Source organism: Patiriisocius marinistellae (assembly GCF_009014635.1).
Taxonomy (GTDB): domain Bacteria; phylum Bacteroidota; class Bacteroidia; order Flavobacteriales; family Flavobacteriaceae; genus Patiriisocius; species Patiriisocius marinistellae.
On record NZ_BKCF01000002.1, the window covers coordinates 115,344 to 346,029 of the forward strand.

Here is a 230,686-nt window from a genome sequence, read left to right on the forward strand (position 1 = left end):
ACTTTTACCCCATATTTGTAATACATCTTTATAGACAGGAGCAACAGGAATATTATGTTCTACGCCTGTGTGACCATCTATAACCATTGTTAAATTATGGAAGAAAGTAGAACCTCCTTCTGGCACTACATTAATACCTTGCTCACGAGCTGCCTGCAAAACTTGTTGACGTTGTTCTCTACGTGGTTGATTATAACTTTTTACACTTTTTGCGCCAAATGCTTTTGTGCGCTTTATACTACTTCGGGCATCATCAAGGTTATTTATTACCGCCTTAAAGTCACCCTCTGCTCCATACAGGATAAATCCAGTAGAGAAAAGTCGTGGACCAGTTAATTGTCCTGTTTTTTGTAATTCACTCAATGTAAAAACTGTTTCGGTATTTGCAGATGGGTCGTGTGCAGTGGTCACCCCAAAAGCTAGGTTTGTCATAAACTGCCAATTGTTCTGCGCTGGAAGTCCGCTTCTAAAAGCACCTATATGTGCGTGACTATCTACAAAGCCAGGCATAATTGTTTTTCCTGCAGCAAGGTATATTTTAGCATCGTAGGGAACAGCTACTTCACTAGCTTTACCAATTGCCTTAATTTTATTTCCTTCAATAATAATGACTCCATCTTCAATTACTTCATCTCCATTCATGGTGATGATGCGGCAATTACTAAAAGCTACAAGACCTTCTGGATTGTCTATTTTTCCTTGCAAGCCTATTTTAATTCCAGATTCTGGCATGGGTGATGGCTTGGAGTTTCCGCTGTCAACAAAACTAAATTTTTCTTGTAATGTATTGCTAAAGTATTCATCGCCAAGTGTCCACATTACTTCTTTACTGTCTGATGACCAATGGATATTTACACCAGCATCTTTGGCAATTTGTTGTACAGGAACACTATTACTGTTTCCATCAAGGGTAAGTGGTTTTCCTAACTGAGGCATAGGTGCTATATATACTTTATGTAAATTTGAAAATGCCACCCATTTGTTATTTGGACTAGGTACAATATGATTTGCATATTTTGAAATCACATGTTCTTGCTCATCGTTTCCGTTGAGGTTGACCGAAATTAACTTCTTTGTCAAATTTCCGAAGTACGTACCACCTTTTTGTAGATAAATGCGTGTGTCATCAACATTATAACGAGGGTTTTCACCTTCTACACCCACTAATTCTTTAGCGTTTTTGCCATTTGAAGTCATGGTGTAAATACCACTGTTTTTAGAAAATGTATTTCCTTGGTCACTATTTCCGCCTTCTTTGCGATAGACAATCATTGTTCCGTTTGAAGAAAAACGAGGGGTTCTATAAATCCCTTTTTCTGAAGTTAATTTTACGGGTGTCCCGCCATTACTATTCATTTTAAAAATGGCACCTTTCTCGATATCGTTCCATGTAACGAAAATTATTTCGTTTCCGTTTGGGGAGAAACTAGGTTCGAATGCAAAATCGGTGCCTTGGGTTAGTTTAATGGGGATGCCATTAGGAAGTTGTTTTTTATATATCTGTCCTAAAGCATTAAAAACAATCATTTTTCCATCTGGAGATGTCTTTGCGTCACGAATAACTTTTGAAGTGAAAGTTTCACGATCAATGGGTGTGGTAGTTTTAACGGTCTCGGCTAAATCAATTTTAACTTTTATTTCAAAAGGGATATTTGTAACAGCTAGCGTAGTCGTGTTTATTTTGTGAAACTTTCCGGTACTCCAAAATACAATTTCATTGTTATTTGGCATCCAATCAAAGTTAGGGTAAACCCCAAAAATAGCCCAAGCTTCTTGCTGGTCTTTACTTAGTGTATCAATTAAAGGATATTCTTCTCCTGTCTCTAAGTTATGCACATACAATACTGTTTTTTCTCTTACACGTTTTACGAATGCAAGCATTTTTCCATTAGGCGATACTGTAGGACGCGCCGCACCTCCTGGGCCTCCTGTAATTATTTCTGTCTTCCCTGTTTCAAAATTGTAACGTTTTATAACATATATCTGGCTATTGGGGTCTTTATTATATTGAAAATTTCCTCCTGGGTACATATCCTCAGAATAATACACGTATTTTCCATCTGCTGAAATGTATGGCTCATTTACATCTTGTTGATCGTTTTTACGCTCGGTTAATTGAAGTCCGCTGCCTCCTGTAATATGATATTGCCACAACTCGCCAGCACCTAGACTTCTGCCAGAAGTAAAGTGTTTACGTGCTATAAGATAATTTCCATCAGGCATCCATGCAGCGTTGTTTAATAATCTAAAGTCTTCTTTTGTTATTTGGTTAGGATTACTCCCATCTGCGTCCATTACCCAAATATTATCACCACCACCAGCATCACTAGTAAAAGAAATTTTTGTCCCGTCAGGGCTAAACCTAGGTTGGACTTCGAATGGGATACCACTTCTAAGTACTTTTGCTTTTCCTCCTGAAATAGGCATTGAATATATATCGCCTAGCATATCAAAAACAATTGTTTGTCCGTTGGGGCTCACATCTAGGTTCATCCATGTACCTTCTGTAGTTGTGAAGTTGTGTGATTTATAATTGAATGATTTTCCTGGGTTTGAAACATCCCATTTTTCTTTTTCTTCTTGGGCAAATACAGAAAAGGTAAGAGCCATTAATAAGGTAGTTATTTGTATACGCATTTGAGCAACATTTATTTTGAAAGCTAAAGATACTAAAAGCTAAGATGAGATTAAACCTTAATATTTTCATAAATGTTCTATGGTTCTTTTTATCATTTGCACTTTTGTGAAAAATATAGATAATGAAAAAAATAGTACTAGTTTTAAGTTTTGGAATGTTGTTGTTTTCTTGTAAAAATGATAAGATTTCAGAAGAAAAAACAATAGAAACACTTGAAACAAATAAAGAAGAAATGCCTAAAAGACAAGTTGATAGTCTTGTAGGACTTATTGAGAACACACATAATAGAGATATGTTTGTCTCAAAAGAAGCAGTTGCTTTTGATATTGCTATTGCCTTTGGAGGAAACGAAATTTTAAATGGTAAGATGGTTTTATTGACTAATAGCGGTGGTGGAAGAATTGATTTAAAGGATGGTAACTCTATTATTGCTAATCAAAATGGCGTATTTGCATCACCTGGTTTAGCCGAAAATGAACGTGTAAGATTTAATGCTTATACATGGTCTTACTTTTTTTCATTACCATATAAATTAGCAGATGAAGGTACAAAGTGGTCTTCAATAAGTCAGCGAAATTTTAATGACACAACTTATAATACAAGATCGTTAACTTTTGCTGATGGTACTGGTGATGCACCAGATGATTGGTATGTGGTTTATACAGATACAGAAACGAATAGACTTGATGCAGCAGCTTATATTGTAACCTTAGGGAAAACAAAAGCAGAAGCAGAAGCAGACCCTCATGCAATTTCGTATGAAAATTATGAACTAATTTCTGGTGTGCCAGTTGCTAAAGATTGGAAATTTTGGGAATGGACTTTGGATAATGGTTTTGGGAAAGAAATTGGGAATGCTAAAATTTCAAACGTTGAGTTTGTAGATGTTCCTGAAAACTTTTTTGAGCCATCTAAAGATTTTGTAAATAAGTAATATTTCAGAAATTAAAATTTCCGAATAAAATATAAGAGCCATAGTTTTGCAATTAATGCATCACTGTGGCTTTCTTTAGTTTTATATATTGAAGTATTTTTTTAATTCTCAATAACTATTTTAATTCCTTGATTTAACCTTGTTTTCACAAAGCTTTATTATTTCGGCAATACGCTTTAATTGGGTTTCTTCTTTTTTTGCTGTGGCTAGCCAGCGTAAATAGTTTTTTTGATAGCCAGGTGTAATAGATTTATAGAAAGCAAAAGCATCTTTGTTTTTGGTAAATGCTTTTTGTAGGAGTGGAGGTATAGTACCTTTCTCTGGTCCATCCATTGCGGTCCAAGTTCCAGTATTTTTTGCAAGTTGTATTGAACTCCATCCAGCTTCTTGAATGAGCCCTTTGTTCTCTAATTCTTTAATATGTAATTTGTTTAGTGCACTCCAAGTACTTTTTGGATTTCTAGGGCTAAAAAATTGCTGTCTTTTTCCATTGCCTAAACTTTTTACAGTACTATCAATCCAGCCAAAACATAATGCTACTCTAACAGCTTCTTCCCAGAGCATAGAGTGTATGCCAGTATCAATTTTATATAATACAAGATATACTCCCTGCGGAAATTTATCATGATTTAACAATAACCAATTATACCATTCTGTATCTCGTGGAAAGTACAATAACGGTTTTTCCAAAATTACTGTACGTTTTGAGATTTAATAAAGAAGTCTTCTTTTAAACTAAGCTCACGTATATCTCCAATGTTTTCAAATGTTTGCCATTGAGCATTGGGTTGAATCCATTTTTCTTTACCGTTTATATTCATAATGACAGGCATATCAAAACCTTCAATAATGTCAACGTAACGATAAGTAAGTTGGTTCAAAGAATACTTATATTCTAATTTTGGAATCATTGTTGTTCTAAGGTATTGTTCCCAGAATTCGGTTAAATCAATTCCCGCTTTTTCACTAATATATTCTTCTACTTGTTGCGTAGTAACTGTTTGATGGTAAAAATCTTTATTTAGTCCTCTTAGTATATCGCGCCATTTTTTATCATCCTCTAAGAGTTGGCGTACTGTATGCAATATATTTGCGCCTTTGTAGTACATGTCACTGCTACCTTCATTATCCATGTTATACGTGCCTATAATTGGGCGGTCATTTTGAATTCTCTTACGAGTACCTATAACATACTCGCTAGCTGCTTCATCACTAAAATTGTAACTTAAATATAAATTTTCTGAATATGCAGTAAACCCTTCATGTATCCACATATCTGCAACATCTTTATTTGTAATATTATTTGCAAACCACTCATGCCCAGATTCGTGAATTATAATAAAATCAAAACGAAGTCCCCAACCAGAGCCTGATAAATCATTTCCTAGATATCCATTTTGGTAGTTATTTCCGTAAGTAACACTACTTTGATGTTCCATTCCTAAATATGGAACTTCAACAAGTTTGTAACTATCTTCATAAAATGGATAAGGCCCAAACCAATATTCAAATGCTTGTAACATTAAAGGCACTTGAGAAAATTGCTCTTTTGCCTTATCAAGATTTTCTTTCAAAACATAATAATCTACATCAAGTAATCCATTGATTCCTTCATGTTTGTAGCCAAAGGTTGTATAATCCCCAATATTTATATTTACTCCATAACTATTAATAGGTTGTGTTACTTTCCAATGCCACGTCTTTGTATTTCCATTATCAACTTCATTAATCAAACGACCGTTTCCAACCGCAACTAGATCGCTTGGCACTGTATAAAACATATCCACTCCAGTATCTGGCTCATCAGCTGGATGATCTTTTACTGGCCACCATACACTTGCGCCTATTCCTTGATTTGCTGTAGCAATAAATGGATTACCATTGCTGTCTTTTTTCCAGCTAAACCCTCCATCCCATGGAGCATTTGCAGCCTCAGTAGGTTCCCCTGAAAATTTGATTACAAGTGTATTTGTATCACCAATTTTTTGTTTTTCTTTTAATTTAATAAAATGTGCATTTCCTTTACTTTTAAATTTTAGTTTTTTACCATTTTGTGTAACCTTGTCAATTTTCATTGGTGTTTGCAAATCAATCTGAATTACTTTTTCGACTTCAGAAACTAGGTAGGTGATGGTATTTGTTCCTTCTATTTCTTTTTTTGTTGGGAATACTTCTATCTCAAGTTTATAGTGCTGTAAATCCCACCAAGCGCGTTCTTCTGTTATTGAACCCTTTAGTTCATCTGCCTTTGTAAACTTTTGAGCAAAAGAGAGGGAGATTGTAAATAAAATTAAGAATGAGGTTATTATATATTTCATAGTTTATTATGCATTGTAAAAGTGACCGCAATTTAAAATTTTGTTTTCACATATATAGAAGATTACCTAAAAACCCCGTTTGGAAATACAACCACACTTTCATGACCGTCTTTTCCAACTGCCGCGATACCAAAAAAGTAATTATCAATCACAATACCATCAAGTGTAAACTCATTTACGTTACCCACATAACGACTGTTATCCCAAGTAGGGGAAGTGGTTTCTCTCCAGTAAATTTTATAGCCTAAGGCACCCTCTACTTTATCCCATTTAAATTTTGCCGATGGTTCAACAATACCGCCAATGGACACCTCAGTAGGAGACGCAGGTGCCCACGCCAAACTAGCCATGGTAATGGCATTAACAGCCGTCAATTTTCTGGCATAGCCAAAATTTACAAACTTCAACATATCTCCATATTCAATACCATCCTCAACACGAATATCTTGATGTTGTTGCGTGTAGTTTTCATGAGCCTCCATAATACGAATACCAGCATACCCTAAATCATTAAATGGACGATGGTGACCGCCACGCCCAAAACGATCTAAACGGTAAATCATCATTGGGTTCATCTCTGGCATATACGTTTTAGTTGTTTTGTAAACATAACGAGCTAATTGACGAGAGATGCCATCAACTTCGCCGCCATAAAAACGACGCATTTTTCGTTCTCTTTCTGTTTCAGTTTGTGGTACGGGTTCACTAAATATTCTAAAATCTATATTACTTATCACTCCATCTACACCCTTAATATTTCCGATCATATCATTATTAAGAACTCCTATGATATCCCAATTTTTTTCCTTAGCAAACGCAGCAAATCCAGCACCACCAAAGAGTCCTTGTTCTTCTCCACTTAATCCTAAATAGACAATGTTAGCGTCAAAGTTATATGCAGATAAAACCCTAGCAGCTTCAATAGCACCCGCCATTCCGCTTGCATTATCATTAGCGCCTGGAGCGTCTTTTGTAAAATCACTGCCGTCACTGTTTCGAGAATCAATGTCACCACTCATAATTATATAGCGGTTTGAGCCCGTTTTACTTTTTTGAATTGCAACAACGTTAACCACCCATGTATCCTTTGGTACGCGGGTATTTCCCTCAGCCTTCACTAGGTCTTTTTGATAAAATACATTTAAACAATTTGAACAGTTATTTGAGATTGCATCAAACTCAGATTTTATCCAGCGCCTAGCAGCACCTATTCCACGAGTATCACTAATGGTATCACTAAATGTATTTCGAGTACCAAAATTTGCAAGTGTTGTAATATCTGCTTCAATGCGCTCCGCAGATACATTGTTAATTATCTCATAGATTCTAGCATCTGTTTGCGCAAAAGTGTTTACAAAAAAGCAAAGGAATAATATTTTTAAAAATTTCATAATAGTTTTTGTGGGGTTAATTTATTGTTTTGTTTCAGCAACTAACGCTAATCTTTTTCCGTTGGGACTTACTGCAATTCTTGTAATTTCTGAAATATTAAAACTTGAAAGATCTGCAACTTCTTTCCATTCTTGATTTCCGAAGAGATTATATTCATATAACTTTGAGCCACTCCCTAAAACCAATTTGGTTTCACTTAACCAGCAGTGATCCTGAATGCCTACAGGTAGTTGGCACACAAAATAACTTTCTTTATCTCCATCAATATCTAATAAATAAATATCGTGATTTTTATCCTCATTAATCAATGTATAGCTTACCGAATTACTATTTGGGACATTATGAATTGAACGTCCTGAATTTGATATATAATTTTCAACTAGATTAGTCTCAAGGTTAGCAATTATAAGATTTAATTGATTACCACCAAGCTCTGATGCTATAATTCTCGCATTGTCATGGAAAGCGAAGTAGGCAACTTCAACATTGGGGAGTAGTAATTTGTTTTTACCGTTTTCTAAATTATCATAATCGTAAGCGTATAGTCCTTGTACTCCAGTAGTATCTAAACGTACAGCAGCAATTTTATTTGATTTGGGAAATTTTTGCGGGGAATATTCACCACCATTTGTGGGCATATTTATACGTTTCTTCTCTTTTAAATTTATAGCAAATTGCATTATTTCGGTCTGTCCATTTTGGGTGCCTGCAAAAAGTAAATTTTCATTATCTGCAAAAGATGGTTGACTATTGTAACCTGGATTATTTGATATATTTCTGAAATTTGAAACCTCAAAATTATTAGGTGTTGTATTAATATCCATTAAAAAAACTTCAGTATCATTCTGGGAATTTCCGAAGAAAGGAAAGAGAAGAAAGATAAGCAATACGAATAGTTTTGATAGTATTTGAATCTTAAAATAGCTATAATTTATGATATTTAATTTCATGCCCGTTGTTTGAAAACGAAAGGTACTAAGATTGTACCAATTTTTTTAAGTAGTTTTATCATTCTAAAGAATTTTATATAGCAAATTAATAGCAAGATGCTTGGTTGAGTACTTAAACAACTTTAAGTTAAACAATGGTTGAAAATCTTCACTCTAAAAAAAAATAAGAATTCCAATGTTCAAAAAAATAGCAAAAGGATTATCAAAATTAGGTAGTAATAAAGCAGATGTACCTTTTAATGAAAGTGCAATGCATGTTGTTGACGGTCAAAAAATAGGGGAGTCAAAGGATGGCCATTTATATATAGGCTTTAATGAAATTAGTGATTATTTATTTTTGGAAACTCTAATAGCAACCCCATCAAATATTAAAACATTTGATGGGGCTACATTAGACTTTAAAAGTACAAATGGTAATTTTAGTTTAATTTCAGACACTAAAGAAATTGCTTCTGAATTTTCAAAACAAGTAAATCGTTACATGACGGAATGCAGTTTTGATATTACAGAAGATTTAATTAAACGTGTTCAAAATAGAGATTTTCAAACTGTAACTTATCGTTATAAAAAGAAAGTAATCGTTATGAATATGGTTGCTGCTTCTAAGAAAATTATGTCTGACGAGGAGGAATAATTAATTAAAATTTCAGAATAAAAAAAACCTCTTAGATCAATTAAGAATTAAGAGGTTGGTAATTTTACTGATTATTGTTTAGAAACAATATTTTCCTTCGGCTGAAACTTTTTCAGCAATCATTTTACGCATTGCTCCTATATTAGGCATGTTTTGATATTTTGTAAAACGTTTAAGTCCCATTAACATCATACGTTGCTCATCACCTTCAGCAAATGAAATGATTGATTCCTTCGCTTTTACAGAAATTATGTCTACAGCATGATATAAGTATAATTGAGACATTGCAATTTGTAATGTTTGAGATTCCTCACCAGAACGTTTAGCATTTTTCTCTGTTCTCAAAATAGCACTTTCGGCCATATAGATTTCGATTAAGATATCTGCTGCTGCCATTAGCGTTTGTTGATGTTGTTCTAATTTGTCTCCATATTTTTGAGCAGCACTACCTGCCACCATTAAGAAAACTTTTTTCAGTTTCTTAATCATATCTTTTTCTTCAGCAAAAAGTACGCTATAGTCTGGAGTTTCAAAAGAAGGTACAGAAGTTAACTCTGTAGCTACTGCTTGAGCTGGGCCTAAAAGATCTACGTGTCCTTTCATAGCTTTCTTTACAAGCATTCCTACTGCTAACATGCGGTTAATTTCGTTTGTTCCTTCGTAAATACGTGCTATACGCGCGTCTCTCCAAGCAGCTTCCATAGGTGTATCTGCGCTAAAGCCCATTCCACCAAAAATTTGAATTCCTTCATCAGAACAATTTTGAACATCTTCTGAGACTGCTACTTTAAGGATAGAACACTCAATTGCGTATTCTTCTACTCCTTTGAGCTCTGCTTCTTGATGTGTATTTCCGTCTGCCATTCTCATTGCAATACGGTCTTCAATATTTTTTGCAGCACGGTAAGATGCAGATTCTCCAACGTAAGCAGAAGTAGCCATTTCAGCAAGTTTTAGCTTAATAGCTCCAAAACTAGCAATAGGTGTTTTAAATTGAATACGCTCATTTGCATAAACAGTAGCATTTGTAATAATACGTCTTTGCGCATCTAAACAAGCTGCGGCTAGTTTAATACGACCTACGTTTAAAGCGTTCATCGCAATTTTGAATCCTTCGCCACGACCTGCCAGCATGTTTTCTACTGGTACTTTTGTTTCATTGAAGAAAACTTGGCGTGTAGAAGAAGAGTGGATACCAAGCTTGTGCTCTTCTTCACCCATAGAAATCCCATTGTCAGGATCATTTTCTACAATAAAACCAGTAATGTTTTTATCATCTTCAATACGAGCAAACACAATCATCACATTACAGAAACCTGCATTTGATATCCACATTTTTTGTCCGCTGATTGAGTATGTTTTACCATCTTCACTTAATATTGCTTTAGTTTTTCCACTATTAGCATCACTACCAGCACCTGGCTCAGTTAAACAGTATGCGCCAAACCACTCACCAGTAGCTAGTTTAGGCACATACTTCATACGTTGTTCCTCAGTACCATAAAGTGTTATTGGCATTGTACCAATCCCCGTGTGAGCTCCAAAAGCTGTCGCGATTGAGCCTGTACCGCCAGAAATATAATCACAAACAAGCATTGTAGTTACAAAGCCCATTCCTAATCCATCATATTTTTCAGGTACAGCAACTCCCAGAAGTCCCATTTCACCAGCTTTACGCATTACTTCTTCTGTAAGCGCATAATCTTTCTTTTCAAATCTTGGTTTATGAGGCCAAATCTCACGATCAACAAACTCAATAACCGATTCTTTCATCATCTTTTGCTCATCACTAAAATCTTCTGGTGTGAAGATGTCTTCGCAAGCTGTTTCTTTTACTAAAAATTGACCTCCTCTAAGAATGTCTTTCTTTTCTGCTGTTTCTGTACTCATATTTTTTTTTATTAAGATTGTCTGTTGGAGCGTAGTCTAGAAGTTTTTAAATTAAGTCTGGTCAATTAGATCTTGACTACGCTCGACCAGACATTTAAATTGTTTATTTCAAAAATTCAAAAATACCAGCGGCACCTTGTCCAGTTCCTACACACATGGTAACCATACCGTATTTTCCTTGCATATCACGCTTACGCATCTCATCAAATAGCTGAACAGATAATTTTGCTCCTGTACAACCTAGTGGGTGACCAAGTGCAATAGCACCTCCATTTACATTTATAATATTTGGATCTAAATCTAATTCTCTTATTACTGCTAATGACTGCGAAGCAAATGCTTCGTTCAACTCAATTAACTTAATATCATCCTGCTTTAATCCTGCTTGTTTTAAAGCTTTTGGTATTGCTTTTACTGGTCCAATTCCCATAATGCGTGGCTCAACACCTGCAGCAGCATAATTAACCATTCTCGCAACTGGTTCAAGATTTAGTTCTTTTACCATCTCTTCACTCATAACCATAACAAAAGCAGCACCATCACTCATTTGCGAAGAATTACCAGCTGTTACACTTCCGCCAGCGGCGAAAACAGCTCTTAATTTTGCTAGTGCTTCTTTGCTAGTTCCTTTTCTTGGACCTTCATCTTTATTTACTACGTAGCTTTTTGTTTCTTTTTTACCAGCAGTATTTACAAATGTTTCGTCGACAGTGATAGGTACGATTTGATCTTGAAAACGATCTTCAGCTTGGGCTTTTAACGCTTTCATATGTGAGTTGTATGCAAACTCATCTTGGTCTTCACGAGATACTTTAAATTGGTTTGCCACTGCTTCTGCAGTATTACCCATACCCCAATAATAGTCTTCATGTCCAGATTGAACTACATCGTAGTTTAATTCTGGTTTAAAACCAGTCATAGGAACGCTACTCATAGACTCTGCACCTCCTGCTATAATACAATCACCCATTCCGGCTTGTATTTTTGCTACTGCCATACCTATGGTTTCAATTCCGCTAGAACAAAAACGGTTAACTGTAACTCCAGGAACATCAACAATGTCTAATCCCATCAAAGAGATAAGTCGTGCCATGTTTAACCCTTGGCTACCTTCTGGCATTGCATTTCCAACAATGACATCATCAATACGCTTAGGGTCTAATTCTGGCAATTCCTTCATCATGTATTTAATGGTTTCGGCTGCCAACTCATCTGTACGCTTAAAACGAAAAACTCCTTTAGGTGCTTTTCCTACTGCGGTACGGTATGCTTTTACTATATATGCTGTTTTCATTTTTTGTTTTGCTTTAGGCTTTAAGCTTCATGCTTTAAGCGATTTAAAATTTGCCTATAGCGTATTGCTTAAGGCATATTGTAGAAACGTTAATTTCTCAATGGTTTACCTTTTTGAATCATATGCTGTAAACGCTCTAGTGTTTTGCGTTCTCCAGTTAAACTTAAGAATGCTTCGCGCTCTAAGTCTAATAAGTATTGCTCGCTAACTAAAGTGGGTTCACTTAAATCACCTCCTGCCATAACATAAGCAAGTTTGTTTGCAATTTTCTGGTCGTGCTCACTAATATAATTACTGTCTTGCATAGAATCTGTTCCTACTAAGAACATACCTAATGCTTGCTTTCCTAATACTTTTACATCATTTCTAGGTGCTGGTTTTGTGTACCCCATATCTGCCATTTGTCTTGCAACTGCTTTTGCTGTTGCAATTTGGCGAGCGGTATTAACAACAACAATATCTTTGCCTGGCTTTAAAATATCAAGATCATATGCTTCATGCGCAGATGTTGATACTTTTGCCATACCAATTGTTAAGAAATGCTCTTGTAATACATTTAATTCTACGTCACCTTTCTGGAACATATCACTAGCACGTAATGCCATTTCTTTTGAACCACCACCACCTGGTATTACTCCAACACCAAATTCTACTAATCCAATGTAACTCTCAGCAGCTGCAACTACTCTGTCAGCATGTAATGTTAACTCACATCCACCACCTAAAGTCATGCCGTGAGGTGCCATTACTGTTGGGATAGAAGAGTAACGTAAACGCATTACTGTATCTTGGAAATACTTTACAGCAGCATTCAACTCATCATATTCTTGCTCTGCAGCCATCATAAATATCATTCCAATATTTGCTCCAACAGAGAAGTTAGTCCCTTGATTACCTATAACCAAGCCATCATATTTATCTTCTGCAAGATCAATTGCTTTGTTTATTCCTGTTAAAACATCTCCACCTATAGAGTTCATTTTACTACGGAATTCTACATTTAAAATACCATCTCCTAAGTCTTGAACTGAAACTCCACTGTTACTAAAAACTTCGGTAGTTTTTCTTATATTGTCAAGAATGATAAATGAATCTTGTCCAGGTATTTTTATATGTTTCTTTTGTGGGATGTCATAAAAATATGTTGCACCATCTTTTACAGTATAAAAAGAATTTACTCCAGCTGCTTTCATTTCAGTAACCCAAGCATCAGGTGTTTTTCCTGCTGCCTCAATTAATTCTAATCCCTTGTCTAATCCAACTGCATCCCAAATTTCAAACGGACCATGTTGCCAACCAAAACCAGCTTTCATAGCATCATCTATTTTGTAAAGCTCGTCAGTGATTTCAGGAATACGTTTTGAAACGTAGGCGAACATTGCACCAAAATTCTTTTGGTAAAACTCTCCTGCCTTGTCTTTTCCTTTTATAAGGATAGGAAAACGGTCTGCAACATTATCAACAGTTTTGGTTAATTCAAGCGTAGCAAATTTTGCTTTCTTACCGGGTCTATATTCCATGGTATCTAGGTCAAGGCCTAAAATTTCGGTTTTACCATCTGCATCTTTAGATTTTTTGTAGAAACCTTGTCCGCTTTTACTTCCTAGCCATTGCTTGTCCATCAAACCTTCAACATAATCTGGCAACTTAAACAACTCATGTTCCTCATCATTAGGAACGTTCTCGTAAATTCCATTAGCTACATGTACAAGAGTGTCAAGTCCTACTACATCTACCGTTCTAAAGGTTGCGCTTTTAGGACGTCCAATTACAGGACCTGTTAATTTATCAACTTCCTCTACAGTCAATCCCATTTCTTTTACTAAATGGAACATAGCTTGAATACCAAAAATACCAATACGGTTTCCAATAAATGCAGGGGTATCTTTAGCAACCACAGTTGTTTTTCCTAAGTATTTTTCACCGTATCCATTAAAGAATTCTAAAACCTCAGGCGACGTTTTTGGCCCTGGAATAATTTCAAATAATTTTAAATAACGAGGTGGGTTAAAAAAGTGTGTTCCACAGAAATGCTTCTGGAAATCTTCACTACGACCTTCGCTCATAAATTTAATAGGAATACCAGATGTGTTTGATGTAATTAAAGTACCTGGTTTTCTATGTTTTTCAAGATTTTCAAAAACTTTTTGTTTAATATCAAGGCGTTCTACAACAACCTCAATAACCCAGTCAACCTCGCTCACTTTTGCAATATCATCTTCTAAGTTTCCTGTTGTAATACGCTTAGCAAAACTACTATGGTATAATGGTGCTGGTTTTGATTTGATAGAAGCAGTAAGTGCATCATTTACAAGACGGTTGCGTACAGCTTTGTCTTCCAGAGTTAATCCTTTTGCCTTTTCCTTCTCATTTACCTCTCTTGGCACGATGTCCAATAATAGGACCTCAAGACCAATGTTTGCAAAATGGCAAGCAATACCGCTTCCCATAATTCCTGAACCGATGACGGCTACTTTATTGATTCTTCTTTTTGACATAGTTTTAAGTTATGAGTTTTAGTTTTAAATAATACCTTTCTAATTTTAGATGTATTAATCTTGACTTTATTCTTAATGTTAAATTATTTTCTTCGGAAATATAAATTCCGTGGCACTAATTGTATTAATAAAATTCTGTATTATACTTCAATATTTTAAAAGTATAATTAAATAATAGCTACTATAAATAAAATGCTATATTTAATTAAAGCCTTGTTCAATGACCTGCTATTGTTTTATAAATTTTCTTTCCATTTATTAATTCTTGCATGGTGTTAGCTACTTTTTTAAAGGTGTAAAGTTCTTCTTCGCTAATGTGCTTTTTAACAGCTTCATCAAAACCGAGAACTACACCTTTTGAAAACTCACGCATTTCTATACCAAAATCAGTAAGATGTATTAATACACCCCGTCCGTCTTGTGGGTTGGGACGGCGTTCTATTAAACCTTGTTCTTCCATTTTCTTTAGCGTACGCGATAGGGAAGTAGCCTCCATGCCCATTTTAGGTCCTAATGCTGTAGAAGGAGTTCCACCCTCTGGATCAATGCTTATTAAGGCAAATCCAGTTGCCATAGTACTTTCTTTTCTTCCAGCTTCTTCATTGTACATTTTTTGTACCGCCATCCATGTACTCCTTAATATATAGTCTATTGTTTTTTCTTTCAAAGCAGGTATTGATAATTAGGTATGTCAAATATAATCAAATTTACTATGCGTGCATAATAAATTGTTCTTAAAAATTCAGATTAAAAGTATGTGACGTTTTTTGTGTTTTTATAGTTTATCAATTTTAAAATCTAAAATATTTATCTAGAGTATTAATTCATATCTGTTTTAAAAGTAGGAATTGTCTTAACTCAGTTGTTAAATAACGTTAAACTTTTATTAAGCTTTTAAATGTGAGGTGAATTACTTTAAATTACTACTAAATTGATCTTTGATAAAAATTTCAGAAAAAAATCTAAAAGATATGAAAGGGAATTCTAGAGGAAGTATTGCGTTTATTGTCGATAAATTAGTAAATAAAGGAAATTCGACAACTATCTATGATAATGCTGAAAGTACATATTTGAGCTATAACGGTATTGTAGAGCCAGAATCTATTGACTTGTATGATTACGCTAATGGTTGTTACATTTCAGGAAGAAAGAGTGACGATATGTTTACGTTATTCCATTTTGGAGAAGGTAATCATATTGATTTAAAAATTGATGGGAATAAATTTACTGGCTTTGATTATAGTTCTGACTCTTATTTTAAAGGAATTATAAAGGAAAGTTCAATTTCTGTATTTGATTATGGTGAAGGAACTGATTTTAATTATGCGACTTCATAATTGATACTAATTTGTAATTTTTTTTTTAAAAGCTTCTAATTTTTATTTTCGAGCTGAATTAATTGACTTGGACTTAAATACTGAGTAGCGTCTTTGCGACTGCCTAATGCGCTATTAATTTTTGTTTTTTGAAGTTCAGTAAGTGCTAAGTATTTGTATTTACTGTGTTTTAAATAATAATCTTCATCTTTTTCTGACCAACGGAACGATTTATTTGCTATTGGTTGCATTTGATTTTTACTGGCAAAAGTATCCAGTTGCTCTTTGCTTATTTTAGTTTCATCATATTTTACTTTAACGACTTCGCCGCTATTAAAACCTGCTTTAGTTTCTAATACTCCTTCTTGGGAGCCTAGTTGTTTTTCGCCAGTCCAGAAACAATACATTTTGTATTGTGCTTCTTTAACAGCTCCGTATTTCTTAGCTTTTAACTCTTCTCCTAAAAGTGTAATATATTTAGGCACTATTTTCCCATCATTTTCAAGCACATTTACAATAGCGTTATAGACAGCTAGTGCAGAATAATCGCCAGAAATACGTTGGGTTAGGTTTTTCCCATTTTTATTTACAATGCGCACAACCGGGTTGTTCCAAGTTGGTTCGCTATATTTTTTAAGTATTTCTTTATCTTTTCCACCCTTGTTATTAAATATTGCTAAGGGTATAAATTCGTTTGAGATAGCCTCAACTAGTAACGGGTTGCTCATTACATTATGCCCATAGTTGCGGCATGTAGCACAACCTGGAACTTCTTGAAATAATATAAATATTGGTTTATTTTCTTTAGCCGAAATACTAGTTGCTTGGTCAAAATCTCGATACCATGAAACTAGACCAAGTTCTTCATCTTGATTTTTAGGGTTAGTGCGTTCTTGGGCGTTTAAAGAAGTTGATAATGTTATTACAATTAACAATAGGTATGCATTGAACATTTTCATAGGAATAATATTTTTAACTTTGGTCGTATGCATTACCATTTACTTACATTTTACTATTTCTATAATTTATTTTTAGAAACAAAAAAACCGCTTCTAAACTAGAAGCGGTTTGATTTTTTTAATAAATATAAAATACTATCTACCGTACAATCCTTCGTATAAGTCTTTGTACATTTCTTTAATAACTTTACGTTTTGCTTTCATTGTAGGTGTAAGTTGACCTCCTTCAATACTCCAAACGTCTGGGGTTAATGCAAAGGTTTTGATTTTTTCCCATTTTCCAAAACGCTCGTTATACGTATCAATTTCTTTTTGAACTCGAGCAATTAATTCTTTGTTTTGTGAAGCTTCTTTTGTGTCTGATGGTAGATTATGACCATTTTTATTAGACCAATCCATTATCCACTCCCAATTAGGTTGTATTAATGCCGCTGGCATTTTTTCTCCATCACCTACGACAAGTATTTGTTCAATAAAGTTTGATTGTTTCATCGCATTTTCAATCAATTGTGGTGCAACATATTTTCCACCACTTGTTTTGAACATTGATTTTTTACGGTCTGTAATTTTTAGAAAACCATCTTTATCTATAATTCCTATATCCCCTGTGTGAAAGTAACCGTTTTTTAAAACTTCTGCTGTTTGATCTGGGTCTTTATAATACCCCATCATTACTTGTGGACCTTTTACAAGAATTTCACCGTCTTCAGCAATTTTAACTTCAGTGTCAGGTAATGGCTTTCCTACGGTTCCTATTCTAAACATACTGTTACGCATATCGTTTACAGATACTACAGGTGAGGTTTCGGTTAAACCGTAGCCTTCCATTACAGGACATCCTGCAGCATTAAAAACACGTGCTAGTCTAGGTTGTAATGCAGCACTACCAGATGCGATTGCTTTAAGATTTCCGCCAAGAGCTTCTTGCCATTTACTAAAGATAAGCTTACGTGCAATCTTTAATTTTGTTTCGTAAATCCAACCATTCTGTCCGTAGGGTTCCCATTTAAGACCTAAATCTACCGCCCAGAAAAATAAACTTTTTTTAACACCCGTAAGATCTGCACCTTTGGCAATAATTTTATCATATACTTTTTCGAGTAATCGAGGTACTGCTGACATAACTTCAGGGTGAACTTCTTGTAAGTTGGGGCTTATTGTTTCAAGACTTTCAGCAAAATAAATACTCACCCCACAATATTGATACATATATAAAAGCATTCGCTCATAAATATGACAGACAGGTAAAAAGCTTAATGCTTTGCTTTTACCCATCACTATTGGTAATCTTCCTTCACTATGCATTGCATTACTTGCAATGTTTTTATGATTGAGCATAACACCTTTAGGTCTCCCTGTTGTTCCAGAAGTATATATCAACGTAGCAAGATCATCTTCCTTTACAGCGTCCATCCTTTTTTGAACTTCTGTTTGTAATTCCTTGTTGTCATTACCAAGTTTTAAAACCTCCATCCAACTACCGCACCCTTTTAAATCATCAAAACTATATACTCCCTTTAAAGAAGGAACATTAGCCTTGATTTTATTGATCTTTTCAAGAACTTCAGCACAAGACACAAAACAATATGTTGACTCGCTATGATTTAAAACATATTCGTAATCCTCTTCGCTAATTGTAGGGTAGATGGGAACATCTTGTGCTCCAGTTTGAAGAATACCAATATCGCATATATTCCATTCGGTTCTATTGGTCATTGAAATAATGGCAATTTTATCATTAGGCTGAACTCCTAATTTTATAAGACCTCGACTTATAGCATTTGCTTTATCAATATATTCTTGTGTCGAAGTTTTTACCCATTTTCCATCTACTTTGCTCACAAGTGCACCTTCTTGTGGATATTTTTCTAATTGATAATATGGAAAATCGAAAAGTCTTTTAGGGTCTGTCATGTTTGTAAGGATTTGAAATGCAAAATAGGTAAAAAAGTTGAAATATTTAATATTGAAATTTCAACAAATAAAAAAAGCCGCATATATTATTGCGGCTTTCTAAAAATTAGGCAGTTAGCCTATTTTTTAATGATTTTAAAACTTTCGGAAGTATCTTCTGAGGTTAATTTCATTATATAAAGTCCACTTGAAAATTGACTGTAATCAAAGGTACTGGTTCCATTGTTATTTATTTCCGAAGCAACTAATTGACCTTGCAGATTATAAACTTCTATGGTATAATTTGACTTCGAAGTTGTAATATTTAAAATATCATTTACAGGATTAGGGTAAATCCCGAAATTTGAAACTGTTATATCTTGAGTGTTTAAAGTAGCTTCGTTTACAATATTAAAGGTTAAATCATCAAAATAAAATCCATCTTCTGTCGCTCCTTGATCTGTTCTTAATTGAAAGCGTGCTATAATAGTTTCGCCAATGTAGTCACTTAGTTCAATTTCTTCTAAAACCCAATCATTTTGACTCCCATCATAAAGGGGTTCTCCTGTAGGTTGGAAATTTCCTGAGCCAGCTTTTGTAAATTTTCCACATTGTGGAATCCAGTCATTTCCATTATTGGTTGAAATTTCAAACTGCGCATAATCAAAGCCACTTTCAATCGCAAATTTTGTGTAAAAAGTAACATTAGCTCCAGTAGCATTGGTTAAGTCAATTTGATTACTTAGCGAGATAGTTTTATTTTGATTATTTGAATAATTTCCATTAGGGGAATCAGTGATTGAACTTGATGGAGATACGAATGTACTTGTTGTTACATCCCAGCCATTATTTGTAAAATTATCATTCACGCTATCACCCTCATCAGAAAAAATTGATGTTAGCGAACCAAAAATTTTAGTTACTAACACCTTTGAGTCAAAGATTCCATTATTTACAATAAGTTCATAAACTACAGGATCACCACTATTGACAGTGCCACCAAGCGTATATTGAACAGCACCATTTTGACTTGCTAAAAGTTCCATACCAGTAAAAATAACGGGGTTTCCTACGGCAACAATATTTGAGGTTATTGGATTAATACTAACTGTAAAATTACCATTGCCTTGTAGTCCAAGTCTTTGAATGTTGAAAGTTCCATTGTTTATAACGTTATCTCCAGTATATAATGGTGCGGTGTCTTTTGCGCTAGCAAAATTATTTATCATTTTTGATGCTGTTAAATTGAGAAACATCATTCCTTTTGAAAGTGGTATAATTTGATTTGATGGAGGCCAAAAAGATGGGCCTATCTCTGGAGTATAAGCATAGATTTTATCGTGTGTTCCAACTGTCCCATACATAAAATCATCACTATCGCCAGCTGCTGCGTATAACTCAGAGGATAAAATATTATTGAACCCATTTCTTGAAACAAGTTCATCACCTAAAGCTGTTAGAAGTCCTTCATCTTCTGAAACTTCATTGAGTGTATATCCAAAAGGTCTTAATAATAAATTGCCATGACTATGATTGTTGAAAGCCATCACAAAATCATGTTGCTCTACAAACCATTTCATCGCTTGATTTTCAACTTCACTAAAAGGAAGGTTACCTCTATAAATATCTGAACCTGTATCTCCTGAAGAACCATCACCACCCCACATTCCATTGTTAGGATTGCCATCTATAAAATATTCATAATTACGGTTATTATCCACGCCAAATGTTCCGTCGCCATTAGGCTTTCTGTTTTTTCTCCAAAAACCACCACCATTAGGATCTGTTTTTTCATTGTATAAATAGCCATCAGGGTTAACTACTGGCACAAAATATAACTCACTATTATTAACAATGCTTTGTACTTCTAGATCTGTATCATAATTCTCAAGTAAATACCACATATAAAAAATTAACTGATGTAACGAAATAGGCTCACGTGCATGATGAATGGCTGAGTATAGAATTTGTGGTTCACTTTCATTTGTGTCTGGATTATCACTAATCTTCACCCATTGAATTCCATTGCCGCCTATGGACGGAGTTACAGAGTTGTCTGGTTGTCCTTCAGTTAGAAAAGTACTAATATTTGATTTTGCAGAAATTAAATTAGGATATAATGCACGCATCTGGTCAAGATTATCTAACACCTCTTGATAGGTTAAATACCCACCCATTGAGCCTGATTGAAAATTAACAGGCGTAGGATAATCTTCACCATCATTTTGACAATCTGCGTTTCTGTAAGGTTCTTTTAAAGCATTTTTTCTTAAAAAGTCTCCTTTTAGATCATCAATTAAAACATCGACTTGAAAGCCATTAATTTTAGCAATTTGTAACTCTGTTTCAGAAAATTCTGATATAATAAAAAATCCTTTTTTGTGAACTCCATGATCAACAGGAAGCCCTATTGACTCTAAACGCGCTAAGTCTTCTATTTGAGAGTAAGAAATTTTTGCTCGCTGGTATTTTTCTTGTTTTTGCTGTTGTGAAAATACCATAGTGGTAATACATAAAAAGGCAATAAATAATATCTTTTTCATAAATGGACTAGTTAAAAACAAGTAGTCCTCAAAGCTAAGCAAACCTTACACTTTGAGGACTATTATATGATATGAATATGAGAATAAATTACTTAGTCTCTAACCATTTTTTAGCATTTATAAAACCTTCAAGCCAAGGAGAAACTTCATCTTTACGATCACTTGGGTAAAAACCCCAATTCCATGGGAACGTTGAACGTTCTAAGTGTGGCATCATTACTAAATGTCTTCCAGTAACATCAGTAAACATTGCTGTGTTAAAGTCACTTCCGTTAGGGTTTGCTGGAAATCCTTCATGCCCGTACTTACCTACAATATTATATTTATTCTCTTTCTGCGGAAATGAGAATTTACCTTCACCGTGTGCTGCCCATATACCTAATGTACTTCCTGCTAAGCTAGAAAGCATCACCGAATTATTTTCTTGAATTTTAACCGACGTAAAAGAACACTCAAATTTACCACTATCATTATATAGCATTTTTGGTTTCTCTAAATCATCTGGTGTTAATAGACCTAGCTCTACAAAAAGTTGGCATCCATTACATACACCTAGTGAAAGCGTATCATCTTTTGCAAAGAAATTTTTCAAAGCCTTGTTTGCTTTTTCATTGTATAGAAAAGCACCAGCCCAACCTTTTGCACTCCCTAGGACATCACTATTAGAAAACCCACCCACAGCGGCTATAAATTTAATATCCTCAAGTGTTTCGCGGCCGCTAATCAAATCTGTCATGTGGACATCTTTGACATCAAAACCTGCTAGATACATCGCATTAGCCATTTCGCGCTCACTATTACTTCCTTTTTCTCTTATAATAGCTGCTTTAATTCTAGGTTTGCTAGTATCAATCACAGGGAGTTTTCCGCTGAAATGTGCTGGAAATTTAAATTCTAACGGTTGTTTTTTATAATTACCAAAACGAGCTTCGGCTTCTTTACCACTTTGTTTTTTGTCAAATAAGTAAGATGTTTTATACCAAGTGTCTCTCATTGCTGAAACGGAGAAGTCAAAATCTTCTGTGCCATTTTTGATTTTAACAGTATCACTTTCCGTTACAGCCCCTATTTTATGAAATGTAATTCCAGCTTTAGAAAGTGAAGTTTCTAAAATTTTATCTTCGGTGGGTTGTAAAACGATTCCGCAGTTTTCAGCAAACAACAATTTAATAGTATCTTTTTCTGAAATTTCAGACAAGTCATATATAGCACCAAGATTAACATCGGCGAAGCACATTTCTAATAATGTAGTTATTAATCCCCCTGAAGCAACGTCATGTCCCGCGCTAATATTTCCGAAGGAAATTAACTCTTGTATTGTATTAAAAACAGTTTTTACATATGCAGCACTTTTTACTGTTGGTGCTTCATTACCAATGCTATTTTGTACTTGTCCAAATGAAGAACCACCCAGCTTAAAATCGTCTTGCGAAATGTTGATATAGTAAATACTACCCTTGTCTTTTTGAAGTACTGGCTCAACTACATTTTTAATATTGTTACAATGACCCGCAGCCGTTATAATAACAGTTCCTGGAGAGATAACCTCTTCGTTTTTGTATTTCTGCTTCATAGAAAGTGAATCCTTTCCAGTAGGTACATTTATTCCAAGTTCTATTGAAAAATCACTAATAGCTTCTACGGCTTTGTACAAACGTGCATCTTCGCCTTCATTGTTGCAAGGCCACATCCAGTTAGCCGATAGTGAAATACTTTTTAATCCATCTTTTAATGGTGCCCAAATGATATTTGTAAGCGACTCTGTAATTGAATTTCTAGAGCCTGCAACAGGATCAATAAGTCCAGAAATAGGGGAGTGTCCTATACTTGTTGCAACCCCTTCCTTTCCGTTATAATCTAATGCCATTACACCGCAATTATTAAGTGGTAATTGTAACGGCCCAGCACACTGTTGTTTTGCAACTTTACCGGTAACACAACGGTCTACCTTGTTAGTAAGCCAGTCTTTACAAGCAACAGCTTCTAATTGTAAAACTTGCTCAGTATAGTTTTTTAAATTTTTAATATCGTAGGTTGCATTATGGTAATTGCGAGCTACGGTTTTGTCATTCATGATTGTTTTTGGTGAGCTGCCAAACATATCTGCGAGTTCAAAATCCATTGGTTTTTCACCAGTAGTTGCGCTTTCAAATGTAAACTTATGGTCGCCTGTAACATCACCCACCTCATAGATAGGAGAACGTTCACGGTCTGCAACACGTTTTAAAGTATCAATGTCTTTTTGAGCAATTACAAGTCCCATTCTTTCTTGCGACTCGTTACCAATAATCTCTTTTGCAGATAGAGTAGGGTCACCCACAGGCAGTTTATCTAAATTTATTTTTCCGCCAGTATCTTCAACTAGCTCACTTAAGCAGTTGAGGTGTCCCCCAGCACCATGATCGTGAATTGAAACGATAGGGTTGTGGTCGCTTTCTACCATTCCTCTTACGGCATTTGCTGCTCTTTTTTGCATTTCTGGGTTAGAGCGTTGGATTGCGTTTAATTCTATTCCGCTTGAAAACTCACCAGTATCTGCGCTAGATACTGCAGCACCTCCCATACCTATTCTGTAATTTTCGCCTCCAAGAATGACAACTTTATCTCCTTTTTGTGGTGTGTCTTTTAGTGCTTGATTTGCTTTTCCATATCCTATTCCACCCGCCATCATTATTACTTTGTCAAAACCAAGTTTTCTGGCATTATCAGCCTCTTGATGTTCAAAAGTTAATATAGAACCTGTGATTAAAGGTTGCCCAAATTTGTTTCCAAAATCTGAAGCTCCGTTACTGGCTTTTATTAAAATATCTAGTGGGGTTTGATATAACCACTCACGTGCATCCATCGCTTTTTCCCAGGGTCTATTTTCTTCTAACCTTGAATAGCTAGTCATGTAAACAGCAGTTCCTGCTAATGGAAGCGAACCTTTTCCGCCAGCAAGACGGTCTCTAATTTCACCACCGCTGCCTGTTGCAGCACCATTAAAGGGTTCAACGGTAGTTGGAAAATTATGCGTTTCTGCTTTAAGAGAAATTACGCTTTCAAATTCTTTATTTTCGTAGTAATCAGGCTTATCTGCACTTTTAGGAGCAAATTGTGTCACTTTAGGACCTTTTACAAATGCAACATTATCCTTATATGCTGAAACGATTCCGTTATGGTTTTCTGCGGAAGTTTTACGAATCATTTTAAATAATGAAGAAGGCATTTCTTTACCGTCTATGATAAATGTTCCGTTAAAAATTTTATGTCGACAATGCTCACTATTTGCTTGGCTGAAACCAAAGACTTCTGAGTCTGTTAGATTTCGGTTTAGTTTTTTTGCAAGATTTTCAAGATATGTTACTTCTTCAGCATTTAGAGCTAATCCCTCTTGACTATTAAAAGCTGCAATGTCTTTTATTTCTAGAATTGGCTCAGGCGTTATGTCAATTTTAAAAATATTTTGATGGAGTTCTGTATATTTTTGAGACAGCATGGGGTCAAAATCTTGGTTCATTTCAGCATTAAAAAACTGCTCAATTCTAACGATACCTTCGATTCCCATATTTTGGGTAATTTCTACGGCATTAGTACTCCAAGGAGTAATCATAGCTGCACGAGGACCAATAAAAAAATCCGTCAAAACGGATTTGTCAATTTTAGGCTGGTTGCCAAAAAGCCACACTAATTTTTTAGTGTTTGTTGCTGAAATTTCTGCGGAAGTCTGCACTGCGAAAATGCTATGCTTTATGTCTCCAAAAAAGTGAATCATTGTATGATAATTTTAAGAACGTGGCAAAGGTAGCTATTTTTAGGCGTATTTTTTTCTAATAAAAATATCACTTAACCTCATTTATTAAGCAGTTGTCAACAATATGTATTACCTTTAGATTACGCGATTTTTGTTTTTACAAGTCACTGATATTTAGATATTTGTTTTATTTTTAAAGTGATGGAATATTTTAACTAGAGTTGCTGTTTTTAATACTTTACGAATTAGGATAAAAAATAAAACTGAAAATCAACTATCTTTAACAAAAATTAAAATAAATATTTTATGAAAAAATTATTCCTTGGACTTGCATTAATAGGGGCGACCTCACTTTTTGCTCAAGAAAAAGCCACAGAAGGACCAACTGAAATTACACATGGTACATTTCTTGGGAAATCAATTCCATTAAGAAATATGCCAACCATTAATGAACTTCGTACTGCTGGTATTGATAAACAAATGGAAATAAAACAACGTTTTGACCCAACTGAAGAAAACCTTGTTTTTAATCCAAATGCTTTACCTGCAGATGGTGAAGATCCTGTTAGACAAACGGAACAGGGAACAAGAGAACGATTACAAGTTATAGAAAATTTTGATGGAATTACAGTACAAGAGTCAGGTGGCTTTTTTCCTCCTGATCCTACTGGGGCTGTAGGTCCTAATCATTATGTAAATTCGGCTAATTCTGTTGTTAAAATTTTTGATAAAACAGGAAATTTATTAGCAGGCCCTACTTCATTAGGCGCTTTTCTAGGAAATGGAGCAAATAATGGTGATCCAATTGTGATGTATGATCAATTAGCAGATCGTTTTTTTGTAAGTCAATTTCAGATTTCAAATAATGCTTTGATAATTGGAATTTCTGATACTGCAGATCCTACTGGTTCTTATAATGTCTATGAGTATTCTTTAAATGCATTTCCTGACTATCCTCATTATACAGTGTGGCATGATGGGTATTATTTGACTGCAAATAAAAATAATGGAAATACTACATACGTTTTAGATAGACAAGCTATGTTAGACGGAGATGTTAACCCTGCCATAATTGGCTTTAATTTGCCACAGGTAAGAAGAAATCCTGCAACTGTTTTTAGTCCAGAGCCAGCTCATTTGCTAGGAAGTGATTTTGATGAAGATGCACCAGGTTATATTGTTTATTTACAAGATGATGCTTGGAGTGGAATTAGTTTTGATCATTTAAAAGTATGGGAAATTGATGTTGATTTTGCAACACCTGGAAATTCGACGATTTCTGCAAATCCATTAGAAATTCCTACACAGCCATTTGATTCTTTTTTGCGACAATTTGGACAAGGTGATATTGATCAACCTGGTACTACACGTAGATATGATGCTCAAAGTGGAATTATTAGTTATGCAGCAAATTATAGAAGATTTACAGATCATAATTCATGGGTAATAACTTTTAATACAGACATAGGTGGGATTACACCAGGAATTAGATGGATTGAATTACGTAATGATGATACAAATGATTGGTCTATTTTTCAAGAAGGAACATATGCTCCAGCAGATGGAGAAGGAAGATTTATGAGTAGTGCTGCAATGGATATCGATGGAAATATTGGGATGGGATATAGTTTAGGTAGTGGAGAAACGTTTAATAGTATTAAATACACAGGACGTTTTGATGGAGATGAACTTGGGGTAATGACATTTCCAGAAAGTACAATTCTTGATGGAACTGGTCGTCAAACTTTTACAAATAGATTTGGAGATTATGCGCACTTATCTATGGATCCAGATGGTTCTACATTTTGGTTTACAACGGAATACTTTGTTGCGGTTAATCAATGGAGAACACGTATAGCTTCTTTTAAACTGAACAATGGCCTTGCGGCTGACGTAGGGGTTTCAAGTTTTGTTTCACCTCAAACTGGGGATTTAGGTGTAGCTGAAACAGTAACAATTAATGTGTTTAACTTTGGGAATAATGCACAATCAAACTTTGAAATAGAATTAAGAGTTGATGGTTCTTTGGTAGCGACAGAAACATTTTCTGGAACATTAGAGCCTCTATCAGGAGATACTTTTACTTTTGCTCAGACAGTAGATTTGTCAACACCACAAACTACATATGAAATTGAGGCTAAAACAATTTTAGCAGGTGATGAAAATAATCCTAATGACCCTTTTACTACTGTTGTAGATAATACATTATTAGCGGTTAATGATTCTGAATTTAATGCTGGTGATTTTACAATTACTCCTTATGGAGGAAGACAGTATAATGTTAATTTTACAACTACTAGAGATTTTGGAAGTATAAATTATACAGTTTATAATACAATAGGTCAAAAAATTATGGACAGTAAGTTAAAATCAATGGGTAATGAGCACACAACCTTACTAGATTTTAATGGACAACCACAAGGAGTTTTCTTTGTAAAACTTAGTAATGGAGAGTTTCAAGCGACTAAGAGGATTTTAGTAAATTAAAGGTAATACTCTTACCACTTTAGGATTTTAAAGTTCTTTTAAAAAAAAGGCTTGACGATGATATCATTGTTGAGCCTTTTTTAATTTATAAAATTTAATAGACTTGATGTTTAGTATGTAAATCTTGGTGCTGCTTTAGCTATTTTTTTATATATAATCGCTAGAATTGTTTAGCGTTTAATTTTATTAAATTTTTTAAATGGCGAGTTGCAGGACTATCATATTTTGTAATTTCATTTAAATTATTATCTGTTTCTAATTATTTTGCAAATGTTAATAATAGGATATTGAGAATAAAAAAGGGCGTTCACAAAATGTGAACGCCCTTTTTTATTCCCTAATATTTTAAACTAATTAATATAGGATGATAATATTTAATAATTTATTTAATAATTAGCTTCTTTATAATATTTGTGTTTCTACTAGAAAGTTGCAACAAATATAGTCCACTAGATAAAGAACTTACATCAATTTCATTTGCTTGGTTTACTTCTAGTGTTGCTACCCTTTTTCCTGTAACTGTATAAATCATTGCAGTTATAGATTCAGTAGTGTTTGTGTTGTAAATACTTACAGTATTAGTAGCTGGATTAGGAGCAATAGTAATTTTAGAAAGAATATTGTCTTCTATTGAAAAAAGATCCCATCGATCCTCTGCAGCTTCTCCGCCCCATATAAGCGTTGCTAAATAAGGGTTATCAATAAAAGGGTTACGATTTCCGTAGTTGGTTTCAAGGTATGGATTTCTTTGATCTTCAAAATCACTTACGGGATCTTCAATGTTCCACTGTAAATATACTTGTAGCATATCATTTCCGCTTTGCGTAGCTCCTACACCATTTAAAGAAGGTAAGCATTGATTTCCATATCGAGTGTACATATACATCATAATACGTGCTACATCGCCTTTCCACTCGTCGCCAGGATACCAGTTTCCACTCCCAACATTACCAGCATTACCAGAGCCATCAGCAAATTTTTTACTTCCTCTATTATTATTCATTTGTTGATCACTTGACCTTAAATTGTGTGGGTCTGCGCCAATCCCTGTGGTACCATTATTAACATTTCCCATTGATGGATTTGCATTTGAACGTGCAAAAGTATGTTCTCTATTATATTCACATGTAGTGCCTCCAAAATCATCTTTGTCCCTACTACGTTGAGTTGTACAACTAGAATCATCATAGCCATAAATTAATATAACGTTGTTTGAGTTTTCTGTGTCCTCATCAGTGAATTTTACAGAATCTCTAATATCCCCATAAGTGAAAGAGTTATTGTTAATATTAATTTTTTGCTGGAGTTCTTGATATAGCGCTTGTCCAGTTAATGTTAAATCAACATCATTGTAATAAGCTTGTTGTGCACTTGCTATAGTTGTAAAAATTATTGCAAATAAGAGTGTAATTTTTTTCATAAGTGTTTAATCTTCTATTGTTTTCTTTTTTAATAAAGCTATATAAAAACCATCAAATCCAGATTTTGAAGGAAGGATTTTTTCCTCTTTTACAAATTCAAAATCTTTGCCAGATTCTCTTTTTAAAAATGCTTTAACTTGTTTTTCATTTTCACTAGGTAGTATAGAACAAGTAGCATATACTAAATCTCCACCAGGTTTTACCATTCTAGAATAAGAATCAAGAATTTCGGCTTGAGTTTTAGTTATTTCAGCAAGAAAATCAGGGTTCATTTTCCATTTAGTATCTGGGTTTCTTTTTAAAACCCCAAGTCCTGTACATGGTGAATCTAGTAATACCTTATCTGCTTTTCCTATTAATTTTTTTATCACTTTAGTTGAGTCGATAACGCGCGTTTCAATATTATGAATACCATTACGGCGTGCTCTTCTCTTGAGTTCATTTAATTTATTTTGATAAATATCTAGTGATAATACTTGTCCAGTATTTTCCATTAAGGAAGCAATATGTAAACTTTTCCCACCAGCTCCAGCACATGCATCCACAATGCGTTGTCCAGGTTGAGGATCTAACATGGCTGCTACTTTTTGAGAAGATGCATCTTGTACTTCAAACCAACCATTTTTAAAAGCATCTGAAGTGAATACATTTGCGCGTTCTACTAATTTTAGTGCAAAAGGGTATCCTTTTATTCTTTCAGTACGAATGTCTAGGTCGCTTAACGCATTTTCAACATCTTCAATCTTAGCTTTCATTGGGTTAACTCGTAGTACAACATCTGCTAATTGATTTAGTGCAGCAAGTTCCTTATCCCATTTCTTTCCTAGTTCTTTTTCACCAAGTTCATCTAACCAATCTGGAATAGACTCTCTTACTTTTCTAGTTTTCGAAGCCTCATCAAATCTTCCTTTAATTCGGCGAGTAGGTGTGCCTTCAAACTGTGGCCAGTCTGGTAATTTTATACCCTTCATTGTAGCCCAAACGGCAAACATTCTAAACAAGTCTTCTCTTTTATAAGGCTCTTTAACTTCAGCTATTTCGGCATATAGACGTTTCCATCTTACAATGTCGTAGGTAGTTTCAGCAATAAACGCGCGGTCTCTTGAGCCCCAACGTTTATCTCTTTTCAATGTGTCTTTAAGTACTTTAGATGCCATTTTATCATCGTTAAATATTAGATTTAACGAGTCAATTGTTGCAAATACTAAGGTGCGGTGTAATCTCATAACTAGTAGGTATAATGCATTAAATTTCAGCATGCATTAATTTGTGCAAAGGTATAATAATGGCAATGATTTGTTTTGGTTACTTTTACTTAAAATTTCTTAAAAATGCGTTTCATATTTTTAGTGCTTTCGGTTACTCTTTTTTTTTCTTGTACTTCGGAAATGAGGCAACCATTTACCACCGTAACAATTACCGAAATATTATCAGATAGCCTAAGCGTGAGAGCTATCTCGCCTCAAGATGCAAATAGTGTTTGGTTTGCTGCAAATAGAGGAGTGGTAGGTTTGATAGATGGAAAAATACCAAAGATTGCAACTGTTAAGTACGAAGATGTGGTTTTAAATTTTAGAGCAATAGCAAAAACAGAAAAAGCTGTATTTGTATTAAGTATTGAAAACCCAGCAGTATTATATAAGATGGATGTTGCTAATAATGAAGCTCAAAATATGACAGAGGTATATGTAGAAAATGGAGAGGGCGTTTTTTATGATGCTATAAATTTTTGGAATGAAAATGAAGGAATAGCAATGGGAGATCCTATAAATGGATGCCTTTCTATTATTATTACTAGAGATGCCGGTATAACTTGGAACAAACTATCTTGTGATATAGTGCCGCCAATTATCGAAGGAGAAGCAGCTTTTGCAGCAAGTAATTCAAATATTTCTATTGTTGGAAATCATGCTTGGATTGCAACAGGAGGGAAGCGAGCAAGAGTATTTCACTCGTCTGATAAAGGTAAAACATGGGAGGTTTTTAATACACCTATGGTACAAGGAAATGTAATGACAGGAATTTATAGCATTGATTTTTTTAATGAGAAAACAGGAGTCATTTTTGGAGGTGATTGGGAGCGAAAAGAATTTAATGAAGGAAACAAAGCCATCACAAATGATGGCGGGCAAACGTGGCAATTAATAAGTAATGGTAGGGGGCCTGGTTATCGTTCATCAGTAAAATTTGTACCAAATACAAATGGTGAAGCATTAGTAGCCGTAGGCTCGCCAGGTATATCTTACAGCAATAATGCAGGAAAAGATTGGGTTGAGTTATCCAATGAAGGATTTTATGCTATTGAATTTGTAAGTGATTCAATAGCTTTTGCTAGTGGTAGTAATAAGATTTCAAGATTGGTCTTTAAATAAAATGCTCGTATAAAAGTCAATTTATACGAGCATTTTTAATGAGTTTTAAAGCTTAGGGTCGATCTCTTTTCCTTCCATCACCTTTTTTTTTTCCATCACTACCCCTTTTGCTAAAGCGTTTTAATAGATTTTTTTTAAAATCATTCTCAGCTTTTTGCAATTTGATAAATTTTTGTGGAGAAATTACTCCCTTTAAAGACTTTCTTAAGCTTATTTCATTTTTTAAGCCTTCCGCTTTAAAGTTTTCATGTTTTTCAATAAGCGTGTTTGCTTCAGCGTCACTTAATTTATCAACGCCGTCATCTTTAAACTTTTCAAAAACTTCTTTTCGTACATTTTTTCTTAATGTCATCATTACCTCTTCATGAGCATTATAAATAGGCCAGAACTTTTCAGCCTCAGCAGTAGTTAATGATAATGCTTCTGTAATGTGCGCTGTTTTATAAGCTTTTATTTTTTCAAATCTTTTTTCTTGTGCGTTCAATCCTATGCTACATAGAAATAGAACAATCATTATTTTTTTCATATTTATTGCCCGTAAAGACGGGTAACTTTTTAAACATCTTTTTTAAAAAGATGGAGATTAATTTATTCGTTTATAATCGTGTATGTATCAATTGTTTCTAGAAGATATTCTTCTAGCGCAGTTTCTTGAAAAAGAACGTCTTCAATTTCAAGCATTTCTATTTCATCATCAGATATTTCTGCAGATATATCATCAAGTGAAATGGAAATATTATCTGAGATTATATAATCCTCAATATTTGTCATTGCAATGGTCTCAAGCGATGCGTCATTTTGGTTATTTGTAAATGTGAAAATAACCGCAAGGCAAGCAGCAATTGAAACTCCTACTAATGCAAGTTTTCTTAAATTTATAACCTTAGGTTCAGTTTTTAAAATTTCCGAAGTAAAATTTGTTCCTTTAATAGATTCAAAATAAGTATTGGGTGCTTTAAATCCGGTCTGTGAAGGGATTTTTTCTAATTTTAATTTTAATGCAAGATCTTTCTCAAAGTTATTAAGATATCCTTCTGGCATTTTAAAACCGTGTGTATGTTGTTTGTTTTCTTGCATCGCTTCTATGACTTATCTTAGGTTAAAAGGTTTCATTTGACTTTAGATACTCGGTCACTTTTTTTGCAGCAATATGATAGCTGCTTTTTAATCCACCTACTGAGGTTTGTAATATTTCTGAAAGTTCTTCAAATGTATGAGACTCAAAATATTTCATGTTAAAAACTAGTTTTTGTTTTTCGGGTAGAGTTGCAATAGCCTGCTGTAATAGTAGTTGTATTGTGTCTCCTTCAAAGTAAACATCAGTCTTAAGGTTTTCAATAGCTCTTGTTTGTAACTCTCCAGGAGAAATCTGCATTCGTTTAGATTTCTTCTTTATAAATGTAAGTGCCTCATTAGTTGCAATGCGGTACATCCAAGTATATAGTTTACTATCTCCTTTAAACGATTCAAGATTTCTATAGACTTTAATAAAAGTGTTTTGTAGCACATCATCTGTATCATCATGGTTGAGTACAATTTTCCTTATATGCCAGTATAAACGCTCCTTATACATGGTAACAAGCTCATTAAAAGCCTTATCCTTTGTAAGTGGTTTAATTAAATTTTCAATAAATACTTGTTCTTCTTTCAAAGTAAGTTTTTTATTATGACGATATTTTTTAAAAATAGTTTAATTATTGTTTCTGAAATTTCTAACAATCAAATAAATATCGATTAAAACCAATTTTATTACGATAAAATACATTAAAAGTGTGTTTGTAAGAAAATTCTTCATATATTCGCATAGCAAATAACATATACGATTTTATTATGTGCCTCAAATATAATAGAACCGTACTGAAAACGGGATTAAGCGGGGGCTATCCCGTTTTCGCTTTTTGTAAGAATCGTTGTAGGAATAAAGCCTAAGATTAACACTTAAAAAGTAAATTATAACGATTAAAAGCGTATTTATAAGATTAAGCGTTCTTTTTTCTTGTTTGTTGAAATGTTAATTTATATATTTGTACCATACTTATGATACTAAGCAACTTGCGAGCCCTAAATGTAAGTTGCTAAAAACAAAGAGCGAAGCCCCAAATCGCTCTTTTTTTATGTAATTAAGTGAAGTTTTAATATCCTAATTAGTATTTACCAATTGTTTAGAATATTCTATAAATTGTATTACTAATTGAATGTCAATTTCTATCCTAAAGATTGCATTTCTACAAGATTAAAATAAGTACCACGCTTTTCAAGTAATTCATGATGCTTTCCTTGTTCGACTATCTCACCTTTGCTTAAAACAACGATAGTATCTGCATTTTGAATGGTAGAAAGTCTATGAGCGATTACTATAGATGTTCTGTTTTTCATCATGTTTTCTAACGCATCTTGTACAAGCCTTTCGCTCTCTGTATCTAATGCAGAAGTTGCTTCATCTAGAATCATAATAGGTGGGTTTTTCAAAACTGCTCTCGCAATACTCAAACGTTGCTTTTGGCCACCACTAAGCTTATTTCCACTATCTCCTATATTTGTTTCGATACCTAACGGTAAGTCTTTTACAAACTCCCAAGCATTGGCGATTTTTAAAGCATCAATAATTTCTGCATCAGTAGCATTTTCTTTACCTATGCGTAGATTTTGCTTTATAGTATCATTAAATAATATAGAATCTTGAGTTACCAATCCAAGCAAGTTGCGCAACGAGTGTTGTGTAATATCTTTAATATCGGTATCATCAATTAATATGCGTCCTTCGTTGACATCGTAAAAACGAGTTACCAAATTTGCAATGGTACTTTTTCCACTACCACTTTGTCCTACGAGTGCCACCGTGTGACCTTTGGGAACGTTTAAACTAAAATTGCGTAACACCCACTCATCTTCATATTTAAATGAAATATTATCAATTAATACTTTTTCATTAAAACCATCCTTAATAATTGCATCTGCCTTGTCTTTTATGGCACTTTCTGTTTCGAGGATTTCTAAAATTCTATCTGCTGCAGAGTTCCCTCTTTTTATACTTGAGTTGGCCTTGCTTATTGCTTTTGCAGGTGTTAATATTTGATAAGCTAAAGCCATGTAAACTAAAAATGCTTCTGGTTCTAGTGTTTTTTCAACTAAAACCATTTGACCTCCATACCATAACAAAATGGCAATGGTTACAATTCCTAAAAACTCACTTGTAGGAGAAGCTAAGTTTTGTCTATTTAATAGTGTATTTGAAGATTTAAACAATCGAGTAGTAGAATCTTTAAACTTTGAACTAAAGATTTTTTCTGCGTTAAAGCCTTTGATAATTTTTAATCCTCCTAAAGTTTCTTCTAAAATTGATAGAAATACACCTTGTTCTTCCTGCACCTTATCACTGTGCTTTTTTAAACTTTTACTTATGATAGAAATAACAACTCCAGATATAGGAATGAATATAAATACAAATAAGGTAAGTTTTGCACTAATAAGTAGCATGGCGCCAATGGCAAAAAGAATCATTAAAGGTTCTCTTACAATGAGTTCTAATATTGATAAAAAGGAATGTTGAATTTCAAACACATCATTTGTAATTCTTGCTATAGAGTCTCCTTTACGCTTTTCAGAATAAAAAGAAACTGGAAGGTCTACAGTTTTTTCATAAAGATCATTACGTAAGTCTTTTATAACACCATTGCGTAAAAACGAAATAAAATACATTGCTAAATAACCAAAAAGATTTTTCAACAAAAACATGATAATCACCAGTGCTACCATGAAAATAAGCACATCATCAACACCTTCATTTGCTTTTTGTGTTACAAAATAATTGAGATAGTCTTCTGCATATTCTTTTCCATTAGCTAAGCCCGTCCATATAGGTTCAACTTCTAGCTTCTCAGTATCACCAAAGAGTACTGAGAGCATAGGGAATAATGAAACCATTGCTAAGGTTCCAAAAAGGGCATAAAATATATTTGCAATAACGTTAAGCCAAGCATACATTTTATATGGTAATGCGTAGCGGAGAATTTTTCTAAATGGTGTCATTTACATAGGGTTACCCCAATTTTAAATCTGTTATAATTGCCTCAATTTTTTGTTGAAGCTTTTGCATTGCGCCTTTTTTTTCCAAAGTTTTGACGCTTATGTAAAATTTTATTTTTGGCTCGGTCCCACTTGGGCGTGCTGCAATTTTACTTCCGTCTTCGGTATAGTAAATCAACACATTGCTTTTGGGAATGTCTAATATTTCCGAAGTACTTGAAATTATATTTTTTGCTTCACTTGAAGCATAATCTTCTACTCGTATTACCTTGCTCCCTGCTATTGTAACTAGGGTATTATCACGCAAAGAAGTCATTATATTAGTAATTTCTTCAGCTCCTTTTTTACCTTTTTTGGTTACCGAAATGAGGTGTTCTTTATAATAACCAACTTCGTTATAAATTTCGGTGAGGTAATCGTATAATGTGTTTCCTTTTGCTTTTTGCTGTGCTGCAATTTCGCAAGCCAACAAAGTAGCGGTAACGGCGTCCTTATCTCGTACAAAATCACCTACCATAAATCCAAAACTTTCTTCACCACCACCAATAAAGTCAAGCTGAGGAAAATCTTTTACCATTTTTGCAATCCACTTAAAACCTGTTAAGCCTTGTTTGTATTCTACATCAAATTTTTGAGCGATTTTCTCAATCATTGGTGTGGACACTATAGTAGATGCAACAAACTGTTTACCGTTGATTTTATTTTGAGATTTCCATTGTTGTAGTAAGAAATATGTTTTTATTGCCATGGCTTGATTGCCATTTAAAATAGTCATTTTTCCTTCGTTGTTTCTAACCGCGATTCCTAATCGATCACAATCTGGATCTGTTCCAATTACAATATCTGCATTAGATTTTTCAGCCAACTCAATTGCCATTTTTAGTGCTTCTGGCTCTTCTGGATTGGGAGAAACTACTGTTGGAAAATCACCATCTGGTTTAGCCTGTTCAGTAACAATTTGTGTATTTGAATACCCAGCCATTTCAAGCACTTTAGGTATCATTGTTATTGAGGTACCGTGTAATGAAGTAAAAACTATTTTTAAATTTTCTTTAGCTTGTTTTGGTGTGTTGTAGCTTCCATTTTTTAAAGATGCGTTTGCAAATGCCTCATCAACGTTAGTATCTATATATTTTATGAGATTTTCATCTGCTCTAAAATTAATAGCACTGTATTCAAGGTTGTTTATTTCGGCTATAATCTCATTATCTTGAGGAGGAACTAGTTGACCGCCATCTTTCCAATATACTTTATAGCCATTATATTCTGGGGGATTGTGAGATGCTGTTAAAACAATTCCGCAATGACAATCAAGATATTTTACAGCGAAAGATAACTCAGGAGTAGGGCGGAGGTCACTGAATAAAAATACTTCAATTCCATTTGCAGAGAAAACATCGGCAACTACTTTTGCTAATGTTGCACTATTGTGTCTACAGTCAAAAGCGATAGCAACTTTTAATATTTCAGAAGGAAAAGAGCGCTTAAGATAATTACTAATTCCTTGGGTATTTTTACCTAAAGTATATTTATTTATACGATTATCTCCCACACCCATTACACCACGCATACCACCAGTTCCAAACGCCAAACTTTTATAAAAGCTTTCTTCTAGACCTTGTGGGTCATTTGCAATCATTTCCTTTACGGTGAGTTGTGTTTTTTTATCAAATGTAGGTGTGAGCCAAACGTTTACACGGTCTAAAGTTTTTGGTTCTATATAAATCATTGGGTTGTTTTCGTGGTGCAAAAGTAGCAATTTACATGATGATAGCATCAAGCGGATTAGAAAAAGGCAAGTCTTGATAGTAAGCTATTCAATCACTTGCTCTATGATGTAATCTTTTTGTGATTTTTTACTGCGTAATGTAAGTTCGCCAAGAAAGCCTGCGAGGAATAATTGCGTTCCTAATATCATTGCGGTTAGTGAGATATAAAATTGTGGTCGCTCTGTTATTAGTCTTCCCGTTGTGTTGATAAAAAGCTTATCAATCCCTAAATATAAGGCAAAGCCGAAACCAACAAATAACATTATTGCTCCCCAGGCTCCAAATAAATGCATAGGTCTTTTTGCAAAGCTAGACAGAAACCAGATTGTTATTAAATCTAGAAATCCACGTACAAAACGCTCAGCACCAAACTTAGTCGTACCATATTTACGGGCTTGGTGCAAAACTACTTTTTCTCCAATTTTAGTGAAACCTGCATTTTTTGCAAGAACGGGAATGTAGCGGTGCATTTCTCCAGTAACTTCAACTGTTTTTATTACTTGTTTTTTATACGCTTTTAGTCCACAGTTAAAATCATTTAATTGCACACCAGAGGTTCTTCGAGCTGCATAATTAAATAATTTTGAGGGTAAGTTTTTAGCAATTTTAGAGTCGTATCGTTTCTTTTTCCAGCCAGAAACTAGGTCGTAGTTTTCAACTGTAATCATTTTATAAAGTTCGGGGATTTCCTCAGGATTGTCTTGAAGGTCTGCATCCATTGTAATAATGACATTGCCTTGAGCCATTGCAAAGCCAGCGTGCAAAGCTTGTGATTTACCAAAGTTATTTAAAAACTTGATGCCTTTAACCTCAGGAAATTTTAATTTTAATGCTGAAATGAGCTCCCATGAACCATCAGTACTACCGTCGTCGATAAAAATAATTTCATATAAAAAACCATTGGATTGCATGACTGTTGCAATCCAATGGTGTAACTCTTTTAAAGATTCGGCTTCATTGAGAAGCGGAATTACGACGGAAATATTCATAAATTATGCTATCGCGTTTGGGTCTTTTCTTTTGAAAATTAGTGCAATTAGAAGTCCTAATACAGCTTGAAATACGAGTCCAAATACATATGATTTTGCTTGATTTGCAATTGAAAAGTTGTCATTATTTTGCATTTCGGCTAATGCGGCTTCCATATCTGCTTCGGGAGTATTAAATTTTTCCATAAACTCACGTGTTACTTCAACAGCTCTTTCGTTAATATAAGTAGCCATTTCAGGATCAAGAACATTAAATATTAAAATACCCACAACAGTACTTATTGCTAATCCAACAGCTACCGTTATAAAATATGCAGAGAAAGCTTCTTTAAATGACATAAAGCCACCCAAATTTGATTTTGATTTAGCTGTAGAAACTATTCCCACTATAACAACGAGAACAATGGTAATAATACCTACCCACCATTTTACAAATAACTCAGGGTTAAGTGCGTACATAGAGATAGTCAATAAGGATAAAACCCCTCCTAGGACCAGTCCATATTGCATGGATGTTTGTTTTACTGAAACGTTGTTTGCTTCCATATTTATTAGTGTTTTTTTGGTTCGTGTTGTTAGTAAACAAATGTAATAAAATGTTACATATTTAATGAGGAACAAATTTTTTGATATCCTGTATCTTTGAAGGGATTAAAATCTTTTATAAAAAAGCGGATAAAGTATTGTTGTATTGTTAAATATTATTATTTTTGCACACGCTTTACGAAACGGTCGAAAGTGTAGTATTAAAAAGAAAATTTAAGATGAAAAAAGGAATCCATCCAGAGAATTATAGATTAGTAGCATTTAAAGACATGTCAAATGATGATGTTTTTTTATCAAAATCTACAGCAAACACTAAGGAAACTATTGAAGTTGATGGTGTTGAGTATCCAGTTGTAAAAATGGAGATTTCAAGAACGTCACATCCTTTCTATACAGGTAAGTCTAAACTTATAGATACAGCAGGACGTATTGACAAGTTCAAGAACAAGTATGCAAAATTCAAGAAACCAGCTGCTGCACCTACAGAGGACAAAGAGTAGTCTTGGTTTTATATTATATTAAGAGCCTTCGAGAAATCGAAGGCTTTTTGTGTTTTAGTCAGAGAGATTGCTGATTGCTACATTAAATAATCATTTACTTCACTCGTTGTAATGATATGATATAAAACGTATATTTTTAGTGGCTTTTATAATTTTCTGTGTTTTGTTTAATATTTTTGAAAGACGAATAAGATTTTTCCCATTTAACTAATAACCAATCAAAATGAATTATATCCTTTTTGACGGCAGTGTCCGTAATCAATTATTGCCATTTACATTTACACGTCCTGTGGCTGAGGTTAGGGTTGGTATTCTAACTATCCGCGAGAAATGGGAGCAAATGCTTGGATTTACAACTACTACTGTGACAGAAGATTACTTAGCAGATAAATGGCCAATGGTGGAGTTAGAGAGTAATGTTTTAATAAATGCAAGTTTTTGTCCTTCTGAAAATTTAGTTCAATTGATAAAAGGATTACAAGAAAATCAAGCTGTTTTTTTTGAAGATGAACCATTAGCTTTTTTTACTTCAGAAAATCAAGAAGTAGATTTTGATTCTTTTGATGTGATACAATATTCACACGATGATGTTTTACGCATTGAGCACACTTGGGATATTTTTGCAAAAAATGCAGAAGCTATTCAACGTGATTTTAATTTTTTGATCAAAGGGAGAGATTCTGAGCCTATTCCAGAAACAACCGTAGTTTTTAATAAAGAAAATATCTTTATAGAAGAGGGGGCAAAATTACCATTATGTTCATTGAACGCAGCAGATGGACCAATATATATAGGTAAAAATGCTGAGATTATGGAAGGTGCAATGATTCGTGGCCCCTTTGCTCTTTGTGACAATGCGACAATTAAAATGGGGGCAAAAATTTATGGAGGAACTACCGTGGGGCCACACTGCAAAGTGGGAGGTGAAGTAGGAAACTCCGTTTTATTTGGTTTTTCAAATAAAGGGCATGATGGGTATTTGGGAAATTCTGTTTTAGGAGAGTGGTGTAATTTAGGTGCAGATACAAATACTTCAAACCTTAAAAACAATTACGCAGAAGTAAAACTATATAATTACGAAACCAAGCGATTTGCAAAAACTGGTCTTCAATTTTGTGGATTGATGATGGGTGATCATAGTAAATGTAGTATTAATACTATGTTTAATACAGGAACAGTTGTAGGCGTAAGTGCTAATATTTTTGGTACTGGATTCCCGCGCAATTTTGTGCCTAGTTTTTCTTGGGGAGGTTCTGCAGGCATGGTTACTTACAAAACAGATAAAGCCTTTGAGGTCGCTAAAATTGTAATGGCAAGACGCAGCATTGAATTTGATGCACAAGAAGCAGCAATTTTAGAGCATGTTTTTGAAGAATCTAAGGCATGGAGAAGGGATTAGAACTTCGGAAATTTTACACCTCCAGCTTCTAGTAATCCATCAATAATTATAGGAGCTAGAAAAAAAACAATAATAGCAACAATTGCCGAAACTATAAGTAGGAACCATAAACGTTTGCGTTCTTTTTTCTTTTTTGCAAACTGTTCTTTTTAAAATTCAGCAAATTCCCAAGTTTTCATTTCGGTATGATTTTCAAAAGAACCAAAAGTGCTTTTAAAGGGTACAGATGCATCAAAAAGCGTTTCTCTATTTCTAATAAATAGTTTATGGTTTCCTGTAGTTCCATGAGTTGTGTATTTCATAAGCGCATTTTAAATTTATACGCATATTTCACTATTTTTGTTACAAAAATGAACGTTTTAGATCTAAATAAGCTATTTTATCGTTCTTTTGGAGATAAACTATATAATTCTATTTTTCTTTTTTTACTCTTTTTAAGACTAAAAAATTCTGTGGGTTAATACCTAGACCGCTTATTTTTTTACTTACAAATCGCACAGCCATATCATAATATAGCGGAACAATGGGGGCGTCTGCGATGACAATACTATCCATTTTTGTGTATAATATTTTTCGGTCATTTATTTCTGAAATTTGCTGCGCCTTCACATATAAGCTGTCAAAAGTGGTGTTTTTGTAATGTGTGTAATTAGGACCGTTAGGAGTAAAATTTGGACTATAAAATAAAGATAAATAATTCTCCGCATCCGGGTAATCTGCAACCCAGCTTGCTCTAAAAATATCAAGTTTGCCGCTACTTTTCATTTGGCGTAGTGTTGATGGAGGCATTACGTTAATGTCTATTTCTACCCCAAGCTTCTCTAACTCTCGTTGAATATATTCACAAACATCAAGGTATTGACTGTTGGTGCCAATAGTAACTCTAGGGTTAGCATTACCACTTTCTAATTTATATTGTTCTATAAGTTCCCGTGCTTTTTCTGGATTATAATTATAGCCTTTAATAGCATCAAAGCCAGGTAAACCCTTAGGTATAAAACCATTTATAGCAGGAATTCCCATTCCGTTTCTTAAGTAGGTGACCATTTTTTCTCTATCAAAACCATAATTGATTGCTTGCCGCAATAATGGAGATTGTACTTCGGTAGAGTTTGTGCCCATGAAAAACCCTAAATATTCTGTATTTAAATATGGTGCGGAGATAAGGTTTGTAGTAGTCTTATATTTAGGCTGCAATTTTCCTGTAGTGGTAATAATTTCGTCTTTATAGGAGTTGTCTAAACCAGACATAAAATCTATTTTACCTTGTGCAAATTGTAAAAACTCACTTTGTTTATCTGGCAAGAAAGTAATGGCGATAGCTTCTAAATAGGGAAGGTTTTCTCCGTTTTCATCCTTTTCAAAATAGTTGGAATTTTTTCTTAAAACCAATTTTACATTCTCTTCCCACATTTTAAACTGAAACGGGCCGGTTCCCACAGGATTACTTCTAAAATCGTTTCCGTAAAATTCAATTGCTTCTTTAGGCACAACAGAGCAGTATCGCATAGAAAGCAATCCTAAAAATGCTGGAAATGGTTTTTTTAGTTGAATAATAAATGTCGAATCATTTTCGGCATGGTAACTTTTAACGGCTTTTAGTACCCAACTTCCGGGAGAGGCCAGTGCTGGAGAGGTAAGTCTATCAAAGCTATATGTAAAATCACTGGCAACTACTTTTCGAGTGTTAATATTTCCGAAGACATCATTTTTGTGGAAATAAACATCACTGCGAAGTGTAAATGTATATGTAGAAGTGCTGTCGTTTATAATCCAACTTTTAGCAACGTCTGGTTTTATATTTAGTGAGTCGTCTAATTGAACAAGTCCATTAAACAGCTGGTTAGTAGGCCAAATTGTTTGAGGGGTTCTGGCAAATGCAGGGTCGAGAGAGGCAATATTGCTATGTTCGTTATATCTAAAAACTTGGTGATCGTTTTTATTATTGTTATGATTTGAACATCCAAAAAATAGTATTATCAAACAAAGTATTGAAATAGTGTGAAGTGTCTTTTTTAAAGGGTGTGTCATGTACTTTAGATAACCAATTTTAGTTCGTATTTTTGCCCACTTATTTGTCAAAAGTACAACAATGCCTACACCAAAAAAAGTCGCGTTTTATACATTGGGTTGCAAACTTAATTTTAGTGAAACATCCACCATTGCAAGAGGTTTTTCTCAAGAAGGTTTTGACCGCGTAGACTTTAATGAAAAGGCAGATGTATATGTGATTAACACGTGTAGCGTTACCGAAAATGCAGACAAGCGTTTTAAGAGTATTGTGAGGCAATCTCAAAAGGTAAATCCAGAAGCTTTTGTAGCGGCAGTGGGGTGTTATGCTCAATTAAAACCTGAAGAACTTGCTGATGTTGATGGGGTAGATTTAGTCCTTGGAGCGACTGAAAAATTTAATCTTACGAGTTATATTAATGATTTGTTAGCAAATCCTGATCGTACTCGAGAAGGTGCTGAAATTCATAGCTGCGAAATTGCAGATGCTGATTTTTATGTGGGATCTTATTCAATAGGAGATAGAACACGTGCGTTTTTAAAAGTGCAAGATGGCTGTGATTATAAATGTACGTATTGTACAATACCTCTTGCAAGAGGTATTTCTAGAAGTGATACCTTGCAAAACGTGCTAGATAATGCAGCAGAAATTTCAGCAAAAGGAATTAAGGAAATTGTTTTAACTGGGGTTAATATTGGGGATTACGGAAAGGGAGAATTTGGTAATAAAAAACACGAGCATACTTTTTTTGAACTGTGTCAAGCACTCGATACTGTAAATGGTATTGAACGTTTGAGAATTTCATCTATTGAACCTAATCTTTTGAAAAATGAAACTATTGATTTTGTTTCTACCTCAAAAGCATTTGTTCCTCATTTTCATATTCCGTTGCAGAGTGGGAGTGATACATTGCTAAAATTAATGAAGCGCCGTTATATGAGCGGGCTTTATATTGATAGAGTTTCAAAGATTAAAAAGGTAATGCCTAATGCTTGTATAGGGGTTGATGTTATTGTTGGTTTTCCTGGGGAAACTGATGAATTGTTTTTAGAGACCTATCATTTTTTGAATGAGTTAGATATTTCTTACTTACATGTATTTACATATTCTGAAAGAGAAAATACTGAGGCTGCGACTATGGAAGGTGCTGTGCCTAAAAAAGTGAGAGCAAAGAGAAGTAAAATGTTGCGAGGTTTGTCTGTGAAGAAAAGGCGTGCTTTTTATGAAACACAACTGGGCAACGAATTGACAGTTTTATTCGAGGGTGAAAATAAGGAAGGTTATATTCATGGCTTTACTGAAAATTATGTAAAAGTAAAAGCTCCGTGGAATCCGGAGCTTGTAAATACATTACAAAAGGTGACTTTGACAAAAATTGATGAGGATGGTTTGGTTCGTTTCGATTTTATCAATGTTTTGAAAAATGCTTAAGTTTTTAAACGTGTTAAATATTAATTCCTACGGGCAATAAATCTCTATATTGACGTCTGTTTTTCCTTAAAAATCCAACAATTTCTGGGCTTGTGGGCATTACGCTAATTCCGCGTCTTCGAATTTCTTCAAATACTGCTTTTATAAAAATATCTCTAAATCCTTGTTCTTCTAAATCTTCTGGCATTTCATATTTTGTTAAAAATATTTTTCGTTCCTGTAAAGCATATTCAATACGTGCCATGTTATCACCTATTTCAAGCTCAAATTGTCTTAAAAATTCGTTGTCGTTAATTTCTACATCTTCAATCATAATGTGTTTTTTTATAATATAACTTAATAAGAGTTTAGTTCATTGGAACTTCAATAAGCATTAGGTCGCTGTCTTTTTCTACGGAAATTTCAATTAAATCAACATCCCAGATGCCCATTGCATCTCTTTTGTTCAATTTTATATTATTAATTTCGGCATTTCCGTTAATAATATAGACATATGCTCCGTGTGCTTTACTGTTTAATGAAAAGGTAGTAGTAGTTTTTTTATTAAAATTTCCGAGGTGAATATAAGCATCTTGATGAATCCATACTTCACCATCTAAAGCTTTGTCCCTTGGTTTTACAATTGCCGTCAAACGATTAGTTTTAAGCAGTGGTTGAATTTTTTTCTGGTCGTAACGAGGAGTCACATTTTGTTCATTGCTAAAAATCCAAAGTTGGAACAAGGAGAGTTCTTCGTTATCCTTAGCGTTGATTTCGCTATGTTCAATACCACTCCCAGCACTCATTACTTGAATATCTCCTGCTTTAACAATACCCTCATTGCCCATAGAATCCTTATGTTTAAGAATTCCGCTTTGAGGTATAGTAATTATCTCCATGTTTTTATGTGGATGTTCCCCAAAGCCCATAGAAGGTGCAATTATATCATCGTTTAAAACGCGGAGCGCACCAAATTGTAACCTGTTTGGGTCATAAAAATTAGCAAAACTAAATGAATATCGTGCATCAAGCCACCCAAAGTTAGCAATACCTCTAGTGGAAGCGGGGTGAAGAATTGTTTTCATTCTAAAAAATGGTAATTAAACCAAAATGTTTGTTGGGTATTATTCCTATTATGTAAATTTACGAAATATCTTCGTCTTAATTGATAATACTACGCTAAAAGCAATGCCGCAACACATTATCCATGTTTATTTTGTTCCAGGGTTAGCTGCTGGGAAAGAAATTTTCAGGAATATTAAGCTACCTAAAAATCGTTTTAAAACTCATATAATTGAATGGCTAATTCCAGAAAAAAATGAAACCATAGCAAATTATTCAAAACGTATGGCAGCCATGGTAATTGAAAAGAATGCAATATTAATTGGAGTTTCTTTTGGTGGTGTTGTAGTACAGGAGATGAGTGCTTTTTTAGATTTAAAAAAGTTGATTATTATATCTAGCATAAAATCTAAGCATGAATTGCCTTTACGTCTTAAAATAGTTAGAAAATTAAAAGCATATTATTTGATGCCTACAAGACTTGTTGTTAAGTCAAAAGATTTAACAAAACTAGCTATTGGTCCACGTTCAAAAAAGCGATTAAAAATTTATGATGAATACCTTCACGTACGTAATGAGCGTTACCTTAATTGGGCAATAAAAAATATGGTTTGCTGGAATAGAGAAATATCAAATCCTAATGTTTATCATATTCATGGAAATGAGGATGTAGTATTCCCAATTAAAAATTTGAAAACAAAGTATATTATAGATGGAGGAACCCACATAATGTTACTTAGAAAAGGACATCAAATAACAGATGTTATTATTGAAATAATAGAAGAAAATTAATTTTTTAAGATTAGAAGAACGGCATAATATTCGCTATATTGAGAGAAAATTTTACGTTATGAATGTATTATCAAAAATAGGATTAGGCACTATATTAGTTGGGCTTTCTTGGCTCACAATAAGTGCTGTTCAAGAGCAAAGTCAAGACAAAGATGTTATAAAACCTTATGATGCGCCACAAACTAGTAGCGTAACATCAAATACCTTTGAGATGTCTAAGGTAAGGGCTCTTGCAGTCCCAAACTACATGGATTTTGCTGGTGAAAAAGTACCCCTAAATGATACTGATGTAAGAGAGCGTTTAGATAGAGAGATTCATGTAAATACATACTGGCAATCAAATATGCTATTGATGATAAAAAAAGCTAATAGGTTTTTTCCAGAAATAGAACCATTATTAGAAAAATATGGCTTACCAGATGATTTTAAATACTTGGCAGTTGCAGAAAGTGGTCTAGATGATGTTCGTTCTCACGCAGGAGCTTCTGGGTTTTGGCAATTTATGAAAGCTACAGGAAAAGAATATGGCTTAGAAATTAATGATTATGTTGATGAGCGTTACAATCTTGAGTTAGCAACAGAGGTGGCCGCAGAATATCTTATAAAATCTAAGGCTCGTTTTGGTAGCTGGACAACAGCTGCAGCAGCTTATAATGCTGGAAACGCTGGAATAAATAAACAATTGGAACGTCAAGATGTAACAGGGTATTATGATTTATTATTAAATTCAGAAACTAGTAGATACGTATTTAGGATTCTTGCTTTTAAAGAAATTTTAAGTAATCCTAAAAAATATGGTTTCTATCTAGATAAGGAAGATTTATACCAGCCAATCCCAACTAAAACGCTGGTTGTCAATACTCCAGTTGAAGACTTTGCAGTATTTGCTAAAGAAAATGGTATAAATTATAAAATTTTAAAAATACATAATCCTTGGTTGCGTGATACTTATTTAAATAATGCCTCAGGGAAAGAATATAAAATTAAGATACCTTTGCCGGGATATTATGAAACAAACTAGTAAAAAAACTATGAACCCTACCATTATATTATCTTTAATTATTATAGGATTATTAGCAGGTGTTTTAAGCGGATTTATGGGTGTAGGGGGAGGTGTAGTAATGGTGCCCTTAGCCATTTATTTTTTAGGCTATAGTCAACATCAAGCACAAGGTTTAAGTCTAGCAGTCTTAGCTGTCCCCGTAACTTTTTTTGCTGCATACACCTATTATGTTAACCCAGTCGATGGGGAAGCCGCATTTAACTGGCGTTACGGTTTAATAATCGCAGCCTTTTTTGTTATTGGCGGTTTTCTAGGATCAAAATTTGCAGTTAACATTCCTCAAAATATATTAAAGAAAAGTTTTGCTGTAATACTTATTATTGCTGCTTTGAAGATGTTCTTTTCTAAATAATACTAATTAGAGATATCTTCGGAAATATTAAAGCTTGAAAATAATTGTATAATATAATAGTCATAGAAATTAAACCTTATTTCCGAAGTAATTGTGGACTATAAATAAAAAATCCTTTCCAAAATTCTAATGGAAAGGATTTTTCTTTGGTTAGTGGGGATTATTTGTTGAAAAATATTAAGGAGTTTCAGAAGCGTAGCCATCTTCTGTACCTTGAATAATTTTTAATAATGAAATTCCGTTGAGAAATGAAGTATAATTAAGCTCGTAAGAAATTTCATATTTTTCGTTGTATGGATGCAAAACACCACGTCTTACATCAAGTATTTTTTTATCTGCATCAACAAAGAAAGAAGTAGGGAAGCCTAAGCTATGTTTCATAGTTTTTACAGTCTCACAGTTGTTGTTTTCTAATTCGTTTACATAAACAACATTAATTTTTTTATCATACTCAGAAGCTATTTCGCGTACTTTTTGTTTTGTGTCCCAAAACAGCACAACAAAATCTATATCCTTATAATGTTCTCTTGCTATTTCATTAAGTGCAGGAATTTCTCCCACACCTGGCGTACACCATGAAGCATATGTCATTAAAAAAACAGGTTTTTCAAATTTGTATAGATCTATCTTACGACCAGAAAGTTTACGTACTTTAAAGTTATCAAGCGTGCTTCCATTCACAACATTATTAATAAGTGAATCAAATAAAAAATCGGCACGTTCAAAATCTCTTGTCGCATGTGCATCTTGAGATTGCGTTCGGTATTTTTTGATATTTTTTCCAATCGCTTGCGAAAATAATTCTACAGGCTCAAGCTGTGCTTGTGCGGAAAATGAAATAACAATAAATAGGAGAAGTAGTTTTCTACTCATACGGTGATTATTTAGTCACCACAAAAATAGATAACAATATTGTGTAAGAAACAAACTTTTAGACAAGGGGTATGATAAAGTCGTCAAAACGCAATGCAAAGTAGGATTTTACTGAGTAAAAGCCTATTAATTAACTAGAAATTAGCGTCTTCCACCTTTCATTGCACGACCACTTCGTCCTCCACCATACTGTTGTTTAGGTTGCCCAGCCCGTTTCATATTTTGTTTCATTGCTTTAATCTGGTCATTAAGCATATTATGCTTATCAAGTTTTCCTGCTTCACTTAAGAGTATTTCTGCTTCTCGCTTTCTATTTTTAGTCATAGCAATACCAGCAAGGTTTAATTTTGCCATTGCCATATCAGTATCCATACTTAGACCTAAAGAAACAGCTTTTTTGAAATACTTTTCAGCTTCATTCATATTAGTTTGTGAAACCATCAGCCCATTTAAGTAATTATAATACCCTTGTTGTTTTTTTACGAGAGAACCTTCAGGGTTTTTTATTTTATCAAGCCATTTTTTTGCTCCTGGGAAATCTTGCTTACGCAGACGTAAGAATGCAAGAAGTATAATTTCGTTTTTAAAATAAAGAAAAACAAACATTAGCGCTAATAGAATGAGCATTATACCGTTACCTATATTAGTTTCAGTAAATTGCCAAACAGCTACACCAACTAATAGTACAGCAAGGATTATTTTTAAATTTTTATTGAACATAAAGCCTTTTTTTATAAGGGCTTCAAAGGTAATAAAAACAAATAAAAATATTTCACATTTTGATATTGGACGTGTAAAAAAAGATTGTATATTTGCACCCGCCTACGCGATGATACTGATAATATTATCTAAAGTGTAGCAATTACCAACTTTAGAATAGTTAAAAAAAGAATTTTCAGAAGATAATATAGTATACCATGAGTAAAAGAACATTTCAGCCATCAAAAAGAAAGAGAAGAAACAAGCACGGTTTTAGAGAGCGTATGGCATCTGTAAACGGTAGAAAGGTACTTGCAGCTCGTAGAGCAAAAGGTAGAAAGAAAATTTCTGTCTCTTCTGAAACTCGTCACAAAAAATAATGTTGATAAGTCATAAATAAAAGGTGTTGTTTTTATAAGCAACACCTTTTTTTTATACCCCATCGTCTCGTAATTTTACAATCTGAAAAAACTACCATATTATGCCTAAGAACACTGCGATAAAATCTATCTTAATCATTGGATCTGGTCCCATAGTTATTGGCCAAGCCTGCGAATTTGATTATTCTGGGTCACAAGCATTACGTTCGCTTCGCGAAGATGGAATTGAAACTGTATTAATCAATTCTAACCCAGCAACAATTATGACAGACCCTTCAATGGCAGATCATATTTATTTGTTGCCTCTAACAACTAAGTCATTAGTTCAAATTTTAAAAGATCATCCCCAGATTGATGCGGTGCTTCCAACTATGGGAGGGCAAACTGCCCTCAACTTGGCTATAGAAGCTGATGAAAAAGGTATTTGGAAAGATTTTGGTGTAGAGATTATTGGAGTTGACATTGACGCCATTAATATAACAGAGGATCGCGAAAAATTTAGACTTCTAATGGAAGATATAGGAGTACCTATGGCTCCACAAGCTACAGCAACTTCATACTTAGAAGGTAAAGAAATAGCTCAAGAATTTGGATTTCCACTAGTAATAAGAGCATCATATACTTTAGGTGGAGCAGGAGCCTCTATTGTTTACAAAGAAGATGATTTTGATGAATTACTTAGGCATGGTCTTGAAATTTCACCTATACATGAAGTCATGATTGACAAGGCAATGATGGGATGGAAAGAATATGAACTTGAATTATTACGTGATAAAAATGACAATGTTGTTATTATCTGTGCAATAGAAAATATGGATCCAATGGGTATCCACACAGGAGACTCAATAACGGTTGCGCCGGCAATGACGCTTAGTGATCGTACTTATCAACGTATGCGTGATTTAGCAATACATATGATGCGCAGTATTGGAGACTTTGCAGGGGGTTGTAATGTGCAATTTGCTGTAAGCCCAGATGAGAAAGAAGACATCATTGCAATTGAAATTAACCCTCGAGTATCACGCTCCTCAGCATTAGCCTCAAAAGCAACAGGTTATCCTATTGCTAAAATTGCTAGTAAACTTGCAATTGGTTATAATCTAGACGAACTTGATAATCAAATTACAAAATCAACATCAGCTTTATTTGAGCCCACTTTAGATTATGTAATTGTAAAGATTCCAAGATGGAACTTTGATAAGTTTGAAGGAAGTGATAGAACATTAGGACTTCAAATGAAATCTGTTGGAGAGGTAATGGGAATAGGTCGTAGTTTTCAAGAAGCATTACACAAAGCAACACAGTCTCTTGAAATAAAACGTAACGGTCTAGGAGCAGATGGAAAGAGCTACACTAATTATGAACAAATCCTAGATAAACTTAAAAACGCAAGTTGGGATCGTGTATTTGTAATTTATGATGCTATCCAAATGGGAATTCCATTGAGCCGTATTCATGAAATCACAAAAATTGATATGTGGTTCTTACGTCAATATGAAGAGCTTTATTTATTAGAGAAAGAAATTTCTAAGTTTACGTTAGATACATTACCACGAGAGTTATTGTTAGAAGCAAAACAAAAAGGGTATGGAGACAGACAAATAGCACACATGCTAAAATGTCTTGAAAGTCAAGTGTATAATAAGCGTGAAGAAATGAATATTCAGCGTGTTTATAAATTGGTAGATACTTGCGCAGCTGAGTTTAAAGCACAAACGCCTTATTATTATAGTACATTTGAAAATGAGATGAAGCTCGACGGAAATGAGCCATACTCAGAAAATGATAGTGTTGTTACAGACAAAAAGAAAATTATCGTTTTAGGTTCTGGACCTAATCGAATTGGGCAAGGAATTGAGTTTGATTATTGTTGTGTTCACGGTGTTTTAGCAGCTGCCGAAGTAGGATATGAAACAATTATGATTAATTGTAACCCTGAAACAGTTTCAACTGACTTTGACGTAGCTGATAAACTTTATTTTGAACCAGTTTTTTGGGAACATATTTATGATATAATTCGTCATGAAAAACCTGAAGGTGTTATTGTTCAATTAGGAGGGCAAACAGCTTTAAAACTAGCAGAAAAATTAGAACGCTACGGTGTGAAAATTTTAGGTACAAGTTTCCAGGCTTTAGATTTAGCAGAAGATCGCGGAAGTTTTTCTACAATTCTTAAAGATTTAAACATTCCTTATCCAGAATTTGGAGTTGCAGAAACTACAGAAGAAGCACTTAAATTAGCTGACACTTTAGACTTCCCATTATTGATTAGACCTAGTTATGTATTAGGTGGACAAGGGATGAAAATTGTAATTAATAAACAAGAATTAGAAGAGCATGTAGTTGATTTACTCCGTAAAATACCCAATAATAAATTATTGCTTGATCATTATCTTGATGGAGCGATTGAAGCAGAGGCAGATGCAATTTGTGATGGAGAAAATGTATACATTATAGGTATTATGGAGCACATTGAGCCTTGTGGAATTCATTCAGGAGATTCAAATGCTACATTACCCCCTTTTAATTTAGGAGAGTTTGTAATGCAACAAATTAAAGACCACACTAAAAAAATAGCGCTTGCACTAAATACTGTAGGGTTAATTAATATTCAATTTGCAGTAAAAGATGATAAAGTTTATATCATTGAAGCAAATCCAAGAGCATCACGTACGGTTCCATTTATTGCAAAAGCGTATGGCGAACCTTATGTAAATTATGCTACTAAAGTTATGTTAGGGCATAGCAAGGTGACCGATTTCGATTTCAAACCTCATTTAGAAGGATATGCAATCAAACAACCTGTCTTTAGTTTCAATAAATTTCCGAATGTAAACAAACAATTAGGGCCAGAAATGAAAAGTACTGGAGAAAGTATTTTGTTTATTGATAGTCTAAAAGATGATCAGTTTTACGATTTGTATTCTAGAAGAAAAATGTATTTGAGTAAATAATAAATTTTGATTATTAAATAAAAAAGCATCCTAAATTAGGATGCTTTTTTTATGGATTTAATTTCTATTGAAATGTGGTGACTGTTCTAAGGAAACATCATTTATAAAATATTTTGAATCTCCCCAAAAGAAGAAAGTGCCAAAACGCTCTACATATGTAAGTTTTACATAGCTCCCTTGGTATTCTTCAAGTTTTTTTATAACCTCTTGTTCTTCATCTAATACTGAGAAAGAAAATATTTGCGCGCCACTTATACCTTGGCTAATTTCACCTTCATATGTTTTTACAATGACTCCTTTTCGGCTAAACTTTATAAGCTCTCCCGCACGAGTTCCTTCACTATAAGGAACAAAATATACGAATGCAAAATAGAGTAAATAGATAGCTAATAAACTGCCCAGTATAATAAATAATATTTTTTTCATATAAGATTCCGTATTGACGTATGGTTTTTTCTGAACTATTAAAATTTTGTATCTCTAATTTTTATAAAGGTAAGCACACCTGTGGTAATTCCAATTAATAAAACAAAAACCCCTAAAATTTGCATACCCATAGCCATGTTTTTTGCTCTGCTTATTTCAGTTTCTGTAGTAATCATAAAAATGCCAAGATAAAGTAATCCAATGCTTGCTAAAATATAGACTGCTAAATCAATTTTGATTAGCCTCTTTGTTAGCTTGTTCTTCATGATTTTTAATTTTTAATTTTGTTTGTCGAATAAAATATACTTGCGTGCCTATGAGAATAATACTTACTATAAGCGTTACAACTCCTGTTCCAAAATACATTCCTTCTTGATAGGGTTTTTCAAAGTCCTCTGTCATTGAGTAGAAAATGATATATATGCCCAATAATAAAATTCCAATGGTACTCACAAACAACCAGGTTAAAGATAATGCAGTAGAAATAATTTCTAATATTCTTACAATAGTTTTATTGCTACTCATTTTCTTCGCTATGTGCTTTCTTTAATAATTTTTCATTTATAGTTTTACGTTGTTTGATGCCTAGTTTTTTAATTCGCTCTACTTTTTTAACCAAATTTCCTTTACCTGTTAGTTTTATCATAGTACTGTCATAACTTCCTTTTACAGTATTGAGTTGATTACCTACTTTAATTAAGTCTTCAGTCAAATTAACAAACTGATCATACAAACGTCCCGCTTGTGTGGCAATTTCTAGCGCATTTTGTTGTTGTTTTTCATTATTCCACATAGTATCAATCGTCCTCAAAGTGGCTAAAAGTGTAGAAGGGGTTACTATAACAATATTTTTCTCAAATGCCCAAGCATATAAATTTTCATCTGTATTTATGGCTACTGCAAAAGCAGGTTCTATAGGAACAAATAATAAAACAAAATCTGGACTCTCTATTTTGTATAAATCATGATAATTCTTTGCACTTAATTGCTCAATATGTTTTTTTAGTGAATTAACGTGCTCATTTAAATAACGAGATTTTAATAAATCATCTTCTTCATTAACAAAACGCTCATAAGAAACTAGCGAAACTTTTGAGTCGATAATCATTTTATTAGTGTCAGGCAGATGAATTACAACATCTGGCAAAACACGTTTGCCATCATCATTAGTAAAACTTTTTTGCACAAAATATTCTCTATCTTTTTCAAGACCACTTTTTTCTAAAACGCGTTCTAAAACTAATTCTCCCCAATTTCCTTGTATTTTATTATCTCCTTTTAATGCTTTAGTCAAATTTGTAGCCTCTTTACTCATTTGCTCATTTAGCTCTTTAAGTCCAATTATTTGTTGGCGTAACATTGCATGGCGATCAATACTTTCTTTATTTGTAAATTCTACTTTTTGTTCAAATTTTTCAATTTTTTCTTGAAGTGGTTTTAAAATAGTATCAATATTCTCTTTATTCTGTTTTGTGAATTTCTCGCTTTTGCTGTCAAGTATTTTATTTGCTAAATTTTCAAATTCTTTCGAAAACTTTTCGTTCAGTTTTTCTAGCTCTCCACTTTGCTCTCTAAGTTTGTGTTCTAGATTGTCAAACTCTGCATTACGACGTGTTAATTCTAGATTAAGAAAATCTTTTTCTTTTCTAATTTCCTCACGCTCTTTTAATACGCTATCAAACTGAACACTCAATTTTTCTTCTTGTAATTGTGCTTGCTCAAGTCTCCCTTGCCAAATTGCATTTTCACCTTTGCCTTTTAAACGTGCTAATAAATTGCCTATATAAGTTCCAATGACTAAGCATAGAAGTGCAATTACGATTATGATTACAGTTTCGTTCAATGTTGTTATTTATATTATTCTATTGTGTTGTCTGGTAATTCGAGCACTGAGAAAGTTTCTAATTCTTTTCCTGCAATGCCTTTAATAGAACCAAATAATGCCGAAATGTTTTCCTGTACAACCCAAATTTGTTTCTCTCTCGATGCCCATATTTTATGCATTGCTTTCTTCTCACTATTTAGCTGGTCAATCATTCCAGAATAGTTTTCTCCTATACGCTCAATATTACGAACAAATTCATTACTAGTTAAATAACGGTATAATAGCTCCATTTTTTCTCCTTTGTTTTCATCAGAAGATTTTACAGATTGTGTTTTCAATAATACTTCGCGCAATACTAATGAAACACTTTTAACTTCATGAAACCCACAAATCCAAACACCATCTTTTTCTCCAAAACGGTCCATGTCGCTTGGGAAAGTTTCGGTAACAATTATTGCAATGTCTGCTTTGCATTTAATTTGATCTTCTTTTAGTTTGTTAATCCAGTCATTTGAAAAATTCTTAGTTCTCTTACTCTCATAAACTATTGAGCCACATTGTTGTTGCAGACTATTAATAACAGTTTGAATACAATCTGCACCTCGTATTCCTTTTCCTACTTCAGAAATTTCATCAAAAGGGTATGTAGCTGCTAAGAGTTCTTCAAGTGCTAATTCCTGCACCTCTCCCTGCATTTGCATTGAACCCTGCTCAGCTTTACGTTTCATTTCGTCAATCAATTTTTTTTGGTCGTCTAATTGTTTTTGAAATTCACGCTCTTTCAATACCATAGACTCACGCTCTTTTGCTCTAGCTTTGTCTTCAATTTCTTTTTGCTTTTCTAACAGTTCTTTTTGAACATTTAATTGCAGTTCCTCTGTTTTTTCTTTTAACTCATTTTCACGTTTTAAAAGTTCGATTTCTGCAGAACGTAACGCTCTGTTTTCTTCTTTCTTTTTTTCATTATCAGCCTGTAATGCGTTTAATTGTAGTTCAAAAGACTCTTTTGTTTGTTTCTCTATTTTTTCAGATTCTTTTAAAAGTCGTTGTTGTAATTTTTCTTTAAATAATTCATTTTCACGCTCTTTTTTTGCTTCAAAATCTTCTACTTCTTTGGCAAGTTTAGATTTTTCTGCATCCATTGATTGTGCAAGTTTTAATTTTTCAGCATTAAAAACTTGAGCTTGTTCTGCAACCTTACGTTCATAAGCTGCTTTAAATTGTGCTTCTAACTTTCCTGCAAGTGCTTCTTCTACGTCAAATTGATGCGCGCAATTAGGACATTGTATTTTATCTGTCATTAAAAAAATCTTTTAATAGTAAATATACCAACAATTGCTACTAAGCAAAAGCGGTAAACCGTAATATTGTTATTTAAAAATAAATTAATCCTTCACTGAAAAACGTCCAGTAGTCTTATCAAAATGAATTGTCTCAGGCGGGAAGAGTGCGTCAAATTTTCCTTTTTCAATAAGCTTACAAGGAGATCCAATGGCTAAATTATTAACAGTCATCACCATCATTGTATCTGCTAATTGAATGGCAATATCTATTTCATGAGTAGAAAAAAGAATTGTTTTTTGCTTTTCAACCGCAAGTTTTTTAAGCAATTTTAATATATAAGCGCGATGGTATAAATCTAAATGCGTTGTAGGTTCATCAAGAATAATAATGGGTGTATCCTGCGCAAGTGCTCTAGCAATATATACTCGTTGTAACTGCCCATCGCTAAGTTCGTAGCAGTTTTTGTTTTGGAGTTCAACTAAATCTGTAGCTTCAATCGCTTCTTCAATTTTAGTAAGATCTAGTGGTGTTAATGTCCCCATCCAACTTGTATGAGGTTGTCTTCCTAACGAGATTAGTTCTAAAACCGTTAAATTTTTAGACGCTGGAGCTTCTGTAAGAACCAAGCTTAATTGTGTGGCACGTTGTAGCGATGTGTTTTCTGAAATATCACTTCCATTTAAAATAATACTACCGTTTAAAGGTAATTGTGTTGCGGAAAGTGTTCTAAGAAGTGTAGACTTACCTATTCCGTTGCTTCCTACTAAACCAATAAGTTCTCCTTTTTTTAATTCAAAGTGTAAACCTTCGGCAATAATGGTATCTCCTTTTTTTGAGGGATACCCGATGCTTAAATTTTTAGCAATAAGAACATTATTTAAAATTTCCGAAGCCATCTAGAATAACAATTTACGTTTTTTTACCAATAACCAAATCACAACTGGTGCACCAACAAGTGATGTAATTGCATTGATGGGCAAAAAGTATTCTGTGAAGGGTAACTGTGCAATGGTGTCACAAAGCAGCATTAAAATTGCGCCACAAATTAATACCGCTGGGATTAAAATTAAATGGTTTGAGGTTTTGATGAATTGGCGTGTTAAGTGCGGTACTGCAAGTCCAACAAATGCAATGGGACCTGCAAATGCTGTAATTCCTCCTGCAAGAATACTTGTTGCAACAATAATTATAAATGTATTTCTTTTAATTTTTAACCCCATACTTTTAGCGTAATTTTCTCCTAAAAGTAATGCGTTTAAAGCTTTTGCACTTACTAAACTAAGTAATATTCCAATGAAAAAACAAAGCGATAAAATTAAGATGCCTTCCCAGGATTGATTGCCTAAACTTCCAAATGACCAAAAAACAAATTGCTGTAATTGCTCGGCCGTACTAAAATAGGAGAGGACCGCAACCACTGCACTTGTAACGCTTCCAAACATAAGGCCAATGATTAAAATTGCCATCGTATCCTTAATCCTAAAAGTAACTGCGAGTACTGCAAGTAATACTAAAAAACTACCTAAGGCACTGGCAATTATCAAGCTCCAATCGTTTAAAAGTATCCCCCCCATAAATCCTCCCAATGCTCCAGCTCCTAAGATTAAAATTGCTACACCCAGACTTGCACCACTGCTTAACCCAAGAACAAAAGGCCCTGCGAGAGGGTTTCTAAATAAGGTTTGCATTAATAATCCCGAAACTGCCAAGCCACCACCAGCCATTATTGCAGTTAAAGCTTTAGGAGTTCGATAATTTTGAATAATATAATTCCAAGATGATTTTTCTACTTCGCCACCAAAAATACTAGCCACTACATCACTTAACGGAATTGCTACACTTCCTAAACTTATATTTATTAAGAAGCAAGCAAGAAGTACTAAAAGGAGTACTATGAAAAAGGGCGTATATCTTTTTTGAAGTATCATTTAAGTTTTTCAAAAAAGAATAAATCATGATTTGGTAATAGAGACGGGTGCAGAATTTTGATAATATCTTTTAAAACAATGTCAGGTCTATTTGGAGCTAATTCATAATAAATCACACCGCCAGTTTCTCCTTTTTTTGTAGTAAAACTATATACATTATCTGTTTTAATTGGCTCAAAATAAGCATACGCGTTATTTGCATCCTTAAGTTGTTCTATAGAAGTAAATTGCCCTGGACCAATCCAGATATTTGCGTTTTGTCCTTTCTCTAAAACACTTTCAATATTAAGAGAAATGCTTCCTGTACCTTCACTTTCTTTCCATAAGTAATCACCATTTGCGTCATTAATAAATTGTGCTGCCCAGCTATCTCCCTGTGGCATGTACCAAACATCTTTAAACATAGCACCGCTTAAAACAGTGGGTTTTATTGAAGCTGCAGCTGCTGTTTTTTTTGCCGAAATATATTCGGTTTCAATTGTTTTAAAAATGCTATCGGCCTCTTTACTTTTATTATAAAGTGCTCCAAAAAATTTAATCCACTCAGCTTTTCCTAATGGATGCTTTTCTGTCCAGTCTGCATTAATAAGTGTGGGGATACCTGTTTTTGCTATTGTTGAAAGTGTTGTGTTATTTCCGTCAACGGCAAAGCTTACAACGGCATCAGGGTTTAAATCGATTAAAACTTCGGTATTTAAAGATTCATTTTTCCCAACTTCCTTAATACTCCCTGCTGTTATAAGCTTCCTTGTCTTTATTGAGGATATGTAATTTAAATTAGGAAAACCAACAACTGTTTCTTCAGCGTTAAGCATTTCTAAAGATGGAATATGTGTTGTTGATGTTACAACGATTGACGTAATAGGAGTTTTTATAAAAGCATCATGTTGTGGTAAATCTTCTTTTGGAATATCACTATCACTTAAAACATACGTGTACGTTTTATCAGCACCTGGCCATGGATTTGTGATGCTTATCGTTTTGTAGTTTTTAAATTCTGAAATTTTAAAACCTTCAGCATATTGTATTGAATTTTCCTTTAAATCTTTTTTGTTTTCTTCTGAAACGGAACTAGAGTCATTACTTTTTTTACAACCGATGATGCTAAGGGTAAGTAATAAAATTACAATTTTATGATACATAGGATTTTTATAATTTCAGCAAAACTAAACAAATGAGTTTTGAAAAGTTTGATTTAAACGAATAATACTTAGTCAATCTGAGCTTGTCAAATACCATTTGTGTTGTGACAATTATATATTGATCTCATTGTTTTTTTGCTCAAGCACAGTTACTGTGTTTAATAATCTTAGGTTTCAACTTTAGTTGTCTTAAGCTTGGTGAGGATATTAATTAAACTTGTGTTTTGATTTTATTACTTCTAGTTAAATTTTTCTAATAACATTTAAGAATAAAGCAGTACTTTCGCCCGAGATTTTGGTTGGCACTTTTTTGTGTCATTAAAAGGGAATTTTGTGAAATACAAAAGCTGTTCCCGCAACTGTAAGTCGTTCAAATGTTTAAGATTTGAATAGCGAAACTTCAAACCACTGTTAGCCTTGGCTGATGGGAAGGTCGCTTAAGACAAGCCAGGAGACCTGCCAGGATTTATAATTTGCAAACCTTCGGGATAAAGGATTGGGATGATGTGGCGCGCTATGCGCTCATTCTTCTATTTATTTCCAGGTGTAGTATTAATTTAATATTTCCGTAGAAAGGAAAAAGTACACTTATGAAAAAATTATTAGTATCGGCATTTTTTGCCGCAGCAGCATTGACTGCACATGCACAACAAAAAGTAGAGCAATTAGACTCTGTTATGATTGACACAAAAGTGAGCATCCCACGTAAAAATAGTGGAAAAGTGGTTACTACAATCGACAATGAGATGATTTTAAGAAATCAAGGAAAATCTGTTGCACAATTGATTAATGAAGTTTCAGGAATTGAAATTAACGGTAGCCGTAGCAATGACGGGCAAAATCTGGGTTATTATGTACGTGGTGGTCGCAATCGCCAAGTACTAATTGTTATTGATGGAGTCCCAGTAAATGACCCTTCACAGATTGCTAATGATTATGATTTGCGCCTTGTGCCTACTGAGACTATTGAGCGTATTGAGATTATGAAAGGCGCCTCTAGTGTTCTATATGGTGCAAATGCTGGTACGGCAGTAATTAGTATTTCGACTTTAAAAGCAAGTAAGGAAAAAATTAGTGCAATTATAACATCATCTGTGGGGACTAATCGTTCGAGTGAAGATGATGATCTTGATACAGATTATAGTGTAGAGGAGTTTAACAATGCAGTTGCTGTGAGTGGAACTCTAGGAAAATGGTTTTATAATGCAAATTTTAGTAATCGTTACGTAGAAGGTTTATCTGCTGTTGCTGCGCCAGAAGATGCTACAGAGGCATTTGAAGCAGACGATTTTAATCAATTTGAAGGTCGTGTAAACTTAGGTTTTAACTTTTCAAAGAATGTAAGTTTAAGCCAGTTTTTTAGTTTCGGAAAACTGAAAGCAGATTTTGATAGCTTTAATTATACAGATGCTGCAAATAGAAATATTACAGATCAACTGCGTACAGGTGGACAATTTACTTGGAAATATAAAAAAGGGATTTATGTATTTAACGATAATTTTACATGGATTGAAAGAGAAATTGAGTCAGACTTTCCTGTTAGGTATGACACTAGATCCTATAACTTAGATAATTATTTAACATATGAGTTTACAGACAGTTTTACAGCCCTTGTAGGGTTAGGGCATAATAATAGTAGTTTTAAATCATTTTCAGTGCCTTTTGGAGAGACTGAGTTAGTGAAAGACTTAGATGATAGTGTTGCTGAGTTTACTATGTTTGATCCTTATGTAAATTTAACATATATCTCAAAAATGGGCTTTCAAGCAACTGCTGGTGCTCGTATGAATATTCATAGTGAGTATGGTAGCCATTTAGTTTATAATGTAAATCCAAGTTATAATTTTGGTTTTGGAAAAAACAACCTAAAACTGCTAGCTTCATACAGTACCGCATACATTACTCCATCATTATTTCAACTGCATGATCCTTTGTATGGTAATTTAGAATTAGAACCAGAAGAGAACACAACGATTGAAGGAGGTCTTGAATTTACAACAGAAAATAACATACGTTTGAGTGCATTGTATTTTACACGCGACGAAAAAAACTTTGTTGATTTTGTAACTGTTGATCCAGATAATTTTATATCTCAATATCAAAACATTGATGAAGAGTTTACAGCGAGTGGAGTAGAGGTGGAAGTTGCTGCGCCACTAGGAAACAGATTTATGTTTACAGGAAATTACACAAACACTCAAGCAGATGAAAAGTTTGCATTACGTATCCCTGAGCACAAAGCAAATGCTTCATTATCTTATAATGTGGCTAATAAAAGCTTTATCACAGCAAGCTACCAATTTACAGGAGAGCGTACAGATTCTTTTTTTAACAACGAAACTTTTGAGTCTGAGAATGTAATTTTAGATAGCTTTGGGACATTGAATTTAACTGCTTCAACGCAACTGCTTCCTAATATGAAGGTTTTTGTAAATGTGAGTAATATATTAAACGAAGAATATGAAGAGATTTATAGATTTCAAACATTAGGTCGCAACGTACGCGTTGGATTTAACTTGAAGTTGTAGTACTTCGGAAATATTAATTTATTAAAGCCCTTTTAGTCGATTTCTAAAAGGGCTTTTTTATTTGTAAAAGTGTGTGATGTTGTACCGTTTCCGAAGTGAGCAGTCTCATTTTTAAAACTTTAATAATCATTTAATATCATTTTGCGATTTAATTCTTAAATTTATGTCAAATAAATAAGTAATCATTTAAATTAAATACCAATGAGCGATACGCAAGAAAAATTATCAAAGTTAAAAGAAACAGCAGCAGGACAATTGAAAGATTGTGGAGTTTCAAAAATTGACCATGACAAATTAGATGAATATTGTAATCGCCTAAAAACAATGCTAAGTAATAAAGATGCGTTATTAGTTTCAGGCGGTGATCCAGCCGAGTTAGAAACGGTACGTAAAAATTTTGTTGTTAAAAAATTAGGCGTTGAAGATAAAGATAAGGGAATGAATGCTGTAAATGCAGTTGCCGAGAAGATGAAAGGAATTCATATGAAGAGTCGTCCAGCATTTTACTACCTAGTAGCACACGAGTTAGGAAAGTAATATAACATATTTTTAAAAATATAGACCATCTCGTTTGTTCGGGGTGGTTTTTTTATGGGTTTTACTTAAAACTCATAATTAAAATATTGAATATCCTTTGAACATTTTTGAGCGATAAGTTCACGAGCTTTATCTGTATAATAATTTTTATAATCTTTTTTAAATGTTTTATTTATAATGGGTATTTTTTGAAAATAGATATTATATTGAAGCAAAAATTCTCTGATATCATTTTCTATATTTTCAAAACGAAATATCTTGTTAGCTATAAGAGAATCTTCTTTATTTGACAAATAATCAAGAGTGTTATAATGAAAGTAATTTATGCTTAAATCAATTGCAATATCTTGTTCAATAAAATCTTCAAGCCTTGTTCTCTCTTTTTCAATGCTTTTTAAATCATTAAAATGCAATAACAAATACCACGAAAGAATACGATCCCAGGGATTTCTAGTGCAACCAATAGTATAATAGTCATGATGTTTTTCTAAAATAGAAGTGTCATCATTTTTAGCATTAGTGTGTTGAGGGAGCACATTATTTGTGTTAACTAATTTTCTCTCTCTTAAAATATTTGAAATAGTGCTACCGCCAGTTCTATGTACGTGAATAAAGATAACTTTTAATTCATCTAAGATTAGCATTTGTAAATGATTTTATTCAATTCTATCAATTACCATAATTCCATCAATAATACTTCCAGCATTACTATCGCTAACTTCCTCAAGTGGAGTAAAGTGTATAATAGGCCTATTTGTAAAGAAGATGTCATCTAGTGCTTCGGCAAGAAGAGGTTCGGTTATATCTCCAAGAATTCCCAAATTTGAGTAATTTTCTCTTATTGTAATATCTGGTGATAATCCATCAATATAATCTGTATTCCCCGCTGCATTTGCTGTTTTGAAAACTAAAGGAAGCATTGCATAGGTATGATTAGGGTTTGCTTCTGAGCGACTAAAGGTTGGGGCAGGTGCATCATATAATAAAAAAGAAGCTTGAAATTTTCCAGTAGTATTGTCGCCTACTTGCACAACATCAATATAAGGAGCCAGGCCGTTGATAACAAGTTCACTAGCAGATGCAGAGCGCCCAGAAGTTAAAATATATACTTTAGTTAAATTTAAGCTATTTATTGCATCACCATTGCTAATAGTATTATTGAAAAGTCCTGGATTTGCGTAAGCATCTTGACGGTCATCATTCCATTGCTCATTATAAAATATCTCGCCGTTAAATTGTCCTGTAATCATAGAAGATAAATCTGTTGCTGTTTCTACAGACCCTCCTCCGTTGTAACGCAAATCTAAAATTAACTTAGTTACCCCTTCGGCATTAAAATTTCCGAAGACAGCATTAAGTTCTGGATCAAAGTCACGGTTAAATTGGTTATACATAATGTATCCCACTTTTTCACCTTCAATGGTATAGGTACGTTCTAAATAAATAGGGTTTTCTGTGTATTGTGTTTTTGTTAATAGAACAGTTTCTCCTGTGGGTAAAATATTTGTACCATCATACGTTGCAAGTCCAATCTCGTAACTGTCAGGATCAAGAAGACGGTTAAAATTATTTTCATCTAATTGTTGTCCATTTACAGTATTAAAAACATCACCTCTCTGTATTCCTTTTGCCTCTGCGTCTGTATTAGGAAGCACGTAACGCACATAACCAAAAATATTTCCACTATCATCTGGATAAAAAACTAAACCATATTCCATCCCATTATTAAGCGTTATTCCACTTAATTCGTTTTCTAAATCCACATAATTGTCGACAAGAATACTAAAACGGTCTTGGTCAGATTTTAAAAAATCAAAAATTTCCTCAGGACTTTCAAAACTACTTATAAATGCATTTTTTGCAGTTTCATCAGCAAAGGCATCATTAGCAAGTTGTGGCGTATCTGCCTTATATAAGTAGAAAAAATTAAGTCCACGGTATATAAAATCGTTTATTGAAGTAGTGGAAGCCGGATTTAAATTATCATCAAGGTCTTCAAAACAGCTTACAAATAGCGTGAGTAGTGCGAGAATGGGGAGATAAAGTTTCTTTTTCATTTTTAGTGCCCTAAAAGTCGGGTAACTATTTAGTATCAGTTTTTCTAAGAATATATTAATAGTATATAAACCTTAAAATTACTTACAATATTGCAGTCTTGGAAATATACGCTTTAGAAAAGTATAAAAATTATTTAAAATGAATAAATTAATGTTTACTTCGGAAATATTAATCAAATTAAAATTTTGGTGTAACAAAAAATAGTCTCATTCGTCACAATTATAAGAAGCCGTAAAAGATGGCTTTTTAAAAGACACTAACCAAGTCAAAAAAAAATACTCACTTTGGTGGGTACTAAAGATGAAACAAGCCGAGTTTGTAAATACAATTTTGCCTTTTAAAGATAGGCTGTATAGAATTGCTAAGCGATATCTTGTTTCTACCGATGAGGCTAATGATGCAGTACAAGAAGTTTTTTTGAAATTGTGGAAAAATAAAAAGTCACTTAAAAAATACAGAAGTGCAGAAGCATTTGCTATAACCATGACAAAAAATTATTGTCTAGATAGGCTTAAATCGAAACAAGCTTCAAATTTGAAGATTGTGCATTCTAATTATCAAAATCGTGATAATCTTGAAGCAAAAATTGAAGCCGATGACGGCGTTGCATTAGTATTCAAAATAATGGATTCATTGCCAGAGCAGCAAAAAATTATTTTACAGTTAAGAGACGTAGAACAATTTGAGTTTGCCGAAATCGCAAAAATGATTGACAGTAATGAGACGGCAGTTAGAGTGGCGCTCTCAAGAGCACGTAAAAAAGTAAGAGACCAGATGGTCAAACAATACAATTATGGAATACAATAAAATTAAAGGATTGCTGGATAGTTATTTTGAAGGCAATACAACGTTAGCAGAGGAGCAATTATTACGAGACTATTTTAAGAGTAGTAATGTAGATCTTTCATTAGTACAGTTTGCCCCTTTATTTAATGGTATGAGTCAAGCGGCTCAAGAAGTTTCATCAGGCATGATTGTATTGCCTAATGAACAAAAACCAAACAGATGGTGGATAGGCATTGCTGCTATGTTAACAATTGCAGTAGGTGTAGCAGGGTTTATGTTTTCTAATATTGGTTTATCACAAGAAGAAGAGCAAGCACTTGCTAGTTTAAAAGAAAGTAAAAAAGCGATGATGATGTTGTCGCAAAATTTAAATAAAGGAACCCAAACGTTGAGTTTAGCTCACCAGTTTGAAACAACAAAGAATAAAGTAATAAAATAAATAGGAATAAATTAAAACTAAATAAAATGAAAAAATTAGCAATAGTAATCGTCTTATGTATTACCTCGTTTGCAATGAATGCACAGAGTGTTTTTGATGCATTTGAGAACGAGAAAGATGTAAGTTCAGTCGTAGTGACAAAAAACATGTTCAAATTATTGAGCAAAATGGATTTAGACTCAAATGATCCTGAGGCAAAAGAATACCTCTCCATGGTTGATAATTTGAATGATATTAAAATATTTACTACGGATAATCCTGCAGTAGCCATAAAAATGTCAACTACAGTTGAAAAGTATTTAAAGAATAATGCTTCTTTGAGTGAGTTGATGCGTGTAAAGGATGAAGGGAATAATATTAAGTTTTACTCAAAAGAGGGTAAAAGTGAAAATTTTGTGAGTGAACTTTTAATGCACATGGATGGTGTAGTTGATGGAAAACCTATGACTGTAGTAATGTCAATAACTGGTAATATTGATTTAAAGCAAATAGGTAAACTTACTGAAGATTTGAAAGTACCTGGAAGTGATCAATTAAAAGATATCAAGAAAAAAGGCTAACCTATAGCTAAAAAAAGAGTGCTAAGATCAATAGCACTCTTTTAAAATACTAACCTCTAAAAAACCACCACTATGAATATTGTTAAAATAATACTTGGGCTGTCTCTAGCAGCATTAAGCTTTATAAGTTGTAATACGGATAAATCATTGCAAGTTTATATTGTAGATAAACAAGAAGATGATAGATTTATGAAGTTAGACCTGGCAACTAGCCTAATTGAAGATGCAGAAGGGCTAGATGAAGAAAACAGGAAAATTCTTAAAACTATAAAGAAAATCAATGTAGTTGCGTATCAAAAAGAACAAGGAACTGATGCTGATTATCAAACAGAGAAAGCTAAACTAGATTTAATTTTAAGCCAAGAAAAATATCATTTACTGTCCAAGTTTAAGTCAAACAATCAACTAGTCACTTTAAAATACATAGGTGATGATACAACCATAGATGAGGTGATTGTATATGGGAGTGATGATCAAAAAGGACTTGCATTGTTTAGATTATTAGGAAACAATATGAAACCTGAAAATTTAGCTAACCTAGCAATGTCTCTTGAAAAAGGTGGTTTTAACTTGTCTGACATGACAGGAATGAGTGGTATTGAAGATATTTTCAAAGAATAGTCCCTTTTACCGAATATTATTTAATATTAATCGAAAACAGATTAGAATATACTAAACCTAAGCTTATTTAAGGTAATAAATAATAAATCCTTGAGTATCTTTACAAAGTAACCAGAAACCCCTTTTTTAAGGGATAGGTGACAAACCATGAAGCTCCGAAGCCCCCATTTTCGGAGCTTTTTTTTATATTAAATCCCAGTATAATTTGAAGGTGTAATTACCCGCATTTCTGCCTTTATTTCTTCGCTAATATCTAGCGTTTCAATAAAATCTGCAATAGATTTTTTACTTATAGCCTCATTCGTTCTTGTAAGCCCTTTCAAAGCTTCATAAGGATTAGGATATGCTTCTCTTCTCAAAATTGTTTGTAAAGCCTCTGCAACTACAGCCCAGTTTTTTTCTAAATCTTCGGCAAACTTAGACTCGTTTAATAATAATTTATTTAACCCTTTTAAAGTTGATTGAAAACCAATAAGGGTGTGTCCAATAGGCACTCCTACATTTCTTAAAACAGTACTATCTGTCAAGTCACGTTGTAATCTGCTTATAGGTAATTTTGAAGATAGATGTTCAAAAACAGCATTAGCAATCCCTAAATTTCCTTCGCTATTTTCAAAATCGATAGGGTTTACTTTATGTGGCATTGCACTTGATCCTATTTCTCCTTTTTTAATTTTTTGCTTAAAATAATCCATTGATACATACGTCCAAATGTCTCTGTCAAGATCAATAATTATGGTGTTGATTCTTTTTAAACAATCAAATAAGGCAGCCATGTGGTCATAGTGTTCAATCTGAGTAGTAGGGAAGGAATGATGTAGCCCTAATGTATTTTGTACAAAATTTTGACCAAACGCACGCCAATCAACCTGTGGATACGCAACATGATGTGCATTAAAATTACCAGTAGCACCACCAAATTTCGCCGCACTTTTTATATCATTCAACAAATCAAACTGTTCTTTTAAACGAACTACAAAAACTTCAATCTCTTTCCCTAAACGAGTAGGTGAAGCAGGTTGTCCATGAGTTCTTGCAAGCATAGGGATGTCTGCCCACTCATTAGCCAGCTCGTGTAATTTATCGCTAAGCTCCATAAATAAAGGAACATAACTAGCATTCATTGCATCCTTTAAAGACAACGGAATTGCAGTATTATTAATGTCTTGAGAAGTCAAGCCAAAATGTATAAACTCCTTATACTTCTCTAAATTTAAAGCATCAAAGCGTTCCTTGATAAAATATTCCACCGCTTTTACATCGTGGTTGGTCACCTTTTCTGTGTCTTTTATTTTTTGAGCATCTTCAGTCGAAAACTCAAGATATAAATCTCTTAACTTCGGAAATAAAGAAACATCAAAACCTTTGAGTTGCGGCAATGGTAATTCTACCAGCGAAATAAAGTATTCCACTTCTACTTGAACTCTGTATTTAATAAGCGCTTCTTCAGAAAAAAACGGAATTAATGATGAAGTTTTTGAGGCATATCTGCCATCGATTGGTGAAATTGCTTGTAATGCTTGACGTGACATAGGTTGACATTTTAAGCATACAAATATAGCTTTTTAAGACGGAAGAGTACCAGATCATTTTAGAAGAAATTTTGAGCTAATATTTCAGAATAAAAAAACCGAAACGCCCTTGAAAACATTTCGGTCAAACAAAACATGTGGCTACTATCGATTCCACATAGCTAACAATGTAAAATTACATGGCTTGTGTTTTGTTGACAATACCCAATACTGGTTATTTTACAGGGAACTTCTGTGTTTTTTAATAGCAATAAGTGCTTTAGAGCCTATGGATTTATACCCCGCGCTATTGGTGTTAATATTTTGCTCAATAATCACTTTCAATTCTGGATGAATCCAGTCATATTCTTTGCCTAATAAAAATAAAGATTTAATGGCGAAAGCCTGTGTAGCAACTTTTTTTTCTGAAATGAGCCAATCAAAACAACATTCCACGAGCTGCTCTCTGTATTCACCTCGGAAATGTAACAACAGTGAAGCTTCTTTCTTTTTATAAAACCTTTCAGTAAGTAACCAACAAATTTTAGAAAAAGGCCTTAATGCTTGCTCACGATATATATAAGGTAACTTTTCAAAAAACTTTTCAAAATGCGGATATAATAATGTTACATTTTCTAAACATACAAATTCTAATATCCAAGCTGCTCTAAACGAAATTTCTTCATCAACTTGAAAACAAAATTTTAAAAGCTCAGGAAAATTTTCAGGGTTTTCTAAAACCCAATTAGCAAGATCAAGTCGTGTCTTCCTATATGCTTTAGTATATTGTAATTTATACTCTAAGGTTTCAAAAGCCATTTATTTTATTTCTTTAATTGCCTCTATGACTTTAGGTACTCCAGTTGAAGCTTTCTCTGCAATTATAGTTATCCTATTACTATTATCTATTGATGGGTTGGGGTCTACAAAAAATACTGGAATATTTTCTGGTGCGTACTGCATTAAACCCGCAGCAGGATATACTTGCATTGATGTGCCTATTATTAAAACAATATCTGTCTTTGCTATTATTTCAACTGCAGTTTCAATAAGTGGTACTGCCTCACCAAACCAAACAATATGAGGTCTCATTTGAAAACCATTTTCACATACATCTCCCAGGAGTATGTCTGTAGTACAATCTATCACAGAATCTTCTTTATACGTGCTTCTAGATTTTAATAATTCGCCATGCAAATGAATAACTTTTGTGCTTCCTGCACGCTCGTGTAAATCATCAACATTTTGAGTAATTATTGTTACGTCATGTTCTTTTTCTAAAGATGCTAAAGCTAGGTGTGCGGCATTTGGTAAAACTTCTAATAATTGTTTTCTTCTTTGATTGTAAAAGTCAAGTACAAGCTCTGGATTTGAACTAAAGCCTTGAGGAGAGGCAACCTCCATTACATTATGTCCCTCCCACAATCCATTACTGTCTCTAAAAGTTTTGAGTCCGCTTTCGGCACTTACTCCTGCTCCAGTTAGTACGGTTATTTTCATATGGTGAGTTTATTGTCTATATAGTATTTGATATTACACAACCTTAAGTTGAGAGCAGTAAAAGCTATGCGTAAACTGCTATAATTTAATCATCTATGATGATATGGTTCGTTTTTTAAAATGGTAAAACCGCGATATAATTGTTCAATAAAAAATAACCGTACCATTTGATGGGAAAAGGTCATTGCTGATAACGAGATTTTTCCATTTGCTCTTGCATAAATGTCGTCACTAAAACCGTAAGGACCACCTATAACAAACACAAGGTTTTTGAGGCCGCTATTCATTTTTTTTTGGAGAAAATCTGCAAATTTTTCGCTAGTATATGTTTTACCTTTTTCGTCAAGAATTATTAGTGTATCGCTCGTTTGTAATTTTTTTAGGATTTCGTCGCCTTCAGCAATTTTTTGTTGTGCTTCGCTACGATTTTTTGCTTTTTTAATATCTGGAATAACCTCAAATGAAAAATTTACATAATGATTTAATCTTTTTTTATAAGTTTCGGTCAAAGCAATGAGTTGCTTGTTATCTGTTTTGCCAATTGCGAGCAGGGTAATTTTCATAATGCAGTTTAATTTGAGTATAAAAAAAAGTAATACTCAGGAGGTTTTTACTTCGGAAATTTCTATTGTTTAATATTTCCGAAGTAAAAATACTATATTTTAATGAAGCTTAATTATGGTGTTTGTTTCAAATTTCGGCTAAAAAAGAAACCTTTGCGCACCTGTTACTGCAAGGCTTTTTATAAATTAGCAGAAAATTTCTAGTTATGATTTCAAAAAAACAATTTGATAAAGAAATAGCGATAATTATTGCAAACGCTATAAGGGAGGATGTAGGTGATGGTGATCACAGTTCTTTAGCATGTATTCCTGAGGATGCTGTGGGTACAGCAAAATTGTTAGTAAAAGACGATGGTATTATTGCAGGAATTGATTTTGCAAAGCAAGTTTTTGACTATGTTGATCCAGGGCTTGAGCTTGATGTAAAAATTGAAGATGGAACGCAGGTAAAATATGGTGATGTTTGTTTTTATGTTTCGGGAAATTCGCAATCAATATTAAAAGCAGAAAGACTGGTTTTAAACGCAATGCAGCGTATGAGTGCGATTGCAACTAAAACCAGCAAATTTGTAAAGTTACTTGAAGGTACGGGAACCAAAATTCTAGACACGCGTAAAACAACTCCAGGAATTAGAGCTCTTGAAAAATGGGCAGTAAAAATAGGTGGGGGTGAGAATCATAGATTTGCGTTGTATGATATGATAATGTTAAAGGATAATCATATTGATTTTTGTGGTGGTGTTACAAAAGCAATTGAAACCACAAACGAATATTTAGAGCGTAATCAACTAGATATTAAAATTATTGTAGAGGCTCGAAATCTTGATGAGATTAAAGAAATTTTAAAGACTAAAGGTGTATATCGCATATTGATAGACAACTTTAATTATGAGGATACACGCAAGGCCGTTGAACTTATAGGAAATACTTGTTTGACAGAGTCTAGTGGGGGAATTACCCTTGATACTATTAGACAGTATGCTGAGTGTGGTGTTGATTATATTTCAAGTGGTGCGTTGACCCACTCTGTTTATAATATGGATTTAAGCTTGAAAGCTGTTTAATGGAAGATGATAATGAGATAGATAAAATTGTAATTCCAAATGAAAAGGAAGGGGATGAAATTAATATTCCTATTATTAAGCAATTAATTTGGTTAGCAAAACGTATAGTCCTCCCAGGGTTTGATGGGTTGACGTTACACGATTTTCATAAACTTTATTTTGCGGGTATTATTGAAGGAACATTTTCACCTAGAGCAACTTCAATCGCCTATAGTTTTTTTGTAGCTATTTTTCCTTTTTTACTCTTTATACTTAACCTTATCCCTTATGTGCCAATTGAAGGTTTTCAAACAAGGTTTCTTATATTTATAGAAGAACACCTACCTCCTCAAACTGCAGATTTGTTTTATCCAGTTATTGCAGATATTGCAATTAACCCAAGGGGAGGACTATTGTCATTTGTTTTTTTACTTTCTATTTTTTTAGCAGCTAATGGAGTTAATGCTATTTTTAGTGCCTTTGAATACTCGTTTCATGTAACAATTAATAGAGGTTTTTTTAGGCAGTATGCTATAGCTATAGCGGTCTCATTGCTTTTGGCATTGTTATTGGTTATTACTGTAGTAGTAATCCTTTATGGAGAATACATGATTAGTGACCTTCAAGGAAGGGCGTATTTAAATGATAGTGTATTTTGGGTATCGGCGTTGCAGCTTACGGTCTTTGTAGTATTATTGTATACCACAATAGCGACTTTGTATTATTTTGGTACAAAAGAGGGGAAAATTTCAAGATTTTTTTCTTTGGGAGCAATTGTAACAACATTATTATTTTTGTTAACAACCTATTTTTTTGGGGTTTACATAAATAATTTCTCTACCTATAATGAGTTATATGGTTCATTAGGGGCACTATTGATAATGTTGTTATATATTTGGATTAACAGTAATTTATTACTTTTAGGCTTTGAGCTCAATATCACGTTACAACGATTAAAGGGCAAAAAATTTAACTAATTAATTTTAAACAAACAAAATGAAAAAATTTATTCTCCTTGCTATTGCAGTATTTACAGTTAATATGGCAACAGCCCAAACTCAAGTGGGCGAAGTAACATTACCAAACACATTAGAATTTAACGGCGAATCTTTAGCACTAAACGGTGCAGGAATTCGTAAAAAAGCAATGGTGCTTAAATTGTATTCTGGCGGATTATACTTACCATCAAAAAGTAGTGATGCTAAATCAATTGTTAATGCAGATGCTAATCAAGCAATTAGATTAGTAATTACATCTGGTTTTGTTTCAAGCGAAGCAATGAGTGAAGCTGTGGAAGAAGGTTTTGATGCATCAACAGATGGAAATACATCTGGGATTTCTTCAGAAATAAAAAAATTTACAAGTTTCTTCAGTGATGAAATTGTAGAAGGTGACACTTTTGATATCACTTACCAAACAGGAAAAGGAAGTGTATGTTATAAAAATGGAAAAGAACTAGGTGTAGTTAAAGGAATGACTTTTAAAAAGGCATTATTTGGAATATGGTTAGGAAACGACCCAGCAGATAGTAAACTTAAAAAAGGAATGCTTGGTAAGTAAGCTGTAGCTTGTTATAAGTAATACCTTAAATATTTGACCGTTGTCTGTTTGAGTTTATGAAACCTCAATGAGGCAGCGGTTTTTGTAATTTTAAAATAAATTAATATGAAAATAAAAAATGTAATTTTATCTATAATAGCTCTTGTTTTTGTGATGAATACAGCAATGGCTCAGGATGTTTTTGGAAAATGGAAGACAGTAGATGATAATACGGGAGAGGTAAAATCTATTGTAGAGATTTTTAAAAAGGATGGAAAGGTTTTTGGAAAAGTGCTAGAAATTTTGAACAAGGAACATAAGAATGATACTTGTAAAGAATGTCCAGGTGAACTTAAAAATACACCAATTGAAGGTCTCGTTATAATTAAAAATCTAGAAAAGGATGATGATGAATATAATGATGGTACTATTATGGATCCCGAAAATGGAAAAGAATATAAGTGCTACATTAAGCTAGAAGAAAATGATAAACTTAAAGTAAGAGGCTACATAGGTTTCGCAGCTTTAGGAAGAACTCAATATTGGTACCGAGCAGAATAGTTGTTTGTGTATAACTAATTACAAAGGCTGTTTATTTATTGAACAGCCTTTTTTAGTTTTGAAACTAAATACAAGTTTTTTGTTCTTCATAGACGTCATATTACCCATTCCTCTTAAGCAAACTTTCACATACTCTGTGAATAAGGATGAGGCTGCATTCCTAAAACAAGGTTTTAGGGTGGCGGTACCTTTTGGAAAATCGAAAGTTTATACAGCAATTGTGTATCAAGTCCACGACCAAGCACCACAAGGTTATGAGACAAAACCGATTGACCAAATTCTTGATGAGACTCCAATTGTAACACCTACTCAAATCAAACACTGGGAGTGGATGGCAAGCTATTACATGTGTACATTAGGCGAAGTTGTAAAAGCAGCACTGCCAAGTGCATTCCTATTAGAAAGTGAAACGATGGTTTCCTTGAATAAAGATGTTGTAGTTGATGAGGCTAGTTTGAGCGATGAAGAATTTTTAGTGTTAGAAGCTTTAGAACATCGTTCACCTATTCATATTAACGATGTACGCTCCATTCTTGATAAGAGTAACGTTGTAAAAGTATTACAAGGCTTAATTGAGCAACGCATAATTTCGGTTTTTGAAGAAGTTTATGAGCAGTATTCCCCTAAGTTAAAACGCTATGTTAAATTAGCCCAACATTTTGCTATTGAAGAAAATCTGCGTGAACTTCTTAATACACTATCACGAGCTCCAAAACAGCGGGACGTATTAATGCAACTTTTTATGTTGCAGTCTAAGGATAAAAAACCCATTGGAGTTGATGCATTAATGAAAGCTAGTAAGGCAAGTAGTGCAACCATAAAGTCATTAATCAATAAAGAAATTCTTGAAGAATTTTATATAAAAAAAGACCGTGTTAATTATGAAGGCGAAGCTGGCGAAGAAGTAAAACAATTAAGTGAAGCACAAAGCACAGCGCTCAAAGAAATTAAAATATCTTTCAAAGAGAAAGATATTGTTTTACTTCATGGAGTAACCTCTAGCGGGAAGACCGAAATCTATGTTCAGCTCATTGAAGAAATTTTAAAAACGGGACAGCAAATCCTATATATGTTACCCGAAATTGCATTAACAACACAACTAATTACAAGACTTCAGTTTTATTTTGGTGATAAGGTTTCAGTGTATCATTCAAAATATACTTTAAATGAGCGTGTTGAGGTTTGGAATAATGTTTTAGAATCCAAACCCAAAGCCCAAATTGTAATTGGGGCAAGGTCGTCGTTGTTTTTACCTTTTAGTAACCTTGGACTCATTATTATAGATGAAGAACACGAACCATCATTTAAACAATATAATCCTGCTCCTCGCTACCACGCACGAGATAGCGCAGTTGTACTCGGGCATTTGCATAACGCAAAAACATTAATGGGAAGCGCCACGCCATCATTTGAAACCTACCATAATTGCACAACAGATAAGTACGGATTAGTAACGTTGAATAAGCGCTTCGGAAATGTGCTGATGCCAGATATTGAATTAGTCGATATAAAAGAAAAGCATAAAAAGAAACTAATGAAAGGTCATTTTAGTGATCGATTATTAGAAGAAATGCATGAGACATTAAGTAATAACGAACAAATAATTTTATTCCAAAACCGAAGAGGTTTCTCGCCAATTGTAGAATGTACAACATGCGGGACGTCACCACAATGCCCTAATTGTGATGTAAGCTTAACATACCATCAATATAAAAACGAACTACGTTGTCATTATTGTGGCTATCACACAACAATGCTTATTAGTTGTATGGCCTGTGGTAGTGAATCCATGGATAGTAAAGGTTTTGGTACAGAACAAATTGAAACCGAATTGAAAAATTTGTTCCCAAAGCACAGTGTTGCTAGAATGGATCAAGATACTACAAAAGGTAAACACGCTTATTCAAAATTAATAGACCGATTAGAAAATTTAGAAATCGATATCCTTGTGGGTACTCAAATGCTCGCAAAGGGACTAGATTTTAGAAATATAGGTTTAGTGGGAGTAATGAATGCAGATAACTTATTGAATTTTCCAGATTTTAGAGCCCACGAGCGTAGTTTTCAATTGTTACAACAAGTTAGTGGTAGGGCAGGACGTACTCAAAAAAGAGGAAAGGTTTTAATTCAAACGTATAATCCGTATCATACTATTTTGCAACAAGTGAGCATCAACGATTACAAAACTATGTATAAGATGCAAACAGACGAGCGACATAATTATAAATATCCACCTTTTTACCGTACTATAAAGTTAACGTTTAAAGATCGTAATCTTCAAAAAGTAGGTAAAGCAGCATTATGGTATGAGTTAGCACTTGAGCAACAATTAAATGAAAATGTTTTAGGTCCTGAGGCACCGCCTGTTGCTAGAATTAGGAATCAGTATATAACTAATGTGCTTATCAAAATACCAAAAGAGCAATCATTAGCAAAAACCAAAGAATTTATTAATAAAGTACAGCGAAGTTTTAATGCAATAAAAGAGTTTTCTTCAGTGAGGGTGATTATTGATGTTGATAATTATTAGACAATATTATATTTATTTCTTCAATCTAATTTAACTAAAGGAAATATCTAGAATGTTTTCTTGTTGAGCCCAACTAAATCCTACTAAGTTGTTGTTGGACTTTTTTAAATATAAGATTTAAAAAAAAACCAACACTATAAGTGTTGGTTGTATAAAATTTCCGAAGAAAATATTCTTTACCTATTTGTAGAGGCAAGTGCTTCAACGAGTTCTGCCTTTCTATTCCTACTTAAAGGTAATTCTTCTTTATCTAGCTCTATTACTTTACTATTATACCGTTCTACTTTTTCAAGATTAACTATGTAAGATTTATGAATTCTTAAAAATCTATTTGAAGGAAGTAGCGCTTCAAAGGCTTTCATTGTTGAAAGAACAACCAGCGCATCATGCTCAGTTACTAGTTTAACGTAATCTCCAAGTGCCTCAATGTAACGTAATTCGTTTAAAAATACTTTCCTTTTTTTAAGGTTACTCTTCACAAATATAAAGTCTTCCTCGTCAAACCCATCATCGTTTTTAAGCTTATAATTTGTGATAGCTTTATGGACAGCGTTAAGAAAACGTTCTTTAGAAATAGGTTTTCTTAAATAATCTACTGCATCATAATCAAATGCCTTAAAAGCATATTTTGTTTTTCCTGTGACAAAAATAATTTGAGGTTTTAATGTTAGGTCATCTAATAAATCAAAACCAGATAATATGGGCATTTCGATATCTAAGAAAATTAAGTCAATTTCTGTTGTGGCCAATCCCATTTTGGCTTCTATAGCATTATTATATTCAGCAACCAGATTTAAAGCAGGGTGGTTTTCAATCAATTTTACGATTGATAGGCGTTGCAATGTAGAGTCATCTACAATAGCACATTTAAGTAAGGGTTTATCCACGATTAGTATGTTTATTATAGCAATAATAAGTATTTTATCGATGAAATGCAAGAAATCAAAACTTTTAACGTAAAAAAAACACGTTTAATCTGATATTTAATTTCATTATATATTTTTAGTTTAGCGTTTGAGATTATCAAAATATATAGTATTTTTGCACGCTCTTGGCAAAGCGCTGAGAGTTTATTATTATTTTTAAAAGATTTTATATGAATCATTACGAAACTGTTTTCATCTTGAATCCCGTTTTATCTGAAGAGCAGATAAAGGAAACAGTAAAGAAATTTGAAGATATTCTTGTTTCTAGAGGAGCTAAGATGGTATCAAAAGAAAACTGGGGGCTAAAAAAATTAGCTTACGCCATTCAACACAAAAAGAGTGGTTTTTATCATTTATTTGAGTACACTGTAGAAGGTGATGCAATCAACGAATTAGAAGTTGAGTTTAGAAGAGATGAACGTATCATGCGTTACTTAACTGTAGCTCTTGACAAGCATGCAATTGCTTGGGCAGAGAGAAGAAGAACACGTGATAACAAAAAAACAGCATAAGCCATGGCAACTATTCAAGAACAAGCAAAAGGAAAAAAAGACGGAGAAATTAGATATTTAACTCCGTTAAATATTGAGACTTCTAAAGCGAAAAAATATTGTCGTTTTAAAAAGTCTGGTATTAAGTATGTTGATTATAAAGATGCAGATTGGTTATTAGGATTTGTAAACGAGCAAGGTAAAATTTTACCTAGAAGACTTACAGGTACTTCTTTAAAATACCAACGTAAAGTTGCTGTTGCAGTAAAAAGAGCACGTCACTTAGCATTAATGCCTTACGTAGCCGATTTATTAAAATAAAAACAAGATAAGAAATGGAACTTATATTAAAAAAAGACGTAGAAAATCTTGGTTTTGCAGATGATTTAGTATCTGTTAAAAATGGTTACGGAAGAAACTATTTAATCCCAAGAGGTCACGCTGTATTAGCGACGCCATCTGCTAGAAAAGTACTTGCTGAAACATTAAAGCAACGTCAATATAAAGAGAAAAAAATAATTGAAAGCGCAAAAGTTGAAGCTGATAAGCTTAATGCATTGAGCGAATTTAAAATCACAGCTAAAACTGGCGAAGGTGATAAATTATTTGGTTCTGTAACAAATGGAGATCTTTCTGAAGCATTAGCTAAAGAAGGTGTTATTATTGAAAAGAAGTTTATAACTGTTGCCGGTGGTAACATTAAACGTACTGGACAATATGATGCAAGCATCCGTTTTCATAGAGAAGTTGTTTCTAACTTCACTTTTGACGTGGTAGCTGAAGCTAAATAATTTCAGTCATTATAGTATTTAAAGCCTTCCTTATTTATAAGGAAGGTTTTTTTATTAAAATTAAATTTAAGTAGTAAGAAAACCTCACTCACATAAAAATGAAGTACACAAGACTAACAAAAGAACAATTAGAAAACCTGCAAGAAGAATTTATCAACTTTCTTGCAACACAATCTATTACTGGGGAAGAGTGGACTAAAATAAAAGAAAAGCAACCAGAAGTAGCTGAAGAAGAAATAGACATCTTTAGTGAATTGGTGTGGGAAGGTGCATTAACACAAGCTAAATTTTTAGAAAATATTTCACCACAGCAACTCTTCTTATTTAGTTTGGGCAAAGCCGAAATGAGGCTTATTTCACTTAAAATTGTTGATGAAACAAAAGATATTACAACTACCGAAGGTTACGCATGGCTTCAGAAAAATTATATGAACGATGATGTTGAGTTTTTTACAGCTACTAAAAAATATGAAAATAGAAACACAGATATTTTTAAATTAATCCAACAAGGAGCAGTAATAACTAAAGGAGAATTATTTGGTTTCTTTGAGAACATATTGAAAGCATAGAGGTATTTATTATTCGTTGTAATTATTTAAAAATACTTCAACGTATTTTATTCATACCTTAAACTCTCAATAGGGTCAAGTCTTGCAGCTTTAGTTGCAGGGTATGAGCCAGCAATAACGGCTACTACAAAAGTGATAATTGTTGCCCAGATCATTGCTGCAATAGGTAGCGTAAAGTCAAAATCAAATAATTTTGCAAAAGCAAGCCCTGTAAGAATTCCTAAAATTATTCCTAGAATACTTCCAAACTGCCCAATAACAATCGTCTCAATAAAAAACTGAGTCGAAATTGTGGTATTCTTCGCTCCAAGTGCCTTCCTTACACCAATCTCACGTGTACGCTCACTTACCGAAACTAGCATAATATTCATCAAAGCAATTGAAGAGCCAAGAATAGTTATAATGCTAATAATCCATGCTGACACTTCAAGATAACCGCTAATTGTAGCTACTTGATTTAATAAATCATCACTCCTTAAAATCCCGAAATCATTTTCCTCCACTGGTGACAAACCTCTAATGTTTCTAAAAGTAATTGTTGCTTGATCTTGTGCGCCCTGCATCATCGCTTTATCGTCTACTTTAATACTTATGGTATAATTAATATTAGGCTGCGTAAAAACGCTTCGCGCTACTTGTATTGGAACAAGTACCTTTAAATCTTGATTGTTACCAAAAGTAGAACCCTTTGACTCTAAAACTCCAACAATTTTAAATTTTACACCACGTATACTAATTGTCTTGTCTAGCGGATTTTCATTTTCAAAAAGTCCCTTTAAAAAGTCAGAGCCTATTACACAAACGTTGTTATTATTTTTAACATCAAAAACATTCAAATTTCTTCCCTGGTCAATTTTAACACCCGTATTATCAAGATAGTTTTCATTTACCCCAAAAACCTGTACCTCAGGATCTGTCTTTTTGTTTTCAAATTTAACTTCGGCAGTACTGGTTCCTTGAAAAGAAACCGATGTGCTAGTAAATGGATATTCATAGGTGTCTACAAATTGACGCACATCATTATATCTAATAATAGGATTTATTTTTTTGCGTTCATTGCCAGGTCCTCTGCGATTAACACCAAATTCATATCGTTGAATATTAAAAGTATTACTTCCCATAGAAGCAAAATTCCCTGCAATATTTGTTTCAAGCGCTTTAACTGCACTTAAAATACCTACTAAAGCCCAGATACCAATACCCATAATTATAATGGTCAAAATTGTTCGCAAAAGTTGCGTCCTAATGGAATCCAGTGCAATGCGCACATTCTCTCTAAAAAGTGAAAACATAAAAATGAGTTTGGTTGCTCATTAGACTACACGAGCAACTCAAAGTTACAGTTTATATAGATAAATATGTAGATAGATTATAATAATAGATTTTCTTTGGCTTTCGCCAAAATTTTAAGGAGATGAAACATTATACCATTGTTTAAAATTTCCGAAGAAACGGGCAAAAAAAATACTACATAAATAAAACTGGATTGTAACTTAGTTTCCCCATTTGTCTATTTAGTAGTAGGTGTAGAGTGCTATTTTACAAACTAAGAAAAAAATTGATTTGTTATTCTAATTACAGTCAAGGTGCAACCGTACTAATATTTATAAATCATTCTAAATTTCCCTAATAAAATAAGATATTTGCACCACAGCAAATTTCTGAAGAAAGAAATATTTTTTCTGTTTAAATTTAATAACACCTCAATTTTATATTACCTTGAAAAAACCATCAATCCCAAAAGGAACCAGAGATTTTTCACCCGCCGAAGTAACGAGACGTCATTATATTATGGACATCATTAAAAGTTGCTTTACAAATTATGGTTTCCAGCCCATTGAAACTCCAAGTTTTGAAAACAGCGAAACCCTCATGGGGAAATACGGCGAAGAAGGTGATAGATTGATTTTTAAGATTTTAAATAGCGGTGATTTTCTCAGGAAAGTTAATGATGTTATGATGACTGAAAAAGACAGTATAAAAATAACTTCAAAAATTTCAGAAAAAGCACTTCGTTATGATTTAACGGTGCCGTTTGCTCGTTATGTGGTACAACATCAAAACGACATTACATTTCCGTTTAAAAGATACCAAATTCAACCCGTGTGGCGTGCTGACCGTCCACAAAAAGGGAGGTTTAGAGAGTTCTTCCAGTGCGATGCAGATGTTGTAGGAAGTAAATCATTATGGCAAGAAGTGGAGCTAGTGCAATTATATGACGCTGTTTTTTCAAAACTAAAACTAAACGGGGCTACTATTAAAATGAACAACCGCAAAATCTTGAGCGGGATTGCAGAGGTAATAGGTGCTGAGGATAAATTAATTGATTTTACAGTAGCTTTAGATAAACTAGACAAGATAGGAGAAGACGGTGTAAAGAAGGAAATGCGCGAAAAAGGTATCTCTGAAAGCGCTATTGAAAAAGTACAGCCTTTGTTCTCTATGCAAGGGACTGCAAACGAGCAGTTAGAAAGCTTAAAAGACTTGTTGAGTGCTTCTCAAGTAGGAATGCAAGGAATTGAAGAACTCAGTTTTATAATTAACAAGGTTAGTCAATTAGGGTTAGAAACAGCAACATTAGCTATTGATGTAACTTTAGCTCGCGGACTTAATTATTATACAGGTGCTATATTTGAAGTCTCAGCTCCAGAAGGTGTTTCTATGGGAAGCATAGGTGGTGGAGGTCGTTATGACGATTTAACGGGCATCTTTGGGATGAAAGATGTGAGTGGTGTGGGTATTTCTTTTGGATTGGATAGAATTTATTTAGTACTAGAAGAACTTGATTTGTTTCCAAGTACAGTAACAGCAAATACAAAAGTGCTTTTTATTAATTTTGGTGAAGCCGAAAGTTTATACGCAATGAAAGCTATCAAACAACTTCGAGCAAAAGGAATCAATGCAGAGTTGTATCCAGATAATGCAAAGATGGGTAAACAAATGGGCTACGCAGATAAACGTGATATTCCATATACTATATTAGCTGGAGGAAATGAAATGGAAGCTGGTACTTACACTTTAAAAAATATGAAGAGTGGCGAGCAGGATACAGTTCAACTCAATGGTGTGATACAGATATTAAGTTAATACTCTTACTTCTTATTTTATAGTTTATAATCTTATACCAAAGCTTATTTTAACAAATGTGAATATTTGTAGGGGTACCAATTACATCTTCAGTTTTTATGTTTTTATTGAAATTTGATTAATTTTTAAAACTCCTTTATAATTGTAATTATATAAGGGCTGTAATAGGATGATTTCAAATTAATTTTAATGTAATTTTTTATAAAATCACTTTTTGATTGTATTTTTCTTGAATTACATGAATCAATAATTAACTACATTACGCTTAATTTAAAGTAGAACTCATACGTTAATAACACTTTTTGTACATAAAATTAGTATTTTTGAGATAAACCTTAATTAATAATTATTGTTTTAAGAATTAATTCTAGTTTTTATTTAAAATATTATTGTAAGAAATTTATTACATAAAGTAAATAATATCATAACTTTATGGTTTTTAAACCTATAAATTTATTTTATTATGAGAAAAGTATTTATCGCATGTGCAGTATTAGCATTTTTTGCAAGTTGTACACCAGAATCAACTTTAAATTTAAATGAGCAACAAACAGACAAAGACAAAAATTGCCCGCCAAATGACACAAATTGTAATGGTATTCCGGACAATAAAGAATAGTGGCGGAATATATTTTATAGTGGCTTTTTTAGGGCCATTCCTACATTTATTTGCAGGAACAAGTCAAGAGGGCGTATTACACTGGATGTGGATGTCCTCTTTTCTAGATTCATTAGGTTGGGCAATGCTACCTTTATTTATGGGATTAGGACTACTCACATTTTCTACAAGACTCCAAAGTGATAATCGTACAGTTCTTGGTTTAGTTTCAATGATCTCTGTGGCGATTGGATGTTTCTATCTTGCTTATACGCTAATTTCAGTTAAAGATTTTACAAATTTCCAGTATTATGCCTTGCTTATATCCATAGCAATATTTTCTTCTATACTTGTATATTATATGCATAGAGCTGTAAAGAGTACAGAAGAACGCCTATTAAAGCTTATTGCATCTTTATCTTCTAAAGAGGATGAGTTAGCGTATGAAGAACACATGGAAGATCTTACTGCAGCACTAAAAAATGGAAATGATTAAAAGTTACTGTTTAGTATAACCTTAAATCATTTAAACTTATTTAAATTATTTAGACAAAAAAACTCCCATCTTATTAATAAGATGGGAGTTAAACTTTGTAGCGAAGAGCAGACTTGAACTGCCGACCTCTGGGTTATGAATCCAGTGCTCTAACCAACTGAGCTACCTCGCCATGAAATTTTAATTATTCCTAATGAAAAATAATTTTCTATAGGCGGCTGCAAAGATAAAAACAAAATAGAGTGGTACAAACTTTAGGTTGTTTTTTATTGTAATCTTTTTTGTTTAAAATTTCCGAAGAAATAAAACGTACCTTTGTCGCTCATAAAGAAATGACGCCAAAACTTATGGGTTGTTGTTTCTCAACAATTACTTATGTCATTTAAAAAACTTGGGCTATCTGATGCCCTGCTAAAAGCAATTAGCAAAAAAGGATACACTACACCTAGTCCCATTCAAGAAAAAGCAATCCCAAAAATACTCGAAGGTCGTGACGTTTTAGCATCGGCACAGACGGGTACGGGGAAAACTGCGGGTTTTACTTTACCTATGTTAGAGAAGATGATTGTTTCCCCTTCGTTGCATAAAAGACCCATACGAGCTTTAATATTAACACCTACGCGTGAGCTTGCTGCACAAATATTAGATGATGTGAAAGCATATTCTCAATTTATTGATATTCGTTCTATGGTAATTTTTGGAGGTGTGAATGCAAATCCACAAATACGTACTTTAAAACAAGGTGTGGATGTACTTGTTGCAACACCAGGAAGGTTGTTAGATTTACATAATCAAGGATATATTTCGTTCTCTAAGACAGAGTTTTTAGTACTTGATGAAGCAGATAGAATGCTAGATATGGGATTTTTGCGCGATATTAAAAAGGTACTTGCGTTACTCCCACAGAAAAGACAAAACTTATTATTTTCAGCTACATTTTCTAAGGATATTAAAAAATTAGCAGGTAGTTTTCTTAATAATCCAGTATTAGTGGAAGCTACTCCAGAAAATACAACGGCAGAAAAAGTTAACCAAACTATCTATCGCACAAACAAAGGAGCAAAGACAGAGCTCGTTATCAAGTTAATTACTGAAGGTAACTGGGAACAAGTACTCATATTTACAAGAACAAAACACGGTGCTAATAAGCTATCGCAAAAGCTTGAGAAGGCTAAGATATCTTCTGCAGCAATACATGGTAATAAGAGCCAAGGAGCACGTACTAAAGCATTAGCAGGTTTTAAAAGTGGTAAAGTACGAGTGTTAGTAGCAACAGATATTGCTGCTCGTGGTCTTGATATTCCGTTATTGCCCTATGTTATCAATTATGAACTTCCCAATATCCCTGAAGATTATGTGCACCGCATAGGTCGTACAGGAAGGGCAGGAGCTAGTGGAGATGCCATCTCTATAGTGAGTGTTGATGAGTTTGAATATGTGAGAGGTATTGAAAAATTACTCGGTTCAAAACTTGACAGTATCATTCTAGAGGGCTTTGAGCCTACAGATAATCTGCAAGATATTTTAGACAAAAAAGCCGCTAATAAAGCTGCGCATAAGCGTAACAATCCACGTAATCGAAACGCTGGCGGGAAAGGAAAAAATAACAGTAATTCAAATTCTGGAAATCGAAATAGAGAGCGTGGTCGAGGAAATCGATAGAAATTTATTCTCTTCGGAAATGTAACTTAAATTAAATAGTTAGTTTTTAATTTTAAATAATCATCAAAAGTCTTATTAAACTAAATATTATGGTTGTTTTAAATTTCCGAAGGTAAGCAAGTGTTTATACTACATAAATTATTACTGTTTCCTGTCTTTTTTCCTACAAACAAAAAATCATCACCTTTCTTTTAAATTTTGATTGAAATATCTATATTGAGCATCTAACAAATAACTATGGAAGACAAGGTTAAATACGAAATGGAAATACCTATCCAGGTGTCACCAGAATTGCTATATACTTACATTTCAACACCTTCAGGGCTGTCTGAATGGTATGCAGATAATGTAAACTCACGTGGCGAATTCTTCACCTTTATCTGGGATGGAAGTGAAGAAAAAGCGATTTTGCTTGGTAAAAAAAGTAATGAGCGCATCAAATTTAGATGGATGGTTGATGAGGATACAGATTATTATTTTGAGTTACGTATTCAAGTTGATGGTATTACAAGAGATGTATCTTTAATGATTACTGACTATGCAGAAGAAGATGAAGTAGATGAAGGTAAAATGTTATGGGAAAATATGGTTAGTGAATTAAAACAAATATTAGGCTCGTCCTAGTCTAGACAATATCAATTATATTTGCACCGCTTTGAACTTACTTCAAAGCGGTTTTTTTATGGTAAATAATAACGGTACGTTAATCGCTTCAAATAAAGCAATAAGTAGTATAAATAATAGAGGTTTAAATTATGGCGATGCTGTATTTGAAACGCTTCGGGTTTCAGGTGGTAAAGTACTTTTTTGGGAAGATCATTACTTTAGATTAATGGCTTCAATGCGTATTTTAAGGATGGAAATCCCTATGAATTTTACTCAAGAATATCTAGAAGAGCAAGTGTTTGCTACTATTAATGCTCAAGAAAATGATAGTAAAACTTTTAGAGCTAAAATTTTAGTATGGAGAAAAGAAGGTGGATTGTACACTCCAGCAACTAATGACATTGAATGGGCTATAACTTGCTCAGCGTTAACCCAACCTTTTTACACAAGTAATGATGGGCATTATGAGGTAGAGTTATTTAAGGATCATTATATAACTTCGGGGTTATTAAGTACCTTAAAGACAAATAATAAAATAATTAATGTTTTGGGTAGTATTTTTGCTAAGGAGAATGACTATCAAAACTGTTTGTTGATTAATGAAAAAAAGCAAATAGTAGAAACACTTAATGGCAATTTATTTCTAGTTAAAGGAAAAACAATTAAAACACCTCCATTAGCAGATGGTTGTCTTAAAGGTATTCTTCGAAAACAACTAATTGCTATATGCGAAAAGCTTGATGATTTTACGTTTGTTGAAGCAAGTATTTCTCCTTTCGAATTACAAAAAGCAGACGAGCTATTTACTACAAATGTTATTACTGGAATTCAATCAATTACAAAATATCGTAAAAAAGAATTTAGCAACAGCGTAGCTAAACAGTTGCTTGGAAAATTAAATTTAAAAGCTAGATTAGGGTAAAAGCTAATTATAACTTGGATTTTCTGGAGCATTGCTCCAGAGCATATAATCACCTCCAAATTCTAACATTTTCTCTTTCCAGAAGTCTTCGTTGAGTTTACCAATTATTTTGTTTTCGTACACATTAAGTGCAACCACCCAACTATTTACTTTTAACTCTTGCTCTAATTGTTCAATAGCCCAACCAGAATATCCTAAGAAAAAGCGTATTTGAGTTTCATTCAGCTCATCATTAATTAAAAGTTGTGTGATAGTATTGAAGTCACCTCCCCAATAAATACCATTGCTAATCTCAATACTACCAGGAATAAGTTCAGGTATAGTATGAATAAAATAAAGATTGTCTTGTTCTACTGGACCGCCATTATATACCGGTAAATTTGAATTTACTTCAGGAATAAAATCTTTAAGCGTGTAACCCAATGGTTTGTTGAGGATAAATCCTACAGAGCCATTTTCATTGTTATATTCTGCTAATAAAACAACAGACCGATTAAACGAAACATCCCCAATTATGGAAGGTTCGGCAACAAGAAGGCGTCCTTTTGCTGGTTTGATCGTTGTCATTGTGTTAGTTTAGTTGATTAAATCTAGTTAAATTTTTAGTAACAACCAACACATTTTCTTTATTCCATAAATTTATACACATAAAAAAAGCGCTCAACATTTGATAAACATCAAATAATAAGCGCTTTAAGTTGGTTAAGCAATGCTTAGTTTACAGAACTCTGTAAATCTGAACCTGCTTTAAACTTCACTACGTTTTTAGCAGCAATTTTGATAGTTTTTCCAGTTTGTGGGTTTCTTCCTTCTCTTGCAGCTCTTTTAGAAACTGACCAAGATCCAAAACCTACTAAAGAAACTCTGTTTCCTTTTTTCAATGATCCTTGTACGTTACCCAAGAAAGATTCTAATGCTTTTTTAGCTGCTGCTTTCGTTACTCCAGCATCTTCTGCCATTGCGTCGATTAAATCTGATTTGTTCATAGTGTTTGTTTAAATTAAAAAATTTGATTAATTGCTTTACAAATTTAAACGGATAATCAACACAGCCAAGGAATGACGGGCGAAAACCCCGTTTTTGTTGATAACTACGGCGTATTGTTAATAATCACACGTTAAAATTAACGAATTTTAACGAAATCAATGAGAATGAGGGTTCGCAAACATTTTACAACTTACATCAAATGAATAACCATTTAATAAATCTTTCGTCTTCATTCTACGTTTTCCAGGCAATTGGATTTCAAGTATTTCAAGAACTTCTTTTGTAAGTTTTACAAAAAGTCTTTTTCCTTTTACAAATACATCACCTGTTACTTTTTCTTCGGAAATATTAATGTCTGAAAAAATTTCTTCAGTATTTAAAATTTCAGCAACATTAAAAATTTTCACCTTTTGCTTATCCTCACCTTGAATTAAATAACTCCAAGCGCCAGGATAAGGGTTTAATCCTCTCACAAAAGCATCAATTGTTTCCATCGAAGCATTCCAATCAATATAGGTATTTTCTGGAGTCAACTTAGGCGCCTCTTTTAAATCAAGAGTTTCTCCTGAAACATTCTTAGGTTGTGGAATTGTTGTTACATCACCCTTTGCGATCGCCTTAACTGTTTTAACAACAAGATTACTCCCCACTTCCATCAATGTGTCGTGTAATGTGCCTACTGTCTCGTCTCTATTTATTTGAACTTCATCTTTTAAAATTATTTCACCAGTATCAATTTTCTCATCGATAAAAAATGTAGTAACTCCAGTTTTTGACTCCTTATTAATGATAGCCCAATTTATAGGTGCTGCACCACGATATTGTGGTAGGAGGGATGCGTGTAAATTAAAGGTGCCGTACTCTGGCATAGCCCATACAACTTTTGGTAGCATTCTAAAGGCAACTACAATATGTAGATTTGCATTAAGTGCTTTTAGTTCGGTGAGAAAATCTTCGTTTTTTAAATTAGTAGGTTGTAAAACAGGTATGTCTTGTGATACCGCATATTCTTTCACGGCACTACCTGTTAATTTACGTCCGCGACCAGAAGGTCTATCTGGCGCAGTAATTACACCCACAATATTTTTACCTGCTTCTACTAGTGTGCTTAATACGCCTACAGCAAACTCTGGGGTTCCCATAAATACAATGCGTAAGTCTCTTTTCATATTTTTATTTTGTAAAATAATACTATCATAGTACTAAGTTGCTACTATAATTTATACTAAATAATACTCATTTTTAATCCCAATGTTAAGTTTTCCAGCATTAACTAATAATTGCAATACCTTTAAAATTTTTGGTTCGGCAAAAGTAAGTGTTTCAGTTAATTCTCTTGAAGTCATATGTGTCGTTTCAAGTTGCTGAAGTATTTTTTCTGAAATAAGTCTCATTTCAGCTTTGCTTACAAGTACAGTTTCACGAGCACAAACCGAACAAATGCCACAAGGATTCGCGGTAGTGTCGCCAAAATAGTTTGCAAGTTGTACGCTGCGGCAAATGGTGTCATTTTCAACATAGCCAATTAATTGTAGTACTTGCTGCTTTTTCTTATCATTATGACGATTGACTTCTTTAGCAATCCGGTTAATGGTTTTATCGTCTTCGCGAGGCAAAATGTAAGAGATAGATGCGTCTGTCGTGTGGATTTTTAAATCTACTATACCAGATTTCTCCATTTTTTTCAATGCAATTATAATTGTGTTTATAGATTGATTGGTTTTCTTTTTTATGAGTTGAAGGTCAATATTTGTTGTTGTTTCAAAAATACCGCCGTACAATCTTAAAATAGTTTTGCCGATGACCGCTTGTAATTGGTCTTCATTAAAATATTCTAGTGCTCTGTTTGAAGAAACTAGGAATTTTATTTTTGAAGTACGTCCAAATTGTTTTGACATTTGAATAATACCTAGCCTATCAAGTGTGTTTAATCCATTAAAAGTGCGTAAGGTATTTAATGAGTACGTTGTGCAATATTCTTTAAAGTCAAAAGAGTACTCTTCATTTAGCCCCTCTCCATATGGAATTTGAAGATGGCTACTTAATTTTCTATAAATTAATTTAAGCGCTTTTGCATCTGCTAATGAGTCTATAAATTGTTTTTTAACTATTTTTTTGTCGTAGTCATTATATAAAATAGTAGCTATTGCATATTCGCCATCACGTCCAGCACGCCCAGCTTCTTGGTAGTAGCTTTCAATACTCTCTGGCAATTGAATGTGGATAACATGACGAACGTGAGCTAAATCTATCCCCATCCCAAAAGCATTTGTTGCAACAATTGTGGGTGTTACACCATTTTTCCAAGCCTCAAGTTTAGTTGTTTTTTCTTCAGAGGAAATTCCACCGTGATAAAAGTCACTTTTTATGCCTATGCTGTTTAACTCTTTACTTGTTTCAATGGTGTTTTTTCGTGTTCGTACATACACTATTGCAGCACCTTTACTTCTTTTAAGTAATTGTTCTATTTTATATAATTTATCATCAACTTTATGAACTTGATAAGATAAATTTTCTCTAACAAAACTGTTCTTTACAATGTTAGGGAGTTCAAGTTTTAGCTCTTTTGTAAGATCCTGTAAAACTTCGGGTGTGGCTGTTGCGGTAAGGGCTATAAAAGGAACTAATGGGTGGATTTCGCGTAAGACAGTTATGTTTTTGTAAGCGGGCCTAAAATCGTTTCCCCACTGTGAGATGCAATGAGCTTCATCAATCGCAATGCAATTTACTGGCATACGTTTAATAGCACTTTGAACTACTTCTTGCTGTAATCTTTCAGGAGAGAGGTAAAGGAATTTAAAATTTCCGTAGCATGCATTATCGAGCAATATATTTAATTGCTGAAACGAGGTGCCACTTTTAATTTCCATTGCTTTAATACCCTTCTCATTGAGCGTATTTACTTGATCTGTCATTAAAGCAACCAAAGGCGAAATTACAATACAAATACCGTCATTAATTAGTGCAGGAATTTGAAAACAAACAGATTTTCCACCGCCTGTAGGTAACAATGCAACCGTGTCAATCCCGTTTAAAACTGAATTTATAATCTCCTCTTGTTTAGGTCTAAATGACGTGTAGCCCCAGTATTTTTCTAATATGTTTTGGGGCGTATTCAATTAATTTTGTTTAAGATAATTTAAAATAAATTGAGCTCTATTTTCAATAGTGTCAAACGGAACTTCTATAACATTATAACCGTACTTTTTATATCCATCTCGCAAATGATTTTGAATGGATTGAGCTTGCTCAAAGTTCTCATAACGCTCACTATCTTGGGTATAAATTTCTTTCCAAGCTGGCATAATAAAAACAATGTCATACTTATAATCAAAACAAGGTTGTTCAAATTGTGCAGTATATTCTGAGTTTACAAAATCCATATATGCTGTTACATCTGGCATGCCTCTGTCATAGAATAAATGAGATTGATTATAGTTTTCTCCTTCTTTAAATTGCTTGAGTCTGCCGTCTAATAATTTTTGACTAAAGAGTAATGGGTCTGTTAAAAAGAGTTGATCAATACCATCTTTACGAGCTTCATTTATTACGCTTCTCGAAATTTCTGGCATGCATGTATGTCCTAACATTTCAAGATGTTCAATGACAACAGTTTTGCCTGAGCCTGGACCTCCTGTTATGACAATTTTTTTTGGTTTCAATGTGATATATTGTTTCTAATATAGAATGCAAAGTTCGGGATTTTTAATGAGAAATTTTAAAGATGAAAGTAAGGTGGTTATGTTTTTAGAGTAATGAGCTATTTTTTCAAGCTAGCGGCTTCGATTTTAAATAAATTATTAAACAGTTGTAGAGATATTTGATGTTATATATTTCCGAAGCAAAAAAGTATCTTTGTATTAAAATTATTGAAGAAAATGGCAGAAGATAAAAAAACAGAAGAATTTTATACCAGATTAAAAGAACAGCTCCAAGGAGATACTGAATGGCCAGCACCTTATTTATATAAGTTTATTGTTCCAGCATCTAATGAAAAAATTGCTGAAATAGAACAAATTTTTGATGGCTTAAATGCTGAGATAAATACACGTGATTCCTCAAAAGGAACTTACACAAGCATATCTATAAGAGTAACAATGGTTTCGCCTGAGGCTGTTGTTGCAAAATATAAACAAGTTTCTGCCATTGAAGGTGTAATTTCTTTATAAAAAGTGGTATTTTGCAAGCATATACTTCAATATAGTACCCCCAATTTAAATTTAAAATTTTGATTACAGATATAGAATACAACACGGAGCGCCCGCATTTGATTATTCCAGAATATGGACGTCATATTCAAAAAATGGTTGATCATGCCATTGCTGAGGAAGACAAAGAAAAACGCAGTAAATTAGCAAAAAGTATAATCGCAGTAATGGGAAATATGAATCCTCATTTGCGTGATGTGGCAGATTTTCAACACAAGTTATGGGATCAATTGTTTATTATTTCAGATTTTAAACTTGATGTAGATTCTCCTTATGATAAGCCTACTCCTGAAGGATTAGCAGAGGCGCCAGAGCCATTAGCGTACCCTCAAAATTTTCCAAAATACAGATTTTACGGTAATAACATTAAGCGTATGATTGATGTTGCTAATAGTTGGGAAGAAGGAGATATGAAAGAAGGTCTTGTTTTGACAATTGCAAATCATATGAAGAAATGTTTCTTAAACTGGAACAAAGATACAGTGGGCGATGATGTTATTTTTAAGCATTTGTATGAATTAAGCGAAGGAAAACTCGATCTTCGTGAGAGTGATGAGGACTTGCGTAATGCTAGCAGCTTAATGAAAAATAAAAAACGCTTCAATAGTACAAAGAGTACTAGCAATGGAGGTAGTAAAAAAAACTATAAAAGCAATAATAATAGAGGCCGTAAGCGCTACTAAAATTTCTTATCAAGATTTATGGGAACTTTTCAAATTGAAGGTGGTCACCGATTAAAAGGTGAAATACACCCGCAAGGAGCTAAAAATGAAGCCTTGCAAATTTTATGCGCAGTACTTTTGACTGCAGAAGAAGTAATCATTGAAAACATTCCAGACATTGTAGATGTCAATAAATTAATAGGTATTCTTGGGAATCTTGGTGTTAAAATTCAAAAATTAGGAAAAGGTAAATTTGCTTTTAAGTCTGATGATATTAATTTAGACTATTTAGAAAGTGAATTATTTAAAAAAGAAGGAAGTTCACTTCGTGGTTCTATTATGATTGTTGGGCCTTTATTGGCACGTTTTGGAAAAGGATATATTCCTCGTCCAGGCGGAGATAAAATAGGTCGTCGTCGTTTAGATACGCATTTTGAAGGTTTTATTAACCTTGGCGCAAAATTTAGATACAATAAAGAAGAGCGATTTTATGGTGTTGAAGCTCCAAAAGGTTTAAAAGGAACTTATATGTTGCTTGACCAAGCTTCGGTTACTGGGACGGCAAATATTGTAATGGCGGCTGTTCTTGCAAAAGGAACAACGACTATTTATAATGCAGCTTGTGAGCCTTATTTGCAACAACTTTGTAAGATGTTGAACTCTATGGGGGCAGACATTAAAGGAGTGGGGTCAAATATGCTCATTATTGATGGGGTAAAAACACTTGGTGGTTGTACGCATAGAGTCCTGCCAGATATGATTGAGATAGGAAGCTGGATTGGACTCGCAGCAATGACGCGTAGCGAAATTACTATCAAAAATGTTAGCTGGGAAAACTTGGGATTGATTCCTAATACATTTAGAAAATTAGGGATTACATTAGAGAAAAAGGGCGATGATATTTATATTCCTGCCCAAGAGAACTACGAAATTCAAGGGTATATTGATGGTTCAACATTAACTGTTGCAGATGCACCTTGGCCAGGATTTACACCAGATTTGTTAAGTATTGTTCTAGTAGTTTGTACACAAGCAAAAGGAAGTGTTTTAATACACCAAAAAATGTTTGAAAGCAGACTTTTCTTTGTTGATAAGTTGATAGATATGGGAGCACGTATTATATTATGTGACCCACATAGAGCTACTGTTATAGGTCATGATTTTCAGTCTATGTTAAAAGCCACAACGATGGTTTCTCCAGATATTAGAGCAGGTATTTCACTTTTAATTGCTGCATTATCTGCAAAAGGAACTAGTGTAATACATAACATTGAGCAAATTGATCGTGGATATGAAAATATAGATGAAAGGTTGAGAGCCATTGGAGCGAAGATTACTAGAATGGAATAAAATACCGTTAACGCTAAAAAATCATTTGCTTTTAAATTATATAACGAGAATAGATAATAAAAAACCCGAAACATTTTATGTTTCGGGTTTTTTAATTTGTTTGATGCCTATATTATCTATTCTTATTAATTTCATCTTGAAGCTTACGTCTTGTTTGTTGTAATTCTTCTAATTTTTTTTGGCGATATTCTTCAAATTCGGCTTCTGTTTCTGCTAATTTTGATTTTGATTCCTTAGTTACTGCATTACTATTTTTAAATCGTAAGATAAAAATAATTAACCCTAAAAGTAAGACACCTGCAATGGACCACATAATTGTATTATAAGTGGTTTTTGACATTAAAATACCAAAAAGCTCAATACCGTCCTCTTTTTCTCTTGACTCCGTAAGATTGCCGTCAGTAGTTTTTAATGTACTCTTTAATGTTGATATTTCAGATTCTTGTTGACCAATAGTAATATCCTTTTCTGAAATTGATTTCTCTAAATTGGCAATGCTGTCTAAAATGTTGCTTTTTAAGCGTGTAAGCTTTTCAACTTTTACAACTTCGTAGCTTTGTCCACGATCATCTCTATAATTGTTTGATCCTTCAAAAATTTCTGTAAATTGATTTTCTACAGTATTTATTTGATTTTCAGTAGTTTCATTTGATTGTGCATTCAGTAAAACTGAAATGAATAATAGGGGAGTAAGTGCTGCTATTTTAAAATTCATGATGTTAAATTGGTTTGTGCAAATATAACTTTATGAATAAAGAAAAATTGTAGAAAAGGGGTGATAATTTATTTAAGATACCGCAGCTTTATAGATTTTTAGACAACGTTCACGAGCTTCTTTGTGGTCTACCATCATTTCTGGGTAGTCTTTTGTTCCAAATTCTGGAACCCATTTTTTTATGTATTTATGGTCCTTGTCAAATTTATCAACTTGAGTTATAGGATTGAATATTCTAAAATAAGGTGCAGCATCAACACCACTTCCTGCAGCCCATTGCCAATTACCAACATTGCTCGACTGTTCATAATCTAATAGTTTTTCTGCAAAATATGTTTCTCCCCAACGCCAGTCAATTAATAAATGTTTACATAAAAAACTAGCAACAAGCATGCGCACTCTATTATGCATATATCCTGTTTTATTTAATTGCCGCATCCCAGCATCAACAAGCGCATAACCAGTTGTTCCTGTTTTCCATTTTTCAAATTCATCTTCATTATTACGCCAATCTATACGGTCATATTTGCTACGGAAGGACTTTTCTTGTGTTTTAGGAAAATGCCAAAGAATTTGCATAAAAAATTCTCTCCATATTAATTCATTCCAAAATACTTCATTCTTTTCTGCAATTGCTTTCTTCATCATCTTCCTAACACTTACGGTTCCAAAACGCAAATGAGGTCCTAAATGTGAGGTGCCATCTTGTGCTGGAAAATTTCGTGTTTTCTCGTATTCTTGAATCAATGTGGGCGTAACTTCATAATCAGGCACCTTGATTGGAGAATGTTCAAAATTTATGTCGCTTAAACTAAGATTAGGTAGACGAGTATTTTGGTATAAATTACCTAAGTGTTGACTCGTATAGTAAATTTTTAAATCTTTGTCTGCGTCAAACTTACCTTTCCATTTGTTTTTAAAAGGTGTGTACACTACATAAGGATCTCCATCATCTTTTACTACTTCATCTTTTTCAAAAATAACTTGGTCTTTGTAGGTATAGAATCCTATAGTCTCATCATCTTCTCCTATTCTTACCGAATTTAAATATTCTTGAATTTCAGTATCTCTGTCTTGCGCATATACTTCGTAATCCCTATTTGTTATTACATTTTGCACATCAAAATCTTCGATAAGTTGTTTATAAATATCTAATGGTTTTCCATGATACATTGCAAGACTACTTCCTTGTTTTTGAAGCTCATTGCGCATTTTTTGTAATGTATCAAAGATGAATGTTACACGTGCATCATTTTTGGGTAGTTTGTCTAAAATTTCAGAATCAAATATAAAAATTGGGATAACTGGGAATTTTCCGTGAAGAGCTTTGTAAAACCCTATGTTGTCATCTAAACGCAAGTCTCTACGAAACCAAAAAATATTTACTTTTTTTGACATAATTTTTAAATATTATTGAGTTTGAAGGGTTGACATTCCTCCATCAACACCAATTATTTGCCCTGTCATCCAAGAGCTTTCTTCACTTAATAGAAATGAGGCAATATTGGCAATATCTTTAGTTGTTCCTACTCTTTTTAATGGGTGTTTTTTGCCCATTGCATCTTTTTTATCGTCTGTAGATAATAGTCTTCCTGCCAGAGGAGTATCTGTCAATGATGGTGCAATAACATTTACGCGCAAACTCGGTGCATATTCTGCTGCAAGTGCTTTTGAAAATCCCTCAATAGCTCCTTTTGCGGCTGCCACACTTGTATGGAAGGGCATTCCTACTTTTACTGCAACGGTACTAAAAAAGACTAAACTAGATTGATCGCCAGCTTTTAAATTGGGCAATAATCCTTGAACAACCTTAACTAATGAGATGAAATTTATATTTAAATCCTCTAGAAATGCTTCAGAATTTAATCGCTTAAAAGGTTTTAAATTAATACTTCCAGGACAATAAACAAAGCCGTGAATAGCTTCTGGCAAATCTAAAGAGGAAATATCATCTTCGAGAGCATTAAAAATATGGTGAGTTACACCCTTGAGTATATCATTATTAGTACGTGAAGCTATGATAATATTGTGTTTGTCTTTGAGTTGTGAAGCAATTTCTCTACCTATACCATAAGAACCACCAATTAATAATATATTCTTTCTCATTATATTTATTTTTTTGCTCTGAGCTTATTCAAGATTTGTGTACGATTATAAAATTTCTCCAAAAAGTTCAATTAGCTTTTTTCTTCGGTATTCAAATATTTCATCCAACTTTGGTTTTACTAAAAATGGATGCGCTAGTTGGCCTAGAAAACCCATAGGAACTTTATAATCTACAATATCTTCCATTTCTACTCCTCCTTCAATTTCTTTAATAAAATGTTTGTGATGCCATAATGAGTAAGGGCCAAAGCGTTGCTCATCAACAAAATATTCTAAGTCTTTAACGTGGGTAATTTCGGTAACCCATTTTGTTTTTATTCCTAAAACGGGAGTAACAATGTATTGAATTATTTGGCCGGGATACATAGCTCTATCTGCGCCAGAAAGGATTTCAAACCCCATATAATCTGGAGTAATAGTTTTAAGATTTTTAGGATTGGACAAGAAATCCCACGCTTTTTGCATTGTAATAGGTACGCGTTGCTTAGCGTGTAGTGTATATATTTTCATTTCACGTTGTTTCTGAAAAGAATTTAGTAGTTAAAATAGAGTCTTGTAAATTAGTTTGCTAATTTATTTCCGTTGCTTTTCATCAAACGATAAAATGAATTAGCAGCATCATTTTTTCTCTTTCTGAAATTTAAAAAAGACTTAAAATAATTTATAAAAGATTTCATAGATTTTCTTTTCAGATAAAGATATTATTGTTTTACGTTATTATGATTATCTTAAACAAAATATTAACAATTTAAAATGTGTAATTTAGTTTTTGATTAAAAAAAAAGCTAATCTGTAGATTATCAGCTATTATTGGTTTCAAAACAATTATGTGGAGTTTCTACATTTCAGAAGAGACTATTAAAAAAATTTTTGAAATCATTTTTTTTTAAAGTTGTTTAAATAAACGTTGAATGATAAAGACACCTTAAATAATGCAGTTATAATGGCTTTCTGAGACCATTAATTTTAATGAGTTTTTGATATCATTTTAAGGTTTTGTTAACTTATTTGACCCTAACGTATATGTAAATTGCAGGGAATAATCTAATAACCATATTAACGTAATTTTTAAAAAAATAAATAAGATGAAAAAAGCATTTTTTTACTTGGCAATGGTAACCCTTTCAATGGGTGCATTTGCTCAAATTAATACTCCTGCACCAAGCCCTTTCCAAAAAATAGAACAAAAAGTAGGATTGACAGATGTAACTGTTGAGTATTCAAGACCATCAATGAAAGGTCGTACTATTTTTGGTGATTTAGTGCCTTATGACAAAATGTGGCGTACGGGAGCAAATAAAAATACTATTGTTACTTTTAGTGATGATGTAATGGTAGGTGGAAAAGAATTGAAAGCTGGTAGTTACTCTGTATTTACTAAGCCTGGGGCTGTAAATTGGGATGTATATTTCTATAGTGATACAGAAAATTGGGGTACACCAGAAAAATGGGATGATAATAAAGTAGCTGCAATGGTAACTGCTAAAACTTTTGCAATGCCTATGGCTATTGAGACGTTTACAATCACATTTGATGATCTTAAAAATGATGGTGCTAATATGGGTATTCTTTGGGATAAATCATACGTATCAGTACCATTTACTACAATGACTGATAAAATGGTAACTTCTAGCATTGAAAATGTAATGAGTGGTCCAAGTGGTGGAGATTACTACAATGCTGCGGTATACTATTTAGAAAATGGTAAAGATATTAATAAAGCAAAAGAGTGGATCGATAAAGCAGTTGCATCAAATGATAAAGCATTTTGGTATAAGAGACAGCAATCTTTAATTTATGCAAAAGCTGGTGATACTAAAGGTGCTATCAAAGCGGCAAAAGCTTCTATGGCTCAAGCACAAGAGCAAGGTAACATGGATTACGTTGCATTGAACAAAAAATCATTAAAAGAGTGGGGAGCAATGTAGTTGCTAATTCTTTATTAATAAAAACGCCTCAAGTTTTTGCTTGGGGCGTTTTTGTTTGTTTACTGCGGAAATGTGGTAGGGGGGAGGTCTTGAGAATTATATATTTATTCATCAATATTTAATCTCATTTTTAATAAATCTGGTTTAAACCCGAATTTACTATAGGCTTTAAGAGCGCTTTCATTTTCTGCGTATACATCTAATTGAATTTCTGTGAGATTTCTTTCTTTTGCTTTTAATATTAAAGCATCGATAATTTTTCTATTTATTCCTTTTCCTCGAAATTCTGGTAATACAAACATAAAACCTAAGTAAGCATATTGCGCTATCTTTTTATAGGGTTTTGAGTTTTTAATAACCAAATGCCCCGAACCAATAATTTTCCCACCTATAGTGGCAACTAAAACATCTGCACTTTTACTTTTGATAAGATTAGTCAAATCATAATATGTTATTAAACTCTCTTTTAAATTTGAAGCAAAGGGGCGTTCGTAAGCTATAACTTCTTGCTCAAATGATTTCAAGATTTTCAAGTCATCAATGTGTGCTTCTCTAATTTTTATTTCCATTCTTTTTAATTTAAAAATGTTCAACCCTTTTATGTAGAATTGATAGTGTTTTAATCATATATTCTAATAATTTCTCCATTACCTTTACCAATTACACTTCTCACAAAACCATTAATTACTTTTCTCATTGGGATTGGATTATGGCCTGGAAATAAATCTTTGTACTTATCATAAGCATCCTCAACCATTCCAGATGAAACTACATTTACTCTTATTCCGTTTTCTATTTCGAGCGCTACAGCTTTAACAAAACTATGTATACCACCATTTACCATTGCGGCACTTGTTGTTTTTATAACAGGATCGTCTGCTAATATACCTGTGGATAATGTTATAGAGCCATTTGCTGTTAAATAATGTTGTCCAATTCGTACAAGATTTACCTGTCCCATAAGTTTACTTTTGAGTCCAATGTAATAATCTTCCTCAGTAAGTTTATTAAAATCATCCCACTTGGCTTCACCAGCAATGCAAATGATAGCATCAAGTTTTCCAGTTTTCTCAAACATAGATTTTATAGATGTACTATCTGCTATATCAACAGTAACATCTCCATTTGTTCTGCCTGCTATGAGTATATTATTTTCTTCTTTGAAATGAGAAACTACTGTTTTACCAATGGTGCCATTTCCTCCTATTATTAAAATTTTCATTATTTTACGATTTAATTTATACATTTTGTTTTTTCACATTTCTTTTTATTATTTCGAGTCTTATATATTGTCAGAGTTGCAATGACACTCCAAAGCAAGTTTGTTACGAATGGTGGTATCGCATTGTAGTAATAGCAATTTATAGCTATTAAAAGCCCACCAAATAAGTTTAGATATTTGCTGTAATTTAAATAGTTTTTATTTTCAATAAGTGTTAATGCGTAAGCAAGGATTATTAGCCCTGAACCTGACCAGCCTAAAACGTCAATTATTGTTTTCATATATTGTTATATTGATATATGTAGATATGTTAGTTTGTTTTTTTAGTTCAGAAAATTAATAAATTGTCTAATTACCTTTTCATTTCTTTTAAAATAAGACCACTTTCCGTGTCGTGTGGATATTAATAAGCCACACTTTTCCATATTACTTAAATATGTTGAAATAGTAGATTGTGATAAGCCTGTCTTTTCTTGAATATAGGTAACACATACACCATCATTAAAATGCTTTAAAGTTTCGTGTGGTGGGAAGTGTTTCTCTGGTGCTTTTAACCACTCCATTATTTGCATTCTGGTCTGATTAGATAAACATTTTCCAATTTCTGTAGCTGTTCTCAGATTCATACCACAAACATATCTATAATTATCGATATGAAAAATGAATTAAGAAACATTTGTGAAAATGGGTGTTTTAGGTTTTAAATATCATTATTTAAATTTACAAAACATAAGCATTAAACATTTCGTCCAAAGTTAATTTAGGGTCATTAGTTAAACCAGGATGCGTTTTAGAGCTTTGAATAATTGTGCTTCTGCATGCAACTAGCCATCTAAACCTATCTGATAATTCAAAAGCTCCAATTTTTCCACCAGAGGATTCACCATTACATATTAATTTCCAGGAATTTAAATAATTATTGAGCATAACTAACTCAACTTCACAAGAGAATGAATTCAATTTTTCTGGATTGATATAAAATTTTATGTCAAGAAATTTTTTCTGTTTAGAAAATAAAATAACACCAACATTAAAGAATTCTTCCCTTTCTACTTTTGGAACAATTCTAATTATTGCATACTCAAATGTAGCTCTATCTTGCATTTTCAGCTTCTTTAACTAATACATCAATCTTTGATAATCGTGTATTTAAATATTTAATATAGGCTTCTCGCATGTCGTTTCCAGACATAGTATCAGACTCACTTAGCAAAAAATTTTCTGGAATGCTTGAAACTATTTCTTCAATTTTCTCTGGTTTGAGTAATTTCTGAATCTCTTTAGAAGCTTCTTCTAGCCTAGTAGCACTTTGTAAAAGTACGTGGTCTTTAATAAGAGGAAAAGTTCTAGTAAGATGGGCCTCCCAATTTTTCCAATCATGATGAAAATAAAAACTTGCCCCGTTATCAATAACCCAAAGTTCATTGTGCCACTGTAGTAAATTTGTGTTTTTAGTTGTTCTGTCTATGTTACTAATGATACTATCTAATAATACTATTTTTGAAGCTGTTAAAGCATCTACATCACTAACTAATGGGTCAAAAGTGATGGCTCCAGATAAAAAATGTAATCCAAGATTGAGGCCTATACTAAATTTAAGTAAGTCTTGGATTTCTTCATCAGGCTCAGTTTTACTAAATGAATCATCAAGATTCATCAAGACAAGTTCTGGAACCTTAAGGTTAAGTGCTCGAGCAATTTCACCACCAAGAAATTCAGCTATTAATGCTTTTTTACCCTGACCAGCTCCTCTAAATTTTAGCACATATAGGTAGCCATCATCTGCTTTTACTATAGCTGGTAGTGAACCACCTTCTCTTAGAGGTTGTACATACTGAATGACATTTACTGTTCGGATATCAATTTTATTCATATATGTTACAAATATAATTCATTACACAAAAGTTAGTTTTAATTATCCCTAATCCTAATAAAACTATGCTAGACAAAATTAAATGAATTTTATTAGCATTCCAGACATAATTATATAATGCTCACTTCAAAATATAAAGCAAAAATATTTTTGAAATTTTATCAAAGAAGATTTATAATTCGCAATGCAGAAACAACCGCACCTTCCATATAGCCTCCATATTCTATAGCAGTTTCTGTGCCTGACAAGAATAATTTATCATTCTTATAGCTTTGCTGCAATGCTGGATGACCATTGTTTTGATGTGGTCTTTGTACCATTTGATCTCCACCCACTACAAACTCATTTGTCCATATTTTATCAAAATAATTAGGAGGTTTTTTAGCCTCTTCTCCTAGAAGTTCAATTAATTGTTTTAGCACAAATTGTTTTCTTTCTTCTTGAGAGTAAGATGCTGCCTCACCATTCAAAAACCCTGTAAAACCAAATTTATTTTCTTCAAAGTTTGTGTGGTCGTGCATTTCTGTAATGATATTAGAGTGGCTAAACAACATCCCCGAATATCCGTTTTTTCTCCAGAAAGGTGATTCATACTCTAACACAAACTTAATTGAACCAGACATCCAGGTATGTACACTTGGCAAAAGCTGAGACATCATACTTGGTAGTTGAGGAGAAAACTGGATTTGTGAGCCTATAAGTTCTGGCGGCAAGCAAAGAACAACTATATCTGCATAGCGCTTTTCTCCATTTGAAATCTCAACCAACAACTCATTATCAACTTCTGAAATAGCAATTGCTTTTGTATTAAGGTCAATCTTTTCTGGATTTATTTTATTGACTAAAGCGTCAATAAGATTCTGAGTTCCTCCTTTTAATCTATAAGAGGGTTTTTCAGATTCTGAAACAAAAAAATGCTGTGGTGGTTGAGATGAGTTGGTTTGAAACAAAGAGATCCCTTTTGAATATTGCGGATATTTTTGCAGACCTAATTCATCTATCAAAGAAATTAAATTTTTGTGTATTTCAGAAAACCAAGTTGCGCCTAACTCTAGAGGTGTTCCTAGTTTTCCTTTTATAGTTTGTATACGCCCACCTAACCTTGATGAAGCTTCTATCACTTTAGCATCTTTACCTTTTTTTGACAATAAATAAGCCAAAGTTAAACCACTTAATCCACCACCAATAATTAATATTCGTTCTTTCATTTAATACTATCTCTGTAAAAAGCTATAGTAAAAATACAATAGCTTTTTTTAAATGTTAATTACTGAGGCCTACTAGAAAACACTAACCAATTTACACAAGCAAGTATACAAGTATTTGCAATACCCAAATAAACTAAAGGCCAGCTAAACCCAAACCAGTATATAACAGGGATCCAATATGTAAATATACTCCACACAGAAGACATACAAATGGGGCATTGAATAATAGGTTTTCTTAAATATTTATTGACTTTGAAAAATGTATAATCTTTATGAAACTGTATCCCAGTATTTGACAATGTTACCACAATCTTGGAATCAATGCGTTTTATTCGCTCATTTAAAAGGTTAACAAAAGCTACATAATTGCTATCTTTTTTAGTTATTAAAATTTCATTATAAGAAATACTAAAATCAAATTCTGGTATTTGCACACGCAATTTCTCTATAAATTCATTAAAAAAGAGCCCCTCAAAAATGACTTTTTCTTTGCGAGATTTCATTACCCATTTTTTAAATGGAAACAGTATCATCTCGCTATCATAATCTTTTCCATTTGGCATTTTTTCTGTTTCGCCTTTTGCAGAAATCCAAACCCCAACCATAAATAAAGATTGTATTAAAATATACCCTAATGCAGCTAAAATTGCATAAAAATAAAAACTTGGCTCCATAATTCTAAATGTTTTAAAGATGAAAAAGAAGCTTTATTTTATAGCAATAAAGCTTCTTTTGTATTACTTATAATTTGTTATTAATTAAACTACTTTATAAATTTTAACCTCAGGATTATCCTTTAGATAAGGTTTTAAACCGGTTACAACATCATTAGTAAACAAGGTTGTTGTTAAATAATTTTGTGCATCTTCAATATTTTTAAACCCGTGCAAAACCTGTACATCCTCTTCTCTAATTAAAAGTTCTTTGGAAGTCGCTCCTTTAATAGTTTCTAAAAAGGGTGCTTTGTATTTGCTGTATACACCTGCTGCGTTTGCTCTGTCCGCATCGTTAATATTAAGACTGATTTCTAAATATGCTTTTGTCATTTTATTACGTTTTAATTGTTATTATTATATTAATTTCTTCCTGCCATAACACCACCATCAATATCCCAGATAGCACCTGTAACCCAGGCACTATTGTCGCCTAATAAAAAGTCAATAGTTTTTGCTATATCTTGAGATGTACCAACTCTACCTATAGGGTGAAAATCGTTAAAACCTTGTAACGTCTCTTCAATCTTATCTTCCTCTATAAACGAACCATAAATAGGTGTTACAACCACTGCTGGCGATACTGCGTTTACCCGTATATTACTCTCTGCTAACTCCATTGCTAAATGTTGTGTAAGACTATGTAAACCAGCTTTAGCCATAGAATATGCTGAAGATGGCGTGGCTTTTATAGCTTGTTTTGCCCACATAGATCCTATGTTTACAATAGACCCATTACCATTAGCAGCCATTACTCTTGCAGCTTCTTGCGTAATAAAGAAAAATGCTTTGTTAAAATTATGGTAGATATCATAATCCTGTTCTGTATGTTCTAAAAAAGGTTTTGGGCTAAAATAGCCAGCAGAGTTAACTAGGTATTTTAAGTTAGGCATCTCTTTAGATAGCGTCAAGGCAAATGCATTTACCTCTTCCATATCAAACAGATTTACTGCTTTAGTTTTAACATTTCCGAAGGCAGATAGCGCTTCTTTTGTTTTTTCTAAGTTTTTGTTAGCTCTACCTACAATAGTTACTTCTATGTTTTTCTCTAATAAAAGTTGCGCAGTAGCTTTACCCATTCCTGTAGTCCCTCCTATGATAAGCGCTTGTGTATTTTTCATTATCTTATTTATTAATAATTATACTGCAAAGGTCAATATAACATCAAGTATAGAAGATGGACAAAAACGAAAAGGAATGGTACTTTTAAGAAACAGATTTCCTAAACTCTAAAGGTGAGGAGTTTGTATTCTTTTTAAAATATTTTACAAAATATGATGGATCGTCAAAACCCAAACGATATCCAATTTGGTTTACGTTTAAATCTGAATATAAAAGTAAGCGTTGAGCCTCGAGAATAATTCGCTCTTTTATAATCTGTGAGGGAGTTTTATTGAGCAATTGATTTGTAAGATCTGACAAGGTTCTAGACGAGATAAAAAGTAGTCTAGCATATTCTGCTACCGTTAAACCTTTAGTATAATTTTCGTCAATTAAATTAATAAACTTAATTAGCTGGACTCTTTTTTCATCAAACATAATAGGGATATCGTTCTGTGTTTGATCACATTCTTGTTTTGTGCGCTGTATTTGTATGAGAAAAGCTTTGAGATATGCTTTTAGTAATTCTTCTTTACCAAATTCATCTGGATTTGCAAACTCTCTTTTTATTTGAGAAATATATTCGTCAAAAACATTTGCAGATGCATTTTTTATTGGGCAAAGTGGCTGTAAATAGGGATTGTTAAAAAGGTTATATTTCAGAAAAAAATCTGTCTCATTATCCTTCTGAACTATAAAGGTCTCATTAAAATGAAGCAAAATGCCCTCATAATCTGTATTATCATCAAAGTAGTGTACTTGGTTTTTTGCAATAAAAAAAACAGAATCTTTATCTACGTTGTAGGCTTTAAAATCTACAAAATGCTTGCCTTTACCTTTTTTAAACCAAAGAACTTGATAATAACTATGTATATGTGGCTTTGTCGTAAACCCTTTGTGTTTTGTGATGTACTCTTTTAAGTCATGGATAGCAAACTGTGGCTTATCTGGTTGATGCCTGTTTAGGTGATATTCAATGATAGTATTTTCAATTATCTTATTTGGCATTTACACAAATTTACTAATTTAATAAAAGGGTAATTTGATTTTGTAAAAAGCTGTTTTTTGTATGACATTAATTGAAAGTGTAGATTAAGCTTAATTAGATTTTTGTAATTAAGCCCAGAGTCAAGGAAAATATTTTTTGTTTAAGAATTTAAACAATATCGCATATTGTAAAAATGCCCAAGAATAATTGAAGATGAAAAAATAAACGTTCCATATTCAAAAATTTCTCCACGATCTTCGAATAAAATTGATATTAGAAAGCCGGCAAATGCAACCCACAAAAAAACACTAATTCCTTTAGTGAAATTTCCTTTTGTGGTTTTGTAAATTGAAATAAATGCTATTATAATAAAGAGTGCTGCAATAATTGGGTTGCTGAGAAATCCAATTCCCATCGCAAGAAATGTAGGCACTGCAAGACAATGAATGATGCAAAGAAATGCGCTAATAGCTCCTAATTTATCCGCCCAGTATATTTTTTTAGTTTGTGTCATTTTTTGAATGTCTTATTGTATTCCAAATATTTTACCTTATCGACTTTAACGTCATTCCAAATGTCTAAAACCATGATTTCAATACGTTTGTCAATTAAATCTTGAATATTATCTCTATAGGCTTGATAATCGTCGTAATGTGTTTGAGATACATGGTTGAATTTATTCTGAAAATAAGTCAAAGGGTTAAACCAATAAGTTTGAGTTATTAATTCATTTCGATAACGGTTATCTTCTTCCACCTTCGCGGTAGCTTGTTTCATTGCATTATTTATTAATGCTGTTATCGAATTTCTTCTTACATTTTTTATACGTGATGTGTCTTTTGCAACTTCAGTCTGTTTTAAATTTGGATATAGTTTATAAAGTTGTTCGTTAGTTAATGCATTTGGTTGGTCATAGATCTCATCTGTTTTATCTCTTTTTGCATCAATTATATCAACCATTAAATTAGTTGGTCTTTCGATACTCACCCATTGTTGCACGGCAGCAGGTACGATAAAGGCGAAGAGCAGCCAAACGCCAATCATTTGTAAGGTATTTGAAACTGTGTTTTTTCCGAATTTCAGAATTAAAAAATAAATAATTATCCAAAAGAGTAGATAGATGCTTACCCATAAGAAAACCTGCCAGAACACATTTTCAGTATTAAAAACAGTTGTAAGCATAGCGCCATAAATAAGCAAACCCAGTAGAATGAATAATAGGAGTAGGGTATAAAATGCCGTTCTTGAAAGTATCCACCAATTTTTTGAACCTGTTTGTACAAATACCAGCGGTAAAAAACCGTGTTCAGCCTCCCGACCTTTTATGTTGTAAAGTAAGACCAATAATAAAAGGGGTAGTAGGTATAGAATCACAAATGAAAAATCTAAAGTACCGGACTGAATACGCTCCGGATTAGCAATTTCTTTTGCCATATCGGCATCGTAAGGACTGCTTGATGTACCAATTGCTTTATAAAATCCGTAGTGCTCCGTTTGTCCAATACTATAGACAATTGCAGGCGATGGTTTTTTAAAGTGATAAGTAGGAGTGCTCCAAATAGCCCAAAACGGAGTTGTTACATCTACCCAGGGTCTGTTTTCCGGTCCTTTTTTATTATTTTCAAAATAGGCTACTACAGTTTCTTTTTCAGTTTTTGCTTCCTTATTTATGCGTTCTATTTCGGCATTTTGCTTTTCATATAAATCTGCACCATTTTGCAAACCATAAATACTTGCGATGATGAAAAGTAATAGGGCTACAATTTTAAAAGGGCTACGTACAAAATGTTTCCACTCGTATAAAAATATGCTTACGTTTCTCATACAATTTGTATCTTTTTAGTTCCCAAAACAATAAGTACTACCACTAAAATTGACCATAGCATCATAAAAAACATATCTAAGATATAATTTGGTAGTACTACGGAAATTTGAGTGGGTTTATAATCGAAATCTGGAACTGATTTAAAAAAGGCATTATCTTCTTTCCAGCCCCAATTTCCTGTTTTAGAACCCCCAAAGGTTTGTTTATCATTCAACATTTTAATAAATACTCGTCTGTAATTTTCTACTTGTAGCAAAAACTCCTGATGATGTAAATTATCGCTCGCCATAAACCCCATACTAGTATTTTGCAAGGAAATAAAAGGGTTAACCATACCGCCTAACTGAAAGTTTTTTTTCTGCTTTTGAAGTATATCCCGGTTATTTCCAAAATGTTTATCCCAAACACTATTTCCATAATCTTCATCGGCCTGCATTCGCATACCGTCGAAATTTATAGGTAGTTGCGACAAACTATCTACACCATATTCTTTAAGCACTTTTTCTTTTAAAGCGATACCTCTTTTATCGGCAGGATTATGCCCATCCAATCCTTTTGAACGGTCTTCTTTCATCGCAGATTGAAATTCGTTTCTACTAGGTAATGAATTCCATTTTTCTACAGAACTCATTAATATATTTGGTAAAAACAGCGTCCATATTATCCAAATACCCAGCATTGAAGTTAAAGAGAGCGTAGCATTTTGCCACCGTGCAGAAAAGAAAACAGTGAGTCCGCTAATAATAAAATAGTACAGACAATAAGTCAAGAAGAATAAACCGGTTCTGATTAAAATTTCGGAGTTTAAACTTTGAAAATTAAGAACACCATAGACTAAAAGGATAAAGGTTAATAAGAGTACTCCATACAACCAAACTGATAGCGCTTTGGATAAAATAATTTGTAAAGGTTTGGCGCCTTGCAATACGAGTAATTTTAGGCGTCCGGTTTGTTTCTCGTTACTCACCGTGTTAAACGCTAAGAAAATTAATAATAAGGGCACAATGTATTGTAATAAAAGTGAGGGTTTTAGTTTTCCAAATCGCGAGACGGCTTGCATTTGTGATGCTTCGGAATGTATTATTTCATTTTGTACATGTCCCTCTACTCGGAGTACATTTCCTGTAACTGTGTTTACTCCTTCATCGAGACTGCTTAATAAGTTGGAAGGTTTAAACACATAAGTTCCGTAATGTGCAGCACTGTGTGGATTCATTTCATCAATACTAACCCATTGTTGCCGAACGTGATCTTTGGCATTTTGATGGGTTTGCTGTTGTTTTTGTGTTTGATAATTACCTAAAAAAACAGAGAGCAGCAAGATTGCAATAAAAGCAATACTAATACTTAAAAATATGCGGCTACGGACAAAAAAGCGCCATTCGTTTTTAATGATTTGCAACATAATATTCTTCTTAGTTTTGCATAAATTGTAGATACAACGTTTCAAGTTCGTTAGCGCTAACATTTTTGCTATGTAACTCCTTCACGAGAACTCCATTTTTTAAGATACCGATACGATTACACACTTCTCGAACTCGAAAAATATCGTGAGAAGCCATTAAAATTGTTGCACCTTCCGAAGCAAGTTTTTTGAGAAGTATAGAAAGTTCGTTGCTAGCTAATGGGTCTAAACCACTGGCAGGTTCGTCCAATAAATAGACTTTTGCTTTTTTTGCATAGGCAATCGCGATTCCTACTTTTTGTCTCATTCCTTTAGAGTATCCACCCACTTTTTTATTGTGCGCTTCTGAAGCCAATCCACAAGTAGTTAAATAGGTTTCCAGCTGGCTCTTAGTATATTTTAAACCTGCTAGCTTGCAGAAATAATCTAAGTTTTCTAAACCCGATAAATACGGATAGAGGTTTACATTTTCAGGAATATAACCAACAAGTTTTCTAGTCTCTTGGGAGTTATGAGTAGTGTCTATCTTGTTAATAGATACTTTTCCTGAATCTGGTTTGAGAAACCCCAATAACATATTTATGGTAGTAGATTTTCCGGCTCCATTCGCTCCTAAAAGACCTAAAATTTCGCCTTTATTTACATTCAGGTTTAAGTTTTGAATAGCAAGATCACCCTTAAATGATTTATTAACGTTTTGTAATTGTATCATAAAATTATCGTCATTAATGCAACTAAGTTGCGAAAATAGATAATAAAATTTGCAATTGCAACATAGTTGCATTAATTTTGTTTTATGGGAATTATCAGAAAAACTAAAGCCGTAACGACAGTATTACAAATTTTTGAAGAAAAAAATGAAGCGAAATCGGTAGTGCACCTCATAGAACTTGTAAAGGATAAAATGAATAAAACTACAGTATATCGAATTTTAGATAGACTTGAACAAGACGGAGTGATACATTCATTTAATGGAAAGGATGGTTTAAAATGGTATGCTAAGTGCGAGGGGTGTTCTGCAAACCATCATTCAGATAAGCATCCACATTTTCAATGTACAGAGTGTGATAAGGTGGAGTGTTTATCTATAGAGATTAATATTCCTTCTATAAAAAATCACAAAGTTGAATCAACAGACATTCTTTTAATGGGACAATGTGAAGTTTGTTGTGTTTGATAATGGTTGTATAGGTTTATTTATAATTCTTTATATGTTTAAAGGTGTGAGCTTTTCTAGTTAGCAAAAAACCTTATTTTATCATTAACTCTCGAATATGTTTACAGGAGCATTTCCGTAGCTTAGAAACTGTTCTTGAAATTCTGTTAAATTAAAAGTATCTCCTTTTAAAGTTTTCATTTCATCTCTAAGGGAATAAATTTCAGAAAAACCGGTGAAGTAAGAACTGAGTTGCGCAGAAGTTAACGTGACTCTCATCCATTTTTCTTCTGCTTCAGTATTTTCTTGAAACGCTTCTGCAATCATCAATTTTTAGCTTTTTCTTTTTGGAGATTAAGCACATGATAACTATAATCCAGAATTGTATTTGTCACAGATTTCAATTGCCATTTATACCACATTAACCATATTTCTGGAGAATAATTATAGCCTTCTTCTATCATCATTATTTCAGTATAGTTTGGCCAGCCTTCTATCATTGAACCATTAGCTAGTACAGGTTTAATGATACTTGGAGATTATTTACCCTACACAAGCTGCGTATAATGACCAGGAATTCCTTCATTTATATTCAAGATTTGAAGGATAAAATGATTGTATTCTCTTAAAAATTTTCGGCTTCTTTTTCGTTGTATGCGTCAAGTGGAGTCACATTGTAATACGTGTCCTTTCCTTTTTCTTAAGGGCCGGGGCTAGATACAGATGCACCGCTTACTCCACGCATATGTATAGGCATTTCTCGCACCTCTAATGGTTTAGACGGGTCTTGTGTTAATAGGTCGTTTTTCTTTTACAAATGTAGCAAGGATGGGTATCTGTCGTTTTATTTCATCAACAAAGTCTTCACGATCCACATGTTTTTAAGCTGATTAATTAATAATAGTTTCACTTATTCTCCTTATTTCCAATAATACCTTGTAGTATAAAAGCGATAAAAATTACTAGAGCAGATCCAGCAAGATTTAACCATAAATATGGCATTAAGTCAATCCACCATATATAGACAATAATAGCTTGGGTAATGATGGCTGCGATAAATACAGCTCTACTTTTAACGTATCTAAAAAAGAAAGCGAGAAGGAAAATGCCTAATACATTTCCGTAGAAAATAGAACCTATTATATTAACAAGTTCGATTAAATTTTCAAATAGATTGGCTACGCAAGCTACACCAATTGCAATAGCTCCCCAGAGCATGGTAAACCATTTTGAAGCATTTACATAATGTTTATCGCTCCTACCTTTTTTGTTACGTTTGTAAAGATCGATTGTTGTGGTAGAACCTAAGGCATTTAATTCAGAAGCTGTTGAGGACATCGCGGCGCTTAATATTACTGCGAGTAATAATCCTATTAGTCCTTTTGGAAGATTGTTTAAAATAAAATGAATAAAGACATAATCTTTGTCATTAACTTCTGCGTCTGGATTTGCTTTTTTAATGGTTTTTTTTGCTTGATCTCTTAATGAAGCTTCTTGCGTATTAAGTGTAGCAATTTCAGAAAGTATACCACTTTTATCATCTGTATCTTTCATTACAGAGAACGTGAGTTGCTTGGCTCTAATTTCTTTTTCTATTTGTGTTTTTTCAGCTTCTAATGATTGATATTCTTGTGCAAACTCAGATTCCATGACATCTTTTACAGAGCTAGGATTAAAGTGTAATGGAGATGTGTTAAATTGATAAAAAACAAATACCATAACACCTACGAGCAATATAAAGAATTGCATAGGTACTTTTAAGAGGCCGTTAAAAATCATCCCCATTTGCATTTCCTTCATTGAACGCCCACTAAGGTAACGTTGTACTTGACTTTGATCTGTGCCAAAATAGGAGAGGGCTAAAAAACTACCTCCAATGATTCCACTCCAAAAGGTATATTTATTTTCTAAGTTAAATGAAAAATCAAGGACATCTAGTTTGCCACTCGCACCAGCAATTTGCATTGCTTTGTCAAAGTTAATATCCAGTGGGAGGTAATTGAGTATGATTAAAAAAGCGATAAACATCCCGCCAAAAATGACACCCATTTGTTGCTTTTGGGTAACACTTACAGCTTTTGTACCACCACTTACGGTATAGATAATAACGAGAACACCAATAATAATATTTAACTGTATTAGGTCCCAACCAAGCACGGCAGATAAAATAATAGCTGGTGCAAAAATGGTAATCCCTGCGGCGAGTCCTCGTTGAATTAAAAATAGTATTGCAGTAAGTGTTCGTGTTTTTAAATCGAATCGCGTTTCTAAATATTCGTAAGCGGTAAAAACTTTAAGCCTGTGATAAATGGGAATAAATACAAGACAAATAATTACCATAGCAATGGGTAATCCAAAGTAAAATTGTACAAACCCCATCCCACTATGAAAAGCCTGTCCTGGTGTAGAGAGGAATGTTATAGCACTAGCTTGTGTAGCCATTACACTTAGTCCAATTGTCCACCAGCGAGAGTCACTACCGCCTTTAAGGTAGTCTGTAACGTTTTGACTTCCGCGCGCTTTGTAAGTTCCATAGAGAACGATAAATACTAATGTACCAATAAGGATGTACCAATCAATTTGCTCCATTTATGCGTAGTGTTTCATTAATAAGTAAAAAAGAATGATATATGCTGCATTGAGTACGAGTACTAATGTAAATTTCTTTTTCCAGACAAATTTGTCTTTTACTTGCTCAACTACTTTATCTACTTCCATAAAATTACTATTAATTTATTCAAAATGAATTAAAGATGTCTGGTTGAGCGCAGTCGAAATCTCCATTGTGAAGACGAATAAATTTTAAAACAAAAAATAATTCTCGTCCTTATATTTCTCGAAAGCACTCGAACAGAGTAATATCACTTCCCAATCGAAATTAAATTAGCAAACAATCTATATGCTCCAGGGACACCTGCTGGCAACTCTCTAAAAAAGCTGAGTCCAGTGTAAATATAATGCCCTTTGCCATATTGAGCAACTAGAAGTGATCCTTTTGAAATTGAAGCTCCTTTATCTTTCATTCCTAAAATAGGAGTAAACTCTTTGCCCCATTCCTCAGGAAAATATAAACCTCTTTCTTGCACCCAATTTTCAAAATCAGCTTCGGTTATTTTGTTGGGAGTATTTAAAATTTTATGGTCTTTTGCTAATAACTGTACTTCGCTAAACTCATCAGTTACACGGTCACGGGATAATTTTAACTCGTAAGGTGCTAAATCTTGAGTCACTAATCTATGCGATGTATTGTACTGTAAAATTAAAGTTCCACCATTTTCAACATAACCATCAAGCGCTTTTTTTGCAAATGCCAATTCAGGTACCGTATTATAAGCTCTAATTCCTACTACGATGGCATCAAATTGTTTAAGATTTTCTTCGGAAATTTCTGCTGCTAAAATTGTCGTAACATCATACCCAATTTGTTTTAAACTTTCAGGAATAGCATCTCCAGCACCGTTTATATAACCAATGTTTTGTCCCTTTTTTTCAATTGAAATGCGTGCCACTTTAGCCTCAGAAGGCAATAAAACAGATTGATATGGAATGTGGTCGTAGTCAATTAAAACTAATTCATTTTCATAATAACGGTCGCCTACTTGAACTACTGGTTTCAATAATCCTTCGCTTTGAGTTACAGGTGGAGTTACTGTAAAATTTAGTGTTGTGCTTTCGCCAGAACGTTCTAAAGAAAATGGGAGGGAAGCTGGAGTTATTTTCCAGCCCGCTGGGGCATTTAATAGTACCGTACCACTCACATTATCTCTTCCTCCGCGCACTGTTACTGGAACTGTTTTTGAATTTTTATTTGCAAAAATCAATACCTTTTCAGCAATGCTGGATGTTGCTTCGGGTAGTATTTGTAAAGGCCTGTAAACTTCACCATCAACAGGATCATTAAATTTGAAAACAACATCACGAACAATGCTTAATGACGCGCGACCTATTTGCAAATTAAAAACTATTTGTTCTGGTGCTGGCGTCTCTGGCAGCCCAATCATATCTTTAGGCGCATTGTACATTCCTAAAGTACCCTTTTTATTTAACCAATAAGCCGTTGAGGGCATGTCGTTTTCTGAAATGAGCTGCACTTCTAGTTCCGTCTTTTCATTATTAGTCAAAGTAACAACGTTGCTATTAAGCGCTTTTCCCGAAACAGTTTTAATACTATTTAGCACAACAGGTTGTCCGCTACGATTAATGGCTTCAATATTCACTTTAAAAGAAGCTTTTGGGTTAATAGTTTCGGTTTCTGAAATGGCTTCTAAAAAGATTCCGCCGCAGTCTAAAATCAATTTTTCTAACTGCGGAAGTTTAATGGATTTCCAGTGGTTGTCTTTTGATAATTTCAGCAGTTCATAAGCCTGTACCAATTGCGGTATCATTGCAGATGGATCTTTAAAATTGAAATTTTCTGCTAGTGGATTAAGAATGTTTCCAATAGCAGCTCCACCATCAATGCGTGACCATGAAGTATTAATACCGTCAAATATATTTGTATTATCGGTAGGGAAATCTCCTTTTAAAAATTCTAAATATTCAGTTTGATTTCCGCGGGATCCTGTACTTCCAAAACCTTGACTTTTATGCATGCTTCGGCTTAAAGATGCGATTTCGCCATTTGATAATCCAAGGGAAGGGTAATAATTTCCTGTTTCAACCGAGACTAATTTTGATTTGTCTGCCTCCTCAAATTTTTCTCTACTTCCGTAGAACCACCAAGAGGTGTTAAACATTAGACGTTTAGGTTGCCAAGTTCCAAATGTTTTTGCCGTCTCAGGATATTTTGTTGCATCGTTAACTAAGTCAAATGCTTCAAAACTTAACATTGCTGAAGAGGTATGATGACCGTGCGTACTTCCAGGACTGCGATGATCAAAACGATTGACTATAACATCTGGCTTAAATTTACGAATAGCTCTAACTACATCGCTCAGCACCTCTTCTTCGTTCCAGATTGCCAAAGTCTCATCTGGGTGTTTTGAGTACCCAAAATCATTAGCACGTGTAAATAATTGCTGTCCGCCATCTGTGCGACGAGCAGCTAATAATTCCTGCGTGCGAATTACACCGAGCAATTCTCTAATTTCTGGACCTACAAGATTTTGTCCTCCATCGCCACGCGTTAATGACAAATATGCTGTGCGTGCATGAACATCATTTGCTAAATAAGAAATTAAACGCGTATTTTCATCATCAGGATGTGCTGCGACGTAAAGTGCGCTTCCTAGAAAATTAAGGTTTTGTAATTCGTGATATATTTGTGAACTAGTAGGTTTTTTAGGCTGTTGCCCGAGGGAGGTTGCGACAATTCCTATTAAAAAAATAATGGAAGCAAAGCGTAATTTTATCATTGAGCGACTATTTTATCTTAGTGTCTCAAATATAGTAAAATTGGTTTGTGGGTTAGATTTGTTAAGAGTTCTTTAACGTTTAATAGAAGGGAATATAATTTATAACTTTGCTGGTAATTATAGTTGTCGAAATCACTATTTAATCAAAAAACTCTATAATCCCAGCTCATCTCTTAGGCCACTAAACTTTTCGCTATTTCTATTCCAGTATGGGGATTGAATGCGTTTCAATAAAGTCGCTGTAGTAACATTTCCGTCGGCATGTGTTTCTTCCCAATTATTAATAGTATGTGGAAACGTGTTGTTAAAAGTTATTCTTAGTTCTTTTTTAAGTTCTGGGTATGTAATTGTGTAAATGTTTTGCTCTATTTCTTTAGAAAGCGCTCCAACGGCATTAAATGCTTTAATCTCTTTATGTGAAAGACGTATGGTTTCAAATGCTGGAATTGCTTTAAATTTCCCCATTGGTAGCTCAGAGGGATTCAAACGAATGATGTTCCAGAGTTCATCTTCAATCCAAGTTTTCTCCAGAGATAACTCTTGGTCGCCTTCACTTTCAAAATAAGAGTTGGCTTTTATTTCAAATTTAGTTTTGTTATTTAATTGCATAAACGTTTGACCGCACCATTCTTGAACTGAGTTTGTGATTTTTAAAGCGTGTCCTGTATTTTGAACAGGGCTAAAAGTACTTGTCATGATACTGTACGGATAAACACCGGTATTAAATTTTTTGACTAGATTTAATTTCAGCATTGGTATATTGCTATTGTTTTGATTGTCTGCTTTTACTTGTAGTTTTGGGGTAAAATCTTCGGTCACAAAAATGGTTACAGCTGTGCCTTTTCTTACTTCCCCGTATCGTGATTGATTTAGTTGATAGCTTGAAATTTCGGCAGTGCCTGCATACCAATAATCTGAAAATTCTTTATTAAGTACTCTGGGTGTTGCATTGACGATGCTTTCTGTTTTTGAAATTTCAGAAGCACTTGCAGCTAGCTCTTTGTCTTTTTTTGTTTCGCAACTTGTAAAAAACAGTAGGGTTGTAATTGAGAATAGGAGTGCTTTTTTCATAGTAGTTATAGGCTTAATATAATTATCTTTTTAAATGCTGGCTAGAGCTATTTATTTTCATAAAATAAATGTAAAATGTGCTCATCCGCAAAGCATTTTAAATTTCTTTGAGTTTAAAGTTAAGTCGTTTGTTTTTTAGAAACTAACTCTAGTAGTGTTTCATTAACAAGTCTTGTAGGTAAGCCCATAACATTGAAGAAACAACCCTCTATTTTCTCAATACCTACATAGCCTAGCCAATCTTGAATTCCATAGCTTCCAGCTTTATCAAAAGGCTTGCACGTGTTGAGGTAGTATTCAATTTGTGCTTCGGAAATTTCTTTAAAATAAACCTTCGTAACATCATATACTGTTTTTTGCCAATCTCTCGACGTGAAACAAACCGAAGTGAATACCTCGTGCATTTGTCCGCTAAGGCTATTGAGCATTACTTTTGCATCCTCAAAATCTGTAGGTTTTCCTATGGCTTTATCGTTGTGCCAGACTATAGTGTCGCTAGTAATGACTACATCATTCTCTTTCAAATCTGTGAACACTGATGCTTTTAATTCTGCCAAGTAATTAGTAATCTGTTCTCGTTTTAAATTTGAAGAAAAGACCTCCTCAACTTCACGAACGTCAATAGTAAAATCTAAATCTAGTTCTTTAAAAAAGTATTGCCTACGAGGACTTCCCGAAGCAAGGATGATATTGTGATCTTTTAATTTTTCTTTTAACATAGGTTTATTTTAAAATGTGTAAGGATATATTAATAATGAACAAATACCCAAAAACATAATGATTTTAAGTAGGGTTGAAATTTTTGAAAAATCAGATTTCTTTTTAGCATTCCAAATATTGACTAACACAAAAAATAGGGGTGCTATAATTAAAAATAGGAAATACAGCATTAATGGTTTTGCGCTGTAAATATGCATGTATAAATGATAGATGATACCAACTAATAAACATACGGTAAGACCAAATGCAACATAAACAGTACGCTGACGTCCAATGGCAATAGGTAATGAATTTCGCCCACCTTTACGGTCACCATTAATATCTTGCAGGTCTTTAATGATTTCTCTAATTAGATTTATACTAAAAGCGAACAACGCATATTGTAAAAGAATAATCGTCGCAGTGAGGGTTTTATGAGTTATTTGTTCTTCAATTGCGGGGTATAAATCAAATATAATACTCGTAATAAGTACCATTGCTACTAGTAAAGAAACCACCACATTTCCTAATAAAAATACTGTCTTAAAACTTACAGAATACCCATAAAGTAACGCTGCAATTATAACAAAGACAGCGGCTAACGACGGATGACCTATTAGATTACTCAAGGAAAAACCTGCTAAAACCCCAATAGATGTGAATATTATATAAAGATTAGAAGCTTTTTTTTCTGAAATATCAACTCCAATTAACACACGTTTTGGATTGTTAATTTTGTCTGTGTCAACGTCGTAGATATCATTGATGATGTTTCCGCCTGCGGCAATACAGATAGTTGCGATAACCAATAGAAAAAAAGACAGTGAGTTTAACGAAGTGGGAAAGTGCATCGCTTCTAAAAAGCCGTACTTAACAACGATTAATAGTAGCGTTATAAGCAGAAGATTTATGGGACGAGTTATCTTTAGAAGGTGCATAGTTCTAGCTTATCTTGAAATAGTAATCTTATACATTAAAATAACCTTTAGTCGTATCTAGCGCTAACAATGCTACTATAATCCCATTTACCTTGAACTTTAAGAACTTGCTCAATTACATCGCGTACGCAACCTTTGCCGCCGTTTTTATGAGAAACGTATTTACTCATAGCTTTAATTTCTGGCACAGCATCTTGTGGGCAGCAGGGGAGTCCTATGTTTTGCATCACTTGATAATCTGGAATATCATCACCCATGTATAATACATCTTCACGATTTAAGTTATTATCTGCAATGTACTTTTCAAGAGTTTCGGTTTTGTGATGAGCACCTAAATGAATGTCTTTTATTCCGAGGCCGGCAAGCCTTTTTCTTACCCCTTCATTTGTTCCTCCAGAAATAATGCAAATGTTGAACCCCTTGTTCAAAGCCTCCTTCAAAGCGAAGCCATCTTTAGTGTGCATTGTTCTAAACATTTCTCCATCAGTTGTGATATTTATAGTTCCATCTGTGAGTACACCGTCTACATCAAAAACCAGTGTAGTAATGTTATTTAAAAGTTGTTTGTAGCTCATATTTAGCAATATAGATTTTGTCTATAGTTAATTTATTTTCTTTTTAATATACTCCTAGTCAGTGTCATGTACACTTTTTCTTGAAGCTCTGCTTCAATCATTGATAAGTGTTTTTCAATAGTCACAATATCGCCTCTATTTGCTGGTCCGGTCTGTGCTTTTGACGGAGAAAGTGTTTCAATTTTTTTCGCAGTTTCAGAAATCAATGGTTTTAATAATTCAAAATCTAAGCTTTTTTCTTTTAGAATATCTTCGGAAATATGATACAATTCATTCACAAAATTATTTACAAAAACAGCAGCAAGATGAATTTGTGCTCGCTCACTTGAATTTATATCGACCACTTTATTTGAAATTAATTCTCCTAATTTTCGAAGTAATTTTAAATCATTTTCTTTTTCTGCTTCAATGCAAATAGGGATAATTTTAAAGTCAACTTCAGTGTTTTTAGAAAAGGTTTGTAGCGGGTAAAAAATACCGCGGTGGTGTTTTTTAGAAATAGTATTCATTGCAACTCCGCCAGATGTGTGAACAACAAGTTTGTCTTTTAATTTAAGTTCTTTAGTAAAGCCCTTAATTGCATCATCTGGAATTGCGACAATATAAACATCTGCAGAGGAATCAATCTCAGAAATTTTTGAAATAAGAGGTGTTCCTGCTTTTGTAGTTGTTTCTGTTGTGTTTCGGGTGTATCCTTGTATCACATTAACTCCCTTAGTTTCATGGAAGATTTTATGTAGATGTTGGCCTACATTTCCGAAGCCTAAAATAACGACACGTATCATAGGGTAAAAATACGTTAAAATTTCGGCATTTATAAAAGCTTTTGTTGTCCTTAAATGGCTTTATGTCGTATTTTTGCAAAAAAAAATAGCATGCAAAAAAAGCTCGCTGCCGTCCTGTTTTCTACTCGCTTAACTGCCACATTATTTATTGTTTTTGCCGTTGCCATGGCTGTTGGAACATTCATGGATGCCTCTTCAGAAACATCGCCTACGCCATACTCTAATGAGATGATTTACCGTGCTTGGTGGTTTGAGGCAATCATGGGAATTTTTGTAATTAATTTCCTCGGAAATATTACACGATATCGCCTTTGGACTCGTGAGAAATTAACAACTTTAATTTTACACCTTTCATTCATTTTAATTCTAGTTGGCGCATTTGTGACTCGGTACATTGGCTATGAGGGACGTATGCAGATTTATGAGGGAGCAACTTCAAATTCTTTCTTATCAGATGATATTTACATGAATGGCTTTATCGATGGTGATTATGTGGTTGATGGACAACAACAAAGATTGAAGTTGAGTCCAAAAAAATTGAACTTATCTGAGCGCTTAAATAATGATTTTAGCATTGCTACTAATTATAATAATGTGCCAGTAACTATTAAATATAAAAATTTTATTAATAATGCTACCAGTGGATTAATAGAAACTGAAGAAGGAGAATCGTTCATTAAAATAGTCGAAGCAGGAGATGGTTCGCGTCACGATCATTGGGTTAAAGAAGGTGAGGTTTCGAATATTCATAACGTACTTTTTGCTTTCAATGAACCTACTAGTGGAGCGATAAATATAGGTTTTGACTATACTACCGAAGAATTTACAATTGATAGCCCGTTTGAAGGTACGTTTATGCGAATGGCAGATAGGATGGAAGGGGCGGTTGTTGCAGATAGCTTACAACCTTTAATGTTGCGTTCTTTGTACAATTTTGGAGAGATGGCATTTGTAATTCCAGACCCTGTTACTACTGGAAGACGTGGAATAATTAAAGGAACTAAAGAAAATCCTTCTGGGACAGATGCGCTCATTGTTGAGGTTGCTTCTGGCAATGAAACAAAATATATAGAATTATTAGGAGGTAAAGGAACATTCCCAGATCCAGAAAAAGTAACCGTAAATGGAATGGATGTTTACTTAACGTATGGTTCTAAAAAGTATGAACTTCCTTTTAGCATTACTTTAAAAGATTTTATTGCAGAGAAATATCCAGGAACACAAAAAGGATATAAATCATTTAAAAGTGAGGTTACAGTAAATAATGAAGACGGCTCTTTTGCTGAAGAAGAAATTTATATGAACCATATTTTAGATAAAGATGGTTATCGTTTTTTCCAAGCGAGCTTTGACCAAGATAAAGAGGAGTACACAGTGTTATCTGTAAACCATGATTTTTGGGGAACATGGATTACGTACATTGGATATTTTCTATTGTATTTTGGATTGATGGCAATATTATTTGATAAAGGGTCACGTTTCGGTTTCCTTGAAAAATATTTGAAGAAAATTAAAAAGAAAAAAGCTGCTCTAACAATAACTGCGCTATTAGCAATTGCAACTACTGGGTTTTCACAAGCTAGTCATGAGCATAATACTACGGCAGTAGGGCAGGCAGATTCTATTATTAGTGCAACATCAGTTTCAAAAGAACATGCAGCAAAGTTTGCACGGTTGGTAATACAGGATAATGGACGAATGAAACCCATAGGGACTTTTGCCAGCGAATTGATTAGAAAGGTAAGTGGGAGCAACTCTTATAATGGTCTTGATGCAAATCAAGTTTTTATATCGATGACGCAATACCCACGTTTATGGACACAAGTTCCTTTAATTGCATTAAAGCGAGGAAATGATAGTATTCGTGAAGTTGCTGGAGTTCCAAAGGGTACAAAGCAAATAACATTATTAAATTTATTTGATAAGGATGCAAATTATAAACTAGAGCCTTATCTCGTTGATGCAACATCAACAAATACGCCTAATCAGTTTCAAAAAGACTTTATAAAAGCGCATGAGAGCTTTTATTTATTGAATCAAGCGTTAAGTGGTTCTATCCTAAAAATATTTCCTATACCTAATGACCCTGGTAATAAGTGGGTTTCATTTCCAGAATTAAATGAAGCTAAAATTAAAGGACAAGACTCTATATTTTCAAGGACGGTCTTGCCACTTTATTTTGAGAGCTTAAGAAGCGCGACAACAGATAATGATTACTCTAAAGCAGATGAGGTGTTAGACTTGATTAGAAAATATCAAGAAAACCGAGGTAGCGAAGTAATGCCTTCAGAACAAAAAGTAACTGCTGAGTTAATGTACAATAAAGTAGATATTTTTAATAGACTTTATAAATATTTCACGGTATTTGGAATTTTAATGTTTATTGGAATTATTGTTCAGATCTTCAAAGATGGTAAAGTTGTTAACGGCCTTATAAAAACGTGTAAATATATTATATGGGCCTTTTTTATAGCGATGACAGTAGGATTGATTGCACGTTGGTACGTTAGTGGTCACGCACCTTGGAGTGATGCGTATGAGTCTATTATTTACGTTGCATGGGCAACGGTATTTTTTGGTCTTGCATTTGGTCGTAAAAGTGATTTGACAATCGCATCTACGGCATTTGTTGCAGCAATTATTTTGTGGGTTGCACATAGAAATTGGTTAGACCCGTCAATTTCAAACCTAGTTCCAGTGTTAGATAGTTACTGGTTAATGATACATGTTGCGGTTATTGTAGCTAGTTACGGCCCCTTTACGCTCGGGATGATTCTTGGAATTACAGCATTAATTTTAATGTTGTTTACTAATGACAAGAATAAAATTAAAATGGATCTTAATATTAAAGAGATAACAACTATTAATGAAATGGCGCTCACGGTAGGGCTTGTAATGTTGACTATAGGAAATTTTCTTGGTGGACAGTGGGCAAACGAAAGTTGGGGGCGTTACTGGGGTTGGGATCCTAAGGAAACTTGGGCGTTAATTAGTATTATGGTGTATGCATTTGTAATTCATGCTAGACTAGTGCCAGGATTACGTGGAAAATGGATTTATAACGTAATGTCAATACTGGCTTATGCGTCAATTATGATGACGTACTTTGGAGTTAATTTCTATCTCACAGGTTTGCACTCTTATGCAAGTGGAGATGTACCGGTAACGCCCACATTTGTTGGATATATAGTAGGGGCATTAATAATATTAATGATTATTTCGTATTTCCCGTATCGTAAATACTACTTAAAGAAGAAATAAAATTTATAGCTATATTATTTTAAAACACCTCTTTGTTAAAGCAAAGAGGTGTTTTTTTATCTCATCCAGAAGCAATCAATTAAATCAGTCGCCATATGAAAAAGAAGTCCAATAGCTACAACTCTAAATTTCTTAAAAAATAAAAGTAGGGTATAGCACATAATGGCAATATAACTGTGTAGAAAGTGAAATCCAACACTGCAACGGTCTGGATCAAACATAGGATCTGCGAACAAGTGGTCTATATCTACAAGCATTGTTGCAAGCAATATTAAGTACGCCTTTTTCCAATTGGCTCTAAAAAATACCCACGCGATTGCTGCAGGGAATAAAAGGTGTAGTGAATAATGAGTTATGGTTTGTAGCATGACTTCGGAAATATAATACGGATATCTCTTAGAATTTCATTACCCATCTTAAAAATTTGAGTTTCATTTCAGAATATGGCCCATATTTTAAGGGTAATTCAAGCCAAGTTGGTTTATCGAGAATACTTTTATAATGAGTAAATGTGTCAAAACCAGCTTTACCGTGGTAATTACCCATTCCGCTGTGACCCACTCCACCAAAGGGTAGGTGTGGATTCGTAATATGCATTACAGCTTCATTAACAGCGCCACCTCCAAACGAAATTTCTTTAAAAATCTTCTTCTTAATTTTAGAGCTCGAAGTAAATACATAACAAGATAAAGGTCGAGTAAGACTATTTACCTTAGTAATTGCCTCGTCTATAGTGTTATAAGGAATAACAGGGAGAATAGGTCCAAATATTTCTTCTTGCATCACATCATCTTCAAAAGTAACATCCTTAAGAACTGTAGGTTGAATATAACGTTCGCTCTTTTTTAAACTTCCTCCAAAACAAACGTTATCTTGATTTATCATTGAAGCCAATCTTTCAAAATTATCCTCATTTATAATTTGAAGATAGTTGCCATTCTCAAAACTGTAGTCAGCTTCGGAAATTTCTGCTTTTAAAATCTCGATAAATTTGTTTTCTATTTTTTTATCCACCATAATATAATCTGGCGCGATACATGTTTGTCCTGCATTTAAAAATTTTGCCCAAACCAAACGTTTTACGGTCATTTTTAAATTAGCATCTTCTGTTACAAACGTAGGACTTTTACCTCCCATTTCTAAAGTTACTGGCGTAAGGTTTTCTGCAGCAGCTTTGTAAATAATTTTCCCAACTTTTGTGCTACCCGTAAAAAATATTTTATCAAATTTTTGTTTAAGTAGCTCAGTAGTTTCGTCGACACCACCTTCTATAACTTTTAGAAAAGAAGAATCAAAATTATTATTTATCAACTTCGCCATAATTGCCGAAGTTCTTGAAGGCAATTCACTAGGTTTTAAAATAATAGTGTTTCCCGCAGCAATAGCTGCAATAACAGGAGCGAGGGATAATTGATATGGGTAATTCCAAGCACCGATAACTAAGCAGACACCTAAGGGTTCTGAGATAATGTAGCTCTTTGCGGGGAAGTTAGTTAGATTTGTTTTTACTTTTTGTTTGCGTGCCCATTTCCAGATTTTCTTTTTAGCTTCCTCTATATCATTAAAGAGCAATGCCATCTCGGTAACTGAATTTTCAAACTTAGATTTTTTGAAATCAGCATAAATAGCTTCATCAAGAGCCTCTTGGTTTGTTTTCAATAATTGTGAGAGTTTGTCTAATTGAGCAACTCTAAAAGCAAGGTCTTTTGTTTGATGCGTATTAAAAAAATTGCGTTGAGAGGAGATGATTTGTTCCATTAAAAATTTTGTTTGTATTATAAATGTAAGTTAGTTAAAACAAAATTAAACTACAGAAACATTTTAATCTCAACGTGACAGTAAGTAGATTATAAGGTTACTTATCCCTATTTAGCACACGATATTCTTCATAGCACTCACTAATTGCATCAAGAATTTGAAGGTCGTTTGCTGTTTTAATAAAATCTGAAGAGTAGCTACAGTTATTTAATATTTCGTCAATATCTGGTCGTTCTAATTGGAGAATTGCTTGTAGAGTTTCTCTGTCATATTTTGATTGAAGTAGATTTCTAATTTCGTCATCCTGTTTCATTTGACGGAGCTTTTTCATTTGACGAGGCCGTTTTCCAAACACTTGATAAAGAAAATCAGCGGGATTAAAGATGGCACTCAATGCCTTGTTTACTGCACCCGGCTGTTTTTGACCGCCTTCGTATCCACTACCTATGCCGTCAATACGGTAACGATAGTTGTCATAAATAGGAATGGTCTTAGCATCAACCTCTACATATCCAGTAAGTGTTACTGGTTTGATAATAACCTCTTCAAGCGCAATGCCAAGTTCTGTCATTTTCACTTTAATATCTCCGTATTTTAACCAGTCATTAGTAACACGAACTCTAATAGACTTAAAGCCAAGGTAGGAAAAGTAAAGTGTATCATTCACAGCTGCTCTAACCTCAAAAGCTCCTTTTTCATCTGTTGTGGCTCCCCACACTTTATTAAGATTTACAATATTTACATTTTCAAGAGCCTTATCATCTGCTGCATTTTCAACTGTTCCACGAATGGGAACAATGTCTTGTGCCAATGATATGGTTGTAATAAATAATGTAAAAAAAAGGAGTAGATACTGTTTCATAAGATTGCATTACAAATGTACATATATAGACGTTAATTCCGTGCCAAAGTTTCAAGGAGTCGTTATTTTTTTAAAATTATATTTATTTAATTAGGTTGATGATTTAATTTTTTAAAAATAAAGGAGTGGTTTGTTGAATTAACGTATGTATAATTTCCGGCTCATTTTCGCGTAAGCTATAATAAAAAAAGAGTGATATTAATGAAATTTTCATTGATATCACTCTTTAATTAGTAAGCTTTTAGGTCTAGTGACTTAAAAGATATTAAGAAAACTATCCTCTTCTTCTGCGTCCGCCTGTTCCACCGCCAGATGGTTTTGAACCTCCGCCACCACGACGTTTTCCACTAAATTTTGATTTGTTGTCTCCTCCGCCACTTGAGCTACGTCCTTTATAGCCACCGCCGCTGCTTCTTCTTTTTCTGTCGCCACCGCCAGAACCGCCGCCTTTGTAGCCACCACCGCCACTGCGATTGCTGCGTCCGCCACCAGAACGACCACGACCTCTTCCGCCACGATTTTCTTTTTCTGTAGAAACTTCAACATTTACATGTCTTCCGTCTAATTTAAAATCTTCAAATGCTGCAAGAACTAAATCTTTATGTTGCTCATCTGTATTAAAAAATGAGAAGCTGTCTTTTACGTCTACTTTATAAACATCATCTTTTCCAAGGTTTAATAAATCTTTCAAGAAATCCTTAAGGCTCATCCAGTCAAAATCATCTTTTCCACCTACATTCAAGAAATAACGCACACTACCTGTGTCATCGCTGTAGTCTCTCTCGTTTGCTTTTTGATTTATATCCTTTGCTTTGCTGTAGTAATTGTAAAAACGTGTAAACTCAACTGAGAAAAATTTCTTAATTAATTCTTCTTTTGTAAAATTTTCTAACGCTTCATTAATGCTAGGAAGATACGCATCAATATCATGATTGATTTCGGTGTCTTTTATATTATTTGCAAGGTGCATTAACTGCTTTTCGCAAATTTCCATTCCAGAAGGAACTTCTTTTTTGATGAATTCTTGTTGTATTTTCTTTTCAATGGCTTTAATCTTTCGCATTTCACTTTTGGTTACAATAACCATTGAAATACCCGTGTTTCCTGCACGACCAGTACGACCACTACGGTGTGTGTATGTTTCAATTTCATCAGGTAATTGATAGTTGATAACGTGAGTAATGTTATCAACATCAATACCACGTGCAGCAACATCTGTAGCTACCATCATTTGGATTTGTCTTCCACGGAATTGTTTCATCACAATATCTCGTTGATTTTGACTTAAATCTCCGTGTATTGCTCCTGCGCTATAACCATCTGCAATTAACTGCTCAGCTACTTTTTGAGTGTCTCTTTTTGTTCTACAAAATACTACCGAAAAAATATCTGGATTTGCATCTGCAAGCCGTTTTAATGCTGAGTAACGGTCACGACCACCTACAACAAAATATTCATGAGATACGTTTTCACTTCCTATGTTTTTTGAGCCTACTGTTACTTCTGCTGGGTCATGCATAAATTTCTTTGCAATCGAAGCTACTTCTCTAGGCATTGTTGCGCTAAAAAGCCATGTGCTTTTATCTTTTGGAGAGTGTGAAAGAATTTCAGTAATATCTTCATAAAATCCCATATTTAACATCTCATCAGCCTCATCAAGCACACAATATTCAATTTTTGAAATATCAATCATGTTACGGCTAATCATATCTTTCATACGACCAGGAGTAGCAACGATTATCTGTGCACCTTTCTTTATATTACGCGCTTGATCTGTAATGCTCGCTCCCCCATAAATAGCTACTACGTTTAAGCCTTTTTTATGCTTACCATACGCTTTCATTTCGTTTGTGATTTGCATACACAACTCACGAGTAGGAGAGAGGATAAGTCCTTGTGTAGTTCGACTTCCCGAATTGATTTTTTGCAACATAGGGAACCCAAATGCTGCCGTTTTTCCAGTACCAGTTTGGGCAAGTGCCACAAGGTCTGTTTCTTTTTCTAATAATATGGGTATTGCTTGTTCTTGAACCTCACTTGGAGTTTCAAATCCCATATCTGTAATTGCCTGAAGTAATTCATCGTCTAGGCCTAACGCTTTAAATGCTGTCATGTACTATTGTAATAAAATTATTTGTGTGCTATGGGAAGTGATTGACAAATAACTAATTACTTCACTTGAGCACTACCTCACCCTGAGGATTTTCAAGGTGCAAAAGTACTTCTTTTTAATTGATTTTTAAGCGTGCTTCGGAAATATTAATTATTAAGAAGTTGTGAGTGTTGAAGACACCTCAAATAGTTGTTAGTTGTGATAAGAAAAACTTAAATCGAAAATTTATGGATCTTTCAATTTATGAAAAATAACGCTCAACTAAAATAAGCAATCAACTGCCTCATTGCTTTGCCACGATGACCAATTTCACTTTTTTCTTGTAATGTCATTTCGGCAAAGGTTTGTGTTTTGTCTTTGGGAAGAAAAATGGGATCGTAACCAAAACCTTTTTTACCTCTTTTTGATTTTGTTATTTCTCCTTCACAAATACCTTCAAAAGCTACATTTACTCCTTTAAAGGATAAAGCTATGGCAGTTTTAAATTGAGCTTTTCTGTTATCGTTTCCTTTTAAATTCTCTAATAGTTTTTTCATATTAGCCTCGCTATCACTTGGCTCACCTGCGTAACGAGCGCTGTATACGCCTGGCTCATTATTGAGTGCTTCAACTTCTAAACCTGTGTCATCTGCAAAGCAATCTAGTTTATATTTAGATTTAACATATTCTACTTTTAAAATGGCGTTTCCATTAATAGTATCTGCTGTTTCGGGGATATCCTCATGGCAACCTATGTCAGTTAAGCTTAATAGCTCTATGGTGTGAGGAAGTAATAATTGAACTTCTTTAAATTTATTTTTATTGTGGGTAGCGAAGACAAGTTTCATTTGGGAGTTTAAAAAGTTTATGGTTTGTAGTTTATTGTTAAAAAAATTTGACGTGTAGATGAGTTTAAAAATTTAGTTTTTATCTTTTGCTACTACTTCAAACTGTTTAAGACCTAGAATTCAACGCAACACGATTGCCTTCGGTATCCAAAATTACAGCCATGTAACCGTGGTCTGGGGAGATTTGGGTTTTTTCTTTTAGTATTTTTCCTCCAGCTTCTTCAACATTATCGAGCTCTTTTTGTAAATCTTGAGATGCAAAATAAACAAGTGCTCCATTTTCACTAGGTTTATAATTGTTATTTTGGATGAGCGTTCCTGTGGCACCATAAGCTTCACCTTTTGAGGGAAACCAGCCCATTTTTACATCTCCAAAATCTTTTAAATCGATTTTGATTTCTAATACCTTTTCATAAAATGTAATAGCGCGAGTCATGTTTAAAACGGGTATTTCAATCCAACTAAAAGTATTCATTTCCATAATTTTTAATTTTTTGCTAAAGATTTTAAAAATACGATAAGTTCATTTAATTACTGAAAAGTATTATTGATAATAAATAGGATGGAGGTGAAAATGTTTACAGAGGTTTTTAATGTAGTTCAAACAGCTTAATTATAATAGTTTTCTCTTTATTAGTCTTAAGTTTGATTTAGAAGATCACAAAACTTAATATTTTCTATTTTTAAATAATTCTAATTGCTCTTTATAAGCTTCAATTCTTGCGTGAGCAGTTCCGTCTATTAGCAATATAACTATCATCATAGCAATAGTTGTGATGCTAACTGCTCGCCAAGTTGGACTGTTTATAAAGATTATTAGCAAAGCAGCTACTATAATAATAATTGGAATCACTTTGAAAACTATTGTTTTGTATTCCTTTAATGTGCTGTCTGCACGGGCAATTTCAGCTGTGACAAATGCCGAAGCATCTTTATTATAAGCAGTTTCAAATTCAGTAATTCTCGATTTATTGGTAAAAAATAAACCAAGGCCTATAATCAATAGCATAACTCCAGCTACCAGGGTAGGAATGATGTATGCCTTGGCAATGTCAGTTTTTCCCAATTGCCAAAAACCGATGCTCACCGATATAAATACAAGTCCGAAAAGAATAAAAAATGGGGTTGAAAAAAGTTCGGCTTTAGCCCAATCTGTTGCTGTTTTTAATATGTCCATAATGCTAATTCAGTTTATATTTTTCTCGGTATTCTGTCGGACTGATGCCTTCTTTCTTTTTAAATAATCGGGAAAAATATTGTGGATATTCAAATCCCAATTCATACGCTACTTCCGATATACTTTTATTTGGTTTTAATAAAATATTTTTTGCTTCGTTTATTAAGCGTAAGTGTAAATGTTCTGTAGTTGTTTTCCCCGTTTCTCTTTTAAGCGTATCACTTAAATAGCGTTGCGAAACGGACATTTTATTTGCTATTTGTTCTATATTCGGAATACCTTTTTCTTGTACGTGTCCTAATTCAAAATATTCAGATAATTGCAAATTAAACCGTTCTAATAAGTCATTCGATTGTTCTTTCCTATTCAAAAACTGCCGTTCATAAAAACGATTAGCATATTTCAAAAGCGTATCCAATTGTGAGATAATAATTTCTTTACTGAATTCATCTTGGTTGTTTTGATATTCAATTTCAATGTTCTCTACGATGCTTTCTATCTGCTTTTCTTCTTTTGGCGAAAGGTGTAATGCTTCATTAGCTGAATAAGAAAAGTAATTATATTTCTTAATCTTTTGAGCTAATTCTGTTCCTTTCAGAAAATCTTCGTGAAAGTTTATTGAAAAACCTTTTTGCTCAAAAATTATACTATTATCCCATTGCAGTACTTGTCGTGGTTCAATAAAAATTAATGCTCCGTTTGTAAAATCGTATTTTGTTCGCCCATAGTTTAAGTCACCCTTTAAAAATTTCTTTAAACTAATAGAATAGCAATCGTTTGTAATTGGTGGTGAACTTTCTCTTGGGCAAGGTAAATATCCATCGCCTTTTGAATTATACACACTTAACATGGGATGCTCTGGACTAGGTAATTCTAAATAGTCTAAATAGGATGACAAGGTTTTAAAATGTTGCATACTACAAATTTAAATATTCCATTTTATACCTGTTTCCTTTTCCGAAAGTTCCCAAAACTTTTCAATCACAGCTTTATCTTTTGCGTGTGGTTTTAATGGATGAGCTCCAACGGGACCTACCGTATTCATTCTTTTTGTTGGACCATAAAAACCACGCTGGTCAAGGTTTAATTCTGTTGCACACATTAATTGCGGATACGCACCTTTTTCAGCAGATTGTACTAGTGGTGATAATTTCATTAATTGCCAAACAAATCGTGTCATTAAACTACCGCTGGTTTTAATCAATGAAGTTCGTGAAGCCCCTGGATGGCATGCATACACTTTAACATCGGTTTTGCCCGCTTCTTTTAATCGGTCTTGCAGTTCGTAAACACACATAATTTGTGCTAATTTACTTTGGCTATATACACCATTTGGACTGTAATTCTTGTCCCAATTTATATCGTCAAATTGTATAGTTTTAATACCCATATTATACCCCATACTGCCAACAGTTACTATGCGTCCTTTAGATTTTTCTATTAATTGAAATAATAAAGCCTGAAGAGCAAAATTCCCAAAATGGTTGGTGCCCATTTGACTCTCAAAGCCATCAACTGTTAGTTTTTGTTTAGGTACTTGAGCAATTGCTGCGTTACATATTAGTGCATCTATTTGAAGAACTGTTTTAAGAACTGTTGACGCTGCTTTTTTTACAGATGCTTGTTCTGCCAAGTCCATTTGTATATTCGATACGTCTATAGAAGTGCCGAGTTCTTCCTTTAAAGTCGTTATTGTATTCTCAGCTTTTTTTGTATTACGATTGAGCATCACAACTTTTGCTCCCTTAGATAGTAGTATTTTCGTTGCTTCAAATCCTGTTCCGCTCGTAGTACCTGTTATGACATAGGTTTTGCCAATTAAGTTTCCAATTCTATTAGGTGTCCACCCTTTTTTACCAAATTGATTTTCTTTCATTTTGCAAATTGTTAAAATTAATATTGCAAAGGTAGGAGTGAAGCAAACTTAATTATTTATACAGATTTTCAAATGTTGTATACTTTTTAGTTTGAGTATGCAAAATAGTTGGTGATTTTTGTAAATATTGAACTCTTTTTACAATAACCGTTTTATTTATTTGTAAAAAAGGTGCGAAAAAACAATATTATTTATCTTCATAAAAACGTTCCACTATTTCAGCACTACTTTTAATGGTATTTTTCGCCCATTCAATACGGAGTTCATTTTTTTCATCTTCGGAAATTTGCCAATCAACATCACTTTTCCGAAGCCTTGTAACAACGTGTTGTAATACAATAGCGGCTGAAACTGAAATATTTAAACTTTCTGTAAATCCATACATGGGGATTTTCAGGGAAACATCGGCATTATTTAAAACAACGTCAGATAATCCTTCTTTCTCTTTTCCGAAGAAAAAAGCACTTTTTTTTGTTACATCAAAATCATGCAACTCAACAGATTTTCCATGAGGAGATGTTGCTACAATTTGATAGCCTTCAGTCTTTAGGTCCTCTATACATGTTGATATGGAATTGTAGCGGTTGAGATTGACCCATTTTTGAGACCCCATCGCTATCTCTTTGTCTATTTGTTTTGAGTTAATTTCTTCGACAATACTTAAGTCTTGTACGCCAAACACATCACAACTTCGCATAACTGCGCTGGTGTTGTGCAATTGATAAACATCCTCTGTAACCACATGAAAATGGCGTGTGCGTTGTTTTAAAATTGACTCAAATCGCTCTATTCTACGCTCGGTTAAATAGCTTTGTAGGTGTTCTAGAAGTCCTAAATCCAATGGTTAAAAATTGTTTCAGCTAAAATAAACAATTGATTTGCGCTTTGAGCATTTTACATTATGCTTTTTTTATTTTTAAAATTCTATTAATCAATTTAAATAACTAAAGGTTTCTGATTAGTTACTTTTCGGCATAAAAAAAAAAGCCATCTCAAATGTAGAAGATGGCTTAATAAAAAATTGGGGATGCGTTTAATTGTAAAGATAATCTGGTTGCGCTTCTAGCATACGATGGTCTTCTTTAATAGCTTCACTTATTTCCAGTTTGTTATATAAATCTTTAGTTATTTCTTCAACTTCATTAGGAGTAATGCTAAGTTTTTTTGCTATTTTTTCGTTTGATTTATCTTCTGAAATGTATTGTAATAACTTGATTTCAATACCATCTAAATCGTACTGCATTATTAAGTTTTCTAAATATACGTCTCGCATCATTTGTGCTAAATTGTCTCTTGACATTGCGTCTTGGCGTTCTAGGAATATTTTCATTTCAATATGTCTTAAAATTGATTCATCTTTTATTTCTTGCATGCGATATACGATTGCATAGGTTAATAATAACATTTGGATTACAACTGATATTTTTATATGATTGGCTTCAGTACCAAAAAAATTAAATCCCATTCCCCCCAATAAAAAATAATCTATATTAAAAAATAAAGGAATGATAAATCCTACGATATAGAATTTGGCGTAATTTTTTGTTTTAAAAAGCTTTATTCCAACTGTAAAATATGATAGTATTATTACAAATGAAATTATTGAAGCAGCTGTCATAAAAGTAGGATTATCAATAAACCAAAATAGTACTGTAAGCATACCTGCTAGATATAATAGAGGAATAGTTATGGACCTTAATCTTGGGTAAACTTCTTTTGAGTTTAAAAATTTTGAAGAAAAAAGAGATGCTGAAATTGTACCCAATACAAGTAAAGTGGTCTCTATTCTAGTACTATGTAATGCAATACTTTTGAAAAACACGGAGATTAATCCGTCTGTAGTAAATATTAGTGTAGTAATGGTAGCCACCAAAAAAGCAAAATATCCATAGACTTTATCACTAAATATGAAAAGGCATATTATATTAATTATAATTACCATTACCGAAATACCGTAGAAAAATCCTTTTGAAAACAGATCTGTATTAAAGGATTCTGGGCTACTGATAATTTTAGGTTTTCCATATCTAGCGATGCTAGTAGTTGAAACTTTGCTTTCTTGATTCGAAATTTTATCGGCTAAAGCTTTTTTGGTATCAATTATGTTAACTTCTTCTATTTGCTGTAACGCTAGAGTAGTATATTCTTCAGACTTTAAATTTGAAGCTGTTATTTGAGCAACCATAAAAAGTAGAGCGAATAGAAGCGCGGGGGGTAGTTTTCTAAATCTCATAAATACGTTTTAATCTATTTGGGACTGGAAAGATACAAAACAAATGCACTTTAGCTTAAAAAAATGTATTTAATCGATGAAATGCATAAAAAAAAGCACTTTTCTTAAAAAGTGCTTTTTAAAATTATGTTTTTAGGATTAGTTTCCCACCATATTTTCTGGTTTTACCCATTGATCAAATTCAGTTTCTGTTAAATATCCAAGATTAACAGCTTCTTCTTTTAATGTAGTCCCATTTTTATGAGCTGTATTTGCAATTTCTGCAGCTTTGTAATAGCCTATTTTTGGGTTTAAAGCAGTTACTAACATTAATGAGTTGTTTAATTGTTTATTTATTACATCTGTATTAGCTTCTATTCCTTTAGCGCAATGTTCATCAAAAGATATACATGCATCACCTATTAATTGTGCGCTTTGCAACATATTTGCTGCCATTACTGGCTTAAATACATTAAGTTCATAATGCCCTTGCATTCCACCTACACTTATAGCTACATCATTACCTATAACTTGTGCACAAACCATGGTGAGTGCTTCGCATTGAGTAGGGTTTACTTTTCCAGGCATAATTGAAGAACCTGGTTCGTTTGCAGGAATAGAAATTTCACCTATACCACTACGAGGACCGCTCGCAAGCATACGCACGTCATTAGCAATTTTATTTAATGAAACGGCTAATTGTTTTAATGCTCCATGGCTCTCAACAATTGCATCATGTGCAGCTAGGGCTTCAAATTTATTTTCTGCTGTGATAAAAGGTAAGTCTGTAAATTTTGCAATATATCCCGCAACATTCTCAGCATATCCTTTAGGTGTATTGATTCCAGTTCCTACTGCTGTTCCTCCCAAAGCTAGTTCGGCTAAATGTGGCAACGTGTTTTTTAAAGCTTTTAATCCATGGGCTAATTGAGACGCATAACCACTAAATTCTTGTCCAAGAGTTAAAGGAGTAGCATCCATTAAATGAGTCCTACCTATTTTAACTACAGAAGCAAACTCCTTTGATTTACTCTCTAAAGTTTTATGTAAAGCTTCAATTCCAGGAATTGTAGTTTCAATAAGTTTTTTATAGGCAGCAATGTGCATTCCGGTAGGAAATGTATCATTTGATGATTGTGACTTGTTTACATCATCATTAGGTTGTAATGTTTTTTCACCTTCTCCTATGGTATTGCCTGCTAATTGATGAGCTCTATTAGCAATCACTTCGTTAACATTCATATTACTTTGAGTACCACTTCCAGTTTGCCAAATTACTAAAGGGAATTGGTCATCGTGCTTACCCTCTAAAATCTCATCACAAACTTGCGCTATCAAATCTCTTTTTTCTTCAGGAAGAACACCTAATTCGCAATTAGTGTATGCAGCTGCTTTTTTCAAATAAGCAAAACCGTAAACAATTTCTAAAGGCATAGAAGCGGGAACACCTATTTTAAAGTTGTTTCTAGAACGTTCAGTCTGAGCGCCCCAAAGCACATTAACAGGTACTTGAACCTCTCCCATTGTATCTTTTTCAATTCTGAATTTTGTCATATTGTGTCGATTTTTTTATTGATACAAAAATAAGATTTCTTTCGTTAATAATTTGTTGAAAAACTAGTGGGAACTATTCCAAAAAACAAAAAATCATTTTATCTTTGCATAAACTAAACACACTATCATGTTCGATTTTGATCAATATCTAGGATTTCTTGCATTTTTAACTATTTTAACCATTGGATTTTGGTTAATGATTTTTTTAGTGGGAATTATCCCTTATTGGATAGGTGGTGCTTTAATTGAAAGTATGAAGTTAAAGCGTGAAGCTAAAAAGAGAGAAAATAAATAAACTTATTTGTTTTTATTATATAAAAAAAGGAAGCTCTTTATTGAGCTTCCTTTTTTAGTTTTAATAGTTTTTTAATCTATCCTTCAAAGTCTCCATCATCATCGTTTCCTGCTTCACGATTTCCGCGCTCTCTTTTCTTCTTTTGATTAAAACGATACGTAAAGTTTACTGCAACTTGACGTTGTCTCCATTGAAATTCACTTTCACTTGTAAAAGTATCAGTATCTGTAATAGACATTCTTTTTCTAGAGTTAAATAAGTCACTTACATTTAAGCCTATAGTTCCATTATCATCCATAATATCTTTACTAAATGCAAGATTTACAGATAATATACCTTCGCTTTCGGTTTGTGCGTTATTACTAGGTCCTCTATAAAATGCATTTGTTTGCCAGTCAATTTTAGCTGGTAATGATACCTTTGCACTTCCGCGAGCAAACCAACTACTATTTTCTGTTCCATAATCTACATTATTAAATGCTCCTTCAGTTTTAAAGAGGAAATAATTAAAACTACCATTAAGTCTTAGCCACTTAGCAGGATTATAAAGAATTCCTGCTTCAGCACCATAACGTTCATTTGTAGAAAGGTTAATAGGTAATGTTCTAATAATTGGAATTCCATTACCAGTTAACTCACCTGTGTCTTCTTGAATACGTTCAAATGCATTTGTTTCGTTTTGATAGTATATTGAAGATGTAAGTGTTAACTTATCCCACCTCTTAATATATCCTAAATCAAAGGCACTAGCATAAGCAGGGTCTAGATTAGGATTTCCTTGAAAAACATTTGCTTCACTAGAGCGACTTGGGAAAGGGTTAATAAAACGACCACGTGGACGATTAATTCTTCTGTTATACCCTAATGTAACATTCTCTCTTTCGCCAATTTCGTAAATTAGATTAACGGTAGGGAAGAGGCCTGTGTAGTTTTTGTCAAAATCGATTGCTAAATCACTGTTGTTATTGTCAGATGTGTCAATCCCATCTACTTTTCCTTTTAGTTGAGTGTTTTCAACACGTAGTCCCAAAAGAAATGAAAACTTACCAAATTTATTTCCATACTGTGTATATGCGGCTAATACATTTTCATTATAAGTAAATACGTTAGACAATCCATTATCTCTTATAAATGTTCCACCTGCCACATCTTCTTCTAATAATGTATAATCTGTAATAGTTTCTTCTAAATCTGCACGAGCTCCAGCTTCAAATTGAGCGTTTTCACCCATGGGTCTTACGTAATCTACTTGTGCTAAAAACTCGGTCTCATCACCTAGGTTGATTATCATTTCAGAAGGTAAGATAGTTGTATTTGGGAAGGTATTTGTTTCGGTAATTAAAGCATTTTCTTCTTCAGTTCCTATTTCATATTGAAGATCGGCAGTTAATTTATGTCCATCATCACTAAGGTTATTAACATAATTTAGTGAAAACTGATAATTGACATCATCTTCTAATTCATTTTCGATACGTAGACGAGAAATTGCTAAATCATTATCAAAATTAAATTCATTTGCAGTATTGGTTGTAACATCATCATCATTTCCGAAGCGTAAAAAACCTGTTGCCGTAATACTAGAGGTTTCTGTTAGATAATATTCAATACCAAGATTTGTGTTAAAGCTCTTATCCTCTCTTTCAAAAATTCTTTTTTCTGTTACTAAAGGATTATTACCAGAAGCTGGTTCTATATTTTTATAAAAATTTGAGAAAAAAGCATTTCCGGGAGCATTTCTATAACGATACCCTGTAGTGTTAAAAATATTGAACTTATCTGTCCTTACATTAATATTACCAGAAACGTTGCTTGTTGTAGGAACACCCACACTCGTATTTATGGATCCATTAATACCTAGAGTTTTTTCTTTCTTTAAAATTATATTTAGAATTCCTGCAGTACCTTCGGCATCATAACGGGCAGATGGTGAGGTGATTACCTCAACGCGTTCAATAGCATCTGCGGGTAATTGACGTAAGGCATCTGTAGAACCAAAACCTGCAATTGCAGATGGTTTACCATTGATAAGAATACGTACATTTTCATTTCCGCGAAGCGCAATTGCACCTTCAACATCTACAGTCACAGAAGGGACATTGTTTAGTGCATCACCGACGGTTGCTCCACTTGTAGTTAGGTCTTTTCCTATATTATATATTTTTTTATCTAGTCGTACTTGAACTTCTGTAGTTTCGGCTCTTAATACAACTTCGTTTAAAACGTTGTCACTTTCACTTAAAGAAACAGGTGATAAAGTAATATTTGAAGTTAATTTTTGATAAGGAAGCTCTTTTGTTTCAAAAGAAATAAATTCATATCTCACAATGTAAGTTCCTGCATCGACTTCAATAGAGAACATTCCTTTTTGATCTGTAATTCCTCCTGTTACTATTTTTCCATCTTGATTAATAAATGCAACTGTAGCAAATTCAAGCGGTAAGCCAGATGTGCTTTCAAGTACTTTTCCTTTTACTGTTATTTGTTGAGACCAAGTGGTGAGCGTTACTAATAATAATAAAATGGTCGATAGCTGTTTCATATTTTTGTTTCCAAGTTTGACATTCAAAGGTCATCATGGTTTAAATGAAATATGCCAAACTTTTGTTAAAACAAAACAGCCTATAAGTTAAAGTTCAAGTACCTTTTCTGGAGGTCTACCAATCACTGCATTTGTTCCTTTTATTGCAATGGGTCTTTCAATGAGTTTTGGGTTTTTATTCATGGCTTTAATGATTTCTTCTTCAGAAATTTCTTTGCCTTTATAGTTTTCTTTCCAGATTAATTCTCCTTTTCTAACCAATGCTTCTGCAGTGATATTTAGTAAAGACAACAAATTTTTAATCTCAGCAATTGATGGAACATTTTTTAAGTATAAAACTACATCAACGGTTTCTCCTTTTTCTTGAAGAAGTTGTAATGCTTGCCGTGATTTTGAACAGCGAGGGTTATGGTAAAGTGTTGTCAAAGTATTTATTGTTTATATAGTTAGGGAAAAATGATGAATTTTTATTGGAATAGTTTAAAATTGCCTAATGTTGAAACCTTTTTAATCCACATTATAAGTTAATTTCATAGTAATCGAAGTTGTCTTTTCTTTAGACGAAGTGTTATAAGCGCCTCCCCAAGAATAATCTTCGCCTGAGTTTTGCCCTGTTATTTGAAAAATTCCCATTCTAGCTTTTACTAGCTCACCTAAACCAGAACCTGAGTTCTCAGCAATTTTTTCAGCTCTTAATCTTGCATTTTCAGTAGCTCTAGAAATCATTTCGATTTTTAAATCTTCAATTTTTGTGTAATAATAACGAGGTGCTGCGCTGTATAGTTGAACACCTTGGTTCAAAAGTTCAGTAATTTCTCTTGAAATAGTTTCAATTGCAGCAACATTTTTTGAATTTATCTCAACAGATTGCGAAAGGTTATATCCTGTAAAAGTAGTGCCTATGTAATTTCCGTTTGGCCCATAATTAGGTTCATTATTTTCACTAGTGCTTACCGCACTAAAAACAATATTTTCATTAGGAACTCCTTTATTAGTAAGATACTGCGTTACTTTGTTTTTGTCGCTTTCTAAGTCTTTATATGCTTGTTGCAAGTTTGTATTATTTCGAGTAAAACGTGCTTCCCAAACAATCAAATCTGAAGTGAAATCACTTTTTCCAAGCCCTGTCACTGCGATAGTGCGTTGCGCTTTGTTACGATTCATAAATGCATTACCCAATACTGCAGAGGCAATAACAATTGCGAATCCAAAAATAATAGCGGTGATTGATGCTTTCATAGTAGTAAATTTTATAAAACAAAGTTATAAAATAAGAGGACAAAATGAAGCGAGTAAATGAGTATTCGTTATATAATAACTAGCGTAATTCTTCTAACTCATTAACATAGTCTAACTGTAAATCTTCATGCAATCCTTTAATTTTTTTATCAGCTAGATCTAACTGTCTTTCATATAGATTTATGAGTGTAGTGTTACGCTTAATAGAGGGTTTGAACGATATAAGTCTAGTGCAAAAATGTAAAAGAAGCGCAACTTCTGTCTCTTTACTATTTGAATATCGAATGCATTTTTTAGTCTCTTTTAATATTTTGCGAACACTTTTTTTTAAATAGTAAAAATTAGTATTCGTAATCCCATCAAAAAGCTCGTCTATATATTCTTTAATATGCTCCACATATCCTTCCTCATCATCTGCCTCAAATAATAAATAGGTAAGTAATTCTTTATTTTCTTTTTTGAAACGCCCCAACCGTAAGCATAGTGCTTCAATCTCATCTGGCGAGCGCATTTTTAATTCTTTTTTTATTTGTGCAAGTGTTGCGGCTTTCAATAGAATAGTTTTATGTGAAGGTATAAAATTATTACTTATTTTTTACCCACCATGTTGCGTTTGGAGCACGAGATCCTATAATAACAGGTTCGCCAATAATGGGTGTTGTAACTTTTATATCTTTTCCATGAGCAGCAGTAGTTACACGCTCAATTGGATCTTGCCAAGAATGTAAGCTAAGCTTAAAAGCTCCCCAATGAATAGGCAACATTAATTTTGCATTGGCATCAATCGTAGCTTGTACTGTTTGTTCTGGCATCATGTGGATTAGTGGCCATTGTTCATCATATTGACCACACTCCATAATAGCTAAATCAAAAGGCCCATATGTATCACCTATTTTCTTAAAATGATTTCCGTAACCAGAATCTCCGCTAAAGTATATATTGTCTTTCTTTCCTTTAATTACCCAAGAGCTCCATTGTGTTTTCATTCTGTCAGTTAATCCACGACCAGAAAAATGTCTTGCAGGTGCTGCTGTTAATTGTATTCCACCAACATTTGTAGTTTGCCACCAGTCCATTTCGGTGATTTTTACTTCTGTAATTCCCCATGATTTTAAATGTGAGCCTACCCCAAGTGGCACATAAAAATGGCCTACTTTATCTTTTAATTTTTTAATACTACCATAGTCTAAGTGGTCGTAATGATCATGGCTTATGATTACGGCATCCAATTGCGGAATATCTTCGATAGCAAGTGGTAAGGTATCATTAAACCGTTTTGAACCTAACAATGGGTGAGGAGCAGGAACATCTCCCAGCATAGGATCTATAAAAATTTTTTTCCCGTCCATTTCAAGTAATAATGTTGAATGACCAAACCAAGTTACTTTGGTAATTGTATCTGGCAGAGCCGAAATTTCAGCGGCCGAAATTTTGTTGACAGGAATGGACCAATCTGGAACTTTATTTCCCGTTGTAAAATATTCTCTTAAAGTTTTCCAATAATTAATATTTCCGTCGACATTCGTTTCGGTAGGGTTTAAAAACTTCCCCATTTTATAATTTTCAGAAAGTGCGATGCGTTTTAAATCTGCTCCTTTTGGCTTTGCTCCAAACTCTTTTGAAGTCGTTATAAAAATCACGCCAATTAAAACGGTTAAACCTATAATAGTGGCTATGATGCCTAGAATCATTTTTAAGATTTTTTTCATTAAATAATAAACAACAATTATCTTTTCTTTATAATTCCTTTACGTAAAATTAATATTCCACAAATAACAATTATAGAAGTAAGTATTAAATAAAAATAACCAGAACTGTCGTTCTCTTTTCCCGAATAAACAAAAATACCAAGGGATACATAAAGCCCAGAAATTATAACTAATACACCCGCTATTATTAAGCTTACCTTATTTGTCATTACTGAAATTTACCCGTGAATTGTCTCTTTCTTCCCGTAGCTTTTAATGATTTCGCCCTCAAACTCTATAAGCTCTTTCCATCTTTTTTCAACATCAATACCTTCTCCGTATTGTCTAGCAAATCCTAGAAATGTAGTGTAATGTCCAGCTTCGCTAATCATCAATTCTCTATAAAACTCAGACAGTTCTTTATCGCTAATACGTTCACTCAAAAGTTTAAAACGTTCACAACTACGAGCCTCAATCATTGCCGAAAACAATAATCTATCAACCATTGCCTCTTGTCGATTGGTAGTCTTAGAACGTGTAAATTGGAAAAGTTGATTTACATAATGGTCTTTACGAGCTCTACCTAATTTATAACCCCTTTTTTTAATAATCTCGTGCACCATTTCAAAATGCTCTAGCTCTTCTTGTGCGAGTTTTAGTAACTCAGTCACTAGTTCTTCATGTTCATTATTGAGAGTAATAATTGTAATTGCATTTGTTGCGGCTTTTTGCTCGCACCATGCGTGATCGGTCAAAATTTCTTCAAGATTACTTTCAACGATTGTTACCCATCGTGGGTCTGTAGCAAGTTTTAAATTTAGCATGTATTAAGATTTAAAGCATCATAATTTAATCCTATAAAGATACAGAAATGCATCTTTAATTTTAAAAAAGCATAATGAGAATACTTTCGGAAATTTTGTGGGAATAAAAATAATGGTGTTGTTATTTATTGAGATTTAACTGTCTTATGCCTTCATAGGTAACAATTGCCACAGCGTTCGCAATATTCAAACTACGAATGTGTTCACTGAATAACGGAATTTTATATAAAGAATCTGCGTATTTTTCAGCAATAACGGATGATAACCCGACTGACTCTTTTCCGAAGCATATAAAAATATTGTCTTCAAAGGGAATATCTGTGTAATCCTTTGTGCCGTGACTTGATAGAAAAGCCATTTGCGCATTTTTATTTTTTGAGAAAAAATCAGTGACAGAGTCGTAATAGGTAATGTTTAAATGTTTCCAATAATCTAACCCAGCTCGTTTTAGTCTGTTATCATTTATCTCAAACCCAAATGGTTTTACTAAATGTAAGTGCGAACCCGTTCCAAGACTTAAACGGCCTATATTGCCAGTATTATTAGGAATTTCGGGTTCTATAAGAACAATATTGAGCGGCATGTTTTATTTTTAAAACGTTTATGATCAACCTAAAATTGAAACTCTATGAGTTATAAAATTATAAGGTTATTGGTTTAGTAAATATATTACTTTCTCTTGATCTATAAATAATACCTTTCTATTTTTGAACCTATGAAAAAGGAAGCAGGTAGCCCTAAAAAAAATAAAAAACCGTGGCCCACTAAGGATGCTATGGAGCAGGTATATGCAATGAATCTTTGGGGAGGTAATAGCACTAAGTTTTATTCTGGTGAAGGCTCTCACGTTACTGAGGTAGTCAAACCGTATTTAGATTGTGTAATATCGTTTTTGTCTTCTTTTGAAAAACCACTTATAGTATGTGATTTAGGATGTGGAGATTTTAATATAGGGAAAGAGTTGGTCACTTTTACTAATAAATATATAGCCGTAGATATAGTTCCAGCGCTCATAAATTATAATAGAGAATTATTTATAAATAAAAAATTAGAATTTCATTGTCTAGACATTTCTAAAGATGATTTACCTGCTGCAGACTGCGTAATTTTAAGACAAGTATTGCAACATCTTTCAAATGCTGAAATTTTAAGCATTGTCAATAAATTAACTAATTATAAATATGTAATCTTAACAGAACATATACCCAACGGCGAATTTATACCAAATATTGATATTATTTCGGGACAAGGAACTAGACTTAAAAAAGGGAGTGGTGTGAACTTAATAGAACCACCATTTAGTATAAAAGTCAAAGAAGAAGTTAATTTAGTAACTACTAATTTGCCAGATGGTAAAGGAATGATTGCTACTACAATTTATAGTGTTTAAATTATTTTGTAATAATTTATAAAATAAGTGATGCTAAAAACCCCAAACGCTTGTTACAAGTGTTTGGGGTTTAGTCACTTTATTATAGGCTATTAACTATTTACCTTGTCCTTCGTATTTCCCCATATAGCGTTTCCATAGTTCTGTTTGGTGTGTCTCTAGGGAGATATCTCTGCCATCGATAAAAGCTTTCGATAGTTGATTTCCTCGCATATCAAGTGCGTCACCTTCGCTAATAAATAGGGTAGCACTTTTTCCTACTGTTAATGTTCCGTAGGAGTCGCCAATTCCTAAAATTTCCGCAGTATTTCCAGTAATTAATTGTAGCGCTTTTTCTTTATCCATTCCTTGGCCTACTAATTGTCCAGCGTAGAATGGTAAGTTTCTAGTTTGAAAATTAGAAGCACTACTATTTTGAAGCGCGACCATAAGTCCGCCATCTGCTAAAAGCTTAGGGAGTTTGTATGGTAAGTCATAATCATCATCTGCCTTGTTAGGCAAGTTATGAGTATGTTGTACTAGTACAGGAACATTATTACGTTTTAAAAAAGGTATAACTTTATAAGCTTCATAACCTCCTACTAGCACTATTTTTGTAACACCAGCTTCTTGCGCTGTAGTTATTGCATCCACAATTTCTTTTTCGCCATCCGCATAAACATACAATCTTTTGTCACCGTTGTAGAGTCCTTGCATTGCTTTCATTGCTTCGTTTGCAGATTGCCCATTACCATTTCCAAAAGCTTTTGCTTGCGCTAGATATACTTTAACAGCGTCAACTTCTTCAGTATATTTTTTATTAGGTTGGAATCCTCTAGGCTCACCTATCCACCATCTACCGCGACGAAAACTACGAGGCCAATTCATATGTATTCCATCATCTACTTTTACTGCAGCATCTTCCCAGTTCCACGCATCAAATTGTACAATAGATGAAGTTCCAGAAATTGTTCCTCCTTGTGGAGTAGCTTGTCCAATTAATACACCATTAGGACGCATAGATTCAACAACTTTACTTTCAGCATTGTAGGCAATAAGACTACGTATATTAGGAATCATATCGCCTATTTCATCACGGTCATTACTTGCTCGCACAGCTTCAACCTCTATCAATCCAAGTGATGTAGCTGGTGCTATGATACCAGGGTATACATGTTTTCCGTTTGCATTAATTACTGTTCCTTTTGAAGCGGCATTGGTTCCAATAGCTGTTATTTTTCCATTCTCAAAAACAATAGTTGCGTTTTCAATTACAGTACCATCTCCCACATGTGCCGTTGCACCTTTAATAGTCATCGCACCTTGCTGCGATGGTGCTGGTGTTTGTTGTCCAAAAGCTGTAGCCGTAATAACAGTAAGCATTATAGAACAAATTAGTTTTATATTTTTCATTTTAAAATTGTTTCTTAGTTGTTTTATTTTTTTTCATCATCTGTCACCCGCCATTAAGAACTCTACGAATTCTAACTTGCTTTACATTTCTGTATCACAGTGAAAATGCTTAGGGGCTTTTCTTGATGGTTTTTTTGTTTTTCCACCACCGTCTTTATCAGCTGCCATCATTTTCATAAGTTGGTTTCTTTCGGCAGCAATTGCAGCTCTTTTTTGTTTATCAGTATCTAAATCAAAAAATGTTTTACCCTCAATAATTGTCTTTTCTGCTTTAGCATAAATACTCATTGGGTGATCTGACCATAAAACAACATCAGCATCTTTTCCTACTTTAATACTCCCTACGCGGTCATCAATATGAAGTAATTTTGCAGGATTAATTGTTACTGTTTTCCATGCCTCTTCTTCACTCATACCACCATATTTAATTGTTTTTGCAGCCTCTTGATTTAAACGTCTTGACATTTCGCCATCATCACTATTAATAGCTACCGTAACACCTTGACTAGCCATAATTGCAGCGTTATAAGGTATTGCATCATTTACTTCATATTTATATGCCCACCAGTCACTAAACGTAGATCCACCTACGCCATGTTCAGCCATTTTATCTGCTACTTTATACCCTTCAAGAATGTGTGTAAACGTATTGACTTTAAAATCAAATTTTTCAGCAACTTTCATTAACATGTTGATTTCGCTCTGTACATAACTATGGCAACTAATAAAACGTTCACCATTTAATATTTCGGCTAGAGTTTCCATTTCTGCATCTTTTCTATAAGGACGACCACTCTTTTTTGCGCTGTCATATTCCTTTGCGCGGTTAAAGTAGTTTACAAATAATTGCTCAACACCCATACGTGTTTGTGGAAAACGACTATAACTTTCCCAGTTTGATTGCTTAACATTTTCACCTAGTGCAAATTTTATAAACTTTGGGCTGTTGTCATAAATTAATCCATCAGCATCCTCACCCCATTTAAGTTTGATAATCGCAGATCGACCACCAATTGGATTGGCAGACCCGTGCAGGATTTGGATTGAAGTAACACCTCCGGCAAGATTGCGATAAATATTCACATCCTCAGGATCTACGACATCTTCAATTGTAACTTCTGCGCTTGAGTTCTGTCCACCTTCGTTAATTGAAAGTGCAGCAATATGCGAATGTTCATCAATTACTCCTGCAGTTAAATGTTTACCTGTTGCATCGATAACTTTTGCGCTACCAGCATTTAGATCTTTTCCTATTTTATTAATTTTTCCATTTTTGATAAGGACATCGGTTTGTTGTAAAACACCTTCATTTTCGCCTGTCCACACGGTAGCATTTTTAAACAACATATCTTGTTGTTGTGGTTGTACGGCATTTCCGTAGCCTATATTAGGATAAGTCATTGGGAGTACTTCGTAGACTTTTGGTTCCTTTTTGTCTTCTTCTTCTTTTTCTTCGGAAACGTTACTAGATTTACCCTTTTTAGTAGCTGTAAATTGAGAAGATAATCCACTAGGCAAAACTGCTTTTCCACTAAAATTACCACCTTGGGTAGGAATTATTCCTGTGGTTCTAAATATTTCTTTAGTTTCTTCATCTGTAAATGAAAGTGTCACCCAATTTTCTTGATATTTAAAATCGTTTTTATATTCTAAAGTATCAACTTTAACCGAAGCCTTTGGTTTCGAAACATCACCAGTTATGTTTAAATCATACGTTTTGCCGCCGATTGCTAGAGTATATTCACCACGAATATCTGTTTGGTCCTTAGATGCTAATACATTTTTATTTCCTTGCACCCAGTTTTCATAAATTGTAGTGCCGTCTTCAAAGAGCTCGCCAGATGTAATTAAAAAGTTTGCATACATCCCTTTATTTAATCCGCCAATTTTATCACTCATATTAAGTAATCTCGCTGGTACCGTAGTTAAAGCTTCAAGCGCTTTTGTTTTGTTAAAACCATAAGCGATTGCTTTTTCTAATTTTGAAGAAAATTCACTTGGCTTCTCTAACTTATATGTAGTTAAAGCAAAAGGAACTCCGTTATCTGATAGTACTTTTGGGTTTGTAGGTTCTTGGTTCCAAGCACGCATATCTTCTAAAGAGATGTAATCTGCTAGATAGGGGTCACTTACATCAAATGCATCAGTAAAATTGATAGGGATTATAAAACTAGCATTTGTAGCTTTCATTTGTTGAGCCATCTCATACTCATCACCACCACCTATAATCACATAGTTAACACCATAAGCATCACCTATTTTATCTGCTCTTAAGTTGTTTGTTTTGTCTCCAGCTTCAAAGAAAGAAACTTTCCCTTTTTTTGAGATTAGTGCTTCTAATGAGCGATCTTTTGTAGGTATGTTACCTTTACTGTACCAGTCTGCATCTTCATAAACTTGACGTAACAGTGCCATGGCTCCCATAAGTGAGCCTGGATATGATTGTCTACTTGTAACACTTTTTGAGAACGAATAAAATTGCCCAAAATTATCATCAAGTACTCGTGTAGCTTCGCCATCATTGTCATTTAAAGCAACTAGGACACCACTACCACGAGCTATACCGTTCATCATATGTGTATTTACTACACCAAAACCTTGCTTACGCATTTCACCTGCTGTTTTATTATCATATTTAAATGAGTCAATAGCGGCAGTTTCTGGCATTATGTGATCATTCCAATAAAAGCCTTCTCTTGAGGCGTGATATTCTGGAGACCTACGCCCGCCACCTTGTCTTTTTGGTTTTTCAACACCAAAGTTTGTATAAGGGTCAATAAAAGAAGGGTAGATAAATTTACCTGCTAAATCTTCTACTACAGTATTTTTTGGGATAGATACATTTTTACCCGCTTCAACAACTTTTCCATCCTTAATAAGTAAAGTGGCATTAGTCACTTTTTGTGATGGTGTTATAAATAATGTGGCATTTGTGAAGGCGTGGAAATTTGAGTTTGTCTCTTTAACACCATCGTTTTTTGGAAAATAATCTTGAGCTGTAAGCATGCTAGTAGCTAGTAAAGCCAAGGCTAAAAGTCTAATTTGTTTCATAAAATAAGTTTGTTTGGCAAAAATTTTAATGATTGTTAGTGATTTCGGATTTAAAATTTCAGAAGAAATTATAAAATCTATTTATTAAAATAATCTCGATTTTTAAACAAGAAAATTAATTATCTTTTAAAGATACAAACAAGGGTAGGGAAGAGGTGTGTTAAAATGTGTTAAAAAAAGGATTGAGAAGGTTGAGGATTGAAGTGTTTTAGGGGTTAAGTTATTGTAGGATTACAATCATAATTCAAATTAAAATTCTTTGTCTTCAAAATAATTAACCACGAGCGCCACCATATAACTATAGGTTGCAATACCTTGCGGTTGATTATTGGCTTTCAAAAACAGATTGTAAAAGTTTTTAGAAAAATCTTCAAAAGGGCTATTATAGCTGTCCCAAAACTCACGCATCTCTTTGTAGCTCTTTAAGATTCCGGGATTAATTGTTGTTAGTAATTCATTATAAGTAGCGCTGTCTCTTCGTGACACTTCATTCACACAATATCGTAACGCAAAAATGTAACCAGTATATTGAACATAGGGATCATCATTATATAAGGTAGCAAGTGTGGCTATAAAGTTTGCCTCGTTTTCTTTAGCGTAACCCAATTGGTGTGCCTGTTCATGACAACTCACTACTGGAAATTTATGTGTTTTTATCAATCCATTGACCTGTGCCTCTCCAGAAAAAGGATTTAAATATCCACTATATCCCATATATGTCAATCCTAAACTCCACGTGCTTTTTTTAATGCTGCGTTGCTCAAGTGCTAGTGTGGGGAATTCCTCACCTAAATTTTTAAAACTGTTTTCAGTACTTTGAAAAACTTCTTGTTGATCACGAATAATATCAATCTTAGCAGAATCTGCAAAACCCAATTGGCGGTGCATCTCGTTTGATTTTGTTATAAGTCTTTTAGTAGTGGCTATGAGTTGTTCTGTAGTATAATCGTTTTCAATTTCTAAAGCTACGTGTAAGGGTTGTCTGTAATAATTGAAACCCCATAAAAAATAAAAGAAAAAATATACCACAGAAACATTCGCAGCTATTTCAATAATAACTTTAATAGGTTCAAATTTTAATCTTTTTACATTTTTATATAGCCATCTAATAGCAAGTAAAATGATTAATAAGTAAAAAATATCACCAACTGAAAACGGAATCCATCCCCATAGTGTTCTAGAGATTTTACCAAGCCAAGGATAAAGCCCTAAACTATACCATTGCTCTATAAATTGAGGCGTATTTTTTAATAATTGAATAAGTAAAATTTGCAATGGTAACAGCAGTGCAAGGATAAGCGTAGAATGTTTCTTTAGCATAGCTGAAATGAAGCCTTAATTTTAAATGTTATAGTTTGTTTAAATGTATCGTAAAAGTAAGAAATGTGACTAACTTTGTAGTAACAACCAACAAATTTAATGCTATAACAAATATGAACGAAGCAATTAGAGATTTAGAACCTAAAGAAGTCTGGAATAAATTTGCGGATTTAAATGCTGTGCCACGCCCATCAAAAAAAGAAGAGCGAGTAATTGCGTTTATGAAAGAATTTGGAAAAAACCTAGACCTTGATACAAAGGTGGATGAAGTAGGAAACGTGATTATTTCAAAACCGGCTACAAAAGGATTTGAAGACAGAACACCTATAGTAATGCAATCGCACCTAGATATGGTGCATCAAAAAAATAATGATACAACATTTGATTTTGATACACAAGGTATTGAAATGTATGTAGATGGAGATTGGGTACGAGCAAAAGGAACAACACTAGGAGCAGATAATGGTTTAGGCGTTGCAACAATCATGGCAATTTTAGAAAGTAAAACTATTGAACACCCAGCAATTGAAGCCCTTTTTACAATTGATGAGGAAACAGGGATGACTGGAGCAATGGGTTTGAAAGGAGGATTGCTTAAAGGTAAAATCCTTTTAAATTTAGATACAGAAGAAGATGATGAAATAGGTGTAGGATGTGCTGGTGGCGTAGATGTTACCGCAAAGAAAAACTATGCTCAAATGGACGCACCAGATAAATACGATGCAAATGTTTATCGTATCGCTCTAAAGGGGCTCCAAGGAGGTCATAGTGGCATGGATATTATTAAAGGCCTCGGAAATGCTAATAAATTGATGAATCGGCTTTTGTTTGCTACAAAAGATATCATGCATTTAGCAAGTTTAAAAGGCGGAAGTCTTCGCAATGCAATCCCTAGGGAGAGTGAAGCTGTTGTCGTTGTGCCTATAGGACAAGAAAATGCATATATTTCAGAAATTAAAAAAATAAGTGGTGAATTGTTTAATGAGTTTATTTCGTTAGAGCCAGACATGGAAATCATAAACGAAAAAATTGAAGAAAGACCTCTAAAAGTTTTAAAGCAAGATGAACAACTTAAATTTTTAAAAGCTATGTACGCTGCTCATAATGGAGTTTTTAGAATGAGTCCCTCAATTGAAGACCTAGTTGAAACATCAAATAACATTGCAAAAGTAACCGTTGCTAACGGTACAATGATAGTTGAATGTTTAACACGTTCCTCAGTAGAGTCATCAAAAGAGAATATGGCTTTAACATTACAATCCGTATTCGAATTGGGCGGTTTTACTGTAAGCTTTGCTGGAGAATATCCTGGCTGGGAACCAAAAATGGATAGTCCTATATTAAAAGTTATGCGTTCGTTATATGTGGAGCTTAATGATGAAGAGCCACATGTTGCAGCATGTCACGCAGGATTAGAATGTGGAATTTTAGGTCAAAACTATCCAAACATGGACATGATAAGTTTTGGACCAACAATTAAAGGAGCACATTCGCCAGATGAACGTGCAAGCATTTCAAGCACACAGAAATACTGGAATTTTGTTTTAGAAACACTTAAAAATATTCCAGAAAACTAATAGTAACTATATATTTAAACATTAATTAAAAACAACAAGAACTATGGGATTATTTTCATTTATTAAAAACGCCGGAGCAAAAGTTTTCGGTATTGGAAAAACAACAGAAGAAGAAGCTGCAGAAGCTAAAATGGAAGCTGCCGAAAAAACTAAAGCGAACAATCAGCGCGCTGCACAGGCAATTATCAATAATGTAAATTCATTAGACCTTGGGGTTGAGGATTTCTTCGTTTCAGTAGAAGGTGATAGAGCTACGATTAACGGTACGGCTAAAAACCAAGAAGCAAGAGAAAAAGTAATATTAGTTGTTGGAAACTCTAATGGTATTGCTGAAGTAAATGACGAATTAACAGTAGAGGAAGAAGCTCCTGCTGCAATTTTCCACACAGTAGTAAGTGGCGATAGTTTAAGTAAAATTGCAAAAAAAGTATATGGAGATGCTATGAAGTACCCAGTTATTTTTGAAGCAAACAAGCCAATGCTAAAACACCCAGATAAAATTTATCCGGGACAGGTATTGAGAATTCCTAATCTAGATTAAAGGAATTTTAAATAAAATTTTACAAAAAGGGCATCTCAATTTGAGATGCCCTTTTTCTATTTAAATATCTAGTCTTGAAATAAAGTGATGTCAAATAGAATTTTTATTTAACTAAAAATCCCGCTCATTTTAAATGAGCGGGATTTTATAATTGATTAACATTAATGGATTATTCCATAATATCAGTAATCTCTAATTCAAAAACTAAATCAGTATTTCCAGGAATTACTGGTGGATAACCGCGTTCTCCATATCCTAAATGTGAAGGAACAAATGCTGTTACCTTATCACCAACACTCATTTGTAATAAAGCTTCTCTAAAACCAGCTGCTAATTGAGCATCTTTACTATAAGACATTTTTACAGGTACATAAGCATTTGCAGCTTTTCTTGCGGCATTCACTTCGTCAAATCTTTCAGCTACATCAAGGCGGTTAGTATCAAACATTTTTCCATTCTCGAAGAAACCAGCATAGTTTACCTTTACATTAGCGCCTTCTGCAGGTTTTTGTCCTTTGCTTCTTTTATTCCAGTAAATTTTAAGACCTGATGGTAATGTTTCAGCTTTGTCTTTTAATGGCATAATTTCAGCAGCTACATCTTCAGCAATTTTCATTGCAGCTTCTTCTTTCTCTTTTTTAGCTACTTCAATTTTTTCCATTTCTTCAGTAAAATAAGGGACTTTTACGCCACCTTTTTTAATGATATTTATTGTTTCAATCATAACAGTTTTAACAGGTTTGTCCCCAGGCTTTGAAACTTCAACTGCACCTATTGAATCCACAACATCCATTCCCATAACTACTTCTCCAAAAACAGTATGTTTTCCATTTAGCCATGGTGTCTCTTTTAGCGTTACAAAAAATTGACTTCCATTTGTTGCAGGTCCTGAGTTTGCCATAGAAAGAATTCCTTTTTTGTCATGTACTAACGAGTCCACAATCTCATCTGGAAACTTATATCCCGGGCTACCGCTACCTGTTCCTGTTGGGTCACCACCTTGAATCATAAAGTCTTTAATTACACGGTGAAAAATAATACTGTCATAAAATCTTTTTCCTTTGTATTTTTCATCAACCATACCATTTGTACCCTCAGCAAGTGATACAAAGTTAGCGACAGTTAATGGAGTAGCTTCGTTAAAAAGTTTAGCTACAAATGTTCCTTTGTTAGTTACCACTTCAGCATAAACACCATTTTCTAAGTCTGGATATTTATTTTGACAAGATGCCACTGCAAGGGTAAGTAGTAATAATAATGATAATTTTTTCATGTTACTCTTAGTTTTCTTCTGTTTGGGTTATTGATAATAAAGTTATTGTACTTGTTACAGGAATATTTGTTCCCAGTTTTTTTTCGATTCCATAATACCCGTAAGCTTTATAGGAGGGAAATAAAAATGTAGCGCTTTCGCCTACTTTTAGTAATTTTATACCTTCTCTTATTCCTGAAATCAATTCTTGGTTTGATTGGTCTACTAGATAATTTTGAATACCATTTTCAGCTTCTGAAATGATAACATTTCCGTCAAGATCATTAATATTATATGTAAAAGTAACGGCATCACCTAAGATTGGCATTTTGTCAATTGACAATGAATCCTGTGTATTATAATAATACCAAAAGCCACTTTCTGAAGTTATATAATCATTAGTGCTGTCCTTTTCAATCAATGCCTCAAAAAGAGTACGCTCGTTATCGTATATTTTTTTATTTCGCTCAACAGAAGCTTCGATAAAACTTCCAGAATTTACTTTAACGGGACGTCTAGCCTGTGGCGATTGACATGCTCCTAAAGTTAAAAATAAAATGCTAATAATTACGATTATACTTCTCATGCGGTTAACGCTTCTTTATATTGGGGCAAGATACTAATAAATTGCTTTACTGTTTCTTCTAAGGATAACTCACTACGACCTCCAGCAGCATTGTTGTGACCGCCGCCATTATAGTAAGCTCTGGCAACTTCATTTACAGAGAAATCACCTTTGCTACGCAATGACATTTTTACAATTTTTTCTTGCTTGTTCTCTATAAAAATTACCGCAAAAATAATGCCTGTTACAGATAGTGCATAATTTACAAAGCCTTCAGTATCTCCCTTTTTAAAATTATTTGCATCAAGCTCTTCTTGAGACATTGTAATGTATGCAGTATTATATTCTTTTAAAATATGAAGATTATCAAGTGCGATACCTAATAATTTCATTCGTGACATCGAATTTGCGTCATACACGTTTTGATGTATTTCTGCATTATTAGCACCAGCATTTAATAAATCAGCAATAACTTTATGTGTAGTAGCAGTAGTTGAAGGAAACCTAAATGAACCTGTATCTGTCATAATACCGGTGTAAAGTAAGGTAGCAATATCTGCGTCAATGAGTTTTGTTTTTCCTAATCCTTCAATAAAATGGTGTACCATCTCGCAAGTACTTCCTATGGATGGATCACTGTATGTCACTGTCGCATAGGCATCTGGTTGTTGGTGGTGGTCAATCATAATAAAATTCGCATCACTTTTTTCAAGTATTCCCTGCATTTCTCCTACTCGTGAAAGGGAGTTAAAATCAAGTGTGAAAATCAAATCTGCATTTTCAAGAGCGCTAACACTTTGGCTATTTTGTTTTTCAAAATTCAAAATAGTATCAACACCCGGCATCCATTTTAAAAAATCTGGAAAATCATTAGGTAATACTACTGTACTTTCAACGCCATAATTTTTCAGAAAAAAATGAAGCCCTAACGTTGAGCCTACGGCATCACCATCTGGGTTTTTATGACCTATGATAATAATATTCTTTGAAGATTCAATGAGCTTTTGAGCGTTCTGTGCAAGTTCTTTTGTCATAGCTTGCGAAGATACAATTATTGCATCTTTCTTCGGAAATATTAATTTAATTATTACCTAAAGTGTTTAACGTTTAATATTTCCGAAGAGAGTACAATACAGCCGCTTTTTCCCCTTGAAAATTTAATAATACTTTAGCTAAAATAGTAGGGCTTGTAGGCTAGGTATTAGTAGGTTTGTTCTATTATTTAATAATTTAAATTAGTCTATAAAAAGACACAACTTATGAAAAAAACAATTACATATTTATTTATAATTTTAGGATTAATGAGTTGTAATGCTCAAAAACTTCCCAAAATAAAAGGAGATAAAAATGTTCGAGATGTTTACAAAACACTAGAAGAATTTAATGCTATTGAAATTGAGGGTAATTTTGATGTGACATTTACAAAAGGCGATACAAATGAATACCATTTGAGAGCTGATGAAAATTTGGTTTCAGTTATTGATTTTCAGGTTTTTGATGGTGTTTTAAAGATAAAGCCTCTCTACAATATTACAGCAAGTAAAAAGCTAGAAATTGATATTACATATAATAATGTAAATGCAATTACCCTTCGAGGAGATATAGATTTAGAATCAAAAAATAAGCTTGATTTTGACATATTAACATTCACGGCTTTTGATGATGTTGATTTTGATTTAGACATGAATGTGAATGACGCAACTTTTATTTTAAACAATAATACAAAAGGCGATGTTCAATTAAAGGGATTAAAATCTAGAATGATTTTTAATAATAACGCTTATTTGAAAGGTGATATTACTCTTGAAGAATTAGATGTTGAGATTAATGAACGGTCTGATGTAAGTTTAGATGGCGATGTAATAAATTTAAAACTAAAAGCAACGGGTAATACAGATGTAAAATCAAAAGATTTAAAAGCAGAATTTGCAAATTTAATCGCATCTGGAAAAGCAGATATTTATGTTTTTGCAAGTAAGGAATTACAGCTTTATGCTCAAGGTAAAAGTTATATATATGTGTACGGAAATCCTGATATTAAAGTAGAAGGGTTAAATGATAAGTCTCAGATTATTAAAAAATAAAACGTTTTTATATATGTTGTCAATAGTAGATAATTAGTTACTTTTGCACAAAATTTAAAAAAATCATGAGAACAGACAGAACGTTTACAATGTTAAAGCCTGATAGTGTTGAAAAAGGACACATTGGTGCTATTCTTGAAAAAATAAATGCAAGCGGTTTTAAAATCGTAGCAATGAAATTGACGCATATGACTACGCAAGACGCGCAAGAATTTTATGCAGTCCACAGCGAGCGTCCATTTTATGGTGAACTTGTTGAATATATGACACGTGGACCTATCGTTGCGGCTATCCTTGAAAAGGATAATGCTGTTGAAGATTTTCGTACACTAATTGGTGCTACTAATCCAGCTGATGCAGCTGAGGGTACTATTAGAAAATTATATGCTGCCTCTATTGGTGAGAACGCAGTACACGGTAGTGATAGCGATGAGAATGCTGCTATTGAAGGTGCTTTTCACTTTGCAGGTAGAGAGATGTTCTAGTCAACGTATTATAATATTAAAAAAGCCTGTTCAAAAGAACAGGCTTTTTTTGTATAATGTATTTTTAGTATTCTTTCTTTTTTATCTTTTTAAAATTTATTATCGCAACACCAGCTTATCAATCATTTGCTTTCCAAGTTCTTCATTAAGCAGTCTAATAATTTTTGATTTGCCGTAACTTAATTCTTCTCTGAGTACAGATGAGGTTAATTGTACATATAATACGTCACGTTCCAAAATTACTTGTGTGGTATACGAAACTACACCAGGGCCCATTACATTATGCCATGCTTCGCTGGCGTTAACTTTGTCAAGACCCTTTGCTAATTTTCCTGAACCAATATAATCTTTTAATAAATCGCTTACAGGTTGGGATTCTGTATTTCTTTTTTTCTTTGACATCTTTTATTCAAAGTTAAATTTTATAAATCTTTTATACGTGTATTTTTTACCTTCTTCATTAAGGATAACCAGTTTTTCTTTAGTCGCTTCAATAATAAATTCGGTCCAGGTAGCATAAGGTGTTTTGTAATTAAGTGCTAACTGTTCTGGAAATTCAGTAATAATTTCAAATTCTTCCACATTTCCAGAGGTAATAAATGTACCGTCTAATTGTGGTTTCACTTTAGTGCGTTTTCCCAGAGTATTTTCTACAGAAATATAATCCAAAGTAGTGCTTATGTTAAATTCTTTAAGTACTCCATTTTCGTTCTCAACCGAAACTATCTCCCAATAACCATCAAGGTGTTGTATTTGTTCTTGTTTATTTTCGCTACAGCCTAATGCGAATAATGCGAATGCTATTATTACAAAATTTATTTTCATGTTTTTTAAATTTAAAAATGCCATTTGTTAGTTTGAACTAAGTTTAAACATCTTATAACTCTGGTGTATTTCTTTAATAATTTGTTCCGTTCTCTCTGCATGTGTGTCGCTTATAAATAATTGCCCAAAATTTTCATTGTTTACTAACGCTATAATTTGTGCTACACGTTGTTCGTCTAACTTGTCAAAAATATCATCTAGTAGCAAAATAGGATTCACTTTGCTTTGTCGTTTAATAAAATCAAACTGCGCTAACTTCAAAGCTATTAAATAGCTTTTTTGCTGGCCTTGTGAGCCAAATTTTTTAATTGGATACCCATCAATTTCCAGTGATAAGTCATCTTTATGTATTCCGAAATTTGTGTATTGGGAAAATTTATCCTTATTAATACCTTCCTTTAATAAATCGGCAAGTGGTTTTTCTTTTAATTGACTACTATATACTAAATCTACAACTTCATTTCCGCTACTAATAGCATTGTACCGTTCTAGAAATATAGGTAAATAAATTTCTAAAAAAGCCTGTCGTTTTTTAAATATAATAGTTCCTAGTTCACTTAACTGCTGGTTGTAAATCTCCAGTGTATCTTGATTGTGTGTATTATTTGCTGCAAAAAACTTTAACAGTGCATTGCGTTGTGCAAGTACTTTGTTATACTTTAATAAAGCGTTGAGGTATTGCGAATCTCCTTGTGAGATTACACCGTCAATAAATTTTCGGCGAGTATCACTGCCTTCTATTATTAAATCTCTATCTGCTGGGCTTATAATTACTAATGGTAAAAAACCTATATGTTCACTAAGTTTATCATAGGCTTTACCATTGCGTTTAATTATTTTTTTATTCCCTCTTTTTGCGCTGACGATTATCTTTTCTGGGCGTTCATTTTTCTCATAAGCGCCTTCAACAACAAAAAAATCTTCTCCGTGTTTAATATTTTGTCCCGTGATGGGATTAAAGTAGCTTTTTCCGAAAGATAAATGATAAATAGCATCTAATACATTTGTTTTTCCAACGCCATTATGTCCAACAAAGCAATTTATCTTAGGATCAAAAGAAAAAGTTTCAGATTCAAAGTTTTTGTAATTTAAAAGTGATATATTTTCTAACTTCATTAAAACTAGAGGGTTGAAAGGTTTAAAATTTCCGAAGTTCTTAAAATTTAAGAAGAAAAATGGCTGCGGAAATGTAGTATATATTAAGACTGCAAAATATCGAAAAATAAGAAATCTTTTCGCTTTTTAATTCCGTTAAAAATTTTATTTTTGCCGTTCATTAAACCAAAACTATGGCAACGTACAAGAAACGAGGCGGTAAACCGAAAAGTAAGCAAGTAGAGAATACAGATTTAGATGCTCTAGAGCAAGATAGTACTACGGCTGAGGTGTTCAATACACTAGACGAAGGTGCCAATCGAACTGAAAAATGGGTTGAGAAAAACCAAAATATTATCCTTATAGTTGTAGGTGTCGTTGCAGTTGCGGTATTGGGTTATTTGGCATATATTAATTTTGTACAAGAGCCAAAAGAGGCTGAGGGTATGAATGAGATGTACCAAGCTCAAACGTATTTTGACACTGCATTAAACGCTACAAATGGCCAAGATTCAATCTATAATCTTGCGCTAAATGGTGGAAAAGGAAAATATGGTTTCCTTAAAATTATCGATAACTACGGTGGAACAAAAGCTGGAAATCTTGCAAACTATTATGCAGGTATGGCTTATTTGAATACTAACGATTACCAAAATGCAATTTCATACTTAAGTGATTTTAGTAGTGATGATGCTATGTTAGGTCCTTTAGCAAAAGGAGCTATAGGAGATGCATTTGTACAGTTAAATCAAAAAGATGAAGCATTAGGATATTATGAGACTGCTGCAACAATGCAAACTAATGAGTTTACATCTCCACGTTTTCTTTTAAAAGCAGGAGTTACTGCTCTAGCATTAGGAAAAGGTGATGTTGCAAAAAAACACTTAAAAAATCTTGTTGATAATTATGCTGCATCTGCAGAGGCTACAAAAGCAAAAGCATATTTAGCACAAGCAGAAGCAATGAACGAATAGCACATGGCTACACAAAATAACAATTTATCGGTTTACGATAAGACGACAATCCCAAACGCGAAAGACTTCAAGTTTGGGATTGTTGTTTCTGAATGGAATCCAGAAATAACAAACGGTATGTTTCAAGGTGCATTTGACGCAATTTTAGATTGCGGCGGTATTAAAGAAAATATTGTTCGTTGGGATGTTCCAGGAAGTTTTGAACTAATTTACGGATGTAAAAAAATAGGAGAAAGCTATGAAATGCTAGATGCTATTATTGCAATAGGTAATGTAATTCAAGGTGAGACTAAACATTTTGATTACGTGTGTGAAGGTGTTGCTCAAGGTATTAAAGACTTAAATGTACAAGGAGATATACCTGTAATTTTTTGTGTATTGACTGATAATAACCGCCAACAATCTCTTGATCGTAGTGGTGGAAAGCATGGTAACAAAGGAACTGAGGCCGCAATCGCTGCCATAAAAATGGCACAGTTAAGAAAAGACGCTAGGTTTTAACAAAAAGTAGTATATATTTTTTGACAACAGTTATTCTTACTAGATAAGGCTAGGTGATGTCACTCAAATCTACATAGAGTATACATATGCTAATACTAAGTAAGAATTCCTTCTATCTTTTTTTAGCATATACTATAAATTTTAAAAAAAGGCTCACGCATAAAGTGGAACAAATTTGTCTTTAATCTTTTATTTTTTTAAAGCTTAAGCTCTATTTCTTAATGGTACATTCTTTGTTAATAATAACCTAGCCATTTAAAATGGTAAAAACTGCCATTTTTAGTACATTTACATTAAGGAAAGAGATTATGGGACCTACAAAATTCACAATCATAAAAAAGCTTAAATCGAATAACCGTTTTAATTATACACCCCGTTATTACAAAGGAAAAGAAGAGGTAGAAGACCATAAACATGCAACTCGTTTTGATGCATACGCAGATACCTTAAATGATAATGATTACGCAGGACAATGGCGTAATGCGCGTACATCAGTAAGAAATAGAAATAATGTAGAATTTAATATTACTGTTATAGCAATTATAGCAGTACTTGTACTTATATTTCTATTTATCATTGATTTTGATTTGTCAATTTTCTCAATGAGCTAATGGCAGATATTATCCAACTTTTACCAGATCACGTTGCAAACCAGATTGCAGCGGGTGAAGTAGTGCAACGCCCAGCAAGTGTTGTCAAAGAATTGCTAGAGAATGCAATTGACGCAGGAGCGACTCAAATTACATTACTTATAAAAGATGCAGGGAAAACTCTTATTCAAGTAACAGATAATGGAATGGGGATGAGCACCACAGATGCCCGTCTTAGTTTTGAGCGTCATGCCACTTCAAAGATTAAAATAGCCGAAGATTTATTTAATTTACATACTAAAGGATTTCGTGGAGAGGCACTTGCATCTATCGCTGCAATCGCGCACGTAGAATTGAAAACTAAAACTCATGATGCTGAAATAGGCACAAAAATTTGTGTTGAAGGAAGTAAAGTTATTGAGCAAGAACCAGCAGTAGTGCCAAGTGGTACAACAATCGCAGTTAAAAATTTATTTTATAATATACCAGCACGTCGCAATTTTTTAAAGAGCAATCCTGTAGAAACTCGCCACATTATAGATGAATTTCACCGTGTGGCACTCGCTCATCCACAAGTTGCTTTTACAATGTCTCATAATGGAGCATCGGTTTTCAATTTACCTGAGAGTAATTTGAGACAACGTATTGTGAATATCTTCGGAAATAAAACGAACGAGAAATTGGTGCCTGTTGAAGAAGAAACCGATATTTTGAAAATAGAAGGTTTTGTGATCAAACCAGACTATGCTAAAAAAAGTAGGGGGGAACAATTTTTCTTTGTTAATGACAGATTTATCAAAAGTGCATATTTAAATCATGCCATTGTTTCAGCATTTGAAGGATTATTAAAAGGTGGTTTTCATCCAGGGTATTTTTTGTTTTTGACAGTTGACCCTAAAACAATTGATATAAACATACACCCCACTAAAACCGAAATTAAGTTTGATGATGAGCATTCTATGTACGCAATGCTTAGGTCAACAGTAAAACATAGCTTAGGGCAATTTAGTATTGCGCCAGTGCTAGATTTTAACCGTGAGTCAAGCTTAGATACACCTTATAATTATTCAAAGAAAAAAATTACTGCACCCACAATTGAAGTGGATAGAACATTTAATCCATTTAAAGAGGAATCAAAACCAAAGCAAGCTAATATTAGCTTCCCTTATAAACGTGAGAAAAATGCAGCTTCTTGGGAGTCTTTATATGTGGGGCTAGAAGATGACACAGCAAATGCTAATGATAATCAGCATATAACTTTTGAGAGTGAGCAAATCACTGGAAAGTTATTTGAAGATGATTCGACAGAAGTGAGACAGGTTACATTTCAGCTTCAAAATAAATATATTGTTAGTCCCATAAAAAGCGGGATGATGGTTATTCATCAACATTTAGCACATCAGCGAATTTTGTATGAAGAGCTTTTGAAAAATATTACCTTACAACAAGCAGTAAGTCAACAATTATTATTTCCACTTCAATTACATTTTTCAAAATTGGATATGGAGGTATTGAAGAAAGTGCAAGAGCAATTAGAGCATACGGGATTTGTTTTTTCAGCATTTGAAGAAGATTTTGTAAATGTGTCTGGGATTCCCGTGGCACTAATTGAAAGTCAAGCTAGCCAAGTCCTTGAGCAACTTATTACAGATATTGATAATGAAGTACCTGATGCAGGTTTTAGTCAAAATGATTTGCTTGTAAAATCAATGGCTAAAAGTATGGCAATTAAGAGTGGGACAAGGTTGAATAAAGAAGAACGAGAGCACTTAGTAAATCAATTATTTTTATGCAAAGAACCAAGTGTTTCACCTTCAAATAAGCCAGTCATCGTTACATTAGATGCGAATGATATGGATAAAAAATTTATGTAAATGGGAAGAATTACCGAAACGGTTAAAGTTTTAATTATTATAAATGTTATAGTATATGCAGGTTCTCTGTTTTTAGGGGATGTGGCTTATAAATTATTTTCATTATACTATTTTGAGCATCCAGATTTTCAAATTTGGCAGCCCATTACCCATATGTTTATGCATGATCAGAATAGCTTTATGCACATTCTTTTTAATATGTTTGGGTTGTATATGTTTGGTTCACCTTTAGAGGCACAATGGGGAAGAAATAAATTTTTATTCTTTTACTTTTCAGCAGGGCTTGGTGCGGCATTTATACATTCATTAGTTGCTTACTTTCAGGTACATCAAGGAATGGATGTACTAATGTCAGCAGGATTATCTCAAAATGAGATTACACAATTATTGAATACAGGAACGTATAGATCTAGTATTTTAGATGTAATTTCAATAGAATCTATTCAAGGAGTTTATGAATCATTTAATACACCAGCAGTGGGAGCTTCAGGTGCAATATATGGGATTTTAGTTGCGTTTGGTTTAATGTATCCAAATGCAGAATTAATGCTAATATTTTTGCCTATCCCTATCAAAGCAAAATATTTTATACCTGGATTAATTATTCTCGATTTGTTTTCTGGACTTACAGGATTCTCTTTGTTTGGACAAAATATTGCAAATTGGGCACATTTAGGTGGTGCATTTTTTGGGTTTATTATGGCCTATTACTGGAAGAAAAATAGTATGAATAATACGCGTTGGGATTAAATATGACAATAAACGAATTAAAATATAAATATAAAACCAGCGGTATTGTAATCCAGCTTATAGTTGTCAACGTAGCTGTGTTTTTAATCTTGCAGTTGTGCTCTTTAATATTTGGAGTTGAAAAAGAAACGCTTGCATCTTGGTTTGTATTACCAGAAGATTTAGGAGATTTAATTTTGCAACCTTGGTCTTTAATAACATATGCTTTTGTTCATTTTGGATTTATGCATTTGTTATTTAATATGTTATGGCTATATGTTTTTGGGCCTTTTATTTTAAATCTATTTCAGCCTAAACGATTTTTAACTATCTATCTGCTTGGTGCGCTTTGCGGAGGTTTGCTTTATGTATTTGCCTATAATGTATTGCCTATTTTTCAAGGTCAATATGGCTATTTGTTAGGAGCTTCAGCAGGAGTGAGGGCGATAGTTTTTTTTATAGCTGGTTACTCGCCAAATATGCAAATGCGTATTTTTACGTTTAATATTAAGCTATGGCATATCGCTGCAGTTTTGTTTGCGCTAGACGTATTACAATTAATGTCTCCTGGAAATAGAGGTGGCATGATTGCCCATATAGGAGGCGCAGCATTAGGATATTTTTATGGAACTCAGCTAGCCAAAGGAAACGATATTGGTTCTTGGTTTGAAAAATGGATAGATGGTGTTTCTAATATGTTTAAACCCAAAAAAGAAAAACCGTTTAAAAAGGTTCATAAAACGAGAAAAACCACATTAAAGAATAGCGCTGTAAAGAATAATAAAACAGAACGTCAATTAAAAGTTGATGCTATTTTAGATAAAATAGGAAAAAGTGGTTATGAAAGTTTATCAAAAGATGAAAAAGATTTTCTTTTTAAAGCTGGGAATGAGTAATAAGTTACATTGAAAAAAACAACTTTTATAGGAAAATTACTGTACAGGCTCAATGCGGTTTTTGCGTTATTGTTACTCCTGTCACTTGTGCTACCTTATATTCCGCCCAAGAATTTTCCTTATGCATCTTTATTAAGTCTCGCTGTTTCACCATTAATCTTCATTAATTGTTTGTTTTTAATCTATTGGATTGTTACAATTAAAAAAAGTTTTTTATTGTCAACAGCAGTATTGATCTTGGCATATTTTAGCTTCAATACTTTTTATAAATTTTCTTCGGAAACTGAAACTAGCCAACATGAACATAAGCTTTCGGTTTTATCTTATAATGTGCGGCTTTTTAATGCGTACGAAAAAGAAGATAACAATAGTCAAAAGTTTATTACTAAGCTAATTTCAGAAGAAAATCCAGACGTAATTTGTTTTCAAGAATATTATAGGGAAACCGAAATCACTCTTGAGGGGTATCCTCATCGTTATATCCACTTTAAAAATGATAAAGTTCATTTTGGACATGCCATTTTTTCAAAATATCCATTAGTTTATGAGGGTGCTTTTGATTTTCCTCAAACTTTAAATAATACACTTTATGCAAACGTTGTAAAAGGAGGAGATACTCTGCGCCTGTATAATGTGCATTTAAAGTCTATGAGTGTTCAGCCTACTGTTGATTATTTACAACAGGAAAACAAAACTAAATTATTTAAAAGAATGACATCTGCTTTTGAAAAACAACAAGAGCAAGTAGAGGCAATTTTGAAACACAAAGAGCAGTCACCACATCCTGTTGTGGTTGCAGGGGATTTCAACAATACTGCTTTTTCTTATATTTACAGAAAGATGCAAAAAGGAATGAAGGATGCCTATGTTGAGAGTGGATATGGGTTAGGCACAACCTTTAAATTTGATTCATACCCTATGCGAATTGATTATATTTTTACTTCGGAAATGGTTGATGTGTTAGAGTTTAAAACTAAAGAAGAAACTTTTTCAGATCATTACCCTATAAAAGCAACAGTAGGTTGGGATTCTAATTAATTAAAATTTAAAAAACATCTAAGGATTCTAAATAATTTAATGAATTAGAACCTTCATTACATAACAAATCGAGTACAGATAAATTGCTAAAAAAACCATTTTTATCTTCAAATACTTGATGATAAGTTGTAAAATTATAAACTTTTTCTTTTTTACAATCAGCTAAATAGCGAGCATCAAATTGATCGGGGTTTTTGTGATATTCAGTTGTCTTTAATATTGTTCCCGAAATTCCAATTAATTCTATAAGTACTTCTAATATTCTCAAATTAAAATCAAGCAAATTGTCAACCTCTCTTGTAAATAAAGGCTCTAAATCATCTTCATAATATTCAAAAAAAGGAGAAGTGCGGTAAGCGGTTTGTATAGATTTCCAATGCTCAGCTAGCCAAGGAAATTCATTTTCAGGTTTTACATCACGGGTACTTTGATGCTTTAATTCTTTACTGTGTTTAATAGGAATGGTCAAGAGTAATTTTCCATTTGTATGTGCAATATAAGCCCGGTTGCGATAGGTTTGCTTTTGATAATTATCAGCAACTTCAAATATAATACTATCCGCCTTTGCCATTGCAGCCATTGAAGCAATAGAAGGTAAATAAGTAGGGTATAATAAAATTGTTTTTGCTTCCAATTACTTAGTTGCCTTTTTCTTCTTTCTGAAATAATTAAAAACCAAGTAACCTCCAAGAGCAATTAAAAAGTATATAAAATAAGAAACAGGTTTTCCAGATCCTCCTACAGTTGTAAACAATCGCTCCCATCTTATCTTATTCATTAGCCCATTAGCATTACTATCCCAACTCATCCATACAAATACTGGTTTTCCTACTACGTGATTAAAAGGTACATAACCCCAAGATCGTGCATCCTGCGAGTTGTTACGGTTATCTCCCATCATCCAGTAGTAATCCATTTTAAAGGTATAGTCAGTCAAAGGTTGGCCATTTAACAACACTTGTGTTCCATTTTGAGTAATTTTATTTTCAATACCCAATTCACTGCCTTCATAGGTTTCAATAATACGTTTATAAAATGGAATACTTTGCGCATCTATTGTTACAGTCTTACCAGCTTCAGGAATGTATATGGGACCAAAAAAATCATTATTCCAAGCATAATCTGGACTGTGTGGAAAAATTCCAGAATTATATTGAGTGCTCTCATTTTTAATAGGTATTATTTTCGCTACATCTTTATAACTTTTAAACTGTTCCATTGCCTCATCTGTCATATGCATAATGTAGGTATTTGGATTAGGGTCTGCAGAAATATCTGTTATATCATAACGTTCTCTCAAATAGTCAATGTCATTTTGATTTATTTGCCTTTTAAAAATTACACCATAATAAAATTGTAGTTTAGCACGATCTGGGAGCACATTTTTTTCTCCATTTATATAGACGTAACCTGCTCTAACTTCAAGAGAGTCTCCAGGAACACCCACACACCTTTTAACATAATTTGATTTTTTGTCAATTGGTTTTTGAACGCTACCACGCATGCTTGCTGGATTGATATCAACGAGTGTATCTACTGGCCAATTAAAGACTACAATGTCATTACGAGAAATATCTTGAAAACCAGGTACTCTAAAATAAGGAATTTGTGGTTTTGAACTGTATGACTTAACCCCAAGCTTAGGAATGGTATCATGCACCATAGGAAATGATATAGGCGTATTAGGCGTTCTAGCTCCATAATGAAACTTACTTACAAAAAGAAAATCACCTACTAAAAGTGTTTTTTCTAATGAAGAAGTAGGAATAGTAAATGGTTGCATAACATACGTATGTACTATTGTTGCTGCAACTACGGCAAATAATATTGAACTAACCCATTCGCCCGTGCTAGTTCTAGGTTTTAATGACCTGTCTTCAATATAATTAAGTTTTTGTGTGTAATTAATGTAATAAATGTAAAGCCCCAATGTTAAGATTGCTAATGCCGTATCCGTCGGTGAGTTCTTCCCAAAACTTCTAATCGTTTCTACCCATACTACAGGAAACATAATTAAGTTAACAATAGGTACAAATAACAAAATAGTCCACCACCAAGGGCGGTTAATAATTTTCATTAAAACCACCGCATTATAAACAGGTACTGCTGCTTCCCAAGCTTTTCTACCTGCCGCTACGTATAATTTCCAAGTACCTAAAAAGTGAATTACCTGTACAATTAAAATCAATAATAACCATCCTGTCCAACTCATATTTGTTTTTTTATGTCAAAACTGACAATTTTTTCTTCAAAAATATTTTAACCTTTTTTACCCATCATTATATTCCTAACACTTCTTTCATTGAAAAAATCCCTTTTTTATCTTGAAGAAATTCTGCTGCAATGATGGCTCCTTTTGCAAACCCGTCTCGCGTATGTGCTTCATGGGTAATACTAATAGTGTCAATTTGTGACATATATTCAATAGTGTGCGTTCCTTTTACTTCGGGTTCTCTTTTAGCCGAAATATTAATTACTCCATCACCTTTTTTGTCTAAAGACCAATTTGTACTATCGTGGTTTTCAATGATACCTTCGGCTAGGGTGATAGCAGTACCGCTGGGTGCATCTTTCTTTTCAATGTGATGAATCTCTTCAATAGAAGCTGTATATTCCTTCCATGGTTTCATCAATTTTGCTAATTGCTTATTAAGTTCAAAAAATAGATTTACACCTACGCTAAAGTTTGACGCATAAATAAAACTTCCGTTACGTTCTTTGCATATTTTTTCTACATCAGCTTTTTTTGATAACCAACCGGTTGTGCCTGAAACTACAGGAATATTGTTTTCAAAACATTGTGTAATATTTGCTATAGCGGTTTCGGGAGTTGAAAATTCGATAGCAACATTTGCAAGTTTCAAATTTCCGCTTTGCGAACTACTGCCACTTTTATAAACTATGGTATGACCTGCTTCTACAGCAAGTTTTTCAATAGTTTTACCCATTTTTCCGTATCCTAAAAGTGCAATTTTCATTATAATTTGTAGCGAAATGACAACCCATAATTGGTCTGGTTAAATACAGGGTCGTAGTCTAAATTAGGTGTTACCGAAATATCATCGTTCACATCATATTGACGTAAATGCGCGTCAACATTAGCATCAACAATATTAATGAGATAAAAAGCAAGTGATACAATTATGCTTACATCTTTATTTCTCCTAGCAGTTTCTTGTGCGTCGATAAGACGTTCGTTTGAAATTGATGGTGTTGTGCCAGTACCGTAAAATTCATCATCAGTAAATCCAGCTAGGCGTCTTTTATATGCATCTCTAAAGCGGTTGTAATCTTTGTCATTTCTTAAATAGAAATAAACTCCTGCACCCATACCGGCATATATTACGGGGATTTTCCAATATTTTTTATTGTAGGCTTGCCCCAATCCTGGCACAACAGCAGAATAAAAAGCTGCCTTTTGAGGAGCTAGTGGATTGTATTCTTCTTTAATTGAATCTTTGACAACTATTTTTACCTCAGGAGTTACTGAGATAGAATCAGTTTGTGCGAAAAGAGTTAAAGAAAAGCACAGAAATACAATATGTAATAACCTATTTCTCACCTTTTATTAGTTTGAGAATGCGTTCAAAATCTTCCTTATTTTTAAAAGGCACTACAAATTGACCTTTACCAGAAGCACTTACTTTGATATTTACTTTACTGTTTAAAATATCTGCTAGATTTTTACTTGCATCTTTTGCGTATGATGGGATAGTAGCTGTAGTTTTAGCTTTAGGTTGTGGTTTATTAATACCTCTAACCAACGCCTCTGTATCTCGTACCGAAAGTTTATTGCCTAATATTTGCTCATAAATTGAGAGTTGTTCTTCTAAGTCATCAATTGTTATTAAAGCGCGACCATGTCCCATTGAAATAAAACCGTCACGCATTCCTGTTTGAATGATGGGGTCTAATTTTAAAAGGCGAAGATAATTTGCAATTGTTGATCTGTTTTTACCTACACGATCGCTCATTTCTTCTTGCGTCAAATCAATCTCTTCAATAAGACGTTGATATGAAAGTGCAATTTCAATAGGATCTAGATCTTCTCGTTGAATATTTTCAACAAGTGCCATTTCTAACGATTCTTGGTCGTTAGCAATCCTTATATAGGCAGGAATTGTTTTAAGACCAATTAACCCAGAAGCACGAAAACGACGTTCTCCACTAACAAGTTGATATTCATTAAACCCCAATTTTCTAACTGTAATGGGTTGAATAACACCAAGTTCTTTTATAGATGAAGCAAGCTCACGTAAAGCTTCTTCGTTAAAACTTGTACGCGGTTGAAATGGATTCATTTCTATAGTGCCTAGGTCTAGCTCTACGATATTTCCAACAACCTTATCTGCGTTTTTATCTTGTGCTGTTTGTATATCATTAGCTGGGTCTTTCAATAATGCTGAAAGTCCGCGTCCTAATGCTTGTTTTTTTGTAGCTTTTGCCATGTTCACTATCCGCGCAGGCGGACATCTCTTTTAGTTCATTAATCGCGCAGGCGAGTATCTCTTTTATTTATTCGTAATGACGAATATCTTTTTCATTTATCTCATTTCCGAAGAAAGAAATATTTTTAATTGAATAATCTATTTATTCTTAGCAATCAGTTCTTCGGCAAGGCTTAAGTAATTATTTGCTCCTTTACTGCTAGCATCATAACTAATAATGCTTTCACCATAACTAGGTGCTTCACTTAAACGTACATTTCTTTGAATGATTGTCTTAAAAACCATGGCGTCAAAATGTTTTTTAACCTCTTCAACTACTTGGTTTGACAAACGCAGTCTTGAGTCAAACATAGTTAACAAAAGACCTTCGATGTCTAACTCTGGGTTATGTATTTTTTGAACACTTTTAATAGTGTTTAATAATTTACCAAGACCTTCAAGTGCAAAATACTCGCACTGAATAGGAATAATCACAGCATCTGCAGCAGTTAGAGCATTAAGAGTAAGTAACCCTAACGATGGAGCACAATCAATGATAATATAATCATAGTCGTTTTTAAGGTCAGTTATTACCTGCTTAAGCATGTACTCACGATTTTCTTTATCTACAAGTTCAATCTCAATAGCAACTAAGTCTATATGAGCAGGAATAATATCAACATTGGGAGAGTTAGTTTTAACGATAGCCTCTTTAGCTGTTGCGCTATGCTCTAATAATTGATAGCTTCCTATCGTTACAGCTTCAACATCAATACCTAACCCAGAGGTCGCATTTGCCTGTGGGTCTGCGTCGATTAACAACACTTTTTTTTCAAGAACTCCCAGTGAAGCAGCTAAGTTGACTGATGTTGTTGTCTTCCCAACACCACCTTTCTGGTTTGCAATAGCAATTATTTTACCCATTAATGTGATTAAATTTAAAGGTTAAAAGTACTACTATTTAAAAGATTTTGAAACCATTTTTGTTAACAGGAAGTGAACAACCTTTTTTAGGCTGAGTGCTTATAACTTCTGAAATTTTAAGGAATGTATTGACGTGTTCTGTTGTTTGTTCTTTTTTTTTAACTTTAGTAAAACTAAAAAACTGCAATTATGAAAAAATTACTACTTACTTTATTACTTATCTGCGGTTCTGTAAATTTCATAATAGGGCAAACTATTTGTCCATATCTGGATGACATTATAAAATTTAAAATCAAGCAGATGTTCCTACAGTTACAAACAATGGGGATGGTACGGTTACGTTGACCCATGCTGATCCTTTAATAAATAATGTTTTTGAAGGATATGAACTATCGCAATTTGAACAATCATTTCCGTCGTCCTCTAATCCAGAATTATTGAAATTTTATACGATAGGTTATAATAGTAAAGAACTTTTTTTAGACATAGGATCAAGTCTTTCGGGTAGATTTATATTTGATAACCCCGCTCCAGTTAATGAGATTTTATCTTCTATTATAGATTTTGTTGATGGTAAAGAGTTTAATCTAGATGGGTTTTACCAAGTCTCTGATATAGACCCTTGTTCTAGTGATTGTCCATTTGTTATGGTTTCAAATGAATTTTATACACGTGTTGCTTTTGAATACGACGCTGCAGCACAGTTATTAACTATGGAAACTGTAGATGTCACATCTTGCGGAAATCAATTTTCAATCTCCTTTGCCGGACCCAATGACATTGGAGGTTCTGGCGAATTTCAAAATGCTCAAACATGGCGAATTGATTCATTTGATGTAGGGGCTAATAACCAAGGGGATGAGTGTTTTAATGTAGAGAGCACGCTCTTTTCATTATTCGAACTAGCATGTAATGAGCTACCGGATGGACAATTAGGTATTATAACAAGGACAGCTACAGATGAGTTGATCTTAAAAAAAGATAACGTTTTTGGCGGTGAACTTGCAGTATTACTTAGAGATGCTTCCTTATCTGTTGATGAAAACCAATTAGATAATGTGATAGTTTTTGAAACAGAAAACAATCCTTATTTGCAAGTTGAAAATAAAACCAATCGAGAATTAGATCTGAGAATTTTCGATTTAAATGGGAGAGAGGTGATAGGTAAAACGGCATTAATTAATAACACCATTAATATTACGGCTTTGCAAAAAGGAACACTTTATTTAATTTCATTAAACGATAACTTCGGAGACCGAAATACAATAAAATTTATCAAGCAATAAACTAATTTGTCCTATTTTTTAGGCCGAAAAATATATAATTTACAAGGGTTAAGCTTTGGGTATTCAATTAATTTTGGATGCTCAAATTCTTTTACAAATTGCATGCCTATTTTCTGCATTACATTTTCAGAGGGGATATTATGAAATGTACAAACAGAAATGATCTCTTCGAGTTTTAAAATTTCCGAAGCATAGGTTAAGCATGCTTTTGCAGCTTCAGTCGCGTAGCCTTTTCCCCAAGCAGATTGTTTTAATCGCCATCCAATATCGACTGCGGGTGTAAAATCACTTTCCCATGTTTGCATAGCAATGCCTGTAAAACCTATAAATTCATGAGTGTTTAATGTTTCAACGGCGTAATAGGTGTAGCCGTAGTCTTGTAAATGTTTCTTAAATCGAGTGATTAAATCTGTGGTTTCTTTTAATGATAAGACGGCCGGAAAATGTTCCATTACAATTTTATCAGCACACATTTTGGCAAAAGGGATAATATCACTTTCTTCCCAATTACGAAGACCTAATCTTTCGGTTTGAATAAAATAATTCATTAATCTGCAACCGAATCAATCAAAATTTGCAATAACTCAATCGCCGCGTCACTAATTCTCGTTCCAGGTCCATAAACGGCAACTGCACCAGCATCAAAGAGAAATTGATAATCCTGTGGCGGAATTACACCACCCACGATGACCATAATATCTTCACGGCCCAATTTTTTCATCTCTGCAATAACTTGGGGAACGAGTGTTTTATGTCCTGCTGCTAATGAGGAAACGCCAAGTATATGAACATCATTCTCAATTGCTTGTTGTGCAGCTTCTTTTGGTGTTTGAAAAAGCGGTCCTATGTCAACATCAAAGCCCACATCTGCATACCCTGTTGCTACTACTTTTGCGCCACGGTCATGACCATCTTGCCCCATTTTTGCAATCATAATTCGAGGTCTTCGACCTTCAAGTTCGGCAAATTCATCTGCCTTTTCTCTTGCTTTTGCAAAGGATGGGTCTTGTTTAATTTCTTTACTATACACGCCACTAAATGATTTAATTTGTGCTTTATATCTGCCAAAAACAGCTTCGAGCGCATCACTAATTTCGCCAAGTGTTGCTCGTGCTCGGGCAGCTTCAATAGCTAAAGCTAACAAATTATCTCCACCTGTCTTAGCTGCTTGTTTAATTTTTTCTAAGGCTTCGGAAACGTGACCAGCATTTCTACTTTTTTTAATGGATTCAAGTCTCGTTATTTGAGCGTTTCGCACCATTTCATTATCCACGTCTAGTATTTGAAGTGGATCTTCTTTTTCAAGTTTATATTTATTTACTCCCACGATAATATCTTGTGAGCTGTCAATACGTGCTTGCTTTCTAGCAGCAGCTTCTTCAATACGAAGTTTAGGGATTCCAGCTTCAATTGCTTTTGTCATTCCGCCAAGTTCTTCTACTTCTTCAATAAGTTCCCATGCTTTGTGAGCAATCTCATCTGTTAAGCTTTCTACATAATAACTTCCCGCCCATGGGTCTACTGTTTTTGTAATCTGCGTTTCTTCTTGAAGATAAATCTGTGTATTACGAGCTATTCTTGCTGAAAAATCTGTGGGTAATGCAATAGCTTCATCAAGTGCATTTGTATGTAACGATTGTGTTCCTCCAAAGGCTGCAGCCGATGCTTCAATACACGTTCTTGCAACATTATTAAAAGGGTCTTGTGCTGTTAAACTCCAACCACTTGTTTGACAATGTGTACGTAATGCAAGCGACTTTTGATTTTTAGGATTGAATTGTTTTACCAATTTCGCCCACAACATTCTGGCTGCGCGCATTTTAGCAATTTCTTTAAAATGATCCATCCCAATTGCCCAAAAGAATGATAGGCGAGGAGCAAAGCTGTCAATATCCATGCCTGCTTCTAGACCTTTTCTAATGTATTCTAATCCGTCTGCGAGGGTGTACGCTAGTTCTATTTCGCAAGTAGCACCTGCTTCTTGCATATGATACCCAGAAATAGAAATAGAATTAAACTTAGGCATGTTTGCCGATGTATATTTAAAAATATCACTAATGATTTTCATTGATGGTGTAGGAGGATAGATGTACGTATTACGCACCATAAACTCTTTTAATATATCGTTTTGGATAGTTCCTGCTAATGCTTCTGGAGAAACGCCTTGTTCTTCAGCGGCAACAATATAAAAGGCTAAGATGGGTAAGACGGCACCATTCATAGTCATTGATACACTCATTTTGTCTAACGGAATTTGATCAAACAAAATTTTCATATCCTCAACACTATCTATGGCAACTCCAGCTTTTCCCACATCGCCCGTCACACGTTCATGGTCACTGTCATACCCTCTGTGCGTCGCTAAGTCAAAGGCTACAGAAAGTCCTTTTTGCCCCGCAGCAAGATTGCGACGGTAAAATGCATTACTCTCCTCTGCAGTTGAGAAACCTGCGTATTGCCTTATGGTCCAAGGTCTACGAACGTACATTGTAGAATAAGGCCCTCTTAAATTAGGTGCAATTCCTGCAACAAAATTAAGATGCTCTAACCCTTTGATATCCTTTGCAGAATATTTTTTTACTCCAGATTCTTTTGGCTCAATTTGCGATGATTTTGCAAATGAATTTAAAGAAAGATTTTGTACGTTTTTTTTAGCCATTACATCTTAGTCTTTAAAACAAAAGGGTCGTAATTGATATCCGTTTCCGAAGCCAATTGTATATAGATCGTTTTTCCATTTGCAGTCATAATGTATGAATTGTTATACCATGACTTTCCTTTCCTTGATGTGTCATCCACTTGGTACACGCTCTTAAAAATATCGTGCCCTTCCATGTGGTTATACTTTGCAGTCATTTTTTTGTATTCTAGTTTTGTATCTTCAGCCACACGGTCATTGTTCATAGTCATCATACCAAGTAATTGCTGGGCATCTTCCTTGTTGAAAGACATAAACTCCATAGTATTAGTGATAACTGTAGCACCTGTTTCTTTATTTAAAAAAATGTAAACATTACCTTTTTTCTGCTTCAATTCATTTATATAACGCAGCGTATATTGAGCTTGTTTATTTTTCTTATTCTCCTTAGCAAAGGAGGTAAATGTTGCTAGTGATATTCTTTCAAAACCATTAGGGATAAATACTTTTACACCATTATCCTCTAAAAATTCGTAAGTTCCATCTAAGGAAATTGTTGTTGCTTCTTTTTTCTTTTCATCGCAAGAAATGGTTGTTGCAAAAGTGCATACACACATTATTAATACTGCGGTAATTTTTAATAAATTTTGTGGGGATGTTTTAAATAGTCTCATTTTCAAGTCTGTTTTTTTCATTAACCTCGGCTAATCTTTTCGGGGTAATTGGGGATATTAATGTTTTACGTGGTTTTATTTTTGTGAATGGATACAACTCTAAATTATCCTTCATGCTGTCATTTAAATTAGGATGTTTATTTGTCCCTAGAAGTACAATTTTACCTTGGTCAAAAAGTTGTTGCTCTTTTAAAGCGCTGTCCTTTATTTTTTTCTGAATTGTCCCAGCCAGTAATTGATTTAAAAGTCCACCGTTTTTTTCAATATCTTTAAATAATACTAGTGCTTTTTCTGAAATTTCTTTCGTCAAACTTTCAATATAATAAGCACCATCTGCTGGATTTGCAACAGTGTCAAAATAGCTTTCTGCTTTTAAAACGAGTAATTGATTGCGAGAAATACGTTCGCCAAATTCATTACTTTTATGGTATAATGCATCATATGGTAAATTACAAACAGTATTTGCACCACCTAAAACAGCACTCATACATTCTGTTGTGGTACGTAACATATTGCTGTTATAATCATAAATAGTTTTGTTACGCATGCTTGGTTGTGCTACAATATGACAAGTTTGTATTGCTTCATATTCTGCAGCGAGCGTAGCATATAAATGACGAAGCGCTCTAATTTTTGCAATTTCAAAAAAGTAATTACTCCCTACGGAAATATTAAAAACAAGTTCACTTTTTACTTCGGAAATAGAATTTATAGTACTTAAATATTCATGTGCTTGACATAATCCATAGGCTAATTGTTGCACCATAGTTGCTCCAGCATTTTGAAACACTCGCATGTCAACCGAAATAATATTTTGAGCGGGTAGTTTTTTGACCAACCTATTTAAAGAGGCCATGTCTGTTTTCTCATTTTGAAACCAATTACCTTCTTCGGTAAGTTTCCCTATTGGGTCAATATTGAAATAAAAAACGGATTTTTTTTCAGAAAGAAATTCGTTCAATTCAATAATAAAAGCTTCGTCTAAAAACTTGAAATTAAAATAGATTGTTACGTTTCCGAAGTTAAAATTTTTAAAAATTTCAGCAATAGAAAATCTTTTTTCTGAAGTAAAAATGATTGCTTCTGCACCGCGATTTATAGCATCAATGGCAAGTGTATTTGATATTGCTACATCATCAATAAATACTTTTTGAGCGATGTTCCATTGTGATGGATTGCCAGGGATAGAAATGTTTTCAATAGCATCATCTTTATGATATGTAGGCGTAACATTAATACCTTCAAGACTTTGCCAAACGAGGGTGTCGTTGTAATCTGCACCTTTTAAGTCTACCTGTATTTTTTGCTTCCACGCTTTTGCAGAAACAGGTTCAAAATCTGAAAATAGTGGAGATTTCATATATTTATTATTGGGTTGAAAATTAAATTATAATTTAAATGTCCTTACTAATGTGGCAGTTAATTATGCACAGTGTGACAAAGTTATCTAGTAAAATATTATTTTTTTTTCAAACTGTCTTCATGCTCGATTATATATATGTCTTCGTTTTCTCTTTTTAAATAATATTTTTCACGAGCAAATTTTTCCATCTCAGTACTATCTTTCATTTTTTCTATAAATGCTTTGTCGTGTTTAATTTCGGCTTGATAAAATTCTGCATTTTCTTCTAGTGCATTGATGTCATCATTTAATTCTTTGTGAAAAAACCAATTATTAGCATCAAAGAAAAACATCCAAATAAAAAACAGTAAAAGTATGAGCATGTATTTATTGCTCATCCATTTAAACCATTTATTTTCCTTGATTTTTTTTAAACTCATTTTATAATCTATCTGCGATGATAGTTCTTATTAAATCAACGGCAACAGTATTGTATTTATTGGTTGGGATTATAATATCTGCAAACTCTTTTGTTGGCTCAATAAATTGTTGATGCATAGGTTTTAATGTAGTTTGGTACCTAGTTAAAACTTCATCAATATCTCTACCTCTTTCTGCGATATCTCTTTTTAATCTTCTAATTAAACGCTCGTCACTATCCGCGTGTACATATACTTTAATATCAAACATATCCCTTATTTCGGGATGGGTTAATATTAAAATACCTTCTACAATAACTACTTTTTTAGGGTGTGTAGTAACGGTTTCTTTAGTACGATTATGCTCTACAAATGAATAAACAGGCTGCTCAAATGACTTACCATTTCTTAATAATTTTAAATGTTGGTGTAGTAACTCAAAATCTATTGAATTAGGGTGGTCAAAATTTATTGCGATACGCTGGTTATATGTTAAATGACTTGTTTCCTTATAATAGGAATCTTGACTAATAACACATACTTCATCAACAGGAAGTTGTTCAATAATTTGTTGTACGACGGTTGTTTTTCCGCAGCCTGTACCACCCGCAATACCAATAATAAGCATAGTCTCGTTTTTTACAAAAATACAGATTTTGTTAGGCGCTCGTAGTGTTTGTCCTATTACTTTTCAACAGCTTCTACTTCTTCTTCAGTAACTATTTTATCTTGTGTGTTTCCCCAAGTATTCATTGTATAATTCATTACATCTGCGACTTCTTTGTTACTGAGACCCAGAGGTGCCATGATATTATTATATGTTTTTCCGTTGACTTCAATTTCTCCTTTAAGACCATATTTTATGGCGTGGATACTTTCGGTACGTTTTTCAGTTAGCCAGTTTGAGCCAGCTAAAGGTGGATAGCTTTTACCTATACCTTTACCTTTAGGTCTATGGCATTGTTTGCAAAAATCATCATACACTTCCTTTCCTCGAGTTATACTCTGCTCAAGGGGTGTTTGCATTATGTCTTTATTTTGCCCAATGGTGAGTTGTCCTTTGTCTTTTGTAGTTTTCTGATTACAAGAAAATAATGCTATTGAAACTAAAAAAATAGAAAGAATTGTTTTCATTATTTGTTGTTGTTTTGTTGGAACTATTTTTATAATTGAAATTAAAGAAGTCCTTAGACAATTTTTTTTTTAGAAGAAAAAATTACTGTTTAATTATTCTGGGATAACTTTATAGATACCGTCACCCTCAACTGCAATATAAATATAACCGTCTGGTGCTTGTTCTACATTTCTAACTCTACCAATGTCTTCGGCTATTTTTTTTCTTCCAGTTACTTTATCTCCTTCTAATTCTAAAAGTTCAACGTAATTAAATTTTAGTGAACCTACAAGTAAATCACCTTTCCAATCTGGATATACATCGCCAGTTACAAAAGTCATTCCGCAAGGTGCAATTGAGGGAACCCAATAATAAATAGGTTGTTCCATACCTTCTTGGCTAGTTTTCTCTGTGAATTTTGAACCACTATAGTTTACACCATAGCTAATTACTGGCCAGCCATAGTTTGCTCCTTTTTTAACAATATTTACTTCATCTCCGCCCTTTGGACCGTGTTCGTGTATCCAAATTTTTCCAGTTGTAGGGTGTAAATCCATACCTTGGGGATTTCTATTTCCGAAGGTGTAAATAGCTTTTTTTACTCCAGTTTCATTGACAAACGGATTATCTTTAGGGATACTTCCATCATCATTAAGTCTATAGATTTTTCCGCCATCCCTAGTTTTATCTTGTGGGTTAACATCTCTTTCGCCACGCTCACCTATAGAAAAATAAATAAAACCGTCATTATCAAACTCAATACGAGAACCAAAATGTTGCCCTTTTGTAGTGTTTGGAGTAGCCTTATAAAGTGTTTCAATATCAGTTAATACTAATTCATCACTCAACTTACAACGAATCAACTTTGTATGTCCACCATTACCGTCACCATCTGTGGATGCATGTGTTATATATATCCAGCCATTTTGTTTGTAATTAGGGTGTAATTTAATATCTAAAAGACCACCTTGTCCACGGTTGTAAACTTCGGGCACATTTTTAACTTCCGTTTTAGTTCCGTTTTTAAAATGAATAAGTTCGCCACTTTTCTCGGTAATTAGCATTGCACCATCTGGAAGCCAAGTCATTCCCCAAGGGTTACTAAGATTATCAACTACTTTTTGAGTTTTATAACCTCTTGTAACGGGTGAATTAAGAGCAATATCATTTTTCTTTTTTGGAGCTTGACAAGAAGCGAATAAAATTAAAAGTGAAACTATTGATAGATATGTTTTCATAGTATTTATATTTCAATTTAAAAATACAAAACATATAAGCTTCAAACCTTTTCTTAACTCAATATTAAGGTTTTGGTCATTAAAAATCCCTTTCAAATAACTGAAAGGGACTCATTATATTAAGTCTATCCAATAATGCGGGGGCATTTTGGGTCTCTGACTTGTAAAATGTACGGAATATTTAACATATTGGTTTTAATTTATAGTCTATTAAAGTATTTATCCAAGTAAATAATCCTATTTTTTAACCATTGCTCGGTATAATCTAAATCTTCTTGACCTCCTACGTTTCCCCATAAGTCTTGTTCTCTTTTATAAACATGGGTTTCATTAAACGATGTGTATAAAGATTCCGTTGATTTAATTAATGCCTTTTCAGAATATTGATTTTCTCTTAACTCTGCCCAACGTATTTTCAATTTGTTTTTAAAATCGCCTGCATTTGTATTAAGTAATCTTTCAAATAAATTATTCTTTAAAATATCATATGTGATATCGCTTCGGCGACCATCTATTACCGTTCCTAACGTGCCATCAGTATCCCAAGGCACGAAGAAATAAGGAGTGTCAGTGTTGTATTTTCCGAAAAAATAATTTTTCCCCAGATTATCTGTTGCTCTTATGATATTGACATATAAAAAATACTCAACAGTATTATCAATATCTATTTTGTTTGAAATTTCAGAAGTAAAACTAGCCTCATCTGCAGTTGCTACAAAAGAAACAAAATCATGTAGATTGTCAAAATAGGACTCATAATTTTCATAAGGATACTCCATATCAAAACCAGACCATCGTGGTAAATGATTTTTAAATGGGGGAGCAGCTAAAAACTTAGTCGCATCTTCGTAACTTTTTGAAGAAAATAACTCACCACGCACTTCATTTTCTTTCATTTTTTTTAAAGCTAATTGCTTTCTATCCACTTGCTCTCCCAGTAAATAAAGGCCTTTGTATTGACCTGCTTCAAAAACTTCTACAAATTCAACATCTGCAGCACTTTTTGCTTTAGGTTCTTCTTCAATGTAGGCAGGTGTATAAATATCTAGCCATAGTTTTGTAGTTATGTAAGACCTAAATTTTAAAGGTTGGTTATACAATCCTATTAAAATCCAGTCATCATCTTTACGCATGTTTCCAAATTGTACATCAATTGATTCCTCACTTGTAGCATTCTCGCGAAACTCCATATCGTACGACTTTTTAGGATATGTTAATGCAAGATTTCCTCTAAGTTCAATTCCTATATTGGCAGTAAATGTAGTATCCTTATCTGCATATTTAAAACGTGCCATTGTCTTAGGCTCATCTGCTATAGGTTGATTTGCGTTGATTTGAATGAGAGGTAAGGAGGTAGGGTAGAGAGTATATCTTATAGAATCTTTTAAGAGAATAGCTGTTTTTTCTTCTGAAATTTTCTGCACATTTTCAAAGCTGAATATTTGATTATCAATATTTAGTTTTGAAATTTTTCGTTTGGTGAACTGTGGATCATTAATATTCCATAGTATAATTCGATTTTCTGTATCAACTGCGATAAACTTATTTTCTGAAGTATTAATATCTATTTGACTCACTGCTGTGCATTGAACCATGATAATTGTAATTAAAAATATAAAGATTGGTTGTTTCATAGTTTGTGCTAGTAGTTTAAACCAAAGATAGTTATTAGTATTCTTTTTAATTTTCTCAATAAGATATCTTAACTTTTTTTTATTATTAATTGATACTCATAAAAATAGTAGCTATCTTAAATAAATGCACAAATATATAAAACCAAAAAACCATCTGATTTCTCAGATGGTTTTTAGTCGGGGTGGCAGGATTCGAACCTGCGGCCTCCACGTCCCAAACGTGGCGCGATAACCGGGCTACGCTACACCCCGAATTCAATTTTTAAAACATGTCTTAAAAATCGAAGTGCAAAAATAACTATTTAAAAGGATTCTACAACCTTAATCAAATTTATTTTAATTTAAAAAGCAAACCCAAATCCTACTTGAATAATTGCGTCTTCTTCTGATGCAAAATAACCAGCATTTAATGCTAATGAATTGAGCGTGCTCAACCATATACCACCTCCATAGCTATTATGCCAAACATCTGAGTTTTCACCCTCTGCCCAAACTCTACCGTAATCAAAACCTCCATAAGCTCCAAAAGTTATTGGGGCAGCAGCAGTAACTACTCTTAATAGGCGGGCTTTTAAATCTGTACTCTGGTAGAAATAAGTATTTCCTGCAAAGCGTTCATTTCTAAATCCTCTTAAGCCATTATCTCCACCCAATGAAGGTGCATGGTAGAAAAAGTAATCATCTCCAAAATCACCAAAGTTATGTTTAAACTCTGCATTTGTAGCAAGTACTAAGTCTCCAGAAGGAATTAATTTTTCTTGCCAACCTATTTTTGCGCTAGCATATGCAAAAGCATTATCTGTTTCATCAAGATTAGATTTAGCCCCTATTGTTACTCCTAGTAAGCGTGCTTTTGTAGGGAAATCTGCTGCATTTTGATTTTTATATTCAAACTTAGCTTCTGCTCCTATATAATTTTGAGTTTCAAAAACCTGATTATTTACATTTTGAGGAGTAAAAAAGCGGGTAGGATCTTCATCAACTCTAAATGATTCAAATAATCCATTAAAACTAAAAAACTTATGAGCTACTCCCACGTTTGCTTTAATTTGCTGCATTCTCGCTCTATTAAACTCTCTATCTTCATCGTCAGCATTACCATCATAAACGGTTTCATTTCCGTAGCCAAAGAAATTATTAGCAAAACTATCATTTGTAAAGTAACCTCCCAAAACTAAATTCCAGTTTGGAACTATATTAGCAAATTCACCTCCGTACATTAGCTCTATGGCTTGATAATCAAAGTAGTAATTAGCAGTTAATGAATGTTGGTATCTAAAAGGATTTCCATTAAACCCGTAATTAGTGTAAGTGTCTTTTAAACCAAGAAAAAGCCCGTCGTCTGTTTTAAAGCCTAAACTTGGCAATAAAATATTATTGTTTTCTTTAAAATATCGCCAGTGGAATGTATTAGTCTCATACTTGTTTGTAAATTGATGTGATGGAGTTTTGTCTTCAAATTTAGTCTCTTCATGTTTCCAATCATAGACTTTTACTTTTGCTCTATTCTTAATATTGAAGTTGTCCTTACCATAACCACCTATCAACCTTACCATAATCTTATTGTCGCCATTACCTTCAACCTCAAATTCATCATCATCGTCTAAACCATAAATCCAAATCTCTTTAGTCTCTTTAGCGTCAAAAGTTCTATCAAAAAACACTTCATTCTCTCCTTTTAATTTTCTTTCTAAAACAACTTTAGTCATTCCATTATCTAGGCGAGTTATTTTTATTTTATCATCCTTATTAGTACCATGTATAGCTACTGTTTTATTTAAATATGTACCGTAGCGTTCAGCAATTTTATCAAGATTAGCAAGTCTTCCTTTTAAATTCTTCTTTATATTTTCAGATGCTTCATCTTGCACCTCTTTAGGTAATTTTTCAAAAGCTTTTTCAATAGCTTCATCACTCATGTTATCTTGAATGTATTTAGCTTGTGCAATCCACTCTGCTGTGCTAAACTTATTAAGAATAGAGCGGTCAAGATTGTTTCCTTCTCCGTTAAACCATTTTACATTTGGAATTTCTTGATCGTATGATTGCCAAAAACGAGTGTCAGGTAAAAATAATTGGATTGCAGGAATTGCTACTCCGTCAAATTTTGCAAAGGCTCCATCGCGGTCACGAGGAACAGGTAAAAACCTAATATCATCTTCATTAATCTCATATTGTCCCCATCTCCATTGGTCTTCATGACGATCCCAGTCACCTATAAGCATATCAAAAATACGCGCGCGAATAAATGCTTTTTGATCTATAGCATATTTTTCATCTTCCTTTATTTTTTCAAAAACATCTTTAGTACTTTCAAATTCTTTTATTTCTCCACCACCTGGATTCATTCGGTTATAGCCAGGATAGTCTTTTTGCTCATCATTAGGTCTTTCTTCAATAAAATAAAGTTGGTCTCCATATGCGTCACCTAAAATTTCAAAGCCTGGTTGTTTTGGTAAATAATATAAAGAAGTGTTCCCATGATTTAGGTTAACCGCTTCTGCTAACGGGTTAATTACTAATTGCATGTATGGGTGTGTTGTAGTAAAAAAATCATAAACGGCAGTCTCAGCAAAAGTGCCTTCATAGTCTTCCTTTGCGTAAGAAATTCCTGGTACTTTAAATTTTAAAAACTTTAATGCATTTTTTTCTAATCCACGCATTGCGTATTCTCTTCCATCCTCATCTGCTAATCTAGCAGAATAACTTTGATGTCCTCCTCCAGCTTTAGTTATTTTTAATCCTTTATATACCTTACTTAAATCTGCAACCTCTGCAGTAACGGGAATACCAAAGTACTCACGGTATCTTTTTCCCCAAATAAAATTGTAAAAACCAGTTTTATTTAATTTTTGTTCATCGGTGACAACAGGTACTTTTTTTGTGCCAGTTGCATTTGAAAGCGCAGGAAATACAGTAGTAGCAGGAGGGAACGCATTTGTTAACGCTAATGTTTTTTCTCCATCTTTAGTTATAAATGAAACTTGAGAGCTTCCATCTTTGTAATATTTCAGCATTGCAAAACCTTGAGCACCATGAGTGTATTTTCCTTCATACTCTAATTCGCCACCAGTAGCAATAATATTATCTTTTGTTCTTTTAGTAGGAGCAGCGACACCCATTGAGCCACTAATAATTTGATGGATATCACCACCTTTTAAATATTGTAAACTTTTTTCATGACCCGAAACTATTGTTACGCGATTGAGGTCTTGTGTAAGTGCACTTACGTTAACTCTTAAATCATTATAACGGTCAAAAAATATTTTTTTAGGAGAGACTCCGCCCATATAGCTTAAACCGTACATTCCATTTGTAAAAATAGGGTGATGCATTACGATTACAAGATTTTTTCCACGGGCATCTTTGATGTACCCTTCAAGTTCTGCAATAAAAACACGTCTAGTTGCTATTGCTTCACACTTTCTATTAATATCTTCAACACGATCCCAATTTGAGATATACCATTGCGAGTCAACATAAAGCACAGCAAGATCATCACCTACTTCTTTAAACTCTAAAGGACATACATTATTAGGCTCAACTTTGGTACGTTTAATATCCCGATCTTTTATGTAATTTTCAACCCATTCAATTTGTTTTGAATCAAAACTAGCCCATTCATTATCTCCAGGAATAAAACGTGTTTTTCCTTTAAAATCTTTTGCAGCATCTAGGGCGGCAGCAAGCCTATCTACATTTATTTTTTTATTTTCATCATCACTAGTTATATAATCACCAGCATATAATAAAGTGCTATTTTTATCTGCTTTGCTTAAATATGACGAAAGCAATGTATTTATTTCTGAATTTTCTACAACGTCACCATTTCCTATCCCTCCAGCAATAAAAAAGGTGTGAATTGCATCTTGTGCCGAAATATTAACGGTGGAAGTATCTTTTGCTGTTTGAGGTTTATAACTAATGCAAGAAGTTATGAATAGTAAACTCATCACTGCTGAAAATTTAATAAAAATTTTTCTGATGTTATTTTTTGGCATAAGTGTTTATTTTATTGCTGAAATTTTAAAGATGTTAAAAGTAATCACAGCAATTTTAACAATAAGTGGCTTTAGCAATACTTTAATAAAGATTGCTTAAGAGTATAGTAGCTTTAACGAAATTTAACATTAAATTCAATAGTCGGGTTTGTTTTCAATAACTTTCGGAAGTGATATTTTAATTTTAAAACTTGTCAATTAATCTAAAGAGCAAGTTTTTACAAATTTTCTACCTACTAAATATAATATTGTAATGTTTACTTAAAACTTTCGAGATTATAATCTGCTCATTTTTAAAAGATGTAATGATGAAAGATTTCAATTTTATAATTCCACCTCAATGGAAGTATAAAACATTTTTTTAACGTGATCAGAAATAAAAAAATGATTCAGCTTTGCTAAATCATTTTAGTTAAGTCGGGATGACAGGATTTGAACCTGCGACCACTTGACCCCCAGCCAAGTACGCTACCGGACTGCGCCACATCCCGTTTTTGTAATGATACTAAAAAAATATAGAAATAAAATGCCTAGTAATAATTAAAAAATCAAACCGGAAACTCCATCTTTATGTTGCTACGCTCGTAGGGGTTATTGTCTGGTATTGAAACTTCTAAAAATCCAAATTTTCTATAAATGTGTATTGCATTTTCTAAAATAGTATTTGAGTAAAAATATAATCCTTTAAAATTGTTGTGGCGTGCAAAATCTAAGCAATGTTGCATTAGTTGATGTCCTACTTTTTTTCCTCGAGCTGCTGGTTGTACTGCCATTTTTGTGAGTTCAAAAATATCATTACCTCTTTTTAATAATGCTACGGTACCTAATATTTCTTCAGTTTCATTATCAATAGCAAAAAAAATGTGGCCTCCAGGTTCTATAATGTGTTTTTCTGGATTGCTTAATACTTCTCTGTCATAAGGTTCGACATAAAAATAAGTTTCCAGCCACTCAATGTTAAGATCATAAAATGTAGTGCTATATTTAGAATTGAAAGGAACTATCTTCATAAGTTTTTTTTATACATTGTCTGTAGTAGTTATCACATCAATAATTAAGTATGCTAAAACTTTTCCAACTTGGTTGGGATGTAAGTCAAAAGTGGGAGCACCTTCGCACAAATGTATGTATTTACAATTTTCATTTTTTGAAAAATTATATGTAAAATTACGTATTTGATTAATTGTAAACCCCACAGGACTCATTGCACTACTGCCCATCATTGCAATGGCATCTAGGTCTATTTCTAAGCCAAAAGGCTCATCACAGATTATTTGTTCTGCTTCGTGTTTTGCTTTACTAAAGGAGTTCTTTCCGTTTACAAACATATCTTCAAATAAAGCAAAGTTTACATTTTCCTGTTCCATACGTTCAAACATTTGTTGAGAAGTGTAATTACTGTGCAATCCAAAAACAAAATAATTTTTTAAAAATCCGTTCGCTTTTGCGTAACTAAACCCATTACCACTATGTCGATGTTCTAAAGGTCTAAAATCACTGTGTGTATCTAGGTTTAAACAATTAATGGCTTTGCCTAGTACTTTTGATACCCCCTTAATATTTCCGAAGCTATTATTATGACCACCTCCAATTAGAATAGGAATTTTCCCTGCGGAAACGATTGTTTCAATAACCCTCGCAACCTTAACGTCAATACTGTTAACAAGCTCGCCGAGTTTGACAATGTCCATAATTGTAGCCGCTGCTTCCATTTCAAGATTGCAGTCAACACTCCCTAAAATAAGCAGCTCATGCGCATATGTTCTTTCATTTTGTTGCATATTGCAAAGTACTTTTAAGCAAGACTCCCATGCGTTTGATGTACCCGCTCTTCCGTGATTTGCGCGAACTCCAATATCTTCAGGGATGCCAACGAGCACATAGCGTTGTGGGTATGTTTTTAAATTTTTGTCACCTTCCATTATTGCAACGGCTTCGCCATATTTAAGCTCCATTGCTCTTTTTGATGTGTAACTTGCTAACTCTTCGCGTGTTATTTTTTTTAAGTGTTTCATTACATTAGTTTTCCATTTAAAATAACTTCTTCAATACAATTGCTGCCAAAAGCGTAAGGTAGATAACCATAACTTGGTATTTTTTTTGTAATAATGAGGTTTGCTTTTTTGCCAATGGTAATACTACCGTGTGTATCGCTTAATCCCATTGCATATGCACCATTTATAGTAGCTGCATTAATCGCTTCTTCTGGTGTGAGTCGCATTTTTATACACGCTGTTGCAACTACAAAATTCATATTTCCGCTTGGTGTGGAGCCGGGATTGTAATCTGTAGCAAGTGCTAGCGGCAATCCAGCATCAATAATTTTTCTTCCAGGAGTGTATGGAATACTTAAAAAATAAGAGCAGGATGGAAGCGCTACGGGCATTGTACTGCTACCTTTTAATGCTAATATATCATTATCATTCAACACCTCTAAATGGTCAACACTTAAAGCATTGTGATTTACTCCAGCTTGCACGCCACCTATTATATTAAACTGGTTGACGTGTATTTTAGGTTGTAACCCGTGTTTTTTTCCAGCTTCTAAAACCCTATTGGTATCAGCGACAGAAAAATAACCTGTTTCACAAAATATATCAATATAATCGGCTAGATTTTCTTCTGAAATTTTAGGCAACATTTCATTACATACAACATCAAGATATCCGTCTTTGTCATTTTTAAATTCTGGTGGAATGGCATGCGCTCCTAAAAATGTGGTCTTAACAGCAATGTTGTGTTTTTTACCAAGTTTTTTAGCGACTTTAAGCATTTTTATTTCAGCTTCGGTAGTGAGGCCGTAACCACTTTTAATTTCGATGGCACCTGTACCTTGGCTAATCACTTCTAGCAATCGTTTTTCAGATTGGGTATATAAATCTTCTTCGTTTGTTTCTTGTAATTTTTTTGCGCTATTGACAATTCCTCCACCTTTTTCTGCAATTTCTTGATAAGAAAGTCCATTAATGCGATCCACAAATTCTTGTTCTCTATTTCCAGCATAGACAATGTGGGTATGACTATCGCACCAAGAAGGGAGTACTATTTTTCCTTTGCAATCAATATGTTTAAAGCCATCAAAAGTTGGCATCTCTGTCATGTTTCCGAAGTCTTTAATCACATCATTTTTAATTAAAAGCCACGCATTTTTAATAGTAGGAAGCACTTTCATATCCGCGCCGCTAACTTTATTAATAGGGTCTTTTCTAACTTGTAAGAGTTCTTTTATGTTGGTGAGTAGTAAGTGCATTATCTAAAATTTATGTCTTTAATAAATGTATCGCCGTAGTAAATACGACCTTCTTTAATTTCATCAGGAAGTACAAAATAGATGTCTAGCGGATGATCTTTTATATTTTTGGGTTTAAAATAGAGAGTGTGAATGTTGGGTTTGCGTTTTGTGCCAAAATTTAAAGACAACATCACATCTTGATATTTTTTATAGGGGTAATCTAAAAACGTATTGGGAACGCTGGGGTCATAACTGGAAGCATATGCCTTTTTTTCTGAGTCTTTGTCAACGAGTCTGGTAAATATTCTAGTTCGTAGTACATTTGCGAAGCTGATTTCTGAAATTGCAAAACGAGCTTCATATTCATCATTTACAAAATATAATTTGTTGGGATCAAATGGGGTGTCTTCCTCATCAATACTTTTAACTCTAAAACGTAATTGCACTCTTTTTTGACCTTTTCCAGGAAGTATATTGCCGTGGTTGCCTTGCCATTGAACAGAAAGTAGCCCAATTTTTCTAGCTTTTTTAATTTCGATAGAAAGATTTTCTTCAGAAATTTCAGTTTGAGAAAAAACGGTCACCGAAATTAATAAATAGAAAAGTATGAAGACTATTTTTTTCATAGGCTAAATATAGCAAACCTTAAAATGAATTAATACCTTAGTCCTTTAAAAATTTGAGCAATTATGAAGACTAAAAGTTTAGGGATAAATACTATTTGTGCCCATGTTGGCGAAGTGGAGGATAAGCAATTTCAAGGCGCAATTTCACCATTATATATGTCAAGTTCGTATCAATATGATGGGGTGGATGTTAAACGGTATCCTAGATACTTCAATACGCCCAATCAAGAAGCCTTAGGAAAAAAAATTGCTGCCTTAGAAAAAAGTGAAGCGGGAATGATTTTTGGTAGTGGAATGGCTGCCGTAAGCCACTGTATGCTCGCTTTTTTGCACAAAGGAGACCATGTGGTTTTGCCTCAAACTTTATATGGAGGAACGTATAATTTTATTGTTGAAGAGTTTGGAAAATTTGGTATTGAATATAGCTTTGCAAAGGGTTTTAGCGAAGATGATTTCCGAAGTGAAATAAAAGAAAACACTAAAGTGATTTATGTAGAAACACCTAGTAACCCTTTAATGAAAGTAACAGATTTAGAGATGATTGCTGGACTTGCCAAGGAACACAATCTAGTCTCAATGATTGATAATACATTTGCGTCTCCCATTAATCAAACTCCAGCCGATTTTGGCATTGATATTATGATTCATAGTGCAACAAAGTATATGGGTGGGCACAGTGATATTTGTGCAGGTGCTGTTGCAGCATCGACGGAGCATATGGATAAGATTTGGAATATTTCAAAAAACCTTGGTGGAAGCTTAAGTGATTATACAGTGTGGTTGCTAGAGCGTAGTTTAAAAACAATGGCATTACGCGTAAAACAGCAAAGCCGAAATGCAAAGCGAATGGCAAAATGGCTTGATAAAAATGAACACATTGCAAAAGTGTATTACCCAGGTTTAAAATCGCACCCAGATTATAAATTAGCCAAAAAACAAATGAAAGGGTTTTCAGGAATGTTATCCTTTGAATTAGCTGAAGGGATTGATCCAAACCAATTTATGAAATCATTGAAATTAATAAAACAATCAATGAGTCTTGCGGGAGTAGAGTCAACAATTTTATCACCCACGCATACCTCACATGCATTATTGACACCCGAAGAACGCGCAAATCAAGGGATTGCAGATGGATTATTAAGGTTTTCTGTAGGTATTGAAGAAAAAGCCGACTTGATAGCAGATTTTGAGCAGGCGTTAATGATTGTTGCTGTTACAGCATAAATAAATTGAGAATAAAGAAATATGAAATTAGATATATTAGCAATAGGCGCGCACCCAGACGATGTAGAAATGAGTTGTGGGGGAACACTTGCAAAGGAAATCGCTAAAGGAAAGAGAGTAGGTATTCTAGATTTAACACGTGGAGAATTAGGAACTCGAGGCAGTGCAGAAATTAGAGATATAGAATCAAAAAATGCTGCCGAAATTTTAGGAGTTTCCATGCGTCACAATCTAGCCTTTGCCGATGGTTTTTTTGTAAATAATGCTGCAACACAATTAGAGGTTATTAAGATTATTAGAAAATATAAACCAGATGTGGTACTGTGCAATGCTGTGGATGATCGTCATATTGACCACCCTAAAGGGAGTAAGTTAGCGAGCGATGCCTGTTTTCTCAGTGGACTTAGGCGTATTGAAACTATACACGAAGGCAACCATCAACACGAGTGGCGCCCTAAACAAGTGTATCATTATATACAATGGAAAGATAGCACGCCAGATTTTGTAGTGGATGTAAGCGGTTTTATGGATAAAAAACTCGAAGCTATTTATGCGTATAAGAGTCAGTTTTTTGATGCGGAAAGTAAAGAACCATTAACGCCTATCTCATCAAAAAATGCTACAGATAGTATGGAATATAGAAATAGAAATTTAGGAAGGCTTATTGGTACTGAGGCAGCAGAGGGTTTTACAGTTGAGCGTTATGTTGCTGTGGATTCAATTTTAGATTTAATTTAATTTTTTGAAAATAACTATTGCTTTACATAATGAAATAATATATCTTTGCATCCGCTTTGAAACCCACTAGGGATTTATTGCAAAAATGGTGGTTGTAGCTCAGTTGGTTAGAGCGCTGGTTTGTGGTACCAGAGGTCGCCGGTTCGAACCCGGTCTTCCACCCATAATTAAAGTCTTCCTTAATTGGAGGACTTTTTTTGTTTATAGTATTAATGAATGGAACCTGAGAAGTTTATGCTGAGCTTAGCAGTGTAAGTATGTTATTAATATTTAAAGATATACGCAATCAATCATTGTTTATTTTTTTGCTGAAATTTTAAAATCAATACGTTTTGTTTCATTAAAACTAATGGATTCTTAATCCTATTTTATTTCAGAAGAAATACTTAGTAATATTTCGTTGACAAGAACCTTTAAAGGGATCTCTTTGCTCATTTCTTTAACTTGTTGTAGGTCAATTACTAAACCCTTAACTTTTTTAATATTTAGTCATTAAATATTTAAACTGTAATATGTTATCTAAAAATTCTATGAGATGTTTTCACAGTGTAATTGTTGAGTTTAATTTTTTTTATCTACCATAGGTAATAAAAAAAGCCTGTTTGATTCTTTTGAATCAAACAGGCTTTAAATTTTATAATTTCTGACTATTGTATCTTATCGGCAGTAATTCGAACATCTCTGTTGGCAACTTCCCAAGCAGTATGAAAAATGAGTTTTGTTCTTTTTGTCATTAAATCGTATTCAATTTTGTCTGGTGTGTCAGATATTTTATGATAATCTGCATGTACACCATTAAAATAAAAGATTATTGGTACATTGTTTTTAGCAAAGTTATAATGATCACTACGATAGTAAAAACGGTTAGGGTCATTCTCGTCGTTGTAAGTATAATCTAATTCTAAATCACTATATTTTTTAGCAACCTCTTCAGAGACGTTGTGTAGTTCGTTACTCAATTTATCACTTCCTATTAAGTAAATGTAGTTTGGAGTGTCTGCTTTATCTGGATCTATGCGACCTATCATATCTGTATTTAAGTCACAAACGGTATTTGCTAATGGAAAAATAGGGTTCTCGGTATAATAACGAGAGCCAAATAATCCAATTTCTTCTCCAGTTACATGCAAGAAAAGAATAGAACGTTTAGGTCCATTTCCTTCTTTTACTGCTTTTTGAAAAGCCTCAGCCATTTCTAGCATTGCAACAGTACCACTACCATCATCATCTGCACCATTAAATACGTTGCCTTCATCGTCCATACCTACATGATCTAAATGTGCAGATAGTACAATGATTTCATCTGGAAATTCTGACCCTTTTATAAAAGCCACTACATTTTCACTATCTCCAGCTGCTTCATGCTGTCTTCCTTTAAAATAATCTGCTGGTATGTGTTGAAAATAGTCCTCATAACCTGCAGGTGCTGCAATACCTTGTTTTTTGTAAAAATCGCGTAAATAATTAACCGCCATTTTTTGACCCTTTGCCCCAGTCATTCTGCCTTCCATCTCATCACCTGCGTAGATGTAAAGGTGTGTTTTTAAGTCTTGTGCTGTTATTGAGTTTGCATACTTTAATGAGTCATCTTCTTTTGAAGTTGTTGTTTTGTTAGCATTACATGAAAATACTAAACTGGCTATGAGCGATAAGGCTATATATTTCATTTATGGTTGCTTTAATTTGGCTGCAAAATATTGATTTTTCTAATGTTATGCTAATGGAATAAAAACGTTATGAAATTTTTAATATTTCAGAAATAAAAAGTTAAATACAAATCTTGAGCAATCACTATCTTTGTGACTTATAATATTATTATGATAATTGAACAAATTTATACAGGATGCCTATCACAGGGTGCATATTACATTGAAAGTGAAGGTGAAATTGCTATCATTGATCCTTTAAGAGAAACTACTCCTTACTTAGAACGTGCAAAACGTGATGGAGGTGAAATAAAATATATTTTTGAAACACATTTTCATGCAGACTTTGTAAGCGGTCATGTTACACTTGCTGAACAAACTGGCGCGCCTATTGTCTATGGACCTAACGCAAATCCTAGTTTTAAAGCCACAATTGCTACAGATGGACAAGAATTTAAGCTAGGTGCTATAACGATTATTGCGTTGCACACTCCTGGGCATACTATGGAGAGTACAACATATTTATTAAAAGATGCAAACGGAAAGGATTATTGCATTTTTAGTGGTGATACGTTGTTCTTAGGTGATGTGGGAAGACCAGATTTAGCCCAAAAAGGGGAGGATATGACACAGGATGATTTAGCCGGGATTCTCTTTGACAGTTTACGAGATAAAATTATGCCATTAGCGGATGATGTAATTGTATATCCAGCGCACGGTGCTGGCTCAGCATGTGGAAAACATATGATGAAAGAAACTGTAGATACCCTCGGAAATCAAAAAAGCATGAACTATGCCCTTCGAAAGGATATGACTAAAGCCGAATTTGTAAAAGAAGTTACCGAAGGCTTACTACCACCACCTATATATTTTCCGTTAAATGTAAAAATGAATAAAGAAGGCTATGATGCTCTAGACAATATAATAGACAGAGGAACTAAAAAATTAAATCCGGAAGCGTTTGAAAATTTAGCAACAAATAGCGGTGCGTTAATGTTAGATGTTCGCTCTCAAAAAGATTTTATGGCTGCGCATGTGCCTAATTCTATTTTTATAGGTATTGATGGTGGGTTTGCTCCATGGGTAGGTACACTTGTAGCAGATACAAAACAAGCTATTATATTAATAGCGCCAGAAGGTAGAGAAGAAGAAACTATCACACGTTTATCTAGAGTAGGTTTTGATAATACATTAGGCTATCTTGATGGTGGAATGCAAGCCTGGAAGTCGAGTGGGAGAGAAGTGGCAAGTATGAAAAGTGTTTCTGCACAAACTTTAAAAGAACAAATTGACAATGGAGCCCCCGTGTTTGATGTTCGCAAAGATGGCGAGTTTGAAAACTCACACATTCCACAGGCAAAACATGCGTCATTAGAGTTTTTGAATGACCATTTAAACGATTTTCCAAAAGATGAACCTTTTTACGTACACTGTGCTGGAGGATATCGCTCAGTAATTGCGGCTTCAATATTAAAGGCTCGTGGAATTCATAATGTTATTGATGTAGCGGGAGGATTTAAAGCAATTAAAGAAACCGAAATTAAACTAACATAAAATAACAAACCCCGTAATTTTAAAATTACGGGGTTTGCATTTACAAACAAATGGATTAGCTCCAATTATCTGCAATATCTTCTAGTTTTTTTACAGAAGATAATGTTTCATTAATTTCGCTTGCCTGCCTAGTTAGCATTTGCGCAACTTCAGGAGTAAAATTATTTTCTTTTAGTGTTTGTTCATATGCGTTAACGCTCGCTTTTTCTCCTCTAATACATTCTTCTAATACAGCTTCTGCATTTTCACCAGTAAAAGTATTTTTAACATCCATCCAAGTTCTGTGTAAAGTACCGGTAATACTACCACTTTGTTTAGGTGTTTCGTTAAGTGCATGAATTTGTGAATCAAGCTCTGTTGCAAAACGTGCGCGTTGTGCTGCTTGTTGTTTTAAATATGATTTTAAACGTGTGTCATCTGCATTCTCCATAGCATTTTTAAAACCTTTCTCTGCGTCATAATTTTTTTCTAACAATCCTTGTAAGTTAGATACTAATTTATCGTGATTGTTTTCTTTTGCTTCTTCTAAAGTCGTTTTCATGGTTTTTTGTTTTGTGCTAATTTAAAACTAGCGGTTAATACTTAGGTAAATTTAATTTATCTATTTGCTTAAGTGTACTAACAAAATCCCAATTGACAAGTGTTTAACAATTGCTGTTAAAAAAGGTTTAAAACAATTTTATTTTATTTCTAAATAATTTGTGTATCGGTTACAATATTTAGTAACTGTTTTTGTTTTATTATTATGACTTCTGAAATATATTTTATGAAATATTTTTTGTCTCAAATTATATCGTAATGACTACTGTTTATTTAGTTTAAAATTTCCGAAGCCATTAAACTTATTGATTCATTTTTTGTCTCAATTTATAGACATTATTTTGGTGCACCCTGCTCAACTTTTTTTCATTGTGGTCGAGCGGGGTGTTTTTTCTTAAATATTTAATAGGAGTTGATTATATTTGGCGCCTTTGTCAATCATCCATTATGCAATTACTTGTTTTTATTTTAGTATATCCATTGATTTGGTTAATTTCCAAACTGCCTTTTAGAATTTTGTATTTTATTTCGGATGTTGTTTATATTTTGATATATAATGTTTTAGGATATCGAAAGGATGTCGTTAGGAAAAATTTGAAAATTGCATACCCACATTTTTCGGATGAAAAATTAAAAATTATTGAGAAGAAATTCTACCATCATTTTTGTGATATTTTTTTAGAGATGGTTAAGTCAATTAGTATAACTGAAAAAGAACTTTTAGCAAGATATAAGTTTACTAATATGGAAGTTGCAGGTCATTATCTAAATAACAATAAAGACATGATTCTTTGTTTTGGGCATTATGCAAGTTATGAATGGGCTATCTCAATGCATATTTATTATCATAATAAAGGCTATGCTGTTTATAAGAGAATAAAGAATAAGTATTTTGATAAAATGATACGTGATGTTAGGGAGAAATGGAAAACAGAGTTAGTAGTAAATAAGGAGGCAAGAGCAAAAGTTGCTGAGGTAATGAGCGTTAAACATGAAGATGCGGTAATGTTTGCATTTATTATGGATCAATCACCTTCAAATAATAGAAATAAGCATTATGCTCCCTTTTGTAATGTAAAAACTCCCTTTTTTACTGGTGTAGAAGATATTGCTAAAGAATATGATTTGCCTTTATTGTTTCTTGGAACAAAAAAAATAAAGAGGGGTTATTATGAAGCTACTTATAAAGTATTAGCAGAAAACCCAAGAGATTTTAAAGATTATGAAATTACAGATATGTTTGCTAAGGCCCTTGAAGAGCAAATAGATATTGCTCCAGAGTACTATTTTTGGACTCATAAACGCTTTAAATTTGTAAAGCCCTTAGAGGCATAATATTATTTTGATTTTAGAGGAATTTTTAATTCTTAGTGCACTTAAATAACACAAAATGAGAGCTTAAAATCTATTGTTTTAAATAGGTGGTTATTTTTTGTAGAAATAATTTTATACTTTAAAAAAGCAATGTATATTTGCATCCGCATTCAGGCATATGCTTGAGTAGGCACTTTGGAGAGTTGGCAGAGTGGTCGAATGCGGCAGTCTTGAAAACTGTTGAGGGTCACACCTCCAGGGGTTCGAATCCCTTACTCTCCGCTTAGAGCAAAGCTCGATTTTCTATTGAAAATCGGGCTTTTTGTATTTTAAGAAGTGTCAAAAGCATCGCTTTTGTAAACGAATTGGAATGCAAAAAGCCCAGATATTGCCCAAGCGATATCGTGCTTTATTGTAAGGTGTGGAGCATTTGGGATATTTAATCCCTTACTCTCCGCAAAAAGCCTCGTTATCGTAATGATGACGGGGCTTTGTATTTTGAGTTGATAATAAAATTGTAGGCATATAAAATAGTATAATTAAAAAAAGCACCTCAACTGAGATGCTTTTTTAATTATAATTTGGAAATTTTTATTCTACAAATAATTTGAAAACTCCTAATTCAATATCAGTTTCAGCTTTGATTAAATACATACCTGAAGCTAATCCAGATAAATTGATCTTACCTGAAGTAGCATTAATTACACTAAAAATTACTTTTTTTCCAGTTAGACTATATACTGTTATATTTTTAATTGTCGTAGTATATGAAACATTAAGAATGTCTTTAGCTGGATTAGGGAAATATGTAAATCCTTCGTTCCCAAAGTCATTGACACCTAATTCCATTTCTGTAGTAAATGCAGTAGATGCTTCCCAAGCACTTCCATTAGCACCACAATTAGACTTTACCCAAACTACGTAATCTGTATTTGGAGTTAAATTTTCTAATGTTACTTCCGTATCATTGGTTTGGATACCTGTAGCACTACCAGGATATATATCACTTGGTGATTGTACAATATATTGATATCCTCCAGCTGGCACAGGAGATGGAGCATCCCAAGTTACTAATGCTGTAGTTTCGGTAATATCGTTTACTTGTATATTAGTAGGATAATTACAAGTAGGAGAGTCATCATATGCTGCTATTTTAAAATCTCCAAACTGAGCTGCCCATCCCCATACACGAACATGAACTATTTGTCCCGGTTGTTTATCTGTAAATCTCATTCCCGCATATTGGTTACCCCCAATTACAAATTGATCACTACAATGAGTAAATACTCCTGGCGAAATTTCATATTCAAATGGTATAAGTGAATCTACTCCACAATTTCCAGTATACGTTTCCATTGCTGTATCTGCTAACAATGAATCATCTTGAAAACGTGTTTCAATTACAAAATTACCTGAGTTAGGTACTACTACCTCAAACCATACATCACGACTATTTATTTCAAAATCTAATTTACCACATATAGGTAATGGTGTAACACTTAAATCTACAGTTGCAGAAATATTTGTTGCAATAATTTCGTTTTCTTCAAAAGTTTCACCAACTATTATTTCTACTGGAGCATCACAAACATCATTATCGGGTGCTGGAGGTGATTTATAGGCACATAACGTGAAATATACTGGTTGTGATAATTGTGTAGTTGAAACAGCTACATAGTACTGTTCACCTTGAACTAGGTCTGCTAATACTCTTTGAGAAGCACAGGTAGTTAATGCCGTTAAATTTCCTGGAGTTCCAGAATAAACGCTTACTCCAGTTACTCCAGAACCATTTACAAAACGTCTTCTAAAAGTGTACTCCCCAGTTTCAGCAGGTGTAAATGAGTACCAAACATCTTGAGTTGCAGGAGAACAAGCAGAATCTATTGAAAACGTTGCTGATCCAGTATAACCTTCCATTATATTATTACATTCGCGGTCTACAGATTCTAATAAAACTGTAGCATTTGTAATTTCATCATTAGTAGGTATTTCTGGATATTTATAAACACACAATGAAAATTGGGCTAAAGCTTCTGGACTAGCAACAGCAACAAAATAGGTTATTCCTCCTTCTAACTCTAATGCGGTATATCTTGAAGAACAAGCACTAGATAATGCGTTTAAATCTATTGATGAGCCTTCAAAAATATACATACTCATATCATCACCACTTAAAGTATCTAGACCAAAAGCATATCTTCCAGATGTTTCTGGAGTAAAACGATACCAAATATCATTATAGTCAGTATAGGTAGGATTAGCACAAGGGAATTCTGCAGATTGTGTTGCTCCAGTAAAATCTCCAGTTATAGCATTATTACACATAAAATCATCAGATGCTGTTAAAACTGCTGCCGTTATAGCTTCATCATTAAAACCTAAATCAGATTTGAATTCATACTTATATTCGTCCATATACACATTTTTAAAATTGCTTCCATTACCAGAATGTTGAGGCTTAAATGCAATATAACTATGGTTCAAACTTGTGTTATAATTTGTAAAGTCGACGGTAAATTCTGTCCAAGTCTCAGCAATAATATTTGTTTCGTTAAGAGTAGTGTCATCTAAGACTACAAATGTTGTTGGATCTAATGGATCTGACATAGTACCAACTATGATGTTAAATCCTTCTGTAGTTGAAGCACTTTTATTCATTTTTAGCCTAATTTGCTTATCTGTACTTATGTCTGTAGTTTCGGGAGTGCTTAAAATTAAACCTTCAGTGTTAGAACTAGAACTAAAAAACATACGTAACATTAAATTACCATCAGATGGTACTATATTATTTTGGGACTCGTATGTTCTAAAATCTCCTGAGGTTGTATCAAAAACTGACCAACATGGTTTAATTTCCTGCCCGTCTTCATTAAGTCCTTCAAAACTGTTACTGTATTCTGCAACAACACCATCGCAAGTTGTGGTGAAAATTTCCGAAGAAATCCATGCACCATAGTCAGCTGTATCGCATTTTGCTCTTACATAAGCAATGTATTCTGTGTTTTGATCTAACGTAACATTGACAGTCATTGCTGTAGTTTCAGTTCCATTTATAGTTGGAGCTGGAGCTGGAAGTGACGATTCTTGCACTATATATTCCCAAGTGTCTTCAGTAGAGTCACTTGAATTCCAACTGATATCTGCCGAATCAAACTGTACATTTGTAGCTGCAACATCAGTTACTTCTAAACATGATGGAATATCTTCAACACAGACTGTATTTATCCAAACGTATTTGTTTATTACCCCACCGTGTCTAAATGCAAATTTAACGTGGTCGTTGTTTGGTAATGATACAAAATATTGTTTATCTCTATCTGAAGTTGGAGTAATTGTTGTAATTAACACAAAATCTCCAGCTGTGTTAATTGTACCTACTTCTAGTGCATCAATAGCATCAGTAGATGCGCCTGAAGTAAAGCTCAAACGATGGTTTCCATCCATTGCGTATGATGTGTTTGGTGATATAGCTACAATATCTCCAACTACAGTTGTACTGGTAAAAAATAACTCAAACATGTTTTTATTATATCCTGAAAACTCATAATCAATATGAGCATACCCGCTTGTAGCAGGGTCATCATAAACAGACCAACAAAATGGAACGGAGTTTTCTGGAATTCCGTCCCAATCTTCGCAAAAATTATCTGTTATTAATCCACAATCAGTTCTAAGTGTATCTGCGGCTATAATCCACTCACCATAATCACCTGCACCACAATTTGATCTTACATATGCTTCGTATTCAGTATCCATAGTAAGGCTTGAAACTGTCACTAATGGATTCGTACTAGTTGAAGTGTGAGCAGTTCCAGTTGTTGTTTGAGTAGGGGCTATCCCACCTATTTCTTGGACAATATATTCCCAACTGTCTTCATCAGTTGCACTCTCATCCCAACTTAAATCAATTGTTGTTGTTGATGGATTTGAAAGAGTAATATTTGAAACCTCAAGGCATGTTGGGATTTCCTGCAAACAAATACTATCAAAATTTATTTGATCAAAAGGGTCTCCTAAATTATGTCTAAAAGCAAGATATTGATTTGTACCTATAGGTATAGTAACTTCATAATAAGTCCAATCGTTTGATAATAAAATAGAAGAGATTAATTCAAAAGTAGCCGTATTATCATTTGTGTCAACTGTTCCTAAATCAAGTAGTGATGTAGATGTACCCTGTAGCCAGAATTTTACACGATGATTTCCATCTGAGGTTCCAGCAACTTGCGGAGCTACAAAAATTAAATCTCCACTAATTGCACTTCCATTATACATTCTTAAATATTTTGAAGGGCTTGGAGCTTGATTACTTGTTTGCACTTTTGCATAAATATTATTTGTTTGCCCTGTAGTATTAATTACAGTCCAACCAGTAGGAATATCATTATTAACATAAGTGTCAAAATTTTCTGAGACATCACATTGTGCATGCAGTATTTGTCCAAAAATTAAGAGAGAGAACAATAAAATTTGTAATGAAGTTTTCATTCTTGAATATTTAATTTATTAATCGTTTGAAATGTAAACTTATCACACAAATGTCTTTAATAAAAGGTAAGTATTTTTGAATTTAAGGAATTTTCACGAATTTTAAAAAACTATAATACCTGTTAATATGCTGTCTTTAAGGCGATTATTTGAATTCTAGCCTTTTTTTGTAGATTTTTGAATTTTATCTTTACTTTTTGCGATTTTTGTTCGCTTTTGCAAAATATTCCTTAAAATTAATACGATTATTATAAATAAAATGAGTCCACAAATCAAAAATGTATATGTGTATTTATTTTTTTGATTTATCCTTTTTTCTAAATTTTCTGAAGACATTTCTTCAGTCACTTTATTTAAAGATTTTTTTTCCTGCTCAAGAAGTTTTTGCTCCTCTTCTAAATACATTTTTGTATACGAATTAAACTTTTCGTTATTACCTATTATTTTATAATTTTCTGAAAGAGCTTTCAATATTTTTATATTTATAGCTGCATCATTTACATTTTTAATTGAATTTAAAGTAGTCTCTAAATTCTCAATCGCAGCCTCGTATTTACTCTCTATAGAAAGCAATTTTGCTAATCCTAATTTTGATGATGCAATGTTTTTTATTGCATTAATTTTTAGTGCATATGTAATTGCTTCATCAAAACTTTGTTTTGCCTCACTAAATCTCTCAAGTTCAATAAAACAATCTCCTATATTGTTGAGAGTAATCGCAAGATTTGCAATCACTGATTTTCTATCAGTATTACGCTCAAAAACTTTTACTGCATCAGTAAAATAAGGTAATGCGTATTCACACCCTAAATCATCTTTCTTAATAAGTCCTTTTACAACAAGTATATTACCTTGAATAAATTCTAGAGAATCTGGAAGTGGGTGCTTTACCGTTAAGTTATAAGCTTCGTCTAAATAACGAAGTGCTCTTCCACTTAGCTTAAGACGTCTATATTGGCCTCCTATGAAGCCTAAAACACGCACTTGATCTGTATAATTTTCATTCTTTTCTGCTATTGAATCTGCTTTCAATGCATATTTAAAAACTTCATCATGCTCTTTTAAAATAGCATATCCATTAGCAATAGAGAGTAAAGCACTTATTTGATATGAAGCATTGTCTTTTGATAAATTATATAATTTAAATCCTTTTTCAATAGCAAGTTCAGGGTTGTTATAAACAAGTACACTTACCTCTTTTTTTAAGCTGTCAAGAGTAGCTTGCTGTTGCCCAAAAAGTGTGGCGGAGGTTAAAGTAGTGAGAAGTAGAAATGTGTTGAAAAAAGTAGGAAACATTTAAAATATCTTTGCAGAAAGGTACTAAAAAGTTCAAGAAGCTACTTTATTGTTTTTCTTTAAAAAGACTACAAATTGTTTTGGTGTAATATCTGTGATTGACTTAAAAACTACAGTGAACGAGCTATGAGAAGAAAAACCACATTTTTCAGCAAGATAGCTCACCTTATAATTTAAATATTGAGCATCTCCCTGCATTAGATTTATAATGTAATTTATGCGAAGTTCATTAATATAGGTGTTAAAATTTTTATTCTTATGTGTACGTATAATTTCTGAAATGTATTTCGTATTAGTCTTTAATTGTTTTGCTAACAATGCTAGAGACATGTTAGGATTTATAAATCGATCAGAATTTTCAAAAGCTTCAAGCCTTGCTAAAATAGCATTTTTAGTTCCTGAAGGAATGAAAACACCTTTCGTTTCTTTTACGTTATTTGTTGCATTTTCTATAACAACCATCTCAAGCTTTTCTTTATTTTCAATCTGTTTTATAATTTTTTCAAATTGGCGGTATTCTCTATCCAGCTTTCTATTGTAAAAATAATAGCTTAAAAGAATAATTAATAATACAGTAAAAATTAGAGCGCCTAAAACATAATAATTGTTTAAGTCTTTTTCTAGTGTGTCTTTTTGGTTTTCCTCAATTTTAGACAATAGTACATTTCTAACGCTTCTTTCATCATTAACTAATGATGCAGAAAGTAGAGAGCTTTCAGTATAGTATTTTTGAGACAATGATATGCTATCTAATTGCTTGTAAACTTTAGATAAGAGATTTAAAATCCTTAATTTAATTTTTGGTTCAATAATATTTACCTGTAATGATTCAAGTAAAAACCCTTTTGCAATTTTATGCTCATTCTCATTAAAATATACCTCTCCTAAACCAAGTTGAGTTACTGCTTTAATAGATGAGTCTTCTAATTGTTGTGATTTTAAAACTATCAGCGATTCATTAAAAATTGTTTTTGCAGATTCTAACTCATCAGAAGCAAGTTTTATTTGAGCTTTTAAATTTTCAGTTTCTAAATATAACCCAGGTACAATTTTCTTAATAGCATCATTATTATTATTTTGTTTTAAAAGAATTTCAAATGCATCATTAAAATGAGATTCAGATATAAATATTGCAGATTGTTCTTGATGCAACTTACTTAACGCAATATCTTTTTCATAAGGATCTAAAATATAGGTGATTAGTGAAGTGGCATTAGATAAGTAAGATTTAGAAACATTGTGCATGCCTTGATAACGGCACTGTTGAGCCAAGCCAACTAAGACTAATGAAGTAATATAATTTTCATTTATACTCTCAAGAATGTTTTTTGCTTGGTATAAATCTTCAATACTTTGTGCATTGTTACCTTTTAATTTTTGACTTTCAGAACGTAAATAGAGCGCCTTTGCATTATCAATCTTAGAGGGCGATTTTTTTAAAAAGTAATTTGCAATTTTAATTGTTTGGTCAGGGTCTTGATAGATTGTATTTATGCTTTTATTAAAATTTAATGTTTCAATAGCATTTTCCTGTCCATAGGAAACTACAGATAAAAGAAGAGAAATTAGAATATAAAAAACGTAACGAATCATAAAGCAATATCTAACAAAGATAATTTTTTGTTACCTAATAGCAAGACCAATAAAGGCGCAGTTTTAAACATAAAATTGCTTTAATTAAAGAAATTTGACACCTACAATTTAAAGTAAGTTTTCACTCTCTCCTCAGCCTTACTAATCATTAATCTACAATGGCCACAGGTTTTTTATCATCACCAATTGCAACAAATGTAAAATAGCCCGTTACCACTTTTTCACGTTGGGCACTGTACATATCTTCCATAAAAATATCCACCTTTACAACACAACTAGATCGCCCCACTTTATCCACACGCGCAATTAACTCTACAATGCTTCCTTGGGGTATGGGTTTCGTAAAATCTATTTTATCTGTAGAAACTGTAACTACTTTTTTACGGCTAAAGCGTGTAGCGCAAATAAAAGAAGCCTCATCCATCATATGTAAAGTAGTCCCACCAAAAAGCGTATCGTAATGATTTGTAGTATTTGGAAATACAGCTTTAAAAATTCGGGTTTCGCTTTGATCTTTTAGTAATTCTATATTGGACATGAAAGTAATTATTTTGGTATAGCAATTAGTTATCTTAATACTAGACTTAAGAAATTTATACTGCCTATTTTTGCCAGCAAATATACCCAATATGACACAAGATATCGTCACGGCATTAAAATGGAGATATGCTACTAAAAAATTTGACTCGGCGCAGAAAATTTCCGAAGCTAAACTTAATATTCTTAAAGAATCTTTCAATTTAACAGCAACTTCTTATGGCTTGCAACCATTAAAACTGTTAGTAATTTCAGATCCTAAAATTAAAGAATCTCTTGTGCCTCCAACGATGAATCAAGTACAGGTAAAAGATTGCTCACATGTTTTAGTCCTCTGTACGGAAACCGAAATTTCAAAAAATCATATTGAAAGTTATTTTAAAAATGTGGAGAAAATAAGAAGGACACCTTCGGAAATTTTAAAGCCTTTTGAAATTTTTTTGATTGATTCATTTTCTGAGAAACCGAAAGAGGAAATCCAAATTTGGGCTGCAAAACAAGCCTACCTAGCTATGGGAAATCTTTTAACAGTTTGCGCAATTGAAGAAATTGATGCGTGCCCCATTGAAGGATTTGACCCAGCTGCGTATGACAGCTTATTAGAGTTAAACAAAATAGGATTACAGTCTGTTTTAGTACTTGCAGTGGGCTATCGGGCAGAAGATGATATGTTTTCAGCTATGAAAAAGGTGCGCCGTGGGGTTAAAAATGTTGTTATTGAAATGTAACTTTATCTATATTTATTCTGTTTCGTTTTTTATATAAACTACTCGCGTGTCACTTATAGTATCATGCCACCCTACGCTGTCGTCACCAAGAAAAGAAAAAGCTTCAAAAGGGATAAGTCTACATAAAGATCTTTTTGCAATAATACTTAAAGTAGGTTTTTCACCATTTAAATCAACAACTTTAGTCTTTGTCAACATTTTGCCTATACTTTGACCATATGCATGCTCAAAAAAAGTATAATATAAAAAGGAGAAAATTCCACCTAAAATATAATTTGAAATTCTGCTGCTTTCAGAAATGGAGTTTATTGTATCTGGTGCAATTAAACCTAAAACTACACCTAGTGCAATTCCAAATCCTAGTTGTAATAATAACATAATAATTAAGTCAATTATGTAATTTCCAAAACGAGTTCCAGTAGTTGCTAAATCCATTTTTGCGAGATTAGAAACATAAGTTAATTCTTTGTCAGCGAGTGTGTTGTCTTTTGCAAAGTGTGGGCAACTAACATCAAAATCTGCTCTTTCATCTGTTAAATTGCATACGGTACCTTTATATCTATCAAATTTTTTATGGGTACATACATTACAAAATTGCAAGTGCTCTTGACGATTCATGGGTTATTTTTTTCTGAAATATACCTTAATTTAAACCTACAATTCAAACCCTTGATATTATATTTTAGCTTGGTACGTGTATAAATCAAAATATCTACCTTCTTTAGCTATCAATGAATCATGTGTTCCTGTTTCGGCGATGTTTCCATTTTCGATAACTAGAATTTGATCTGCTTTTTTGATAGTACTTAATCTATGAGCAATAATAATAGTCGTTCTGTTTTTGATAAGTTCGTTTAATGATTTTTGAATCAACGCCTCACTTTCAGTATCTAAATTTGACGTTGCTTCATCTAGAATAATAATTTTAGGGTCTGCTAAAATTGCTCTTGCGATAGAGATACGTTGGCGTTGTCCACCACTTAACTTTACACCTCGCTCACCAATTAAAGTATCCAACCCATCTTCAAAGCGATCTGTAAATTCGTTTACATATCCAGCATTAACGGCATTTAATAATTGCTCTTCTGTAGCATCTGGTCTTGGAAATAATATATTATCTCTAATTGTACCTTCAAATAGAAACTCATCTTGTAGCACAACTCCTAGATTTTTACGGTAGCTACTTAATTTTACGGTAGTCAGATCTACACCGTCCATTAAAACCTGTCCAGTTGTCGGCGTTAAAAACGTAGCAGAAAGTCCGGCAATTGTAGATTTTCCAGATCCTGAACTACCCACAAGCGCAATTACATTTCCTGCTTTTACATCAATATTAATTTTGTGCAATACATTTTTCCCTTTCTCATAAGCAAAGGTTACATCTTTAAATTGTAAATGTCCTTTAATAGCGGGCAAGGTTACTGTTCTATTTTTCATTTCTTCCTCAGGAGTGATATTCATTAATTCTTCGGTACGGTCAAGTCCAGCAAGTGCTTCGGTGAGTTGACTTCCTATATTGCTCATTTGTACTATGGGAGCAACCATAAAACCTAATAATAACGTAAAGAGTAAAAAGTCTCCCACAGTCATATCTCCTTCAATCATATAATAACCACCAATTCCCATAATTCCTACAGAAGCCAGCCCAAGTAAAAATGTACTGGAACTTGTCATTATTGCTGTTGCAGTCAAACTCTTTTTTACATTTTGAAACAACTTATCTACACCTTCTTCAAAAATTTTATTTTCTTGCTCCTCTGCATTAAATCCTTTAATTACACGAACACCAGCAAGTGTTTCATTCAATCTACCTTTCACCTCGGCATTGATTCTTCCGCGATCTCTAAAAATGGGGCGGATAAATTTAAAAGCTTTTAAAGCGACAACCCCAAAGATGGCAACAGGTAAAAACACAAATAATGTCATCCAAGCATTAATACGAACTAATAATACTACCGACACTATTGCGGTAATCGTACCGCCTACGAGTTGAACAAGTCCTGTTCCTATTAGGTTACGTACGCCTTCCACATCACTCATAATTCTAGAAACGAGTGCGCCGCTTTTTGTATTATCAAAAAAGCTAATGGGTAATGACAGTACTTTTTTCTGTACTTGCGCTCGCAACTCGCTAATGAGATATTGTGCTTGTACACTCAATATTCGAGTTAGTAAAAATGAAGTGATGGCTTGTACTAAAAGCGCTATCCCAACCATCCATAACAAGTTATATAAAGAAGAAAAATCTTTATTTGGAATAATTTCGTCTAGTAATTCTTTAGATTTTAGTGGAAGTACAAAGCTCGCAAGCCTTCCTATTACGATCAAAGCAAGACCGATAAAAACTAACTTTCGTCTTGGCCAGATAATCGTCTTAAATGCCGATGTCATGGTGACTTTAGATTTCTTTTTGTCTTTCTTTGACCCTTTTGTTTCTTTATTTTCTGCGTAGTGTCTCATCAAATTCAAAGGTAGTCAAGGGAGTCACATTTCCGAAGATAAAAGCTTATTAAAAATTAAATGACAGCCGTATATTTACAATCATAAAAAAAATAGAACCTATCTGGTTGAGCGCAGTCAAAACGTTTTTTAAATAATTAATATTAGATAACCATCTCTGCGTAAAACTAAGAATCACAAACTATAAATAATTAACGATTATGCCTGGATTTGAAGTTTTTGGCGACGAAGAGCGCTCACAAGTAAATGATGTTTTAGAAAACGGTGTGTTGATGCGCTACGGATTTGATGGCATGCGTAACGGACACTGGAAAGCACTTGAATTTGAAAAAGCTTTTGCAGCTCGTATGGAAGCAAAGCATTGCCAGTTAGTGTCTAGCGGGACTGCTGCTTTAACTGTTGCGCTTGCAGCTGCAGGAGTGGGAGCAGGGGATGAGGTGATTATGCCCGTTTTTACTTTTGTAGCGAGTTTTGAGTCTATTTTAATGCTGGGAGCGATTCCTGTGCTTGTTGATATTGATGCTAGTTTAGGGTTAGACCCTAAGGCTGTGGAGGCTTCAATTACACCAAAAACAAAGTGTATCATGCCAGTGCATATGTGTGGTTCTATGGCAGATTTAAATGCTTTAGCCGAAATTTGTAACACCCATAATCTTTTGTTGATTGAAGATGCTTGCCAAGCGATAGGGGGAACGTTTAACGGAAAACCTTTAGGAAGCATTGGAGATTTAGGTTGCTTTTCATTTGATTTTGTTAAAACAATTACGTGTGGTGAGGGTGGCGGCATTATTACAAATAACGACACTTATAAAATAAATACAGACCAGTTTCAAGACCACGGTCACGATCATGTGGGTAATAATCGTGGTGCCGAAACGCACCCAGCACTTGGTTATAATTTTAGGATTTCAGAATTACATGCTGCCGTAGGCATTGCTCAGTTAGAAAAATTTGACGCTATTTTAGCAAAGCAAAAGCAGTATTACAACATTCTAGCTGAGGAACTAGCTAAAATCCCTGAGGTAACATTTAGAAAAGTACCAGAGGGCGGGGTGCAAAACCATTCTTTTGTGAACTTCTTTTTACCCACGCAGGAAATTGCTAAAAGGGTGCACACGGCATTAGGCGGAGCAGGGGTAGAGGCTTGCTTTTATTGGTTTGATAATAATTGGCATTATATCCATGGATGGGAACATTTAAGAAATTTACAGTCTTTTCAAAATTTATCCTCTGAAATTAAAACTCAAATGCAAGATTTAAATAATTCTAATTTTTCAAAGAGTGATGCATGGATGGGGAGAACAATTTCTTCTTTGGTTAAAATAGGGATGAGCGAAGATGAGGTTGAAAAAAGAGCTAAGTTAATAGCGCAAACTATTAAAGAACAATTATAAGAGTTGATAATACTGTATATTGTTGTCCAAAGTAAATTTCAAAAAATGGAAAAAAAATATACATTATCAAAATCCCCCTACTTCTTTTTCTTATCAATTATGCTAATGTGCTTATTTTCTCAAAGCGTCATTGCACAAAATTTAAAGAAAATAGATACGCTAGAAGTTGCAGAAAAAAAGTTGAAATTTGGTTTAGGATTCGGGCTTGGTTTTGTGGGGGGTACAAATGTTAGTCTATCTCCAAACCTTACTTATAAATTAAGTGATAAAGTAAATATAGGCGCAGGTTTACAAGGAAGTTATACTGCAATTAAGGATATACAAAATACATTTACAGCGGGTGCAAATGTGTTAAGTAACTATGCACCTATAGAACAAATAAGTATTTTAATTGAATTTGCAGAGCTTTACGCATTGCGAAAAACAGACTCTCCAGAAGGTGATATTGAAAAGGATTTTTGGGAAAGTGCTCTATTCTTAGGCGCAGGCTATAATGTAACAAACAAAATAGCAATAAGTGCTAAATTTAATTTTCTGTATGATAGTGGTGGTAGTGTTTATACAAGCCCAGTAATTCCTTTTGTGAATATATCTTTTTAACAATATACAATGGATCTGAATTTGACCTCTTAATATTATTCTTCAACTATTATTTTTGATAGATTTGGTTCAAACATAGAAAAAGGTATTTTTTTTTCTTCAATCTTTGTTGCTTCTTGTATGGTTTTAAATAATGGGTAAAATTCTGTTTCATTTTTAATACTTATAGATTCAGATTCTTCAACAAAAAGATTCCAAAAACCGTCGGTATATTTTTTATATAAATTTTTATTTAATTTATATTTTGGATTGAAATAGTATTTTCCTTTAAATATTTGAAAAAACGATTCTGTGCCCGTTGGTTTATAAACTATAGATATAGATTCACATAACTCATCAAGTATTTTTATTTGATCTTCTGGATTACGTTTAAATTCTATCAATTTTTCATTTCCTTTTCCAAATTAAGTTTTAGCAATTGTATCAGATTTTTCGAACTCAGTATATGAATATCCTAAGTCTAACCTTACTATTGTTTTCATCCAACCTTTTAGTCCATTTCCATGATAAATCATTGCATATCTATCTTCCTTGATATATGCATTAAAAGACTTTCCGAATTCATTTTCTAAATACTCTTTAGGAATATTAGGATTTATAGGTTCATATTCTATTTCATATATTATTTCTCCTTCAAAATATTCTTGCCCATATATATTTAACACCAATAGTAGAAGTAGCGTTAAGTGAAATATTTTTAAATTTTTCATAAATTTTTATAAACTATAAATAAATGCACTAAACCCAACTATAAAACCTAACACATAGATTAAACCTTTTCCAAATCTGAATGCGTTGTGACCAAAAATCTCGTAATTTAACTTTTGAGTACTGTTTGCAGGGTCGATTGCCCAATCTCTATTTTTAAAATTGCCAATTGCCATTATCAAAAAAACGATACTTAGTAATAAATAAGCATAACTCGGATTCTGTTCAAAAAAAACCTTTATTTGATTAAATATATCTTCCATTTAGTATGACGCACTATGGCTTTGTAAATAATTTAAAATCAGCTTTTTAAATTATAAATTTTATTTTTCCTGTCAAAAGTTGGATTTGTAAAAATTCGGCGACGTAAAAAAGTGCCTTCATTTTTAGTTTAGCGGCTACTCTCGCATTGTTTGTATACTTTGTTGTGCGCAGGCTCTCTGCGTTCTGCTTATCAATTTATCCGCAACTTATTAAAATTCCGCCTTGTGGATAGTTAAAGTCATAAATGTAATCTTCATCAGTTAAACAACTATATTTTCTACGATATTTTCTTTCGCAAAAATCATAAACTCGTAAAATCAAATAGCGATTATCAAAATGATATTTTTCCATCTCAATTTCATAATAAGAATCTTGTTTTTTTACTTTCAAAAAATCATCATAATTAAAAGTAAGAATTATATTTTTTGTTGAATCCGAAGATATTTTTTTCCAATCAGATTCAGTTAACTTTAATTCGCCTGGTTCATATCCAATTTGGATTCGTTCTTTTATTCCGCTTTTATATTCAAAATGCAAGTTGAATGCGCCATTTAGAACTAATTGGTCATTCACTTGAATAACCATATTCAGATTTTGACCAAATCCATAGTTAGTTATTCCAATTATTAATAAAATTAGCAATTTAAATTTCATTCACAATTTTTTTTTCAGCTTGCGGACAACGTCTCTGTATATGAGCAGTGCGGAGGAAGAAAGGTATTAGCCTTTCGGACGGACACGAGCTGATTTTTACAAATTTCGATTATTATTTTTTCTAGGAATAAGTCGAATTTGTAAAAATTCGGCGACTTCCAAATATACCTTTACTTTTAATTAAGCGACAACTCCCGCATTGATTATATACTTTGTTAGCAATAGTTAATGCTCACATTTTATTGATTTTAAAAATGAATTCCTTTAATATATAATCAGTATCATCATAGGTTAAATCAATATAAATTTTGAGGTTTAGTTCGAGATTCAAATATCGTAAATCAAGATTACTTAATGCTTTCTTATACTCATTAAGCAGCTTATTCTCTTGGGATTTTATTTCAATAAGTTCTTTTTCAGAATATCCTTCGTAATCTACTTCTTGAAAATTAACTGAAACGATTTTCCCATTTTCTATCGTAAATATAAAATCATCTGCCACATAATCAAATTCCATACTTTCAGCCAATCGTTTTGTAGGGAAATTTTTATTCAAATGACTAACAATGGTATCTTTAACCTTCCGAACTGTGTTTTTTTCAAATTCAAATTCGGATAAATTTACTTCATCAATCAATGTTTTAATTTTGTTTTGTAATTTTTCTTTTAATAAGATTTGATTATTCTCTCTACTCTCTTTTAAAGTTTGAATTAATTTTTTATGAATTTCCACAAGCCGATACATTTTACTATCTTTTTTAGGTGACCAAGTACTCCCATCCTTTTGTTCATAATTTGATATTGAAAAATTGTATGATGTTCCATCATTACCAACTACGAGTCTATTCATTTCTTCGGGTGAGAAAATTCTATATCTAGCTTTAGAAAGTACCGCTCTGTAGAGTTTTTTTAATAGTTCCGCATCATTATTTGAAAGCTTACCAATATGCTTTTCTAATTTTATTTTTTCATCTACCGTATCTAATTCTGGCTTATTATCAAGGATTTCATTGTAATGGACGTGCCAAATTTTAATATTTACTGTATTGTAATACAATGTATCATTTCTCAATAATAAAACTTCTTCTTCGTGAAAAGATGGTAATGATAGAAACCGAGTGTCGTAGGAATTTGGTAAACCTTCAAATAAAATTTCTTTCAATTTCTGATAATACCTTATTTGATAGGCATCACTATTTAGTAAGCTTTCGTCAGGCACTAAAAATTCAGATTGCATAGAATAAACGGGCTCAACTTTATCAACGTTGTCTAAATATTCTTGTAAGTCATCAACTGTTTGCCCTAAACTTAAAGTTGAATATAGAAGTATGAATAAATGAAATATATAGTACCTCATTGTTTTTTTTTTAATTATTGCTAACTCCCTAATAAGAAACATAGTCAATAATCTCCAGTCCATAGCCTATCATTCCCACACGTTTAGATTGGGTAGAATTAGAGACTAATCTTATCTTGTGGATACCAAGGTCATGCAAAATTTGAGCACCAATACCAAAATCTTTCACATCCATGCCAATTGATGGAGCTTTTACAATTGTATTCTCTTTTTGAGCTTCTCTAAGTTGACGCAGCCTGGCTAGAAGATTAAAAGACTGGCTCTGTTGGTTGATAAAAACCAAGGCGCCTTTACCTTCTTTATTAATAACCCTAAACATGTCATCAAGTTTTTTGTCAACGTTATTGGTAAGTGTTCCAAGAATATCATTGTTAACTAATGTAGAGTTTACACGCACCATAATAGATTCACCAGCGCCCCACGTTCCTTTGGTAAGTGCAATATGAATTTGGTCATTTGTAGTTTGTTGATAGGCACGTAGTCTAAACTCGCCAAAGTTTGTAGCAATATTAAAATCTTCCTTCTTTTCAATTAATGAGTCGTGCTCCATTCTATATGCTACGAGCGCTTCGATTGATACAAGTTTTAAATCAAACCTTTTAGCAACCTCAACAAGATGTGGCAATCTTGCCATCGTACCATCTTCATTCATGATTTCGACAATAACACCGGCCGGTTGTAACCCAGCAAGCCTAGCAAAATCAATCGCAGCCTCTGTATGTCCTGTTCTTCGAAGCACACCGCCATCTTTAGCTTTTAATGGAAATATATGTCCAGGCCTGCTTAAATCGTATGGCTTTGTCTCTGCATCAATTAATGATTTAACAGTTTTTGCTCTATCACTGGCTGAAATTCCAGTGGTTACACCGTTGCCTTTTAAATCTACCGAAATTGTAAACGCAGTTTCCATAGGGTCTGTATTATTCCCCGTCATCATTTCTAGCTGTAATTCCTTACAACGACTTTCGGTAATTGGCGCACAAATAAGGCCTCTACCATGTGTTGCCATAAAGTTGATAATTTCGGGTGTTATCGTTTCGGCAGCTGCCAGAAAATCACCTTCATTTTCTCTATCTTCATCATCAACGACAATAATTACCTTGCCTTGCTTGATGTCTTCAATAGCTTCTTCAATGGTGTTTAATTTTATCTGGGTTCCGTTTACGGTAGTTAACATAGCAGTATCTTTAGTTATACAAAGATAATGAATGAGGTGGGTAATTTGTAACCAGTACAGATTTTTTAGTATTGAAAAGTAGAAGTGGTTTATTAAAAAAGGAAAACAAAATTTTTACTTCGGAAATATGTGGGGTGGGAGATCATTTAGTACAAATAGCCTTGTAGTATAGTTGCACAACGCTGAATTACAATTAAATAAGAAATTAAAATGAAATAAAAATTTCCGAAGAAATTAAAAAAAGTACTTTTTAAAGAGTGTATTTAAAATTCGCCATCTTTATAGCCTTTGTTTTTTAATTCTCTTATGGCAGCGTCTTTTACTTCTTTTGAATACCCTAACTTTTCGTGATTGTTAACAATGTCTTTTAATTGTTCCTCATTTCTAGACAGTACAAGTGCTTTTTCTTGTTGGGTAAGTAAGATTTGGTCTTCTTGAAGCTCTGAGTCACCTTTTTTCTTAAATAATCTTGTAAACCTACTTACAAATGTATCAATGTCAAAAACACCTTGATCTGTAGTGGCGCGATAGGTGAGCCAAATACTTAAAGGTAACATTATGGCGGTACTCATCCAAGTGGCGATAAATGGATGCAGTGTGCCATCCTCCGCGCTATTTTTTGCAAAAATACCTATAAAGTGATACGTAAGGAATAGTAAGATTGCAACTACCATAGGTAATCCCATACCTCCTTTTCTAATAATAGCTCCTAGAGGTGCTCCTACAAAAAAGAGAATTATGCATGCAACTGCAAGTACATATTTGTCATGTAATGCCATTTCAAATTTGTTGAGTCTTTTAGTTTTTATACTAAACTCGCTCTTTTTTGCACTTATACTTTGTAGTGTTCCTTTTACATTATTAAGAGCCATCTTTGCAATGTCAGCTTGTGTTTTTGGCTTAAATACATCTAAGTATGTGTCTAATGTATCTGGCGTTTTCTTGGCTTTTAATGCAGGGTCTTTCAATTTTGAAACACCACTGCGGTAATACACATTATCAGCAAAAGCACTAATATCTGTTGTATAACTTTTAGAAAGTGAATCGATTTCTACAATGAGTTCACTCATGTTAAACATATTTTGATTGCTCAAGTTATTCTCTTGGTCAATATCAGTATCATTGAGAGCCGTTAAATCAATATTTATGGTATACTCTTTAAAATATGTTTTTGAAAATGGTTCGCGTTTTTGCTTTTTTAAATCTTTTTCTTGGATTTCTTGGTAGTCGTTTCCGTTTCTTAAAATGAGCGATAGTGTATTGCTACCTTCTTGACTGGCAAGTTCTCCAGTTTCTGCAATGGTAACATTATAATTACCGTTAGGCTTTGCTGGATTTTTTCGGTGTATGATAACATCTTTCAAAAACTCATCACGTTCACCAGATTTTTCTGCAACTTTAATATTAATATCATCGCCTATTTGGCTAAACTGACCAGCGCTAATTACCATTGAGGGGCTAACCTGCGCAATGTTACGTCGTAAATTTTGCCATTTGTATTCTGAGTAAGGAATAACATTATTAGCAAATAAAAATGCTGTAAAACTTAGTAATAGTATAAATACAGTGAGACTTCGCATGGCACGTTGCAAAGAAATACCAGTAGATTTCATAGCGGCAAACTCATATTTTTCGGAAAAACTTCCAAAAACCATCAATGAGGTTACTAATATTGTTAACGGTAATACGAGTGGGATAAGACGAGGTGAAACAAACCACAAAAATTTAAGGACAATCCAAAAATCTAAATCCTTTCCAGCTAGTTCACTGATGTAAAGCCAGATAGTTTGCAGCACAAAAATAAACATTAAAATAATGAAGACGCTAAAAAACGTCTTCAAATAACTTATCAATATATACCGGTCGAGTATTTTCAAACCAATTGTTTAGTCCAGTTTATTAATGTAGTAGCCATCGCTTTTATACTTAGCTTGGTCAAAGGTAAACAAGGTTTTTGAAAGTGGCTGATTTGTTTTAAAAGATTGTACTGTTAAAGTATATTTTGTTCCTTTTGAATCTGTTTGAATCAACTTATAAATATGTTTTGTCTGTGCGTCGATACCTAAAAGAATATCTTTTATTTCAGCATTACTGTCGATAGGTGTTAGTTTTACAAACTGGATTTTTCTTCCACTTACATTTTGAACAATATCCATTTTTGCATTGTAGCCTTTTTCATAAAAGGTCAACATCTTTGATGGTGTGATATCTTTGTCGTCTTTTGCGTTATAAGTTGAAATTGTTACTTCTTCATCCTCTGGGACGATGGTAAAAATTTTCTTTCCATCAAACAAGCGAGTTGTTCCTAACATATTAAGCACATAATTTTCTCCCGATAGTGTAACATCACCGCGAGTATCTTGATTTACACCCTCTTTTTTATTATTAAGGTTGTATTTAAAATCAATAGTGATATTGTCGTAACTTCTCACTTTTGCCGAAACTTCATTTAAGAGTTTTTTCGCGTCTTGTGCTGTAGCTGTTGCTACTGTAAAAATTGTAATAAATACTAAAGCTAACTTTTTCATGCTTACTATCTGCTGAGCAGATAAATTTTAAATTAAACTAAACTTTTTATTCTGAATCTAACAATTGATTTAAAGCTTCAATCGTAGGGACGGTTACTTGTCTTGCTTTACTTCCCTCAAAAGGCCCAACAATTCCTGCAGCTTCAAGTTGGTCGATAATTCTTCCAGCTCTATTGTAACCTAATTTGAGTTTTCTTTGAAGTAAAGAAGCGCTTCCTTGTTGTGCAATAACTAATACTTCGGCAGCGTCTCTAAACAAAGCATCTCGTTCATTAATATTATTATCAAGAGTTGTGCCACCTTCTTCTCCTATATATTCAGGTAAAATGTGAGCATCTGGATATGCTTTTTGACCACCAATAAAGTCTGTAATATCTGCAACTTCTGGAGTATCTACAAATGCACATTGAATACGTACAAGTTCATTTCCTTGAGTATAAAGCATGTCTCCACGACCTATTAATTGGTCTGCACCGCCACTGTCTAGAATAGTACGTGAATCAATTTTACTTGTAACTCTAAAGGCTATACGTGCTGGAAAATTGGCTTTAATAATACCCGTAATTACATTTACAGACGGGCGCTGTGTGGCTACTATTAAATGAATACCAATGGCACGGGCAAGTTGCGCTAAACGTGCAATGGGAGTTTCTACTTCTTTCCCTGCCGTCATAATCAAATCTGCAAACTCATCTATAACAAGAACGATATAAGGTAAAAACTTATGACCTTCCTCTGGATTTAATTTTCTGGCTTTAAACTTATCGTTGTATTCTTTAATATTACGCACATAGGCATCTTTCAACAAATCATAACGTTGATCCATTTCAATACACAAAGAATTTAAAGTTGTAATAACTTTATTAGTGTCTGTAATAATAGCGTCTTCATCTCCTGGTAGTTTAGCAAGAAAATGGCGTTCAATTTTATTAAATAAAGTAAGCTCTACTTTTTTAGGATCCACTAGTACAAACTTAACTTCGGCTGGGTGTTTTTTGTAAAGTAGTGATGTTAGGATAGCATTTAAACCAACAGATTTACCCTGCCCTGTAGCACCAGCCATTAAAAGGTGTGGCATTTTTGCAAGGTCTACTACAAAGGTTTCATTGCTAATTGTTTTTCCCAATCCTAATGGTAGTTCCATTTCTGCACTTTGAAACTTAGGAGATGCAATGGTGGAACGCATTGATACTGTTTTTGGATTCTTGTTAGGAACCTCAATACCTATAGTTCCACGCCCAGGAATAGGTGCAATTATACGAATACCTAATGCTGATAGGGATAAAGCTATATCATCCTCTAGATTTTTAATTTTTGAAATTCTAATTCCGGCTTCGGGTACAATTTCATAAAGTGTAACAGTTGGTCCTACTGTAGCTTTTATACTGGCAATCCCTATTTTATAATTGTTGAGGGTTTCTACAATTCGGTTTTTATTTTCTTCAAGTTCCTCTTGGTTTATAGTAATTCCTTGCCCGGCGGTGTAATCTTTTAAAAGCTCTATCGTAGGAAATTTATAACCGCTGAGTTCTAAGGTAGGATCAAATTCGCCAAAATCTGCAACTAATTTATCGCTCAAGTTTTTCTTTCCTTCCTTTTCTTCGGTTACTTCTTCAACTTTCATTTCCATTTCTTCCTCTTCAGGAATTTCTACTTGAAATTCTTCTGTGGAAACTATAGGGGTGGTTGTTTCAGGAGTAGGACTCGTGGTTATTTCTTCTGAAATTTTACTAGTTTCAAAACTTGTTTCTACGGTTGGAGTATTGTTTAATTTATTTTCAGGTTTTTTAATTTCCGAAGTCCCATCTTGAGATGAAAAATCCTTAGCAATACTCTTTTTTGTTTTCTGAAATGTATTAGCAACAAGTTCTGGAGTAATTTTTAAACGAACTACTAAATAAATTATAGCAAGAAATATCATTAATAAAATAGTACCAGTAAGTCCTATGTAATCTTGTGATAAATCGTTGATTTCATACCCAATAACACCGCTTAAAAGAGAATTTTTTATATGGAAAAAGCCAAAGAAAATTGAAAACCAAATCATTAATAAGATTCCCCAAAACCAAAATTTCTTTAATTGCTTTTTTGTGTAATCAAAGAATAAATATACACCAGTTAATGTAACGAGTGTGGCGAAAATGAAGGAAGAAATACCAAAGCCATCATAAATAAAAAAGTGAGCAATGTTGCTGCCAAACTTACTTAACCAGTTTTTACTTTCCACATTTCTATCTGCTAACCCAATAATACTCTGGTCTGCTTGCCACGTAAAAAAGTATGAAACAAATGAGAATAATAAAGCAAGCCCTAACAAAATTAAAAAACTCCCTAACAGTATTTTTTGCTGCTTTGAGAGTATCATCGAGATAGGTTTTCTCGGTTGCTTAGTTTTCTTTGTTGCTGTTTTCTTTTTGGCCATTAACTCTTAGATGTATCGTAAACAAAAGTACAAATTGTTACCGTATGTAATGCGTCTCATTGTTTAAAAGTTTGAGGATATTTTTTGTGGATTTAAACTAGAATTAATTTTTTTAAAAAATAATGATGACAATTTTAATCTGCTGCGATATACTATTGAAAACAATAATAATCATTAAAACAAACAACATGAAAAATTTAAAAAAAATCACAGCAATCTTACTTTTATGTCTAGCCGTAGTATCATGCAGCAGTGATGATGAAGGTACTCAAGAGCCCACAAATGAAGATCTTGTTATTGGCCTATGGCAAATACAATCTTCTACACAAGATGGAAACCCTGTAACATTAGGGTCTTGTGATCTTTTATCAACAATACGATTTACGGAGTCTGGCATGTTTACACAAACCTTTTACACTGGTACTAATTGTTCAACGGTAACGCCACAAACCGGTTCTTATACATTAGAAGGTGATAATATTACTGTAAATCAAGGAAGCTCTGCAACAATAATAAGAATAGTTACATTAAATGAATCTAACTTAAGTGTTGAGTTTAATTTCTCTGGAGTATTGAAAATTGATAACTACATCAAACAATAAGTACATTATTTGAAAATTAGCTATTTTGAGAAGTCAAATTATTGAAAAATAGTTTGGCTTTTTAAAATTTTGGGATATATATAATACAAGCAATTACCACTGCTGCAACTGCGGCAAAAAAGACTGCGCCTGCTGCGATATCTTTAATAAAGCCAATTTTGCTATGATAATCTGGATGTATAAAATCTGCAATGGCTTCAACCGTCGTGTTTAAACCTTCAATGCTCATTACAAGAGCAATAGCAAAAATTTGAAACATCCATTCAGTTGCGCTAATATTAAATACAAATCCAGCAATAGTGATACCAATGGCAATAATTGTTTGCACTTGAATGCTTGCTTCATTTTTAATGAGCATCCAAGCGCCAACGATTGCATATTTACAACCTTTTAGTCTTTTTCCTAAAAAGGTATTCCACATTATTTAAGTGCGCTTAAAGCGGCCTCATAATTAGGTTCTTTTCCTATTTCTGGTACTTGCTCACTATAAACAATTTTATCGTTTTCATCAAGTGCAATTACTACACGAGAGTGTAGTCCACTAAAAGAACCATCAACAATATTTAGACCATAATCATCACCAAATTTCCCGGTTTTAAAATCACTAAGCATTTCTACATTTTCAAGACCCTCAGCTGCGCAAAAACGTGCTTGAGCAAAAGGTAAATCTCTTGATATACATAATACTTTAGTATTATCAAGTCCGGCTGCTTCTTGATTAAATTTACGGGCGGATGCTGCACAAACGCCAGTATCAACGCTAGGGAAAATATTTAATATTTTACGTTGACCACTATAATCTTTTAAGGTTTTAGTATCCATATCTGCAGCAGATAATTGAAAATCTGGAGCTTTAGAGTCTTTTTTTGGTAAGTTTCCGTTGGTTTCAGTAGGGGTTCCACCGAGCGTTATTTTTGACATTTTTTCTGAAATTTTAGATTATAAAAGTAAACATTCAGAAATTGAAATTTCTTAAAGGTTTCAGAAAAAAGAAATGCTTCGGAAATATTATATTTCCGAAGCATTCATAATTTAAAGTTATAAAACGGTTTTAATTTTTATAAGTAAAAGTAGTGTTAAAAGTATCTGTTTCATTATTTACAATATCAACAGTCGTCACTGTTGCGCTAGTAGGGTAGTTATCGCTATCATAAACATAGGTTGCATTAATTGTAAAAACAATTTCATTAGCTGCGTTTCTTGTAGTAATTGTTTTAAAATTGTTTACGGGTAATAATGCACGCGCTATTGCAATTTCAGATGGTACTGGCATCATGCTTAGATTTAACCTCACACCATCAAGCACATCAATAATTCCTGCTGCTTGCATTGTATAAAAAAAGAGGTTGTGCTGTGCTTCGTATTCTACAGTAGATGTATAGGTAACTCGCTCAACGGATCCTGAATTTTGATTAAATTCATCTTGATAAACATCAATAATCCTCGGGTTTAGATTAGCGTCATATTCTCTTGCTTCTCCTAATTCAAAGGCATCATAGGGTGCTTCATAAAATTGAGCAATTGAAAGATTGTCGTCATCACCTAACGTATTTGCAGCATCACCAATGATATTAACAAGGGTTCCATTTTCAAATACAAACGAGGTTGTTTCTTCGTTTGATAGAATGCTAATTAAACGGTTTGAGCTGTCGTAGTTAAACGTAGTTAGTGCAGCATTAGAGCCAGAACTACTATCTGTACTAGTCATCGTTTTGATAAATTTAGGTGTGATATTTCCATTAGCAATGCTAAATTCTTCGGTTGCAGAATCATCATCACCGCAAGCTGAAAATAAAATTAATCCCATAAGGGCAAATGCAACTTTTGTAAACGTTTTTTTCATAGAGGTTTATTTTTTTTTGAAGCGCAAAGCTAACATTATTAGACAGTCACGTTGTGGGAGTTATGTTAAATTTTAATGGAAAAAGAAATGCTTCGGAAATATAATATTTCCGAAGCATTTATCATATGATATAAAGGTTTTAGTCTGTTTTATAATTTTCTCTAATCATTTTGATCTTGATATTTAATGCTGCAAACAACAGTGTCATAAATGGACTGAGCCAATTAAATATTGCATAGAAAAAATACTCAGCAACTCCAACACCCAATACACCACTTTGATAAGCACCACATGTATTCCATGGGATTAGTACAGATGTAACCGTACCACTATCTTCAAGTGTTCTTGATAAATTTTGAGGTGCTAAGCCTCTATCTTCATATGCTTTTTTGAACATTTTTCCTGGTATAACAATGGCAAGGTATTGATCACTTGCAATTGTGTTTAATCCTAAACAACTAATAACTGTGCTTGCAAATAATCCAAATATAGAGGTTGCCATTGAAAGTAATACTTTTGTAATTCTGGCTAATGCTCCAATGGCATCCATAACGCCGCCAAAGACCATTGCACAAATTATAAGGAGGATTGTCCATAGCATCCCTATCATACCGCCAGCACTAAAAAGTTCGTTTAATGTTTCATTATCTGTTACAATTGCTGTATCTGTAAAAATTGAGTTCGTAATTGCGCTAATTTTTGAACCTGCAAGTTCATTTAAAATTTCAGGTTGAAAGATAAATGCAAAGACAGCAGCTGCAATTACTCCTGTAGCTAATGCGATAAGTGGTTTTGTTTTTAAAAGAATTAAAGCAATTACTAATATTGGTACTGCAAATAGCCATGGGGTAATATTAAATGTAGCGTCAATTTCGGTTAACAAGCCACTGATGTCTGCACTTCCACTAGTATCAATCGTAGCGCTTATTATCGAAAAAACTATGAGTGTAATAATTATAGTAGGCACTGTTGTAAGCGCCATATAACGAATGTGTGTAAACAAATCTGTTCCTGCCATTGCTGGCGCTAGGTTAGTGGTATCACTTAACGGTGACATTTTATCTCCAAAATATGCCCCCGAAATAACTGCTCCAGCTATCATTCCTGGATTGATGCCAAGTGCAGTTCCTATTCCTATGAGTGCAATACCCACCGTTGCGCTTGTGGTCCAAGAGCTTCCTGTTGCTATTGAAATAATAGCGGCAATAATTACTGATGCTGGTAAAAATATAGCAGGACTAAGTACTTGTAACCCATAATAGACCATTGCAGGAATAATACCACTCACAAGCCAGGTTCCCGCAAGTGCACCTACTAAAAGCAGAATACAAACTGGGATGAAAATGCTTTTAAAGTTTTCCCAAACTTCGGCAAGCATAGTGCTTATACTTACTTTGTTTTTAAACCCTACTATTGCTGCAATTAGTCCGCCGAGTAATAAAATATATTGATTTGAATATTCTCCGAGCCATTCTCCATCTGCAAAAAATATATTGTAGGCAAGAAGTCCCATTAAAACAATAACAGGAATTAGAGCTTCCCAGATAGACAATTCATTATTATCTATAATGTGTTGGTTTTCAATATCAATTTCAGAGAGGTTATCGTTTTGGCTCATTTTTGCGACTTTATATTCTGTAATGTTACGATTTTGTAGAAAGTTGTGCAAATGAAAAAAGGAATCCTAACGAATTCCTTTAATCCTTCAAAGTTATATTTTTATAAAATGCCAACCTTTTCCATACATTCACGCATCATTTTATAGGTGCGGTCAATATCAGCATCAAGACCAATTGAAAATCTAATAAGCCCGTCTGTTAATCCCATTTCGGTTTGTTCATCTTCTGGAATTTCAGAAGAAGTTGATGTGCCAGGTGCGCTGAACAACGTTTTATAAAATCCTAAGCTCACGGCAAGATAGCCCAAGTTGCGCTCTTGCATCAATTCCATTAATTCATTTGCTTTATCAAGATTTCCTGCGTCAATTGTGAGAATTCCTCCATAGCCGTATTGCTCATTCATCATGCTATTGTATAATGAATGTCCAGGGTGTGATTTTAACCCAGGATATACCGTGCGAAGTCCATCTGCTTCAATTTTTTCTGCTAAAAAGAGAGCATTTTTGCTGTGCTGTTGTATCCTTATATGAAGCGTACGTAGATTTTTTAATATAGATGCTGCCCTTAAACTATCCATTGAAGCGCCAAGTAACATGCATGCTCCATCATTTACGTTTCTAAGCGAATCTATTAACTCTTGACTTCCACAAACAACGCCACCCATGGTGTCACTACTACCGTTGATAAATTTAGTGAGACTGTGCATTACAACGTCTGCCCCTAATTTTGCTGGGGATATCGTCAATGGCGAAAATGTATTGTCAACTAATAATTGAAGGTTATGTTTTTTTGCAATTTTAGCCAATCCTGCGATATCTGCTATTTCAAGTAGCGGGTTGCTTACACACTCACAGAAAATCACTTTAGTCTCAGGGGTTATTGCTGCCTCCACAGCTTCTAGTTTTGTAATATCCACAAAAGAAGTATGGATTTCCATTCTTGGAGTAAAGTTCTTTAAAAAAGCATATGTGCCGCCATAAATTGTTCGGCTAGAAACAATGTGGTCACCAGCTTGGCAAAATTGTAAAATAGTAGGAGTGATGGCGCCCATACCACTTGCTGCCACGTTTGCAGTCTCAGTACCTTCCATAGCAGCAAGCGCTTCGCCCAAATATAAGTTTGATGGTGTTGAGTGACGTGAGTACAAATAACAACCATCTGCGTTGCCTTCAAAAGTATCAAACATTGTTTTTGCAGACAAAAATGTGTAGGTAGAGGAGTCTGAAATCGATGGATTGACACCCCCAAATTCTCCAAAATATTGTAAATCTTGTATACTATTTGCTGGTTTAAAAGTCTTATCTGCCATAATTTTAGGATTACTTCTGAAATATCAAATTGTTTATTCTTTCATCAAATATATTAAACCATAGATTATTTGTCAATAGTAGAGTGTTTATTTAGTTAATCAAACTGTAATTGTTATTCATTTCAGCATTTAAAACGGAAAAGTTTATAATGAAATACTATCTTTATGAAAAATTTTCTAAATGAAATTAGATACTATTGATAAGCAGCTCTTGGTCGAATTGCAACGAGATTGTAAACAAACAAATAAAGAGTTGTCTGCTAAATTAAATTTGTCTGTTACAGCAATTTACGAACGTATTAAGAAATTAGAACGCAGTGGGTTGATACAAAACTATGTTGCGTTGCTTGATAAAAAACAGCTAGATTTAGGCTTTATGGTTTTCTGTCACGTTAAGTTAACACAACATAGCGGAAAGTATATTACTGAGTTTGAACGTGAGGCCATACAATTAGAGGAAGTGCTAGAGTGTTATCACGTAAGTGGGGAGTATGATTATTTGCTCAAAGTAGTAGTAAAAGATATGGAACATTTTAGGGAGTTTATGATAAATAAATTGACCTCTTTACAGCACATAGGAAGTACGCAGAGTTCGTTTTCAATCAATGAAGTTAAGAATACAACTGCTGTGCGATTATGAGAAATTCAAAAAGTTATATAACAATTGAATTTCTATTACTCTTTGTGGCAATGCCCATTTTGCTAGCAGTTGACTTAGGAACTAAATTTGAAGTTTATGCAAAGATTGGACTTGTGTTATTTTCCTTTAGTTACTTATTAATAACACTTAAAAGACTTGGTGCTATTGAACTAAAGGTAAAAAAAGGGATTGATTGGAGAGCATTCTGGAAACGAATAGTGGTTACTTTTTTAGTTATTGCGATTGTAACTATTGCATATGTTTTTATGGTGGATAAAGAAGCATTATTTTATGTGCCCTTTAATAAGCCAGGTCTGTTTGTGATGATTTTGATTGTTTATACTTTATTTTCTGTGTGGCCTCAAGAAATTATTTATCGCACATTTTTCTTTGAGCGTTATCGTGTTATATTTCCGAAGAAATCCCAAATTGTTTTCATCAACGCCATTGTATTTATGATGGCTCATTTGTTTTTTAGAAACACGTTAGTTTTAGTGCTTACATTTATTGGCGGGATTATTTTTGGATTGACATATTTAAAATTTAAGAGTACCACATTAGTAAGTATTGAACACGCAATTTATGGTAATTGGCTATTTACAGTAGGAATGGGAGAGATGCTTGCCTTTCCAGGAATGGAAGCTGGGGTTTAATTATCAATTTTTTTTTCTTTTCTGAAATTTTAAATACTTTAAATTTAATTAGTTGTTGTTTATTTCAGAATGTAATTTAAAAAGCTAAGCAACTATTAATCATATTTAAGCGTCTTATAATAAATGTAAATTATGAATAAAATTATCTATTTAAGTTTATTACTATTATCAATGTCTTCTTGCGGAAGTGCCGAAAGGTATAACGCGCAGATTTTAGAAAAGCATAGTGTGCCAGAGTTGCATGAAGATATTGATAAGACATATATAAGATTAAAACGGGCTCATCCTAAATTGTATCAATACATTTCAAAAGAGCAGTTAGATTATAAATTTGATAGTTTAAAAAGAGCTATTACAGCTCCATTATCAAGTAAAGAGTTTTACTATAGTATTGCACCTGTTGTAAAAACCATAGGGCAGGGGCATATAGGTCTGTCACCGCCAAAATTAAAACGTACAAAAGAGGAACGTAAAGCATATAAGGATAAAAAGTTTAGCTTTAATACACTAGAATTTGAAAATGTTGAGAATAGATTATTTGTGACTTCGGCTAAAGAGGCAGATTCGATTTTGATAGGTAGTGAGGTGCTTGAATTTGATGGAGAAAGTCCACAAGAGCTTATTAAACGATATAATAAAAATATAGCATCAGATGGTTTTAACGTTACGTTGTTTGATCGTTTTGTAGCTTCTCGCTTTACGCGATACTATAGTCTTGATAAAGGTTTTTTAGATAGCATTACTTTAAAGTTTAAGCAGCGGGACTCTGTTTTTTTTAAACAGTTTAAATGGAAAGATAAAAAGAAAAAAAATGACTCTTTATCAGATTTTCAAAAAGACAGTATTGCAGCAATAAGGCCTATAAAACTTTCAAAAGCACAGCGTAAATTTAAAAGAGATTCTTTAAAAAATGATAGAAAATATAAGCAAACACACGGCTACAATTTTACTACTCATAAGTATAATAGAAATTTAAGTTTTATAGGCAACGATAGTACTGTAGCGCTTATGAAAATTAGTGGTTTCACAAATGGTGATTTTCGAACTTTCTACGAAGAGACGTTTAATACCTTAGACAGTTTGCAGACTAAAGATTTAATAATTGATTTGAGAGATAATACGGGAGGTAGAGTTAAAGAAATTAATGATTTATACGGTTACTTAACAGACAAAGAATATGTGATGTATAATGAAGCTGAGGTAACTGGACGCACACCAATTATTAAAACATACATGAGTAATTCAAATCCTTTTATTATTAAAGCCCTAACTGTACTTGCATCACCAGGAATTTTAGTCCATAATTTAATTAAGACAAGAAAACATGATGGGAAAATATATTATAGGTTAAATGGTGTAAAGCCATTAGAGCCCAAAGAGAAAAATTTTAAAGGAGCTATTTATGTATTAATAAATGGGAGTTCTTTTTCGGCTTCATCTTTACTCTCAACAAATTTGAAGAAAGACAATCGTGCAGTTTTTGTTGGTCAAGAAACAGGTGGGGCACATAATGGAACAGTTGCTGGAATGACAAGAGGTTATGTAATGCCTAACTCTAAAGTAAAGATAGGTATGGGAGTGATGCAAGTTGAGTCTCCGTATAAAATAGAACCTGATGGTTATGGTGTCATGCCAGATGTTGAGATTATTCCCACAGTGGCAGATAGAAAAATGGGTATTGATCCTGAAATAGAGTGGGTGTTAAATGATATTAAAAAAAAAGAATAAGTAACTTTCAAAAACCAATTTTAAACCTTTATTAAAAATTGGTCATTCGTTCAACAAAATTGTATTTTTGTATCTGTTTTAGCGACCCTCTACAAGTTGAGGGCGAACAATTTTAAGAAAAAATTTATGAGTCAATACGATGTAGCCGTAATAGGTTCAGGTCCTGGAGGATATGTAGCAGCCATTCGCTGTGCACAATTAGGTATGAAAACTGCCATTATTGAAAAGTATAATACCCTTGGTGGTACTTGTCTTAATGTGGGATGTATCCCAAGTAAAGCTTTGTTGGATTCTTCGCACCATTATGAGGATGCTATAAAACATTTTGAAGAGCACGGTATTGAAATTCCTGGAGATGTAAAAATCAATTTCATAAAAATGATTGATCGTAAAGCTGCCGTTGTAGATCAAACTACAAAGGGTATTGAGTTTTTGATGAATAAAAATAAGATTGATGTTTTTACTGGAGTAGGAGGTTTTAAGGATGCAACCCATATTGAAATAAAAGGAGATAAAACCGAAACTATTGAGGCTAAAAATACCATCATCGCTACTGGAAGCAAACCTTCTACATTACCTTTTATAAAATTAGACAAAGAAAGAGTAATCACTTCAACCGAAGCATTGAAGTTAAAAGAAATCCCTAAACACATGATTGTGATTGGAGGAGGAGTAATCGGTCTTGAGCTTGGTCAAGTATATCGCAGATTAGGAGCAGAGGTTTCTGTTGTTGAGTATATGGATCGTATTATACCAACGATGGATGCTGCCCAAAGTAAAGAACTTACTAAGGTAATGAAGAAACAAGGAGTTAAATTTTTTGTTTCTCATAAAGTATCAGCAGTTGATAGAAAGAAAAATGATGTAACAGTAACTGCTACAAATAAAAAAGGAGAAGAGGTAACTTTTAACGGTGACTATTGTCTTGTATCTGTAGGTAGAAAAGCATATACAGATGGTCTTAATTTAGACAAGGCTGGAATAAAAGCAAATGAAAGAGGACAAGTAGATGTAAATGAGCATCTACAAACTAATGTATCTAATATTTATGCAATAGGTGATGTTATTAAAGGAGCAATGTTAGCGCATAAAGCAAGTGAAGAGGGTAGTTTAGTTGCTGAAATATTAGCCGGACAAAAACCTCATATAAATTATAACTTAATCCCAGGAGTTGTTTACACGTGGCCAGAAGTTGCAAGTGTAGGTAAGACAGAAGAACAACTTAAAGAAGCTAAAGTTGAATACAAAACTGGTCAATTTCCTATGCGTGCTTTGGGAAGAAGTAGAGCGAGTGGAGATACCGATGGATTTGTAAAAATACTTAGCGATGCAAAAACTGATGAAATACTTGGAGCTCACATGGTAGGAGCTCGTTGTGCAGATTTAATTGCAGAAATGGTAGTTGCAATGGAATATAGAGCAAGTGCAGAAGATATTGCTAGAATGAGCCACGCGCACCCTACGTATGCAGAAGCTGTTAAAGAAGCTGCATTAGCCGCAACCGGTGACAGAGCATTGCATATTTAAGTTTTAATAACATTATAAAATGAAAAAGCTGGTTGAAATTTCAACCAGCTTTTTTCTTCTTGCGGGGGTTTATTTTAAAAATCAATTACTGAAAAAGTAAATTCTAAATCTATATCTTCTTTTGCAGTACCACCATTATCACTATCTCCTATGTTTACTCGAAAACCAGTGGTCTGTCTATTCAAATAAGTAATTCCTGGATCATCAAAATCACAATCTCCTGCATCATTACAGTCTGTTGTAGCAAGATTTATTACATAATTATTGCTGCTACGGGGTGTTAAAAAAGTTACTTGATAATTTCCTTTGTTTATTCTAGATACTGATGCACCATAAATTTTGAGAGCACTTCCATTTGCTTCTATTAAACCAGCTGCAACTGTAACGGGTCCTACAGGAGTGTTAGATACTACACCGTGACTATTAGTATATAATGGGCCACTTGTTAAATTGCGAACTCTTAGATTTCCTGCTACATCTAGTTTTTCAGAAGGTTCTTGAGTTCCTATTCCAGTATTTCCATCATTCCTCACAACAATTCTTGGTTGTTGAAATATAGAACCTGAAGGCGTTGTGTTAATAACAAATTTAGATGGCGCACTTCCAGGCGTTGCTACTCCATCCATGAAAAAACGAAACCCACCCGTTTCAACAATTCTATCTCCATCATGCGTTTTTACAATAAAAGACCCTATTTCTCCATTACTTGCTAGTGCAGCAGGAGTATCTAATGTACCACCGGTATTATATAATATAACATTAGGAGGGTTGGGATTTGCACTTGTTATTTGAAAATCATTATCACCAGGGCCTTTGAATTCAAAACGTTCAATTGGATCGCTTGTACCAAAACCTATTCTTCCGTCGTCAGTAATAACAACATCAGTTCCGCTTACTTTTGCTTGTGTTGCAAAAATTAAATTATCACCACTTGCATTAACACCATCTTTCCATTCTTCTGCACCAATAGGTATCCATTGTGTTTTTGGGTGATCCCAATAATGAAAACCTATAAAGTAGCCAGGGATATCTTTTGTCAAAAAAACCATCATTCCATTTTGATGCGAAGTAGGATCTGTTGTAGGGAAGGTATTTACTCTGGGTACAAGTATACCATCTGTGTTAGATGGGGCGTTCATGTTATCTACGGCAATATCAAGTGTACTTTGTGGATTTGTATTTCCTATTCCAACTTGAGCATTGCTGTTAAATAGTAATCCTAAACTCGTTAGGAATATCAAAAAGTTATTGCGTAACATAGTAAGTTTGATTAAGTTATTTGGGGTAACGATACAAAATTAACGATAAACTGTGCTATTTGGTTTTAAGAAGCAGCTCTTTAAATTTTATTTTCGACAAGCAGTAAAATTAAATAGATGAAATACACAAATGTGTAATTTGATAATTCTTTTTTGTAGGAAAAAACCTAAATAGTTGTTGTCAAACTATTTTTTTATTCATTTTAATTATAAATTCATTTTTAAATTTAGACTATAGAATTTTTAAAATTGAAATATCTTTGTAGTATGATGCGAACATCTATCAATAAAAAAATCTCTAATTTTTTTGCTGTTAAACAACAATTATTGCAGTGGTCACAAAAATTTGAAGAAGTCATTTTTTTAGATTCTAATGAGCATGCTCAATTGCATAGTAAATATAATGCAGTATTAGCTGTTGATGCATTTACTGCTATAAAAACAGACACACACCAAGCATTTAATAACTTAGAAGAATATCAAAAAACAACAAAGGACTGGATATTTGGTTATTTGACTTATGATTTAAAAAATGATGTAGAAAGACTAACCTCTTCAAATTTTGATGGACTAAAGTTTCCAGACTTATATTTCTTTCAGCCTAAGCGTTTGTTTCTGTTTTCGGAAACCGAAGTCACCATCAAATACTTAAATATGGTTGATGACGAGGTGGAAGATGATTGGCAAGAAATTTTAAATACTGAAATTTCCGAAGAAAAAGAAACAACTTCAAATATTAAAATTAGTCTTAGGACCTCAAAAGATACTTACTACAATAAAATAGATATGCTTTTAAAGCATATTGCAAGAGGGGATATTTATGAAGCAAATTATTGTCAAGAATTTTATGCTGAAGATGCGAAAATCAACCCTTTAATTATATTCAAAAAACTGAATGATATCTCGCACCCTCCATTTGCTACCTTTTTAAAATTTGACAATCACTATTTAATGTCTGCTTCGCCTGAGCGATATTTAAAAAAGACTGGAAATGCAATCGTATCACAACCTATTAAAGGGACCGCTAAAAGAGCTGCAACTGAATTTGAAGATAAAAAACTAATTACAAAATTAGAAAACGACCCAAAAGAGCGCAGTGAAAATATTATGATTACAGATCTTGTACGTAATGATTTATCGCGCATAGCAAACAAAGGTAGTGTAGCCGTAGAAGAGTTATGCAAAGTATATACTTTTGAGCAAGTACATCAAATGATTTCCACAATACGATGTGAGGTCGACAATGGTATCTCTCCTGTTTCAATTATTAGAAATACCTTCCCAATGGGTAGTATGACAGGTGCACCTAAGGTAAGTGCAATGAAAATTATTGAAAAGTTAGAAGATGCAAAACGCGGACTTTACAGTGGCGCCGTGGGTTATTTTGCACCTAATAATGATTTTGATTTTAATGTAATTATAAGAAGTATTCTATATAACGCATCTTCAAAATACGTTAGTTATTCTGTAGGTGGGGCAATTACAGCAAAATCAACAGCAGAAAATGAATACGAAGAATGCCTTTTAAAAGCAAAAGCAATGCGTCAAGTTTTAGAATAAATCTAACAATAGATTTTAATAAATAATTTTAACCTTTACAGCTACGCTTTTGTTTTATGCTGAAATTTTAGCTAAAAAATATACCCAGTGATCGAAAAATTTCAAGAACATATTAAAAATAAATTTCCTCAAATTTCACCTGCTTTAGGAAATGATTTAAGCACTAGAATTTTAATAGCATGTAGTGGAGGTGTTGATAGTGTATTATTAGCTCATTTATTACATCGATTAGAATTTGACATTGCTATTGCACACTGTAATTTTAGCTTACGCGGAAATGAGAGCGACGAAGATGCTGCATTTGTTGAAAATTTCGCAAATAAATTAAACGTACCATTTTATACCGAAACTTTTGATACAAAATCATTTGCAAAAGATAATGCACTATCAACCCAAGTAGCCGCAAGAGAATTGCGCTATAGCTGGTTTTTCGAACTTATAGAAACATTTAACTACAGTTTTGTTGCTACAGGACACCATGCAGATGATAACCTCGAAACATTCTTAATTAACCTTTCAAGAAGTACAGGCTTAAGAGGATTAACAGGAATTCCAGAAATTAATGAAAAGATAATTCGTCCATTATTGCCTTTTTCAAGACAGGAAATTTTGAATTATGCAAAAAAGGAACAACTATTTTGGAGAGAAGATAGTAGTAATAAAAAGACAGATTATCTACGTAACAAAATTCGCCTTGAAGTAATTCCATCCTATAAAGAAACAAATAAAACCTTACTTAAAAATTTTAAAAAAACACAAGAGCATCTTCAAGAGAGCCAATTGCTCATTGATGATTATATGGCTCTAGTCTTTAACTTGGTTGTTGATGAAATGGAGGAGGGATATGCTATTAAAATTGATAAATTAGAACAGCTCCCTAATAATAAAGCATTGCTATATGAATTATTACACCCTTTTGGATTTACAGATTTTAAGGCTATTGTAAAATTGAATAAAGCACAGTCTGGAAAAGCTATATTTTCAAATACACATCGTCTTTTAAAGGACAGAACGATGTTTATTTTGTCTAAAATGGATCAAAAAGCAGAAATTTCCGAAGTTTTTATTAAAAAAAACACAAAAAGTATTAGTCAACCAATACCACTAAGTTTTATGCCTAGTGAAATTATGGGAAATATTGATGCCACTAGTATATACGTAGATGCAAAATTGTTGCACTATCCTTTGTCTTTGAGAAAGTGGCTAGAGGGCGATGTTTTTAAGCCATTTGGGATGAAAGGAAATAAGAAATTGAGTAAATTTTTTAAAGATGAAAAGCTATCTTTGACTGAGAAAGAGAAAATTTGGTTACTTGAAAGTGACAAAAAAATCGTTTGGATTATTGGCCTGAGAGCTGATGATAGATTTAGAGTGACAGACCAGACCAAAGAGATATTAAAGATTACAACACATTAACAAACTATGAAACATTTATTTGCTACACTTTTAATTTTCTTATTTGCTGCGACAGGATTTTCACAAGTTTTAGAACCTGTTAAATGGACTTCAGAAATTGAAAAAACAGGTGAAGACACATATACGCTAAGTTACATTGCCGAAATTGAAGATAATTGGCATTTATATGATCAGCAAGAACATGAGGATGGTCCTATTCCTACTACGTTTTCATATCTTGATAATGAAGATAAAATAGAATTGATTGGTAAGGCTACAGAAAGTGAATCGCACACTAGTTTTGATAAAGTATTTAATCTTGAGCTTACTTATTTTGACCATAGTGCAACCTTTAAACAAAAAATAAAAGTTCTAGATCCTAATTTATCCTCTTTTATAGGAGAAGTGAGTTTTCAATCTTGTGACGATGAAAAATGTATTTTCGATTTTAGAGAATTAGAATTTGTATTGCCAGGTAAAAGTGCTAGTAATGCAGACAAAGTTGATGCAGGTTCTGATGATGACGAAGATGCTATAGTTTCAAGTGATAGTGATGATGGAGATAAAGGACTTTGGACTATTTTTATAGTAGCATTCTTCTCTGGTTTTGCTGCTTTATTGACTCCTTGTGTATTTCCAATGATACCAATGACGGTCAGTTTTTTTACAAAACAAAGTAAAACAAAAGCCGCAGGAATTAGAAATGCAATTATATATGGTTTATCCATCATTGTAATTTATGTGCTTTTAGGAATTTTTGTGAGTTTAGTATTTGGTGCAGATGCTTTAAATGCATTATCTACAAATGTGTGGTTCAACCTTATATTCTTTGTTTTGTTAATAGTTTTTGCTGCGTCTTTCTTAGGAGCTTT

At 33.4% G+C, this 230,686-nt stretch carries 218 protein-coding genes, 5 tRNA genes and 1 riboswitch (2 of these 224 only partly in view); of the genes, 71 read left to right on the forward strand and 152 right to left on the reverse strand.

Features of this window, described 5'->3' with window-relative positions; all coding sequences use genetic code 11:
* Positions 1-2,637, reverse strand: the 5' portion of a protein-coding gene (locus tag GB234_RS07180) for an amidohydrolase family protein (protein WP_151893873.1). 630 nt of this gene lie to the left of the window's left edge; 2,637 of the gene's 3,267 nt are visible here — the first part of the coding sequence; the start codon lies at positions 2,635-2,637; its stop codon lies beyond the left edge, outside the window.
* 122 nt (positions 2,638-2,759) lie between these two features.
* On the opposite strand from GB234_RS07180, the gene GB234_RS07185 reads away from it, so the two are divergent.
* Complete coding sequence (locus GB234_RS07185) at positions 2,760-3,572, forward strand: DUF6503 family protein (RefSeq protein ID WP_151893874.1); 813 nt, start codon at positions 2,760-2,762, stop codon at positions 3,570-3,572.
* 120 nt (positions 3,573-3,692) lie between these two features.
* On the opposite strand, the gene GB234_RS07190 is transcribed toward GB234_RS07185, so the two are convergent.
* The 4 genes from GB234_RS07190 to GB234_RS07205 all read right to left on the reverse strand — a co-directional run bounded on the left by GB234_RS07190 (position 3,693) and on the right by GB234_RS07205 (position 8,232).
* Complete coding sequence (locus GB234_RS07190; protein ID WP_151893875.1) at positions 3,693-4,262, reverse strand: YdeI/OmpD-associated family protein; 570 nt, start codon at positions 4,260-4,262, stop codon at positions 3,693-3,695.
* A gap of 2 nt (positions 4,263-4,264) precedes the next feature.
* Entirely contained in the window at positions 4,265-5,890 is a 1,626-nt protein-coding gene (locus tag GB234_RS07195) for a M1 family metallopeptidase (protein ID WP_151893876.1), read from the reverse strand.
* Positions 5,891-5,952: 62 nt separating this feature from the next.
* The gene (locus GB234_RS07200) at positions 5,953-7,281 is read right to left on the reverse strand and encodes a M28 family peptidase (RefSeq protein WP_151893877.1); all 1,329 of its coding nucleotides are present in this window, start codon (positions 7,279-7,281) and stop codon (positions 5,953-5,955) included.
* 21 nt (positions 7,282-7,302) lie between these two features.
* Positions 7,303-8,232 (reverse strand): TolB family protein, encoded by a 930-nt coding sequence (locus GB234_RS07205; RefSeq protein WP_151893878.1) that lies wholly within the window; start codon positions 8,230-8,232, stop codon positions 7,303-7,305.
* Between the two features lie 175 nt (positions 8,233-8,407).
* On the opposite strand from GB234_RS07205, the gene GB234_RS07210 reads away from it, so the two are divergent.
* On the forward strand, positions 8,408-8,866 hold the full coding sequence (locus GB234_RS07210) for a hypothetical protein (protein WP_151893879.1): 459 nt from the start codon (positions 8,408-8,410) through the stop codon (positions 8,864-8,866).
* Positions 8,867-8,944: 78 nt separating this feature from the next.
* On the opposite strand, the gene GB234_RS07215 is transcribed toward GB234_RS07210, so the two are convergent.
* The 4 genes from GB234_RS07215 to GB234_RS07230 form a co-directional block, all read right to left on the reverse strand.
* On the reverse strand, positions 8,945-10,756 hold the full coding sequence (locus GB234_RS07215; RefSeq protein WP_151893880.1) for an acyl-CoA dehydrogenase FadE: 1,812 nt from the start codon (positions 10,754-10,756) through the stop codon (positions 8,945-8,947).
* Between the two features lie 103 nt (positions 10,757-10,859).
* Positions 10,860-12,050: an acetyl-CoA C-acyltransferase gene (locus tag GB234_RS07220; RefSeq protein ID WP_151893881.1), complete on the reverse strand. Its 1,191-nt coding sequence runs from the start codon at positions 12,048-12,050 to the stop codon at positions 10,860-10,862.
* Positions 12,051-12,139: 89 nt separating this feature from the next.
* On the reverse strand, positions 12,140-14,548 hold the full coding sequence (locus GB234_RS07225; RefSeq protein ID WP_151893882.1) for a 3-hydroxyacyl-CoA dehydrogenase/enoyl-CoA hydratase family protein: 2,409 nt from the start codon (positions 14,546-14,548) through the stop codon (positions 12,140-12,142).
* Between the two features lie 217 nt (positions 14,549-14,765).
* Positions 14,766-15,215 carry a MarR family winged helix-turn-helix transcriptional regulator gene (locus GB234_RS07230; RefSeq protein WP_151893883.1) on the reverse strand — a complete coding sequence of 150 codons (450 nt, stop codon included), beginning with the start codon at positions 15,213-15,215 and terminating at the stop codon, positions 14,766-14,768.
* 304 nt (positions 15,216-15,519) lie between these two features.
* Here GB234_RS07230 and GB234_RS07235 point away from each other — a divergent pair, with 304 nt between their 5' ends.
* Positions 15,520-15,885 (forward strand): hypothetical protein, encoded by a 366-nt coding sequence (locus tag GB234_RS07235; RefSeq protein WP_151893884.1) that lies wholly within the window; start codon positions 15,520-15,522, stop codon positions 15,883-15,885.
* Positions 15,886-15,920: 35 nt separating this feature from the next.
* On the opposite strand, the gene GB234_RS07240 is transcribed toward GB234_RS07235, so the two are convergent.
* From GB234_RS07240 to purL, 4 genes are all read right to left on the reverse strand, one after another.
* Positions 15,921-16,856: a VPGUxxT family thioredoxin-like (seleno)protein, type 2 gene (locus GB234_RS07240; RefSeq protein ID WP_172966856.1), complete on the reverse strand. Its 936-nt coding sequence runs from the start codon at positions 16,854-16,856 to the stop codon at positions 15,921-15,923.
* A gap of 102 nt (positions 16,857-16,958) precedes the next feature.
* Positions 16,959-18,737: an AMP-dependent synthetase/ligase gene (locus tag GB234_RS07245; RefSeq protein WP_151893886.1), complete on the reverse strand. Its 1,779-nt coding sequence runs from the start codon at positions 18,735-18,737 to the stop codon at positions 16,959-16,961.
* Positions 18,738-18,856: 119 nt separating this feature from the next.
* Complete coding sequence (locus GB234_RS07250; RefSeq protein WP_151893887.1) at positions 18,857-21,259, reverse strand: M14 family metallopeptidase; 2,403 nt, start codon at positions 21,257-21,259, stop codon at positions 18,857-18,859.
* Between the two features lie 88 nt (positions 21,260-21,347).
* Positions 21,348-25,013 carry a phosphoribosylformylglycinamidine synthase gene (purL, locus tag GB234_RS07255; RefSeq protein WP_151893888.1) on the reverse strand — a complete coding sequence of 1,222 codons (3,666 nt, stop codon included), beginning with the start codon at positions 25,011-25,013 and terminating at the stop codon, positions 21,348-21,350.
* Positions 25,014-25,298: 285 nt separating this feature from the next.
* Here purL and GB234_RS07260 point away from each other — a divergent pair, with 285 nt between their 5' ends.
* On the forward strand, positions 25,299-27,479 hold the full coding sequence (locus tag GB234_RS07260; RefSeq protein WP_151893889.1) for a T9SS type A sorting domain-containing protein: 2,181 nt from the start codon (positions 25,299-25,301) through the stop codon (positions 27,477-27,479).
* A gap of 382 nt (positions 27,480-27,861) precedes the next feature.
* Here the strand turns inward: GB234_RS07260 and GB234_RS07265 are convergent, their stop codons facing one another.
* Positions 27,862-28,899: an endonuclease gene (locus GB234_RS07265; protein WP_151893890.1), complete on the reverse strand. Its 1,038-nt coding sequence runs from the start codon at positions 28,897-28,899 to the stop codon at positions 27,862-27,864.
* 6 nt (positions 28,900-28,905) lie between these two features.
* Positions 28,906-30,126 (reverse strand): RsmB/NOP family class I SAM-dependent RNA methyltransferase, encoded by a 1,221-nt coding sequence (locus GB234_RS07270; RefSeq protein WP_151894162.1) that lies wholly within the window; start codon positions 30,124-30,126, stop codon positions 28,906-28,908.
* Positions 30,127-30,231: 105 nt separating this feature from the next.
* Here GB234_RS07270 and GB234_RS07275 point away from each other — a divergent pair, with 105 nt between their 5' ends.
* On the forward strand, positions 30,232-31,272 hold the full coding sequence (locus GB234_RS07275; protein WP_151893891.1) for a WD40/YVTN/BNR-like repeat-containing protein: 1,041 nt from the start codon (positions 30,232-30,234) through the stop codon (positions 31,270-31,272).
* A gap of 52 nt (positions 31,273-31,324) precedes the next feature.
* Here GB234_RS07275 and GB234_RS07280 read toward each other — a convergent pair whose 3' ends face one another.
* The 7 genes from GB234_RS07280 to GB234_RS07310 all read right to left on the reverse strand — a co-directional run bounded on the left by GB234_RS07280 (position 31,325) and on the right by GB234_RS07310 (position 38,602).
* On the reverse strand, positions 31,325-31,798 hold the full coding sequence (locus GB234_RS07280) for a sensor of ECF-type sigma factor (RefSeq protein WP_151893892.1): 474 nt from the start codon (positions 31,796-31,798) through the stop codon (positions 31,325-31,327).
* A gap of 62 nt (positions 31,799-31,860) precedes the next feature.
* Positions 31,861-32,349: a hypothetical protein gene (locus GB234_RS07285; protein WP_151893893.1), complete on the reverse strand. Its 489-nt coding sequence runs from the start codon at positions 32,347-32,349 to the stop codon at positions 31,861-31,863.
* A 22-nt stretch (positions 32,350-32,371) separates the two neighbouring features.
* A complete protein-coding gene (locus GB234_RS07290; RefSeq protein WP_151893894.1) occupies positions 32,372-32,923 on the reverse strand; it encodes an RNA polymerase sigma factor in 552 nt (183 codons plus the stop codon).
* Between the two features lie 554 nt (positions 32,924-33,477).
* The gene (locus GB234_RS07295; RefSeq protein ID WP_151893895.1) at positions 33,478-35,301 is read right to left on the reverse strand and encodes an ABC transporter ATP-binding protein; all 1,824 of its coding nucleotides are present in this window, start codon (positions 35,299-35,301) and stop codon (positions 33,478-33,480) included.
* A gap of 10 nt (positions 35,302-35,311) precedes the next feature.
* Positions 35,312-37,027, reverse strand: a complete 1,716-nt coding sequence (locus GB234_RS07300; RefSeq protein ID WP_151893896.1) for a phospho-sugar mutase — start codon at positions 37,025-37,027, stop codon at positions 35,312-35,314.
* Between the two features lie 84 nt (positions 37,028-37,111).
* On the reverse strand, positions 37,112-38,056 hold the full coding sequence (locus GB234_RS07305; protein WP_151893897.1) for a glycosyltransferase family 2 protein: 945 nt from the start codon (positions 38,054-38,056) through the stop codon (positions 37,112-37,114).
* Between the two features lie 3 nt (positions 38,057-38,059).
* Positions 38,060-38,602, reverse strand: a complete 543-nt coding sequence (locus tag GB234_RS07310; protein ID WP_151893898.1) for a DUF4199 domain-containing protein — start codon at positions 38,600-38,602, stop codon at positions 38,060-38,062.
* Positions 38,603-38,820: 218 nt separating this feature from the next.
* Here GB234_RS07310 and GB234_RS07315 point away from each other — a divergent pair, with 218 nt between their 5' ends.
* Together GB234_RS07315 and GB234_RS07320 are read left to right on the forward strand one after the other, a co-directional pair.
* Positions 38,821-39,102 (forward strand): type B 50S ribosomal protein L31, encoded by a 282-nt coding sequence (locus GB234_RS07315; protein WP_151893899.1) that lies wholly within the window; start codon positions 38,821-38,823, stop codon positions 39,100-39,102.
* 223 nt (positions 39,103-39,325) lie between these two features.
* A complete protein-coding gene (locus GB234_RS07320; protein ID WP_151893900.1) occupies positions 39,326-40,501 on the forward strand; it encodes a GlmU family protein in 1,176 nt (391 codons plus the stop codon).
* A gap of 149 nt (positions 40,502-40,650) precedes the next feature.
* Here GB234_RS07320 and GB234_RS15060 read toward each other — a convergent pair whose 3' ends face one another.
* Positions 40,651-40,803 (reverse strand): hypothetical protein, encoded by a 153-nt coding sequence (locus tag GB234_RS15060; protein WP_172966857.1) that lies wholly within the window; start codon positions 40,801-40,803, stop codon positions 40,651-40,653.
* Between the two features lie 109 nt (positions 40,804-40,912).
* Positions 40,913-42,532 carry an ABC transporter substrate-binding protein gene (locus GB234_RS07325; protein ID WP_151893901.1) on the reverse strand — a complete coding sequence of 540 codons (1,620 nt, stop codon included), beginning with the start codon at positions 42,530-42,532 and terminating at the stop codon, positions 40,913-40,915.
* A 61-nt stretch (positions 42,533-42,593) separates the two neighbouring features.
* On the opposite strand from GB234_RS07325, the gene mtaB reads away from it, so the two are divergent.
* Complete coding sequence (gene mtaB / locus GB234_RS07330) at positions 42,594-43,943, forward strand: tRNA (N(6)-L-threonylcarbamoyladenosine(37)-C(2))-methylthiotransferase MtaB (RefSeq protein WP_151893902.1); 1,350 nt, start codon at positions 42,594-42,596, stop codon at positions 43,941-43,943.
* Positions 43,944-43,956: 13 nt separating this feature from the next.
* On the opposite strand, the gene GB234_RS07335 is transcribed toward mtaB, so the two are convergent.
* Together GB234_RS07335 and GB234_RS07340 are read right to left on the reverse strand one after the other, a co-directional pair.
* Positions 43,957-44,256, reverse strand: coding sequence for a GNAT family N-acetyltransferase (locus GB234_RS07335; RefSeq protein WP_172966858.1), 300 nt, complete (start codon positions 44,254-44,256; stop codon positions 43,957-43,959).
* Positions 44,257-44,290: 34 nt separating this feature from the next.
* Entirely contained in the window at positions 44,291-45,007 is a 717-nt protein-coding gene (locus GB234_RS07340; protein WP_151893903.1) for a pirin family protein, read from the reverse strand.
* A 103-nt stretch (positions 45,008-45,110) separates the two neighbouring features.
* On the opposite strand from GB234_RS07340, the gene GB234_RS07345 reads away from it, so the two are divergent.
* From GB234_RS07345 to GB234_RS07355, 3 genes are read left to right on the forward strand one after another with little or no spacing between them, the layout of a single operon-like run.
* Complete coding sequence (locus tag GB234_RS07345) at positions 45,111-45,776, forward strand: alpha/beta hydrolase family protein (protein WP_151893904.1); 666 nt, start codon at positions 45,111-45,113, stop codon at positions 45,774-45,776.
* Positions 45,777-45,834: 58 nt separating this feature from the next.
* The gene (locus GB234_RS07350; RefSeq protein WP_151893905.1) at positions 45,835-46,797 is read left to right on the forward strand and encodes a lytic transglycosylase domain-containing protein; all 963 of its coding nucleotides are present in this window, start codon (positions 45,835-45,837) and stop codon (positions 46,795-46,797) included.
* Positions 46,798-46,807: 10 nt separating this feature from the next.
* Positions 46,808-47,191, forward strand: a complete 384-nt coding sequence (locus tag GB234_RS07355) for a sulfite exporter TauE/SafE family protein (protein WP_151893906.1) — start codon at positions 46,808-46,810, stop codon at positions 47,189-47,191.
* A 177-nt stretch (positions 47,192-47,368) separates the two neighbouring features.
* Here the strand turns inward: GB234_RS07355 and GB234_RS07360 are convergent, their stop codons facing one another.
* Positions 47,369-48,064, reverse strand: a complete 696-nt coding sequence (locus GB234_RS07360) for a TlpA family protein disulfide reductase (RefSeq protein ID WP_151893907.1) — start codon at positions 48,062-48,064, stop codon at positions 47,369-47,371.
* Positions 48,065-48,205: 141 nt separating this feature from the next.
* Positions 48,206-48,784, reverse strand: coding sequence for a DUF2892 domain-containing protein (locus tag GB234_RS07365; RefSeq protein ID WP_151893908.1), 579 nt, complete (start codon positions 48,782-48,784; stop codon positions 48,206-48,208).
* Between the two features lie 197 nt (positions 48,785-48,981).
* Between GB234_RS07365 and rpmH the strand changes: the two genes are divergently transcribed.
* Both rpmH and carB read left to right on the forward strand, forming a co-directional pair.
* Positions 48,982-49,143 carry a 50S ribosomal protein L34 gene (gene rpmH / locus GB234_RS07370; RefSeq protein WP_082830860.1) on the forward strand — a complete coding sequence of 54 codons (162 nt, stop codon included), beginning with the start codon at positions 48,982-48,984 and terminating at the stop codon, positions 49,141-49,143.
* A 101-nt stretch (positions 49,144-49,244) separates the two neighbouring features.
* Positions 49,245-52,097 (forward strand): carbamoyl-phosphate synthase large subunit, encoded by a 2,853-nt coding sequence (gene carB / locus GB234_RS07375; RefSeq protein WP_151893909.1) that lies wholly within the window; start codon positions 49,245-49,247, stop codon positions 52,095-52,097.
* A 57-nt stretch (positions 52,098-52,154) separates the two neighbouring features.
* Here carB and GB234_RS07380 read toward each other — a convergent pair whose 3' ends face one another.
* The 8 genes from GB234_RS07380 to GB234_RS07415 form a co-directional block, all read right to left on the reverse strand.
* On the reverse strand, positions 52,155-52,523 hold the full coding sequence (locus GB234_RS07380; protein WP_151893910.1) for a 6-phosphogluconate dehydrogenase: 369 nt from the start codon (positions 52,521-52,523) through the stop codon (positions 52,155-52,157).
* A gap of 38 nt (positions 52,524-52,561) precedes the next feature.
* Positions 52,562-52,789, reverse strand: coding sequence for a hypothetical protein (locus GB234_RS07385; protein WP_151893911.1), 228 nt, complete (start codon positions 52,787-52,789; stop codon positions 52,562-52,564).
* Positions 52,752-53,048 (reverse strand): hypothetical protein, encoded by a 297-nt coding sequence (locus tag GB234_RS07390; RefSeq protein ID WP_151893912.1) that lies wholly within the window; start codon positions 53,046-53,048, stop codon positions 52,752-52,754. Before GB234_RS07390 ends, GB234_RS07385 begins: the two co-directional genes overlap by 38 nt.
* Positions 53,041-54,366, reverse strand: coding sequence for a DNA recombination protein RmuC (locus tag GB234_RS07395; RefSeq protein WP_151893913.1), 1,326 nt, complete (start codon positions 54,364-54,366; stop codon positions 53,041-53,043). Before GB234_RS07395 ends, GB234_RS07390 begins: the two co-directional genes overlap by 8 nt.
* Before the next feature lie 14 nt (positions 54,367-54,380).
* A complete protein-coding gene (locus GB234_RS07400; protein WP_151893914.1) occupies positions 54,381-55,649 on the reverse strand; it encodes a DUF2130 domain-containing protein in 1,269 nt (422 codons plus the stop codon).
* Between the two features lie 84 nt (positions 55,650-55,733).
* Positions 55,734-56,528, reverse strand: a complete 795-nt coding sequence (locus tag GB234_RS07405; protein WP_151893915.1) for an ABC transporter ATP-binding protein — start codon at positions 56,526-56,528, stop codon at positions 55,734-55,736.
* Positions 56,529-57,560: a FecCD family ABC transporter permease gene (locus GB234_RS07410; protein ID WP_151893916.1), complete on the reverse strand. Its 1,032-nt coding sequence runs from the start codon at positions 57,558-57,560 to the stop codon at positions 56,529-56,531.
* Complete coding sequence (locus GB234_RS07415; RefSeq protein WP_151893917.1) at positions 57,557-58,702, reverse strand: ABC transporter substrate-binding protein; 1,146 nt, start codon at positions 58,700-58,702, stop codon at positions 57,557-57,559. The genes GB234_RS07410 and GB234_RS07415 overlap by 4 nt, the downstream gene beginning before the upstream one ends.
* Positions 58,703-58,981: 279 nt before the next feature.
* A riboswitch (cobalamin riboswitch) is annotated at positions 58,982-59,180 on the forward strand.
* Between the two features lie 112 nt (positions 59,181-59,292).
* On the opposite strand from GB234_RS07415, the gene GB234_RS07420 reads away from it, so the two are divergent.
* Both GB234_RS07420 and GB234_RS07425 read left to right on the forward strand, forming a co-directional pair.
* Positions 59,293-61,230: a TonB-dependent receptor plug domain-containing protein gene (locus GB234_RS07420; RefSeq protein ID WP_151893918.1), complete on the forward strand. Its 1,938-nt coding sequence runs from the start codon at positions 59,293-59,295 to the stop codon at positions 61,228-61,230.
* Positions 61,231-61,431: 201 nt separating this feature from the next.
* Positions 61,432-61,767, forward strand: a complete 336-nt coding sequence (locus tag GB234_RS07425; RefSeq protein ID WP_151893919.1) for a DUF2853 family protein — start codon at positions 61,432-61,434, stop codon at positions 61,765-61,767.
* A 65-nt stretch (positions 61,768-61,832) separates the two neighbouring features.
* Here GB234_RS07425 and GB234_RS07430 read toward each other — a convergent pair whose 3' ends face one another.
* Together GB234_RS07430 and GB234_RS07435 are read right to left on the reverse strand one after the other, a co-directional pair.
* The gene (locus tag GB234_RS07430; protein WP_151893920.1) at positions 61,833-62,411 is read right to left on the reverse strand and encodes a sulfotransferase family 2 domain-containing protein; all 579 of its coding nucleotides are present in this window, start codon (positions 62,409-62,411) and stop codon (positions 61,833-61,835) included.
* Between the two features lie 12 nt (positions 62,412-62,423).
* Positions 62,424-63,824, reverse strand: a complete 1,401-nt coding sequence (locus GB234_RS07435) for a GFO_1087 family putative carboxy terminal peptidase (protein ID WP_151893921.1) — start codon at positions 63,822-63,824, stop codon at positions 62,424-62,426.
* Between the two features lie 301 nt (positions 63,825-64,125).
* Between GB234_RS07435 and GB234_RS07440 the strand changes: the two genes are divergently transcribed.
* From GB234_RS07440 to GB234_RS07455, 4 genes are all read left to right on the forward strand, one after another.
* Positions 64,126-64,632 (forward strand): GFO_1088 family ECF-type sigma factor, encoded by a 507-nt coding sequence (locus tag GB234_RS07440; protein ID WP_151893922.1) that lies wholly within the window; start codon positions 64,126-64,128, stop codon positions 64,630-64,632.
* On the forward strand, positions 64,619-65,050 hold the full coding sequence (locus GB234_RS07445; RefSeq protein WP_151893923.1) for a PG0215 family putative anti-sigma factor: 432 nt from the start codon (positions 64,619-64,621) through the stop codon (positions 65,048-65,050). The genes GB234_RS07440 and GB234_RS07445 overlap by 14 nt, the downstream gene beginning before the upstream one ends.
* A 26-nt stretch (positions 65,051-65,076) precedes the next feature.
* Entirely contained in the window at positions 65,077-65,610 is a 534-nt protein-coding gene (locus tag GB234_RS07450; RefSeq protein WP_151893924.1) for a GFO_1090 family protein, read from the forward strand.
* A 72-nt stretch (positions 65,611-65,682) separates the two neighbouring features.
* The gene (locus GB234_RS07455) at positions 65,683-66,231 is read left to right on the forward strand and encodes a GFO_1091 family lipoprotein (RefSeq protein WP_151893925.1); all 549 of its coding nucleotides are present in this window, start codon (positions 65,683-65,685) and stop codon (positions 66,229-66,231) included.
* A 188-nt stretch (positions 66,232-66,419) separates the two neighbouring features.
* On the opposite strand, the gene purB is transcribed toward GB234_RS07455, so the two are convergent.
* The 4 genes from purB to rlmH form a co-directional block, all read right to left on the reverse strand.
* Positions 66,420-67,763: an adenylosuccinate lyase gene (gene purB / locus GB234_RS07460; protein WP_151893926.1), complete on the reverse strand. Its 1,344-nt coding sequence runs from the start codon at positions 67,761-67,763 to the stop codon at positions 66,420-66,422.
* 219 nt (positions 67,764-67,982) lie between these two features.
* Entirely contained in the window at positions 67,983-68,561 is a 579-nt protein-coding gene (locus GB234_RS07465; RefSeq protein WP_151893927.1) for a hypothetical protein, read from the reverse strand.
* Complete coding sequence (locus GB234_RS07470) at positions 68,562-69,242, reverse strand: SIR2 family NAD-dependent protein deacylase (RefSeq protein ID WP_151893928.1); 681 nt, start codon at positions 69,240-69,242, stop codon at positions 68,562-68,564.
* Positions 69,243-69,331: 89 nt separating this feature from the next.
* Positions 69,332-69,805: a 23S rRNA (pseudouridine(1915)-N(3))-methyltransferase RlmH gene (gene rlmH, locus GB234_RS07475; protein WP_151893929.1), complete on the reverse strand. Its 474-nt coding sequence runs from the start codon at positions 69,803-69,805 to the stop codon at positions 69,332-69,334.
* Positions 69,806-70,011: 206 nt separating this feature from the next.
* Here rlmH and nadC point away from each other — a divergent pair, with 206 nt between their 5' ends.
* The 5 genes from nadC to priA all read left to right on the forward strand — a co-directional run bounded on the left by nadC (position 70,012) and on the right by priA (position 75,478).
* Entirely contained in the window at positions 70,012-70,869 is an 858-nt protein-coding gene (gene nadC, locus GB234_RS07480) for a carboxylating nicotinate-nucleotide diphosphorylase (RefSeq protein ID WP_151893930.1), read from the forward strand.
* Positions 70,869-71,825: a YihY/virulence factor BrkB family protein gene (locus GB234_RS07485; RefSeq protein ID WP_151893931.1), complete on the forward strand. Its 957-nt coding sequence runs from the start codon at positions 70,869-70,871 to the stop codon at positions 71,823-71,825. The genes nadC and GB234_RS07485 overlap by 1 nt, the downstream gene beginning before the upstream one ends.
* 19 nt (positions 71,826-71,844) lie before the next feature.
* Complete coding sequence (locus GB234_RS07490; protein ID WP_151893932.1) at positions 71,845-72,408, forward strand: chalcone isomerase family protein; 564 nt, start codon at positions 71,845-71,847, stop codon at positions 72,406-72,408.
* 105 nt (positions 72,409-72,513) lie between these two features.
* Positions 72,514-72,948: a DUF2147 domain-containing protein gene (locus tag GB234_RS07495; RefSeq protein WP_151893933.1), complete on the forward strand. Its 435-nt coding sequence runs from the start codon at positions 72,514-72,516 to the stop codon at positions 72,946-72,948.
* Positions 72,949-73,027: 79 nt separating this feature from the next.
* Entirely contained in the window at positions 73,028-75,478 is a 2,451-nt protein-coding gene (gene priA / locus GB234_RS07500) for a replication restart helicase PriA (protein ID WP_151893934.1), read from the forward strand.
* 176 nt (positions 75,479-75,654) lie between these two features.
* On the opposite strand, the gene GB234_RS07505 is transcribed toward priA, so the two are convergent.
* On the reverse strand, positions 75,655-76,368 hold the full coding sequence (locus GB234_RS07505) for a LytR/AlgR family response regulator transcription factor (RefSeq protein WP_151894164.1): 714 nt from the start codon (positions 76,366-76,368) through the stop codon (positions 75,655-75,657).
* A 206-nt stretch (positions 76,369-76,574) separates the two neighbouring features.
* On the opposite strand from GB234_RS07505, the gene rpsF reads away from it, so the two are divergent.
* From rpsF to GB234_RS07525, 4 genes are all read left to right on the forward strand, one after another.
* Positions 76,575-76,916: a 30S ribosomal protein S6 gene (gene rpsF / locus GB234_RS07510; RefSeq protein WP_151893935.1), complete on the forward strand. Its 342-nt coding sequence runs from the start codon at positions 76,575-76,577 to the stop codon at positions 76,914-76,916.
* A gap of 3 nt (positions 76,917-76,919) precedes the next feature.
* Positions 76,920-77,216, forward strand: coding sequence for a 30S ribosomal protein S18 (rpsR, locus tag GB234_RS07515; RefSeq protein ID WP_151893936.1), 297 nt, complete (start codon positions 76,920-76,922; stop codon positions 77,214-77,216).
* A 14-nt stretch (positions 77,217-77,230) separates the two neighbouring features.
* Positions 77,231-77,686: a 50S ribosomal protein L9 gene (gene rplI, locus GB234_RS07520; protein WP_151893937.1), complete on the forward strand. Its 456-nt coding sequence runs from the start codon at positions 77,231-77,233 to the stop codon at positions 77,684-77,686.
* Positions 77,687-77,784: 98 nt separating this feature from the next.
* Positions 77,785-78,255: a DUF6495 family protein gene (locus GB234_RS07525; RefSeq protein WP_151893938.1), complete on the forward strand. Its 471-nt coding sequence runs from the start codon at positions 77,785-77,787 to the stop codon at positions 78,253-78,255.
* 47 nt (positions 78,256-78,302) lie between these two features.
* Here the strand turns inward: GB234_RS07525 and GB234_RS07530 are convergent, their stop codons facing one another.
* Complete coding sequence (locus tag GB234_RS07530) at positions 78,303-79,547, reverse strand: ABC transporter permease (protein ID WP_151893939.1); 1,245 nt, start codon at positions 79,545-79,547, stop codon at positions 78,303-78,305.
* Positions 79,548-79,974: 427 nt separating this feature from the next.
* Between GB234_RS07530 and hisS the strand changes: the two genes are divergently transcribed.
* From hisS to GB234_RS07540, 3 genes are all read left to right on the forward strand, one after another.
* Positions 79,975-81,342: a histidine--tRNA ligase gene (gene hisS / locus GB234_RS07535; protein ID WP_151893940.1), complete on the forward strand. Its 1,368-nt coding sequence runs from the start codon at positions 79,975-79,977 to the stop codon at positions 81,340-81,342.
* 463 nt (positions 81,343-81,805) lie between these two features.
* Positions 81,806-81,961, forward strand: a complete 156-nt coding sequence (locus GB234_RS15065; protein ID WP_172966860.1) for a putative periplasmic lipoprotein — start codon at positions 81,806-81,808, stop codon at positions 81,959-81,961.
* Complete coding sequence (locus GB234_RS07540; protein WP_151893941.1) at positions 81,921-82,436, forward strand: hypothetical protein; 516 nt, start codon at positions 81,921-81,923, stop codon at positions 82,434-82,436. The genes GB234_RS15065 and GB234_RS07540 overlap by 41 nt, the downstream gene beginning before the upstream one ends.
* A gap of 98 nt (positions 82,437-82,534) precedes the next feature.
* On the opposite strand, the gene GB234_RS07545 is transcribed toward GB234_RS07540, so the two are convergent.
* Positions 82,535-82,608: transfer RNA gene (locus GB234_RS07545), tRNA-Met, on the reverse strand.
* A gap of 203 nt (positions 82,609-82,811) precedes the next feature.
* Here GB234_RS07545 and GB234_RS07550 point away from each other — a divergent pair.
* The 3 genes from GB234_RS07550 (at position 82,812) to GB234_RS07560 (ending at position 85,626) form a co-directional block, all read left to right on the forward strand.
* Positions 82,812-84,098 carry a DEAD/DEAH box helicase gene (locus tag GB234_RS07550; protein WP_151893942.1) on the forward strand — a complete coding sequence of 429 codons (1,287 nt, stop codon included), beginning with the start codon at positions 82,812-82,814 and terminating at the stop codon, positions 84,096-84,098.
* Between the two features lie 237 nt (positions 84,099-84,335).
* Entirely contained in the window at positions 84,336-84,722 is a 387-nt protein-coding gene (locus GB234_RS07555; RefSeq protein WP_151893943.1) for an START-like domain-containing protein, read from the forward strand.
* 58 nt (positions 84,723-84,780) lie between these two features.
* Entirely contained in the window at positions 84,781-85,626 is an 846-nt protein-coding gene (locus GB234_RS07560) for an aminotransferase class IV (RefSeq protein WP_151893944.1), read from the forward strand.
* A gap of 3 nt (positions 85,627-85,629) precedes the next feature.
* Here GB234_RS07560 and GB234_RS07565 read toward each other — a convergent pair whose 3' ends face one another.
* The 5 genes from GB234_RS07565 to GB234_RS07585 form a co-directional block, all read right to left on the reverse strand.
* Positions 85,630-86,193 (reverse strand): YqgE/AlgH family protein, encoded by a 564-nt coding sequence (locus tag GB234_RS07565; RefSeq protein WP_151893945.1) that lies wholly within the window; start codon positions 86,191-86,193, stop codon positions 85,630-85,632.
* Between the two features lie 146 nt (positions 86,194-86,339).
* On the reverse strand, positions 86,340-86,612 hold the full coding sequence (locus GB234_RS07570; RefSeq protein ID WP_151673570.1) for an HU family DNA-binding protein: 273 nt from the start codon (positions 86,610-86,612) through the stop codon (positions 86,340-86,342).
* Between the two features lie 156 nt (positions 86,613-86,768).
* Positions 86,769-87,782, reverse strand: a complete 1,014-nt coding sequence (gene fmt / locus GB234_RS07575; protein ID WP_151893946.1) for a methionyl-tRNA formyltransferase — start codon at positions 87,780-87,782, stop codon at positions 86,769-86,771.
* A 51-nt stretch (positions 87,783-87,833) separates the two neighbouring features.
* The gene (locus tag GB234_RS07580) at positions 87,834-89,732 is read right to left on the reverse strand and encodes a RecQ family ATP-dependent DNA helicase (protein WP_151893947.1); all 1,899 of its coding nucleotides are present in this window, start codon (positions 89,730-89,732) and stop codon (positions 87,834-87,836) included.
* Positions 89,733-90,275 (reverse strand): AAA family ATPase, encoded by a 543-nt coding sequence (locus GB234_RS07585; RefSeq protein WP_151893948.1) that lies wholly within the window; start codon positions 90,273-90,275, stop codon positions 89,733-89,735.
* 216 nt (positions 90,276-90,491) lie between these two features.
* Between GB234_RS07585 and GB234_RS07590 the strand changes: the two genes are divergently transcribed.
* Genes GB234_RS07590 through murA form a run of 3 tightly spaced genes read left to right on the forward strand, consistent with a single transcriptional unit; the run spans position 90,492 to position 92,833 of the window.
* Positions 90,492-90,782, forward strand: coding sequence for a DUF493 family protein (locus GB234_RS07590; RefSeq protein ID WP_151893949.1), 291 nt, complete (start codon positions 90,492-90,494; stop codon positions 90,780-90,782).
* A gap of 59 nt (positions 90,783-90,841) precedes the next feature.
* Positions 90,842-91,504 (forward strand): DUF4290 domain-containing protein, encoded by a 663-nt coding sequence (locus GB234_RS07595; protein WP_151893950.1) that lies wholly within the window; start codon positions 90,842-90,844, stop codon positions 91,502-91,504.
* Between the two features lie 18 nt (positions 91,505-91,522).
* Positions 91,523-92,833 (forward strand): UDP-N-acetylglucosamine 1-carboxyvinyltransferase, encoded by a 1,311-nt coding sequence (murA, locus tag GB234_RS07600; RefSeq protein WP_151893951.1) that lies wholly within the window; start codon positions 91,523-91,525, stop codon positions 92,831-92,833.
* 112 nt (positions 92,834-92,945) lie between these two features.
* Here the strand turns inward: murA and GB234_RS07605 are convergent, their stop codons facing one another.
* The 4 genes from GB234_RS07605 to GB234_RS07620 form a co-directional block, all read right to left on the reverse strand.
* On the reverse strand, positions 92,946-93,548 hold the full coding sequence (locus GB234_RS07605; protein ID WP_151893952.1) for a tRNA (guanine-N1)-methyltransferase: 603 nt from the start codon (positions 93,546-93,548) through the stop codon (positions 92,946-92,948).
* Positions 93,549-93,620: 72 nt separating this feature from the next.
* A complete protein-coding gene (locus GB234_RS07610; protein ID WP_151893953.1) occupies positions 93,621-94,946 on the reverse strand; it encodes a cryptochrome/photolyase family protein in 1,326 nt (441 codons plus the stop codon).
* 12 nt (positions 94,947-94,958) lie between these two features.
* On the reverse strand, positions 94,959-95,654 hold the full coding sequence (locus tag GB234_RS07615; protein ID WP_151893954.1) for an SDR family NAD(P)-dependent oxidoreductase: 696 nt from the start codon (positions 95,652-95,654) through the stop codon (positions 94,959-94,961).
* Between the two features lie 45 nt (positions 95,655-95,699).
* Positions 95,700-96,164 carry an SRPBCC family protein gene (locus GB234_RS07620; RefSeq protein WP_151893955.1) on the reverse strand — a complete coding sequence of 155 codons (465 nt, stop codon included), beginning with the start codon at positions 96,162-96,164 and terminating at the stop codon, positions 95,700-95,702.
* Between the two features lie 575 nt (positions 96,165-96,739).
* Between GB234_RS07620 and GB234_RS07625 the strand changes: the two genes are divergently transcribed.
* Positions 96,740-97,582 (forward strand): DUF2911 domain-containing protein, encoded by an 843-nt coding sequence (locus tag GB234_RS07625; protein WP_151893956.1) that lies wholly within the window; start codon positions 96,740-96,742, stop codon positions 97,580-97,582.
* A 104-nt stretch (positions 97,583-97,686) separates the two neighbouring features.
* On the opposite strand, the gene GB234_RS07630 is transcribed toward GB234_RS07625, so the two are convergent.
* The 15 genes from GB234_RS07630 to GB234_RS07700 all read right to left on the reverse strand — a co-directional run bounded on the left by GB234_RS07630 (position 97,687) and on the right by GB234_RS07700 (position 108,629).
* A complete protein-coding gene (locus tag GB234_RS07630; RefSeq protein ID WP_151893957.1) occupies positions 97,687-98,151 on the reverse strand; it encodes a GNAT family N-acetyltransferase in 465 nt (154 codons plus the stop codon).
* 50 nt (positions 98,152-98,201) lie between these two features.
* Positions 98,202-98,804, reverse strand: coding sequence for a short chain dehydrogenase (locus GB234_RS07635; RefSeq protein ID WP_151893958.1), 603 nt, complete (start codon positions 98,802-98,804; stop codon positions 98,202-98,204).
* 11 nt (positions 98,805-98,815) lie between these two features.
* A complete protein-coding gene (locus GB234_RS07640; protein ID WP_151893959.1) occupies positions 98,816-99,085 on the reverse strand; it encodes a CBU_0592 family membrane protein in 270 nt (89 codons plus the stop codon).
* A gap of 42 nt (positions 99,086-99,127) precedes the next feature.
* On the reverse strand, positions 99,128-99,430 hold the full coding sequence (locus GB234_RS07645) for an ArsR/SmtB family transcription factor (protein WP_151893960.1): 303 nt from the start codon (positions 99,428-99,430) through the stop codon (positions 99,128-99,130).
* Positions 99,431-99,524: 94 nt separating this feature from the next.
* Positions 99,525-99,908, reverse strand: a complete 384-nt coding sequence (locus GB234_RS07650) for a DUF3037 domain-containing protein (protein WP_151893961.1) — start codon at positions 99,906-99,908, stop codon at positions 99,525-99,527.
* Positions 99,898-100,677, reverse strand: a complete 780-nt coding sequence (locus tag GB234_RS07655) for a HipA family kinase (protein WP_151893962.1) — start codon at positions 100,675-100,677, stop codon at positions 99,898-99,900. The genes GB234_RS07650 and GB234_RS07655 overlap by 11 nt, the downstream gene beginning before the upstream one ends.
* 161 nt (positions 100,678-100,838) lie before the next feature.
* Complete coding sequence (locus tag GB234_RS07660; RefSeq protein ID WP_151893963.1) at positions 100,839-101,885, reverse strand: flavin monoamine oxidase family protein; 1,047 nt, start codon at positions 101,883-101,885, stop codon at positions 100,839-100,841.
* A 59-nt stretch (positions 101,886-101,944) separates the two neighbouring features.
* The gene (locus GB234_RS07665) at positions 101,945-102,559 is read right to left on the reverse strand and encodes a hypothetical protein (protein ID WP_151893964.1); all 615 of its coding nucleotides are present in this window, start codon (positions 102,557-102,559) and stop codon (positions 101,945-101,947) included.
* An 84-nt stretch (positions 102,560-102,643) separates the two neighbouring features.
* Positions 102,644-102,931 (reverse strand): hypothetical protein, encoded by a 288-nt coding sequence (locus tag GB234_RS07670; protein WP_151893965.1) that lies wholly within the window; start codon positions 102,929-102,931, stop codon positions 102,644-102,646.
* 29 nt (positions 102,932-102,960) lie between these two features.
* Positions 102,961-103,719 carry an SDR family NAD(P)-dependent oxidoreductase gene (locus GB234_RS07675; protein WP_151893966.1) on the reverse strand — a complete coding sequence of 253 codons (759 nt, stop codon included), beginning with the start codon at positions 103,717-103,719 and terminating at the stop codon, positions 102,961-102,963.
* 85 nt (positions 103,720-103,804) lie between these two features.
* Positions 103,805-104,707, reverse strand: a complete 903-nt coding sequence (locus tag GB234_RS07680; protein ID WP_172966861.1) for an AraC family transcriptional regulator — start codon at positions 104,705-104,707, stop codon at positions 103,805-103,807.
* 140 nt (positions 104,708-104,847) lie between these two features.
* The gene (locus GB234_RS07685; RefSeq protein WP_151893967.1) at positions 104,848-105,201 is read right to left on the reverse strand and encodes a MerC domain-containing protein; all 354 of its coding nucleotides are present in this window, start codon (positions 105,199-105,201) and stop codon (positions 104,848-104,850) included.
* The gene (locus GB234_RS07690) at positions 105,198-106,511 is read right to left on the reverse strand and encodes a DUF3526 domain-containing protein (RefSeq protein WP_151893968.1); all 1,314 of its coding nucleotides are present in this window, start codon (positions 106,509-106,511) and stop codon (positions 105,198-105,200) included. Before GB234_RS07690 ends, GB234_RS07685 begins: the two co-directional genes overlap by 4 nt.
* Positions 106,508-107,917, reverse strand: coding sequence for an ABC transporter permease (locus tag GB234_RS07695; protein WP_172966862.1), 1,410 nt, complete (start codon positions 107,915-107,917; stop codon positions 106,508-106,510). Before GB234_RS07695 ends, GB234_RS07690 begins: the two co-directional genes overlap by 4 nt.
* A 10-nt stretch (positions 107,918-107,927) precedes the next feature.
* Positions 107,928-108,629 carry an ABC transporter ATP-binding protein gene (locus GB234_RS07700; protein WP_151893970.1) on the reverse strand — a complete coding sequence of 234 codons (702 nt, stop codon included), beginning with the start codon at positions 108,627-108,629 and terminating at the stop codon, positions 107,928-107,930.
* 84 nt (positions 108,630-108,713) lie between these two features.
* Between GB234_RS07700 and GB234_RS07705 the strand changes: the two genes are divergently transcribed.
* Positions 108,714-109,094, forward strand: a complete 381-nt coding sequence (locus GB234_RS07705) for a Fur family transcriptional regulator (protein WP_151893971.1) — start codon at positions 108,714-108,716, stop codon at positions 109,092-109,094.
* Positions 109,095-109,178: 84 nt separating this feature from the next.
* Here the strand turns inward: GB234_RS07705 and GB234_RS15255 are convergent, their stop codons facing one another.
* The 10 genes from GB234_RS15255 to GB234_RS07745 all read right to left on the reverse strand — a co-directional run bounded on the left by GB234_RS15255 (position 109,179) and on the right by GB234_RS07745 (position 118,495).
* On the reverse strand, positions 109,179-109,400 hold the full coding sequence (locus GB234_RS15255; protein ID WP_208997320.1) for a DUF885 family protein: 222 nt from the start codon (positions 109,398-109,400) through the stop codon (positions 109,179-109,181).
* Positions 109,400-109,573 (reverse strand): DUF885 family protein, encoded by a 174-nt coding sequence (locus GB234_RS15260; protein ID WP_208997321.1) that lies wholly within the window; start codon positions 109,571-109,573, stop codon positions 109,400-109,402. Before GB234_RS15260 ends, GB234_RS15255 begins: the two co-directional genes overlap by 1 nt.
* Positions 109,574-109,979: 406 nt before the next feature.
* Positions 109,980-111,662 (reverse strand): sodium:solute symporter family protein, encoded by a 1,683-nt coding sequence (locus GB234_RS07715; RefSeq protein ID WP_151893972.1) that lies wholly within the window; start codon positions 111,660-111,662, stop codon positions 109,980-109,982.
* Positions 111,663-111,791 (reverse strand): hypothetical protein, encoded by a 129-nt coding sequence (locus GB234_RS15265; protein WP_262714107.1) that lies wholly within the window; start codon positions 111,789-111,791, stop codon positions 111,663-111,665.
* Between the two features lie 143 nt (positions 111,792-111,934).
* Positions 111,935-114,427, reverse strand: a complete 2,493-nt coding sequence (locus GB234_RS07720) for a PIG-L family deacetylase (protein ID WP_151893973.1) — start codon at positions 114,425-114,427, stop codon at positions 111,935-111,937.
* Between the two features lie 153 nt (positions 114,428-114,580).
* Positions 114,581-115,498 carry a septum formation inhibitor Maf gene (locus GB234_RS07725; protein ID WP_151893974.1) on the reverse strand — a complete coding sequence of 306 codons (918 nt, stop codon included), beginning with the start codon at positions 115,496-115,498 and terminating at the stop codon, positions 114,581-114,583.
* Positions 115,499-115,617: 119 nt separating this feature from the next.
* Positions 115,618-116,217: a Maf family nucleotide pyrophosphatase gene (locus tag GB234_RS07730; protein WP_151893975.1), complete on the reverse strand. Its 600-nt coding sequence runs from the start codon at positions 116,215-116,217 to the stop codon at positions 115,618-115,620.
* 9 nt (positions 116,218-116,226) lie between these two features.
* On the reverse strand, positions 116,227-117,135 hold the full coding sequence (locus tag GB234_RS07735; RefSeq protein ID WP_151893976.1) for a geranylgeranylglycerol-phosphate geranylgeranyltransferase: 909 nt from the start codon (positions 117,133-117,135) through the stop codon (positions 116,227-116,229).
* A 47-nt stretch (positions 117,136-117,182) separates the two neighbouring features.
* Positions 117,183-117,710 (reverse strand): KdsC family phosphatase, encoded by a 528-nt coding sequence (locus tag GB234_RS07740; protein WP_371863334.1) that lies wholly within the window; start codon positions 117,708-117,710, stop codon positions 117,183-117,185.
* A 32-nt stretch (positions 117,711-117,742) separates the two neighbouring features.
* Positions 117,743-118,495 (reverse strand): Rossmann-like and DUF2520 domain-containing protein, encoded by a 753-nt coding sequence (locus GB234_RS07745; RefSeq protein WP_151893978.1) that lies wholly within the window; start codon positions 118,493-118,495, stop codon positions 117,743-117,745.
* A gap of 90 nt (positions 118,496-118,585) precedes the next feature.
* On the opposite strand from GB234_RS07745, the gene GB234_RS07750 reads away from it, so the two are divergent.
* On the forward strand, positions 118,586-121,756 hold the full coding sequence (locus tag GB234_RS07750) for a cytochrome c biogenesis protein (protein WP_151893979.1): 3,171 nt from the start codon (positions 118,586-118,588) through the stop codon (positions 121,754-121,756).
* A 56-nt stretch (positions 121,757-121,812) separates the two neighbouring features.
* Here the strand turns inward: GB234_RS07750 and GB234_RS07755 are convergent, their stop codons facing one another.
* From GB234_RS07755 to fumC, 12 genes are all read right to left on the reverse strand, one after another.
* Positions 121,813-122,124, reverse strand: a complete 312-nt coding sequence (locus GB234_RS07755; RefSeq protein WP_151893980.1) for a DUF6122 family protein — start codon at positions 122,122-122,124, stop codon at positions 121,813-121,815.
* Between the two features lie 28 nt (positions 122,125-122,152).
* Positions 122,153-123,514 carry an aldehyde dehydrogenase gene (locus GB234_RS07760; RefSeq protein ID WP_151893981.1) on the reverse strand — a complete coding sequence of 454 codons (1,362 nt, stop codon included), beginning with the start codon at positions 123,512-123,514 and terminating at the stop codon, positions 122,153-122,155.
* Positions 123,515-123,611: 97 nt separating this feature from the next.
* Positions 123,612-124,376: a carboxypeptidase-like regulatory domain-containing protein gene (locus GB234_RS07765; protein ID WP_151893982.1), complete on the reverse strand. Its 765-nt coding sequence runs from the start codon at positions 124,374-124,376 to the stop codon at positions 123,612-123,614.
* A gap of 274 nt (positions 124,377-124,650) precedes the next feature.
* Positions 124,651-126,489: a DEAD/DEAH box helicase gene (locus tag GB234_RS07770; protein ID WP_151893983.1), complete on the reverse strand. Its 1,839-nt coding sequence runs from the start codon at positions 126,487-126,489 to the stop codon at positions 124,651-124,653.
* Positions 126,490-126,746: 257 nt separating this feature from the next.
* Positions 126,747-127,316 (reverse strand): non-canonical purine NTP diphosphatase, encoded by a 570-nt coding sequence (locus GB234_RS07775; RefSeq protein ID WP_151893984.1) that lies wholly within the window; start codon positions 127,314-127,316, stop codon positions 126,747-126,749.
* Between the two features lie 106 nt (positions 127,317-127,422).
* Complete coding sequence (locus tag GB234_RS07780) at positions 127,423-127,797, reverse strand: VOC family protein (protein WP_151893985.1); 375 nt, start codon at positions 127,795-127,797, stop codon at positions 127,423-127,425.
* Positions 127,798-127,983: 186 nt separating this feature from the next.
* Positions 127,984-128,493 carry a hypothetical protein gene (locus GB234_RS07785; protein WP_151893986.1) on the reverse strand — a complete coding sequence of 170 codons (510 nt, stop codon included), beginning with the start codon at positions 128,491-128,493 and terminating at the stop codon, positions 127,984-127,986.
* 4 nt (positions 128,494-128,497) lie between these two features.
* On the reverse strand, positions 128,498-129,409 hold the full coding sequence (locus GB234_RS07790; RefSeq protein WP_151893987.1) for a helix-turn-helix domain-containing protein: 912 nt from the start codon (positions 129,407-129,409) through the stop codon (positions 128,498-128,500).
* A 9-nt stretch (positions 129,410-129,418) separates the two neighbouring features.
* Complete coding sequence (locus tag GB234_RS07795) at positions 129,419-130,369, reverse strand: SDR family NAD(P)-dependent oxidoreductase (protein WP_151893988.1); 951 nt, start codon at positions 130,367-130,369, stop codon at positions 129,419-129,421.
* A 187-nt stretch (positions 130,370-130,556) separates the two neighbouring features.
* Positions 130,557-131,210 carry a TrmH family RNA methyltransferase gene (locus GB234_RS07800; protein ID WP_151893989.1) on the reverse strand — a complete coding sequence of 218 codons (654 nt, stop codon included), beginning with the start codon at positions 131,208-131,210 and terminating at the stop codon, positions 130,557-130,559.
* A gap of 192 nt (positions 131,211-131,402) precedes the next feature.
* The gene (locus GB234_RS07805; RefSeq protein WP_151893990.1) at positions 131,403-132,602 is read right to left on the reverse strand and encodes a 7TM diverse intracellular signaling domain-containing protein; all 1,200 of its coding nucleotides are present in this window, start codon (positions 132,600-132,602) and stop codon (positions 131,403-131,405) included.
* Between the two features lie 138 nt (positions 132,603-132,740).
* On the reverse strand, positions 132,741-134,135 hold the full coding sequence (gene fumC / locus GB234_RS07810; protein ID WP_151893991.1) for a class II fumarate hydratase: 1,395 nt from the start codon (positions 134,133-134,135) through the stop codon (positions 132,741-132,743).
* Positions 134,136-134,262: 127 nt separating this feature from the next.
* Here fumC and GB234_RS15070 point away from each other — a divergent pair, with 127 nt between their 5' ends.
* Positions 134,263-134,430 carry a hypothetical protein gene (locus GB234_RS15070; RefSeq protein WP_172966863.1) on the forward strand — a complete coding sequence of 56 codons (168 nt, stop codon included), beginning with the start codon at positions 134,263-134,265 and terminating at the stop codon, positions 134,428-134,430.
* Positions 134,431-134,506: 76 nt separating this feature from the next.
* On the opposite strand, the gene GB234_RS07815 is transcribed toward GB234_RS15070, so the two are convergent.
* The 7 genes from GB234_RS07815 to GB234_RS07845 all read right to left on the reverse strand — a co-directional run bounded on the left by GB234_RS07815 (position 134,507) and on the right by GB234_RS07845 (position 141,303).
* Positions 134,507-136,969: a TonB-dependent receptor gene (locus tag GB234_RS07815; RefSeq protein WP_151893992.1), complete on the reverse strand. Its 2,463-nt coding sequence runs from the start codon at positions 136,967-136,969 to the stop codon at positions 134,507-134,509.
* Positions 136,970-137,056: 87 nt separating this feature from the next.
* Positions 137,057-137,395 carry an arsenate reductase (glutaredoxin) gene (gene arsC / locus GB234_RS07820; protein ID WP_151893993.1) on the reverse strand — a complete coding sequence of 113 codons (339 nt, stop codon included), beginning with the start codon at positions 137,393-137,395 and terminating at the stop codon, positions 137,057-137,059.
* 81 nt (positions 137,396-137,476) lie between these two features.
* Positions 137,477-138,208 (reverse strand): SIMPL domain-containing protein, encoded by a 732-nt coding sequence (locus GB234_RS07825; protein ID WP_151893994.1) that lies wholly within the window; start codon positions 138,206-138,208, stop codon positions 137,477-137,479.
* A gap of 79 nt (positions 138,209-138,287) precedes the next feature.
* Positions 138,288-138,761: a hypothetical protein gene (locus tag GB234_RS07830; protein ID WP_151893995.1), complete on the reverse strand. Its 474-nt coding sequence runs from the start codon at positions 138,759-138,761 to the stop codon at positions 138,288-138,290.
* A 31-nt stretch (positions 138,762-138,792) separates the two neighbouring features.
* On the reverse strand, positions 138,793-139,899 hold the full coding sequence (locus GB234_RS07835; RefSeq protein WP_151893996.1) for an MBL fold metallo-hydrolase: 1,107 nt from the start codon (positions 139,897-139,899) through the stop codon (positions 138,793-138,795).
* Positions 139,900-140,135: 236 nt separating this feature from the next.
* On the reverse strand, positions 140,136-140,720 hold the full coding sequence (locus GB234_RS07840) for a MiaE family protein (protein WP_151893997.1): 585 nt from the start codon (positions 140,718-140,720) through the stop codon (positions 140,136-140,138).
* Positions 140,721-140,841: 121 nt separating this feature from the next.
* Positions 140,842-141,303, reverse strand: coding sequence for a tRNA (cytidine(34)-2'-O)-methyltransferase (locus GB234_RS07845; RefSeq protein WP_151893998.1), 462 nt, complete (start codon positions 141,301-141,303; stop codon positions 140,842-140,844).
* Between the two features lie 132 nt (positions 141,304-141,435).
* Between GB234_RS07845 and GB234_RS07850 the strand changes: the two genes are divergently transcribed.
* A complete protein-coding gene (locus GB234_RS07850; RefSeq protein WP_151893999.1) occupies positions 141,436-142,110 on the forward strand; it encodes a class I SAM-dependent methyltransferase in 675 nt (224 codons plus the stop codon).
* 96 nt (positions 142,111-142,206) lie between these two features.
* Here GB234_RS07850 and GB234_RS07855 read toward each other — a convergent pair whose 3' ends face one another.
* The 3 genes from GB234_RS07855 to GB234_RS07865 all read right to left on the reverse strand — a co-directional run bounded on the left by GB234_RS07855 (position 142,207) and on the right by GB234_RS07865 (position 147,873).
* On the reverse strand, positions 142,207-143,502 hold the full coding sequence (locus tag GB234_RS07855; RefSeq protein WP_151894000.1) for an amidohydrolase family protein: 1,296 nt from the start codon (positions 143,500-143,502) through the stop codon (positions 142,207-142,209).
* Between the two features lie 81 nt (positions 143,503-143,583).
* The gene (locus tag GB234_RS07860) at positions 143,584-146,553 is read right to left on the reverse strand and encodes an amidohydrolase family protein (protein ID WP_151894001.1); all 2,970 of its coding nucleotides are present in this window, start codon (positions 146,551-146,553) and stop codon (positions 143,584-143,586) included.
* A 249-nt stretch (positions 146,554-146,802) separates the two neighbouring features.
* Positions 146,803-147,873 (reverse strand): DUF3810 domain-containing protein, encoded by a 1,071-nt coding sequence (locus tag GB234_RS07865; protein ID WP_151894002.1) that lies wholly within the window; start codon positions 147,871-147,873, stop codon positions 146,803-146,805.
* A gap of 113 nt (positions 147,874-147,986) precedes the next feature.
* Here GB234_RS07865 and GB234_RS07870 point away from each other — a divergent pair, with 113 nt between their 5' ends.
* Together GB234_RS07870 and lysM are read left to right on the forward strand one after the other, a co-directional pair.
* Positions 147,987-149,450: an aminoacyl-histidine dipeptidase gene (locus GB234_RS07870; protein ID WP_151894166.1), complete on the forward strand. Its 1,464-nt coding sequence runs from the start codon at positions 147,987-147,989 to the stop codon at positions 149,448-149,450.
* Between the two features lie 43 nt (positions 149,451-149,493).
* Positions 149,494-149,991, forward strand: coding sequence for a peptidoglycan-binding protein LysM (gene lysM / locus GB234_RS07875; RefSeq protein ID WP_151894003.1), 498 nt, complete (start codon positions 149,494-149,496; stop codon positions 149,989-149,991).
* A 169-nt stretch (positions 149,992-150,160) separates the two neighbouring features.
* Here lysM and GB234_RS07880 read toward each other — a convergent pair whose 3' ends face one another.
* Genes GB234_RS07880 through GB234_RS07890 form a run of 3 tightly spaced genes read right to left on the reverse strand, consistent with a single transcriptional unit; the run spans position 150,161 to position 152,842 of the window.
* Positions 150,161-151,264: a peptidylprolyl isomerase gene (locus GB234_RS07880; RefSeq protein ID WP_151894004.1), complete on the reverse strand. Its 1,104-nt coding sequence runs from the start codon at positions 151,262-151,264 to the stop codon at positions 150,161-150,163.
* A gap of 7 nt (positions 151,265-151,271) precedes the next feature.
* Positions 151,272-151,829 (reverse strand): gliding motility-associated peptidyl-prolyl isomerase GldI, encoded by a 558-nt coding sequence (gene gldI, locus GB234_RS07885; RefSeq protein WP_151894005.1) that lies wholly within the window; start codon positions 151,827-151,829, stop codon positions 151,272-151,274.
* Positions 151,826-152,842 (reverse strand): DHH family phosphoesterase, encoded by a 1,017-nt coding sequence (locus GB234_RS07890; protein ID WP_151894006.1) that lies wholly within the window; start codon positions 152,840-152,842, stop codon positions 151,826-151,828. Before GB234_RS07890 ends, gldI begins: the two co-directional genes overlap by 4 nt.
* Before the next feature lie 225 nt (positions 152,843-153,067).
* On the opposite strand from GB234_RS07890, the gene GB234_RS07895 reads away from it, so the two are divergent.
* Positions 153,068-153,892, forward strand: a complete 825-nt coding sequence (locus GB234_RS07895) for a head GIN domain-containing protein (protein WP_151894007.1) — start codon at positions 153,068-153,070, stop codon at positions 153,890-153,892.
* Between the two features lie 65 nt (positions 153,893-153,957).
* Complete coding sequence (locus GB234_RS07900; RefSeq protein WP_151894008.1) at positions 153,958-154,377, forward strand: nucleoside-diphosphate kinase; 420 nt, start codon at positions 153,958-153,960, stop codon at positions 154,375-154,377.
* Positions 154,378-154,476: 99 nt separating this feature from the next.
* Here the strand turns inward: GB234_RS07900 and GB234_RS07905 are convergent, their stop codons facing one another.
* The 3 genes from GB234_RS07905 to recF are packed head-to-tail and all read right to left on the reverse strand — an operon-like array spanning position 154,477 to position 156,318.
* Entirely contained in the window at positions 154,477-154,779 is a 303-nt protein-coding gene (locus GB234_RS07905) for a DciA family protein (protein ID WP_151894009.1), read from the reverse strand.
* A 3-nt stretch (positions 154,780-154,782) separates the two neighbouring features.
* Positions 154,783-155,202: a hypothetical protein gene (locus GB234_RS07910; RefSeq protein ID WP_151894010.1), complete on the reverse strand. Its 420-nt coding sequence runs from the start codon at positions 155,200-155,202 to the stop codon at positions 154,783-154,785.
* A 27-nt stretch (positions 155,203-155,229) separates the two neighbouring features.
* Positions 155,230-156,318 carry a DNA replication/repair protein RecF gene (recF, locus tag GB234_RS07915; RefSeq protein ID WP_151894011.1) on the reverse strand — a complete coding sequence of 363 codons (1,089 nt, stop codon included), beginning with the start codon at positions 156,316-156,318 and terminating at the stop codon, positions 155,230-155,232.
* Positions 156,319-156,491: 173 nt separating this feature from the next.
* Here recF and GB234_RS07920 point away from each other — a divergent pair, with 173 nt between their 5' ends.
* The 7 genes from GB234_RS07920 (at position 156,492) to GB234_RS07950 (ending at position 162,899) form a co-directional block, all read left to right on the forward strand.
* Complete coding sequence (locus GB234_RS07920) at positions 156,492-157,271, forward strand: tetratricopeptide repeat protein (protein WP_151894012.1); 780 nt, start codon at positions 156,492-156,494, stop codon at positions 157,269-157,271.
* Between the two features lie 3 nt (positions 157,272-157,274).
* Positions 157,275-157,772, forward strand: a complete 498-nt coding sequence (gene ribH, locus GB234_RS07925) for a 6,7-dimethyl-8-ribityllumazine synthase (RefSeq protein WP_151894013.1) — start codon at positions 157,275-157,277, stop codon at positions 157,770-157,772.
* A 260-nt stretch (positions 157,773-158,032) separates the two neighbouring features.
* Entirely contained in the window at positions 158,033-158,383 is a 351-nt protein-coding gene (locus GB234_RS07930) for a hypothetical protein (RefSeq protein ID WP_235906082.1), read from the forward strand.
* The gene (mutL, locus tag GB234_RS07935; protein WP_151894014.1) at positions 158,383-160,236 is read left to right on the forward strand and encodes a DNA mismatch repair endonuclease MutL; all 1,854 of its coding nucleotides are present in this window, start codon (positions 158,383-158,385) and stop codon (positions 160,234-160,236) included. The genes GB234_RS07930 and mutL overlap by 1 nt, the downstream gene beginning before the upstream one ends.
* Positions 160,237-160,986: a rhomboid family intramembrane serine protease gene (locus GB234_RS07940; protein WP_151894015.1), complete on the forward strand. Its 750-nt coding sequence runs from the start codon at positions 160,237-160,239 to the stop codon at positions 160,984-160,986. It abuts the gene before it with no gap.
* A gap of 2 nt (positions 160,987-160,988) precedes the next feature.
* Complete coding sequence (locus tag GB234_RS07945; protein WP_151894016.1) at positions 160,989-161,861, forward strand: rhomboid family intramembrane serine protease; 873 nt, start codon at positions 160,989-160,991, stop codon at positions 161,859-161,861.
* Between the two features lie 9 nt (positions 161,862-161,870).
* On the forward strand, positions 161,871-162,899 hold the full coding sequence (locus tag GB234_RS07950) for an endonuclease/exonuclease/phosphatase family protein (RefSeq protein ID WP_151894017.1): 1,029 nt from the start codon (positions 161,871-161,873) through the stop codon (positions 162,897-162,899).
* 7 nt (positions 162,900-162,906) lie between these two features.
* Here the strand turns inward: GB234_RS07950 and GB234_RS07955 are convergent, their stop codons facing one another.
* From GB234_RS07955 to GB234_RS07980, 6 genes are all read right to left on the reverse strand, one after another.
* Positions 162,907-163,533: a WbqC family protein gene (locus tag GB234_RS07955; protein WP_235906084.1), complete on the reverse strand. Its 627-nt coding sequence runs from the start codon at positions 163,531-163,533 to the stop codon at positions 162,907-162,909.
* Positions 163,534-165,111 (reverse strand): signal peptidase I, encoded by a 1,578-nt coding sequence (gene lepB, locus GB234_RS07960; RefSeq protein ID WP_151894018.1) that lies wholly within the window; start codon positions 165,109-165,111, stop codon positions 163,534-163,536.
* 67 nt (positions 165,112-165,178) lie between these two features.
* Positions 165,179-165,877, reverse strand: coding sequence for a 4-hydroxy-tetrahydrodipicolinate reductase (gene dapB, locus GB234_RS07965; RefSeq protein WP_151894019.1), 699 nt, complete (start codon positions 165,875-165,877; stop codon positions 165,179-165,181).
* Positions 165,877-166,461: a DUF5683 domain-containing protein gene (locus GB234_RS07970; RefSeq protein ID WP_151894020.1), complete on the reverse strand. Its 585-nt coding sequence runs from the start codon at positions 166,459-166,461 to the stop codon at positions 165,877-165,879. Before GB234_RS07970 ends, dapB begins: the two co-directional genes overlap by 1 nt.
* Complete coding sequence (locus GB234_RS07975) at positions 166,451-167,347, reverse strand: ParB/RepB/Spo0J family partition protein (protein WP_151894021.1); 897 nt, start codon at positions 167,345-167,347, stop codon at positions 166,451-166,453. The genes GB234_RS07970 and GB234_RS07975 overlap by 11 nt, the downstream gene beginning before the upstream one ends.
* 138 nt (positions 167,348-167,485) lie before the next feature.
* The gene (locus GB234_RS07980) at positions 167,486-168,250 is read right to left on the reverse strand and encodes a ParA family protein (RefSeq protein WP_151894022.1); all 765 of its coding nucleotides are present in this window, start codon (positions 168,248-168,250) and stop codon (positions 167,486-167,488) included.
* Positions 168,251-168,591: 341 nt separating this feature from the next.
* Here GB234_RS07980 and GB234_RS07985 point away from each other — a divergent pair, with 341 nt between their 5' ends.
* Entirely contained in the window at positions 168,592-169,536 is a 945-nt protein-coding gene (locus tag GB234_RS07985; protein ID WP_151894023.1) for a T9SS type A sorting domain-containing protein, read from the forward strand.
* An 11-nt stretch (positions 169,537-169,547) separates the two neighbouring features.
* Here the strand turns inward: GB234_RS07985 and GB234_RS07990 are convergent, their stop codons facing one another.
* The 16 genes from GB234_RS07990 to GB234_RS08065 form a co-directional block, all read right to left on the reverse strand.
* Positions 169,548-170,084, reverse strand: a complete 537-nt coding sequence (locus tag GB234_RS07990; protein ID WP_151894024.1) for a GNAT family N-acetyltransferase — start codon at positions 170,082-170,084, stop codon at positions 169,548-169,550.
* Positions 170,084-172,195: a methylmalonyl-CoA mutase gene (gene scpA, locus GB234_RS07995; protein WP_151894025.1), complete on the reverse strand. Its 2,112-nt coding sequence runs from the start codon at positions 172,193-172,195 to the stop codon at positions 170,084-170,086. The genes GB234_RS07990 and scpA overlap by 1 nt, the downstream gene beginning before the upstream one ends.
* On the reverse strand, positions 172,195-172,848 hold the full coding sequence (locus GB234_RS08000) for a hypothetical protein (protein ID WP_151894026.1): 654 nt from the start codon (positions 172,846-172,848) through the stop codon (positions 172,195-172,197). Before GB234_RS08000 ends, scpA begins: the two co-directional genes overlap by 1 nt.
* Positions 172,835-174,208, reverse strand: a complete 1,374-nt coding sequence (locus GB234_RS08005) for a methylmalonyl-CoA mutase subunit beta (protein ID WP_151894027.1) — start codon at positions 174,206-174,208, stop codon at positions 172,835-172,837. The genes GB234_RS08000 and GB234_RS08005 overlap by 14 nt, the downstream gene beginning before the upstream one ends.
* A gap of 98 nt (positions 174,209-174,306) precedes the next feature.
* Positions 174,307-174,630 (reverse strand): FtsB family cell division protein, encoded by a 324-nt coding sequence (locus GB234_RS08010; RefSeq protein ID WP_151894028.1) that lies wholly within the window; start codon positions 174,628-174,630, stop codon positions 174,307-174,309.
* Position 174,631: 1 nt separating this feature from the next.
* Positions 174,632-175,237 (reverse strand): uridine kinase, encoded by a 606-nt coding sequence (gene udk, locus GB234_RS08015; protein WP_151894029.1) that lies wholly within the window; start codon positions 175,235-175,237, stop codon positions 174,632-174,634.
* Between the two features lie 56 nt (positions 175,238-175,293).
* Positions 175,294-175,743: a c-type cytochrome gene (locus GB234_RS08020; protein WP_151894030.1), complete on the reverse strand. Its 450-nt coding sequence runs from the start codon at positions 175,741-175,743 to the stop codon at positions 175,294-175,296.
* Positions 175,744-175,836: 93 nt separating this feature from the next.
* On the reverse strand, positions 175,837-176,961 hold the full coding sequence (locus tag GB234_RS08025; protein ID WP_151894031.1) for a PQQ-dependent sugar dehydrogenase: 1,125 nt from the start codon (positions 176,959-176,961) through the stop codon (positions 175,837-175,839).
* Positions 176,962-177,161: 200 nt separating this feature from the next.
* Positions 177,162-178,595 (reverse strand): CotH kinase family protein, encoded by a 1,434-nt coding sequence (locus GB234_RS08030; RefSeq protein ID WP_151894032.1) that lies wholly within the window; start codon positions 178,593-178,595, stop codon positions 177,162-177,164.
* Between the two features lie 177 nt (positions 178,596-178,772).
* Positions 178,773-178,847, reverse strand: a tRNA-Pro gene (locus tag GB234_RS08035).
* An 89-nt stretch (positions 178,848-178,936) separates the two neighbouring features.
* Entirely contained in the window at positions 178,937-182,596 is a 3,660-nt protein-coding gene (locus GB234_RS08040) for a bifunctional metallophosphoesterase/BamA family protein (RefSeq protein WP_151894033.1), read from the reverse strand.
* Positions 182,597-183,013: 417 nt separating this feature from the next.
* A tRNA-Pro gene (locus GB234_RS08045) sits at positions 183,014-183,087 on the reverse strand.
* Between the two features lie 57 nt (positions 183,088-183,144).
* Positions 183,145-183,606, reverse strand: a complete 462-nt coding sequence (locus GB234_RS08050; protein ID WP_151894034.1) for a GNAT family N-acetyltransferase — start codon at positions 183,604-183,606, stop codon at positions 183,145-183,147.
* A gap of 9 nt (positions 183,607-183,615) precedes the next feature.
* A complete protein-coding gene (locus GB234_RS08055; protein WP_151894035.1) occupies positions 183,616-184,611 on the reverse strand; it encodes a formimidoylglutamase in 996 nt (331 codons plus the stop codon).
* Positions 184,611-185,846, reverse strand: coding sequence for an imidazolonepropionase (gene hutI, locus GB234_RS08060; protein WP_151894036.1), 1,236 nt, complete (start codon positions 185,844-185,846; stop codon positions 184,611-184,613). Before hutI ends, GB234_RS08055 begins: the two co-directional genes overlap by 1 nt.
* Positions 185,846-186,454, reverse strand: coding sequence for a hypothetical protein (locus GB234_RS08065; protein WP_151894037.1), 609 nt, complete (start codon positions 186,452-186,454; stop codon positions 185,846-185,848). Before GB234_RS08065 ends, hutI begins: the two co-directional genes overlap by 1 nt.
* A 63-nt stretch (positions 186,455-186,517) precedes the next feature.
* Here GB234_RS08065 and GB234_RS08070 point away from each other — a divergent pair, with 63 nt between their 5' ends.
* The 3 genes from GB234_RS08070 to GB234_RS08080 all read left to right on the forward strand — a co-directional run bounded on the left by GB234_RS08070 (position 186,518) and on the right by GB234_RS08080 (position 188,579).
* A complete protein-coding gene (locus GB234_RS08070) occupies positions 186,518-187,678 on the forward strand; it encodes a trans-sulfuration enzyme family protein (protein WP_151894038.1) in 1,161 nt (386 codons plus the stop codon).
* 21 nt (positions 187,679-187,699) lie between these two features.
* Positions 187,700-188,416, forward strand: coding sequence for a bacillithiol biosynthesis deacetylase BshB1 (gene bshB1, locus GB234_RS08075; RefSeq protein WP_151894039.1), 717 nt, complete (start codon positions 187,700-187,702; stop codon positions 188,414-188,416).
* Positions 188,417-188,503: 87 nt separating this feature from the next.
* Positions 188,504-188,579 (forward strand) — tRNA-His (locus GB234_RS08080).
* A 484-nt stretch (positions 188,580-189,063) separates the two neighbouring features.
* Here the strand turns inward: GB234_RS08080 and GB234_RS08085 are convergent.
* On the reverse strand, positions 189,064-190,083 hold the full coding sequence (locus GB234_RS08085; protein ID WP_151894040.1) for a M28 family metallopeptidase: 1,020 nt from the start codon (positions 190,081-190,083) through the stop codon (positions 189,064-189,066).
* A gap of 150 nt (positions 190,084-190,233) precedes the next feature.
* Between GB234_RS08085 and GB234_RS08090 the strand changes: the two genes are divergently transcribed.
* Positions 190,234-191,616: an MBL fold metallo-hydrolase gene (locus GB234_RS08090; protein ID WP_151894041.1), complete on the forward strand. Its 1,383-nt coding sequence runs from the start codon at positions 190,234-190,236 to the stop codon at positions 191,614-191,616.
* Positions 191,617-191,671: 55 nt separating this feature from the next.
* On the opposite strand, the gene GB234_RS08095 is transcribed toward GB234_RS08090, so the two are convergent.
* A complete protein-coding gene (locus tag GB234_RS08095; protein WP_151894042.1) occupies positions 191,672-192,157 on the reverse strand; it encodes a ferritin-like domain-containing protein in 486 nt (161 codons plus the stop codon).
* Between the two features lie 446 nt (positions 192,158-192,603).
* On the opposite strand from GB234_RS08095, the gene GB234_RS08100 reads away from it, so the two are divergent.
* Positions 192,604-193,491, forward strand: a complete 888-nt coding sequence (locus GB234_RS08100; RefSeq protein WP_151894043.1) for a lysophospholipid acyltransferase family protein — start codon at positions 192,604-192,606, stop codon at positions 193,489-193,491.
* 176 nt (positions 193,492-193,667) lie between these two features.
* Positions 193,668-193,752, forward strand: a tRNA-Ser gene (locus GB234_RS08105).
* Between the two features lie 309 nt (positions 193,753-194,061).
* Here the strand turns inward: GB234_RS08105 and GB234_RS08110 are convergent.
* From GB234_RS08110 to GB234_RS08125, 4 genes are all read right to left on the reverse strand, one after another.
* A complete protein-coding gene (locus tag GB234_RS08110) occupies positions 194,062-197,961 on the reverse strand; it encodes a T9SS type A sorting domain-containing protein (RefSeq protein WP_151894044.1) in 3,900 nt (1,299 codons plus the stop codon).
* A gap of 156 nt (positions 197,962-198,117) precedes the next feature.
* On the reverse strand, positions 198,118-199,257 hold the full coding sequence (locus GB234_RS08115; RefSeq protein WP_151894045.1) for a tetratricopeptide repeat protein: 1,140 nt from the start codon (positions 199,255-199,257) through the stop codon (positions 198,118-198,120).
* A gap of 33 nt (positions 199,258-199,290) precedes the next feature.
* Positions 199,291-200,850: a helix-turn-helix domain-containing protein gene (locus GB234_RS08120; RefSeq protein ID WP_151894046.1), complete on the reverse strand. Its 1,560-nt coding sequence runs from the start codon at positions 200,848-200,850 to the stop codon at positions 199,291-199,293.
* A gap of 148 nt (positions 200,851-200,998) precedes the next feature.
* A complete protein-coding gene (locus GB234_RS08125; protein ID WP_151894047.1) occupies positions 200,999-201,388 on the reverse strand; it encodes an acyl-CoA thioesterase in 390 nt (129 codons plus the stop codon).
* A gap of 91 nt (positions 201,389-201,479) precedes the next feature.
* On the opposite strand from GB234_RS08125, the gene GB234_RS08130 reads away from it, so the two are divergent.
* On the forward strand, positions 201,480-202,115 hold the full coding sequence (locus GB234_RS08130) for an NAD(P)H-dependent oxidoreductase (RefSeq protein WP_151894048.1): 636 nt from the start codon (positions 201,480-201,482) through the stop codon (positions 202,113-202,115).
* Positions 202,116-202,127: 12 nt separating this feature from the next.
* On the opposite strand, the gene GB234_RS08135 is transcribed toward GB234_RS08130, so the two are convergent.
* The gene (locus tag GB234_RS08135) at positions 202,128-202,733 is read right to left on the reverse strand and encodes an RDD family protein (RefSeq protein WP_151894049.1); all 606 of its coding nucleotides are present in this window, start codon (positions 202,731-202,733) and stop codon (positions 202,128-202,130) included.
* Between the two features lie 57 nt (positions 202,734-202,790).
* Complete coding sequence (locus GB234_RS08140; protein ID WP_151894050.1) at positions 202,791-204,575, reverse strand: ABC transporter ATP-binding protein; 1,785 nt, start codon at positions 204,573-204,575, stop codon at positions 202,791-202,793.
* A 200-nt stretch (positions 204,576-204,775) separates the two neighbouring features.
* Here GB234_RS08140 and GB234_RS08145 point away from each other — a divergent pair, with 200 nt between their 5' ends.
* Positions 204,776-205,969 carry a DegT/DnrJ/EryC1/StrS family aminotransferase gene (locus GB234_RS08145; protein ID WP_151894051.1) on the forward strand — a complete coding sequence of 398 codons (1,194 nt, stop codon included), beginning with the start codon at positions 204,776-204,778 and terminating at the stop codon, positions 205,967-205,969.
* Positions 205,970-206,014: 45 nt separating this feature from the next.
* Entirely contained in the window at positions 206,015-206,569 is a 555-nt protein-coding gene (locus GB234_RS08150; RefSeq protein WP_151894052.1) for a hypothetical protein, read from the forward strand.
* Positions 206,570-206,604: 35 nt separating this feature from the next.
* On the opposite strand, the gene GB234_RS08155 is transcribed toward GB234_RS08150, so the two are convergent.
* The 9 genes from GB234_RS08155 to GB234_RS08195 form a co-directional block, all read right to left on the reverse strand.
* The gene (locus tag GB234_RS08155; RefSeq protein WP_151894053.1) at positions 206,605-206,952 is read right to left on the reverse strand and encodes a hypothetical protein; all 348 of its coding nucleotides are present in this window, start codon (positions 206,950-206,952) and stop codon (positions 206,605-206,607) included.
* A 21-nt stretch (positions 206,953-206,973) separates the two neighbouring features.
* A complete protein-coding gene (locus tag GB234_RS08160) occupies positions 206,974-207,237 on the reverse strand; it encodes a hypothetical protein (protein ID WP_151894054.1) in 264 nt (87 codons plus the stop codon).
* Positions 207,238-207,285: 48 nt separating this feature from the next.
* Complete coding sequence (locus GB234_RS08165) at positions 207,286-207,540, reverse strand: Imm17 family immunity protein (RefSeq protein WP_151894055.1); 255 nt, start codon at positions 207,538-207,540, stop codon at positions 207,286-207,288.
* A 196-nt stretch (positions 207,541-207,736) separates the two neighbouring features.
* A complete protein-coding gene (locus tag GB234_RS08170; RefSeq protein WP_151894056.1) occupies positions 207,737-208,195 on the reverse strand; it encodes a hypothetical protein in 459 nt (152 codons plus the stop codon).
* Positions 208,196-208,427: 232 nt separating this feature from the next.
* Positions 208,428-209,552: a hypothetical protein gene (locus GB234_RS08175; protein ID WP_151894057.1), complete on the reverse strand. Its 1,125-nt coding sequence runs from the start codon at positions 209,550-209,552 to the stop codon at positions 208,428-208,430.
* A gap of 28 nt (positions 209,553-209,580) precedes the next feature.
* Positions 209,581-210,729, reverse strand: coding sequence for a 3,4-dihydroxy-2-butanone-4-phosphate synthase (gene ribB, locus GB234_RS08180; RefSeq protein ID WP_151894058.1), 1,149 nt, complete (start codon positions 210,727-210,729; stop codon positions 209,581-209,583).
* Between the two features lie 263 nt (positions 210,730-210,992).
* A complete protein-coding gene (locus tag GB234_RS08185) occupies positions 210,993-212,606 on the reverse strand; it encodes an LptF/LptG family permease (RefSeq protein ID WP_151894059.1) in 1,614 nt (537 codons plus the stop codon).
* Between the two features lie 9 nt (positions 212,607-212,615).
* Complete coding sequence (lolA1, locus tag GB234_RS08190; RefSeq protein ID WP_151894060.1) at positions 212,616-213,257, reverse strand: outer membrane lipoprotein periplasmic chaperone LolA1; 642 nt, start codon at positions 213,255-213,257, stop codon at positions 212,616-212,618.
* 46 nt (positions 213,258-213,303) lie between these two features.
* Positions 213,304-215,679: an FtsK/SpoIIIE family DNA translocase gene (locus GB234_RS08195; protein WP_151894061.1), complete on the reverse strand. Its 2,376-nt coding sequence runs from the start codon at positions 215,677-215,679 to the stop codon at positions 213,304-213,306.
* 188 nt (positions 215,680-215,867) lie between these two features.
* Between GB234_RS08195 and GB234_RS08200 the strand changes: the two genes are divergently transcribed.
* Positions 215,868-216,281, forward strand: a complete 414-nt coding sequence (locus GB234_RS08200) for a lipocalin-like domain-containing protein (RefSeq protein WP_172966864.1) — start codon at positions 215,868-215,870, stop codon at positions 216,279-216,281.
* A gap of 61 nt (positions 216,282-216,342) precedes the next feature.
* On the opposite strand, the gene GB234_RS08205 is transcribed toward GB234_RS08200, so the two are convergent.
* From GB234_RS08205 to GB234_RS08225, 5 genes are all read right to left on the reverse strand, one after another.
* Positions 216,343-216,702: a diacylglycerol kinase family protein gene (locus tag GB234_RS08205; RefSeq protein ID WP_151894063.1), complete on the reverse strand. Its 360-nt coding sequence runs from the start codon at positions 216,700-216,702 to the stop codon at positions 216,343-216,345.
* Complete coding sequence (gene tpx / locus GB234_RS08210; RefSeq protein WP_151894064.1) at positions 216,702-217,202, reverse strand: thiol peroxidase; 501 nt, start codon at positions 217,200-217,202, stop codon at positions 216,702-216,704. Before tpx ends, GB234_RS08205 begins: the two co-directional genes overlap by 1 nt.
* Before the next feature lie 130 nt (positions 217,203-217,332).
* A complete protein-coding gene (locus tag GB234_RS08215; RefSeq protein WP_151894065.1) occupies positions 217,333-218,124 on the reverse strand; it encodes a hypothetical protein in 792 nt (263 codons plus the stop codon).
* 139 nt (positions 218,125-218,263) lie between these two features.
* On the reverse strand, positions 218,264-219,742 hold the full coding sequence (gene nhaC, locus GB234_RS08220; protein WP_151894066.1) for a Na+/H+ antiporter NhaC: 1,479 nt from the start codon (positions 219,740-219,742) through the stop codon (positions 218,264-218,266).
* A 101-nt stretch (positions 219,743-219,843) separates the two neighbouring features.
* The gene (locus GB234_RS08225; protein WP_151894067.1) at positions 219,844-221,052 is read right to left on the reverse strand and encodes an aminotransferase class I/II-fold pyridoxal phosphate-dependent enzyme; all 1,209 of its coding nucleotides are present in this window, start codon (positions 221,050-221,052) and stop codon (positions 219,844-219,846) included.
* A gap of 181 nt (positions 221,053-221,233) precedes the next feature.
* Here GB234_RS08225 and GB234_RS08230 point away from each other — a divergent pair, with 181 nt between their 5' ends.
* The 4 genes from GB234_RS08230 to lpdA all read left to right on the forward strand — a co-directional run bounded on the left by GB234_RS08230 (position 221,234) and on the right by lpdA (position 225,600).
* Entirely contained in the window at positions 221,234-221,692 is a 459-nt protein-coding gene (locus tag GB234_RS08230; protein WP_151894068.1) for an Lrp/AsnC family transcriptional regulator, read from the forward strand.
* On the forward strand, positions 221,689-222,345 hold the full coding sequence (locus GB234_RS08235) for a CPBP family intramembrane glutamic endopeptidase (RefSeq protein WP_151894069.1): 657 nt from the start codon (positions 221,689-221,691) through the stop codon (positions 222,343-222,345). The genes GB234_RS08230 and GB234_RS08235 overlap by 4 nt, the downstream gene beginning before the upstream one ends.
* Positions 222,346-222,477: 132 nt before the next feature.
* Positions 222,478-224,073: a S41 family peptidase gene (locus tag GB234_RS08240; RefSeq protein WP_151894070.1), complete on the forward strand. Its 1,596-nt coding sequence runs from the start codon at positions 222,478-222,480 to the stop codon at positions 224,071-224,073.
* Between the two features lie 126 nt (positions 224,074-224,199).
* The gene (gene lpdA, locus GB234_RS08245) at positions 224,200-225,600 is read left to right on the forward strand and encodes a dihydrolipoyl dehydrogenase (RefSeq protein WP_151894071.1); all 1,401 of its coding nucleotides are present in this window, start codon (positions 224,200-224,202) and stop codon (positions 225,598-225,600) included.
* Positions 225,601-225,674: 74 nt separating this feature from the next.
* Here lpdA and GB234_RS08250 read toward each other — a convergent pair whose 3' ends face one another.
* Positions 225,675-226,859, reverse strand: coding sequence for a phage tail-like protein (locus GB234_RS08250; protein ID WP_151894072.1), 1,185 nt, complete (start codon positions 226,857-226,859; stop codon positions 225,675-225,677).
* A 270-nt stretch (positions 226,860-227,129) separates the two neighbouring features.
* On the opposite strand from GB234_RS08250, the gene pabB reads away from it, so the two are divergent.
* The 3 genes from pabB to GB234_RS08265 all read left to right on the forward strand — a co-directional run.
* The gene (gene pabB, locus GB234_RS08255; protein WP_151894169.1) at positions 227,130-228,419 is read left to right on the forward strand and encodes an aminodeoxychorismate synthase component I; all 1,290 of its coding nucleotides are present in this window, start codon (positions 227,130-227,132) and stop codon (positions 228,417-228,419) included.
* An 87-nt stretch (positions 228,420-228,506) separates the two neighbouring features.
* On the forward strand, positions 228,507-229,835 hold the full coding sequence (gene tilS, locus GB234_RS08260; protein WP_151894073.1) for a tRNA lysidine(34) synthetase TilS: 1,329 nt from the start codon (positions 228,507-228,509) through the stop codon (positions 229,833-229,835).
* Positions 229,836-229,841: 6 nt separating this feature from the next.
* On the forward strand, positions 229,842-230,686 hold the 5' portion of the coding sequence (locus GB234_RS08265) for a protein-disulfide reductase DsbD family protein (RefSeq protein ID WP_151894074.1). The gene runs 1,129 nt beyond the window's last position; the window shows 845 of its 1,974 coding nt (coding positions 1-845); the start codon lies at positions 229,842-229,844; its stop codon lies beyond the right edge, outside the window.

What these genes read in the sequence shown, in the direction of transcription:
- GB234_RS07185 (WP_151893874.1), top strand. Translation starts at nt 2,760, where the DNA reads ATGAAAAAAATAGTACTAGTTTTAAGTTTTGGAATGTTGTTGTTTTCT.
- GB234_RS07195 (WP_151893876.1), bottom strand. Translation starts at nt 5,890, where the DNA reads ATGAAATATATAATAACCTCATTCTTAATTTTATTTACAATCTCCCTC.
- GB234_RS07200 (WP_151893877.1), bottom strand. Translation starts at nt 7,281, where the DNA reads ATGAAATTTTTAAAAATATTATTCCTTTGCTTTTTTGTAAACACTTTT.
- GB234_RS07205 (WP_151893878.1), bottom strand. Translation starts at nt 8,232, where the DNA reads ATGAAATTAAATATCATAAATTATAGCTATTTTAAGATTCAAATACTA.
- GB234_RS07210 (WP_151893879.1), top strand. Translation starts at nt 8,408, where the DNA reads ATGTTCAAAAAAATAGCAAAAGGATTATCAAAATTAGGTAGTAATAAA.
- GB234_RS07215 (WP_151893880.1), bottom strand. Translation starts at nt 10,756, where the DNA reads ATGAGTACAGAAACAGCAGAAAAGAAAGACATTCTTAGAGGAGGTCAA.
- GB234_RS07220 (WP_151893881.1), bottom strand. Translation starts at nt 12,050, where the DNA reads ATGAAAACAGCATATATAGTAAAAGCATACCGTACCGCAGTAGGAAAA.
- GB234_RS07225 (WP_151893882.1), bottom strand. Translation starts at nt 14,548, where the DNA reads ATGTCAAAAAGAAGAATCAATAAAGTAGCCGTCATCGGTTCAGGAATT.
- GB234_RS07235 (WP_151893884.1), top strand. Translation starts at nt 15,520, where the DNA reads ATGAAAGGGAATTCTAGAGGAAGTATTGCGTTTATTGTCGATAAATTA.
- GB234_RS07240 (WP_172966856.1), bottom strand. Translation starts at nt 16,856, where the DNA reads ATGCATACGACCAAAGTTAAAAATATTATTCCTATGAAAATGTTCAAT.
- GB234_RS07245 (WP_151893886.1), bottom strand. Translation starts at nt 18,737, where the DNA reads ATGACAGACCCTAAAAGACTTTTCGATTTTCCATATTATCAATTAGAA.
- GB234_RS07250 (WP_151893887.1), bottom strand. Translation starts at nt 21,259, where the DNA reads ATGAAAAAGATATTATTTATTGCCTTTTTATGTATTACCACTATGGTA.
- purL (WP_151893888.1), bottom strand. Translation starts at nt 25,013, where the DNA reads ATGATTCACTTTTTTGGAGACATAAAGCATAGCATTTTCGCAGTGCAG.
- GB234_RS07260 (WP_151893889.1), top strand. Translation starts at nt 25,299, where the DNA reads ATGAAAAAATTATTCCTTGGACTTGCATTAATAGGGGCGACCTCACTT.
- GB234_RS07265 (WP_151893890.1), bottom strand. Translation starts at nt 28,899, where the DNA reads ATGAAAAAAATTACACTCTTATTTGCAATAATTTTTACAACTATAGCA.
- GB234_RS07270 (WP_151894162.1), bottom strand. Translation starts at nt 30,126, where the DNA reads ATGAGATTACACCGCACCTTAGTATTTGCAACAATTGACTCGTTAAAT.
- GB234_RS07275 (WP_151893891.1), top strand. Translation starts at nt 30,232, where the DNA reads ATGCGTTTCATATTTTTAGTGCTTTCGGTTACTCTTTTTTTTTCTTGT.
- GB234_RS07280 (WP_151893892.1), bottom strand. Translation starts at nt 31,798, where the DNA reads ATGAAAAAAATAATGATTGTTCTATTTCTATGTAGCATAGGATTGAAC.
- GB234_RS07285 (WP_151893893.1), bottom strand. Translation starts at nt 32,349, where the DNA reads ATGCAAGAAAACAAACAACATACACACGGTTTTAAAATGCCAGAAGGA.
- GB234_RS07295 (WP_151893895.1), bottom strand. Translation starts at nt 35,301, where the DNA reads ATGACACCATTTAGAAAAATTCTCCGCTACGCATTACCATATAAAATG.
- GB234_RS07300 (WP_151893896.1), bottom strand. Translation starts at nt 37,027, where the DNA reads ATGATTTATATAGAACCAAAAACTTTAGACCGTGTAAACGTTTGGCTC.
- GB234_RS07305 (WP_151893897.1), bottom strand. Translation starts at nt 38,056, where the DNA reads ATGAATATTTCCGTCGTAATTCCGCTTCTCAATGAAGCCGAATCTTTA.
- GB234_RS07310 (WP_151893898.1), bottom strand. Translation starts at nt 38,602, where the DNA reads ATGGAAGCAAACAACGTTTCAGTAAAACAAACATCCATGCAATATGGA.
- GB234_RS07315 (WP_151893899.1), top strand. Translation starts at nt 38,821, where the DNA reads ATGAAAAAAGGAATCCATCCAGAGAATTATAGATTAGTAGCATTTAAA.
- GB234_RS07320 (WP_151893900.1), top strand. Translation starts at nt 39,326, where the DNA reads ATGAATTATATCCTTTTTGACGGCAGTGTCCGTAATCAATTATTGCCA.
- GB234_RS15060 (WP_172966857.1), bottom strand. Translation starts at nt 40,803, where the DNA reads ATGAAATACACAACTCATGGAACTACAGGAAACCATAAACTATTTATT.
- GB234_RS07325 (WP_151893901.1), bottom strand. Translation starts at nt 42,532, where the DNA reads ATGACACACCCTTTAAAAAAGACACTTCACACTATTTCAATACTTTGT.
- mtaB (WP_151893902.1), top strand. Translation starts at nt 42,594, where the DNA reads ATGCCTACACCAAAAAAAGTCGCGTTTTATACATTGGGTTGCAAACTT.
- GB234_RS07335 (WP_172966858.1), bottom strand. Translation starts at nt 44,256, where the DNA reads ATGATTGAAGATGTAGAAATTAACGACAACGAATTTTTAAGACAATTT.
- GB234_RS07340 (WP_151893903.1), bottom strand. Translation starts at nt 45,007, where the DNA reads ATGAAAACAATTCTTCACCCCGCTTCCACTAGAGGTATTGCTAACTTT.
- GB234_RS07345 (WP_151893904.1), top strand. Translation starts at nt 45,111, where the DNA reads ATGCCGCAACACATTATCCATGTTTATTTTGTTCCAGGGTTAGCTGCT.
- GB234_RS07350 (WP_151893905.1), top strand. Translation starts at nt 45,835, where the DNA reads ATGAATGTATTATCAAAAATAGGATTAGGCACTATATTAGTTGGGCTT.
- GB234_RS07355 (WP_151893906.1), top strand. Translation starts at nt 46,808, where the DNA reads ATGAACCCTACCATTATATTATCTTTAATTATTATAGGATTATTAGCA.
- GB234_RS07360 (WP_151893907.1), bottom strand. Translation starts at nt 48,064, where the DNA reads ATGAGTAGAAAACTACTTCTCCTATTTATTGTTATTTCATTTTCCGCA.
- GB234_RS07365 (WP_151893908.1), bottom strand. Translation starts at nt 48,784, where the DNA reads ATGTTCAATAAAAATTTAAAAATAATCCTTGCTGTACTATTAGTTGGT.
- rpmH (WP_082830860.1), top strand. Translation starts at nt 48,982, where the DNA reads ATGAGTAAAAGAACATTTCAGCCATCAAAAAGAAAGAGAAGAAACAAG.
- carB (WP_151893909.1), top strand. Translation starts at nt 49,245, where the DNA reads ATGCCTAAGAACACTGCGATAAAATCTATCTTAATCATTGGATCTGGT.
- GB234_RS07380 (WP_151893910.1), bottom strand. Translation starts at nt 52,523, where the DNA reads ATGAAAAAAATATTATTTATTATACTGGGCAGTTTATTAGCTATCTAT.
- GB234_RS07385 (WP_151893911.1), bottom strand. Translation starts at nt 52,789, where the DNA reads ATGAAGAACAAGCTAACAAAGAGGCTAATCAAAATTGATTTAGCAGTC.
- GB234_RS07390 (WP_151893912.1), bottom strand. Translation starts at nt 53,048, where the DNA reads ATGAGTAGCAATAAAACTATTGTAAGAATATTAGAAATTATTTCTACT.
- GB234_RS07400 (WP_151893914.1), bottom strand. Translation starts at nt 55,649, where the DNA reads ATGACAGATAAAATACAATGTCCTAATTGCGCGCATCAATTTGACGTA.
- GB234_RS07405 (WP_151893915.1), bottom strand. Translation starts at nt 56,528, where the DNA reads ATGGCTTCGGAAATTTTAAATAATGTTCTTATTGCTAAAAATTTAAGC.
- GB234_RS07410 (WP_151893916.1), bottom strand. Translation starts at nt 57,560, where the DNA reads ATGATACTTCAAAAAAGATATACGCCCTTTTTCATAGTACTCCTTTTA.
- GB234_RS07415 (WP_151893917.1), bottom strand. Translation starts at nt 58,702, where the DNA reads ATGTATCATAAAATTGTAATTTTATTACTTACCCTTAGCATCATCGGT.
- GB234_RS07420 (WP_151893918.1), top strand. Translation starts at nt 59,293, where the DNA reads ATGAAAAAATTATTAGTATCGGCATTTTTTGCCGCAGCAGCATTGACT.
- GB234_RS07425 (WP_151893919.1), top strand. Translation starts at nt 61,432, where the DNA reads ATGAGCGATACGCAAGAAAAATTATCAAAGTTAAAAGAAACAGCAGCA.
- GB234_RS07430 (WP_151893920.1), bottom strand. Translation starts at nt 62,411, where the DNA reads ATGCTAATCTTAGATGAATTAAAAGTTATCTTTATTCACGTACATAGA.
- GB234_RS07435 (WP_151893921.1), bottom strand. Translation starts at nt 63,824, where the DNA reads ATGAAAAAGAAACTTTATCTCCCCATTCTCGCACTACTCACGCTATTT.
- GB234_RS07440 (WP_151893922.1), top strand. Translation starts at nt 64,126, where the DNA reads ATGAAACAAGCCGAGTTTGTAAATACAATTTTGCCTTTTAAAGATAGG.
- GB234_RS07445 (WP_151893923.1), top strand. Translation starts at nt 64,619, where the DNA reads ATGGAATACAATAAAATTAAAGGATTGCTGGATAGTTATTTTGAAGGC.
- GB234_RS07450 (WP_151893924.1), top strand. Translation starts at nt 65,077, where the DNA reads ATGAAAAAATTAGCAATAGTAATCGTCTTATGTATTACCTCGTTTGCA.
- GB234_RS07455 (WP_151893925.1), top strand. Translation starts at nt 65,683, where the DNA reads ATGAATATTGTTAAAATAATACTTGGGCTGTCTCTAGCAGCATTAAGC.
- purB (WP_151893926.1), bottom strand. Translation starts at nt 67,763, where the DNA reads ATGTCACGTCAAGCATTACAAGCAATTTCACCAATCGATGGCAGATAT.
- GB234_RS07465 (WP_151893927.1), bottom strand. Translation starts at nt 68,561, where the DNA reads ATGGCTTTTGAAACCTTAGAGTATAAATTACAATATACTAAAGCATAT.
- GB234_RS07470 (WP_151893928.1), bottom strand. Translation starts at nt 69,242, where the DNA reads ATGAAAATAACCGTACTAACTGGAGCAGGAGTAAGTGCCGAAAGCGGA.
- rlmH (WP_151893929.1), bottom strand. Translation starts at nt 69,805, where the DNA reads ATGAAAATTACCCTGCTCGCAATTGGCAAAACAGATAACAAGCAACTC.
- nadC (WP_151893930.1), top strand. Translation starts at nt 70,012, where the DNA reads ATGATTTCAAAAAAACAATTTGATAAAGAAATAGCGATAATTATTGCA.
- GB234_RS07485 (WP_151893931.1), top strand. Translation starts at nt 70,869, where the DNA reads ATGGAAGATGATAATGAGATAGATAAAATTGTAATTCCAAATGAAAAG.
- GB234_RS07490 (WP_151893932.1), top strand. Translation starts at nt 71,845, where the DNA reads ATGAAAAAATTTATTCTCCTTGCTATTGCAGTATTTACAGTTAATATG.
- GB234_RS07495 (WP_151893933.1), top strand. Translation starts at nt 72,514, where the DNA reads ATGAAAATAAAAAATGTAATTTTATCTATAATAGCTCTTGTTTTTGTG.
- rpsF (WP_151893935.1), top strand. Translation starts at nt 76,575, where the DNA reads ATGAATCATTACGAAACTGTTTTCATCTTGAATCCCGTTTTATCTGAA.
- rpsR (WP_151893936.1), top strand. Translation starts at nt 76,920, where the DNA reads ATGGCAACTATTCAAGAACAAGCAAAAGGAAAAAAAGACGGAGAAATT.
- rplI (WP_151893937.1), top strand. Translation starts at nt 77,231, where the DNA reads ATGGAACTTATATTAAAAAAAGACGTAGAAAATCTTGGTTTTGCAGAT.
- GB234_RS07525 (WP_151893938.1), top strand. Translation starts at nt 77,785, where the DNA reads ATGAAGTACACAAGACTAACAAAAGAACAATTAGAAAACCTGCAAGAA.
- GB234_RS07530 (WP_151893939.1), bottom strand. Translation starts at nt 79,547, where the DNA reads ATGTTTTCACTTTTTAGAGAGAATGTGCGCATTGCACTGGATTCCATT.
- GB234_RS15065 (WP_172966860.1), top strand. Translation starts at nt 81,806, where the DNA reads ATGAGAAAAGTATTTATCGCATGTGCAGTATTAGCATTTTTTGCAAGT.
- GB234_RS07540 (WP_151893941.1), top strand. Translation starts at nt 81,921, where the DNA reads ATGACACAAATTGTAATGGTATTCCGGACAATAAAGAATAGTGGCGGA.
- GB234_RS07550 (WP_151893942.1), top strand. Translation starts at nt 82,812, where the DNA reads ATGTCATTTAAAAAACTTGGGCTATCTGATGCCCTGCTAAAAGCAATT.
- GB234_RS07555 (WP_151893943.1), top strand. Translation starts at nt 84,336, where the DNA reads ATGGAAGACAAGGTTAAATACGAAATGGAAATACCTATCCAGGTGTCA.
- GB234_RS07560 (WP_151893944.1), top strand. Translation starts at nt 84,781, where the DNA reads ATGGTAAATAATAACGGTACGTTAATCGCTTCAAATAAAGCAATAAGT.
- GB234_RS07565 (WP_151893945.1), bottom strand. Translation starts at nt 86,193, where the DNA reads ATGACAACGATCAAACCAGCAAAAGGACGCCTTCTTGTTGCCGAACCT.
- GB234_RS07570 (WP_151673570.1), bottom strand. Translation starts at nt 86,612, where the DNA reads ATGAACAAATCAGATTTAATCGACGCAATGGCAGAAGATGCTGGAGTA.
- fmt (WP_151893946.1), bottom strand. Translation starts at nt 87,782, where the DNA reads ATGAAAAGAGACTTACGCATTGTATTTATGGGAACCCCAGAGTTTGCT.
- GB234_RS07590 (WP_151893949.1), top strand. Translation starts at nt 90,492, where the DNA reads ATGGCAGAAGATAAAAAAACAGAAGAATTTTATACCAGATTAAAAGAA.
- murA (WP_151893951.1), top strand. Translation starts at nt 91,523, where the DNA reads ATGGGAACTTTTCAAATTGAAGGTGGTCACCGATTAAAAGGTGAAATA.
- GB234_RS07605 (WP_151893952.1), bottom strand. Translation starts at nt 93,548, where the DNA reads ATGAATTTTAAAATAGCAGCACTTACTCCCCTATTATTCATTTCAGTT.
- GB234_RS07610 (WP_151893953.1), bottom strand. Translation starts at nt 94,946, where the DNA reads ATGTCAAAAAAAGTAAATATTTTTTGGTTTCGTAGAGACTTGCGTTTA.
- GB234_RS07615 (WP_151893954.1), bottom strand. Translation starts at nt 95,654, where the DNA reads ATGAGAAAGAATATATTATTAATTGGTGGTTCTTATGGTATAGGTAGA.
- GB234_RS07620 (WP_151893955.1), bottom strand. Translation starts at nt 96,164, where the DNA reads ATGAAAATATATACACTACACGCTAAGCAACGCGTACCTATTACAATG.
- GB234_RS07625 (WP_151893956.1), top strand. Translation starts at nt 96,740, where the DNA reads ATGAAAAAAGCATTTTTTTACTTGGCAATGGTAACCCTTTCAATGGGT.
- GB234_RS07630 (WP_151893957.1), bottom strand. Translation starts at nt 98,151, where the DNA reads ATGGAAATAAAAATTAGAGAAGCACACATTGATGACTTGAAAATCTTG.
- GB234_RS07635 (WP_151893958.1), bottom strand. Translation starts at nt 98,804, where the DNA reads ATGAAAATTTTAATAATAGGAGGAAATGGCACCATTGGTAAAACAGTA.
- GB234_RS07640 (WP_151893959.1), bottom strand. Translation starts at nt 99,085, where the DNA reads ATGAAAACAATAATTGACGTTTTAGGCTGGTCAGGTTCAGGGCTAATA.
- GB234_RS07645 (WP_151893960.1), bottom strand. Translation starts at nt 99,430, where the DNA reads ATGAATCTGAGAACAGCTACAGAAATTGGAAAATGTTTATCTAATCAG.
- GB234_RS07650 (WP_151893961.1), bottom strand. Translation starts at nt 99,908, where the DNA reads ATGCAAGATAGAGCTACATTTGAGTATGCAATAATTAGAATTGTTCCA.
- GB234_RS07655 (WP_151893962.1), bottom strand. Translation starts at nt 100,677, where the DNA reads ATGAATAAAATTGATATCCGAACAGTAAATGTCATTCAGTATGTACAA.
- GB234_RS07660 (WP_151893963.1), bottom strand. Translation starts at nt 101,885, where the DNA reads ATGAAAGAACGAATATTAATTATTGGTGGTGGATTAAGTGGTTTAACT.
- GB234_RS07665 (WP_151893964.1), bottom strand. Translation starts at nt 102,559, where the DNA reads ATGGAGCCAAGTTTTTATTTTTATGCAATTTTAGCTGCATTAGGGTAT.
- GB234_RS07670 (WP_151893965.1), bottom strand. Translation starts at nt 102,931, where the DNA reads ATGACAAAAGCATATTTAGAAATCAGTCTTAATATTAACGATGCGGAC.
- GB234_RS07675 (WP_151893966.1), bottom strand. Translation starts at nt 103,719, where the DNA reads ATGAAAAATACACAAGCGCTTATCATAGGAGGGACTACAGGAATGGGT.
- GB234_RS07680 (WP_172966861.1), bottom strand. Translation starts at nt 104,707, where the DNA reads ATGCCAAATAAGATAATTGAAAATACTATCATTGAATATCACCTAAAC.
- GB234_RS07685 (WP_151893967.1), bottom strand. Translation starts at nt 105,201, where the DNA reads ATGACACAAACTAAAAAAATATACTGGGCGGATAAATTAGGAGCTATT.
- GB234_RS07690 (WP_151893968.1), bottom strand. Translation starts at nt 106,511, where the DNA reads ATGAGAAACGTAAGCATATTTTTATACGAGTGGAAACATTTTGTACGT.
- GB234_RS07695 (WP_172966862.1), bottom strand. Translation starts at nt 107,917, where the DNA reads ATGTTGCAAATCATTAAAAACGAATGGCGCTTTTTTGTCCGTAGCCGC.
- GB234_RS07700 (WP_151893970.1), bottom strand. Translation starts at nt 108,629, where the DNA reads ATGATACAATTACAAAACGTTAATAAATCATTTAAGGGTGATCTTGCT.
- GB234_RS07705 (WP_151893971.1), top strand. Translation starts at nt 108,714, where the DNA reads ATGGGAATTATCAGAAAAACTAAAGCCGTAACGACAGTATTACAAATT.
- GB234_RS15255 (WP_208997320.1), bottom strand. Translation starts at nt 109,400, where the DNA reads ATGATTGCAGAAGCGTTTCAAGAAAATACTGAAGCAGAAGAAAAATGG.
- GB234_RS15260 (WP_208997321.1), bottom strand. Translation starts at nt 109,573, where the DNA reads ATGATAGAAGGCTGGCCAAACTATACTGAAATAATGATGATAGAAGAA.
- GB234_RS07715 (WP_151893972.1), bottom strand. Translation starts at nt 111,662, where the DNA reads ATGGAGCAAATTGATTGGTACATCCTTATTGGTACATTAGTATTTATC.
- GB234_RS15265 (WP_262714107.1), bottom strand. Translation starts at nt 111,791, where the DNA reads ATGGAAGTAGATAAAGTAGTTGAGCAAGTAAAAGACAAATTTGTCTGG.
- GB234_RS07720 (WP_151893973.1), bottom strand. Translation starts at nt 114,427, where the DNA reads ATGATAAAATTACGCTTTGCTTCCATTATTTTTTTAATAGGAATTGTC.
- GB234_RS07725 (WP_151893974.1), bottom strand. Translation starts at nt 115,498, where the DNA reads ATGAAAAAAGCACTCCTATTCTCAATTACAACCCTACTGTTTTTTACA.
- GB234_RS07730 (WP_151893975.1), bottom strand. Translation starts at nt 116,217, where the DNA reads ATGTTAAAAGAAAAATTAAAAGATCACAATATCATCCTTGCTTCGGGA.
- GB234_RS07735 (WP_151893976.1), bottom strand. Translation starts at nt 117,135, where the DNA reads ATGCACCTTCTAAAGATAACTCGTCCCATAAATCTTCTGCTTATAACG.
- GB234_RS07740 (WP_371863334.1), bottom strand. Translation starts at nt 117,710, where the DNA reads ATGAGCTACAAACAACTTTTAAATAACATTACTACACTGGTTTTTGAT.
- GB234_RS07745 (WP_151893978.1), bottom strand. Translation starts at nt 118,495, where the DNA reads ATGATACGTGTCGTTATTTTAGGCTTCGGAAATGTAGGCCAACATCTA.
- GB234_RS07750 (WP_151893979.1), top strand. Translation starts at nt 118,586, where the DNA reads ATGCAAAAAAAGCTCGCTGCCGTCCTGTTTTCTACTCGCTTAACTGCC.
- GB234_RS07755 (WP_151893980.1), bottom strand. Translation starts at nt 122,124, where the DNA reads ATGCTACAAACCATAACTCATTATTCACTACACCTTTTATTCCCTGCA.
- GB234_RS07760 (WP_151893981.1), bottom strand. Translation starts at nt 123,514, where the DNA reads ATGGAACAAATCATCTCCTCTCAACGCAATTTTTTTAATACGCATCAA.
- GB234_RS07765 (WP_151893982.1), bottom strand. Translation starts at nt 124,376, where the DNA reads ATGAAACAGTATCTACTCCTTTTTTTTACATTATTTATTACAACCATA.
- GB234_RS07770 (WP_151893983.1), bottom strand. Translation starts at nt 126,489, where the DNA reads ATGACAGCATTTAAAGCGTTAGGCCTAGACGATGAATTACTTCAGGCA.
- GB234_RS07775 (WP_151893984.1), bottom strand. Translation starts at nt 127,316, where the DNA reads ATGAAACTTGTCTTCGCTACCCACAATAAAAATAAATTTAAAGAAGTT.
- GB234_RS07780 (WP_151893985.1), bottom strand. Translation starts at nt 127,797, where the DNA reads ATGGAAATGAATACTTTTAGTTGGATTGAAATACCCGTTTTAAACATG.
- GB234_RS07785 (WP_151893986.1), bottom strand. Translation starts at nt 128,493, where the DNA reads ATGGACATATTAAAAACAGCAACAGATTGGGCTAAAGCCGAACTTTTT.
- GB234_RS07790 (WP_151893987.1), bottom strand. Translation starts at nt 129,409, where the DNA reads ATGCAACATTTTAAAACCTTGTCATCCTATTTAGACTATTTAGAATTA.
- GB234_RS07795 (WP_151893988.1), bottom strand. Translation starts at nt 130,369, where the DNA reads ATGAAAGAAAATCAATTTGGTAAAAAAGGGTGGACACCTAATAGAATT.
- GB234_RS07805 (WP_151893990.1), bottom strand. Translation starts at nt 132,602, where the DNA reads ATGAGATTTAGAAAACTACCCCCCGCGCTTCTATTCGCTCTACTTTTT.
- fumC (WP_151893991.1), bottom strand. Translation starts at nt 134,135, where the DNA reads ATGACAAAATTCAGAATTGAAAAAGATACAATGGGAGAGGTTCAAGTA.
- GB234_RS15070 (WP_172966863.1), top strand. Translation starts at nt 134,263, where the DNA reads ATGTTCGATTTTGATCAATATCTAGGATTTCTTGCATTTTTAACTATT.
- GB234_RS07815 (WP_151893992.1), bottom strand. Translation starts at nt 136,969, where the DNA reads ATGAAACAGCTATCGACCATTTTATTATTATTAGTAACGCTCACCACT.
- GB234_RS07825 (WP_151893994.1), bottom strand. Translation starts at nt 138,208, where the DNA reads ATGAAAGCATCAATCACCGCTATTATTTTTGGATTCGCAATTGTTATT.
- GB234_RS07835 (WP_151893996.1), bottom strand. Translation starts at nt 139,899, where the DNA reads ATGATTCTAGGCATCATAGCCACTATTATAGGTTTAACCGTTTTAATT.
- GB234_RS07840 (WP_151893997.1), bottom strand. Translation starts at nt 140,720, where the DNA reads ATGCTAAATTTAAAACTTGCTACAGACCCACGATGGGTAACAATCGTT.
- GB234_RS07845 (WP_151893998.1), bottom strand. Translation starts at nt 141,303, where the DNA reads ATGCCGCTCAATATTGTTCTTATAGAACCCGAAATTCCTAATAATACT.
- GB234_RS07850 (WP_151893999.1), top strand. Translation starts at nt 141,436, where the DNA reads ATGAAAAAGGAAGCAGGTAGCCCTAAAAAAAATAAAAAACCGTGGCCC.
- GB234_RS07855 (WP_151894000.1), bottom strand. Translation starts at nt 143,502, where the DNA reads ATGAAAAATATAAAACTAATTTGTTCTATAATGCTTACTGTTATTACG.
- GB234_RS07860 (WP_151894001.1), bottom strand. Translation starts at nt 146,553, where the DNA reads ATGAAACAAATTAGACTTTTAGCCTTGGCTTTACTAGCTACTAGCATG.
- GB234_RS07865 (WP_151894002.1), bottom strand. Translation starts at nt 147,873, where the DNA reads ATGCTAAAGAAACATTCTACGCTTATCCTTGCACTGCTGTTACCATTG.
- GB234_RS07870 (WP_151894166.1), top strand. Translation starts at nt 147,987, where the DNA reads ATGAACGAAGCAATTAGAGATTTAGAACCTAAAGAAGTCTGGAATAAA.
- lysM (WP_151894003.1), top strand. Translation starts at nt 149,494, where the DNA reads ATGGGATTATTTTCATTTATTAAAAACGCCGGAGCAAAAGTTTTCGGT.
- GB234_RS07880 (WP_151894004.1), bottom strand. Translation starts at nt 151,264, where the DNA reads ATGAAAAAATTATCATTATTATTACTACTTACCCTTGCAGTGGCATCT.
- gldI (WP_151894005.1), bottom strand. Translation starts at nt 151,829, where the DNA reads ATGAGAAGTATAATCGTAATTATTAGCATTTTATTTTTAACTTTAGGA.
- GB234_RS07890 (WP_151894006.1), bottom strand. Translation starts at nt 152,842, where the DNA reads ATGACAAAAGAACTTGCACAGAACGCTCAAAAGCTCATTGAATCTTCA.
- GB234_RS07895 (WP_151894007.1), top strand. Translation starts at nt 153,068, where the DNA reads ATGAAAAAAACAATTACATATTTATTTATAATTTTAGGATTAATGAGT.
- GB234_RS07900 (WP_151894008.1), top strand. Translation starts at nt 153,958, where the DNA reads ATGAGAACAGACAGAACGTTTACAATGTTAAAGCCTGATAGTGTTGAA.
- GB234_RS07905 (WP_151894009.1), bottom strand. Translation starts at nt 154,779, where the DNA reads ATGTCAAAGAAAAAAAGAAATACAGAATCCCAACCTGTAAGCGATTTA.
- GB234_RS07910 (WP_151894010.1), bottom strand. Translation starts at nt 155,202, where the DNA reads ATGAAAATAAATTTTGTAATAATAGCATTCGCATTATTCGCATTAGGC.
- recF (WP_151894011.1), bottom strand. Translation starts at nt 156,318, where the DNA reads ATGAAGTTAGAAAATATATCACTTTTAAATTACAAAAACTTTGAATCT.
- GB234_RS07920 (WP_151894012.1), top strand. Translation starts at nt 156,492, where the DNA reads ATGGCAACGTACAAGAAACGAGGCGGTAAACCGAAAAGTAAGCAAGTA.
- ribH (WP_151894013.1), top strand. Translation starts at nt 157,275, where the DNA reads ATGGCTACACAAAATAACAATTTATCGGTTTACGATAAGACGACAATC.
- GB234_RS07930 (WP_235906082.1), top strand. Translation starts at nt 158,033, where the DNA reads ATGGTAAAAACTGCCATTTTTAGTACATTTACATTAAGGAAAGAGATT.
- mutL (WP_151894014.1), top strand. Translation starts at nt 158,383, where the DNA reads ATGGCAGATATTATCCAACTTTTACCAGATCACGTTGCAAACCAGATT.
- GB234_RS07940 (WP_151894015.1), top strand. Translation starts at nt 160,237, where the DNA reads ATGGGAAGAATTACCGAAACGGTTAAAGTTTTAATTATTATAAATGTT.
- GB234_RS07945 (WP_151894016.1), top strand. Translation starts at nt 160,989, where the DNA reads ATGACAATAAACGAATTAAAATATAAATATAAAACCAGCGGTATTGTA.
- lepB (WP_151894018.1), bottom strand. Translation starts at nt 165,111, where the DNA reads ATGAGTTGGACAGGATGGTTATTATTGATTTTAATTGTACAGGTAATT.
- dapB (WP_151894019.1), bottom strand. Translation starts at nt 165,877, where the DNA reads ATGAAAATTGCACTTTTAGGATACGGAAAAATGGGTAAAACTATTGAA.
- GB234_RS07975 (WP_151894021.1), bottom strand. Translation starts at nt 167,347, where the DNA reads ATGGCAAAAGCTACAAAAAAACAAGCATTAGGACGCGGACTTTCAGCA.
- GB234_RS07980 (WP_151894022.1), bottom strand. Translation starts at nt 168,250, where the DNA reads ATGGGTAAAATAATTGCTATTGCAAACCAGAAAGGTGGTGTTGGGAAG.
- GB234_RS07990 (WP_151894024.1), bottom strand. Translation starts at nt 170,084, where the DNA reads ATGAATTATTTTATTCAAACCGAAAGATTAGGTCTTCGTAATTGGGAA.
- scpA (WP_151894025.1), bottom strand. Translation starts at nt 172,195, where the DNA reads ATGGCTAAAAAAAACGTACAAAATCTTTCTTTAAATTCATTTGCAAAA.
- GB234_RS08000 (WP_151894026.1), bottom strand. Translation starts at nt 172,848, where the DNA reads ATGAGACTATTTAAAACATCCCCACAAAATTTATTAAAAATTACCGCA.
- GB234_RS08005 (WP_151894027.1), bottom strand. Translation starts at nt 174,208, where the DNA reads ATGAAATCTCCACTATTTTCAGATTTTGAACCTGTTTCTGCAAAAGCG.
- GB234_RS08010 (WP_151894028.1), bottom strand. Translation starts at nt 174,630, where the DNA reads ATGAGTTTAAAAAAAATCAAGGAAAATAAATGGTTTAAATGGATGAGC.
- udk (WP_151894029.1), bottom strand. Translation starts at nt 175,237, where the DNA reads ATGCTTATTATTGGTATTGCGGGTGGTACAGGCTGCGGAAAAACAACC.
- GB234_RS08020 (WP_151894030.1), bottom strand. Translation starts at nt 175,743, where the DNA reads ATGAAAACAATTCTTTCTATTTTTTTAGTTTCAATAGCATTATTTTCT.
- GB234_RS08025 (WP_151894031.1), bottom strand. Translation starts at nt 176,961, where the DNA reads ATGAAAACATATCTATCAATAGTTTCACTTTTAATTTTATTCGCTTCT.
- GB234_RS08030 (WP_151894032.1), bottom strand. Translation starts at nt 178,595, where the DNA reads ATGAAACAACCAATCTTTATATTTTTAATTACAATTATCATGGTTCAA.
- GB234_RS08040 (WP_151894033.1), bottom strand. Translation starts at nt 182,596, where the DNA reads ATGCCAAAAAATAACATCAGAAAAATTTTTATTAAATTTTCAGCAGTG.
- GB234_RS08050 (WP_151894034.1), bottom strand. Translation starts at nt 183,606, where the DNA reads ATGAAGATAGTTCCTTTCAATTCTAAATATAGCACTACATTTTATGAT.
- GB234_RS08055 (WP_151894035.1), bottom strand. Translation starts at nt 184,611, where the DNA reads ATGAAACACTTAAAAAAAATAACACGCGAAGAGTTAGCAAGTTACACA.
- hutI (WP_151894036.1), bottom strand. Translation starts at nt 185,846, where the DNA reads ATGCACTTACTACTCACCAACATAAAAGAACTCTTACAAGTTAGAAAA.
- GB234_RS08065 (WP_151894037.1), bottom strand. Translation starts at nt 186,454, where the DNA reads ATGAAAAAAATAGTCTTCATACTTTTCTATTTATTAATTTCGGTGACC.
- GB234_RS08070 (WP_151894038.1), top strand. Translation starts at nt 186,518, where the DNA reads ATGAAGACTAAAAGTTTAGGGATAAATACTATTTGTGCCCATGTTGGC.
- bshB1 (WP_151894039.1), top strand. Translation starts at nt 187,700, where the DNA reads ATGAAATTAGATATATTAGCAATAGGCGCGCACCCAGACGATGTAGAA.
- GB234_RS08085 (WP_151894040.1), bottom strand. Translation starts at nt 190,083, where the DNA reads ATGAAATATATAGCCTTATCGCTCATAGCCAGTTTAGTATTTTCATGT.
- GB234_RS08090 (WP_151894041.1), top strand. Translation starts at nt 190,234, where the DNA reads ATGATAATTGAACAAATTTATACAGGATGCCTATCACAGGGTGCATAT.
- GB234_RS08095 (WP_151894042.1), bottom strand. Translation starts at nt 192,157, where the DNA reads ATGAAAACGACTTTAGAAGAAGCAAAAGAAAACAATCACGATAAATTA.
- GB234_RS08100 (WP_151894043.1), top strand. Translation starts at nt 192,604, where the DNA reads ATGCAATTACTTGTTTTTATTTTAGTATATCCATTGATTTGGTTAATT.
- GB234_RS08110 (WP_151894044.1), bottom strand. Translation starts at nt 197,961, where the DNA reads ATGAAAACTTCATTACAAATTTTATTGTTCTCTCTCTTAATTTTTGGA.
- GB234_RS08115 (WP_151894045.1), bottom strand. Translation starts at nt 199,257, where the DNA reads ATGTTTCCTACTTTTTTCAACACATTTCTACTTCTCACTACTTTAACC.
- GB234_RS08120 (WP_151894046.1), bottom strand. Translation starts at nt 200,850, where the DNA reads ATGATTCGTTACGTTTTTTATATTCTAATTTCTCTTCTTTTATCTGTA.
- GB234_RS08125 (WP_151894047.1), bottom strand. Translation starts at nt 201,388, where the DNA reads ATGTCCAATATAGAATTACTAAAAGATCAAAGCGAAACCCGAATTTTT.
- GB234_RS08130 (WP_151894048.1), top strand. Translation starts at nt 201,480, where the DNA reads ATGACACAAGATATCGTCACGGCATTAAAATGGAGATATGCTACTAAA.
- GB234_RS08135 (WP_151894049.1), bottom strand. Translation starts at nt 202,733, where the DNA reads ATGAATCGTCAAGAGCACTTGCAATTTTGTAATGTATGTACCCATAAA.
- GB234_RS08140 (WP_151894050.1), bottom strand. Translation starts at nt 204,575, where the DNA reads ATGAGACACTACGCAGAAAATAAAGAAACAAAAGGGTCAAAGAAAGAC.
- GB234_RS08145 (WP_151894051.1), top strand. Translation starts at nt 204,776, where the DNA reads ATGCCTGGATTTGAAGTTTTTGGCGACGAAGAGCGCTCACAAGTAAAT.
- GB234_RS08150 (WP_151894052.1), top strand. Translation starts at nt 206,015, where the DNA reads ATGGAAAAAAAATATACATTATCAAAATCCCCCTACTTCTTTTTCTTA.
- GB234_RS08165 (WP_151894055.1), bottom strand. Translation starts at nt 207,540, where the DNA reads ATGGAAGATATATTTAATCAAATAAAGGTTTTTTTTGAACAGAATCCG.
- GB234_RS08170 (WP_151894056.1), bottom strand. Translation starts at nt 208,195, where the DNA reads ATGAAATTTAAATTGCTAATTTTATTAATAATTGGAATAACTAACTAT.
- GB234_RS08175 (WP_151894057.1), bottom strand. Translation starts at nt 209,552, where the DNA reads ATGAGGTACTATATATTTCATTTATTCATACTTCTATATTCAACTTTA.
- ribB (WP_151894058.1), bottom strand. Translation starts at nt 210,729, where the DNA reads ATGTTAACTACCGTAAACGGAACCCAGATAAAATTAAACACCATTGAA.
- lolA1 (WP_151894060.1), bottom strand. Translation starts at nt 213,257, where the DNA reads ATGAAAAAGTTAGCTTTAGTATTTATTACAATTTTTACAGTAGCAACA.
- GB234_RS08195 (WP_151894061.1), bottom strand. Translation starts at nt 215,679, where the DNA reads ATGGCCAAAAAGAAAACAGCAACAAAGAAAACTAAGCAACCGAGAAAA.
- GB234_RS08200 (WP_172966864.1), top strand. Translation starts at nt 215,868, where the DNA reads ATGAAAAATTTAAAAAAAATCACAGCAATCTTACTTTTATGTCTAGCC.
- GB234_RS08205 (WP_151894063.1), bottom strand. Translation starts at nt 216,702, where the DNA reads ATGTGGAATACCTTTTTAGGAAAAAGACTAAAAGGTTGTAAATATGCA.
- tpx (WP_151894064.1), bottom strand. Translation starts at nt 217,202, where the DNA reads ATGTCAAAAATAACGCTCGGTGGAACCCCTACTGAAACCAACGGAAAC.
- GB234_RS08215 (WP_151894065.1), bottom strand. Translation starts at nt 218,124, where the DNA reads ATGAAAAAAACGTTTACAAAAGTTGCATTTGCCCTTATGGGATTAATT.
- nhaC (WP_151894066.1), bottom strand. Translation starts at nt 219,742, where the DNA reads ATGAGCCAAAACGATAACCTCTCTGAAATTGATATTGAAAACCAACAC.
- GB234_RS08225 (WP_151894067.1), bottom strand. Translation starts at nt 221,052, where the DNA reads ATGGCAGATAAGACTTTTAAACCAGCAAATAGTATACAAGATTTACAA.
- GB234_RS08230 (WP_151894068.1), top strand. Translation starts at nt 221,234, where the DNA reads ATGAAATTAGATACTATTGATAAGCAGCTCTTGGTCGAATTGCAACGA.
- GB234_RS08235 (WP_151894069.1), top strand. Translation starts at nt 221,689, where the DNA reads ATGAGAAATTCAAAAAGTTATATAACAATTGAATTTCTATTACTCTTT.
- GB234_RS08240 (WP_151894070.1), top strand. Translation starts at nt 222,478, where the DNA reads ATGAATAAAATTATCTATTTAAGTTTATTACTATTATCAATGTCTTCT.
- lpdA (WP_151894071.1), top strand. Translation starts at nt 224,200, where the DNA reads ATGAGTCAATACGATGTAGCCGTAATAGGTTCAGGTCCTGGAGGATAT.
- GB234_RS08250 (WP_151894072.1), bottom strand. Translation starts at nt 226,859, where the DNA reads ATGTTACGCAATAACTTTTTGATATTCCTAACGAGTTTAGGATTACTA.
- pabB (WP_151894169.1), top strand. Translation starts at nt 227,130, where the DNA reads ATGCGAACATCTATCAATAAAAAAATCTCTAATTTTTTTGCTGTTAAA.